Origin of the sequence: uncultured Marinobacter sp., assembly GCF_913055835.1 — a bacterium.
In the GTDB taxonomy this organism is placed as follows: Bacteria; Pseudomonadota; Gammaproteobacteria; order Pseudomonadales; family Oleiphilaceae; genus Marinobacter.
In genome coordinates, this window is sequence record NZ_CAJXKQ010000001.1 from 1 (window position 1) to 223004 (window position 223004).

Below are 223004 nucleotides of genomic sequence, written 5' to 3' on the forward strand. Positions count from 1 at the left end.
CCGCCCTGGCCTGGGAGCGGGCCCGCGCGATCGACGACCTCCACGCCGACAGCCCCGACCCCTTCGCCGGAGTTCCCGAGGCCGCCGCCGGAATGCTGGAGGCCTGGTCGGCCCGCGATCCCGAGGCCGCCCTCGCCTTCCTCGCCGACGACGCGCGGGACCGGGTCGCACCCGGCCACTGGTCGGCGGTGCTGGAATCCCTCGCGGCCTTCGATCCGGTCCGCAGCCTCGAGCTCGCCACCGCCGCCGATTCCGAAGGCGGCACCCTGCGACTCAGCGTCCTCGGGCACATCCGCCGGGCGGGCGACGTGTCCCCGGCCTGGCCGCTGTTTGCCGACCTGCCATCGCCGCTGACGGGGGAAGCCCGCCACGCCGAACTCACCCGGGTGGTTTCCCTCCTCGGCGGCGACGCCGACGAGGAGGCCCGCTGGATCGTCTGGCTGGAGTCGGACGACCCCTTCGCTGCGCCGCCGATCGCCCTGCCGGACCCCTGCCTCGCCCGTTGAGCGGGACGGGAGCGACGCCACGCCCGCGCTTGCCCCCGCCGGCATCTCCGCCCACGCTGCGGCCGCGTCCAAACTCTCCATGAAGCCCCAGTTCGCCATCGCTTCCGTCGTCGTTGCCGTGCTCGCCACCGTGGTGGTCGAGGAGACCCGCATCGCCAAGCTGCGCGACGAGCTCAACCGGCTCAAGGCGATCCCCGCCGACACCCCGCCGATCGTCCCCGTGGCGGACGATCCCGGAGAGCCAGGAGTGCCCGACCAACCGGCCGACGGCACCCTCGAGCCCCCGGACTCCGGGGAAACGACCGTCACTCCCGCGGCCTCACCCGTCGGCTTCCGCGCGGTTCCCGAGGACTACCCCGAGCCCGCGCCCGAGCGGGTCAAGGCCCTCGCCCTCAGCCCCTACGCGCTGCTCCACCTCGAACTCGGCCTCAACCCGCGGGAGTGCGCCTACCTCGACGACCTGCTCGAGCAGCGCGCCCGGAGCCTGCAACAGCTCGCCGGCCGCTGGCTCGCCTTGCCCGGCGCAGGATTCTGGTGCTGACCCATGTGAAAGAGCTGGTTGAGCAGAATCACGCCAAGTACGAGAGTTACGGGTTAGCGGGCGGCATATTCTCCGCCGGGCTGAAGCGCAAGGAAAACCATCATCAGGTAACCTTTGCCAGCGTCCAGTCGGTCTCGGCCAATCTGGATCAGTTCCGGGATGAGTACTCGCTGGTGATCATTGATGAGTGCCATCGGGTAAGCGGGGATGACACCAGTCAGTATCAACGAATCATCGAGCTGTTGCGCGAGCAGAATGATTCCCTGAAAGTACTCGGGCTGACGGCCACGCCATATCGTCTGGCCATGGGCTGGATCTATCGCTATCACTACCGGGGCTTTGTTCGGGGTGAGGATGATAAGCCCTTTCAGCACTGCATTTATGAGCTGCCGTTGAGTTATATGATCAGTCGCGGCTATCTCACCAAGCCCGAACTCGTGAACGCCGCGGTCGCGCAATACGATTTCTCGGCGCTACCCCAGGACCGTTTTGGCGAATACGCGGAAAACGACGTAAACCAGCTCCTGAGCAAACACAAACGTGTGACCCGGTCGATCATTGAGCAGGTTGTGGAGTTGGCTGCTGAGCGTCAGGGGGTGATGATCTTTGCGGCCACCGTGGACCATGCACGGGAAGTCACGGACTATTTGCCAGAACATGAAACCGCCCTGATAACCGGCGCGACCGATCAAAAGGATCGGGACTTGCTGATTCAGCGCTTCAAGCAGCGGCAGCTGAAGTATCTGGTGAACGTCTCCGTGCTTACCACGGGCTTTGATGCGCCCCATGTGGACTTCATCGCCATTCTTCGGCCCACGCAGTCAGTCAGCCTGTATCAGCAGATCGTAGGCCGCGGTTTGCGGCTGGATGAGGGAAAGCAGGAGTGCCTGGTTATCGATTACGCCGGCAATCATGTGAACCTGCACCACCCGGAAGTTGGAGAGCCGAAACCGAATCCAGATAGCGAACCGGTTCAGGTGTTCTGCCCCGGCTGTGGGTTTGCCAATATCTTCTGGGGCAAAACCGACGGTGACGCCCGTGTGATCGAGCACTACGGACGCCGATGCCAGGGACTGCTGGAGCCTTCAGAAGGGAAAGAGCCTTCGGAGTACAAAGAGCGCCCGCAGCAGTGTGACTACCGTTTCCGCTTCAAGGAGTGCCCGCACTGCGGGGCAGAGAATGATATCGCGGCCCGCAACTGTCATGAGTGCCACAAAGCCATCATCGACCCGGATGATCAGCTCCGGGATGCGCTGAAGCTCAAGGATGCCATGGTAATCCGCTGCGCCGGGATATCGCTGGTTGCGGAGGGCAGCAAGTTGAGAGTCACCTATCACGGTGAAGATGGGGAAGAACTTAACGAGCTGTTCGACCTGGGCAGGCCGGGCCAGCGCAGTGTTTTCAACAGAATATTTGGCCGCCGCTTTGCGAATGGCCAGGCTCCGAAAGCATTTAACTCAGCGGATGAGGTGCTTGAATTGCAGGCCCTGTTGCCGGCACCGGATTTTGTGATTGCACGTAAGGAGAAGCATTATTGGCGGGTGCAGGACCGGGTTTTTGATTACCAGGGCAGTTTTCGGAAGGCGTTTTGAAGACCCAGATTGGGTAAGAAATTACCCAATCCGGGTAGCATTTGGGGGGATGACCTATCATCCGAACGCTGGCTGTTCTGGTTTGCTGCTGGCAACCCGCTTCATCCACGCCATGTCCAGCGGAACCAGCACATTCAGCGCGAAGAGCACCCAGCCCAAAGGTTGCAGGCTCGCGGCAAACCATATCATCAGGCCAAGGGCCATCAGGCTCCAGGTGACATCGACCACAATCATCAGCTTGAGGAACTTCTCCTGCCACTGTTCCTTGCTCGCGATAGCGGCCATATCCACACACCACAGCAGCATCACGATGCCCACTACCATGTAGAAGGTGGCGCCGGGTCCTCCCGCCCACTGGGCAATCGGTTCAGCGGCCAGAATCAAAGCCAGCGCCAGGGGTGTGGAAAGGAAAACATCGCTCAAGAGTATTTGCTTGACACTGAATCGACGAATCAGGTTTTTCATAGGATCACCTCAATCGGGTTTCGCAATGGGTTGGACTACACTGCAAAGCTTCTACCCGGCCGGTGATAGTCTCAATTACCTGTGAGGTAATGGTTCCGCCTACCCTCGGCTAAGATAATGCCTGAACACTCGGAATTTACGGGAAACCCAATGAGCGCCTTCGGTACGCTATTCAGAGAAATGCGGCAGGGCAAACGCCTGAGCCAGATGGATTTTGCCCTTGGGTGTGAGGTGTCGCCCAAACACATCAGCTTTCTGGAAACCGGCCGCAGCAAGCCCAGCAAAGGCATGGTTCTGCATTTAGCACAGATGCTGCAGGCGGATCTGGCCGGAACCAATCGGCTCTTGTCGGCGGCGGGATACAGCCAGGTTTATTCCGACCAGGATCTGAACGCGCCTGGTATGGCCGTGATCAGGGAGGCGCTTGGGCACCTGTTGCAGGGACACCTGCCTTACCCGGCTGTGGTGTTCGACCATGAGTATTATCTGGTAATGGCCAACCAGGCCATGCAGGCGATGATGGCGAAGATGATGGAGCTGGGAGCCCAATTTCCGGCACGGCCGAACTTCTTGCTGTCGCTGCTGAATGAGCACAGTATGAAACCCTTCGTGGGTGACTGGGAGAATATTGCCTGCCACATGCTGCAACGTGTCTACCATGAGCACCTTGCCGGCCCCTTCCGGGATCAGCCCAACCGATTGCTTGAGCACGCTTTGACCGTACCCGGCGTTCCTCAGAACTGGAAAAGCCACGTGGTGGAGCACCTGGACTACCCGGCGATTCCTTTCACACTGAATCTTGGGGATCAGCAGCTCAGGATCTTTTCCACCATCGCAACCATCGGCACGCCGTTGGACGTGACCGCCCAGAATCTGCGCATTGAGCATTTCTTTCCGATGGATGACGCCAGCAAGGCGTATTGGCAGGGATAAAACCAATTTCCGCTCTGAAGTCACATCCGCTGCCGGTTACAATGGCGTATCTTTAAACGTAAAAGAGAGCCTTATGCCAATCGAAAAGAATCAGGTGGTTTTGTTCCACTACAGCGTGCGTGACGAACAAGACAACGTTGTTGAAGACTCCCATGGCGGCGAGCCTAATGCCTACCTGCATGGCTATGGCGGCATTATCAAGGGCCTGGAAGAAGCCCTGGAAGGTCGCGATGCTGGCGATACGTTCAGCGTTACCGTTACTCCGGATAAAGCCTACGGGCCCCGCAAGCCCGATGCCATCCAGCGGGTGCCGATCAAGCATTTGATGGGAGCCAAACGCTGGAAGGCGGGTATGGTTGCCCAGGTTCAGACGGAGCATGGTCCGCGCCATGTGGTGGTTGCCAAGGTGGGCCACAAGTTTGCCGATGTTGATACCAACCATCCGATGGCAGGCAGAACCCTGACCTTTGATATTGAAGTGATTGACGTGCGCGCCGCTACTTCGGAAGAGCTGGCCCATGGTCACGCACATGGCCCCGGTGGGCACCATCACTAAGCATTCCAGATGTTCTGGAAGTGGATATTACCGGGCCACGCTTATTGCCTGCTCCATGAGACAAAACCCTCGTCGGGGTTGAATTCATCCGCTGCCCCACGCATGTTTGTGGTACGAAGCATTCACAGTGCCGCATTTTCCCAGAATGTTTTTCAAGGCAACGGGAGGAAGCATGGAAAAGCGAACGTTCGGAAACACAGACATTCAGGTCACACCCGTTGGGCTCGGTACCTGGGCCATCGGTGGCTGGATGTGGGGAGGAACGGACGAAGCCCAGTCCATTGATACTATCCATCGGGCTATTGATAAAGGTATTGGCCTGGTCGACACGGCTCCGGTATACGGCTTTGGGCGCTCCGAGGAAATCGTGGGCAAGGCCCTCGCCGATGGCCGGCGAGACGAGGTGGCGCTGGCTACCAAGGTGGCTCTGAACTGGAACGATGATCACGATAAGGTCTGGCGGGATGCCACTGCCGCACGCATTGAGCGGGAAGTTGAAGACTCCCTGAAACGCCTTCAGACGGACCGGATCGATATTTACCAGGTTCACTGGCCGGACCCAGAAACGCCGATGGAGGAAACCGCCCGGGCCCTGGAAAAGCTCTACCAGGCTGGGAAGATCCGTGCCGTGGGGGTCAGTAACTTCACCCCCGAGCAGATGGACGAACTGCAGAAGAGCGTGCCTCTGCACAGCTTGCAGCCTCCGTATAATCTGTTTGAACGGGAGATAGAAAAAGACATCCTGCCGTACTGCCGGGAACATGGCATTGCCACCATCACCTACGGCGGTCTTTGCCGTGGCCTGTTGACTGGAAAAATGCGGGAAGATACCCAGTTCACCGGCGATGATCTTCGCAAGAACGATCCCAAGTTCCAGGGTGATCGCTATCGCCAGTACCTGAACGCGGTAGCCGAACTGGACAGGTTTGCCCGAGAGCGGTACCAGAAAAATGTTCTGGCTCTGGCTCTTCGCTGGTTGGTGGATCAACCTGGCGTCACAACAGCCCTGTGGGGTGCGAGAAGACCGGAACAGCTCGACCCGGTTGACGAAATCGACGGCTGGTCTCTCGACAAGGAGGCAATGGCCGAAATCGATGACATTCTGGATCGGTGCATAACGGACCCCGTTGGGCCCGAGTTCATGGCGCCGCCGACCCGTTAAATCTCCCCAAAAAACCGGGTTCTTTGCAGTGACCAATGGACAGAGTGCAGGGAGCCCGGTAAGCCTGTCACACGAAGCGACCATGCGTGTTGGCATACCCTGCTTTTCGCTGTACCTTTTTCGCTACCACAACTATCTCTCATCTCTCGGTCGGGTAAGGCGCAGTGTTCAAAAGGTTAAGGAAAGCCGTGCATCCAGTGGTGGTTTTAACGCTGTTTCTGATGGCTGCATGCCCGGTTTCCGCGAAGATCTATAAATGGGTGGATGAAAACGGTCAGGTACATTTTGGCGACCGGCAGGATCACCGGGTCGCGCAGGAAGTGGTCAATATTAAGCCGGGCGACTCGGATTGGTCGCGTTTTGAGATCGATATCGAAACGGTTGATGTTTTACTGACTTTCGAGGAACGCCGGCAGATCGTTGAAGGCGTGAACAACGTCTATGAGTTTTTTGATCGGGTGATGTCCTTTGATATGCACAGGACAGTGCCAGTCAACATTCTGATCCTCAAGGACAGCGCCGCATACGCGAACTACCTTATCCGCAGGAACCGGGGTATGTCGGTCGCATCCTATGGTCTTTATATACCGTCCGAAAATCAGATCGTCGTCTATGTGCGGAAAAACAGAAGTCTCACCTTCCAGACTATCAAACACGAAGTGAGTCATGCGGTGATTGATACCATCATTCCTTATGCGCCGGCATGGCTGAACGAAGGTCTGGCCGAGCAGATGGAGACAATCGAGCGTGATGAGTCGGGTTTGTACTTCGAGCGCCACCATGAGAACCGGTGGGTTGTCGATCAGGCTCGTGAGCAAGGCCGTCTGGCGGGTATTGACCAACTATTGAAGTTGCCAAGCAATAAGTGGCGTCACTCAGACCTGTCGGGGCGCGGAAGCTTGAGGGCCCAGTCCGGTCAGTTCGTGTATTTCCTGCTATCCAATCCAACCCGCCGAAACTTTGTGGTGCGGCTGATGCACAATTTTAACCGGGGGGATCGAACCCTCTCGTATTATCTGGTGGATGATAATTACATTGGCGGTATCACCATGCTGGCTCTGGACTGGCGGCGGTGGCTGCATGATCAGGGGGCGGGCGTCATCCGGCTTTAGCGGTCTTTTGCCGTTCGGGCACCAATTTCGGGCTTGCCTGTCCTAGTCTGGTGTAATCGCCGATGCGTAAGTGTCTCTGGGGTCTGAGCAAACGTGCGTCGTTACCCCGACAAAATTGCGAAAGGAGGATCGGATATGCCTCAGCTTCGTTTTACCTATCTCGTTTGTTTTGCTGTTCTTGCTGCTTTTCTCGCCGCCTCTGCTGCACAGGCCCACCACGGCTGGGCGTGGGCCACAGACGAGGAATTTGAAATTACTGGAGTCATTCAGTCAGTACGCCTTGGCAATCCCCATGGCGAGGTAACTTTAAGGGTGAATGGCGAGGATTGGGTTGTGGAGGTCGGCCAGCCCTGGCGCAACGACCGCGTTGGGCTCACCAAGGAAATGTTGAGCCAGGGCCGGGAATTGACCGTGCATGGCCACCGCTCCGCCAAAGAGGGCGAACGATTGGTGAAGGCTGAACGGGTTGTGATCGACGGAAAAGATTACGATCTGTACCCCGGCCGGGCTTCCTGAACCCAGGGATGATTGAGCAAGCGCTGGTCTCCGTCGAAAATCTGGCCTTGGTCTCAGCCCTGCGCAATTCCACGTTCATGTACCCGCTGGTAAACGCCGGGCACATTCTCGGGATTTCCTTACTGGTGGGAAGCATCGTGCCGCTGGATTTGCGCCTGCTGGGGTTTTGGCGGGCCTATCCGGTGATGGTGTTTGTCGACGTGCTCCGCGTTACAGCCGCGATTGGCCTGGCGCTGGCGGTTGTTTGTGGGGCGCTATTGTTCGCCACCGCGGCCGCAGACTACGCCAGATCTCCGCTGTTCCAGGCGAAAATGGGGCTTGTCGTGTTGGGCGTGTTGAACGCGTTCACTCTGGGGCGGATGATGAAACGCCAGAATATACGAAGCCTCCCGATGGAGTCTTCCATGCCTCTGGCCCTCAGGGCAGGGGGGTTGCTTTCCTTGGGTGTCTGGATCAGCGTACTGATTCTCGGCAGGTTACTGGGGTATTTCTGACCTTGCGTTGATACTCGTCGCCAGCAACTCCTGCAACATGCTGTAGCTCAGCCCCCAAATGCAGGCATCCTGATAGCGGCAACAGGGCATGTTCAGGGTGCCGAGAGGTGTGCGCCAGGGAAGCCGCCCCTGGTTTTCGCCGGCAGCGAGGTAGTCCATGGGTACCCAGACGACCCGCTCGACTTCATGGTTGGGCGAGACCAACTTTGATCCCCGCCACTCGAACACGTAGGGGGTAACCACCATCGGGCGCCAGCGATTGTGATGTCGGGTGATCAGATCTGATAGCCGGGTCTGAAAGCGGCCGTGGCGCCTCAGATCCATGCCGGTTTCTTCCAGCGTTTCCCGCTCTGCGGCAGCACGGGTAGAGTCATCTTCCGGTTGCAGGCGGCCGCCTGGAAAAGCCATGTCGCCAGACCAGGGGTCGCCCTCCCGACGGGCCCGCTGGATAAAGAGCAACTCCTTGCCGCCGCTATCTGCTGTTCGGAAGATAAGGGCGACGGAAGCTCGGGCGAATCGACGCCGAAACGGTATTTTATGAGGGCGCAAATGGCTTGCCCAGGACTTCGAGGTCACGAAAGTCTATCCTCTGGTAATGTCAGGTTGTAGTTAAACACATCCTGCACAGGCTAGACGCAATATTAAGACGGGAGAGTGTAATGCAGTTTGTGATCGGTGGAATCTTCGTTCTTATAGTCGCGTTTCTGGTCTGGCGAAGTAAAAACAATGTTGACCCTGTAGAACAGGCCTGTGCTTCGGAAATAGGCGCACTGTTCAAATCAAACCGGGATCCGGCGCCGCAGGCCATCGCAGATATTTTTGTGAAGCATAAGATTCCCCGTTCGCAATGCCCCAGCGTGGGCCGAATGGTGATTGCGCAATTGAACAAGAACGGGCTGGAACCAGACGATTCCAGGATTGCGATGATCAAGGTCAGGGAAGCTTATACGCGGGTTCCGTAGTAGTGAAAGGGCTGGCACAGTGGCGTGTAAAGCACCCAGCAGGAGGCCAGATGACGTTTGAGCATATCATTCAGATAAACGACCTGACTGAGCCAGAGCTACCGGTTCTGACCCGATTCCAGGTGTGGGAGGGACTGGTGCTCAGGGCCCGGCGCCCGGACAAGTTCCTCGTTGGTGTGGATGATTATGAGATTCTGGACCAGGGGCCGGCTTACCTGAAGCGTAGCCTTCAACTGCCGGGGCTGCAGGTGGTCGATGAGGTCACCTTCTGGCATGAAGCCAGGATAGAGTACCGGACTCAGCCAACGGCGACCCTTCCTTCTGCAACACTCGTTATGGATATTGAAGAGCCTGAGCCGGCATCACTGTTTGTCCGTTTCCGGTATGAAACAGCGAGCATCGAAAACCGCGGTGATTCGATGCCCTATGACCAGTATCTTGAACAGGCCTATGTAGCCACAGACATTGAGACGATTCAGATTATTCGGCAGTTGGCGGAGACAGGGGTGTTCTGACCTTGACGTTAGGGGTTTTTGCGAGTCTTTCCGAACAGAGCTCGCAATTCATCCTTGGCGGCCTCCAGCCGGTCTTTTTGCTCGGCTGAGAGTTGTTTTCCCGCACGATTGATGTAGAAGGTCAGCATGGACATGGCAGACCGGTAGGGATCCGATTTTCGTCGGTTACTGTCTTCAGCAGACTTCTTCAGTGACATAGCGATTTCTTTCGGGTCTTCGAGCGAGAATACGCCACTCTCGAGGTCCAAAGCGTCGCTGGATTCAGTTACCTTTTGCGACCAATTGTCAGATCTAGCCATGATTCGCCTCCATCAGAGCTCGACAAACCGCGGCACAACCATCAGCCCCACACCTACGGCAACCATCTCCCAGACGCTGCTGGCCAAATAGGGATAAAGGATCATGGCAATGCCGCAGTATCGGGTGACCATATTTTTCGTGCGCCTCCCGTACATGAAATACCCGAAACCGATGCAGCCGAACAGCAGTGCCAGGAAGATGTCGGCTGTTTCCATACAGTAAAGTCCTTCAGTAGATTTGGTTGCATGGAATGATACTAGCGCAGGCGGAATCAACGCGCTTGCCACAGGTGATCTTAAGGAACCGAACAAATTTTCGCCATTTCAGGTACGATAGAGGGCCGATGTCGGTAATCAAGCCGACTCTAATCTGGATATCATCATGAGCAAGAAGCCCGAAAAAGTGACATTAACGTCCGCAATGATTGAAGAGCAGACCGCTGCCTTTTTGAAGTCAGGTGGGTCTGTTGAGTTTGTGGGCAAGGGGAAAAGTGGGCAGGCTGCCTATCAGAGTTCGAAGCAGATCAACCTGAAAAGTGGCAAATGAGTTTGATCCCAAGCGGCCGTGGTAAATCGGTTTTTCGAGTTGATTCGGATAATAGCCATGGCGATGGGGAAACGGCTGCTTCTTTTGCAGGGTAAAGCAACATTTCCCCATGGCTAGGCCCGAACGAAACTTCTGTGATCCGCTCAAGAAAAGTACCGGCTAGTTCTCCAGATGAATGTCCATGGTGATGTCTGATTTCAAGGCTTTTGACACCGGGCAGTTCATCTTGGCGGTATTAGCTGCCTCAAGAAATTTCGATTGGTCAATTCCTGGAATCTTGGCCGTCACGTCAAAATGGATGGCCGAGATTTCGAAACCGCCGCTTTCCTCACTCAGGGTTACACTGGCCTTGGTGTCAATGCTGTCAGGCACATGATCGGATTCACCCAGCACCATCGACAGCGCCATGGAAAAACAGCCGGCATGGGCCGCCCCAAGAAGTTCTTCCGGGTTGGTTCCAGTGCCATCCTCGAAACGTGTCTTGAATGAATACTGCTGTTCCGAAAGCACTCCACTCTCTGTTGAAACCGTACCTTTACCGTCTTTCAGACTGCCTTCCCAATGCGCGCTTGCGTTGCGTTTCATAACGCCTCCTTTTGTTCAAGATACAATGAATTGGAGCCTTTACACCTTGCGCTATAGGAAGTGCTGAGGTTGAAGCTTGAGATTTCAAGGGCATTGAGCGGACCATTGGCGCTGACATTTGAGTAGATTGCCAATTACACCTTTACTTGTCTTATGGACAGTAAAGGTGTTGCGCAGATTTTTTATCAGATCAGCACCGTGACTCTGGTGGCCATTGTAGTTGGCGGTGCGGCTTCGCTGGCGGCGATCGGCTTTGTTGATGCCGTGCATTATTTGAATGAACGGCTTCTGATCTCCCCCTACGCCCGCGTGCTGGCGGAAGACCGGCCAACGCTGGTGGCGGCTGCAACGCTCCTTGTGCCTGCCGCCGGTGGGTTGGTTGTTGGCTTGCTGGTTCATTTTCTGGTGCGGGAGAAGCGTGGCCTGGCACCGCCGGATGCGATACTGGCGGCACAGACTAGCGGTGCTGCACCGGGATTCAGAAGTGGCCTGGTTTCTACTCTGGCGGCCCTGGTTTCTCTGGGCAGTGGGGCATCGGTCGGCCAGTACGGTCCTCTGGTGTACCTGGGTGCGATGTTCGGTAATCTGGCCGGGCAATTACGACTGAACCTCCGTCATCAGCGCTCCATTGCAATCGCCTGCGGGGTTGCGGCGGCAATTTCGACTGCTTTCAACGCCCCCATTGCGGGGCTGGTGTTCGCCCATGAGGTGATTCTCCGCCATTACTCACTCCGTGCCTTTGCACCGGTTACCGTCGCAGCGGCTACTGGGTACGTTGTTGCCAATGTGATCTTCGATCGCCCAGCCCTGTTCCTGGTGAATTTCGATCGCGTGGAGCACAGCTACGAGTTTGTTTTCTTTGCTCTGGAAGGCGTGTTTTGTGCCGGGCTGGCCTGGGTGTTCATGCGTCTGCTCCGGGCGAGCGCGAGCATCTCGCGGCACTACATAGGAGTGCCCTGGGCGCGCCCCGCTGTCGCCGGCCTTCTGTTGGGCATGGTTGCCCTGTGGATACCGGAGGTGCTGGGGATTGGCCAGGAAACCCTTCGGTTTGCCACCATCGAAGGCGCCTTTGGTATTGGCGAACTGGGACTGATCATCATGGCCAAGCTAGTGGTGACTGCTCTTTGCATCGGTTTTGGTTTTATCGGTGGCGTGTTCAGCCCCGCGTTGTTGATCGGCATTCTGTTCGGCGCGTTCTACGGGCTGGCACTGCCTTACCTGGTGCCGGTGCCACACTCCGGCCTCGTCGTTTATGCCATATGCGGCATGATGGCGTTAGCCAGCTCTGTGATAGGGGCGCCATTGACCACCATTCTGATCGTATTCGAGCTGACCCGAAGTTACGACCTGACCATCGCTGCCATGGTCTCGGTGGTCTTCGCCAATCTTATCTCCTACCGGGTGATCGGGCGCTCGCTGTTCGACCTGCAGCTTCGCGCCCGGGGATTTGATCTGTCACTGGGGCGGGATAAGGCCATTTTGCAAACCCACCGGATCAGGGATTACTTGTCTTCCGAATACACGACCGCGCTCGATCAGAACACCGTGGGGGAGGTTTGTCAGCGTCTGGTGAGAGAGGGCCGTGCCGAAGCCATGGTAGTCGACGGGCAGGGAAGGCTGCTTGGCGTCATCCGGCTGCAGGGGGTTGTGAACAGCGCGGCGAAAACACCAGCGACGGAGGCAATGATTCGCTCGTTTACCCGTTTTGATGAAGAAACCTCCGTGTGGAAGTCCATGGAGCTGCTGAGAGGCTTTCTGGGTGAGGCTGTTCCGTTGGTGAGTCGCAAGGGTGAACTGTTGGGCGTTGTTCCTGAGGAAGCCGTTATACGGGCCTACCTGGAAATCGTGCACGATCTGCGGGAGGAAGAAAATGAAGCGGCGTAGCCCGATGTCTCTGTTTCTCATCGTGGCTAGTATTCTGTCGGCCCCGGCTGTATTGCAGGCCCAAAGCGAGCAGGAGGGGCCAGAGGCGCTGACTGTGGCAACCTGGGGCGGTTCTTATGAGAGAAGCCAGCGCCGGGCCTACTTTGATCCGTATACTGAAGCCACCGGGATTCCGATCGAAACCGTGCATTACGACGGCGGCATAGAGGTCCTTCGGGAGCATCTTGCCAGTGGCGAGGTGGAATGGGATATCGTCGACATGATCCAGTCCGATGCCAGCGCAGCGTGCGAAGCGGGGCTGCTGGCACCCATCGATGCGAACATTCTTGAGCCGGCACCGGACGGCACTCCGCCGGAGGAGGACTTCATGGATGGCGCAATCCATCGCTGCTTTGTCACCCAGATCGTGTTCTCCACCGTTATCGCCTTCGATGACAGGGCCTTTCCCGGTGTGAAGCCAGACAGTGTGGAAGATTTTTTCGATCTGGAAACCTTTCCGGGCAAACGGGCGTTGCGTAAATCACCGGTTGGCTTACTTGAATGGGCACTGTTGTCACTATCGGTGCCTCGCGAGCAACTCTACGATTTGCTCAGTACACGACGGGGGCTTGAGCTGGCCGCCCGAAGGTTGGACGAGATACGGGATTCCATCATCTGGTGGACCCGCGGGCAGGAACCGGTGGACTTACTGACCAGTGGTCAGGCGACCATGGCGACTGGCTATAACGGCCGCTTCTTTCATGCCCGGGCCATGGAAAACGCGCCCATTTCAGTGATCTGGGATGGCCAACTGATCGGGTTCAACAGCTGGACCATTGTTCGTGAGACGCACCAGGCGGAACAGGCTGCGGACTTCATTGCGTTCGCCACCCGGGCGGAAAACATGGCGGCGCAGGCCAGCCTGATCAGTTACGGCCCGGCCAGGAAGTCTGCTCAGAAAAGGGTAGGCCTGCACACCGATGCGGGGGTGCCCATGCGACCTTATATGCCAACGGCTCCTTCCCATATGGACAACGCGGTTATCCGGGATCACCACTGGGTATTCCCAGACCGTGGATCTCCGGGAGGAGTGGTTTCGGGAGTGGCTGGCGGAATAGTTGTATCCGTTGCCTCCCGGTATCGCTGTTTCTATAATCCGGGGGCGGTCCGCTGCCTGATTGCCGTTTGGCGATCGGAACAACTCCAATAAGAAGGAATTCGTTATGTCGAAACGTCGTACATTTCTGGCTGCCGCTGTGACGGCTACTTTCCTGTTCAGTGGGGCTTCTCACGCCGAGTACAAGGATGAATACACCGTTTCAACAGTTCTCCCGTCTGCCTTTCCCTGGGGCCAGGCGGCTGACAAATGGGTGGAGTTGGTGAGAGAGCGCTCTGACGGGCGCATCAACATGAAGATTTACAGCAACTCCCAGCTGGTCGCCGGCGACCAGACCAAGGAGTTTTCCGCCATGCGTTCCGGGCTGATCGACATGGCGGTTGGTTCTACCATCAACTGGTCGCCCCAAGTGCCGGAACTGAACCTGTTCTCCCTGCCGTTCCTGATGCCCGATTACGCGGCCATTGATGCCATTACCCAGGGTGACGCGGGCGAGGCGATCTTCGCTGCCATCAAGAAGCGCGGTGTTACCCCGCTGGCCTGGGGGGAGAACGGCTTCCGCGAGTTATCCAATTCCAAGCTGACCATTGATGAGCCGGCGGACCTGGACGGCCTGAAGATCCGAGTTGTGGGCTCTCCGCTGTTCCAGGATACATTTACCGCTCTGGGCGCCAACCCCACCCAGATGAGCTGGGCCGACGCAAAGCCCGCCTTGACCACCGGTGCCGTGGATGGGCAGGAAAACCCGCTGTCGGTGTTTGATGTGGCACGTATCGATCAGGTTGGTCAGAAATACCTGACTCGCTGGCACTACATGGCGGATCCGCTGGTGTTTGCCGTCAGCAACCAGGTGTGGGACCAGTTCTCCGAGGAAGATCAGGCCCTGCTGAAGCAGGCGGCGATTGATGCCGGCCAGTGGGAGATCAAAAAATCCCGTGGCGAGGTGGACGCAACTTTGGCGGCCATCAAGGAGCGTGGTGTGGAAGTGACCGAGCTGACGCCGGAACAGCGGGAAGCCTTCAAAGAAGCTACACAGTCCGTTTATGGCAAATGGTCGTCGCGTATTGGCGAAGATCTCATCCAGCAGGCTCAGGACGCGGTAGCTAACCGTAGCCAGTAAGTCAGACCTGTCCCTGCGCCCGCCATTATCGGCGGGCGCCTGTTCCTTAACGGAGTTACCATGCCGTCCCGTTCTCCGAAGTTTCGCCCTGAGGCCTGGCTGGCCACCATTGCGCTGATTGCGATCTGTGGGATCAGCCTGGGAAATGTGATCGTCCGCTATGCGACGGATGCATCCTTTGCTTTTACCGAGGAATTCTCGGTGTTCCTCCTGGTGGTGCTGACTTTTGCCGGGGCGGCGGTGGCTGCACGCCACAACCAACACATCCGCATCGAGTTGGTTGAGCACTACCTTCCACCGTGGGGGCGCAAGTTGGTTTTTGTGGTGCAGTGGCTGGCCGGAGTGACCGTTGTGGGTATTATGACCTGGTTTGGCAGCACGTTCGCCTGGCAGGAATACCAGTGGGAATCCCTATCACCAGGGCTGGGGCTGCCCAACTGGATCTACGTGATCTGGCTGCCGCTATTGTCCGTGGCCATTATCATTCGCATGACCCAAAACCTGGTCGACCGGCTGCGAGGCAAGACAGATCCGGAGGCGATTCATGAGTCCTGATCTGTTGATGATTGCCAGCTTCCTGCTGGCTCTGGTGATTGGCGTACCTGTGGCCATTGCGCTGGGTGTCGGCGGTGTTGTCGGTATTGTGGCTGGACTGCCGCCGGCCATGCTGGGCACATTCGGGACCAACACGTATAACAGCGTTGCCAAATATCCGCTGATTGCTATTCCCCTGTTTATTCTGACGGGTCTGATTTTCGAGCGGGCGGGTGTGGCTGCCAGTCTGGTTCGTTTCGCCCAGGCGATTATTGGCCCCCGGCACGGTGGGCTGACAGTGGTTGCGGTGCTGGTGTGTCTGATCATGGGTGGCATGAGCGGCTCGGGCCCTGCCGATGCGGCAGCGGTGGCGATGGTGATGTTGCCGAGCATGAAGAAGGCGGGGTACCCGCAGCCGTTCTCGGCGTCCCTGATTGCCGCTTCTTCCTCAACGGCGATTCTGATCCCACCCTCCATAGCTCTGATTCTCTATTCCATAGTGGTGCCCGGGGTTGATCTTCGGGCGCTGTTTGCCGCCGGGCTGTTTCCCGGCATCCTGGCGGGCGTGTCCCTGCTGGCGCCAGCATTGTATTTTTCCAGGAAGTATCGTTGGGAAGACCCGGAAACGGTGGAACGCCCGCCGTTATGGTCGAGCTTCAAGGCCGCCCTGCCGGCACTGTTTGCGCCGGTGATCATTCTCGGCGGGCTTCGTTCGGGGCTGTTCACACCCACGGAAGCCGCCGTCGTTGCGGTGACCTACGGGGTGCTTGTCGGTTGCCTGCTGTACCGGAATCTGGGCCTCCGGGACCTGTGGAATCTGATGACCGAAGCGGCCGTTACCTCTGGCGTGGTAATGTTTATCATTGCGCTGGCCGGCATTTTCGCCTGGGCGGGCACCACCTTGGGTACCTTCCAGCATCTGGCTGATGGACTGCTTTCTCTATCCGAGAACGGCTGGGTGCTGCTGGGCCTGGTGATGATTCTGGTACTCATTGCCGGCATGTTGCTGGATGCGATTTCCATCTACCTGATCCTAATCCCCATCGTGCTGCCGTTGATGAATCATTTCGGCTGGAACCCGATCTGGTTTGGCATCCTGCTGGCGATGAACATCGCCATCGGACAGTTCACACCACCGGTTGCCGTTAACCTGATGGTCACCACTCGCATTGCGAATATCCGCCTGGAACACACCATAGGCTGGTCGCTGGTCTTTATTGCGGCCATGGCCTCAAGCCTATTGTTGGTGATGCTGATGCCGGGCATTGCGTTGTGGTTGCCGGAGAAGCTTGGTTATGTGGTTGGTGCCTGGTAAAACCCAAAGGCGACCATAGCGCCAATGACTCAACGGATCGTAGAACAACTGAAACGTATCCAGGGATTGGCAAGATCCCTGGTTATCTACCAAAGGCCAGGCCGGCAGAAACCTCTGCAGGCGCTTTACAGCCAGTTTGTTCACAATGGTGATCTGGTGTTCGACCTTGGCGCGCACCTTGGCGACCGCACAATGGCTTTTGTGGGTCTGGGGGCAACCGTGGTCGCCGTCGAGCCCAATCCGGGCATGATGCTCTGGCTTCGCAGGTTGGTCACTCGCAAGGAGCGCGTTGTATTCCTGACCGAAGCCGTCGGAAGCCAGCCCGGGGCAGCGGAAATGGCCTTGAGCTATCGCACTCCATCCGTGTCGTCGCTTGCCGCTGGTTGGCGGGAGACCCTGAAAACCCGTGCTCCGGGCTTTCGAAAGATCCAATGGGAGCGGGCCATTACGGTGGAGGTAATAACCCTGGATGAAATGATCGCCCGATACGGTGTTCCTGATTTCTGCAAGATTGACGTGGAAGGATTTGAGCCAGAGGTGCTGGCGGGACTGACCTGCCCAGTGCCGGCACTGTCTTTTGAATTTGTATCCGGTGCCCTGGATCAGGCAATCCTATGCCTCAAGGAGCTGGAGCGGTTGGGGGAGTACAAATTCAATGCCATCGAGGGGGAGCAGCGGAGCTTTCTCTGGCCCGCTTGGCAAAGTGCCGACCAGATTCGACGATGGCTGGCGAGCGGCGCCACCGATATTGCCTCCGGTGATCTATACGCGAGACTGGTCAGCAGCTAGCGGGTTTGTTGGGGCGCAGTGACCGTAGCCTGCGGCATTTTGCTTGAGGGCTCTTAAGTCATTCCTGACCCACCACGGATGGCAGATTATGCCGGCACGGGCCACACTTGTTATCGACAGAGAGAAAAGATTTCTTATTGCTCGCACTCAACCAGAGGATTCATAGGAAGAGCGTTCGGGTGAAATTGCGTGAGGAACAGGCAAATCATGGTTGAATCATTCGGTGCAGATTTGATTGAGCAGCTCCGTCGTAATCTTGGCGATGCCTTTCAGGCGGTGTCAGGCGAGAATCTCGACTGGGGAGCGTTGCTGGTAGAGATACTTGGTCAGTTGCTGGTTTCTTTAATCTACCTTGTCGTATTCCTGGGCGTTTATCTGGTTCTGATAACTGTCATCAGGCTGTGTCTGGGTGAGCGGCGAACCAAGACCCCTCTTTACGCCCAGATGCGCAGCGGCCTGCGCTATCTCGCCGGGTTGGGTGCGCTCCTGGTTATCCTTGCGCAATTCGGGGTTTCTCCCGAGGTTCTCAAGGCAATGGCGAGGGCGGGTTTCATGGTCCTCGGTTTCTACGTGGTCTGGGTAATTTTCCGGCGGCTGATCAAGGAAGGCACTTCACGCTATCGAATGGATCCTTCCATCCGGCAACTGGTCGAGAATCTGTTTGCGGTTATCGCCGCAACGCTTGCGGTGGTAACGGTGCTCGCCCAGTTCGGCTTTGATGTGGTGTCTATCATTGCCGGTCTGGGCATCGTCGGTATTGCGGTCGGCTTTGCAGCGCAATCTACGCTCTCCAATTTCATTGCCGGTATCACCTTGCTGATTGAGCGGCCTTTTCGGATCGGTGACTGGGTTACCATCAACGGACAGGAGGGCAAGGTGGTGAAGATTGCCTTGCGAACCACCTGGCTGCGAACCCGGGATAATATCTTCACAATGATCCCAAACGACAGTGTTGCCTCCACGGATATCATCAATTACAGCGCGGAGGGTGTGACACGCCTGAATATTCCGGTGGGAATTGCCTACAAGGAATCTGCGAAGGCGGCGAGGGAAGTCCTTATGCCGGTTTTGCTGTCGCATCCCGAAGTTTTGCAGGGCGCTGGTATGGAACCCCGTGTTCTGCTCAAGAGCCTCGGTGATTCTTCGGTAAACCTTGAAATCAAAGTGTGGATTACGCCTGATAACCTGGATGTGCGGCCCAGAATCATGGCCGATATTCTGGAGCAGATGAAAGAGGCGCTGGACGCAGCCGGTATTGAGATTCCATTCCCTCATCTACAGCTGTTTATTGACGACGCAAAAGGCCTGAAGCCGGTTCTCGAGCCCTTTTACAGACTGCGAGGATGAACGGACAAGCCTCTTATCTATGCCAGTCAAATCTGTTCCGGGACAGCGCGCCCATGAAACGCCGCACCTAGCTTGGCGGTGATCGGGACGACCCGGTCAGGATGCGGGATGTGCTCAAAGCGCAGGAAGATCTGGATTTCTATTTACCAAAAAAGCCCCTGCAGCGCAGGGGCAAAAGACCACAACAATGACGTTGCGTGGAGTGTTCTAGAACTTCACTCGTAAGCCGGTCGTTACCAGAATGATGTCTTTGTACTCTGGCGAATAACAGGTATTGCCAGAGGTGGTGCACCATTCGGCCCGCTCGTGGCTATGGATTTTTGCGCCCGCGTAGGCGTCAAACAGGTCGGTTGGGCTGAACACGTAACCGACGCCAATAACAGACCCTTTCTCGTCGTTTTTATTCCTGTCCCGGGTTTCGCCGTAATGGATGTCGAACGCGTGCGTCCGGTTGGGGCGATACCCCAGCTTTACATAGCGAAACTGTCCAAGCTCTGTATCCGTGGCGTCGAAGGTGTCAGTTGCCTCTTCCGGCGTCAGTTTCTCCGCGCGGTTCACGGCAGCCAGTGACAGGTTCAGGCCGGTGTCACTGTGGAAGTAAGAAACAGAGCCGCCATAGGTGTTCACATCGGGCCCGTCACTGCTCAGGTTGTCGATGTTCTGGGTTGAGCGAGAGTAACCGGCGCCAATCAGCATCCGGCCACCGGGAACCCGCAGGCCGGATTTGACACCCATCTGGAGGATGGAATCCTGGCCGTCGCTGCCGTCATGGCCTGCACTCACGGAAATGGTTACCGGGCCTATTCGCGGAGTGTCGTACCGGATTCGGTTGTGGCGGCCTTCGAAATTGTAATCCCGAATGCTTCCTGAAATGCTGACTTCGTTGCCAAACGGGTTGGCTTCGTCAAAAGGATTGGTTTCCGGGGGCGTTCTGTTCGGCCTTGAGCGGAACGATGCCGGGAAGGGTTCAAGGGCAAACCTGAGTTCACCCCCAATCAGGCTGGGGTTGCGGAAACTGATCACGCCCGTGCCGGAATAGTCACGGCGCCCGGCGTTGTAGGCGGCGCCTTCGCCAAGGCCTACGGTCAGCTTGCCATAGGGCGTATCGAGAAAGGCATCGGTGATCCGCTCATCGACTTCCGGGCCGGTATTCTTCTGGGCGGGATCGACATCATTGGATGCGTTGGCGAATACGCCCACTTCGATCAGTGCACCAGCGGTCCAACCATCGATAATGCGCTGGGTGCCGCCAATATTGAATCGGGTGGGGCTGTTGCGATTGTCCACATGATAGATCTCGGTGTCGGAACCCAGTCCCAGTTCGTTCGCGTTGTAACCGTCTTTCGCGTACATGATCGCCCGGTTGACCTGGCCACCTACTTCCACCTCAAGGGCCGATGCCGGGGATGCTGCAATGCTGAAAACCCCAGCCGCCAGCAGCGTTTTTGAAAACCTCATATTGCCTCCGGTTTTTGTTTTGTACTGATTGCTCAGTGGCGTTTCCTGTGTTGACACCCCTTTTATCGGCTACAGTTGATACCTATGTAAATTGAAAACATTAGATAGATATATGCGTTTTCTGCATCTGATCCGGAGATCAACATGAATATCAAAAAGTTGAGGTGCTTCCGTGCGGTGGTAATTCACGGCTCCTTGGTAGCGGCCGCGGATGTGATGAACCTGAGCCAGCCAGCCACCAGTCGTCTTATCTCGACGCTGGAGGACGAACTGAAGCTCAAGCTGTTCAAGCGGGAAAAGCGCCGTCTGGTACTTACCCCGGAGGGTAAGGAATTTTATCGGGAGGCCGAAAAAATTCTTGCCAATCTTGATGACCTGCCCCGCATCGTGCAGGAGATCAAGGATGGTGGTACTCGCACCCTTCGCATTGTGGCGTTGGCCCGCCTGGCCAACAGCCTCGTTTCGCCGGCGCTTGCCCGTTTCGTGGCGGAAAATCCCGAACAACGTTTCAGTGTAGACGTTCGTGGGCATCGTGATATCGAGCAGTGGGTCGCTGGCAGGCACTACGACATTGCAGTGGCTCTGACCAGGCCTTGTAACCACCCGTCGGTGATCCAGCGGCCCTTCTTTGATACCGATGCCATGGTGATGGTGCCGAAAGGGCATCCGCTGGAGCTGCTCGAATCGGTTACTGCCGAGCAGATGGCGGAACACGACATCATTGCTTTGGCACCGGGACTGCGCCCTCGCTTTCAGATGGAAGAAATCTTCCATTCCGCTGGTGTAGAGCTCTCCTGCAAAATCGAGACAACCTCCAGCGTGCTGGCTTGCCAGATGGTGGTCGAAGGGCTGGGGGTAACCATTATTGACCGGCTGGCAGCATTGGCGGTGGACGAGAGCCGATACAGCCTGTTGCCACTGAACCCCTCCTACAGACTGCAGTTTGTTCTGCTTTTTCCGCCGGGCTTTGAAGAGACACCAGCGACCAAGAGCCTGGTTCGTTGCCTGAGTGACCAGGTTAGTGAGTCTCTGGGTGAACATGCCGTGATGACAGGCGACGCTGACTAAGGATGCATTAATTGCATAGAAATATGACTTATATTCAATTTTAAAATCAATTCACCCTACCTAGACTGGCCTCATTCAATGATCGCCCGTCGATGAACCTTGCCAGGGTGGGCTGATCAGATTCTCCAAATAATGACAATCAGGAGGAGAGATGAGGACCCGGACCCCGGCGCCATTCAAGAATCGACTGATAAGCGCGGTCGTCGCTGGCCTGCTGCCGGTGTGCGCAAGCGCGGGCAAGGATGACAATACGCTGGTGGTTGCGTTTGAAAAGCCACTGACCACCGTGGACCGTTTGTACTCGATCCAGCGCGAAGGCCTGATTCTTTCCCGCCTGACCGACGACGGTCTGTTCTACGTGAACCCCGACTCCCTCGAGTTTGAGCCACTGGCCGCTGAATCCTATGAATGGGTCGACGAAACCACGCTGGATGTCACCGTTCGGGATGATGTGCATTTCCACGATGGCAGCAAACTGACTGCCGATGATGTGGTTTATACCTTTGAGTGGGTGCTAGATGAAGAGTCAGACACCAGCCGTGGGCCGGTGATTCAGTCGTGGCTTGAGAGTGTCGAGAAAACCGGGCCTCGAACGGTGCGCTTTAACCTTCATCTACCTTATCCAATGGCGCTGCGGGACATGGCGATCAGTATTCCGGTGCGCAAGGAAGGTACATACGAGGGCGCCGATGGCATGGATAACGCAGCCGAAGATCGGCCGCTCAACGGCATTGGCCCCTACAGGATCAAAGAGTTCAGCGCAGGCCGCGAAATCGTTATCGAGCGGTTCGAGGATTACTATCAGGCCAGCCCGAAAGCCAATCCGGCCATTGAAACCATGGTGTTCCGGGTGATTCCCGACCAGGGAACCCAGCAGGCAGAGCTGCTCAGCGGCGGTATCGACATGATGATGGGCGTGCCACCGGATGTGGCCGATAACATCAGCCACCTTCCGGGCGTGGAACGTAAGGAAGGCAACGATATCCGCATTGGCTACATTACCCTGGACGCTGCCGGCTTTTCAGACCCGGACAGCCCGTTTACCAACCTGAAGGTACGCCGGGCAATCAATCACGCCATCAACCGCGAGGAGATCACCCGTTACCTGGTGCGAGGAAGCGCGGAGGTGGTTCCCTACGCCTGTCACCCGCGGCAGTTTGGCTGCAATGCGGACGGGCCTGTCTATCCCTACAACCCTGAAAAGGCGAAACAGCTCCTTGAAGAGGCCGGCTACCCCAACGGCTTTTCCTTCAAGCTCTGGGCCTACCGCGAGAAGATCATTGCCGAGGCAGTGGTGAGCGACCTGAAGGCTATCGGTCTGGACGTTGATCTGCGGTTTGTGAAGCTTAATGTGTTCGCCAAAGTGCGGAACGACAAAGATATGGAAGCCTTCTTCGCCTCCTATGGCAGTGGCGGTACTGCCGATGCCTCTGCCTCCACCGGGGTCCATTTTGCCGCTGGTTCTGCCCGCAACTACACCGATGACAAAGAACTGGCGGAAACCGTATTGGCGGCAGAACGCACCATTGATCGCCGCCAACGCGAACGCCTGTACCGGGAGGCCCTGAATCGCATCGCCGAACAGGCCTACTGGGTTCCAATGTTTTCCTATAGCCAAAACTACCTGCTGTCGCCGGGGCTTGAGTTCCCGGTTCCCAAAGACGGCGTTCCACGTTTCTGGCAAGCCAGCTGGAGCGACCAATAATGCTTAACTATATCCTTCGACGCGGGCTGATGGCCCTGCTGGTAGCGCTTACCGTGTCTTTTGGCACCTTCGCACTGTTCCACTTCGCAACGGATCCGGCCCAGACCATTGCCGGTGAAGATGCGCCCCAGGAGATGGTTGACGACATCCGCGAGCAGTACGGCTTTGATCGGCCCGTATCTGTCCAGTACGGGGATTGGCTGGGCAGTGCCCTTCAGGGTGATTTTGGCCAGAGCTACTTCTGGAAGCAGCCAGTGGTCGAGCTGATCAAGGAGCACGCCAAAGTCACCATTGTGCTGGCGCTTTCGGCATTGGGTGTCACCATCCTGATTGCCCTCCCGCTGGGGATCAGTGCCGCCCTGAAGCCCAACAGTTGGGTTGACCGTTTTGCACTATCGACGGCGGTATCGGCCCAGGCCATTCCGAACTTCTGGCTGGGCCTGATGCTGATCATCCTGTTTTCGGTGACCTTTCCCATCTTCCCGGTGTCTGGCGATGCCACCTGGAAACACTACGTACTGCCTGCCCTGGTGCTTGGCGCCAGTTCGGTTCCCGCGGTGATGCGTCTGACCCGAACGGGGCTGCTGGACGTGCTCTCCTCGGATTACATTCGCACCGCTCGCGCCAAGGGCTTCGTGGGTTACCGGCTGATTCTTCAACAGGCCATGCGCAACGCGTTGTTGCCCATCGTCAGTGTGTTGGCGGTGCAGCTTGGCCACAAGCTGGGTGGTTCGGTGGTCACCGAATCAGTATTCAGCATGAATGGCCTCGGCCGCCTTGCCGTGGAGTCCATTTTCAACTCGGACATTCCAACGGTTCAGTCTCTGATCCTGATCTTTGTACTGACTTTTGTACTGCTCACGCTGGCGGCTGATCTGATCAACGCCTGGCTTGACCCACGGATTCGGATGGGGTGAACCATGACTGCTAGAAACACTATGAATCCGTCTGAACTGACCGCCGACGAATCTCGCATCGATTCGGAAGAGGCGGGCCTTGGCCTGAGTCCGACCATGGCCGCCCTGAAGCGTGCCCGCAGCCATTACGGCCTGAAAATTGGTTTCGGCATTCTGCTGGTGATGGCTGTGTTTGCCCTGTTTGCTCCCTGGCTGGCGCCCCACGATCCATACCTTCAGAACCTGCCGATGCGCATGTTGCCACCGGTCTGGGTTGAGGGTGGCAGTTGGGAATACCTTCTGGGTACTGATCATCTTGGCCGGGATTACCTCAGCCGAATCATCTACGGCGCGCGTATTTCCATGACCATCGGCATAGGTGCCGCCACCATCGGCATGATCATAGGTGTCACTCTTGGTCTCATCGCGGGATACTTCGGTGGCTGGCTGGACCAGGCAGTGAACTTCCTGGTGACCTGCCAGCTGGCGGTACCCAGCCTGCTGCTGATCATGGCGCTGGTGTTCGTAATCGGCCAGTCAATCACGGTGGTGATCTTTGTGATTGGTGCGACCCACTGGGTGTTCTATCTGGTGGTTACACGGTCGGCGACGCTCCGGCTGCGCGAGCTGGACTTTGTTGCAGCCGCACAAGCCATGGGGTGCAGCAAGTTCCAGATTGCGGTCAAGGAGGTGCTGCCGAACCTGGTGAACCAGATCATGGTGATTTTCACCCTCGAGGTGGCTGTGGCCATCCTGAACGAGGCCACCCTGTCATTTCTCGGCCTTGGTATTCCGTCGCCCATTCCGTCCTGGGGCCTGATGATCGCCGAAGGCAAGCAGGCGATGTTCTTCCAGCCATGGCTGGTCATCCTGCCAGGCATCTCACTGTTCATTCTCGTTATTGCCATCAACCTGCTGGGCGATGGTGTGCGGGACGTGACCGTTACCAATCGGAGGAATTGATATGAGCACGGCATCCATTCTGGATATCCAGGATCTGTCAGTCGATATTCCGACCGATTCCAGTACGCTGCACGCGGTTCGTGGTATCAGCCTGGAACTCAATCGCGGGGAAACCCTGGGTATTGTGGGTGAGTCCGGCTCCGGCAAATCCATGACCGCACTTGCGTTGATGAACCTTTTGCCACCCGCCGCAAGACGCCAGGCCTCCTGTATCGACTTCGATGGCAGTGACCTGACTCACGCCACCGAGCGGGAGTTGGCCAGCAAGATCCGGGGCCAGCGTATCGGCATGATTTTCCAGGAGCCGATGACCAGTCTGAACCCGGTGTACTCCATCGGACGGCAACTGAAGGAAACCATGACTCTGCACCGCAAGGTGTCAGATTCCGAGGCAGAGAAAAGGGCGATCTACCTGCTGGAGAGGGTTGGCCTGCCCGATCCGGCCAGCCGTCTCAAGCAGTACCCCCATGAACTCTCCGGAGGTCAGCGCCAGAGAGTGATGATCGCCATGGCCCTGATGAACGAGCCGGAACTGCTGATTGCCGACGAGCCCACGACGGCTCTGGATGTGACCATCCAGGCCCAGATCCTGCACCTGCTCCGGGATCTTCAGCGGGAGTTCGGCATGTCCATGATTCTGATTACCCATGACCTGGGTGTGGTGTCGCGGGCCGCTGACAACATAGCGGTTATGTACGCCGGCGATATCGTCGAAACCGGCAAGACGGCAGAGGTGCTGGAAAACCCGCGCCATCCCTACACCAAAGAGTTACTGGAGTGTGTGCCAGGGTACCGGGGGAAAAGCCAGCAACGGCTTGGGGCGATTCCGGGTATTGTTCCTGCCATGACCGGCGAGATCTCGGGCTGCGCCTTTGCTTCCCGCTGCCCGAGGGCAGCAGACGTTTGCACAACAACGAATCCGCCAACGAAGAAGCTCCATGAGGGCAGGTACTTTGTGTGCCATGAGCCTGAAACTGAGCAAGGCGAGGGGACGGCGGAGCGGCCAGTTGGCAGCGAAAGAATCGGAAAAAACCACAGTCGCGGGGCAGAAGCCATTCTGGCGGTGGAACATGTCAGCTGTACCTTTTCGGTACGCAGGGGGCTGTTCGGAAAACGCAAACCGCTGCAGGCACTGGATGATGTCAGCCTGACCCTGAACAAGGGGGAGGTCCTGGCTCTGGTGGGCGAGTCAGGCTGCGGCAAAACAACACTGACCCGAACCATCATGGGACTTCAGGCGCCGTCGACCGGCTCGGTATCACTCAACGGCCAGCGCATTGGAAATCTTCCGCCCATGGAACGGGCCCGCATGATCCAGCCCATTTTCCAGGATCCCTATTCGTCGCTGAACCCCCGGAAAACCATTGGCGAGATCATCGCAAAGCCACTGGTGGTGCACGGTATTGGATCCTCCCACGAGCAACACAAGAGGGTCCGGGACATGATGGAGCTGGTTGGCCTGCCGTCACGGGTGTTCAACAGCTATCCCGACCAGCTCTCCGGGGGCCAGCGGCAGCGTGCGGCCATTGGTCGTGCGCTGATCCTGAATCCGGAAGTGGTGATCTGCGATGAGCCTACCTCGGCTTTGGATGTTTCGGTACAGGCGCAGATCCTCAACCTGCTGTTGGACCTGCGGGACGAGCTGGACCTGACCTATCTGTTCGTTACCCACAACCTTTCCGTGGTTCAGCACATGGCGGATCGGGTGGCGGTGATGTACCTGGGCGAAATTGTCGAATGCGGCGAACGTGACCAGGTTATGTCCAGCCCGAAGCACCCTTATACCCACGCGCTGATGGATTCAGCGCTGAGCATCTCGCCGGGAGAAAGCGTACCGGATCCCGGATTGTCCGGAGATTTCCCGAATCCGATGAATCGTCCAGGCGGATGTCCGTTCCACCCACGTTGCCCCATTGCTGAACAGCAATGCCGCGAAGAGGCCCCGGGGCCCGAACTCATCGACAACACGCTGGTTCAGTGCTGGAAAGCGAAAACTGCCGGCAGCCAGCTTAAATCCTGATCCAGACAACAACACAGAGGACCTGCGCAATGAAACTCATCGCCATATTTCTAGTAGGACTCATGTCAGTCCTCTCCGGTTGTGCCTCGGTGCAACCCGGTAGTGCGGCATACAGCGAAGAATCTGAATCTGACCTCTTTCAGCCGGAAACCTTTGAGAGCTACGGTTCTTTCGTGGTTTCCGCTGGCACCGACGCCAAGCCGGTGGATATGCGGCTCTGGTATTCGCGACCTGATCAGATCAAACCCGACACACGGGTCATCATGGTGATGCACGGTGGTCGTCGGGACGCGGACAAATACCGTGATTACTGGGGTGCTTACGCAAAACAATACGGCGTTCTCATCGTTGCGCCGGAAATCTCAGACCAGGACTTTCCCACGGGCTGGGGGTATCAGACCGGCAACTGGGTAACGCCGGATTCTGACTCTACCGACGAAACCAAGGGTCAGCGGGTGCCCGTGGAGCAGACCTCGTTTGCCGCCTTCGAACGTGCCTTCGATGAGCTGAAAAAACACTTCAACCTGGATGCCGAAACCTACGATATCTGGGGCCATGGCAGTGGAGCCCAGTTCGTTACCCGCATGATCATGCTGTACCCGCAGGCCCGCATAGGCACGGGCATCGCCGCTAATTCAGGCACCTACACCTTCCCGGACTGGACCTTGCCCCTGCGTTACGGGCTGAAGAACACGGGCGTTGAACCAGAGGACCTCAAAGCCTCCTACAAGCACCATTTGGTGATCATGCTGGGCACCGACGATGACGATACCTCTCACCGTCTGCTGAGCCAGCTTGAAATTGCCAAGGCCCAGGGCGCGCACCGCCTGGAAAAGGGCAAGAACTTTTACCGGGTGAACAGGGAGCAGGCCGAAAAGCTGAACACGGAATACAACTGGGAGCTGGAAACCGTCTACGGCATTGGTCACAGCGGCAGAAAAATGTCGGAAGCGGGGGCCGAATACTTACTGGAAGGGAAGACCGAGGAGCCGCTGTTCACTGACGATCTGCAGGTGAACGAATCCTACCGCTCGGACGATGATTCCGGCGATGAAAACGAACTGCTGAAAGGGTCAGACGACGGTGAAGAATCTCCGTTTTGAAGACACCCCACTATGAGCGAAGGGACCACTATGGAACAGCAAATGCCCCGATCGATTGTACGCCTTGCGCATGGTCGGCTTAGCTACCTGGAAAACGGCAGCGGTACGCCGGTGCTCTTCCTTCACGGCCTCAATGGCAACGGATCGAGCTGGGTTGATCAGTTGTCGGCCCTGGCAACGTCAATGAAGATGTGGGCGTGGGATGCGCCCGGGTATGGCCAATCCGACGTGGCTGGTGACTCCGTAACGGATCTTGCTAAAGTCGCTATCGAGTTTCTTGAGACCTGCACCGACGGCCCGGTCAATCTGGTCGGGCATTCCATGGGAGGGTTGGTGGCGATGAAAATAGCCATCATGGAACCGGAGATCGTGAAGCGACTGGTTCTCTCCTGCACCCACCCGGGCCACGGTTTGACGGACGGTGCCAATGAACGTTATCAGCGCCGGTTGCGTGAACTGGAAGAGTTGCCCAGGGAGGAATACGGCAGGCGACGCGCCAAGGGTATGTTGCCGGATGAAACCAGCGAGGAACTGTTCGAGCGGGTTGCAGCCATTGCTGCCGAATCCAGGCCGGATGGTGTTGTGAATGCGGCCTGGGCCATCCAGACCGCCAACCTGATTCCTGAGCTGGCAAAAATAAAGGCAAAAACTCTGGTGATCACCTGCGACAAGGATTCGGTGGCGCCCCTGACAAAGGCTGAGCCCTTGCTGGCCCATATTCCGGATGTCCAACACGTGGAACTGAGCGGCTTGGGCCACGCGCCTTACCTGGAAGACGCAAGGCGCTTTAACGAGGTTGTTTCGGATTTCCTTTTGAATAGGTGACAGCCTGACCTTCAGGCGAAGTCGTAATCGCCGCCTTTCTCCAATGCCTTCTGATAAGCCGGTCTGGCGTGAACCCGTTTCACCCAGCCGGTGATATGGGGGCGGTTCCTGCCGACGATACCCCTGGCTACCGAGGCCTCGAGCGGAAAGCTCATCTGGATATCTGCCGCGCTCAGTTTGTCACCCAGGAACCAGGTATTCTTCGCCAGGTGGTCTTCCACAAAATCCAGATGGGTTTTGATCATCGGGCCAATGAAGATTTCATTGGTTTTGTCAGAAATGCCTTTGGCGACCGGTTTAATAAAGAACGGCATCGGGCTCGTTTTGACTTTCTCAAACACCAGACGCATGACCAGCGGCGGCATCAGGGAGCCTTCTGCATAGTGCAGCCAGTAGGTGTAGTCGAGCCAGGCCTGGCCGCCGCTTTCGGGCAACATGGTGTCTTTGCCGTAGGTGTGGGCCAGGTACTCGATAATGGCGCCGGATTCGGCCACCACCAGATCGCCGTCGGTAATCACCGGAGATTTGCCCAGAGGATGCACCTTTTTGAGGCTTTCCGGTGCCAGCATGGTTTTGGGATCACGCTGGTAGTGCTTGATCTCGTAGGGCACACCCAGCTCTTCCAGCATCCAGAGGACGCGTTGTGAGCGGGAATTGTTCAGGTGGTGAACTGTAATCATGCGCAAGCTCCGTTCGCTTTGAAAAATGATCGGGTGTGAAGAGTAGGCTTCAAAGAGCGTTTTGGTTCACCGCTGAGGGCGATTGAGAGCCCATTGAGAGGCTAATGCCGATTGCGCACCGCAAAGCCGTGGCGTTTCAGCTCTTTGAGAATCTCCGGCACCTTGAAGGGCATTAATGTCCGGGTTGTTTTCAGAAGGCTGATGGCAACGTGCATCCGCTTGTACCAGAGCACCTGACGGATCTTTTTCTTCATGGGGTGATAGCCTTCCAGGTACAGCTCATCAATACGGTCTGCGTTGTTGGTGAGACTGTAGCTGCTCAGGTCCAGTGCTACGGCTATATCGGCGTTTTTCAGCTGTTTGCGGGTGTTGAAGTCGATACCAATATTGATGGCATTGGTGATGACATCGAAGGTGTTGTCAGGCTTCGGGTAGCGGCTGACATGGCTCAGGTCGACGGCGACCGTGATACCGGCGCCCATTTTTGCCAGTGGCGAAATCGGTACGTTCTCAACCAGCCCGCCGTCCACCAGAGTCCGCCCGTCAATTTCGACCGGTACAAACAGGCCGGGTACCGCCATAGACGCGCAGACAACGTCCGCCAGATTGCCTTCCCGGAAAATCAGCTGCTCGCCGGTCTCGATATCCGTGGCGCAGATGGCCAGCGGAATGTCGGCGTCTTCGATCCGGACATCCCCCAGGTCACGGTGGATCATCTCGCGAACGGTATTGGTGCTGAAAAGCCCGCCACGCTCGAAGGTAAAATTGATGATTTTCGACAGGTTCAGCGTAGAGCAAATGCTGAGGATGGACTCAGCCGGGCGGCCGAAGGCGTGGTAGCTTGCGATGAGGGCGCCTGCGCTGGTGCCCGATATGCAATGTATCTTGATCTGCTCTTCCTCAAACGCCTTCAGCACACCAATGTGTGCAATGCCCTTGGCAGCGCCACCCCCCAGAGCCAGGCCGATACGGGTGTTAAAAGGATTAAGTTTCATGGGCGCGAACCTTCGAGCGTTGCCGGGGCATAGAGTCGGTCAAGTTTAACAGAGTTGGAGAGTCGCTCCTTCGAATAAGGACTCAAAAATGGCAAAGCTTCTTTCCATATCCTGCAATTTCCGCTTTTTGGCGGTGTGTTGGAAATTTCGATTCTTAGAGTTCAAACTATTGATGTGGCACTTAGAGAGGTAAATTTTCCAACCGACTGCCGGCGTCTGCAGTCAAAGGAGCCCTCACTATGGGTGACGTTGTGAAAGATGATTATCAGACCGACTACGTGGCCGGTCAGGATAATATCGAGAAATTCGGATTTGATATCCACAATATCGTGTTTCCCTTAACCGCAGTACTGATCGTTGCGTTTGTCGTTGGAACACTGATATTTCCTGCTGGTGCAAAGGAACTGCTTGATGGCGCCAAGAACGGTGCAATCGCTATCTTCGACTGGGGCTTTCTGCTCAGCGCAAACCTGTTTGTTATCTGCTGCCTGGCGCTGATTTTCATGCCTGTGGGCAAAATTCGGATTGGCGGTATCGATGCCAAACCTGAATTCTCGTTGCTGTCATGGTTTGCCATGCTGTTCGCTGCCGGCATGGGGATAGGTTTGATGTTCTGGTCGGTGGCCGAACCGGTAGCCTATTACACTGACTGGTATGGAACGCCTCTGGGGGTTGAACCAAACACCGAAGAAGGCGCTCGGCTAGCGATGGGCGCGACCATGTACCACTGGGGTCTGCACCCCTGGGCGATTTATGCCATTGTCGGGCTCTCATTGTCCTTCTTTGCTTTCAACAAAGGCCTACCATTAACCATTCGCTCTGCTTTCTTTCCAATTCTTGGCGACAAGGTGTGGGGCACGCCAGGAAACATCATCGATATAGTGGCCGTGCTGGCGACGATTTTTGGTCTTGCCACCTCTCTGGGCTTTGGTGCCCAGCAGGCCGCATCGGGGCTTGCCTACCTGTTTGATATCGAGGGAGGTCTTAACGTTCAGGTGGGCGTGATTGCGGGCGTCACCGCGGTTGCGACACTCTCTGTCATTCGTGGCATTCATGGCGGCGTTCGGATTCTGAGTAACGCCAACATGATAATGGCCGGGCTGCTGCTCCTGTTCGTGATGTTCGCAGGGCCCACGCTCGCCATCTTTCAGTGGCTTTGGGATACATCGGTCTCCTACGCCTCTAATATGTTTGCGCTCAGTAATCCATTCGGTCGCGAAGAGGATTCAACCTGGTTCCACGGCTGGACGGTTTTCTATTGGGCCTGGTGGATTTCCTGGTCACCGTTCGTCGGAATGTTTATCGCCAGGGTTTCCCATGGCCGGACGGTGCGCGAATTCGTGATGGCGGTGCTGATCATTCCAACCATAATCACTGTGTTCTGGATGAGCACGTTCGGAGGCAGCGCGCTTCATCAGGTGCAGAACGATATTGGTGTGCTGGCGTCTGACGGGATAACTGAGGTGTCGCTGGCCATGTTCCAGGCACTGGATAATATTCCCCTGACGGCAATTACCTCGTTTATCGGCATTGCCCTGGTGTTGACCTTCTTCGTAACATCCTCGGATTCCGGTTCGCTTGTCATCGATAGTATTACTTCCGGTGGCAAGACGGACGCACCGACAGCTCAGCGGATTTTCTGGGCAGTTACCGAGGGGGCAATTGCTGCCGTGCTTCTGTTTGTAGGTGGTGAACAGGCGCTGAATGCCCTGCAGGCCGGCGCTGTGAGTGTCGGGCTGCCATTCACGATAGTGCTACTGGTGATGACCTACAGCCTGTTCAAAGGCCTTCATCACGAACGCCGCTTGCTGATCGCGGAAGGCAAGATGTAGAGGCACGCTGATCGCAGCCATATTCCGTGCGACTTTAAAGGCCCCTCATCGAGGGGCCTTTGTATTTTCAGGAGTCTGCCCCCATGTAGGTGTGGTACAGGCCAAATAACAGGAGATCAGCAATGACGGCACCAACCCTTAAGGAACAACTGAACAGCGCGGTAAAAGAAGCAATGCGTAACAAGGACAAAACCCGTCTGGTTACCTTGCGTATGGCCCAGTCTGCGGTGAAGCAGATCGAGATTGATGAACGCCGCGAGCTCAACGACGAGGATGTTCTGAAGGTGCTGGACAAGATGCTTAAACAGCGCCGCGACGCCGCGAGTCAGTATGATGATGCCGGCCGAGAGGAACTGGGTGACAAAGAGCGCGCCGAAATGGTGATCATCGAGGAGTTCATGCCCGCGGCCCTGAACGAGGATGACCTGGATGGATTGATCCGGATGGCGATCAGTGCAACCGACGCCCAGGGAATGCAGGACATGGGGAAAGTGATGAACGAGCTAAAACCCCAGGTACTTGGCCGGGTTGAGATGGGCCATCTGAGCAAGAAGGTGAGAGCCGCTCTGGCGGGGTGAGCTTGCGCTTTTATATTTGCTCTCGGAAGCGAATGACTTTCTTACCAATCAAGCCTGAGGCTGGCCAGTAGTGCCTCACCCAGGCTCAGATTCACGGTGCCCGTGTTCAGGTCCTTGTATTGGACGCGGGTATCGATGCTGGCGCCGATGCCAATAGTCACTCCCGGCCACGCCCCGCCTCCGTCGTAGGCCCGGTATTCAAGTTCCGTTCTCCACTCCCGCAGATACAATGCACTCTCAACGTCTCTGTCCTTGTCCAACGTGGCCCAACGATCCCCGTTTCGTTCCAACCGAAATGCCCAGCGCTGGCCAGGGCTCTGCCATTGCAGTAAAACCGGCAGGTCGAGCAGCCAATGCCCGTTTTCATTGCGTTGATGCCAGCGGACTCGGGGAAGCCAGCGGAAGGATCCGAATCGATGGTCGCCGCCTATCCCGAAGCTCAAGGGGCTTGTTTCGTCCATCGCCCGGAACATTGCAATGCGGCCATTCAGCACGTCACTGTGAAAGTCTTGGTACTTGAACATGTTGGAAGTGCCGGCAACGCCGGCCTGCGCTTCCAGGCGGTAAAGCCCGAGCTGCCATTCACCACCGAAGGTTAACCGATGCAGGTGCCCGTTGTGGGCCGGGTCGCCGGCGCGGATGCGCAGTGGCTGATAATCGTAATCGATGCCGAAGGTGCTGACAGAGCCCTGTTTCTGCCAGCCAAGCCCTCGCTGCGAGCGGGTCACCTCGCTGGCAGAGGGCAGATTCCCAGGCCAGTCGTACGGCTGCCATTGGCGATAGAGCAGGTAAAAACTGTTTGAGGCCTGCGCCGCGCATGGCAGAGCGAGGGTGGCAATAAGAAGCGGGCCCAGAAGGAAAAACCGGAATCTGGCCAGGTTCCTGATTCGGTGCCAACGCCCTGTATTCACGATGCGTCGCCTCTTGCCAAGCCTGTGAATTGTGCGATCTATGCCCTACTATTTTAGCGTCAGATTTTTCTGTCGCAGGGATTTTCTGGAGCCTATGTCCGACAAAGAGCTACGCACCCGATCCGACAAAAAGGCGATTGATCAGTTTATCAACGAGGTCCGGACGCTCCCCAAGCAGGGCGGCGGGCAGGGGCGGCTGATTTTCGCGCTGGATGCCACCGCAAGCCGGGAGGCAACCTGGGATCAGGCCTGTCATCTGCAGAGCGAGCTATTCATGGCAACCCGCGATCTGGGCGGGTTGGCTATTCAGCTCTGTTACTATCGTGGGTACGGTGAGTTCAAGGCCACGAGGTTCGTGAACGAGACCGGGCAATTGCTGGACCTGATGAACGGCGTCTCCTGCCTCGGTGGGCGCACCCAGATCAGCCGGATATTGGCCCATGCGGTGAAAGAAACCCGCGCCAAGCCCGTCAAGGCGGTGGTGTTTATCGGTGACTGTTGCGAGGAACCGGTGGACGAGCTCTGTCACACCGCGGGGGAATTGGGAATGCTTCGCACACCGGTGTTCATGTTTCATGAGGGGCATGATGCCCATGCCCGGGCGGTGTTCCAGCAGGTGAGTAAACTCTCTGGAGGCGCATACGCGCCCTTTGATCGTAACAGTCCCCAAGTTTTGAAGGATCTTATGGCGGCGGTTGCGGTCTATGCTTCCGGGGGAGCCAAGGCTCTGCAGGACTTTTCAAGCCGCAGCTCTTCGGAAGTGAAGCGCCTGACGAAGCAGATCCGATAGTGCTTCGGGAAATCCATTCAAGGGCCGGTGCGCCCGGGGTATCTGAGTGCCGTTAACGCTTGTTGCCATCGTTGTCGCGGTTGTTGCCTGGGTGTGGTTGCGCAATCAGCCGGCCAGCCAACGTAATGCAGCCATTCTTAAACTCGCTTTGTTGGTCGGTATCGGGATCGTGGTCGTTCTGGCCGTAACCGGGCGCCTGCATTTTGTGTTCGCCGGGTTGGCGTTTCTGTATCCGCTATTGCGTCGCATGCTGCCGTCTTTGTTGCGTGGTGGGCTGGGTGGCATGGCTGGCGGAGCCCAAGCCAAAGCTGGAAATCAATCTCATGTGTCCAGTGACATCCTGGAAATGACTCTGGACCACGATTCCGGAACCATGAGCGGCAGGGTCATCAAGGGGCCCATGGAAGGCCGCGAGCTGGCGGATTTGGGCGAGAACGAGTTCCTTGAACTGCTGCGTTATTGCCGGGCGCAGGACGAAGACTCAGCCCGGCTCCTGGAAAGTTATCTGGATCGCCGGTTCGGTGATTCCTGGCGACAGGACGATGAGGCGGCCTCGGAAGATAGGCAGACTGGCAGCAATGGCAACGCGGGAGGCCCTCTGACCGAAAGCGAAGCACTGGATATCCTTGGGCTCGAGCCTGGAGCAAGTCGTGACGAGATCATCAAGGCCCATCGACGGATGATGCAGAAACTCCACCCGGATCATGGTGGCAGCAATTACCTGGCAGCGCGTATTAACGAAGCCAAGGAATGCCTGTTGAGCTGACCTGCTTAACAGAACGGTGGAGACTCTGACTGATAATTACTGGCCGCTACGTGGCGATTACTGCCCCTGGCAGAGTATTTCAGGGTGCAGTCAAGGCAAAGCTCAGCAGCCACCTGTTACCGCTTTCGATTCTGGAAACCCTGTGCTGGTAAAGATCCGGACGGAAAAGATACAGTCGGCCGAAAAGGTTAAAGATGTTTTTCTCGCAGATGAATTCCCCACCGGCTTTGGGCTTGGCTAAAACACAATTAAGTTTGTAAAGTCGGCCCTCTGAGACCATGTCCACGTGCGGCCCTACCTTGTGGCCCTGTGGATATCGGACCAGGTATATATTCAGGCGTCTGGAATGAAAGAGAATGCGGGTTTTGACTTTTGCAGGCATGGTCGTAGCATAGGCTCTTGCAGAATCACTGGAAGAAGTTTGCGCGCTCCCCGGGCGGTTGGTCAATTCGCAGCGGGAAATCGCTTCTTCCATGATGAGGGTTTGAGCTGATGGCCAGGGGATCAGGCGCTCGCAAACTTGTGCGATGGTTGTCGCTGCTATGCGTTGGCGCTATCGTGCTGATCCTGTTGGTTGTTCTGGTCTTTCGGTTCGTGAATCCGCCGACTTCGGCCTTCATGCTGGGTTATCAGCTCCAGAGTACCGGCAAATCCCTCGCCCACGAATGGGTGCCCATGCGTGAGATCTCTGCCTGGATGCCGTTGGCGGTGGTTGCCAGCGAGGATCAGCGATTCCCGCATCATGTGGGCGTGGATTTTGAGGCCATCCGTCAGGCTCTCTCCGAATACAGGGCGGGCGAGGGGCTCAGAGGGGCGAGCACCATCACCCAGCAAACGGCCAAGAACCTCTTTCTCTGGAACGGGCGTAGTTTTATCCGCAAGGCCATCGAGGCGGGTTTGGCTCTTGTTATAGACGGCCTCTGGCCAAAACAACGGGTGCTGGAAGTTTATCTGAACATTGCTGAGTTTGGTCCCGGCATCTATGGTGTCGAAGCTGCCAGCCAGGCCTATTTCGGCAAGCCAGCCCGTCATCTCACGCAGTACCAGTCGGCCGTACTTGCGGCCGTCCTTCCGAATCCCAAAGTGTTGCGTGTCAACTCACCATCCTCATACGTGCTGGAAAGAGTGGCTTGGATTCAAGGTCAGATGGCGCAACTTGGCCCCGGATACCTGCGCAATCTGTAGTCTGGCCGAGACCAGCGGCTTGAAAGCCGTTGAGCAAATCAATCGCTCTGTTTCAGGCCCATTTCCCAGAAATCGATTTCAAGCCGGGTGGCGTCGCTGAAGATCCGGGTCAGTTCCTTGAAGCGGGCAGGGGAGACATCGGCCAGGCGTTCGTTGAGCCAGTCAATCTCGGCCTGCATGGCTCCCTGGAACTCCGCGCTTTCATACATGGCGATCCAGGCATCATAGGGATTGCCGTCGCCCCGGACAGTCTCTGCGCGGCTGTTGAGCCAGTTGGCGATTTCACCGTAGCCCACCATGCACGGCGACAGGGCGACGTGCAGGTCCAGAAGGTCGCCCCGGTTGCCGGTATCCAGAACGTAGCGTGTGTAGGCCAATGTGGCCCGGGCTTCCGGCAGATCGGCCAGCTCTTGTTCGGAAATGCCCCATTCCTTGCAGTAGCTGACGTGCAGGTCCAGCTCGACATCCACGATGGCCTGCAACCCCTCCTTGGCTTGCCGAAGGTCCGACAGAGTTGGGCTTTTGTAAGCGGCCAGGGCAAAGGCACGGGCAAACTGGATCAGGAACAGGTAGTCCTGCTTGAGGTAATGCTGGAACGCCTCGGGCGCCAGCGACGCATTGCCCAGCTGCTGCACGAAGCTGTGTTGGATGTACGCCTGCCATTCACTGTGGCAGCTCTTTTTCAGGTCTTCGAACTGATAAGGCATGCTTGCTCCTGAAGTGCGGTGGCTCAGTAACAGGAATTGGGGGATGAGTCCGGGTTGATTTCGCCGGCGACTTCTTCCGGGTCAATGCCGTGACTGGTCAGCACTTCCCGTACGAAGTTCACCTGGGCGAGGATTCTGTCAGCATCATCCCCGTATTCAAACCGGTTGATCTCGACCGGCTGGGGCATGAAGGTAAAGGCGGTTTTCAGTGCGGTGAGTGTATCTTCATCGGCCATTGGCATACTCCTCATGCGGTTTGAGTGGCTCATGAGGAGTATACGCAAGTCTTCCTGTAAAGAACGATAGGTCTGGCCTTGAACCAGCCCTAATGCCGCCGGTATGGCCTGTTCAGGCTTTCCTGCGGCTTGATGCCACCAGTGAGCCCAGCACCACAAGCACTGCTGCCAGGGGCAGCCGCCAGTCCGGCGCTGCGATTCCGGCCAGCACCAGGAAAAGGGCGGCGAGCACGGGCACCGCATAGGCGAGGCTTCCCACCAGTGCCGTGGGCCCCTTCCGAAGGGCCAGATCCCAGGCCACCATGGCCAGTCCGTATGGCCCCAGACCGAGTGCGACACCAGCCACAAGCGCGGTGCCTGAAGGCAGTGCATGGGCAGAGCCGGATACGGTGTCCGCGGCTGCTGCTCCGGCGCCGGCCAGAAGGAACAGGCCTGGCATGACCGGAGCGATCGCAACCGGTGTTGCCTGGCAGATCCACGAATACAGGGCCCAGCAGCCCCCGGCCACAAGAGCTAGCCCGTAGCCAGTCAGATTGCCTGAAAAACCATTATTCAGAGCCTCTGGGCCGAGCAGCAAAGCCGCCCCGGCAAAGGCAATCAGTGCCCCCGCAATAACCGGTAGGGCGATCCGCCGATGGAAAGCCCACTGGCTGATCAGGATGAACATCACCGGCCAGGTATAGGTGATCAGTGACGCCTCTGCGGTGGGCGCCATGCCCAAACCGGCCAGATAGGCGCCGACCGCTCCCAGTACCAGCAATGGCACAAGCCCGAAAATAACCAGTTTCCATTGCCAGGAGACTCTCACGGATCTGCGCGCTTCGCGGCCGCGCAAACTCATGGGCAGCACAGCCAGGGCACCGCTGATCAGGGCGATGGTCGTAAGCTGAAACGGCGGAATGGAGCGCGCTGCATCCACCAGCAGAGGCGCGACGGCCCAAAGCACCACGGCAACCAGAGCCGCGATGATGCTCAGGATGTTGGGCAGGCGGATGGTCGCGTTGAGTATCCTCATGGGTAGTGCTCCTTTAGCCGGTGTGTTGCGATCTGACAGTGGCAGGATATACTCGGATTAAGCATCACAAAAACAACGGTTTTTGATAAAAAGCATCACAGGAGATAATGATTTGCGTCCACGGATTCTTGATCTGACCGTGCTGCAAACGCTGGTGGCCATTGCCGATACCGGAACGGTTACCGCGGCGGCCGAGCGGCTTGCGTATACCCAGTCAACCGTGAGCATGCAGTTGCATCGACTGGAGGCCTTGTTGGAAGTGTCCCTTCATGAGCGAGAGGGCCGACGTATACGGTTCACCGCGGAGGGTGAGCAGTTGATCGGCTACGCCCGCAAGATGCTGGCCCTGAACAACGAGGCATTGGATTCGTTGCAGCAGCGGCAGGTTTCGGGGCAACTGAGCCTCGGTATCCCGGAAGACTATGCGTTTTTGCTGACTTCCGTTCTTTCCCATTTCAGCCAGCTCTTTCCGGCGGTTCAGCTGCAGGTGATTTGCGGGTCGAGTGTCAGGCTGCTGGAGCAGGTGCAGGCTGGTGAGCTGGATCTGGCGGTTGTGACACGCCAGACCCGCTCTCCCGGGGGTGAGGTGATTCGTCGCGAACCGCTGGTGTGGGCGGTCGGCGCCGAGAAGCAGCCGTCCCTGGCAGATCCTATCCCGCTTGCGCTCTATTCGCCGGGCGCCGATGTGTTCAGGGAGGTGGCGGAGCAGGCGCTGTTTTCTGCGGGGAGGCAATGGCGACTGGCGTACTCAAGTCAGTCGATGACGGGGTTGATGCCAGTAGTAGTGGCCGGATTGGCCGTGGTGCCGGTAACCCGTGACATGCTCACGCCCCAACTGCGCGTGCTGGACGAGCGCAGCGGTATGCCGGCCCTGCAATCCATCGAGATGGCCCTGCATAGGCCACCGGGCCGCCCGACTGAACCTGCAAGGCAGATGGCGGAGCTGATCCGGGAGCATCTGGCGGGAGATGGCTGATCTGTCTACGTGTTAGGCTGTCGGTATCGTGTTGAAACGCAATGAACGGGATATGCCATGAAAACGATCAACATCGACATTGTTTCCGACATCGCCTGCCCCTGGTGTGCGATTGGTTATGCGCGCCTGGAGCACGCCATGAAACAGTTGGCGCCTGAATACGAGTTTGGCGTCCGGTGGCATGCCTTTGAACTGAACCCGGATCACACTGGTGAAGGTGAGCCAATCCTGCCGGCGTTGGCCCGCAAGTACGGCCGGAGTGAGGAAGAGATGCGTGCCACTCAGGACCAGATGATGACGATTGCGAAGGATCTGGGCCTTAACTTTGAAAAAATGCAGGAGCGTTTCACCTGCAATACCTTCGATGCTCATCGGCTGGTGAAATGGGCCGGCCAGCAGGGCAAGCAGACGGAGATGAAACAGGCGTTGTTCGAAGCCTATTTTGGAAAGGCAGAAGACGTTTCAGACCGCGACGTATTGTTGGGCTGTGTCGAGAGCCTTGGGCTGGATCGCGATAGGGCCGAGCAAATTCTGGATTCTGACGAATTCGCCAGTGTGGTCCGGGAGGACGAAGCTACCTACCAGCAGGCCGGCGTTTCTGCCGTGCCGGCGTTCATCGTGAACGGGAAATACCTGATCTCCGGCGCCCAGGAACCGGATACCCTGGTTCAGGCATTTGAAGAAATCAGCGCAAAGCCTGAGTGAGCGCCTGAACTGGAGCAGAAATGCCGAAACCTTCCGAAGCCCGGCAGCGGGCCATTCTTGAGCGGCTGGATAAGTTCAGCCGCTTCACCGATAGCAACATTGCTATTCCGTTTACCAATGTAAGGATAGGAGCGGAGGCATTGATTGGCCTGTTGCCCGTGGTGGGGGACGCCGTGGGCCTGGTGCTGGCCGGCTACGTATTGGTGGAAGCACAGAGAGCGGGCGCCAGCAAGGCCGTTAAGCTTCGCATGCTGCGCAACATGGGCATTGATTTCCTGGGTGGCCTGCTGCCGGTGATAGGTGATGGCTTTGACGCGGTATACAAAGCCAATACCCGCAACACCCGCCTGCTGCGGAACTACCTGGAAAAGGAGTTGGCGATTGAACCTCCGCCTCCGCCTTTCCCCTGGCGGACCGTGTTCTGGTTATCCGTGCTGTTCGCTTTTGTTACTGGCGGCCTGGCTCTGATTTTCTAGAGAGGCTGACGCTTTTAGTCGACTCAGTGTCGTATTGGTTCCTCCCGGAAACCTCAAGGACGGCCACATTAGGGCTATCGACAACCCGGCAAGGGGGAGATAGCCATGGCCGTTAAATTCGAGCAAGCACTTCTGGATTATCCACAACAACGGGCGGGCGCTGCACGCCAGCCCGACAGCGTCGACCAGTCGGATCGGCGCGTCCCTATCAACCTGCGCCAATCCGGGCCGACACCGGTGGAAATGCTGATCTCCACCCGTGTTCGCAAGTCACCCTATTGGCATCTGGCTTATGAAGCGGGCTGCTGGCGGGCGACGGTCTACAACCGTATGTACCACCCCCGCGGTTATGTCCGCCCGGAAGACGGCGGCGCCATGCTGGAGTACGAGTCGCTGATCCACGACGTCACCATGTGGAACGTGGCGGTTGAGCGCCAGATCCAGGTCAAAGGCCCGGATGCCGAGCGGTTTGTGAATTACGTAATCACCCGGGATGCGACCAAGATCAAGCCCATGCGTGGCAAGTACGTCATTCTGTGCAATGAAGAAGGCGGCATCATCAATGACCCTGTTCTGCTAAGGGTCGCCGAGGACGAGTTCTGGTTTTCGCTCTCCGACAGTGACCTCGAGCTGTGGATGCGGGGCGTCAACATCGGCATGGGATTCGATGTCACCATTGCGGAAATCGACGTGGCGCCCGTGCAGATTCAGGGGCCCAAGTCCGAAGCGCTTATGGCGGACCTGTTTGGTGACGCCGTTAGGGACATCCCCTACTACGGCCTGATGGAAGGCCAGGTGGCCGGCCACGACGTGATCGTTTCCCAGACCGGCTTTACCGGGGAGAAGGGGTACGAGATTTACCTCAAGGAAGCGACCAAATACGCCGAGGACCTCTGGTACACCGTGCTTGCCGCAGGCGAGCCTCACAATCTTCGGGTCATAGCGCCCGCCCACCATCGCCGGATTGCCGCCGGCATTCTGTCCTGGGGGCAGGATGTGGATCAGGAAACCCTGCCGTTCCAGTGCAACCTGGCGTACCAGGTGCCGCGCAACAAGGAGGCCGATTATATCGGCAAGCAGCGGCTTGAGGCGGTCCGTGAACAGATGGAAGCCGGTCATCCGCCTTTCAGCCACATCATGGTGGGCATCCGTTTTGGTGGCGGCAAGGTGACTGACTATTCCAACGATTTCTGGCTGGTCAGCGGCCCGGATGGCGGCGAACCGGAGGGCTACGTTACCTCCCCCTGGTATTCCCCGGAGCTTGAAACCAACATCGCACTGGCCTACGTGCCATTTGATCTCCGAACTGTCGGCACGCGGCTGACTGTGCATCTTCCCGTGGAATATGCCGCCGCGGATGGCTCAACCGCTGTGGAGGCGGAAGTGGTGGACGTGCCTTTCCGGCCTTCGGTGAATCCCAACGCCCGCGAAAGAGCCCGGGCCAAGGGGATCGATTTCGCCGATTAACAGCGCCGGAAAAACCGGCGATAGCGGCTGTCTGGTAAACACTGTTGGCAATGGGGTGCGCGGTTTATGACACTGGTTAGTGAACCACAAGCGTTCAATCGGCCCGATGAGGAGGCAGCAGCACGATTTCGTGATCTGGTGCGCTCGGCATCCATCGAGGCTACACCCCGCCAGATCCTGACGACAGAGCATTTGCCGGATCTGCTGCCGACGGGCACCTGCGTGTACGTACCCTTCCTGCCAAAGGGAGAATTCAGCGACACGCTGGAGGCTTCCCGTCGTCTGCTGGATCTGGGCATGCAGCCAGTACCGCATGTGCCCGCCCGAATGGCCCAGAGCCGGGGGCAGATGGAGGACTGGTTGGCCCAATTGAATGAAAACGGGGTGGACCGGCTGCTGCTGATCGCGGGCGACAGCGACGCGGTGGCCGGCCCGTTCCCCGACACGCTGGCGGTGCTTGAATCGGGATTGCTGGCCCAGTTCCGGTTCCACGGTATCGGGGTTGCGGCGCATCCGGACGGCCATCCCATGGCGGACAGGGCAACCCTGGCACAGGCGCTGAGCGTCAAGCGTGAATACGCCCGTACGACCGCGACCAGGCTCTGGGTGGTGACCCAGTTCACCTTCGACGCAGAAGTGGTGATCGACTGGCTGCAGGGGCTGGGCAACATTCTGGAGGAGGTGCCGGTCTATATCGGCATGGCGGGCCCGACGCGGGTTAAAACGCTTATCGCCTATGCAGCCATGTGTGGGGTGGGCGCATCCGCCCGGATGCTGCTGCGTCGGCCTGGTAGCGCCCGGATGCTGGGTGCCTGGAAACCGGACGATATGGTCCGGGCACTGGTGGAGTATTGTCTGGAAAATCCAGAGACCCTGCTGCGGGGCATTCATCTGTTTCCGTTCGGAGGCCTGCGCCAGTCAGCGCAATGGATTCGGGATCACAGCGGGTCCGTCGACGAGAAGAGGGAGGCGGTGTCATGAGTCTTCAGTACCATCAACTCACACCCGAAACGCCGGAGTCTGCCGAGTTTCCGCCGCCGGGCACGCCGGATATCGAGATTGCCCGCTCGGTTCAGCCCCAGTCCATTCTTCTGCTGGCGCAGCAGCGTTTCGGTTTGCCGGCGGAGAGTCTGGTGCCCTTCGGCCATTACAAGGCAAAGCTGGACATGGCTTATGTCGATACGTCCGACTCGGCACCCAGAGGCAAGCTGGTACTGGTGACGGCCATTACCCCAACGCCTGCAGGGGAAGGTAAGACCACAACCAGCGTGGGGCTGAACGATGGCTTCAACCGCCTGGGTGTGCGTTCCTCCGTGTGTCTGCGGGAGCCGTCCCTGGGGCCCTGCTTTGGAATGAAAGGCGGGGCCGCCGGCGGAGGCCGGGCCCAGGTGATTCCAATGGAAGACATCAATCTCCACTTCAATGGTGACTTCCATGCCATTTCAACCGCCCATAATCTCCTGGCCTCGCTGATCGACAATCACATTCATTGGGGCAACGAAGCCGGCCTGGACCCGCGCCATGTCAGTTGGCGCAGGGTTCTGGACCTCACCGATCGCTCTCTGCGTAATGTGGTATCCGGGCTGGGTGGTGCCGCCCATGGCGTGCCCCGGGAGACCGGATTTGATATCACCGTTTCGTCCGAGATCATGGCGATCCTGTGCCTGGCGGATGGCCGTGCCGACCTGAAAGAACGCCTGGGAAACATCATCGTTGGCAGGCGTTCAGACATGTCGCCGGTGACCGTTCGCGATCTGGGCGTGGAGGGCTCACTCACCGTACTGCTGAAAGAAGCGCTGCAGCCAAATCTGGTGCAGAGCCTGGAGCACAACCCGGTGTTCATCCATGGCGGCCCGTTTGCCAATATCGCCCATGGATGCAATTCCGTCACCGCCACCCGGGCTGCGCTCGCCCTGAACGACGTGGTGGTTACCGAGGCCGGCTTCGGCGCCGACCTGGGCGCGGAAAAGTTCATTGATATCAAGTGCCGGCACACCGGATTGCGCCCGGATGCTGCGGTGGTGGTGTGCACCATTCGGGCCCTTAAAATGCAGGGCGGTATTCCCCGAAGCCAACTGGCGATTCCCGACCTCGTGGCGCTGCGAAAAGGGGCCACCAATCTTGAGCGGCATATCCGTAATCTGCAGCAGTTTGGCCTGACCCCGGTGGTGTGCATCAACCGTTTCCCGGATGACACCGAGGAGGAAATGGCGCTGGTCCAGTCCATAAGCGAGGAGTTGGGCGTGCGGGCAGTGCCCGCCGATCACTGGGCAACCGGTGGTGAAGGTGCCACGGAACTCGCCCAGGCAGTGATCGACCAGATGGACCAGGGCAAACCGGAGGTGAAGTTTCTGTACGAGGACAGCCTGCCCCTGGCGGACAAGATTCGCACCATTGCTACCCGTATCTACCATGCCGGCAGCGTGGAGTTTACAACGGTCGCCAAACGACAGCTCGAGGAATACGAAAGCCTGGGCTTTGGCCACCTTCCCGTGTGCATTGCCAAAACGCAGTACAGCTTCTCGGTGGATTCGTCGGTGAAGGGCGCTCCGTCGGGGCATATGTTACCGGTGAGGGAAGTGCGCCTGGCGGCCGGAGCCGGTTTCGTGGTGGCCGTCTGTGGCGACATCATGACCATGCCCGGGCTGCCGAGGCGGCCGGCTGCGCTCGATATTGCCCTGGACGAAAATGGCCTTGTGGTGGGGTTAACCTGAAACCGTCTGTTTGGGGGAATTCTCAAAGGTGCCGTAGGTGGGCTCAGTCCGGGCCCGCTTCAGGGCTTGCAGGGATGAAGACGACAAACCGGCCATGGTGCCTGTCAGCAGGCCTTCGGCGCCGGCCGGAGTGAAAACTGCCATTCGTTCGTACTTGGGCGCGCGCCCCATGATTTTACGATAGCAACGGCTGAAATGGGTGGCGGAAACGAAGCCGCACATGGAGGCAATTTCCACGATGGAACATGAGGTCTGCTTCAGTAGCCTACGGGCCCGGTTCAGTCGTACCCTGAGGTAATAGCGAGACGGCGTGCATCCCATATGTTTCAGGAACAGTCGCTCGAGTTGCCGGCGTGATATGCCGGCCAGAGTCGCCAGTTCCTGCAGCTCGATCGGCTCTTCGATATTGGACTCCATCAGTTGGGCCGCCTCCGCCAGCTTGGGTTGCGCGCGGGCCAGGCCCGGATGCATCGGCATGGGCTGCTGTTCGGTCTCCTCCCGGACCCGGTCGCAGACAAACATGTGGGAGATGGCATTGCTGAGTTCCTGGCCGTGCCGTTGCGCCAGGAAACTGAGCATCATGTGCATGGGCACGGTGCCACCGGTGCAGGTCATGCGCTCACGCTCGACCGTAAACAGATGGTTGTTGGTCTGTACCCTTGGAAAGTCTTCCTGCATGGCTTCCAGGCATTCCCAGTGGGCACTGCAGGCATAGCCGTCGAGCAGCCCGGCGCTGGCCAGCACATAGGGACCAGTGCAGACCGCACCCAGCAGTACATGCCGCCGGGCCATCTGTTTCAGCCAGTGCACTTCCCGGCGTGAAAAGCTGTGGGTGACGTCAATCCCGGCCACCACGATGACCAGATCAAAGTTGTACTCGTCCTGAATTGAGGCATCCGGCACCATGGTGATGCCGTCACTGGCGCGAGCGTAGCCGCCGTCGGCTGTCAGCAGCTTCCATGAGTAGAGTTCCGCGCCCGCCATCTGGTTGGCCATTCGGAGCGGTTCCACCGCAGTGGCAAGGGCAATCAGGGTAAAGTTGTCGATCAGCAGAAAGCCGACCCGATAGGGCTGCTGAATTGGCCTGTCTGTTTGCGTGCCGGTTTCAGTGGTCATAAAAAACCCCCTTTGCCCAGCCTGGGCCAGTTGTGCCGGCCAGTAGCCGAAATGTCCTTGCTGACCACCACAATCTGAACACTAGCTGCTGCACCTTAATCGTGCAATAAGTGATCAATTCCATGTTGGTTTCATTCTAAGGTGGTGGCCAGAGTGCCAATGGTCCAAATGCGACATTCAGCATGCCAGTATGGACCCGACGCGGCTTGTTCTGCTGTCGGAAATTATCGTTTCCATGTCGCCATAAAGCATGCGCCTGGGACCGGTCGGCACTAAGATTAGAATAGGTTCCTGAACGGGAGGCGTTACATTGGCCGTCAGTCTTTTCGAACTGTTCAAGGTCGGTATTGGTCCCTCCAGTTCCCACACCGTGGGGCCCATGGAAGCGGCCAGACGATTTGCCGGGTCTCTTGCAAGCGAGGGTCTGCTTTCTTCAGTTGGTCGGCTTCAAGTATCCCTGTACGGGTCGCTCGGTGCCACCGGAAAGGGGCATGGCACCGGACCTGCGGTCATGATGGGGCTGGAAGGTGAGCGACCAGACCAGATTGACCCGGAGGCAATGCCGGCACGTCTCGAGCAGATCCGCGATTGCGGAAGCCTTTCCGTTGCCGGGCAGCGGGCTATCCGGTTCCGTGAGAATACCGATCTGGTGTATTACCGCCGCAAATCTCTTCCCGCACACCCCAACGGCATGACCTGCCAGGCGTTTGACCGGCACGGGCAGTGCCTGTTGGAGAAAACCTATTATTCGGTCGGTGGTGGGTTCGTGGTGGATGCAACCCGTGAGGGCACCCTGAAGTTGCGCGAGGACGATACCCCACAGCCATACCCCTTCAGCAGTGCCAGGGCGTTGCTGGAGCTGTGCCGGAAACATGACCTGGCCATCGCCGACATCATGTCTGCCAACGAACAGGCGTGGCGCACGCAAGATGAGGTTCGTAGCGGAATTCTGGCGCTATGGCAGGTGATGCGGGAGTGTGTACAGAACGGCATTCAGCACGAGGGGGAGTTGCCAGGTGGTCTCAAGGTTCGGCGCCGGGCTGCGTCGTTGTATCGGTCTCTGATGGACAAGCAGCGCGTGGACCTGATTTCACCTTCCCTGAGCGCGCTGGACTGGGTGAATCTCTATGCCTTGGCCGTGAACGAAGAAAACGCCGCCGGCGGGCGGATTGTGACGGCACCCACCAATGGCGCTGCCGGGATTATTCCGGCGGTGCTTCACTACTACTGGGAGTTTTGCCCTGGAGCCAATGAGGATGGCATTGTGCGTTTCATGCTCACGGCCGGAGCCATTGGCGCGCTGTTCAAGGAAAATGCGTCCATTTCCGGGGCCGAGGTGGGCTGCCAGGGCGAGGTGGGTTCGGCCTGTGCCATGGCCGCGGCCGGGCTCGCAGCGGCAACGGGCGGATCACCGGAACAGGTCGAGAATGCCGCAGAAATCGGTATGGAGCATCATCTGGGCATGACCTGCGACCCCATTGGTGGGCTGGTGCAGATTCCCTGCATCGAGCGCAATGCCATGGCCTCGGTGAAAGCGATTGATGCTGCCATCATGGCCCTGAGGGGTGACGGCAAACATTACGTTTCCCTGGACAAGGTGCTGCACACCATGCGGGAAACCGGTCGCGATATGCTGGATAAATACAAGGAAACTGCCAGGGGAGGGCTGGCGGTTAACATCATTGAATGCTGACCGCCGCGCCTCCGATCTGAACACGGTCAGGATTTGACCCGCTCGTTGTCCGGATCAAACAGTGCCCGGTAACCCACCGCTTCGATTCGGACAGGGTAGTGCTCCTGAAAGTATTCCAGGGTCAGTTCACGGCCTTCCTGGGCGTACTCGGCGGGGATGTAACCGAGCAGGATGATTTTCCCCACCGAGGGCCCCCACGCCACACTGGTGTTGTAGGAACGGCGGCCGTGACTATCCACCAGGACTTCACCAGTTTGCGGGTCCAGAATCGGCCATTGGCCTACCGGGTAGCGCAGAATGCCGTTGGCATCCCGGTGCTCGGTCATGGTCATGGTGCACAGGTAAGCGGCTTGCCGGGGCCACTCCCGCTGTTCCAGATACGCGGCCTTGCCGTGGAAATCCGCTTCCTTGACCTTGGGCCGTTGCAGGCCGGCTTCGTAAAGGTTGTATTCCGTCTCCAGATCCACGTTTTGCAGTCTCAGACTTTTCTCCAGACGACGGGTGTTGGCGTAGGTTTCGATGCCCACCGGCGTAACGCCCGCATCGTAGAGCAGGTCCCAGATTCTCAAACCATAGCTGAAGGGGAAGTAGAGCTCCCAGCCCTGCTCGCCAACGTAGGAAATCCGGAAGGCCCAGACCGGGACTCCTTTAATGTTCAGGTCCTGGGCGGTGGCAAACGGGAAATTGTCCGCGGACAACTGGTCCGGGTCGGTAACGAACTGGGCCAGTGTCTCCCGGGCCTTGGGACCCCAGAGGCCGAGGGTCGCCAGTTCGTCCGTGCGGTCATGCACCTGGATGTTGTCCAGCCCCTTCTCTCGGGCCATACGGGTGATCCAGCAGTAGTCGCGGTGGCCGGTGTCACCGCCGCAGACGACCCGATAGTCCTGGGCGCCCCGACGAATGATGGTCAGGTCGGAACGTACACCCCCGCGCTCGTCGAGAAAATGGGTGTAGACACCTTTGCCGTGGGGCGTGGTACCGCCGACTTTGGCAACGGACAGATATTCCAGCAGGGCTTCTGCGTCGGCGCCGGAGATGTCAAAGATGGCGAAATGGGAGAGGTTGATCATACCCACGGATTCGCTCATCTCAAGCTGCTCGGCGTTGGAGACCTCCCAGAAGTGCCGGGTATCCCATTCGTGTTCCCGCACCGGGATCCGGTCGCGATATTTCGCAAGCAGGGTGGACTCGTTGACCGCATAACCGTGAGCGCGCTCCCAGCCCGCGGCCTCCATGAAATAAGCACCCAGACCGACTTCCCGCAGGTAGAAAGGGCTGGTTCTCATCTTGCGACCGGTAAGGTAGGGCTCACGGGGGTGAACCGCCGGGGTGTAGATTTTTTTGGCTGTTTCGTAGCAGCGGTTATACACGTAGTCCGGTGTTTTCTGCAGCGGATAATGACGTGCGATATCAATACTGTGGGGGTCCATTTTAGGGGAGCCGTGGGTCATCCAGTCGGCCAGTACCTTGCCCGCCCCCGGGCCGTCCTTCACCCAGACCGCCTCGCAGAACCACAGATTGCGGACTTCCGGGGATTCGCCCATGAGTGAACCGCCATCTGGCGTCACTGACAGCAGGCCATTGAACGAGTGCTTTTCTTCCCACCCCAGTTCTCCGAGGATCGGCGTCATTTCGATGGCCTTTTCGTAGGCGTCCATGACCTGGTCCAGGGAAAGATCCCGCATTGAGGGGGACATCCGCGCATCACCCGGCTCGGCAATGGCGCCGGGGTAGACCAGCCGTGGGTTCTTCGCCTCGTAGTAGCCCCACTCGATACGGCCGCCTTCGGTGGTGGTCGGGTCGCCGGTGTCCCGCACATAGGCGGAGTTGCCCTGATCGCGAAACAGTGGATAGACGATCTGCTTGCCGGTGCCATTGAGCTCTTCGTAGGGGCCGAAAAACAGCAATGGATGCTCCAGTGGCATCAGTGGCAGGGGCGCGTTCGCGGTGTTGGCCATCAGTGGGCCCCAGATGCCCATGGAGAGAACCACGTATTCAGTCTCAATGTAGCCCTTGTGGGTCTCAACGCCACGCACCTGGCCGTCCTGGACATCGATGCGAATGGCTGGCGTGTAGGCAAAGGCCTGCAGTTTGCCGGTGGCCACGGCTTCTTCCACCAGGTCGCCGGCAACACTCTGGGAGCGGGGCACCACCAGCCCGGCATCCGGGTCCCACATGGCGCCCTGGATCTGGTTTTCGTCCAGTAGTGGAAACAGCTCCTTGGCCTGTTTGGGCGAGATCATGCTGACATTCGTGCCGAAGGCTTTTCCGGAGCCCACCTTGCGGCGCAGTTCGTCCATTCGCTCGTCGTCATCAATACGGGCCACTTCCATGCCCCCGCATTTCACGTAATTGCCACGCTTTTCATAAAACGCCTGGCTGTATTTGGTGGTGTATATATTCAGCTTGTCGTGGGAGGTGGTGAAGCAGAAATCCGATGCGTGGGAGGTCGAGCCGATATCGGAGGGAATGGCGGATTTTTCCAGACCCACGATGTCATCCCAGCCTTGCTCGATCAGGTGGTGCGCTACCGACGAGCCAACGATACCACCCTGGCCAATGATTACGACTTTTGCCCGTTTCGGTAGTTGTGCCATTTTGGATCCCCTCTACCTGCATTGAACACGGCCCCGCTGCCGGTCTCCGGGCAGGGTTTCTATTCAATGTGGCTCTAATTGCTTTGGGCGGGTAAATCCAATACGACACCGAGCCGTCTAAAAGCGGCAGGGTCCGGGGTGTTGGACTACCTCAAAAGGAATGCCCGAATAGACCAAGTACACCCAGCGCAATGAGGTAGCCGGCCACAATGTAATTGAGCAACTTGGGAAACACCAATATGCCAATACCGGCGCCCAGGCTGATAAGGGGAGCGAGTTCCAGATGCAATGTCATAAAGCGTTCTCCTTTGGTTTTGGTGTCAGAGGACTTCTTCAAATAGACGCCCAAGTCCTGATTGAGGTGCCACCTTGCCACATAAGCGCAGGGCTTCCCAGAAACTGACCTGATTGGCAGTCAGCACTGGTTGACCGATTGCCCGCTCCAGATCCGTCAGCCAGGCGGCGGAATGGAGGGCTGTGTCGGGAATGAGCAGCGCATCGGCGTCTTGGCGTGCATTTGCCAGTGCAAATTCGATAACCTCTTCCCGCTCCAGAGTACCTACCTCAGCCGCTGTCACGATGCCTCGGCTGGACAGGTGCACCACTTCGATCCCGAAGTGATCGAGGAATTCCCGAAATCGCTGTGCGACTTCTTCGGGGTAGGTTGCAGCGATGGCCACTCGCTGTGCTCCGATGGCCTTTACCGCTCTGGCAAACGCCATTGCGGTGGTGGAGGCGGGTACTCCAAGGAGTTTCTCGAGCGTGTCGATTTGCTGGCGGATGCCGTCCAGACCGAGCACAAAACTGGCGCTGGTGGAGGTCCACATCACCGATTCAATCCCCGAGTCAGCCAGTTTTTCTGCTCCTTCCGTAAGACGATGGATACTCCCCATTTCACTGAGGGATTCAACGGTGTGAGCGTCCTCCAGGAATTCGGTGTGAATAAGGGTTACCTGAGCCGGGGGCTCTATCATGGAGCCCATCAGGGGATAATCGTCTTCGGCCGCATGGCCCGGGTAGAGGAATCCGAGCCTGGCTGGAGGTGGTGCGTGGTTCATTGCTCGCTCCCGCGCTCGCAGTGATTGACGTGTCTCCACAATAGACGAAAACTGGGGCTACCGCAGTTTTTGGAGGTTAGCGATGGATTCCCACTGGTTCCTCATCTTTGCGGATGCGCTCCTGATCCTGCACACGATGCTGGTGGCCTTTGTGATCCTCGGGCTGGTGGCAACCTTCGCTGGTCATTTCCTTAAGTGGCGATGGGTCCGCAATTTCTGGTTCCGCCTCAGCCACCTGATCGTGATTGCGATTGTGGTTCTGCAATCCTGGCTGGGCGTGTTATGCCCGCTTACCAGCTGGGAAATGGCGCTTCGCACAAAGGCCGGGGAGGCGGGCTATGAGGGATCGTTCATCCAGCACTGGCTGCAGTCCATTCTTTATTACAGTGCGCCGGATTGGGTGTTTATCGTGGCTTACACGGTATTCGGAGCGCTCGTCCTGGCCAGCTGGTTTCTGGTCAGGCCCGAGCGGTGAAAAACAGGCAGGGTTATTTCTTGAAGAATGTCAGGAAAGCGCCGGCTGCAGCCGCGGCCGCCCCGCCGATCAGATACCACATGGTCTGGTCTGTAAAACGCCCCGTTACTGTTTCGGTCAACTGGTTCCCCAGCGACTGTGTTGATTGGTAGCCGAAATACAGCAGCCCGACGCCAACCACCAGCAAAACGATACCGACCAGCTTTGAACTTCCCATTGAATTCTCCTTTCGATTGAGGCTGCCATTCAGCAAGCCCTGGATTCAGGGAAGCTTGCCATCCGATTCTGGCTTTTCCAACAGTTCTTTCCTTTCACGCTGGTATTTATCAAAGGGTTTATTCGCGCGATCAAGGCATTCGAAGTAGGTCGATGGCGGCTCGTTGGCGCAGTCGTTCCGTTGATTTATTTGAACGTTCTCATAGACAGCTCTGTGGCTGCAGCCGGCGGCCAGTACCAATAGGATGAGTAAACACAGTGCTCTTTTCATTGCGCCTTATGACTCTTGTTACGATCGTCCGAATCTTACTTTGGCTTCTGGGCAATCAAGAAGTAAACGTCTCTCGAAGTCTCCGGAACCCAGCGATACTGAATCTGGAATCCGGCTCGCACCAGCTGGTGTTCAAGCTGCTGACGGGATAAGAACTTCACGTAAGGAGCCATGCGCAGCATCCTGGCCAGAAGGGCGACTGGCCTGAGGTACGGGCGTGTGTCCTGTAGGCAGGCGGTATTGCTGACGAACACACCTCCCGGTTTTAGCATGCTGAAAGCCTGGTATATGGCCTGCTCCGGGTCCCGGAGCAGGTGCAGAATGTTCAACCCCAGAATTGCGTCGAACGCCTGCTGCCGATGTTGCATGTCGTCAAGCGTGGCAACCACAAAGCGGAGGTTGTCAGCGGATTTTTCTGTCTTCCGCTTTCGGGCAATGTCTATCATCCGGGGAGAGGCATCGGTTGCCAGATAGCTGCGCACCCTGGGAGCATGAATAAGTGCCGTCGATCCGGTGCCGCAGCCGAACTCCAGAACATCCATTTCCGGATTGAGATATTTCTGGGTGAGGGCGATTTTTCGCAGATAGGCATTCTGGTCCGCGATTGGCCGTTGGGCGTAGCGTGCAGCGCTGCGGTTCCAGAAACTGATGGAAGAGTTCATGTTCTCGGCTCTCGGGGTTGTTGATTCAATACCTGGAACGGATTCTATATCTTCACTTTTGTTGGTAATATCGACATAAAATAATTTCAGGTATGCATTTCTGAATGGATTGGCGAGCCGTTAAATTCGACTGGAACCGAGCACGCGCATTCCTGGTGACTGCGGAGGAGGGATCTCTCTCTGCTGCCGCAAAGGCGTTGGGCGTTTCGCAACCAACCCTGGGAAGACAGGTTGCGGCGCTGGAAGAAGAGCTTTCTACAGCGCTTTTCGAGCGGGGTGGTCGAGGGCTGGAACTGACTCGGAATGGCCTGGATCTGCTTGCCTACGTTCGAGCGATGGGAGAGGCCGCCAGCAGTCTTTCGCTCGCGGCGACTGGTCGGGCAACGTCCATTGAAGGCGAGATTGCGATTTCAGCATCGGAAATCACAGCAGCCTATATTCTGCCGCCCATCCTTCAAAAACTCCGACAGCAGTATCCGGGCGTTCGCGTCAATCTTGTCGCATCCAACGAGGCCAGCGATCTGCGCCGCCGTGCGGCAGACATTGCAATACGGAACTTTCGGCCTACGGAGCCTGACCTGATCGCCCGGAAGGTGGGTGAATTTTCTGCGACTCTTTTCGCCACACCCGAAATTCTGGCTGATCTACCATCGCCAATGACCGACGATCTTTGTGAGGCCCCATTCATCGGCTTTCTCTCAAACAATGAGAGATACTTGGAAGCCTTGGCGCAACGTGGCCTCAAGCTGCAGGAGGAGCAATTTGTTGCCAGGACGGACAGTCATCTGGTTCATTGGCAAATGGCTCGGGCTGGTATCGGTATTGGCATGATGCCCGTTGAGTTGGGTGATGCAGAGCCTGAAGTTGAGAGGGTCTTCGAGGATCTGGTCTTTGGCGGCGATGTCTGGCTCGTTTCCCACCGGGAACTCAGGATGAACCTTCGGGTTCGGACGGTTTTTGATTTTCTGGCCGCTGAGCTTTCCGAGTATTTTGAACCACAAAAATAATCGACTGGGGCGGTTGGCCCTTCGTTGAGGGTTCCCTGATCTCTCGAACCGTCAACTCGGTTTCAGTGAACACGTTCAGCCAACCGGCGAGCGTTCGGAAGAACCAGGGAGCCGGATCGCCGAAATCGCCGGGTAGGCCAGCCCAAGTGCCGGGCTTCCAGCCAGTGATGTATTCGCCCTCCTGGAAAAAAGCGACCGGATGGAGCGTCTGGATAACACATACGCCATTTGGATTGAGGAGGCCAGGCAAAGCCTTGAGAAATGCGCTGGTTGAGGTGTCTCCCAGCAAGGCAAAGTTGCTCACGACAAGATCGAACCTGCCTAAACCTGCTGTTTGTAGTTGTTCATAGGCGACTAACCTGAACGTTTCATTTCCCTGTTGCAGGGCGTATTCGATCAGTTCTGGTACGGCATCTGTTCCGGTACCACGGTAACCGAGGCGGGTCAGCTCTCTGATCAGCCAGCCCTCGCCACATCCTGCGTCGAGAATTGAGCCGCCCGCAGGGCAGTAATCTTCAATGACACTCAGAATAGCGCTGCTAGAAAGCGTGCCGGGTGCACGTATGCCTGCCTCTTCCACTGCCTTGATCCAGGGCCGGGCATTTGAGTGCCAGGCGGCAAGAATCTGTTTTTCGTGCTTCGATGTCATGGCTTGGCGAGCCCCGAGCGTAGGGTGTTGACGCATTCTGTGATTTCACGCTCATTGGCACTGGCAAAGCCCATTACCAGGCCGGTTCTGGAGGATTCTCCCAGGAAGTGTGCGCTGAGCGGCGTGCTGCCAAACCCTCTGGTTTTCAACCATTGGCTGAGGGCCACATCATCAAAAGCCCCCTCCAGCACCAGATGCATTCCCGCGCTTTCCGCCACTGGTTGGGCAAGTCCATCGAGCTTTTCGATCACCTCATTCTGGAAGCGTTGCCATTTGTCCCGGTAGAGCTGGCGCATACGCCTGAGATGGCGTGTGAACTGACCACTCTCAATAAATTCGGCGATGGTGGCCTGGGTAAGGAGCGGCGTCTCGCCACCACTGATCTGCTTGGCCCAGAGCAAGGGCTCGACAACCGCTTCCGGGACCACCAGATAGCCGATGCGCAATGCGGGCAGCAGGGTCTTGCTGAAACTGCCCATGTAGAGCACGGGCGAATTCTCGTACAGGCCCTGAATGGCAGCGAAGGGCTTGTTGTAGAAGTGGAACTCGCTGTCGTAGTCGTCCTCGATGATCCAGCACCCGTTTTGCTGGGCCCACTGAACAAGTGCCATTCTCTGGGACAGGTCCAGGATGCCGCCCATTGGGTATTGGTGCGTGGGTGTGCAGAACAGGAGTCTGGCCCTGGCAGGCTCAAGGCCGGGCAACGCTTCCACGTCCAGAACCTGGTTTCGAAGGGGTATCGGGATCAGTGGGTTGCCAAAACGGCCAAGTGCGTTCCGGGCGCCACGGTATCCGGGGTTTTCACAAAGGATGCTGTCATCTGGTTGCAGAAAAACATCCGCTAACAGCGAGAGTGCCTGCTGGGCGCCGTTGGTAATGATCACCTGATGCTCGTCGCAACGAACACCGCGGGAGGTTCGCAGATAAGCGGCGATGGCGCGTCTCAAGGGTTGATAGCCCTGGATGCTGTCATATCCCCGCAGTGATCGGCGGCTTTCCTGGTGGTGCATGATCCGGTTCCAGGCCCGGATCGGAAACGCGTCAAGGTCCGGAAGGCCCGGCTGGAACGGCAAACTGGCGTCTTCCACGGGTTTTGATTTCCCGCGTGGGAGTGCAGGCAGTGGTGGCAGTTCCATGGAGACGACACCAGGTTTGCTAAGGCCCGGTCCTGAGGGATTCACGGCCGATTTGATATCTTCATGGACGAAGATACCCTTGCCGGCCCGAGTTTGCAGAAATCCCTCGGCCTTGAGCTGTTCGTAAACGGCGTTCACCGTGTTGCGGCTGATGCCCAGGTCTTTTGCCATTTGCCGGCTGGGTGGAAGTTGGCGCCCGGGCAGGTAACGTTGGTCCAGTATCCTTTCGGACAGTCGTTGATACAGTTGGTGTTGCAACGGCTGTTTGCCGTCCAGCCGGATATCTTCGATCACATCAACTGGTTCCATTAAAATTCATAATCTGGATCTTTTGATGGTATCAGAAGTGCCTTTTAATGGAAGTGTCTTTTGTGAAATGCAAGACCGGAAAGGAGCTTCTGATGACAACGACTGATTTGGCCGGGACCAACGCGTCCCCACTGACTTCCTGTCCACGCAGCAGGGTGCAAAGGGCGGTAAAGCGAGCGAGCTATGACAGGGAAACAGCCTACAGGCTGATTGATCGGCTAAAAACGGCGCATATAGGATTTGTGGAAGAAGGCGAGCCTCGCATCATCCCGATCACGGCCTGGCGACTGGGTGACGACCTCTACGTGCACACGCTCAATGGTGGGCGATTGTCCCGGCGTCTGGAATCGGGCGCATTGCTCTGCATTTCCTTCGCTGTGACAAATGAATGGGTGATGACCAAATCGGCTTTCAATCACAGTGCCAACTATGAGTCACTGGTGTTGTATGGCAGGGCGTTGCCGGTCACGGACCATGCCGACTTTGATGCCGCGTTTCGCGCCATTATCAATCAGATCGAGCCTGGCCGATGGGAGCAGGTCAGGTCACCGAATGATAAGGAGCGAAAAGCAACGGCTTTATTCCAGATACCTATTGAAGAAGGGGCGTTCAAAAGCCGCACCGGCGGTCCGAATGATGATCCGGAGGATCTGGGGTTGCCGGTCTGGCATGGAACCCTTCCTGCCGGTTTATGACGGCTCTCCGGGGGAGGTCTGGTCTCTGGGCGCCATTCGGAGGAATACACCCAACGATGCAAGCAGCAGAGCGGTGCTCGCGATAATAGCGACCGGATAGTAGAGATTTCCAGCCAGCTCCAATTGGCTGTACTTGATGATCATGATCAGGCCTTCCAAAGACATCGCAACGCAAACCGTGCCGATAAAACGTGGCAGTGTTCGCCGCATCATAGTGATGACATCGTGAGATTCTGAACGTCCGCTGTATTCGGAACGGATAACCATTGCCAGCTCGTATACGGCGAGAGCAATGATGCTCCCGTTGACGCCTTTGATCAGGGCCTGCATGAGTTGCTGGCCAGATTGAAGGTCACGGATCACATCCATGACTGTTGTGCTTACGAGAACAAAAGCCAACACAAAGAAAACCAGCGAAAACAGCCGGGCGAAAAGGGCCCGCACTGGAATCGCGGCCAGCATGTTGATCATAGTGTTTAATCCCCCGCGTTGATCGATTCAGGCGCAGGCTACTCCCGGTAGAGCCTGATTTCACTTAAGGTTTGCTCATTCCCTGTTAATGAGTTTCTTACGCTGTTTGGCCCGGCGCCTGTTTGGGGCGTGAGGTTCCGCCGTCGTCGAGTATTGGGCTACCATGGTTGTTGCTGAGCGAATACGTCAAAACCTGGAGTCCACCGCAGCTAATGTCTGAAGATCCCCTGAAAACCCTGTCCGACCTTGCCAGCGATGCCCATGCCCGCATCCAGGCAACCCATCAGCACATCAATCCGGTGGTGGAGGTTCGTCGTGGTATGCGCGATGCCGGTATACCGGCGGATGTGATGACGATTGACTGTCTGCGGACCCGCCGAAGGATTACGCTCATACTGCATGATGAACAGCCCGACACTCTTCTTTACCAGTTCGTGACCATCGAGGATGAGGTAGGCAATGACTTTCAACAGATGGCACTTGGCGACATGACAACCACCAGACTGTTCGAGTGGATTGAGGACTATTTTGGCTGACCGGCGCGGATTCAGGCCCACTCTGAAGTAAACTTGGGGAAACCAATAACAACAGACCGACAAGGTTTCCCAAAATGCCACTGTCCCGAAAGCTTCTTCTTGTTCTTCTGCTGGGTATTGCCCTCCTCATGACTGGGTGCGATTCCGGCCCCGATTCTTCCGAAGCCAACAGTACCGGACACACTGCGCCCACCGCCACTACCGGCAAGGCCAACAAAGAGGTGCTCGAACAGCGACCCTTTGAAAACCGTGTTGATTTCGAAAATGCCCGGCGGGGGCTGATTGGACAGGATCCGGAGCTGGTCATTGACCATCTTGAAGGCGGTGAGGTCTGGAACATGCCGGCCTACGACTTTATTGATGAGGATGGAGAAAATGCCCCGGCCTCGGTCAATCCAAGTCTGTGGCGTCAGGCTGCCCTCAACAACATTCACGGTTTGTTTGAGGTCACCGACGGGCTCTACCAGATCCGGGGGTACGATCTGGCGAACATGTCGATCATCGAGGGCGATACCGGGTGGATACTGGTAGACCCGCTGACCGCCCGGGAGACGGCCAGCAAGGCCTTTCTGTTTGCGAGGGAACACCTGGGCGAGAAGCCGGTGCGGGCCATTCTCTTTACCCACAGCCACATTGACCACTTCGGTGGCGTGCAGGGCATTCTTCAGCACCTGTCGGACGAGGAGAAAGCCAAGCTGCGCATAATCGCGCCCGCGGACTTTGAGGAAGAGGCAACCAGCGAGAACATCATCGCCGGCCCTGCCATGACACGCCGGGCCATGTTCATGTATGGCAAGCGCCTGGAGCGGGACGAACGCGGCCATGTTGGCACTGGTCTGGGCAAAGGGCCGGCGTTTGGCACCTTTGGCTTTGCCCCGGCGACGGATCTGATCAGCGAAACGGGCACGGAGCTGACGGTGGACGGTGTGCCGATGATTTTCCAGATTGTCTCCGGTTCCGAAGCGCCCGCGGAGTTTACCTTCTATCTACCGGAACAGAAGGCTTTTTGCGGTGCCGAGCTGGTCAGCCGCAACATGCACAACATCTACACCCTGAGGGGCGCGAAGGTTCGGGATGCCCGTCTATGGAGCAGCTTTATCGACGAGGCAAAGACGCTGTTTGCCGACGCCGATATCTACTTCGGCAGCCACCATTGGCCTCTGTGGGGGCAAGAGAATATCCAGGACTTTCTGGCGGTTCAGCGGGATACCTACAAGTTCATTCACGATCAGACAGTGCGTTTGATGAACCAGGGCGCCACGCCGAGAGAAATTGCCGACCAGCTTAAGCTGCCGCCGGAGCTGAATCAGGCATTTCACAATCAGGGCTATTACGGCACCGTGTCTCACAATGCCAAAGCGGTGTACCAGCACTACCTGGGCTGGTTTAACGCCAATCCGGCTCAGCTCAATCCATTGCCGGAAAGCGAATCTGCCAGACGTTATGTAGCGATGATGGGAGGTGCGGACAACGTCCTGGAAAAAGCCCATGAGGAATTCGAGGCGGCATCGGATATGAGCGCGACCGATGGGCGCGACACCTACCGCTGGCTGGCGGAGTTACTCAATCATGTTGTCTTTGCCGAGCCCGGCAATGATGACGCAAAGCAACTGCTGGCCAGCGTCTATGACCAGCTCGGCTATCAGGCGGAATCCGCCCCCTGGCGGGATTTCTACCTGACCGGCGCCTATGAATTGCGTCACGGCTCTCCGGAAGAAGGCATCAAGCCGGCGATGATGAGAGAGGTGCTGCTGAACACACCGGTGTCGCTCTTTCTTGACAGCATGGCGGTACGGCTGAATGCCGAGGACGCGGAAGGCGAGAGCGCCGTCATCAAGATTACCTTCACGGATCTGCAGGAAAGTTATCTGCTGACTCTGAAACATTCTGTGCTTCACAACCGTCTGGTGAGTGCGGACACTCCCGCTGATGCAACATTGCGCCTGACGCGGCCTTTGTTCGTGGATCTGTTGATCGGCCGTGCCGGGCTAAAGGAACTTCTGTTCAGCGACGAGATCAGTTTTGAGGGAAGCAGGCTCGACCTGATAGGCTTTTTCAGCATGCTGGACAAGCCCCAGGGCCGGTTCAATATCGTCACACCCTGATGAGTACTTTATGAAATCTGTTGCACTCCTTGACGGCGGCCTGGGCCAGGAAATCTACCGCAGGGCCATGAATGTTACGTCACTGCTTTGGTCGGTGGCGGTAATGCGGGAACAGCCGGATGTAGTGACCGATGTTCATGCGGATTTTATCCGCGCGGGCGCCCGGACCCTGACTCTCAATACCTATGCCGCGACGCCCACGCGACTGGCCAGAGAAGGCCTTGGCGACGAGATTGGTGCCATCCATCAACGGGCGTTCGAGGTATTGGAACGTGCCATCGCGTTAACTGGCGCCGACGTTGATATCGCCGGTTGCCTGCCACCGCTGGTTGGTAGCTACCGTGATCAACCTGACCGAACATTCGAGGATTTGAAGTCGGAGTTCGATGTACTCGTTACCCTGCAGGGCGGTGCAGATGTCTTCTTGATCGAGACGATGACCAACATCCTGGAGGCGAAAGCCGCCTGTGCTGCTGCAAGTGAATCGGGCAAGCCCTTTGGGGTGGCCTTCCGGCTGGAAACGGATGGCAAGCTCCGGTCCGGAGAAACCCTTGGCCAGGCGGTTGAAGCCGTCAAGACCTTCAGGCCAACGGCTGTCATGCTCAATTGCTGTGATCCAGAGGTGATTGGGCAGGCAATGCCTGAGCTGGCTGGACTGTTTCCTCTCACGGGTGGTTACGCCAACGCGTTCAAGACTGTTGAGCCAATGGCCAGTGGAGCGTTGGTGGATGAATTGGAAGCCAGACCAGATGTTTCTCCAGGATTGTATGCTCTGCAGGTCAAACAGTGGTTGGACGATGGCGCAAGCGTGGTTGGCGGTTGCTGCGAAATCACTCCGGAGCACATCCGTCATCTGGCCGATGTACTGAAGGGCGACTATAACTTCATTCGCTTCTCTGACTTGGCCGGTAATTAGCCGGCCAGGCCGGTCAGGGACTTTTTGTCCGGCAGGCTTCCATGGCGCGCCTGGAACGAGGTGCCTCAATGCATCGCATCGCGGTGGTAGCCTGCCGCCGACCGATTCCACGTCAAGGAAAACATTGATGACAGTTTATTTCGTCCAGGCCTTTATCTACCTGGTGGCAGCAGTGATCGCTGTGCCCCTGGCAAAACGCTTTGGTCTGGGTTCGGTCCTGGGCTATCTGGTGGCGGGTGTGGTGATCGGCCCGGTTACCGGGCTGGTAGGGCAGGAAGCCAACACCATCCAGCATTTCGCCGAGTTTGGCGTGGTAATGATGCTTTTCCTGGTTGGCATGGAACTGGACCCCAAAGCGCTCTGGGCCATGCGTGTCCGTCTGGTCGGACTTGGTGGGCTGCAGGTGGTGTTGACCGTCGCCGCCGGTATGGCTGTGGCTGTCTGGCTCGGGCTTCAGTGGCAGACGGCGCTTGCGGTCGGTCTGATCTTTGCGTTGTCGTCCACGGCGATAGTCCTTCAGACCCTCAACGAAAAGGGATTGGTTAAAACCGAAGGCGGTCGCAGCGCCTTCTCGGTGTTGCTGTTCCAGGATATTGCGGTCATTCCCATGCTCGCACTGATTCCGTTGCTGGCGTTGCCGGAACTGATGGCGGCCGGTGGCGCCACTGAAGACCATGGCAGTCACTTGAGCCTGGTAGACAGCCTGCCAGGCTGGGCCCATGGGCTGGTTGTGGTGGCAGCCATCGCCGCCGTGGTTGTGGGTGGCCATTACCTGAGCAGGCCCCTGTTTCGGTATGTGGTGCAGTCAGGTTTGCGTGAAGTGTTTACCGCCACCGCGTTGATGCTTGTGATCGGAATTGCTGCGCTGATGAGCCTGGTGAACCTGTCGCCCGCGCTCGGGGCTTTCCTGGCCGGCGTAGTATTGGCCAACAGTGAATTCCGGCACGAGCTGGAAGCGAACATTGAACCCTTCAAAGGCCTGCTGTTGGGCCTGTTCTTTATTACCGTGGGCGCGGGCATCAATTTTGACGTTCTGGCGGACCAATGGGGAACGGTGGTGTCCCTGGCTGTGTCCGTGATTGTGGTCAAGGCCGCTATTCTGCTGGGCCTGGCGTTGCTGTTCAGGGTTCGTGGCAGCAATGGCTGGCTGTTTACACTGGCTTTGGCCCAGGCCGGTGAATTCGGGTTTGTGCTTCTGACCTACAGCGTCCAGAACAACGTGATTCCTGTGGAAACCTCCCAGATTCTGTCGCTGGTAGTTGCGCTATCCATGTTCCTGACGCCGCTGCTGTTTATTGTCTATGACCGATTGGTGCTACCGCGCTACCGGCGTTCGCAGAATGATGACCGGGAGGCGGATACCATCGACGAGCAGGCGCCGGTTATCGTCGCCGGAGTTGGTCGTTTCGGCCAGATCGTCTGCCGGTTGTTGCGGGCCAATAAGGTTCCGATCGTGGCGCTGGACCATGAGATTGAGCAGATCGAGAACCTCCGGCAGATCAATATCAGGAGTTTCTTCGGGGATGCCAGTCGGCCGGATTTGCTGGAAACGGCAGGCATCGAACAGGCTCGGCTGCTGGTGGTGGCGATCGACGATCGGGACCGTTCGGTCCAGATGGTGGAGCACGTGAAGCAGTTCTTTCCTGGTGTCTGGGTCTTGGCACGCGCCTTCGACAGAGGCCACGGATACCAGTTGAGGGAGGCCGGTGCCGATGATGTGGTGAGTGAAACCTATCATTCGGCGCTTGAACTCGGTGGGCATGCATTGACTGCCATGGGCGTGCACCCGATGCGTGCCCGCCAGATGACCTGGGCATTTCTCGACAACGAAAAAGCCCACGAGGATGAGTTGTTCGATGCCTGGAAAGAAATCGAGGAAGGTATCCGGTTCAGCCCCCGTTATGGTGAACTGTTCATGAAGCTGGAAGAAGCGCTCAGCAGCGCCATGCATCGGGACTGGGAGGAGCCGAAGCAGGAGGACGTTCCTGTATGGCGGCCGCCGGACCGCTGACAGTGAAGTAACGCTGGGCTAGATTATTGTCTGTGCGGCAGCAGAGGTCAGTATGGTGTTCAGGAAAGCGCTTGTTGTTTCAGGTCTGGTTTTCGCCGGGTCCTGCGCCGCTGCGGAATCGGACAGAAACGAGTGCATCGCCAGCAGCATTCAGCCGGAAGCCATTGATCTGGACAAACCTAGGGATCAGCTCGCCCGGCAGAACGATCTGGTCATTCCGGAGGGTGCGCGCATTGGTAGCATCCAAATTCTTCGCCGTCCGATCTTTGACACCACTGATCCCGAGCAGAACAACGCGCTGTATCGAACCCTGAACGCCCTCAACACGCCTACCTGGGAATCTGCGCTGCGCGCTCAGTTGGTGTTCGAGGAAGGCGACGTCTACGAGCCCGAGCTTATTTCCGAATCCGAGCGGGTGCTGCGCCAGCGGGAATATCTGACCGCAGCCTGGGTGGGCGTTACCCGGGTTTGTGGAGACGAAATCGAGGTAAGTGTTCTGACGAGGGATACCTGGACGCTTTTCCCCAGCGTTGGTGTGTCGCGATCCGGAGGCGAGAACACCACCAACTTCGGATTGTCCGATCCCAACTTTGCCGGCTCAGGAAAGAGCCTTGGTATCGGCTATGCGAAGGACCCGGACCGCACCGAAACCAGTCTGTATTTTGATGATCCGAACGTCCTGGGTTCGCACTGGCAGGCAGGGTTCTCGTTCGATGAACGGAGCGATGGCCGGGGCCGAGGCGCTTACCTTGAGAGGCCTTTCTTCAGCGAAACGACCAACTGGCGATTTGGTCTGAGTGGTATCGACGATGTCCGGGAAGAATCCCGCTACGTCGGAGCAGAGGCCATTGCCGATTATCGGCGCAGCCACGAGTTTTTCAGCATTGATGGAGGCTGGCGCCTCGCTGAGAGGGACGACCGGCAACTGAGATTGCTTGCTGGCTACCGCTACGATGCACTCGCTTTCGACCAATTACCCAACGAACCCAATCTCGACATCCTGCCTGAAGACAGAACCCTGAGTTATCCCTGGATTGGCTTCGATTATCGCCAGAATCGCTTCCGGGAAATGACCAACCTGACCCGGCTTCAGAGGGTCGAGGATGTGCGTGATGGATTCGTGTGGCGAACCGAGCTGGGCTACTCTGGCAGCGGGCTGGGTGCCACCGAGGACCGTGTGGTTCTTAATATGGATTTCCAGGATGTACTGCACGTAACCGAGACCAACTACGCCAGCTATACCCTCAGCCAGAGCGGCACTTATCGTCTCGACGAGGACCAGGTAGAAAATCTGCTGGGGACTGTGAGCGTTCAGTATTTTCACGGCGGCTCAGAGCGGTGGAATAGCTGGTATACCAACCTCGCGTTCACGGCAGCGCACAATCTGACGGCCGATCAGCAGCTGCTTATTGGTGGTGAGAATGGTCTTCGCGGTTACCCGAGTGAATACCAGCAGGGCAATCGCCGGGTGCTATGGACCCTTGAACGGCGCTACTTCCCGGACTGGCATCCATTCAAGCTGTTCCGAGTGGGCGGCGTCATTTTTACAGACGTCGGCCGGGCCTGGTTCACCGACGACCGGAATAGTGGCCCTGACGAAGGCGTGCTGAAAGATGTCGGCTTCGGTATGAGGCTCGCGTCCAGCCGCATCGAGGTGCAACGGATGCTGCACCTCGACTTTGCCTTCCCGCTGGATGGCGACGACAGTATTGATGACTTTCAGATACTGCTGCGGGGTCGAAGCCAGTTCTAAAACCCAGGTTCTGCCTAAGGCTCAAGGGTTTTTTCTTTCTTCCTGTTGCTTATCCTGAGTCCGAGGATTACCAGGAAAGCACCCAGCCAGATGGTTAACGAGTAGTTCTCCCTGAACCAGATAACCCCGATCAGCAATCCGAACACGGCCGCTACTGCACCGAGCTGACTGTAAAACACTGGGTTGGAGCGCCGCTGCAGTTCAAAGGCGCAAAGGTAGGTCAGCGCGGTAAGTAGTCCCTGCAGAACAACAATGCCAATAAGATCCGATCCCATGCCCTTCGGAAAAATAGGGGTGTCCGTCAGGCTGGCGACCAGGGCAAGCGTGAAAGCTGACGCCAGCAGCGTACCTGATGCAAGAATCATGGGTTTTACATCATCAGGCCAAGCCACTGAGCGATAGACGTTACCGATGGATAGCATCGCCGGGATAATCAGGCCCATGGCGAACCAGAGTATGTTCGGGCTACTGATCTCGGAATGACGTTGCAGCACAATCCAGGCGCAGGCGACGACCGCAATGGATAACCCGGCCAGTTTGATCCAGCTTCGCTTTTCCAGGCCGATGCTGGTGGCGAGCAGGAACGTGAATATGGGTGGAAGGGCATACATGATCCCCATGAAACCGGCTCCGAGTTTGGTGACCAGATAAAATCCAATGACATTCGGAACCGCGATACCGGTCAAACCGCTGATAAGAAAATAGCGGGTCAGGCGACGTTCCAGCAGTGAGCGGCGTTTATGGGAGCTCAACAGTAGAAGGACTCCTGCAATGAGCGTTTGCCAGAAGGCATAAGTGACTGCGGGCATACCCTGGGATGTTGCCGCTTTCGCCAGCGCCAGCATCAGTGCGATCAGAAATCCGTTGGCCAGCAGTAGGCCCCAGATCAAGGCTTGGGGAGGGATAAACGAACGCTGCGCTGAGGCTATCATCACTGAATGCTCCGGGTTGTGAGGGTTATCACCGGTAGTCAGTGTGCCGCAATCCATTAAGTTGATAATTGGGCGTGATCGAATAATACTCCTTCCAAATCGGAAATAATCGGGAGTTTCCAGTGGCCACAGACAAGCTGGTAGCCATGAACATCTTCAGGCGTGTTGCGGAATTGGGCAGTTTCACCAGGGCTGCGGATGACCTGGATATCACAGCCGCGACGGTGAGTAAGCACATTGCCTTTCTGGAGCGGGATCTGGACACCAGGTTGATTAACCGGACCACTCGCCGCATGAACCTGACAGATGCGGGGCTCGTCTTTCTGCAACGGACTCAGGCGTTGTTGGATGATCTGGAAGAGGCAGAGCTTGAGGCAAGAGGGTTGCAGGCAGAGCCGCGAGGGACGATAAGGCTGAATGTGCCTATGTCGTTCGGGTTGACCCACATAACTGAGGCTATCGACAGTTTTCTGCGGGACTATCCCGAAATCGATATCGACCTTCAGCTCAGTGATCGAATGGTTGATCTGGTGGAGCAGGGCGTTGATATCGCCATTCGGGTTCGAAGCTCTTTGGCCGATTCAACCCTGATGGCCAGACCACTCAGAACATCCAGAAATATCGTATGCGCATCACCGGAGTATCTGAAGAACGCACCTGAGGTTCATGTCCCGAATGATTTGGCAGGGCACAACTGTCTGACGTTCAGTCTCCACGACCGGCCGAGAGTCTGGGAGCTTGGCGATCAGGAGGTGATCGTCAACGGCAACTACAGGACAGACAGCAGCCTTGCGATCCGACAGAGCTTGTTGAGAGGGACTGGTGTTGGCTTGGTGCCGCGTTTTCTGGTGCAGGACGATATTGAAAAGGGCTCCCTGGTTCCCCTGCTGCCCGAGTTCCCTCCGAAGCCATATACCGTCTTCGCCCTTTTCCCGCCCGGGCGTAACCAACCGACGAAGGTTCGTTTATTGCTCGATCATCTCGACCAGCATTTGGGTGAGAAGCCTTACTGGGAATAGCGCTGAAACCGGCACTTTACCTCTGGCTATTTCCATTTCGGAAAAAATGTAATTCTATTCTGTCGATTTTTTGGGGCTCTCAAGTTCCATAGAGTTGCTACTTCAACTTGAAGGAGACAACGTTATGGACATACACAAAGCCCTGGACTGGCGCTACGCCGTCCGTGAATTTTCGCCTGAAAAACTGAGTGGGCACATTGTGGAAACTCTGGTTGATGCGGCCCGCAAGAGCGCCTCGTCCTATGGATTGCAGCCATACAAAATCCTGGTGCTGGAGAGTAAGTCACTCCGGCAGGATTTGCTGCCCTATTCATATGGCCAGCAGAAGGTTGTGGACTGCTCGCATTTGATCGTTTTTGCCGCCCATACCAATATTGGCGATCACACAGTGGACAGGTATGTCACGCAGTTTGAGAAAACCCGGGGCGTACCTGCGGCGGAGATCTCGGGCTATGTGACTCACATGAAAGAGGCACTCGCATCCAAGTCGCAAGCAGAGAAACAGGCGTGGGCGCACCAGCAAGCCTATATCGCCCTGGGTACGCTGCTCACTGCGGCCGCCTCCATGCGGATCGACAGTTGCCCTATGACCGGTTTTGATCACAACGCCTACGATGACGTGCTTGGATTGGCAAACCTGGGTCTGGAGAGTTCGGCCATTGTTGCCCTGGGTTACCGAAGTGCCCGTGACCGAAGTTCAGGCTTGCCGAAAGTGCGTTTTGATTACGACGATCTGGTGATCAGGATGTAAGTAGTTGCTTGGCCGATTTGTCGCTCCGGCTGGTGTTCCTTGGCTATAGGGTATAGGTTCGGAAGAACGGCGATACATTTTCGAGCATACTGCCGCCTAAAAGGAGCACCAGCTCTATGAAGGTTTTTTCTAACCCGGTGGGTTCCGGAAATCTGTGGTTTGATAATCTGACCACTGCCGAGGGTACACCGGTCGCTTACGACCCACAGGCAAGGGCGTTCGTTCCCATGCCTCCCTTCTGTGTAAATCGGGACATTATTGGCTGCAACTGGATAGCGCCCGAGAAAGGCGCTTTCTGCCGGTCTTGCGCGATGACGGCGCTGGCACCCGACCCCAACATTCCCAATGCCATGCCGAACTGGGCCGAGACTGAGGCCGCAAAGCGCTGGGCGCTGGACAATCTCGGCCGTTGGCACTGGTTCCGCCCTGAGGATCCTGGTACGCGCCCGGTTTTCCATATGTTGGCCGAGGGGCTGACTCCGGTTGCCATGGGGCATGCGAACGGTGTGGTAACCATCAGTGTCGCAGAGGCGGATCCAGTGGTTCGTACCACCCGAAGGCAAGCCCTGGAAGAACCCTATCGAACCATGGTCGGCCACATGCGCCATGAAATCGCTCATATGCTCTGGTGGCGCCTGAGTTTGCGGGAAGATTTTCTGGATGCGTTCCGGGAGATGTTTGGTGACGAGCGCGCCGATTATCCGGCGGCCCTTGAGCATCACTATCATAACGGTCCGCCGGAAGACTGGAGGCTGTTCTATCTGACCAGTTACGCCTCGGCACACCCTCACGAGGACTGGGCAGAAACCGCTGCACATTTGCTGCACCTGACAGACATCACTGACAGCCTTGTTTCAGCCGGTCTGACATCGCCAGAGGTGCCGAGGCAGGGCTGGGATCCTTACGCCGAGCCCGACACGGCCATGCTGATTAACGTTGCGGCGTCGCTGGCCATTCGGGTTAACCATGTGAACCGCTCCATGGGCCTTTCTGATCTGTACCCGTTTGTCCTGTCCGAAACGGCGCAACGCAAGCTCGCGTTCGTGCACGACTGGTTGCGCCGCGGAGCTCAGGGACTCTAGTAAGGTTGTGCGCCGGTCAATCAGGCCGGCGCCACGCCAAAGAGCCACTGGTGGGCCCAGACGACCATAATCACGTACACCGCGAGGCCACCAACGACGGCAATGATGTCATTGGCTTTGGTGGCTGGCAGCGTTGGAATGGCCCGTTGCGTTCTGCGTTTCATGGAGATCCGGTCGGCCACGGCCCAGGCCAGGAACGAGCCGAACAGCAGAAGATCGTGGAGCATTCCGTTTGCGAGAAGGTGTGCCAGCGCCCAGAGTTTGACGGCAACGAGCATGGGGTGCCCCAGTTTTGCCTTGATTTTCCCGGGGAAGTAGGTGGCAAACAGCAGCGGGAATACAGGCACCAGAAGCAGGAAGGCCACATGCTTTAGCCAGGCGGGTGGCACGTAGATAACGGTTGGATCCATCCGGGCTGCACCGTAACCCCAAATGATCAGAACCAGACCAACAAGGGACACCACGGAATAGAGTCCTTTGAAGGCTCCCTCGCCCATAGATGCGTTCAGCCGGTTGCGCAGGGGTTCGTTTACGATGGAGAGCGAATGCACGCCGAGAAACAGAACGAGACCAACGATCAGTGTGGTCATTTGCAAAACTCCTTTTGGCTCAAGCGAAAGGGTTGTTCGATTGGCAGGGTGCTTGGTTTGGAAAGCCCGTGCACGTGAAATCCTGATTAGTATAGGAAACCGGGACAGCAGATGCCTGAGCGTTTATGATCGGCGATCTGATTCACCGGATTGAAAAGGCGCCCATGAAGTTTCCCAAGGTCACTGTTGTACTGGTTTCTGCCGCCCTGCTGTTTGTTCTCTGGGACCAGACCCGCGAACAACCCGAACCCGTTGATGCCAGCCGCCTGACCAATCTGCGGGCCAATCCCGTTGAACTCAGCGCCGCAGTTGACTGGATTTTCGCCCAGATTCCGGACTTCTGCTCAGACGCCACGGGCGAGGGCAGTGAAACCAAAGCCCATGCTGATTGCGTCAAAAAAGCCGAGGCACGAACCTCCACATGTCGGCGGACGCTTTACGATCGATTCCCGAGTGTTGTTGCCTCAGAGGCGGTATTCCGGGACGTTTCGCTCACGGCAATGACTTGTCTCGTGCCTCGATCGGGCTTGGTGAATTAGTAAGTGCAGTGGGATCGATAGCCTGATGGAGTGACTCCGAACCTTGATTTGAATGCCCGGCTGAATTGACTGGAATCATTGAATCCGCACGAGAGCGCAATGGCAGTGATTTTGTCTCTGCTGTTTCGAAGCCGGTCCCGGGCCAGGATTAATCGTTGCTCCTGTAAATATTGATACGGCGCACAACCGAATGTAGCCCTGAAGAGTCTGGCAAAATGATAGGGACTCAGGTTGACCCAGCCGGCCATGTCCCCAAGCGTCAAAGACTGGCCCAAATGAGCGTGGATACGCTCTTGCAGCATTCTGCGGTATCGAAATGACAGCTGTCCCGTAACCTCCGGCAGTGAATGCCGAACACCGGAATGGCGGCTGACAACGTGAAGAAGAAGCCATTGAGCGAGGTGATCCATGGCCATGGTCTGGCCTGGAGCCTGCCAGTCGCTGAGTGCCAGGAGCTTTCCAGCCTGGGCGAGAACCGGATCCTCGGCGTGGTACAGCTCGGAAAGCTGGCGCTTGTCTGGATCGGCATCCCAGGTCTGTTCGGCGCACCGGGCGACGTCCCGATCATTAAAATAAAAATGAAAAAATTCGAACTGGCCGCCGATTTGCCAAATTGAGCGGCTCCCCGCCGGAAACAGGCAGACGGCACCCGGAAAGCCCTGACTGACAACCTTGCCGTTCAACACCCTTCGGGCTTGCTCGCCTTTGTCTATGTAAATGCTCAAAGCATGGTGACGGGGCCGTTCATAGCGCACCTCGCCCTGACGATTCTGCCATTGCGCCAGAGCCCGCCCCTGATCCAGTTCCACCATTCGCTGCGGAGCGACGCCAGCGGTTCTCAGGGTATCGACAATGTCACGGTTTGCCGGGCGCGATTGCGTTGGGTGTTTAGGTATGGATTCGGAATCGGTCTGCATAGGGAGCCTCCGCAAGAATCATCCATGGTTCAGCAAGATCTGACAAGTTTGCGTGTGGTCTGAGTCCTATGCTTATCCCTGATCAATAATTGTTCCCGATAGTTACAGGACCCCACTGGCATGCCCATCTCTGCTCACTATGGTTTGACGGTACTGATCTGGGGGCTGACCTGGACGGCGATTCGCCTGCAGGTTGAAGCGGCCCCTGTCGATATCTCCGTTTTTTACCGATTCGTTATGGCCTCCATAGTGACACTGGTGGTTCTTGCCATCGTGCGCAGACTGGAGAAACTGACCCTGAAACAGCACGGGTGGCTGGTACTGCAGGGGGCGACCCTGTACAGCATCAACTTCCTTCTGATCTATCGTGCGGCTGAATCCATGACAAGCGGTCTGCTGGCGGTGGTATTTTCCCTGGCTGCGCTGTTTAACGCCCTGAATGGCTGGCTCTGGTTGCGATTGCGGCCCACCGCTCGGCTGTATCCGGCAATCTCTCTGGGGATCACCGGTGTGGCCCTGCTGTTCTGGCATGACCTGCAACTGGGTAACGCCACAGCTACCAGCATTCTTTTCGCCATTGCCGGCACCTTCTGGTTCTCCATGGGCAACCTGGTCAGCATCAAGGTGCGAATGTCTCAAGTGCCGCTGTTCCTGGCCAATGCATGGGCCATGGTTTACGGCGCGGTGATTCTTGGCATTTGGTGCCTGTTGCAGGGTGTGGAATGGGTGGTGCCCACTTCAGCGACATTCTGGGGAGCGACTGTATTCCTGGCGGTGCCTGGCTCTATCATTGCGTTTTATTGCTACATCACTGTCATCCAGACGCTCGGTGCCGACAAAGCAGGCTACGCCACGGTGCTTTTCCCCGTCGTGGCCCTGAGCGTTTCGACCTGGCTCGAGGGCTTTGAATGGACAGCAACGGCTGTGCTGGGAGCATCCCTGGCGCTGTTGGGGAACTATGTTTTATTCCGTTCCGCCAAGGCATAGCGCTGGTGTAGCTCTCGGATGGCGTCAGCAAGGACGGGGAATGGACCCTCAGTGGGAACACCTGGCACCACCTGATTGATTGGCAAGGTTGCCACGGGTGGTGGCGCCACATGCAGTTCGTCCAGCCAGGCTGAAAGCTGCTCTGAAGAGCTTGCATAAACGATTCGCCCAAGGCCAACCCAGCCATGGGCGGCTGCGCACATCGGGCAGTGTTCGCCGGAGGTATAGACCGTTGAGGCGGCTCGCTCATCCGGAGTCATGTTAGCAGCTGCCCAACGGGCTATTGCGAACTCGGGGTGCTGGGTTTCGTCTCCACCGGCAGTCTCGTTATGGCCCTCGTACCTGACGGCACCGGTTTCATCCACCAGCACGGAGCCAAAAGGCGGATTTCCGTTGTCCACTGCCATTGAGGCCAACTCCACACAGCGGGCCAGGTGTTTCATTTCAGTTTCGTAGATCACGTTGCCTCCTTCATTGACCTCGTGCGTCCAGGTAATGCATCCAAAGCATGCGAGCGGCTACGGCTCGCCACAGCTTCCCTCCGTTCAGGATCTGCCGTTACACATAGGAGCGAGCTTGCTCTGGCAGTGTATGCCGTCGATCTGTAGTTCCGCCATCATTCAATATCCGCAGACACGATGACAGTGTGTACGAAAAGGCCCTCATTGATTCTAAGGCCGAGCCTGGCGATACCGTCAAATTTGTCCTTGTCGATCCAGCCCACAACTCAGTGTCCGTAGAGGTGCCTGAGGGTGCTGAAGGCTGGCAGGGAGCCATGAATGAGGGCATCACGGTGACCCTGAACGAAGAGGGCGTATACGTTTATAAATGCACGCCTCACGCCGCGTTGAACATGGCCGGTGTCATTCAGGTAGGCGAAGCGGTCAATTACGACTCTGCGAAAGCCGCCGTGGATAAGCTCACTGCAGCCGCTGCAACGAACAAGGACCGTCTGACCGGTTACTTTGAGCAAGTCCAGCAGTAAGTTAATCGGGATAGAGGCCGCTCAGATTAATGCGCGGCCTTTTCTATTCTAATCGAAGACAATTCGATTACGGCCGTCCCGCTTCGCTTTATAGAGTCGCTGGTCGACCAGATCCAGGAAATCGGCGATGCGGTCGTCGCGTGAGGGAATCACAGTGCCTAGACCCATGCTCATCGTAACCTTTTTACTGTGCGGGCTGTCTCCTTGTGGAAGCTGTTTCTCGAGAAGCAACTGACGGCAGCGTTCAGCCACTCTGGTGGCAGCTGGTGTGTCCGTTTCGGGCAAGACGATCACGAATTCCTCACCACCGAACCTTGCCACGAAGTCGCGGGGACGTTGGGCCGCGTTCTCCAGTAGCGTAGCGATTCGTTTGAGACACTCATCGCCCTGCAAATGCCCGTAAAGATCGTTGTACGCTTTGAAATTGTCGATATCGAGCAGTATGACTGACAGAGAAGACTGGTGTCGGATGGCGTCGTTCCAGTTCTCGTTCATGACGGTATCAAACATTCGGCGGTTTGCGACGCCGGTAAGCCCATCCTTGTAAGAGTACTCTTCCAGTTTCTTCTGCAGTGCGACCAATTCGTCTTCGGTTTTCTTGCGCTCGCTGATGTCGAACATAAAGCCGATCAGAGCCTCGACATCGCCGTTATCGTCACGCACTACATGCACCACATCCCGCAACCAGACGTATTCTCCTCGTTCGGTGAGGGCCCGATAGTCCGCCTCATGATCGACTCCGGCCTCGGATTGCGATACGCAGAAATTGACGACCCGCTCCCGATCTTCGGGGTGCATACGGGTGGCCCAGTCGTCTACGGTTAGCCAGCTGTCCTGGGACCAGCCGAGCAAGGCTTCAATCTGGGGCCCTATGTACTCGAATCGCATGGTTCGCCAGTTGATTTTCCAGGGAATCGCTTTGGTTGACTCCAATAAGGTTCTGTAAACGGAGCTATCTTCAACCAGTCCAGCGGGGTTGTCACTCAATGCATTTTTCTCCGATTACCGAGCCAGAGCCGCTCTGTGTCTGCGTGATGAACGTAATAGGAACGTTGTCTCCTATGGTTAAGATAAACCAGTTCCCGCAACAAAAATACCGCTTTTGCCGCTTGCCGGTTTTGGGGATGATCCCGTTGTTTCAGGAGGTGTCACTTTGAGCACTCCTCCCCAAAAACTGTTCAGAAGATCCCTGTGCTGAAAGTGTTACAAACCGGATTCTTTCGCCAAAGCGACCGCCCGCGGCGCGCCCAGGGCGAGAAGCACGGCTCCCGATGAACAGGCCAGCATGGAAATGGCGATGGTCAGCAGAGTCTGGTCTCCCGAGACGGAAGATAGGGTGCTGACGGCCCCGGCAATGGTGAACTGTGATGCGCCCAACAGGGCCGCTGCAGTGCCGCTTAGATTGGGGAAAAACTCCATGGCATTGGCCATGTTGTTCGGCACGATGCCGCCCTGGCAGCCGATGGCAACAATGATGCAACCGGCCACCAGCCAGAGGGGCCCCTGCAACTGAACGCTGGTGACCAGAGCGACGAGAGCCAGGCATTGGGCAATAACCTGTGCGCGCACCAGCTGCACGGAGGAGAATCGCCTCAGCAGCGGGCGGTTGATCAGATTCAGCGCAGCCATGAACGCAATGTTGGCGGCGAACAACATGGCGAAGGTGCTGTTGGAGAGCCCATACCATTCCTGGTAAATGAATGAGGAGTTAGTGATAAACAACAGCATGGTGCTGAAGCACAGAACCTGAATGCCAATAAAGCGCATGGTGGTTTTGTGCCTGAGCACCAGCAGGTAATTGGTCACCAGTGAGCGAATGGGCGTGGTTGTTGGCGTGCGCGGTTTAAGTCTCGGGAAAAGCGCCACCTGCAGAGTCAGCACCAGAAATGCCGCATAGCCGGCCAGCATCAGGAATATCCAGTGCCACTCGCCCATTGCAAGCATCAGTGAACCCAGCGAGGGTGCCGCAGCGGGCGCTATGAACATGATCAGGCCAATGAGCCCGAACAGCCGGGCTGCGTCCTGTCCACTGACCTCGTCCCGGACAATGGCAGGAACCGATACTGCACAGAATGCTCCGCCAATTCCCTGAGCAATCCGCCAGAACACCATGTCGGACAGGGTATCAGCCAGCGATACCATGACTGCACCTGCCATAAAAATCAGCAATCCACCGAAAAGCACCGGTTTGCGACCGTATCGGTCAGACAGGGGGCCGCCCACCAGCTGGGCGAGGCCCAAGGTGGTTACATAGGCACTGAGCGTGAGCCCTACATGCCCGTGGTCCACGCCCAGACCGTCTGCAATGTCCGGAAAAGCGGGCAGGTAGGCATCAAGCGCCAACGGCCCCAGTGCCACGGTCATGCCCAGCAGTATCGCCAGCTGCAGATGGGACAAAACTGATCTCCTTGAAAGATAGAACCCTAACAATACGCTGGCATATTTCATCAGACCATGTGTATTTTCAGAAATCTCCGTGCATGACCGTTGTCGATGGCACGGTGCGAGGGGCTGGTCTAGTCTTTTACGGGGCTGAGTAGAATACAGGAATGTATTCGCCTGCCGACTTTTTTGATCGAATGCTCGGGAGGGCAGATGCTGGAATCGTTTGAAGCCGGTTTCAAGGCATGGTTGTGGCCGGGTTTTACGGCGATTCTCGCGGTTGCGATTACCTACATCGTTTACCGGCTGGCCCTGGCTGTGTTCCGGCATTTTTCAGAGTCCAGAACCGTCATCCGGCTGTTCCTGGATGCCGCTGCCCGTGCTCTTGGCGTGGTTTTTTGCCTGCTTGCCCTGGCAGGTTCTCTGGAGACTGCCCCACCTGATCTGCCCCTGATGGCTGCAATCCAGCAGGTTACAACCCTGTTGCTTGTGCTCGCCATTACCTGGGCGGCCGTCCGACTGACCTCGGCCATAGGTGAGGTCATCGTTGCCCTCAATCCGGTTTTGGAGGGGCAGTGGAAACGCGCTCGCAAGGTCGAAACCCAGACCCGATTCCTCGTGCGGGCACTGAATATCCTCATCGTTATTATTGGCCTGGGCGCCGCCCTGATGACCTTTGAATCGGTTCAGCACATGGGAGCCAGCCTGCTGGCCTCTGCCGGCGTTGGCGGCCTGATTCTCGGGTTTGCGGCCCGCCCCGTCCTGAGCAACCTTCTGGCGGGCATGCAGATTGCCCTGACCCAGCCCTTCCGTATAGACGATGTGCTGCATGTACAGGGCGAGTGGTGCTGGGTGGAAGAAGTTACAGCCACCTACGTGGTCTTGCGCGTATGGGATCTGCGCCGCCTGGTAGTTCCACTGCAATGGTTTATCGAAAACCCGTTCCAGAACTGGTCCAGAAATACCTCCGAGTTGCTGGGCACGGTCTTTATCTGGGTGGACTACACCATGCCGGTTGAGCCGCTCAGGCAGGAGTTCACCCGCTTGCTGAATGAGTCCGGCCTTTGGGATGGCGAATTTTCATCGGTACAGGTAACCGATTCCAGTGATCAGGCAATTCAGGTGCGATTTCTGATGAGCGCTGCGGATTCCAGCAAGAACTGGGACCTGAGATGTGCGGTCCGGGAGGGCATGGTAACCTTCATCCAGGAGCATTACCCGGCTCAGTTGCCAAGGCTCCGGGCCCGGGTGGTGGAAAACTGAGACTCCATGCTAGTCTCCCACGAATACCCAAATGCAAACGGCTGGAGCGGCGTACCGCGCATGAGCACTGAAAACCTTGATCAAGTAATCGAAATGGATGGTGAAGAGCGGTATGACTACTTCCTGAGCCATGTAGCCGAGGAACGGGAAATCTGGATTCTGGTGAATAGCGAAAGCCGGTTCCTCAAGATCGCCTCGGACGACGGCGACGTTGAATATCTGCCGGTATGGCCCACCTCGGCTTTTGCCTCCGACTACGCCGACGGCGGCGATGAGCTGACTCCCCGCAGCATTTCACTGCCGGACTTTTTTCGGAAGTGGGTACCCGGCCTGACGAAGGATGGCCTGGATGTGGGCGTGTTTCCCGGACTGGATAAAACGGTATGGATTACCGAGCCTGCAGAGCTCAAGCAGGACCTTCAGGATGTGATGTCAGAGTTCTGAATACCGACATTATCGTCTGGCCGGAGCGGAGGCGCTTCCGGCCAGTATGCCGCCGTCGATGTTCAGCTCGATGCCGGTGACGTAGTTTGATTCGTCTGAGGCGAGGTAAAGCGCAGCATAGGCAACATCCTCGGGTTTTCCCATCCTTCCGATTGGAACGCCAGCTTCTACCTCGGCTATCGCGGCCTCTCTTGCTTCTCCCTCTCCAAGCATCGCTTCCCACATCGGGCTCATGATGGCGCCGGGATGAATGGAGTTGCACCGGATCGGGTAGCCTTTTTCGGCACAGTAGAGCGCCACGGTCTTGGTGTGATTCCGGACGCCGGCCTTGCTGGAGGCGTAAGCAGCCGCCCCCGGAATACCAACAATCCCCGATCTTGAGGAAATGTTGACGATGCTGGCGGCCCGGGAAGTCTTCATCAGCTTGATCCCATACTTGCAGCCGAGGGCAACACCGTTCAGGTTTGTTGCATGAACGGTCTGCCAGGAATCAAGATCGAGGTTTTCCGGATCATGAGGCCCGCTACTCTCCAGAAATCCCGTAATGCCGGCGTTATTCACCAGGATGTCCAGGCCCCCGAACTGCTCCTCGATAAAGCTGACGCAATGGATCCACTGGGCTTCATCGCTCACGTCCAGATGGAGATAGTGCATGTCGAATTCTGAGCTATCAACGAGTGCCTGACCCTGCTGATCGTCAATATCTGACACGATGACCTTCGCTCCATGCTTCGCGAACTGAGCGGCGATAGCCTCACCAATGCCTCTGGCCGCTCCGGTAACCAGAGCCGTTTTGCCATCGAGTCTTCTCATCCTGAACCCCTGTATACCTGATGCTTTCCCACTCTTGCTGATCATTATGGCCGCAAACGGCCGGTCTGGCGATGCGAGCGTGAGCGCAGCGGCTTGATTTCCTGTCGTCTGCCCTGATCATTTTTACCAGTACACACTCTGAGGGTAATGAATCATGACCGACATCCGACACCTGGTTTGTCCCCACTGCCACAAGGTCAATCGCGTACCGGTGGAGAAACTGTCAGCCGGCGGAAATTGCGGCGCCTGCAAACAGCCGCTGTGGCCGGATCAGGTTCTGGAACTCACAGACCAGAGCTTTGCAGCCCATACCGGGCGTAGTGATTTACCGGTGCTGGTGGACTTCTGGGCGAGCTGGTGTGGCCCGTGCAAAATGATGGCACCGCAGTTTGAACAGGCCGCGAAAGATTGGCGGGGCAAAGTGCGCTTTGCCAAGCTCAATACCGAACAGGCCCAGGGCCCTGCCAGCCAGTTTGGCATTCGTAGCATCCCCACAATGATCCTGTTCCAGAATGGCCGGGAAGTGGCCCGCCAGAGCGGCGCCATGAATCAGGCGCAGATCAGTCAATGGCTGCAGTCCAAGGGAATTCGCTAGCCCGGAAAGGCTGTATTTTCTTTGGCCGGTCATAAAAACGCCATAATTGCTGAGGCCCTGCTAATGCAGGGCTGAATGCACCTATCCGAGCTGTTCCCACAAAGTTATCCACAGTTTTTGTGGGTAACGCTGAGTTCTCAACAATGTCGACTTTGTTATGGCTTGTGGCCGGAATTCGAGCCAAACTGTCTTGAACTGGCAAGGCAGAGTCGGGCAAGCGACGGCCTTACCCGATTGATCATTCCAACGAGGACAGAATGAGAGTAGTCCTGTTTTTCATCATGGCATTCTGGCTCCTACCAGTTCATTCCCAAACTCTTGAGGTTATGGGTTCGGATGAGGGCTTTCTTCCGTTCTATTACGGCAACGACCTCAACGAGGGCGTTCTGGTGAAGGTGATCAACGACTTCACCGCGGAGACTGGTATCTCTGCCGATTTCATTCCGATGACTCGCAAACGCCAGGCCTGGGCTCTGGAACGAGGCCTGGCCAACGCGGTGTTCGCCAACCCGCTTTGGATGCCTCTGCCGGACCGAATGCACGCCGTAGGGCCGGTAATGACCTGGCGTGACCGCGTGTTCGCGCAACCCGGCCAACAGCCCGACTCCTTCGATGACCTCAATGGAGGTATCTGTCTTCGCAGATGGTTTGTCTACAGTGATCGAATCGAGCAACGGATCGGGAGCCAACTGGTGCGCCATGACGCCTACAACGCCCGGCAGATGCTGCAAATGTTTCTGCACAAAAGGTGCGATTACATTGTCATGAACGAAGCGGAGTTCCGGTTCCTGGCAACGCTGGGGGACGTCGATCCAGAGCGTTACAGCACGGAACTGATAGACGCCGAATGGCCGGTCTATCTTGGGATACTCAAAAACGAGACGGCTTTAATTGAGGCGGCGGAGGCCTTTTTCTCTACCTACACGATTGATGTGGAGGCCATGCTACCCAAACTGCCGCGGCCAGAACTTTAATGGTGAAAGGTCTGGCCTTTCTCATAGCCTTAACCTTCATCTGCGTTGTCATGGCATTGGTCGTCTGGTCGAGGCTCAAACCAGATGCAAAGCCCGACAAACAGGAATCTGAGGTACGTGCCCAGCGGGCTGCCGCATTTTTTGCACAGGCCGGCCATTGGGCAAACTCAGTAGTCAATGTCGTTATTGGTGTTTTGCTTGGGGTGGCAATAAACGGTTTGGTTCAATTGATGTTTACCGGGGCTTGGGCGGCGGTGTTCAACATTGCAGTGTTGTCCGCTGTACTGTTTTTTATCGTGTTCTTGCATGACCGCTTGGGTAAAAAGCTCTTTCCGAGTGGTATACGACCAGCACGTGGATCGGAGGGAGAGCGTAAAACACCGCTGTTGCGTCGTCTTAGCTTGCCTGCAGGTGTTGTCTTCACCAGTCTCGGCCTGGATGATTACTTCTCTGACTGGCTCTTTTGAGTCCCTTGGTGTCCCGAACCCGCCGCATAGAATTATCCCAAATCTGGGCGTTCGTTTTGAAACCAGGCCGGGCTTTCCAAGCTCTTAAACAAAAGCGGACATTCGCACCGAGCCGTGCCATAGCCAATATTCCAGAAGACGCACTCACTATTCTCCGATGTCGGCATATTCAACGGACATCTCATATCAAGTCAGTTTCTATTCCGCAATGGAGTCGCGCACGCCCTCAGAACACGCCAGAAAACGGCAGTTGTTTGCCTTCGGATAGTTCGGTTATTCCCATACCTGCAAGAAATCCAAAAAGAAGGGAACAAACCAGCAGGGATAAGGTAAACCAACCAAGGACATTTTTCCTGGCAGCGCCGATCCCTATAGCAAAAGCTGCTGCGGCGTGTACCCCAATCAGAAAAGGACCCAGAAAGGCCAGTCCCGGAACTCCGAACTTTTCCAGAATGCGGTGTTTGCGGTCCGTTTCTAAGGGCTGTGGTTCGTCCGTGTCAGTGGTCCTGGGGCGCTTCAACCAGCGATGAATGAACGCTGAAACCTTCTCGCTGGCGTAAATGACCGGCAACAAAGAGACGAGGTTTCCGACAAAGCCTGCGATGGCGGCGGGAAACCACGGCAAACCGGCGATCACTCCCAGAGGTACCGCTATCCAGACTTCCAGCACTGGAATGGCGGCTCCTACAAACACGCTAACGTAGAGCATGAACTCGTTCATTCTGGATTCACCTGGGGGGTGGTGGACTTCCTGTGGAAGAACAGTACGTACAGGCTTGGGACAACGATAAAAGAGGCGATAGTTCCCGAAATAAGACCGCCCATAATGACAACATTAAACGATCTCCATAGGGGATCGTTTGCGATCAGTAAAGGAAGAAGACCCAGTATTGTGGTGATCTGAGTCAGCATAATCGGCCGGAAACGTTCCATTAAAGCGCACTTCAGGGCTTCGAGCTCGGATTTCCCGGCTTCTTTTTCAGTATCCGCCTGTTCAATGATCAGCATGGCATTTGAAACGATGATGCCTATCAGTGCGAAAATCGCCAGGTTCGCCATGAAATCGAAGGGCAGACGCAAGATTACCAGCGCGAGCAATAAGCCAATGGTGCAGAAAGGCACGCTTAGAACAATGATGGTTACTTTCCTGAACGAATTGTACTTGTAGATAAACAACACGATCATGCCCAGGACGCACAGCGGTAAAAAGGCGAATATAGCTTCCGATGTCACCGCGCTTTCCTCGATTTCACCACCAAACTCTACCTGAATATCGAATTGTTGCTTTACCTGATCAATGGCGCCTGAAACCGAGGAAGCCAACTCTTTCGATGTCATCGAAGGATTCAACGCAGTCACTGTTACCGTGGGCACCAAATCGCGCTTTTTGATGAGGGAAGGGTCAAGCCTGGTCTCGATAGTGGCAATATCTGACAGGTAGACCGAGCGATCCGACGACTCGGCGAATACCTGAATGTTCCGCAACTTCGACAATGACAGATCGCCGTCGAGGCTGGTTGATAGAACGATGGGTAGCTGATGCTCGCCTTCCCGAAATATAGCGGCGTTTTCTCCCATGCTGCTCTCTCTGAGGGCCCGTAAGATATCTTCACGGGTTACTCCCGCATGGCGGGCTGCCGCGGGATCAACGTTTACAATGAAGTTAGCGACGGATTTTTCCCAATCCTGTTTTACGTTAATGGTGTTTTCTATGTCACGCAGGGCGCTTTGAATAATGCCAGAGGCGCTCAGGATATCGGAGTGACTGCTATCGGTGAGTCGGATGGCAGCTTCTCCGGGTGGTGTGGAGCCCATGAAAAAGGGGTTTATCTCCAGCTTTGCAGAAGGATACTCCGGCGGAATCTCTGCTCTTAGCTTGTCGACGAGTTCGCTGACGTCAGTATTCTCTGTGACATTGACGACGAAATACGCGGAGTGTGGCGCTGGCTCGGGTGGATTCAGACCCAGGATGAATCGAGGCCCGCCGTCACTCACGTAGGCGACCGCACCCGTAATTTCTGAAAAACGATCGTTGTCGCTCAGCCACTGAGTCATTTCCGCCGCAATATCGGCCGTTCTTTCTGCCGGGGTGTTGGCTGGTAGCTCCATGGAAATCTGCAACTGGGAGCGTTCGGAGGGTGGAAAAAACGCCTCAGGGATGGTGCTGGAGAGAAATAACGAGGCGACAAGACTTACGGTGGCTGCACAGAGAAACGTCCAGGGTCTTGCCAGAACCTGATCCCAGAGGAAAGACATGGCACCCATCAGGCGGGAAGGTCTGCCAACGGTCATTTCCTGAGTGCGGGATGGCTTCCGGACGAACCACTGCGCCATGATCGGGATCAACATCGTGGCGACAAACCAAGAAACCAACAACATGACACCGATGACAATCGTCAGCGTCTGCATATAGATGGCGGTGATGTTGTCAGTGAACACGGGCGGGGCGAAGGCGAGTATCACGGTCAGGCTTGCGATGAGAATGGGCGTTCCCAAAGTCTTGCCAGCCATCAGGGCGGAAGACCTGCGACTTTCTCCCTGGGCCACTCTTTTGGAAATGTCCTCAACCATTACCATGGGATTATCGACGAGTATGCCAAGTGCGATTATGAAGGACGCAATGCTGACTTCATTCAGCTCTACGTCCATAACCCGCAGAAAAACCAGGGTGATAACGCCTGTAATAGGCACGGCCAGCGCCACCAGAGAACCCGTCCGGAAGCCCAGGGCGATAATCGTCACAATGGTCACCACGACAATGGTCTCCAGGAGGGTTGAGATCATTGTTGATATCACGTGATCAACAACTTTGCCCTGGTCGGTTATCGTCTTCATCTGATAGCCAACAGGTAGATCGTCCTCCCACTCAGCTAATCGGGTTCGAAGCTGCTCATTGAAGTCCACCATGTTAATCCCGGGGGCCATGTAGCCGGCAACAACGATCGCTTGGCGCCCATCGAGATAGGCGGTACTGGTGAGTGGTACCGCAGGGACTCGTGTAACGTCTGCGAGACGACTCAAGGGGAGCATCGATCCGTCTGGGAGCGATATGGGCGTTTCCGCAATATCGCTCAACCTTTCATAGCCACTTTCCACGAAAAGCCGACTTTCCTGAGTGTTGAAATTAACACGAGCTGCCGGAGCAAGTGAGTTGGCCTTGCTGAGCTGCAGATAAATATCGCTGGGGTTGAGTGCATACCGCGATGCAACAAAGGGCTTTAATTTTATGGATATTTGTTCGTCGACGACGCCGTGTAACGTAACCTTATCCATTCCAGATACGCTATAAAGATAGTTGCGAAGCTCGCTTGCCTTATCCCGCAGCGCCTGATACGAGTAATCAGTTGTACTCAGAGCCACCGTCATCACCGCTACAGCATCATAGCTGTCGTTGACGAAGGGACCCGAAACACCGTCCGGCAGGGTGTTTAGGACGTCCTGCATTTTCGCCCTGACCCGAAGCCAGGTATGCGAGTAGTTCGGTGTGCCATCTTTTATCTCAAACGTCAGATAGACTTCTCCGGCCCTTATCGAGGTAGTGATATTTTTCGCCTCTTCGAGTTCGCGCAAGCTTCGCTCGATAGGCCGGGCAAGCAGGGCCTCTGTCTCATAGATATCCAGACCCGGATGGTAAGCGGTGATAACGGTCTGGTTGATTGGTAACGTCGGTTCCTCCCTGGAGGGGTAATCTGGATATAACGCTAACCCAGTAACTAGTAAGGCGATGAAAATAAACAGAACAAGCCGACTGTTGTTGAGAGAAAATGCAGTAATAGACATTATTGGTCGGCTCCTGTCGGCCATACCCTCTGCCCATCACTAATAAACGCGGCGCCCGCTGCAACGTATAGATCACCGTTGCCGAGATCGTTTCTGACCCAGTAACCCTGCGTTTCGGAGTTAACAATAGTGACCGGGGTTCTGCTAACCGTCCCGGTCTCCTGATCGTATCGATAAATGAAGGGGGTGCCATCGACCGGTTCAACAACAACGGCCCCATGAGGCACCAGGGCGATGTTCCCTTCCTCGGGTATTCGGTAGGTAACCGAAACCACAAGTCCCGGAGAAGGGGGGGCTTCTCCGGTAGCGTCGATTCGGAGTTTGACCGGAAAATCTAACCCCTCGTTTGCCCGTCTGGATAGGTGCGCAACGGATGCTCTAAAGGAACGGCCTCGATGGTGGACGATAATTTCCGGTTCGTCCCCATTCTGCAGGCGCGTCGCCAGGATTTCTGGAACCGATGACTCAACGATGCGTGCTCCAGTGCCGTCGAACGTAAAAGCCACGTGATGCGCTGTCACTTCTTCGAACGGTTCGATTCTGCGGCCCGATACCATGCCGTCATAGGGCGCATGTATCTCTGTCCTTGATAGATCCCGTTCGGCTAGCCTGACTTGCGACTGAGTTTCCCTGAGCATGGCCCGGGCGTTTTCATAATTGGATTTCGAGGCATCCAGGTTCTGTTCGGAGGCCAGGTTCCTGGCGCGCAGGCTGACCAGTCTCTCGTAGTTCTTTTTGGCTTCTTCAAATGTAACCCGGGCTCTCTCTGATTCAGAGCGAGCGTTTTCAAGCGCCAGTCTGTAGGGTTCCTGATCGAGCGAGGCCATCATGTCGCCAGCGTGAACCTGAGTTCCTATATCAACCCGGACACTTGAGACCGTACCGTCTACACCGAACGAGAGTTGAGACTGACTCTTCGTATCGGTAATGCCGGGCAACTGGATGGCTTCAAAATAATCAACATTGTCTATTTCACGGACAGAGACCGTTTTTATATTCTCAGCGGTGATTGGCTGCGGGCTTTCGCTGCAGGCCTGCAGTAAGGCGGCTACAGAGATGGCGGCGAAAGTGAGCACAGTCTTGACAGTGGCCGAAAAATATAAAAATGAACGTTCAGTTATATAAATAAGTGATAGCACGCCAGATAATCCCATGAAATCTATCGATAGGCCATTAAGTTGTTGGTTTCAGGAGGGTTTGCATAAACAGCCTGAACAGTTCACTTGAATATTCAGTGTCGGTCGTGGCGATATGGCAGGAAAGCCCATCAATATATGAAAAAATGAAGTGCGTGATCTGTTCGGGTGTCAGGTGCCGGCCAATCGCCCCCGATTCCTGTGCCTTCTTGAAGATTGAGCATGAAACACTATAGAGATTCTTGCTGGATTCAAGCACAAGCCGTTTTATGTCAGGGTTTCTTGAGGACTCTGCCAGTATCTCCATATACATGATCGTGCCTGTCTTATCGTCGGTCAGGTAGGCTTCCTGCTCAAGCGCCGCCTGGAAGTCACTCGCGCTCTCCACCCGTCTTAAGGCATCCATGTCTCTGGAGAAGTAGCGCTTCGCGATCTCCAGTATCAGTTCGTTTTTCGAAGCGAAGTACTGATAGAGGTTGGCCTGACTAACCCCCGCCTTTCGTGAAATCTCGGCCATCCCGGCGCCGTGAAATCCCTTTTTCAAAAAGCACTGGATGGCACCATTGATGATTTTTTCTGTTTTAGCTTCTCGCGCCGCATGATTGACGGGGCGGCCTACATTCGACATCGAGCTGATCCTATAATTTGTGATCGATCACTTATATATCTAAGGGGCGCACTCTGTCAAGGGGAGCGGCCGCATGCGGCGGACTAGCGATATAGGGGCTTCGAACATAAGGAAACCACCCATTGCTGTTTTGCCGATAATGAAGCGGTAATTGGCTCGGGGTTTCCGTCGGCTGTATCGCTTATTGGTGAACGGTACACTCCTACACTGGAGAATCCATGTCCAGGTGAGAAACATGGGAGGCTGGGCGCACGCCTATCTGTTTGCATTGGAGCCCCTGTTGTGATGGGCTTTGCACTGTTCCTCGGAGGCTACATGTTCAATTGCGTTTGAACATGCAAAACTGTTTCTTTCCTCTTTGAATAATCCAATAACGATCGAACAGCGCAAAGCTATCTCCAAGGCTAGTCTCATGGCAGCGCTCGCCATTGACGCGGATTGCGCCCTGGCTGATCAGCTCACGGGCTTGTCGTTTGGATCTGGCGATATTCCCCGCCACCAGAGCAGCGTCCAGAGAATCGTCAGAGTGAGCACCAAAGGAGGGCAAACCATCCTGCTCCAGTTGCTGCAGTTCCTCCAGAGAAAGGGACGCTACTTTGCCGCTGAACAGTGACTCTGAGATACGTTGGGCGCCAGAAAGTCCATGCTCTCCATGCACAAATCGTGTGACTTCGTCAGCAAGAATTCGCTGGGCTTGCGGTCGGCCATTAACCTTTTGATCCTGTAACTCAATCTGCTCAATCGTTTCAATGTCAAGAAACGTGTAGTAACGGAGAAAGCGGTAAACGTCGGCATCGTCGGTGTTCAGCCAGAACTGATAGAAGCTGTACGGGGAAGTCAGTTCTGAATCCAGCCAGATCGTACCGGTTTCGGTCTTGCCGAACTTTGTACCATCCGCCTTAGTGATCAACGGCAAGGTTAGTCCAAACACTTGGTTGCCATTCAGGCGGCGGGTCAGGTCGATGCCACTTAAAATGTTACCCCACTGATCATTTCCGCCTATTTGCAGTCGGCAACCCAAGGTTTTGTTCAAATGGACGAAATCGTAGGATTGCAGTAGGGCGTAGCTAAACTCGGTAAACGACATGCCTTGGTCCGCACGGTCCAACCGCTGCTTCACGGATTCCCTATTGATCATCGCATTCACCGAAAAATACTTGCCAATATCGCGAAAGAATCCGATTACGCCAATTTGAGCAAGCCAGTCTGCGTTATTGACGATATCCAGGGGTGCCCCTTGGTGCTGGGACATCAACTCTTGAATTTGTTTGCTGAGCGCGCTGACCCAATGTTGCACTTGGTTCGCTGGATTCAGGGTGCGTTCGCTGGCCTTGAAGCTGGGGTCGCCGATCATCCCAGTGGCACCGCCAACCAGTGCCACGCCACGATGGCCTGCATCTTGAAATCGTTTGAGCATCAGCAGGGGCACCAGATGCCCAATATGTAGACTGCCCGCCGTCGGGTCAAAGCCGCAGTAAACAGTTTGCGGCTGGCTTAAAAGTGCTCGTAGCTCTTCAGATCTCGTGGACAGCGAAATCAGCCCACGATTTTCTAGATCATCAATCAAAGTTGTCGGATTCACTGGTTCGCTCCCGTCAGGTAAACGGAGTCAGATTAGATTCCAGTTGTCCGGCCCTCAATGTCCCCAAAGGGACAGTACGTCGAGTCAGTTGTTGTCGGGGGACGTTATGGCGTAATTAAGAAACAGGCGGAACAGCTCCCCAAGAGATGTTACGTGCAGTTGCGCGTATATGCTTTTGCGGTGATTTTTCACTGTGCCCTCGGTGATGCCCAGATTTTCAGAGAGCTCTCGGGTGTCCAACCCCTGCAAGATCAGCGAAAGAACCTGTTGTTCTCTGGGACTAAGGCGATCACCGCCGAAGGAAGCTACAGCCGACAGGATATTACTGCCGGATGAACCCGAGTCCGCATAGGGCTGACCCAGGTGAAACGGATGCGTATTCCAATGCTGTCGGCATAAAGCCGCGATGACGTCGAAGCGCTGAAGTAAAGCCTCGACCTGCTTGCGGGAAAACCGTTGCCCGCTTTCTAGGAACCCTAAGTAAATGACAATCCACCGGTCGGCCTCTAGTTGGATGGTCAGGCAGATTTCATCCTGCCAGCCTGTTTTCTTATAAAACGAGCGCTGGTATTCAGCTGAGGGAATCACGCCACTGGCGACATCCTTAAAAAGGAAAACCCCCTGCTGCTTTTTTTCGATCAGTTGAAGGTAAAAAGGATCTCCAAGGTAGGCATGGGTAAGATAATGATTGAAGAGAAGGTGCCGCTTCTCCTGAAGAGAGTCGTGTAAATAAATGGGATGTTTGCCAGAGCGATGACCGAGAATTACGGCGCTGTCGAAGGTGGTGGTTTGGTGGAGAAAAGCTGTCAGATTAGATGTGAACCGGGATGTCTGAATAGACTCTATTACATTAGCCAGGAGCTCATAATCTGAATTTTTTCCCGGCATGATTCACTTAACCTGTTCAACAAGCGTAGGCCTGCGAAGCCAATGAAATGATTACCTGCAGGATGACTCCAAAGATGCGGAACCATGTTAGTTTCTCACATATCCGTTGAAAACTGAAAATTGCCAATTGACGGCAGAAAGAATGGAGCCGCAATGCAGGCAAGCGGCAGATATTCGACCATCTTTATGATGGACTTTCCCCGATCCGAATATCCGCTTTGCGACCAGGGCACACTCCGGGCCCAGCTAAACAAAAGCGGACATTCAGTGGACCAGGGTAAGTCCACAGTCCGATTGACCTGCCCCCCAATCATTGAGCCGCTTACTGTCTGATGACCCTATTTTATAGATTGAGTGAACGGATCAGTGATTCAGCAATCGATCAAATGGCCTTCGTTCAAAGCTTTTGACCTTAACCCTACAAATGAATGGGAGGGTTAGGAACAATGACCTAAAGTTTGGAAGCCAGAGCTACTTCACGCAGGCGCGTATGCCCGATGCCCGCACTGCTCAAAGCCCCTCAACGATTACGATGTCGACAACTGATGCACCTTGGCGCGCCTCCCGTGCTTTGCCATATTCCTCCGAATGATAACAATCGAGAGCCGATTGATAGCTAGGAAACTCAATAACGACCGTGCGTTGGGGGGTAGACCGCCCCTCTAAAGCTTGGTTAGCTCCACCCCGGGCTAGAAAACGGGCGCCAAATTTTTCAAACGCTCGTGGCGCAAGTTTCTGATAATCCGCATAATCACTGTTTTTCGTTATTGTAACGTTAGCAATCCAAAAGCCCTTAGCCACCACGTATACCTCGTTCCGTCTTTATTTTTGTATTATGGTATACCAAAATATGGGTGCCTGCGATGGCGATCATTCGAATAGAGCGGTGACTATATGAACTTTGACTCAACCCAGAGCCTTATCGAAGACATTCGAAATGGCCGCATGGTCTTATTGCTGGACGACGAGAACAGGGAGAATGAGGGTGATCTTGTGTTAGCTGCACAGCACGTGACACCCGAAGCAATCAATTTTATGGCCAAGCACGCGCGCGGCCTGATCTGCCTTACTCTTACTGCCGAACGATGCAACCAACTCGAGCTGGCGCCGATGGCCGTAAATAACGGCTCCAGTTTCACCACAGCATTTACGGTGTCCATTGAGGCGAGGGAGGGGGTCACCACTGGTATTTCAGCAGCAGATCGGGCCACTACAATTCTCGCGGCCGTCGCGCCGAATGCCCACGCCCGGGATCTGGTCCAGCCGGGGCATGTGTTTCCGCTTCGAGCCCGTGCAGGTGGGGTGCTTAGCCGCGCAGGTCACACTGAGGCGGGGTGCGATCTTACTCGCCTGGCGGGGCTTGAGCCGGCGGCGGTAATTGTTGAGGTCATGAACGATGACGGCACCATGGCGCGACGTCCCGAGCTGGAGGAGTTTGCTCGTCAACATGGAATCAAGATCGGTACGATCGCAGACCTCATTCAATACCGTTTAGAGACGGAGAAGACGGTGGAGCATACCGGGCAACAGCCGCTGTCTACCGCGCATGGTGAATTCGTGCTGCACACCTATGAGGATCTGATATCTGGCGATGCTCACCTCGCCTTGACGATGGGGGATGTCAGGGGTAGCGAACCAACTTTAGTTCGGGTTCATTCGGTCGACCCATTGCGAGATCTTGTTGGGGCGGATTATCAAGGCCCCCGCGCCTGGTCTTTGTGGTCGGCGCTGGAAAAGGTTGCGGAGGCAGGGCGTGGCACCGTAATCATTCTGGCCAGCCACGAATCACCCCAGAGCCTGCTTTCACGGGCAACTCAACAAGACACACCGCCACCCGATGTGTCGTCCCGACGTTATTCCAGTGTCGGAACCGGGTCGCAAATTCTCGCCGATTTGGGTGTGAAAAAATTGCGGGTGATGGGCGCGCCCCTGAATTACAAAGGGCTGGCTGGTTTTAATCTTGAGGTTGTGGAAACGCTTCAGCCTTAACGGGCCGGAGGCAACAGGTGTTGCCTCCGATTTTCTAGAAGTTTACCGCATGAAGTGAATGTTCCCATATTCCATGCTGCCGGTGTAAATGCCATAGGAACCCATGGTCCGCTCTGCAATATACCGTTCAAGGATCTGGCGAATTGCTGGGTAGAAAATCAGCTCCCAGGGAATGTCTTCTGGTAGAAACCAATCCACCGCTTGTGTCTCGTGGCCGGACGTTCCGTTCCAAGCGAGCATTCGAGCCCGGTAGATAATATAAAGCTCATTGGTCGGGGGTACGCTGAATATCGAATACGGAGTGGTGACCTCGGTGTCCATTCCGGTCTCCTCCCAAACCTCCCGGCGAGCCGCTTCCTCGACACTTTCACCGTGTTCCATGAATCCCGCTGGGAGAGTCCAGGTACCCACGCGTGGTGGTATCCCCCGCTGACAAAGGAGCAGCCGCCCATCTTGTTCAATGATGGCGCCAGCAATTACCTTGGGGTTGTCGTAGACAACACAACCGCAGGCGCTGCAGTAGTCTCGTGCGTGGGTGTCGCCGTCCGGGATGCCCCTTGTGAGCGGTGAGTTACCGCAATTGGTGCAGTACTTTGGCATGATTTAACCTCACTGGAGGCTTCTCGCCACACTGACAGGCGGTGAGATAGGCTCAACCGATTCGCCTTGCTTTTCAGCCAGCGCTGCCAAGGCAACGTTGGCGGCGGCCTTGATGTGTTCGACACAGGCTTCATGCGCTGCTTCGGCGTTTCTTGCCTTGATCGCCTCGACGATCTTGGTCATTTCCTGAAAGCTGTCGAGATAGCGCTCTTTCTGAGAAACAGAGGTGGCTCGCAGGTAGTTTACTCGGGCCTGTAACAGGCTAAGGAACTGGCCCGCAACTCGATTGCCCGCACCTTCATAGAGAACGCCATAGAAGTCACTGACGGCATTAACAATGGCTACGGTATCTCCGCTTCGGAGCGTCGCTTTTAGAATCTCCCACGCATGATCGAAATCTGCCATTTGTTTGTCCGTGGCCTTCTGCGTGAATAGCTGAACCACCATGCTCTCTAGAACGCAGCGCAGTTCATATATATCCCGTGCGTCTTCGAGTGTAATGACAGCAACGCGTGGCCCGCGGCCGCCCTCGCTTTCTACGAGACCTTCCGCCTCCAAATGACGAAGGGCTTCACGCACCGATGTTCTGCTGACGCCGAGACGTTTGCAGAGGTCTCGTTCTACCAAGCGGTCACCGGGCAGAAGCTGGAAGCTCATAATGGCTTGACGCAGTTTATCGAGCACCATCTCCCGTAGCGTTGGTTGGTTACGTGAGACCTTAAGGCTGTCATCTAATGGGGTCCGTTGCATTTCTTCTCTTGGCTCCAGGCTGTGACTAGATTTCGCCCATCTCGACGAGAACCTCGCGGGCTTGACGGAAAGCATCAATGGCGGCCGGTATCCCGCAGTAGATAGCCGTCTGCATCAGCACTTCTCGGATTTCTTCTACGCGCATACCGTTGTTGATGGCACCCCGGACATGTAGGCGCAGTTCGTGCGAACGGTTCAGGGCTGTAAGCATGGCCAAGTTTATCACGCTGCGGTCCCGGTCGCTGAGACCGTCGCGTTGCCACACGTTGCCCCAGCAGTATTCAGTCACCAGTTCTTGTAGGGGTTGAGAGAAGTCGTCGGCATTCTTCATGGAACGTTCGACGTGCTCGTTGCCCAGAACTTTGCGGCGCTTGTTCAGACCGCGTTCAAATCGTTCGTCTGACATTTGGTTCTCCTCTTCAAATTGAGATTAGGAGGCGCGGGCGAGCGCGCGCAGATTTTCCGGCAATTGGTCCATCTTTCCGCGGCAATAGAGCAACGGATCGACCTGATCGCCGCCGCACCACAGTTTCTCCACCTCACCCACCAGGATCGCGTGGTCACCGCCCGGGTAGTCTTCCCAAACGCGGCACTCCAGGTAGGCGGCAGCGCCGCAAATCAGGGCGTTCTGCAGTTCAGAACGACGCCAGTCAATGCCTTCACCCTTGTTCCGACCCTTGCCGGCAAAACGGTAGGCGATAGCTTGTTGGTCATGCCCCAGAATATGAATTGCAAAGCGCCCGTTTCGCTTGATAACGGGATACGAATCCGAGTTAAGGCTAGGGCAGATTAGCACCAGCGGAGGATCCATGGACACCGCAGAAAACGCACTTGCGGTGAAACCAACCAGGCAGCCTTCCTCGTCGAGGGCAGTGACCACAGTGACGCCAGTTGGAAAGGCACCTAGAACCTGCTTGTAATCTTGTGTGTCGATCATCGCACTCTCCCGTATTAACGCATGATGAAAGGGTCAGGCATCGGATCTGAGGACAAATTGATCCACAGGGTTTTTAGGTCGGTGTAATCGCGTACCGCATCGATGCCACATTCGCGGCCGTAGCCACTGGCGCCAAATCCGCCGATCGGTGCCATTGCCGAAACCGCACGGTAAGTGTTGACCCAAAGGATGCCGGAACGTACATCGCGAGCCAGCCGATGGGCGCGTGCTACGTCGCGGGTCCAGATGCCGGCCGCCAGACCATATTCGGTGTCATTGGCAAGGCGCAGAGCCTCGGCCTCGTCATCGAATGGGATCACCGCCACCACCGGGCCAAAGACCTCTTCTTGAACGATGGGCATCTGGTGGGAATGACAGGCCAGGATCGTTGGCGGATAGTACCAGCCGTCTCGGTCTTCCAGACGCTGGCCGCCGCACAGTACCTCGGCCCCATCCCTTCGCGCCTGGGTCACCATTTGGTCGATTTGATTCAATTGGGCCTCGGTGGCAATGGGACCCATTTCCGTGTCTGCATCGGCGGGATTGCCAATGCGGATGGTCGCGGCGCGCTCGCGCAAGCGATCCAAAACTTCGTTGAGGATGGTGCGTTGTACCAACAGTCGGGAACCGGCCACGCAGCTTTGTCCGGAGGCGGCGAAAACGCCCGCCACGACACCATTGAGGGCGCTATCCAGGTCGGCGTCCTCAAATAAAATGTTGGGTGACTTGCCGCCCAACTCGAGGGACAGTTTCGCGAAATTTTCCGCACTGTTACGGACCACGTGGCGAGCAGCGCCGGAACCACCGGTAAAGGCAATTTTGCGCACTTTGGGGTGAGCCGTCAGGGCTGCCCCGGTGGACGGACCGAAGCCGGTAACCAGGTTCACCACACCTTGCGGGAAACCTGCCATCTCCACCAGTCGCATCAGCTCGATAAGGCTGGCGGAGGCGTGTTCGGAAGGCTTGATGACAATGGTGTTGCCTGCCGCCAATGCCGGGGCCAGTTTGATGGCGGTAAGATAGAGCGGGCTGTTCCAGGGAATGATTGCGGCAACCACGCCCAGCGGCACTCGCATTGTCGCCCCGAACAGGTCTGGTTTGTCCAGCGGCAGGGTTTCGCCCACCACCTTGTCGGCCAGGCCAGCGTTGTAATAGAAGAACTCGGGCAGGTAGCCCACCTGGCCCCGGGTCTCTCGGATCAATTTGCCGTTGTCACGGCTTTCCAGCTGCGCCAGTGTTTCGGCGTTCTCTGAGATCAATTGACCCAAGCGATACAGCAGCTTGCCCCGGGCGGTGGCGGTCAGGCCAGACCATTCCGGACTCTCGAACGCCCGGTGCGCCGCCTGGACCGCGTCCTCAACGTCGGTTTCGTCGGCGTTGGGAACCTGGCACCAAACGTCACCCGTTGCCGGGTTGTAGCTTTCGAATGTGGCTCCCGAGCGTGCGCCCCGCCACTCACCATCAATGAACATCGTCAGCGTATCCAGACTCATTCGAGACTCTCCTTTTGCAAGGAAGGCCGGTGCACCTTGGCAAGGAAGTCCAGCAGGAGGTCGTTGACCTGATCCGCTGCTTCAACCGGTGCCATGTGCCGTTGTCCTTCCAGAATGTGTACGCGGGCGTTCGGTAGTTGCCCGGCCAGTTTGTGTGCCATGTCGGGCGTGGATCCCGGATCCAGCTCGCCGGTAGCAACCAGTACCGGGACCAGGATCGACCCCAGCTCGTCGGCGCCGAAACGGTCCTGAGTTCCAAACAAGGCGTAACTGCGATAATAGCCGTCCGGATCGTTACTGGTGACCCGACGACGGACCGCGTCAATACGGTTTGGATGAGCCTGACGGAACGCCGGACTGAACCAGCGCTCTAGGGCCCCCTCGACATTCGCGGCCGGACCTTGCTCAAGAGTTTGGGCTAACCGTTGGCTCACGCCGGCCCGCTCCTGATCGTTTCGATTAAAGACGCTGGAGAGTACAACGAGCGCCTGAAGGCGATCGGGATAAAGAAGGGCAAATGCTCGTGCCACCAGTCCGCCCATCGAAAAGCCCATGACCGTTGCTGTGGACACGTCGAGCTCGTCGAGCAGTGTGACCAGCTGATCGGCGTAATCCTCGAGCGTGGCGTCCACCTTGGGAAGCGGGCTCTCGCCGTGGCCGAGCATGTCGTAGGCGATTACATCGTAATAAGGTGCCAGCGCCTCCATCTGTTCCTGCCACAGGGTGGCGTCCAGACCGACACCGTGAATCAGTACCACAGGTTGGCCACTGCCTGCGCGCCAGTAACGAGTGCCCGACGCGCTGGTTCGTGCTTGGGTTAGCAGCATTTGTCCTCCCCGGCCGGTCACTGTTGGGCGGCCTGCTCGGCTTCTTCGGCTAATTCTTTAAGGTCCTGGTAGCGGTTGCCAATGCGCGGGTGAAGTCGACCACCGTCCGCAGCACCCAGAACGACCACAATCTCATTGGCACGCGGCGCGTCCTCGATGCACATCTCCAATGTGATGTAGTGGGAACGTAAGCCCTCGTCGTGCTTGTGCATCATCGGGATCTGAATTGAGGTGCCCGGCGCGCCGCGTTTGTTGGTGAAACTCAGGTAGCTCTTAGCGCCCACCGCTTCCCGGAAATGGTTGCCGAATCGCAGGGTATGGATGATGGCAGAGGCGTGTTCGATCTCCCCCTCTGCACCGACTACCGCAGCTTTTCCATAGGCTTCGACATCGTCGCCGCTGATCTCATCCAGAATATGCTTGACGATTAGCTCGCCGAGCTCTGAGCAGCCGTTGCGAATCTCAGGTGACAGATCTTCCACGAATCCACGGCCGGCCCATGGGTTGCTGACTACGGCGGCCACACCAACCATGGTTACGGGTTTATCACTTGCCTTTCCGGCCTCTATGTACGTGGTTTCTCGGAAGGTGACGATCTTGCGAATTTCGAAACTCACTGGGTTTCCTCCTCGTTGCATTCCAGTTGCAGGTGGTTAAATGATGCCTGCGATGTTGGTATACCATAATACCAAAAACCTTATCGAGCAACGTTAAGATTGGGTTTGAGTGAAGAAAATTGGGTTCTGCCAAGCTTATAAAATTTTTATAATCATAAAAACAATAAGTTAGGTGTTTTGATGCTAAAAATTAGCTGCTCTCAGGATAAAGTCTTTGCATTTTGTATTATGGTATACCAAACTCTGAAGCGCAGTTGTCAGATGGCCGTGCCGAAAACGAGCTGCCGAGAACTCGCTAGGCCTCTGAACCAGAACAATTCCAATGAATGAGCTCGGGAGGAAAATTCAATGCAGAAAGAACAATCGAGTATTCCGTGGCGAGAGCTATTCGCCGGCGTGGACAAAACGATGGCTGTCGCCTCAACCACCATGGTGTTGGCATTTGTTTTATTCACGGTGTTGCAGCCGGACCTGGCGAACGTTATTTACACGGGAGCGAAGCAGTACATCGAGAACGAACTCGGGTGGTACTACATCCTGACGGTAAACGTCGTTTTGCTTGTTTCGCTTATGATCGCCTTCAGCCCCTACGGCAAGCTGCGCTTGGGTAGGGACGAAGAGCGGCCGGAGTTTTCCAACTTCACGTGGTTCGCAATGCTGTTCAGTGCAGCAGTGGGCACTGGGCTGCTTTTCTGGAGCATCGCTGAGCCTCTGAGCCATCTCCAGGGCAATCCGTTTATAGCCATGGATGGTGTTGCCCCCAATACACTGGAGTCAGCTCAGGCTGCGCTACGAATCACAATTTTCCATTGGGGTTTACACGGTTGGGCTGTGTACATTCTCGTGGGGGCGATACTTGCCTACTTTGCCTATCGTCGTGGACTGCCCATGACCATCCGTTCCGCGTTCTATCCTCTGTTGGGCGACCGCATCTATGGCCCCATCGGCCATGCCATTGACCTGCTTGCCATCTTCGCCACCCTTTTTGGCACGGCCACCACTCTGGGGCTTGGGGTTTCTCAGATGAATGCAGGGCTGAATAGCCTGTTCGGGTTAGAAATCTCCGCTACCAATCAGGTGCTTTTGGTTTTAGGGGTGACTGTGGCAGCGACGGTGTCTGCGGTTTCTGGCTTGAAGAAGGGCATCCGTATGCTTAGCGAGTGGAATATTCACCTAAGTATGGTTTTGTTCGCCTTCTTTATTCTCGCCGGGCCTACAGTCTTCCTGCTTACCATCTTTACAACCAGCGTTGGTGATTACCTAGGTAATTTGCTGCCAATGGGCTTTTGGACCAGCCCGGACCCGGAGAGTCAGTGGCAGGGTTGGTGGACCATTTTCTACTGGGGTTGGTGGTTGTCTTGGGGCCCTTATGTGGGGATGTTCATCGCTCGGATTTCACGGGGACGAACGATTCGTGAGGTGCTCTTTGGCGGCATGTTCGCGGCAACCTTGGGTGCAATGGTATGGATCGTCATCTTTGGCGGCACGGCCCTTCACCTCCAATTGTTCGGAGGCGTTGATTTGGCAACAGTGGCCAATGAAAACGTAACCAAAGTTCTGTTCCAAACCATCGAAGCGCTCAACGTGCCCTGGGCGACAAGCTTCATGATTGGAATGGCCACTCTGATGATTGTGACCTGGTTCGTGACATCCGCCGATTCTGGAACTTTGGTGATCTGCACTATTTTGTCTCAGGGCAACCCGAATCCTCCGAAGACGTACCGCGTGATTTGGGGCTTGGGCTTGGGTGCGACGTCTGCTGTTCTGCTCCTGGCCGGCGGGCTGCAGGCCCTCCAAACCGCCGCTATCGCAGCCGCATTACCGTTTTCTATTGCCTTGCTGGTCATGTGCTACTGCATGTTCAAAGCCCTGGCGAGCGAGCAAGTAGGCCAACCAGTGGCCGTTGAACAATCTGAAGCGTCGTAAAGGGCGCATCGAGGAGATTTAATATGCAGTTTTCGTTATTCCTTCACATGGAACGCTACCAGGGTGACAAAAGCCACCAGCAGCTGTTTGAGGAACTTTGCGAGCTCGTAAAAATTGCCGAAGCCTCCGGCTTTCGAACAGCCTGGATTGGTGAACACCATGGGATGCAATTTACGTCTTCCCCAAGCCCGGTGGCTCAGCTGTCCTATCTGGCCGCGAAAACAGACCGTATTCGTCTTGGCGCGGGAACGTTTGTCGCCCCATTCTGGGATCCAATCCGTTTGGCGGGTGAATCGGCATTGCTGGATGTGATCAGCGGTGGGCGGTTGGAGTTTGGAATCGCCAGAGGTGCCTATCAGTTTGAATTCGACCGCATGACCAATGGCATGCAAGCCTCAGAGGGTGGGGCGGCTTTGCGTGAAATGGTGCCCGCCATTCGGGGTCTTTGGAAGGGGGACTACAGTCACCAGGGTGAGGTGTATAACTTCCCGACAACGACGAGCGTTCCTAAGCCACTCCAGCAGCCCCTGCCCCCGATTTGGATCGCGGCAAGGGACCCAGCGTCTCACGATTTTGCGGTTGCGAATGGCTGCAATGTCATGGTCACCGCACTGATGAAGGGGGACGAGGAAGTTGCCGACCTCGCCCAGAAATTCAATACGGCGTGTGCCGACCATCCTGAGGTCGATCGCCCTGAGCTAATGTTCCTCCGTCATACTTACGTGCACGAAGAAAATGATTCCGAAGGTTGGCGGCGTGGCGCGGAGGCCCTGCAACGGTTCTACCGGTATTTCTTTGCATGGTTCAAAAATGACCAGCAGGCAGTCGATGGATTTTTCAAGCCTGCCTCCGAGGAGGATGTTGCCAGTAACCCCGAGTTTTCTCTCGAGAGCCTGCACCGGAACATGATGATTGGCGCTCCATCAGAACTGGTGGAGCGGCTCAAGAAATACGAGGCACTTGGAATCACGGAATACAGCTATTGGACCGACAACACGCTGCCTTTTGAGGAGAAGAAGCGCTCACTTGAGCTCTTTGCGTCTGAGGTGATGCCGCATTTTAAGTGAGTGTGATGATCAGAGCGAACCCGTTGATGACAGGCGGACTGGCCATTGGACGGGTCGCTCTCAATGGTAGTCTGAGAGGTAACTCTATGAATCTGTTAGACGTCGTATCGGGCGGGAAAGTAGCAGCGCTCATTGGAAATGAGTGGCGTTTGGGATATCAGCAGTACAGTGTGAGCAACCCTGCTAATGGCGAGGTTATTGCTCAAGTCGCAGATTTGGGTTCGGAAGACACTTTGGAGGCTGTGGCGGCTGCCGAAAAGTCCGGTAAAGAATGGCGCAAAGTACCTGTGAAGCAACGGGCCCGCCTTTTGCGGCGTTGGTATGATCTTGTAATCGAAGAAACTGATGCACTTGCGCAAATCATGACACTGGAGCAAGGCAAGCCACTCCACGAAGCGCGAGGTGAGGTCGTTTACGGCGCTTCTTTCATTGAGTACTTCAGTGAGGAGTGCAAGCGAATCCTGGGTGATGTTTCGCCTGGCCCTGACTCCAGCAAGCGTATTCTGGTTTTGCGTGAACCGGTTGGCGTTGTCGCTGCAATCACACCATGGAACTTCCCCCTCGCCATGATTACGCGAAAGTGTGCCCCGGCGCTTGCTGCTGGGTGCACGATCGTAATCAAACCCGCAGAGTCCACCCCGCTGACTGCACTGGCGTTGGCGCATTTGGCTCAGAAGGCAGGCATCCCAGAGGGGGTGATCAACGTCGTTACGTGTTCGCGTCCAGCCGAGGTTGGCGATGTGCTGTCCACGGATAGCAGAATTCGAAAGCTGTCGTTCACCGGGTCAACGCCGGTGGGTAAGCATTTGCTTTCCCGCTGTGCGAGTACCGTGAAGAAAACCGCCATGGAATTGGGCGGCAATGCGCCGTTCATCGTCTTTGACGATGCCGATTTGGACGCAGCAGTTGAGGGGGCGATTGCCTCGAAGTTCCGCAATGCCGGGCAAACCTGCGTCTGCACAAATCGGTTTTTGGTTCAGGCTGGTGTTTACGACGCTTTCTTGGAGAAACTTACCGATAAAGTGCGGCAGTTACGGGTCGGTAACGGATTGGAAGAAGGCGTCTTTATTGGTCCTCTCATCAATACAGCTGCGGTCGAAAAGGTACAGGCTCATGTTAATGACGGACTTATGAAGGGCGCTCGGCTGCTCTGTGGCGGGAAAACCCATGAGCTGGGTGGTCACTTCTTTGCTCCAACTGTCTTGGCGGACGTAACCGTGGACATGCTGGTCGCTTCGGAGGAAACCTTTGGACCCTTGGCCGCTGTCTTTAAATTTGAAAGCGAAGCTGAGGCAATTGAGATGGCCAACCAGACACCGTTCGGGCTGGCGGCATATTTCTACACCAACAACTATCGGCGTATCTTCCGGACCCTGGAGGCACTCGAATACGGCATGGTTGGTGTCAATGAAGGATTGATCTCGACCGAGCTGGCCCCTTTTGGGGGAATTAAGGAATCTGGTCTGGGACGGGAGGGTTCTCGTTACGGCCTGGAAGAGTTTACCGAGCTCAAATACGCCTGTCTTGGAGGGATCGATTAGGTTGGTTCGGGGAGAGCACGCCTTTCTCCCGGCAGCTCAGCAAAGGAGAACGCATTAGTGTTCTCCTTGCCTCCTATTTCACCAAATTTAAGGCTCCAACGATTACTTCTCAGCGCTTTACTCTCCCTAAACTGCTTTCAGTCCTGACTCTTGCATCGTTTATCCTTGCTCTTCAGGTCATGCCAGATAGTGCAAGGCCTATTCGGTGGAATGAAAGGAGAAATTCCTACCGTGATGTGGCAATCTCTCTTAAAAGGACCTAGGCCACCATCTGTTAACAATTGAACAGCAAGATGCCGACTGGTGTGATTTTATGAGTGATCACTTCTATTTTGATCAAATCGCTAGGGGGCTTCAGTTCTCGTCATTCCTGAAAATGTTCCTTGGCCAATAACCCAGTTGACCGGAACCGTCACAGACCTTTGATCTACCTGCTCCTTCGTACCCACGAATATGAATGTTTCGCTTTGCGACCATCCTGAATTCCACGCGGCACCTTAACATAAGCGGACTTTTAGATTGGATCAGCATGACCTTTTAGTGACAGAAAGCTGGGCGCCTGTCCCGGCAATTGTTAAAGTTAAATTGAACCTTAAATACTGACCGGCAGGCGAGCATGAAAATCAGTGAAATTGCCAAGCTCACGCAGTTGGCACCTTCCAAGATCCGCTTTTACGAACACATCGGATTGCTGAAAAACGTGCAGCGCAAGGCAAACGGCTATCGCAGCTATCCGCCCGAAGCGGTCACCGTGCTGAAGCTTATTACCACGGCGCAACAGGCTGGATTTAGTCTGGATGAGCTGAGATCTCTACTTCCGTCGGACATGGAAACGTGGGACCACAGTTTTCTTTTGCAATCACTCCACCAGAAGGTCCGGGATATCGAGGACATGGAGCAGAAGCTGGCTGCCAGTAAAGCCCAGTTGCTGGATGTTCTGGCGGATATTGAGGCCAAACCGGAGGATATGGATTGTGCCGACAACGCAAAACGGGTGCTTTCCCAGTATGGTCTGGGAAAGCCCGAGCACTGATCTCAGTCGTTCAGGGAGGCCAGTGGTTTTGGCGCGTAAAGTGCGCTCTGAAAGCTGGGAACGTAGTCGTATCGGACCATCTCACCAAGATCCAAGCTGCGAATAAAGTCCGAGAACTCACCGTCGCCCAACTCAAGATTGACGGCTTCGTCATCCATGGTCGAACCATGTTTGAGTTGGCGTGAATCGGCGTGGCCATAGACCAGGCGCCCATTCTGATCGATATTTATGAAGCTGTTAGTCACAATGGTTTCTTCTTCGGAAACGTCCTCCAATCGATCGGTCTCAAAGACAAAATCCAGCTTGCCGCTTTTCTGGTCCATCACTTCAAAGATGACCGAGCGCTCGCTCATCCGATAATGAATGCCTGTCAGCCATTTGGGCAGATTGTATCCGACCACGCCGCGTACCCGCGCCAGTTCTGTATCCACAGGCAGCTTGAGAACATAACCCCAGAAATCTGCATTTCGGGACTGCCGGAAGAGGCTGATAGGGCCCATGTTGGCGTCGCCCGGCTTGGTAGTGACTATCGCCAGCGAGATTTCGTTGTAAGAGTCATTGTCGCAGTAGTGATAGGCGTAGCCCGTCAGCGCTACTAAACCCCTGCCTGGCCAGATACTCAAGGGTTGGACCTGCTCTCGCACCTCTTCGGGCATGAGCGAGATGAGACGGCCCAGATCGGCGGTAAAAATCGCCGTCACCTTGGTGTTTTCGTAGTAAAAATTTGGTGAATAGGATTCAAATCCCATATCCACTTTCTGTTTTTCCAGCGTCCGGAACCAGCTCAGATCGGTTTCCGGCGATTCCTCTGCAATTACCGAGAGCGGCGGATTTGAACGAAACCGATCGTAGAGTCCGTCTTCGATCACGGGCACGTCTTAACCCGCAATGTCTATGACGGTGGTCTCCGCGTGGGACAGTGAAGACATAAGCGCCAGTGCCAGCCCTGCTGCTCTATGTGAGAATCTCATTCTTGGTACCTCCCAATGTGTGTTGGTTGCGGGAAGCACCTTAAGATTAAATCTAACTTTAAGGTCAACCCTTATTTTCTTGTTGACCTTAAAGTTGACTTTAAGGATAGAGTCGCCTCACATCCTAAGGAGGTGACCCATGAACTTATTTCAACCACTCTTGCTCCCGAATGGCACCCAGGTGCCTAACCGAATTGCCAAGGCTGCCATGGAGGAGAACATGGCGGATTCGAATTTCGCCCCCTCGGAGCGCCTCATTCAGCTATACCGGGCGTGGGCCGAAGGTGGTTCCGGCCTTTTGATAAGCGGAAATGTGATGATTGACCGCCGGGCGATGACCGGTCCGGGCGGCGTGGTTCTGGAGAACGACGATCAATTGCAACTCTTCAAACGATGGGCTGACACCGGACGAGCGCGGGGCGCGCAGTTCTGGATGCAGATCAATCATCCCGGTCGTCAAATGCCGGGCGATCTAGCTCAGGAAACATGGGCGCCGTCGCCGATATCCGTCGATCTGGGCAAGATGTCCAAGCATTTCAATCCGCCACGAGAGCTTACGGAAGAAAAGATCCAGGATGTGATCGCACGTTTCACTGAAACAGCCAGACTGGCTGAGCAGGCCGGGTTCACGGGCGTCGAGGTCCACGGCGCGCACGGGTACCTGATCAGTCAGTTCCTGTCACCGCTGACCAACAAGCGCCGGGATCGTTGGGGCGGCTCGCTTGAGAATCGCGCACGCCTGTTGATTGAGGTGGTTCGCGGTATCCGCGCTGCGGTGTCACCGGACTTCGCCGTTGCAGTAAAACTGAACTCCGCCGACTTTCAGCGAGGTGGCTTTAGCCAGGATGATGCGCGGCAGGTTGTGTCTATGCTGAATCCCCTGGGTGTGGACCTGGTCGAGCTGTCGGGTGGCAGTTACGAGGCGCCAGCTATGCACGGGAGTGCCCGGGATGGCCGCACCTTGGCAAGAGAAGCCTATTTCTTTGAATTCGCCAAAGACATCCAGGCCGTCGCCAGAATGCCCGTCATGGTGACGGGTGGCATACGCCGCTTGCCCATGGCAGAGCAGGTCGTGAGTAGCGGCGTGGACATGGTAGGCATCGCAACGGCGCTGGCCATCGATCCAAACTTGCCGAGAGACTGGGAAAACGGCCGAAACAGCGCACCGGAACTGTCCCCGATCACCTGGAAAAACAAACCTTTGGCTTCCCTGGCGTATATGTCGGTGGTGAAATACCAGCTGCTCAAACACAGCCTGGGAAAGCCTGCCAAACCGGAGGTGTCGCCGCTTTGGGCTCTGGCTTGCGGACAACTGAACAACACTGTTCTTAGCCGCAGGTACCGCAGGAAAATGGCCGCTTAATGAGAGGTCGAGGGAAGCCGGCAATTTTGGCTTTTTGAAGCGTTGGCAGGTCGAATTCGCCATGATCGCCTGCCGACATTGTCGCACGTTTGACCAGGCTGAACGCTTGCTTTCGAAATCTATCTGAATGTCCGCTTTGCGACCAGCCCGAGCAAACAAAAAGCGAACATTCAGCGGACCGGGGTAAGTCCACAGTGCGATTGACCTGCCCCCAATTATTGAACCGCTTACTGCCTGGTAAGTTTGGTTTGTTTTTTCCTGGCCCGTTTTCGCGGGCCTTTTTGTATGGTTCGCAAGTGCAACCGGATGATGCGTTTTCGTGGTAAACTGCAACACTCCCGCCAAGTGTTTTCTTGACTCCCCATATTATAAAATTTTGTGTTATTATAACCAAATCGTATTTCACGTTTAACGTGCAGCGTTATAAGGTGGGTGATCATGATCAAGAGCTTTAAGTGCAAGCACACAGAGGAGCTTGTAAAAACAGGTAAGACTCGGCGTTTCAATGCAATCCAGCGAACGGCCGAGCGTAAGTTACAGCAGCTGCTAAGCGCTGAAGCTCTTAAAGATTTAAAGTCTCCGCCCGGGAATAGACTTGAGCCGCTTTCTGGAGACAGAGAGGGGCAACACAGCATCCGGATCAATGACCAGTGGCGGTTGTGTTTCCGCTGGACAGATGAAGGGGCGGAAGACGTGGAGATTGTTGATTACCACTAAGGAGGTCGCGCAATGGTTACTGTAGGTATGCGCCCTATCCATCCAGGAGAGATTTTACTTGAGGATTACCTTGAGCCTCTTGGCATGAGTGTGAATGCGCTTTCAAAAGAACTTTATGTTCCTGCACAGCGCCTGAACGAGATTGTTCGCGAGCGTCGTGGTGTGTCCGCGGATACGGCCATGCGTTTGGCCCGTTACTTTGGGACTACCGAGCAGTTTTGGCTCAATTTGCAGACTGACTACGATCTGCGCCGTGCCCGTGAGGAGAAAGCCGACCAAATCAATAAACTGATTACGCCTCGTAAGCCTGACCATCACGCTGCCTGAACTCTACTCTTTGCCGCTCTTGGTCTCCAAGACGTAAGCGATCGCCGAGGTTCTCCCTTCAGCGCTGGCTGATCGGGGTTCGCTCTACTTAAGCCTGGCCAGCAGAAAACAGGCTTTTTAACCATACTTATGGTTCCTATCCCTCAAAAGAGGGCTACACCATGACATTTCCAATTGGCAAATCTCCCTGGAATAAGGGAAAGCTCGTGGGCCAAAAACTTCCTCTCAAACTGGAACAGATCTGGGCTATACGTATTCGATTAGAAATCGCAAAGAACATCCGCGAGTTGGCGATGTTCAACATGGCGATTGATTGCAAACTCCGATCCTGCGATATGGTTAAGCTTCTGGTTCGAGATATTTCCAGAAACGGAGAGGTACTGGATAGGGCCCAAGTCATTCAGCAGAAAACCAGTCAACCTGTCCAGTTTGAGATAACGAAAAAGACGCGCGAATCGGTTGAAGCGTGGATCAAATTGCGCGGTCTTACAGGTATGGATTATCTGTGGCCGAGTCGGATGAGACAGTTTGACCACATCACTACTCATCAATATGCCCGTCTCGTCAAAAAATGGATTACCAGCATTGGACTTGATCCTTCAGTCTACGCAACCCACTCAATGCGACGTAGCAAAGCGACATTGATCTACAAGAAGACCAAGAATCTTCGAGCGGTGCAGTTGCTATTGGGACACACAAATATGTCCAGTACCGTGCGATACCTTGGTGTCGAGGTGGAGGATGCTTTGGAGATCGCGGAGAGTATTGAGATTTGATGGGGTAAAGCTGCCCTCAAGCGTAGATTACTGGTGATCGAAGCTTCTCTCGGAGTCAGGCGATGAGCAATTTCGGGCTCTGCCAGGGCCCCTCCATTGCCTAAACAAAAGCGAATGTAAGAGTCAGGTCTTTCCTCCAGAGCCCCCAATCTAATCACACCAATTTCATCCAGCATGATTGAGATAGCAAATTGCAGACGCTGAATGATTACATGGCAGAGATAGTCATGATCAGCTAAGCTATTGTTTTACCAAATGATGTGTAGCGCGCTTGGTGGTTCAATGTCAGTAATCATGACGCAGTCAAATTTCTTCAATGATAAAGCGAGCTGCCTAATTGCTGTTAGATTGGAGAATGGAATGGAAACAGTGGAAGTTCGTGGCCCGTTTAGTTTTCGCGGAGAAAGTCCATTAATTGATCATCCGGAAGCTTCCGTAAATGGGTTTTATATTTGGTGTGTTCACGTCGAACAGTCGCTTTATCGAGCATATTACGTGGGTGAAGCTGCAAACATAGCGTCCCGACATAAGACCCACCTGCGAGATTGCCTAAAAGGTAACTATCAAGCTCATTGCTTGGATGGCCTTCGTCAGAATCAAAGTATTTTAATGCATCGCTCCGGGGATGGCATGATCCCTCGGTTCGCCCACATAGACCGCCAAAAATTCAACAATGATTTCGTTGATAACATTTGCCTATTTTTTGCAGAAATTCCGGTAACTGGTGATAAAAAATCCGACAAGTTGCTGAGATGTCGCTACGAGGCGGGGGTCGTTCGCCATATTGAAAATGCAGGGCTGAACGTTCTCAATGTTGGGCGCATTAGTAACTGGGCTGGTGAGCCAGACCAGGTTCGGCTGGAAACAAGTGGTTGTGAGATCGAGGCCATATCCGGGGAGATTGTCTCAATCTAACCAATTGTTCCAGTTCGTTCCGGGCCTGACGGCCCTCCACCGGATGCCCTTTTCGCTGCGCTACAAGGGCACCGCTGAACAACGGCGTTAGCGATTATGGAGAATAGTCAACCATGAACGAAAGGGAGATTCCCGTCGGAGGCGATTTTAATCGGATCTTCGATCATCAAGACTATCTGGCGATGATAAGCATTCCCGATGAGGCAACCTGCGTTCTTCGAGCGCACCTTATCCTTGAGGAAGCTTTAAACGTTTGGGCCTCCAAATTAACGGCCACTGAGGATCTCTACGCGGGTACTTTCGTCCCGTTCAAGACGAAGCTCGTTATAGCGAAGAATCTTGGGCTGGATGCTGACATCTTCAAGCTATTAGACAAGATCAACGAAGTCAGGAATCGCTTCTCTCATCGAAAGGGCTATGAGCTTGAAGGTTCGTTAATTGATTCGCTGAAAGACCAGGTTAATAGCGTTGTTCCGGGGGCTCAGGTTTCACCATGTGAAAGCCTACATGCATTCGTGTCTGGCAAGAATGCGGAGGGTGAGCGTGTGGAAAAGAAATACACTTGGGCCGACAGTGATCACCGGATCAAATTCGTGATTATTTTTGTTGCAGCAATCCTAAGAATAACTAGCTGGATACAAGATGAGTTCAATCGACGGAATATTCAGTTCACTTTGATTTCCACAATCGATCGCTAACAATTGGCTGCACAGCGACCGATTTTCCGCCGCTTCGCGGCTCCAAACCGGCGCGAGAGCCGGGCGTTATAGCCAAAAGAGGTGAGCATGAGTGAAGAAAATGAGGATATTCACGAGATAGAGAAGGCTATCATCCTAGATGAGGATAGTCCGATTAGAAGAATGGACCCAGATAAAAAGGAGTTATCTCTCGAAAGTAGGCTAGATCATTATATTTTTAATTGCTCTCAATCTTTATCTTCAATTTCAGCGTCAATTGAAAAAGCCGATATTTCGATACTTTTATTAGAATCTGCCTATGAAGACTGCCCTGAATCTGAAAACATTACTCCGGCAGAATTTGTTGAATATGCTATCGAAAACTACTTTATTAGAAGTGCTACTATCTATGATCGCTGTTTAATTTTCGTGAATAGATTGCTGGATCTAGGGATCGCAAATGATTCCATTGGCCACCAATTGCTCGTTACCAATGAGCATGTCAAGGCTTTCAAGTTAGAGTCTAAGCTGAGAGCAATACGAAGGGAATGCACAGAATACCGTGTAGAACGTAACAAAATCGTTCATCATGGGCGCTACTCAGATGATAATTTTACTAACATATCAGCCATGCATAAAGCTAATTTTCTGAGCGAAAAAGAGGGGCTAGACCCTGTGATTCCACCAGAGACAGTCGACTATTACATGAATAACGTGATCGAAACTCAAAAGCAGGAGTTCATCGATCACCTTGAAAAAATAAAAGAAAAAGTAAAAGAGTTTTATGACTCTGCATTGCCGATTTATGGGCACAAGAAAAAAGAGTTGAGTTCATAAAGCTATAACAATCGGCTGCACGGCGACCGATTTTCCGCCGCTTCGCGGCTCCAAACCGGCGCGTGAGCCTGGCGTTATATGTTTAGGAGGTACGCGTGAATAGGGAGATCCTGAATGTTGCAGTTGAAGAAGGAGTAGACAGAGAGGCTGTAGATCAACTGAGGTCAGGAATTTCCTTGTTCGGTGATGAAGCGGAAGTTCACGAGATCCCAAAGAGCGGTCCCCAGGCCTCGATACTCTTGTATGGGATTACGTCGATCGCACTTTTTTTTGGTGCAGCTTTTGTCAGAAAACTCGGTGATAAAGCGGCGGAAGACTGTTACCCATACATTAAACGTGCGCTGCTGGGCGTGTATGAAAAGTATTTTGGGGAAGATGCCAAATATCGCGTTCAGGTGATCTCGACATCCGAAAAGAAATCACCTGATACCAAGTACTCCCTAGTATTGGCCCTTTACTGTGTTGGGCAGAGTAATGAGAGGGTTAAGTTCTTGTATGAAACTAGCTGGGATAAAGGTCAGTTTGATGAGGCTACCGAAGTCTACATCGAAGCTATGGTTGAGTTCGTGAATGACGATGTCGGTTCTAGTCCCGTTTCCAAGCTAGTTTCTTCTAAAAGCAGTCGAATGCAGCCGTATTTAGTCGCGTGGGACTCAGAAGAAAAAACCTTGGTTTCCGTAAACCCGATTCCTAGCGATGCCAACATATAACAAGAAGGTGCACTGTCAAACTGGGAGGCGTAAAAATCTGCTGCACAGTTACCTGGCCGTCAGCCTCCACTGGTCGCCCTTGTCGCCCAGGTCGGGCGCCGCTCATGTCGGTGCTATGCTCAAAAACATATGCCTTAAGGTTTGGGGCACCATTCAGACTTCTGAAGTCGTAGGGACAGTACCAATGGGAAAGAGTCTGTAATGTCTGAGAACGAAAAGAGCGAAAAGCGCGGTATAGTCGACACTCTAGCAGCGCTCACATGGCCGCAATTTTTTGGCCTCGCTACACTCCTGTGCGCTGCGATCATCGCTGCATTTTATTTTATTTTCGGCGTTATTATCGAAAATCAACGGCGCTCTGTTATATCTGACGCAGACATTTGCAAAGGTGCAATCGCAGCATTGATGGGCAAGCCGTACCAGTCGAGTGTGACTAGCCGCGGCACTGATGGCTTTGGTGTCACCGAACTTTTTTATATCCGACAATCAGATAATTCGCGCTGGGACTTTCGATGCAAAATTTCGGGAGACTCGGTTGTGTGGGCTACAAAGGATGGCCCTTGGCGGAACCGAGAGGAGGATGCAGATGTTTTTTGGTCTTACAGCCCAAAGCAGGGCGAATTGATAATTCGTCAAGTATTTTCAGATGGGACCTCTAGTGCAAAGCGCTTTGGTGGTGTTTATACCCGATAACTCCAAGTATTCTGTAAATTAGGTAAATCTTTTGCCTCATCCTTGGATCCCAGTAATACATAACCAGCGGCTGCACAGCGACCGATTTTCCGCTGCTTCTCAGCTCCAAACCGGCGCGTGAGCTGGGCGTTATTGCCAAGCCTGAATGTTCGCTTTGCGACCGTACCGGCCAATTTATTGAGCCCACTCCTGGTCCCGTGATGGCAACATGATCATCTGATATTGAAACTCGGCCCCGCGTAACACACAATCAGGCTCGTCGAAGTAAACAAACGCTCACTTTAATTCCGGTAGAGAGGTAGCACAGGTGACTGAGCTGGTAAGTTATGACTTGAAAGACGGTGTTGCGACAATTGCCATCAGCAATGGCAAAGCCAATGCCCTGAGCCATGAAGTGTTCGAGGGGCTCAATGCCGCGCTGGATCGGGCGGAGCAGGATAAGGCCGTTGTAATCCTGACCGGGCAGCCAGGCGTGTTCTCTGCCGGCTATGATCTGAAAGAAATGCAGAAGGGCCCTAAAGAGGCTGCTGCACTGGTAAAAACCGGCTCCACCTTTACCCGCCGTCTGGCCGCATTCCCATTGCCGATCATCGGTGCCTGTAGCGGCCATGCCATCGCCAAGGGGGCGTTTATTCTGCTGTCAGTGGATCACCGCATTGGCATTGAGGGGCCCTTCAAGCTGGGCCTGAACGAAGTGGCCATCGGCATGACCATGCATCACGCCGGGATCGAAATTGCCCGCCATCGATTGGCGCCTGCTCACTTCTACCGTTCAGTTGTAAACGCGGAAATCTACAACCCGCAAGGAGCGGTCGAGGCGGGCTTCCTGGATGAAGTGGTTGCCCAGGACAAACTGGTCGAGCGGGCCACCGAGCTGGCGCTCCATTTCAAAACCCTGAACATGCGTGCCCACCGTGAAACCAAGGTGAAGGCCAAGGCGGACTACCTGGCGCTGCTGGATCGTTGCATCGAGCAGGATGCAGAGCATCTGGGCCTCAACGGCTAGTTCAGGTTTCTGAACTGAACTGGGGTGCTTCGCGAAACCGGAACAGCTTGGCCAGGATCAAGTCCGGGAACGACTGGATCCGCGTGTTGTAGATCATGGCGCTCTCGGTGTAGCTGTTTCGCAGTAGCGAAAGGTAGTTTTCCGTCTCTGCCATGATCGACATGAATTTCTGAATCACCTGATTGTTCTTCAGGTCCGGATAGCCTTCGATCCGGGCCTGAAGTGCACTGGTTACTTTCTTTTCAAACTGGAGCAGCTTGTCTGTCTGCCCCTTGGCGCTCATCTCGGCAGGGTCCGCGCTACGTAGCTGGGCTATGGCTTTCAGCAGTTGTTTTTCATGGGCCAGAGACGCCTTTACCACTTTCTCCAGGTTGGGCCAAAGGTCGTGGCGTTGCTGGAGAATGGTGTCGATATTGGCGGCGGCCCGGTCCACGCGGTTTTTCAGGAAGACAATGTCGTTGTAGTGCAGTATTCCGGTGTAGGCGAGCAGGACGATGGGCACCGTAAGGGCCGACAGAATCAGATTGTCCGGGCTGAATCCGCCATCTGCGGCAAACAGTGCGGTGGTGGAGAACAGGAACAGGCCGAGTGTCAGGGCGATGCCCGCAAATCCCCTCGCCCCCCGATCCAGCACGATGTCCTCCTCTTCGTTACCGCTGATCAGGAAGGGTGAGGCGTCATCCTTCTGGATCGTCAATCGGTCCGGCTGCTCGCGGTCCAGGCCGGCGAAACCCAGGCAGTAGACGTTCACGAAGGTGTCGAGGAAGCGCACGGTGTAACGCCTGTCGCCCTGGCGTTCTGAATGGTACTGGGGGTATTCGATCTTGGCACCGTCTGGCTGGACGAGCACTTTCCCCTCGCTGTCTTCCAGCCAGAAAGGCACTCTTTCCTGCAGGTGCTCGATAACCCGCCACTTCTCGTTTTTACCGGAGCCACGCTTTTCCTCCACCTTGTAGTCGAAGGCTACGCATTTCTCGTTCTTTAAAGGATCCCGAAGAGGAGGATGCTCATCATCGACATCCACCATCGCCTTGAGCTCCGAGAGACCAAAACTGAGTCCCCGGGTGCTGCTGGTAGGAACGGCTTCGATCAGGCGCTTGAATTTCACGGTCCGGATGGACAACCACAAGAGCAGCAGGGCGGCGATAATGCTGGCCACTGCAAGCCCCCGGCTGGTCCAGGCATGCTGGTATCGGCCGACAGGCTGGCTGGCCACGATGGATCGGGCCATGCTGGCGGTCTGCTCGTCAAGCTCAGGGACTGGCAGGCGATTCTGGACCACGCTCCGGAACATCCAGCGATCCAGCCAGCCACTGGTGCTCTGGCGGATCAGTTGCTGCAAAGCGGCCACGTCGGCAAGCACCAGTGAACGGTTGCCGGCGTCATCAAGCTGTTGATAGCGGGTCTCATACAAATCGGCGATGGCAGACCACTCCTGCCGAAGCTGGTTGATGCCAAGCACCGAGAGAGTTCCTGACACTGCAATTGTCATCACCAATACGTAGACCCAGAACCGGTGAATCTTTACGAGGGGCAGCACCAGCGCAACGCCCAGAGCCAGCAGGCCGGTTGCAACGGAAATACGTATGGCGGCTTCGAAGAAGCGATCGCCACTGTCTGCGGCCAGGGTATTCCTTGATACCATGGCGGGCAGGCTGAAGCCCTCAAGCCCTGCGAAGCTGATTGAGGCGGATTTGCTATTGTATTGGCCTATTACCCTGGCTGTATGGCCAGGAACCAGAGCCCACTCGGAATAGATTCGCCGGCCGGATTGTTGGCGATAGGTGCGCTCCAGGACCCACTCCATCGCCGCAAGATTGCCGCCTGCGGCCACGGTGACGGAGCCGGTCTGGTCCCGGAGCAGAAAATCCCGGCCGCGGGAGCCGGAATCCAGGGTGCGGATACGCAGATCACCGTCGGAGTCGCGGTATTCCTCCTCGAGTTTGTAGCGATAGTAGACCGCCTGCGTTTTCGAGTAGGGCGTTTCCAGGGTTCCCAACTGATCGGTGACTTCGCCCGCGATGACATAAGGGCCTGTGGTCAGTGCCCCAACGGGGGTCTCGGGAAGTCGTTCCAGTTGCCGCGCCTCGGTGAGCTGACTGAGGCCCGTCGTCATCGCGTAATAGCTACCGGCAAGGCAAGCAACGGCAAGGATGGCGGTGATGATCCGGCCAGGAATGCTGGCGATGTTGAAGCGCCTCATGGCGGGAGAGTCCTTGTTCTGCAGGTTTTCAAAGGCCCGAGTATAAAGTATCGGGGTCTTTCATTCCCCTGGCTTTACCCGGATTGAGATGGAACGCAAGTTGGCAAGGATGGATGGTTCCTATAACGTTGAGGGCTTTCCTCTCAGAATTCAGGAGCGCGTTGTGTCCCAGTCCGAACAGTTTGCCAGCGACAACTACAGCGGTGTTTGCCCACAGGCCTGGAAAGCCATGGAAGCGGCCAACCGGATGGATGAGCCGGCATACGGCGAGGACAGCTGGACGCAAAAGGCGGCGGATGGCCTCAGGACGCTCTTCGATACCGACTGTGACGTTTACTTCGTGTTTAATGGCACCGCAGCCAACTCCCTGGCCTTGGCCTCAATCGGTCAGTCGTTCCACAGCGTGATCTGCCATGAGCTTGCGCACATCGAAACCGACGAATGCGGTGGCCCGGAGTACGCCTCCAATGGGGCCAAGCTGCTGCTGGGGCAGGGCGAAAATGGCAAGCTTACGCCCCAAAGCATTGAGCACCTGGTAACCAAGCGGACCGATATTCACTACCCGAAACCCAAGGCGCTCAGTCTCACCCAGGCCACAGAGGTAGGGACGGTCTATACGCCCGAGGAGCTCAGGGTTATTCGGGCTGTAGCCGACCGTCATAAGCTCAGTATTCATATGGATGGCGCCCGGTTTGCCAATGCCGTGGCGGCGCTGGATGTGCACCCGTCCGAGATTACCTGGAAGGCCGGAGTGGATGTTTTGTGTTTTTCCGGCACCAAGAACGGTCTGGCCCTGGGCGAGGCGGTGGTTTTTTTCAATCGATCACTGGCAGAAGATTTTGAATGGCGCTGCAAGCAGGCGGGGCAACTGGCCTCGAAAATGCGTTATATCTCGGCACCCTGGTGCGGACTGCTTGAGAATGATGTCTGGTTGCAGAATGCCCGACATGCGAACGCCTGCGCCCAACGCCTGGCGGAGGGTCTGGAAGGCCTGCCAGGAGTCAGTTTGCGGTATCCGCGACAGGTCAATGGCGTGTTTGTAGAAATGCCTGAAGCTGTGCAGGTCCAGCTACGCGCCAGAGGCTGGCGGTTCTACAACTTCATTGGTGGTAGCGCCCGGCTCATGTGTTCCTGGGCAACCACGGAAGCCCAGGTAGACCGGTTTCTCGCCGATGTTCGTTCTCTGGTGGGTTAAGCCTGAACCTGATCGATAAAGGCACGGTGTTGCCGGAGCGCCTGCTCCGCGCCAGTTGGCCTGAGCCGAACACTCTGCCCTGGAAGGCACTGGGCCAGCCTGCTGGCGGCAAGCGGGGTAAGGTTCCCCAGCCGGGGGTAGCCGCCAATGGTTTGCCGGTCGTTGAGCAGCGCGATGGGTTGGCCATCTGGCGGAACCTGCACCGCGCCCAGGGAGATGCCTTCGGAAACCATAGACCCGATCCGGCAGTGCAGAGCCGGGCCGGTCAGGCGAACGCCCATCCGGTCAGCGCGATCATCAACCCGCCATTCGCAGTTGAAGGCGTCATACAGGCTGCGTCCTGTGAAATCGGCAATCTGGGCGCCCGGCAACAGATCGAGAACGGCGGGCCGGGAGTAATCCGGTTGCTCGCTTTCCGGCGCTTCAACGGCCTCCGTATACGCGCAATCAGGCATTGAGACTGTCAGACGGTCGCCTTCCGCCAGGCGCTGACCCTGGCCGTCAAAACCGCCCAGCTTTTCCCGGACGACACAGGCAACGCTGCCCAGTACCGGCTCCGCTGAAAATCCGCCGGCCACTGCAAGATAGGCGCGCAGGCCCCTGGCCGGTGCGCCAAAAACGATCCGTTCCCCCTTGCCAATCCGGATCCTGAGCCACATGGGCAGCGGCTGGGTGTCGTGTTTGGCCGAGAGATCCGCGCCGGTCACGGCAATGGTCAGATCACATTCAGCCTGTAATTCCAGGCCACCAAAGGTAACCTCCAGAACCGGGCTGCCCCAACGATTACCAGCCAGCTGGTTGGCCCAGGCCCAGGCGTGAAGATCTGCGGGTCCACTCTGGGTAACGCCCAGATGCCGTACACCGAAACGCCCGGCATCCTGCAGCAATGCCAGTGGGCCGGCCCGGTTTACCCGAAATCCATAGGTCGTAGCAGGGTTCATGAGCCCGTCTCCTCTTTTGCCGGTTCCGCCGGGGCAGGATCACCGCCTTCGCTTTCAAAAGTCTGCCGGTCAACAGAGACAAAGCGCACCCTGTCACCCACCTTCAACAGGCTGAATCCCTCCCGGTTTCGATCGAACAGGCGGGCGGCTGTGCGACCGATCAGGTTCCAGCCACCGGGAGTCACCGCAGGGTAGGCGGCGGTCTGCTGGCCCGCGATGGCGACACTGCCGGCCGGTACTTTCTGCCTGGGTGTGTTCATCCGGGGGCAGGTGAGGCTTTCATCCAGAAGCCCCATGAAGGCAAAACCGGGGGAGAATCCCAGGGCAAACACCCGATATTCCTGGAAGCTGTGGGTTTTGATCACGCTTTCGACAGACATGTCCGAGAGCCTGGCCACGCGCTCAAGGTCCGGCCCCACCGAGGTGTCGTACCAGGTGGCAATTTCGTGCAGCTCACCTTCACCGCCGGCGTCGTCCGGAACCAGGTTGTGCAGTACATCCGCCAGTCTCTTCCGGGCCTCCCAGGAACTGATCCGCAGCGGATCAAAGGTCACCAGCAGGGTGGTGTAGGAGGGCACCAGATCCACCAGCGCCTCGCCAAAAGCCACCTCGCAGTCGTGGGTCAGCGCAGACAGCCACAACAGGTTGTTTTCCTCGATTGTCTCGAACAGGCGCACCATCCAGCTGTCAATGCCGGCCGATTCAAGTCTCGGCAGGGCCGTATGGGTCACGAGGCCTTCTCCAGGGTGGTCAGCATCTCGCGGATGCGCCTGACGGCGGCGATGGAGTCTTCATTGTCGCCGTGAACGCACAGGGTGTCGGCCTCCAGAACCAGCTGGCTGCCATCGCTGGCGGTCAGGGGTTGCCCGGTGGCAATCCGCCGCGCCTGTTCAATGATGGTTTCCGGGTCATGATGAACAGCACCCCGTTGGGAGCGGGGTACCAGGCGGCCCTCAGGGTCATAGGCCCGGTCGGCGAACGCTTCAAACCACAGGGTAATGCCATGCTCCTCGGCCTGGGCGCGGAGGTTGGCGGTGTCCCGCATGGCGAGTGTCATCAGGGGCAAAGCCGCATTGAAAGATCGAATTGCTCGGGCAACGGCCGCAAAGCGGTCGGCGTCGCGGGCCATATCGTTGTAGAGGGCACCGTGAGGTTTGACATAGACAAGGTGGGTTCCCTCCGCCCGGCAGATACTCTCGAGCGCGCCCAGCTGATACAGAACCAGGTTCTCGATCTCATCGGCCGAACAGGCCATCGAGCGCCGGCCAAAGCCGACCAGGTCCGGGTAGGCCGGATGGGCTCCAATGCCGACGCCGTGTGTTTTCGCGAGGCGAACGGTTTTACGCATCACGTCCGGATCGGAAGCGTGAAACCCGCAGGCGATGTTGGCCAGGTCGACATGGGGCATGACTTCATGATCCAGCCCCATAACCCAGGGGCCGAAGCTCTCGCCCATGTCGGCGTTCAGCTTCAAGGTTGCCATAATTACCTCGTTGCCTCTTGGTGAGGCGTTTGTGTTGGCTCAGAAAATGTTTGACCGTTCGTACTGCCTGGGCCATTCAACGTTTTCCGCTTTCAGGGCAGCGGCTGCCTTCAATGGCCAGGTGGGATCTGCCAGCAGCGCCCGGCCCAGTATCACCAGGTCTGCCTGGCCATTGGCAATCACCGACTCGGCAAGATCCGGGCTGTGAATCAGCCCGACAGCGCCGGTCGCAATCTCGGCCCGGCTGCGAACAGCCTGTGCCAGCGGTATCTGGTAGCCAGGGTGAATCGGAATCTGCTGTCGCGGATCGTTGCCGCCTGAGGAGCAGTCTATCAGGTCCACATCACCCTGGAAGCGGAGCAGGGTGGCCAGACGAACGGTGTCGTCCAGTGTCCAGCCGCCCTCGACCCAGTCGGTGCAGGACAGGCGCAGGAACAGGGGCAGATCGTCCGGCCATTCCTGGCGCACCACCTGTATGGATTCCTGCAGAAAACGAATCCGGTTTTCGAATGAGCCACCGTACTCGTCGGTCCGCTGATTGCTCAGTGGTGACAGGAACTGGTGAATGAGATAGCCGTGGGCGCCATGCAGTTCCAGGGCCCGAAACCCGGCTTCCCGCGCCCGCCGGGTCGCGGTTCGCAGTGCTTCGAGTGAGTCACCGATCTGGTCCTTTGACATGGCCTGGGGAACTTGCCACTGGCTGGCGTAGGGCAGGGCCGATGCTGAAACCAGGTCTTCCCCCCCGCCGGTGTCTGCCCGCAGCGGGTGTGAGCCTTCCCAGGGGCGCCCCACCGATGCCTTTCTGCCCGCATGGCCAAGCTGGATGCCGGGCACGGCCCCCTGCTCTGACACAAAACGGGCAATGCGGGCCAAACGGTCCCGCTGTTCATCGTTCCACAGCCCCAGGCAGTGGGGCGTAATCCGGCCCCTGGGTTCGATATGCACGGCCTCGGTGAACACCCAGCCGGCGCCGCCCGAGGCCCGAGCCCCAAGATGGACGAAATGCCAGTCATTGGAGAGACCGTCCTGGCCGGAATACTGACACATGGGCGAGAGCATGATCCGGTTCCGGGCAGTCACCGAGCGGAACTGGATCGGCCGGAACATGTGGGGGTTCGGGTCGCGTTTCAGGATCCGGCGGGCATTCTCGCCGCCAGAGCGGGAATCGGTAATCGGCGATTGTGAATCACGGGTGGTGTCAGTCATGGCTCGATAGTCCGGTTATTGTTGGAAGAAGCGCCCAGCAGGTGGCCATAGGCGCGACGGAAGCGCCACTGGCTGATCATGAACAGAATCGCGCTGACCCCGATTGAGGCCAGCAGGGAAAGAAAAAAGGTGACCATGGGGTGGACGTGGCCCACCAGAACGGCAGTGACCACCGCAAAGGCCACCAGGCTCAGCATGCCTTGCTGTGCCGCGGCCACGGTTGCCCTGGCCACATTGGCGCCATAGCGGTCATACAGTGCCCAGCCGATGGTGAACAGGCCCACGGGAAAACCCACCAGCATGCCGGATAGCAGCGGGCCGGACCTGGCCGCCACCGTTGTGGCCACCGCAACCAGCACGCCGGCCAGCAACCCGCGCAGAATCAGGTCGAACCAGCCCGTGGCAGCCGCAGCCCTGCTCTGGTCCAGGGCCAGTGCACGCTTGATGACTTCTGCGCCCAGCAGGACCAGGCCATACACCAGAACGGCGACGGCAATGCCTCCGGGCATGAATGCAAACAGCCAGGCCGTGGGAATCCAGCACAGGGTTGCCAGGGCAAGGCTGCCAACCGCGCCCAGCCGCCCGGCAGCCAGCACAAACGTGATGCTGAACAGCAGGGTTGCGATCAATGCGTGCAGGGTGGCGAGGGCGGCTTCTTCAACAAACCCGGCGGGCCAGTCCTGCAGCATGAAGTAGTACCCGGGGCCCAGAATAATGGGAGTCCCTGCCATGATGCCGCCAAGCCTCGGCCCCAGTTTGCCAACCGCCACGGAAACGCCGATCACGACGACGGCGGTGGCAATGAGCTTGGTGAGGAGGACGGTCAGCATGGCGGTTACAAAGCGCGTTCAATGGCCTGTGCCAGGCGCAACAGGGTATCGTCCGTGCCGTTTCGGCCGACCAGCATCAGTCCGCTCGGCAGCTCTTCGGCTCTGTGGTTAGGCAGGCTGATGGCGCACAGATCCAGCATATTTGCCACGGTCGGGTTGCGAAGCACCAAAAGGTTCTGCCGGGCGTAGTCTTCGTCGGCCGTCAGTTCCTCGAACCTTGGTGGTACCACAGGCACTGTCGGGGCCAGCAGGCCATCGTAATCCTGCAGCCACTGGTCGGCCTGCTGTTTTCTGGCCTGCCGCCGGCGGCAGAGTTCCAGGTAATCGGCGGCGCTGATTGCAGCGCCGCGCTGGATCCGGCTGCCGACGCGTGGATCGTAAAGCTCCCCGTGTTTTTCCAGAGAGTGTCGGTGCACAAAGTAGCTCTCGGCGGCAGTGAAGCCGCCACCTTCCATCAGCTCCGGGATCGCTGCGAGCACCGGCGCAGGAGCCTCGATAAGGGTTGCACCGGCATTTCGCAGGGTCTCCAGGCTGCAGCTGAAGGCGGTTGCAACGGTGTTGTCCAGGTCGTCCAGCATATAGTCTGTTGGCACAACGAAGCGGAGCCCTTTCAGCGAAACGGGCCTGATTGGCCGGTAGGAGCGTCCGGACAATACCGCATCCAGGCGGGCACAGCAGTCAACCGTGGGAGCAATGGGGCCGATGGAGTCCAGGCTGTCCGATAGCGGGAAGGTGCCGTCCCGGGGCACCCTCGACTGGCTGGGTTTGAAACCGGTGAGTCCACAGAACGCTGCAGGTATTCGCACCGAGCCGCCGGTGTCGGTACCGATGGCGCCTGCGGCCATGCCCAGTGCCACGGCAACGGCGGCACCGGAGGAGGAACCACCCGGAATACGTCCCGGCGCCAGGGGATTGTCTGGCGTACCGTAGTGGGGGTTCAGACCGAGCCCTGAGTAGGCGAATTCGGTCATATTGGTGTGCCCGGTGATCACCGCGCCCTCGCGCCGCAATCGCGAAACAATCAGGGCATCCCCGGTTGCCGGATCCTGCCAGCCCCGGGAGCCGGCGTGGGTGACTTCGCCCGCAACATCGAACAGAACCTTCAGGGCAATGGGCAACCCGGCAAGCTGTCCTCCCGACAGTCCGGCCGCATGCAGACGATCGGCGGCCTCGGCCTCGGCCCGCGCCGACTGGTCGAAGCGTCGGGTGTAAACCTGGGCGGTGGCACTGTCTCTGAGATCAATCTGGGTGAAGCAGCTTTCCAGCAATTCGGTGGCCCGTTGTTTGCCGCTGCCCAGATCGTCCAGCAAGGTCGCAAGTGGGGTTACCGGGTTCATGCGATCACCGGCAGGGTCTGGATGGCATACCGGTGCTGGAGTTCGTGGCCGGTCACCGGGTCTTTCAGCACCACGCGGAAGGCGTCGGCTGGTCGCAACTCGCCAATAACCGGAAGCGTGCCACAGAGCATGGCCTGGCCGGGTGCCAGCTCTGGCTTATCAAGGCCGAAACGCCTCAGTAATTCGGTGGGGTGCAGTAGTCCGGTTACCGGGCCTTGCTGGTACAGCACTTCCTCGCCGTCGATGGTGGCATAGGAGGCCATCTGGAGTTCATCCCAATGGTCGATGACCTGGTCCAGGCGCCAGGCCTGCGCGCCGACGGGCTTGGCGCAGACCTGCTTGGAGTGGGCCACCGACCAGGCTTCCGCCTCACGATCGGTGTGATCGGAACCAATGCTGACCAGGGTTCCCTGGTCGCTGCCAATCAGAACAACTTCAACTTCACCACTGGTCTGCCCGCCCAACACCTGGATCTCCGGCGCCGTGGTTAGCTGGTTGGCTGCCACGCGGTAGAACAGCGGGGTTTCAGAGGGCGGTGTTACGCCAATTTCCTTCAGTTCTTCAATGTGTTCATCAATGGCTGCCTGCACCCGGCCCGCCCAGCCAGCGATCACCAGCTGGCGGATTTCTATGGTGATATTCTCTCGGGTGTCTGCAAGGTGAAACGTTGTCATCAGGTTACTCCGATTGAGGTTTTGTGACCGGTTAATTCATCAGCTCAGGCAGGAAGGTCGCCAGCTCCGGGAACAGCACCAGGACAACCGCCATCAGGAACATGATGCCGACATAGGGCATGGCGCCCTTCATGACATCGCTGAACGGACCGCCTTCGCGAACGCCCTGCACCACGTAGAGATTGAGTCCCACGGGCGGGGTGATCAGCGCCATCTCAATGAGCAGGATGATCAGGATGCCGAGCCAGACCGGATCGAAGCCCATGCCAATAATGATGGGGGCAACAATGGGAATGGTGATCACCATCAGCGACAGGGTTTCAATAAAGAAGCCCAGGATGATGTAAAGCAGGATCGCGAGCATCAGGGTCGAGTAGGGCCCCAGGCCCGCACCTTCCAGGAAGCTGGTCAGCTCACGGGTGATGCCTGCAGATGCGAGAACGAAGTTCAGGAAATAGGACGCAATGATGATCAGGATGATCATGCCGGTCGTCTTCATGGTGCCGTCCAGGGCTTCAACAATGACTTTGACCGACAGCTTCCTCATGAAGGCGGCAATGGCTATTGCGCCGAGCACGCCCAGCGACGCGGCCTCGGTGGGTGTTGCCAGCCCGGTATAGATGGAGCCCACCACAATGCCGAACAAGGCAAGCACCGGCACCAGATGCCTCAGGCCTGAAATCCGCTCGCCCCAGCTGTGGGAAACGCTGGGCCCGCCGAGGCTCGGTTTCCAGATGCAGATCAGCGCAGTGCCAACTATGAACATCAGCGCCAGCAACAGGCCGGGTATCAGGCCGGCGGCAAACAGCTGCGGGATGGACGTCTCGGTCAGGAAGCCATAGACAATCAGGTTGATCGAAGGCGGGATCATGATGCCCAGTGTGCCGCCGGCGGCGATGGAGCCGGTGAACAGTTTCGGGTCATAGCCCATATCCCTGCCCTGGGGCAGCGCGACGGTGCCGATGGTGGCGGCGGTCGCCACGCTGGAGCCGGAGGTGGCGGAAAACAGGGTGGCGGTGCCCACATTGGCGTGAAGTAGCCCGCCCGGCAGCCAGGACAGCCAGCTTTCCAGGGCGCGGTAGGTGCCGCGGGCAATGCCGGTACGCACCAGGATCTCGCCCAGCAGAATGAACAGGGGAATAGCGATCAGCAGGTACTTGTCGGAGGCTGACCAGAGCACGTCCCCCAGGGCATTGATCAGGGGGAACGGAGAAAAGAGTTCCGCAAGCAGCAGCGCAAGTGCCATGAGTGTGGCGGCAACGGGCACGCTCAGCAGGAGTAAAGCCATCAGAATCAGCAGCGCGGTAATAATCATGAGCGTGCTTCCTTGTTTTCTTCTTTAATCTGTTCATCCATGGTCGGGCTACCGGCCAGTGCCTGAACACGGTCGGAATGGCCGCTGATCAGGGCGAACAGAACTTTGAGGGACATCACGCATACCGCGAAACCGAACCAGACAAGGCCGACCATCCACAGGGCCTGGGGCATCCAGAGCGGTGTGCCCAGCGGGGTATTGGCGGTGGAGCCGCCGCTGTAGGAGGCGCTGATTACTTCGTAAACGGCATCGACTACCAGGATGGCGAACATGGCCATGGCCAGCAGTGCCACCAGATCCAGGACACCCCGGACTTTCATGGGGAAGTTCAGGTACAGGGCATCGATACGGATATGAGCCTTGCACACCAGGGTGTAGGCGAATGACCAGCTGGCACTGATCGCCATGATGTAGCCGGTCAGTTCTGTGGCATGGACCGGCGAACGCCCCATGAATTGCCGGGACATCACTTCGATGGTTACCAGCACCACCGTGAGCAGGATCAGGACACCGCCGGCGCGGGCCAGCCAGAGCGAGCCGGTCTGGACGCCGACCAGCACCCGGTCGAGTAAGGAATTCACCTGGTCTAGCATGTTGGTCTCCAGAGCACCCGGGCTGCGGATGCAGCCCGGGTGTCAGGTCGGTTTGAGGTAGAGTTACTTGTTGGCTTTGAGTCCGGTGACGGCACCGATGGTCTCATTCCAGCGGTCCACCCACTTCTGGTCTACCCGTTGTGCCCAGTTCGGCAGCAGGGTCTCTTCCAGGTGACGGGAGGCCTGGGTGAAGTCGTTGTCGGTGGCTTCCACCAGAACCATGTCGCCAGGTTCGCCGCGGGAACATTCGCCATTGCCGGTCAGGCAGGCAATGCCTTCGCGGGTTTCATCAACGGCTGAGGCCCAGACCGGGTCTTCGTAGTTTTCCTTGATTTCCGCGGTCAGCCACTGCTGGGTTGTCTCGGACAGCGAGTTCCACTTCTTGCCGTTCATGGCGGTTACCACGTGATCCCAGCCGCCTACTGGCAACGGGTACAGGTGGGTTGATACTTCGTGCCAGCCGGAACTGTAGCCGGAGAGTGAACCGGTAACGGCGCAGTCAATGACGCCGCGCTGCAGGGCGCCGGGAACTTCGCTGAAGTTCAGGGTGATGCCTTCGGCTCCCAGGGCCTGCAGGAATTCGGCTGTGGTGCGACCGCTGGCCCGTACTTTCTTGCCTTTCAGGTCCGGCAGGCCGCTGATCTCAGCATTACAGAAGACCATCTGCGACGGGTAGGGCACAACGGCGAGTAGCTGAGCCCCTTTGTAACGTTGCTTGAATGCCTCGGCCAGAACCGGGCGATAGGCTTCAGCAACTTTTCGGGCGGTTTCCACATCGGGCGCGATCATTGGCATATCCAGGCCTTCCAGCTCCGGCGCATCTTCAACGGCATAATCGGCCACCGTAGAGGCTACCTCGACTACGTCGCGCTCCATCAGTCGGAAGACTTCACCGCCGCCAAGGCCCATCTGGTCAAAGGTGGTCACCTCGGTGCTGATCTGGCCGTCCGAGGCTTCGGGAACATGCTGTTCCCAGAAAGGACGCTCGAAGTTCTGGTACAGGGACAGGCTGCTCCAGCTTCCCACATAGTTGATGCTGGTGTTGTCCAGCTCCTGGGCGAGTACCGGGGAACCGGCCAGGGCCAGGCTCATCAGGGAGGCGGCACCGAGGGTTTTTCTTGTAGTCATAGCAGTTTCCTCATGGTCTTCTTCGGGGTTGGTTCGGGTTAGAACAGGGACAGGCTGTTGTCCGGAATATCCGTGACCAGCATGTGCCCCGGGCTGTGGGTGATTGCGAATGCCACACCAGAATCAATGAGTACCTGTTGGGGGGTTACCCCGCAGGCCCAGAACACTGGAATTTCATTCTCGCCCACGGAAACGGAATCGCCGTAATCCGGTGAGTCCAGGTCGGAAATACCTATCAGGGCGGGATCGCCGAGGTGAACCGGGGAACCGTGAACCTGGGGGTAGCGGGTGGTGATCTGGACGGCACGGATGACGTCGGCGGCCAGGAACGGCCGCATGGAAACCACCAGGTTGCCCTTGAAACCACCGGCGGGCGTCAGCGGTACGGAGGTCTGGTACATGGGCACGTTCCGGCCCTGTTCGATATGCCGGATGTTCAGGCCGGACTGCATCAGGGCATGCTCGAAAGTAAAGGAGCAGCCAAGGGCAAAGGTCACCAGGTCGTCCCGCCATTCGTCGGCGACATCGTTGACGGTTTCGCTGGCGACGCCGTTACGGTAGATGCGATAGGCGGGCACATCCCGGGCAATGTCCAGGTCCGCGCCCATGGCATCACAGGTTCGGGCGCCGGGCTCGCTGACCGCGAGCAGAGGGCAGGGTTTCGGGTTGGCCTGGCAGAACCTCAGAAAGCCTGCTGCTTCGGCTTCCGGCAGGATTACCAGGTTGACCTGCACGTAGCCACTGGCCAGTCCGGCCGTGGGGCCGGACAGCAGGCCGCTCCGGGCCGCCTGGCGCACGGCTTGGGGCGTTGAGTGTACGTTCAGGGAATGAATCGCTGCCATGGTGCCGCCTCAAAAAAGGATGATTTATACATTTAAGGCACAGGTTGCGATTAATACAATTCGAAAGTTGGGATCAGCTGTGATCGAAAAAGCTGATCAGTCTGTCTTGCCGGCCTCTCCGGGCGCGTTTTCAATCATTGCCGACCGGTTCTCCGCTGTGGCCAGCGCCAGTTCGGCAATGGCCTGGACCACTTTGCCACCTGGGCCGGCTCGATAGGCGGCGCAAAAGGCAAGGTCGGGTACCTCGGCATCGATCTCGAACTGACGCAGGGTGCCTGCGCGAAGTTCCTGTTCGAGAATCTCCCGGGGCAGGGCGCTCACGCCCAGGCCATCGACAGTCATGCGGATGATGGTGGAAAGTGACGAGCTGGAGTGGATCCGCGTGGAGTGGTTCATCGGGTCCACCAGCGAACGAATGGCAAGGTAGGGCTCGCTTTTCCTGGGGTAGGTGATGATCGGCCAGGTAGAAAGCTCCTCCAGCGATATGCGCCCGCCGGGAATGTCCAGTCTGGGGCTGGCGACCCAGATCAGCGAATAACGGCACAGATCCCGGTTGATGATGCCAGGCTGGTTGACACCGCCCATGAGGAAGGCGATATCAATTTCATGATTGGCCAGTTTCTCGGCAAGATTGACGGAGATGTCGACATCAAGCTCAAGGTTGATGGCAGGATAGGCTTCACTGACCCGTTCGATCAGTTGGGGCAGCCAGGTGTGGGCAATGGTTTCGGAAACGGCCAGGCGTATGGTGCCCCGGATCGACGAGGGTTTCGCCACGGCCTGCATCATTTCGCCGTGAAGGGCGAGCATTTTTTCGGCGTAGATCAGGAACTCCCGACCTTTGGCAGTGAGGGTTATCTTGCGGGCCGACCGGTCGAACAGCTCTACGCCCAACTGGTCCTCAAGGCCGGCAATGCGGGCAGAAACCGAGGGTTGCGAGGCATAGACCCGGTTGGCGGCGGCCCGGAAGCTGCCTAGCCTGGCAATCCAGATAAAGGTTTCCAGAGTTCGAATATTCATTTGGCCACCGAATTGCCGACAGGATAGGCCGATCATAAGTCAGGGGGGCTGGTACTGCCAAAACAGCGTATCGCAACTCGACCGCGTTCATGGTATATCAGCGGTCAGAAAGTTTTGTTCCTAACTAATCATCCGGATTGAAAGACAATGCCAAGAGCTAGTGAAATCAAAAAGAACTCTGCGGTTGAATACGATGGCCGCGTCTATTTCGTGAAAGACATCGAGCGTTCGGTGCCCCAGGGGCGCGCCGGGGGAAGCCTGTACCGCATGCGTATGTACGACGTGGTAACCGGCCAGAAGCTGGACGAGACCTTCAAGGATTCGGACATGCTCAACCTCGCGGACCTGACACGCCGGGAAGTGACCTTCTCCTACGCCGACGGCGACGAATATGTGTTCATGGACACCGAGGATTTCACCCAGTACAGCCTGAATCGTGAAGCCATCGCCGACGAACTGCTGTTCATCTCCGAAGACACCCAGGGCGTGATGGTTATCCTGTTGAAGGATGCACCGGTTGCACTGGCACTTCCGCCCACGGTTGAGCTGGTAATCGAAGAAACCGACCCGTCGGTGAAGGGCGGCTCTGCTACCGCCAGAACCAAACCGGCCCGTTTTGCGACGGGATTGGTTGTCCAGGTTCCCGAGCACATCTCCACCGGAGATCGAATCCGCATCAACGTGGAGGAGCGAAAGTTCCTGGGTCGCGCCTGATCTGACATTGCTTTCAAGTAAGGACAGTCTGTGAAACCTCTAGCAACCATAAAAGTGCTGGTCGCCAGTGTCATTTCCGTGGTGGTGATGGTGGGCATTGCCCGCTTCTCCTATACGCCGATGATCCCGGAAATGGTGGCGGCGCTTGGGCTGAGCAAATCCGTGGTGGGCCTGCTGGCAACCGTAAACTACGCCGGCTACCTGACCGGAGCGGTGCTCATCACACGGATCAGCGATCTTGATCTCAAGGTTCGGCTGTACCAGCTCGGCCTGGTGGTTGCTGTGGTTTCAACCCTGCTGATGGGTTACACCACCAATGTCTGGCTCTGGTATCTGCTGCGGTTCATTTCCGGTCTGAGTACCTCGGCCGGCATGTTGCTGGGCGCCGGGCTTCTGATGAGTTGGCTGATCAAGCACAACCAGAAATCCGAGCTCGGAGTATTTTTTTCCGGTATCGGCCTCGGGATCGTCCTGACCGCTGTAACGGCGGAGTTGATCAAGGACCCGTTCAGCTGGGATCAGCAGTGGGTGATCTATGGGCTGGTGGCGCTGGCGCTGCTGGTGCCTGCCTGGCGCTGGATGCCGGACTATCGGGCCTGTGCTTTGCCAAGAACCGGTGTGGGCAAGGGCGGCGAAGAGCGCAGCCGATTCATACGTATCCTTCAATTGGCGTACTTCTGCGCCGGTGTGGGCTATGTCGTGACGGCCACCTTCCTGGTGGCGATTGCGGAATCCATGCCCGAGCTTCAGGGTCAGGGCTGGTTGGTCTGGCTGATTGCAGGCCTTGCCGCTACCCCGGCTTGCTGGCTGTGGGATGTGTTCTCCCGCCGATGGGGGCAGTGGCTGGCGCTTTACCTGGCGTACATCCTGAACTCTGTCAGTATTCTGATGCTGATCGTGAACACCAGCCTGGCCAGTGTGATGCTCAGTTCGATCATTTACGGTGCCAGCTTTATTGGTATTGTCAGCATGATGCTGGCAATGGTGGGGCGGGTGTTCCCCGAAAACCCTTCCCGCCCCATGAGCCGGCTCACCTTCAGCTATGGCATTGCGCAGATGGTGGCGCCCGCTGTGGTCGGCTATCTCGCTGATGTGGAAGGCAACTACACCAACGGCCTCTGGCTGACCCTCATGGTGATGGCGTTGGGTGTTGTTATGCTTCATCTGGCAAGGAGGGCTCAGCAGCGTCAGGGCGAAGCTGCGGTCGCTGGATGAATGGGGTCCCCCATCGAGATTTCGTTTAAAAGGAGAGGGGCATCATGCCTGGAAAACCTTCAAAGCCCGTATCGGCATCGGCCATCGAGAAGCACGTCTACAAGGTGTTTCCGAACGACATGAATTCCCATAACACGGTATTCGGGGGCATGATCATGGCAAAGTGCGACCGGCTGGCGCTGGTTGTGGCCGAGCGGCATTCTGCCCATGTCTGCGTGACCGCTGCGGTGGATTCAATTCACTTCAGGGCGCCGGCGAAGGGTAACGATACGCTTTTGTTCAGCCTGTCGCTGAACCGGAGCTGGGGTTCCTCCATGGAGATTGGTGCGAGGGTAGAGGCGGAGAACAGTTACACCGGCGATACCCGGCACATTCTCTCGGCCTTTTTTACATTTGTCGCGCTGGACGAACATGACCGGCCTGTGGACGTGCCCGAGGTGATTCCGGAGACTGACGAGCAGCGCCGCCGATTCAAAAATGCCCAGATCCGTCGCGAAGGGCGCCTGGAGACCAGAAAGCAGCTTTCATCCGCTGATGACTCATCATCTGGCTGATCAGCGTTTATAGCACTTCCGGTTCTGTTTGCGCCTCACCCTGGGACGCAGTATCTCTCAAACCACCAAAGCGCTTGTAGAACTTCTCGCCGGGGCCAGGGAGGGGGCCGGACGCATTCTCCAGATTCTCGTCGAGCCACTGCTCGGCGCGTACGTAGATCTGCCGGTACAGGTTGCGACACAGCTGCTTGGCACTGCGACCTTCCCAGTCTCCGGGTAACAGTTCATCCGGCAACAGCGGATCCCTCAGAAGGATCTTGCGGTATTCGTGGATCAGAAGTATGCGGAGAATCAGGCACTCTTCAGGGCTGAGGGTGTCTTCCGACTGAAGCTCCCGCCACAGTGGGCGGAACTGGCTCAGAAACCGTCGGTACCGGCCGCCGAGTTCCTCAAGGTTCCAGCTCTCCCGGACCTGCAGTCTCAGGGCCCTTGGGCTCTTCTGCTCCATGGGCATGGTCTGCATGACAATGGTGTCTTCCAGGGCGCCCCATTCCTGCAGCATCGGAATCAGCTCGCTGCGGGTAAACCGCGGGTGTTCCATCAGCCCTGGGGCCATGCTGCCAAAACTCAGCCATTTCAGCTCTTCCCGAACCTTCTGTCTGAGCTCTGGTGACAACTGGTTCAGATACACCAGGCACCAGCTCCCGCTCCACTCCTCGGTGTCCAGGTTATAGACGTGCTGGAAAGCCTGCTCGAACCGGCGCAGGCCAGGTCCCGTGAGGCTGTAGTAACTGCAGCGCCCCACCTTTTCTGTCTGCAACCAGGATTCCTGAACCAGGCGATACACCGACGTGCGTACCAGTCGTTGACTGATTCCCATGGGTTCAACCAGCTTCATCAGGCTTCCCAGCCAGACATTGCCACCCCGGGGAACGATGGCATCGCCATAGATGGTAATGATGAGGGAGCCTGCGCGCAGCGGCCGCTTTTTCTGGAAATTCTTGACGAGCAATTCTAGCTGGCTTTTTGCAGTCATGGCCTGAGTTCGCAAATAAGAATCAATGAAACACGTTGCACGTATTATGCGGTTCTTACGTGTCAGGTAAAGGCTTGTCTTTCTATTTACCGCGCTGGCACGTTGCGCCAGTGTCGGCTTTACTGAAAGAGCTGTGGCCGAGTGCCGTGAAATCGGTTGACACGAGAGTTATGATACAATAACTTCGTTTGATATTCGTCAATGGTATCGAATTTACCGGTAGCGAACATCAGGAGTGCTGTAATCAGGGACGACCGGAAAACCATAAATTCAAGCCCCTGCACAATTCGGGAGAACAAAAACAATGTTTAAAACAGTGATTCGTCGCGCAGGAAAATGCGCAGCCGTAGCAGCAGCCAGTCTCATGATGATGAGCGCCCAGGCTGCGGATCCCATCAAGATCGGGTCGTTCCTGTCGGTGACAGGCCCGGCATCCTTTCTCGGTGATCCCGAGCTGAAAACGCTCGAGATGTACGTTGAAAAAATCAATGAAGAAGGCGGTGTTCTTGGTCGTCAGCTGGAGCTGATTCACTATGACGACGTTGGCAACGCTTCCTCTGCCCGTAACTTTGCCAGTCGCCTGATCCGTTCAGACCAGGTCGATATCATCGTCGGCGGCAGTACTACCGGCGCCACCATGGCGGCGGTTCCTCTGGTTGAGCAGGCTCAGGTTCCGTTCATCTCTCTGGCCGGTGCGGTGGTTATCACCAATCCTGTCAAAAAATGGGTCTTCAAGACGCCCCAGACCGACCGGATGGCCGCTGAGCGGATTCTCGCGGACATGAAAGACCGCGGTATCACCAAGTTTGGTCTGATCTCCGGTACTGGCGGATTCGGCAGCTCCGGTCGCACCCAGACTCTGGAAGTCGCCGAGCAGATGGGCATGGAAGTAGTGGCCGATGAGACCTACAGCGGATCTGATACAGACATGACCGCCCAGCTGACCAATATCCGTAACACAAGTGGTGTGCAAGCGGTCCTGAACTTCGGTTTCGGTCAGGGTCCGGCCATCGTGACTCGCAACTACGCGCAGCTGGGCATGGAACTTCCGTTCTACCAGTCTCACGGTGTTGCATCTGACAGCTTCCTGGAGCTGGCTGGCTCTTCTGCCGAAGGTCTGCGTCTGCCTGCCTCTCCGCTGCTGGTTCCGGATTCCCTGCCGGATGATGATCCCCAGAAAGAAGTGGTTCAGAACTACAAGGCTGAATACGAGGCCCGTTGGGATTCCAAGGTATCCACCTTCGGTGCCTACGCCTACGACGGCCTGATGCTGGCAGTTCGTGCGATGGAAGAAGCCGGTTCTACCGATCCGGAAGCCGTTCGCAACGCGCTGGAAAACATCAATGGCTATGTTGGCGTAACCGGTGTGTTCAACATGTCACCGGAAGACCACAACGGCCTTGATCCGGAATCCTTCCGCATTCTGGAAGTCCAGAACGGCGAATGGAAGCTGATTAACTGATACTCCTTTAACCTGTCTCGCGGCTGGCGATGCTCCTCCCCCTGGAGCAATCGCCAGCCGATGTTCGACCGGAACCACCGCTATGCTCGCAGAATTCTTACAGTACCTGTTCACCGGGATTACTATCGGTGCGACCTACGCCCTGATAGCCCTCGGCTTTACCCTGATCTATAACGCCAGTCACGTCATCAACTTCGCCCAGGGCGAGTTCCTGATGATTGGAGGCATGGCCACGGTTTCCCTGACGGCCATGGGTGTGCCCATGATTCTCGCAGTCGTGTTGGCTGTGATTCTGGCCGGCATCCTCGGTATTGCCCTGCAACGTTTCGCGATTGCGCCGGCCAAGCAGGCCGATGTTGTAACTCTGATTATTATCACCATCGGTGCGTCGATCTTCATTCGTGGTATTGCCCAGATTGTCTGGGGCAAGGAATACCATGTGATGCAGAATTTCAGCACCGACCAGCCCATCGAGGTGTTTGGCGCGGTGTTGAACAGCCAGAGCCTTTGGGTGCTGGGAATAGGTGCGATCCTGGTGGTGGGCCTGGTGCTGTTCTTTACCAAGACATTGATTGGTAAAGCTATTCTGGCTACTTCCATGAACAAGGAGGCTGCACGACTCGTTGGTATCCGGACCCAGATGGTTCTCATGCTGGCGTTTATGGTGTCAGCACTGTTGGGTTCGGTGGCCGGAATCGTCGTGGCACCGATTACGTTCACTTCCTACGACATCGGTATCATTCTCGGGCTGAAAGGATTTGTCGCCGCTGCGATTGGCGGTCTGGGCAGCGGTGTCGGTGCGGTTGTCGGCGGTCTGTCTCTCGGTATCGTTGAAGCCATGGCGGCCGGCTACATCTCATCCGATTACAAGGATGCCGTGGCATTCTCCATGATCCTGCTGGTGCTCTTCTTCATGCCCCGTGGATTGTTCGGTGCCAAGGTAGTGGAGCGCGTCTGATGTTGAATACGTTTATGCAGTCGCGTCTCCGGGGGCTGATTATTCTTGCCCTGATTCTTGTCATTCTTCCCGCATTTCTGGGCAACCCGTTCCATTACGAGCTGGTTACCCAGATGGCGATCATTGCCGCTACGGTGGTTGGTCTTAATCTGCTGGTGGGTTTTGCTGGCCAGATCAGTCTTGGCCACGCCGGTTTCTTCGGGCTGGGCGCTTACTTTACCGGTATCGCGACCGGCACCTATGGCTGGTCTTCGGTGCCCGCACTGGTGGTGGGTGCCATTGCTGTGGGCGCTATCGCCTGGATTGTGGGTCGTCCAATTCTGCGCTTGAAGGGCCACTATCTTTCCATGGCCACCCTCGCGGTGGGCTTCATTATTGCCATCATCCTCAACAACGAGCGGGCACTGACGGGCGGGCCGGACGGCATGCCTGTGCCGGCGTTTGAGGTGTTCGGCTGGCAACTGAGCACTTTCGGCAGCTATTCGCTGTTTGGAATGGAGATTGAAGGCTTCCAGGCCTGGTATATCTTTGCCAGCGTTGTGCTCCTGGTGGCGGTGTGGTTTGCCCTGAACCTCATCGAGTCACCCATTGGCCGGGCGTTGCGTTCGGTTCATGGCTCGGAAGTAGCTGCCAGTGTTGTCGGTGTGAACACAGCGAAGTACAAAAGCCTGGTGTTCGTGATTTCTGCGATTTACGCCAGTCTCATGGGTAGCCTGTATGCCCATTTCCAGGGCTTCATAACGCCCGCAGTAGCAAGTTTCGAATTCTCAATCCTTTTCATCACCATGGTTGTACTGGGTGGCATGGGATCGACCTTCGGAGTGATTCTCGGTGCCGTGGTGCTGAAACTGCTGCCCCAGGTTCTGGCGGATTTCCAGGAGCTGGAACACGTGATGTTTGGCCTGATCCTGATGCTTACGATGATTTTTATGCCCAAGGGGCTGCTCCCGACTCTGAGCGCTTTTGTTTCCAAGAAAATGCGGAAAAAAGCCGGAGGTGAGGCATGACAGCACTTGTTGAGGTCAAAGGGCTGGATAAAGCCTTTGGTGGTGTGCATGCGGTCGAGGGGGTCAGCTTCTCTGTGGAAGCCGGGCAGGTCTATTCCGTCATCGGTCCCAACGGTGCCGGCAAGACAACACTGTTCAACCTGATCACCGGCCTTTATACGCCGACCAAGGGTGAGATCCTGCTGAACGGTGAAAGCACCGCAAAACTGGAGCCGAATGAGCTGGCTGAGCGGGGCATGTGCCGCACCTTCCAGCAGATGCAGATCTGCATGAACATGACAGCGATCGAAAACGTGATGCTGGGTCGGCACCTGCAGCTCAAGAGCAATCTGTTTACCACGCTGTTCCGCCTGCCTTCCCTGCGCCGCAACGAAGCGGCGGCTCGCAAGCGTGCGGCGGAACTCATGGAATATGTAGGATGCGGCGACTACCTGGATGCCGAAGCCTCGGCGATGTCCTATGGCGCGCTGAAGCGATTGGAGATTGCCCGGGCACTGGCGGCAGAACCCAAGGTTATTCTATTGGACGAGCCAGCGGCCGGTTTGAACGCGGTTGAAACCGCGGCGCTGGAAGAACTGATCCGGAAGATTGCCGATCAGGGAACCACGGTCATGCTGGTTGAGCACGACATGAAACTGGTGATGGGTATATCCGACCGGTTGCTGGTGCTTAACTACGGCCGTGTTCTGGCTGAGGGGACCCCCGAGGAAATCCGCCAGAACCCGGATGTTATCGCCGCCTACCTGGGTGGCTGAGCAAGGAGACATTTCACATGAGCGAGCAAAATACTGAAATGGCGCCTGCCCAGTCACGCAGCGAGCAGGCCGTACGGATTATTGTTCATGAACACCAGGCGCTGTGGCGGATTCTCGATCTGCTGGACCAGTTGCTGAGTGATATGAACCTCAACGATCAGCGCCCGGATGAGCGGCTGCTGACCACCATTTTCGATTACATTCAGCACTTCTCCCAGAGGGTCCACAGCACGCCCACGGACATCGAGCTTTACAAGCGGCTCAGTGAGAAGTCCCCCGAGACAGCGCCCCTGCTGGAGAAGCTGGCGAAGGGCTATGTCATTGGTCATGAAAAGCTGGTGGAACTCCGCCGTTTGCTGACTGACTGCGAGCAAAACTGGCCGGAAGGCCGAGAGGAGTTCAGTCATGCTCTGGCGCGCTTTACCGAAGCCCTGCGCAAGCATATCCGCAAGGAAGAGGGCGTGGTCATTCCGCGGGCCCGTAAACTGCTGACCGAAGAAGACTGGCAGCAGATCATTGAAGCGCGCGACGTGGAAAATGATCCGCTGTTCGGTGAGCGCGTTCGGGAAGAGTTCCGGGAATTGCGGCACCAGATTGTCAGCTACACCCCGGAGAAGTTCGGTGGACTGGGGCTCAAGCACGCGGACCGGGTAACAGCACCGCACGCCAAAGAGGAAATGCTGTCCATCAAGGGGCTGGTGACGTCCTACGGTCAGATCGAAGTTCTGCATGATGTGGATATTCACATCAACAGCGGTGAGATCGTATCACTTGTTGGTGCCAACGGTGCCGGCAAATCCACCCTGCTGATGACCATTTCCGGTCTGCAGCCCACTGACCGCGGTGCTATCACCTTCGAAGGCAAGGATCTGTCCAGGATCAGTGCCGATCAGCGAGTGGCTGAAGGCATTGTTCAGGTGCCCGAGGGCCGGCAGGTTTTCAAGGACCTGAGTGTGCACGACAACCTGCTGTTGGGTGCCTACACCCGGGGCAAAACCCCCGAGGTGATGGACGATCTGGAACGGATGTATACCAAGTTCCCGATACTGCGCCAGAAACGCCATAACCTGGCGGGTGAACTCTCCGGTGGTCAGCAGCAGATGCTGGCTATGGGGCGCGCCCTGATGGCCAAGCCGAGGCTGCTGCTTCTGGATGAGCCCAGTATGGGGCTGGCGCCACTGATCATCGAGGAGATCTTTAACATCGTTAAAGAGCTCAAGGAAGAGGGTATCACCATCTTCCTGGTGGAGCAGAATGCGTCCCAGGCGCTGGCACTGGCCGATCGCGGCTATGTGCTGGAGACCGGCAAAGTGGTTATTGAAGGCTCGGGCCGTGAGCTGCTCAGCAACGAGAAGGTCCGGGAGGCCTACCTGGGCATGTAACCGCTGGGTATTTTCTTCTGACCAATAAAAGGGGGACAGGTCTTGCGACCTGTCCCCCTTTTATTTGCCTGACGCTTTCTCCCTGGGGTCCAGGACAGGGAGAAAGCAGGGAAGCCCGGAGTTACTCGGGCTTCTTGGCAACCAGTGTCAGGATGTCGTAGCTCGCAACCAGTTCGTCGTTCTGGTTGGTCACCTGGACATCCCATACAACCACACCCTGGGGGTGGCCGTCGGGGGATGTCCGACCCTGATCGATCTTGCGCTTGCACGTCAGCCGTGCGCGGATGGTATCTCCCGGCGCAACCGGCTCAATGAACCGCAATGTATCCAGGCCGTAGTTCGCCAGCACCGGACCTTCGCCCGGGGAAACGAACAGCCCGGCCGCGGCCGACAGTACAAAGTAACCGTGGGCGATGCGCTTGCCGAACTGGGATTCCCGGGCGGCAAGTTCATCAAAGTGCATGTAGAAGTGGTCACCGGACAGGCAGCCGAAGTTCACGATGTCTGCTTCGGTCACCGTGCGGCGGTGCGTCAGCAGCGACTCGTTGATCTGCAGGTCTTCGAAATGGCGACGGAACGGGTGAACTTCAGTCTCAATCACGTTGGCACCGCGCACGTACTCGCGGGTTACTGCGGCCAGCATGCTCGGGGAGCCCTGGATTGCGGTGCGCTGCAGGTAATGGTGAACCGCACGGATACCACCCAGTTCCTCACCACCACCGGCGCGCCCGGGGCCGCCATGCTTGAGCATGGGCAGTGGCGAGCCGTGGCCGGTGGACTCTTTCGCGGCTTCGGCATCCAGCAGGTGCAGACGGCCGTGGAAGGCAGCCAGCAGTGGTGCGACCCTGCCAGCAATGGCGGGATCCCGAGTAGTCAGGGTGGTGACCAGGGAGCCGCGGCCTCTGGAGCACAATTCAACGGCGTCCTCGATGGTGTCGTAGGGAATCACCGTAGCCACGGGGCCGAACGCCTCAATGTCATGGGCGCCACAGCCGTTTTCCGGGTTACGGCACAGCAGCAGGTGCGGTTCGATGAACGCGCCCTTCTCGGTGCCATCGCCAGTCGCCTTGAAGCTGCCGTCACCACCAACTACCAGCTCGCTGGTCTTGAGCAGTTCCTGGATATTGGCTTTGACATCTTCCAGCTGGTCGATGGAGGCCAGTGCACCCATGCGAACGCCTTCGACAGAGGGATCGCCGACGGTGACCTTCGACAGACGCTCTTTGAGCTTGTCGCAAACTGCATCTACCTGGTCTTTCGGCACCAGGACACGCCGGATGGCGGTACACTTCTGACCGGCCTTGGCGGTCATTTCACGTCCAACTTCCTTCACGAAGACATCGAATTCCTCGTGCTCGGGAGTCACGTCTGGGGCGAGGATCGCACTGTTAAGGGAATCCGCTTCGGCATTAAAGGGAATCGAACGGTTGATGATGTTCGGGTGGTTACGAAGCTTGCGCGCGGTGGCGGCGGAGCCGGTAAAGGTAACCACGTCCTGCTCTTCCAGATGGTCGAACAGGTCACCGGTGCTGCCGATGATCAACTGCAGACTGCCTTCCGGAAGCGCGCCTGATTCCTGCATCAGGCGAACGGCCAGTTCCGTCACATAACAGGTAGAGGTGGCCGGCTTCACGATGGACGGCATACCTGCCAGGAACGTGGGTGCAAATTTTTCCAGCATGCCCCACACCGGGAAGTTGTAGGCGTCAATGTGAACGGCAACGCCACCGCGTGGTACCAGGATATGGGTGCCTGCAAAGTGGTTGTTCTTGCCCAGTGGAGTCACCGGGCCTTCGTGCACCACGTTGCCAGAGGGCAGCTCGCGCCGGCCCATGCTGGCATAAGAGAACAGGGTGCCGAAGCCGCCATCGATATCGATGCCGTTGTCGCCCTTGGTGGAACCGGTGTGCATCGACAGGGCATAGAGCTCTTTCTTGTGTTCCTGGAGGTACAGGGCCATGGCTTTCAGGGCCAGGGCACGCTCCTGGAAATCCATCGCCATCAGGTTTTTACCGCCAACCTTGCGGCCATACTCAACGGCGTTCTTGAAATCGAGGGTGTCGTCGTGGGTATGGGCGACGATTTCGCCGTTAACGGCGCTTGGCAGAGCCTTGGCAGGCTTTTCACCGACCCACTGGCCGGCAATAAAACTTTTCAGGACTGACATGGGAAACTCCATTCGTTTCTGAAACGCGAAGGCAAGTCCCGCTGCTGCGGGACTTGCCTTGCACTGGTCTTGTTCTGGGGGTGGAAACTACATCTCGTCGTAGTCCAGAACCACCTTGTCGCTGATCGGGTAGCACTGGCAGGAAAGCACGTAACCGGCTTCCACCTCGTAGTCTTCCAGAGCGAAGTTCTGGTCCATCTCCACTTCGCCTTCCACCACCTTGGCGCGGCATGTGGAGCAAACACCGGCCTTGCACGAATAGGGCAGGTCAGCACCTTCTTCGTTGCCGGCATCCAGAATGCTCTTGGTGTCGCGCACCAGCGGGAAAGTCAGGGAACGGCCATCGGCAATCACAGTGACTTCGCTGATCGACTGGGGATCCACATGGGCGGGATCCCGGTCTTTCCGGGGCTGCGGTTTGCCACCGGCCGGGGTAAACAGCTCGAAGTGGATCTTGCTCTTTTCCATGCCGTGGTTCAGCAGAGAGTCCCGCACGGTTTCCGTCATCATCTGCGGGCCGCAGATAAACGCAGCGGTCAGCTCCTTGGCGTTGATCCAGTGATCGAACAGCTTGTCGCACTTTTCGTGGTCGATACGGCCGTTGTACAGGTCTATGTCCTGCTCTTCACGGGTGAAGATGTACACCAGGTTCAGGCGGGACATGTACTCGTTCTTCAGGTCCTGCAGCTCGTCACGGAACATGGTGCTGCTGGTGGCCTTGTTGCCGTAGAACAGGGTAACCTCGCTCTTGGGCTCGGTTTCCAGGGTGGTCTTCACGATCGACAGGATCGGAGTAATACCACTGCCGGCGGCAACCGCCAGGTAGTTGCCCTCACGTTCCGGGTCCAGATCAATGGAGAAATGGCCCTGGGGCGGCATGACTTCGAGAGTCTGGCCGGGCTTGAGCTGCTCGTTGGCAAAGGTGGAGAAGCGACCGCCGGGAACCTGTTTCACGGCAATGCGCAGTTCCTTGTCATTGACGCTACGGCAGATCGAGTAGGAACGGCGCACTTCCTCGCCATCCAACTTGGTGCGCACGATCAGGTGCTGGCCCTGCTGGTAATGAAACTTGTCTGCCAGATCTTCCGGCACGTCAAAAGCAAGTGATACGGCGTTTCTTGTTTCAGGTCTGACCTCTCTGAGGGTCAGTGGGTAAAATTTGTTCATGATCGTATCGGCTCTAGATGCATTTGAAATAGTCGAAGGGCTCGAGGCATTCCTTGCAACGATAAAGGGCTTTGCAGGCGGTGGATCCAAATTCGCTGACCCGTTCGGTATCCTGGCTGCCGCAGTGAGGGCATGTAAGGACTTCCGATTCCCCGAGCAGGCTCATTTTGCTGGAGCTGCCAACGGGCGGGGCGATGCCAAAAGCCCGGAGCTTTTCTTTGCCTTCGTCTGTGATCCAGTCGGTGGTCCAGGCAGGGGTCAGCACCTGATTGATTTTCGGGTCCCGAAAGCCCGCAGCACGCAGGGCTTCGGCAATCAGCTCTTCAATCAGTTCAGTGGCCGGGCACCCGGAGTAGGTCGGGGTCACGTCAATGGACAGCTCTTTGCCGTCCCAGTGAACCGCCCGAACAATACCGAGCTCCACGACACTGATGGCCGGCACTTCGGGGTCTTTGACCTCCTCAAGAAGTGCCCAGATGTCGTCCTCTGTCAGCAGATCGGGGCGGGCATTTGCCGGCACCCGATCACTGGCAATCAGAATGTCGACAGCTGACCGGCTGTCTGAATCACCATGTTGTGGCATCGGGATAGGCCCTCTGCAGGAACTGCATTTCTGCCAGGATGAAACCAAGGTGCTCGGTGTGCTCGCCGTGCTTGCCACCCATGTACATCCAGGCGTCTTCTGCGCCCGGCGTCAGGGTTGCCTGGGTAAGCACTTCATTGACCATGCCGCGCCAGTCTTTGGCCAGCTGGTCAGGATCCGGGCCAATGCCAGCCTCGGCCATCACACGATCAGTGTCGTCCGGAGTGATCAGCTCACCGGTAAAGCGCCAGAGGATATCCACAGCATCCTGCATGCGGCGGTGGCTTTCTTCGGTGCCATCGCCCAGACGCTTCACCCACTCCGAGGAACGACGCAGGTGATAAGTCACCTCTTTCAGCGACTTGGCGGCGATGCCGGCAATGCGCTCATCACTGGATTCGGTCAGGCTCTTGAGCGTGAAGTAGTGGTACACGTCGAAGAAGAACTGACGGCCCATGGTGACCGCGTAATCCTCGTTGGGCTGCTCGGTGAGCAGCAGGTTACGGTAGTCGTGGGCGTCGCGACGGAAGCACAGCTTGTCGGCATCGCGGCCATCATCAATCAGCTCGGCTGCGTACTCGTACCAGTTGCGGGCCTGGCCGACGAGATCGAGGGCAACGTTCATCAGAGCCATCTCTTCCTCAAGTGCCGGGGCCTTGCCGCACAATTCGCACAGGCGCTGGCCGAGGATCATGTCGGAATCCGCCAGGCGCAGCAGGTATTCCTTTAATGCTTCTGCTTGTGTCATGGGTAACGCTCCTTACATGTGTCCGACTTCATCGGGCAGCTTGTAGAAGGAAGCGTGCCGGTAAACCTTGTCTTCCGACGGATCGAAAAGCACTTCCTTCTCGTCGGACGCGGACGCCGTGATGGTGTCGGAGGGCACAACCCAGATGCTCACGCCTTCGTTGCGGCGTGTATAAAGGTCACGGGCGTTCTCCATGGCCATCTCGGCGTCAGCAGCGTGAACGCTGCCAACGTGCTTGTGGTTCAGACCGTGCTTGGATCTTACGAAAACTTCGTAAAGGCGCCATTCAGCCATGTTCTATTCCTCCGGTATCAAGCGGCTTGCGCGCGCTGTTTTTGTTTTTCGGCGTAGGCGACGGCCGCTTCGCGGACCCATGCGCCTTCATCAATTGCGTTCTTGCGAGTCTTGATGCGCTCGCGGTTGCAGGGGCCATTGCCCTTGAGAACGTCGTAGAACTCCTGCCAGTTGATTTCACCGAAATCGTAGTGGCCGGTTTCTTCGTTCCACTTCAGGTCGGGATCCGGCGCAGTGCAACCGAGGAACTCGAGCTGCGGCACGGTCTGGTCAATAAACATCTGACGCAGTTCGTCGTTGCTCTTGCGCTTGATCTTCCAGGCCATGGACTGCTGGGAGTTCGGGGACTCGTCATCGTGCGGGCCGAACATCATCAGGGCCGGCCACCACAGACGGTTAATGGCGTCCTGCACCATGGCTTTCTGCTCCTCGGTGCCTTCGCGCATCATGTCCAGCAGGATCTGGTAACCCTGACGCTGGTGGAAGCTTTCTTCCTTACAGATGCGGATCATGGCGCGGGAGTAGGGGCCATAAGAGGTCCGCTGCAGCACCACCTGGTTCACGATGGCGGCGCCATCCACCAGCCAGCCAACAGCACCCATATCGGCCCAGTTCAGGGTCGGGTAGTTGAAGATGCTGGAGTACTTGGCTTTGCCCTGATGCAGCTTCTCGATCTCTTCGTCACGGTCAGCACCCAGGGTTTCCATGGCGCTGTACAGGTACAGGCCGTGGCCCGCTTCGTCCTGGATCTTGGCCATCAACTGGAGCTTGCGCTTGAGAGTAGGCGCACGGGTTACCCAGTTGCCTTCCGGCAGCATGCCAACCACTTCGGAGTGGGCGTGCTGGGAAATCTGGCGAATCAGGGTCTTCCGGTAGCCTTCCGGCATCCAGTTTTTGGGTTCGATTTTGGTTTCGGCGTCGACCTTTTCCTGAAACTCGCGCTCTTCAGGCGACATCTCTTCTTTGGTCTTCAGGCGCTTGGCGCCGGTTTCAACGAGCTGGGCGTACATAAACAAATACCTCCGGATCGGGCTTGTTGTTCTGTTGTCCGTGAACACAGAGCCCTCAGTAACGACTGAAGGCCAATGACTCCATATTATATGATACTGAATAAATATCAAGAACTGTCTTTGTGTGTCATGTTATATCTAAAAGATTCCTTGGATGATCTTATAGTGCTGATTTGCATAATAAAAAATATGATACGTGCAGAAATGCTATTGAGATCAGCAAAAGGAAAGTCAAATTAAATCGGCAATTCTGTGGTGAGGATCGGGTAAGGGCGTGAGAGTCAGACCCAGTGTCTGCGGTCTGACTCTCTGCCGGGCATGCAGGCTTACTTGTTGCGGTTGTCGAACACTCGCTTGGCCTTGCCTTCGGAGCGGGCCAGACGATTGGTTTCCACTACTTCGACACGGGTACTGATGCCGATGTAGGACTTGATGTGGTGTGTCAGTTCCTTGGCTGCTGCGGCGCGACTTTCGGGGGTATCCGTGGCGCCCGGTTTCAGCTCGGCCCGGATATCCACACAGTCCAGGTTGCCTTCCTTGTAAACCTCGATCTCGTAGTGGGGCGCCAGCGCGTCGCACTTCAGTACCTGCTCCTCGATCTGGCTCGGGAACACGTTCACGCCACGAATAATCAGCATGTCGTCGCTGCGACCGGTGATCTTGTCGATCCGGCGCATCGGGCGGGCGGTGCCCGGCAACAGGCGTGTGAGATCCCGGGTGCGGTACCGCAGAATCGGCAGTGCCACCTTGGTCAGTGAAGTAAAGACCAGCTCGCCGTATTCACCGTCTGGCAGTACTTCGCCGGTATCCGGGTTGATGATTTCCGGGTAGAAGTGGTCTTCCCAGATGGTGGGGCCATCTTTCGTTTCAATGCACTCCATGCCCACACCGGGACCCATGACTTCCGAGAGGCCATAGATATCCAGTGCCTCGATGCCAAGGCGCTCTTCGATCTCGGTGCGCATGGCGTTGGTCCAGGGCTCTGCGCCGAAAATACCAAGGCGCAGAGGCAGCTTGTGGGGGTCGATACCCTGGCGTTCCATCTCATCGGCAATGTTCAGCATGTAGGACGGCGTGACCATGATGATGTCTGGCTCGAAGTCCTTGATCAGCTGTACCTGCTTCTCGGTCTGGCCACCGGACATAGGGATGACGGTGCAGCCCAGGCGCTCGGCGCCGTAATGGGCGCCCAGGCCACCGGTGAACAGGCCATAGCCATAGGAAACATGTACCTTGTCACCCCGGTAGCCGCCGCCGGCCCGGATGGAGCGGGCGACAATGTCGGCCCAGGTGTTGATGTCGCTCTGGGTGTAGCCAACCACGGTTGGCTTGCCAGTGGTGCCACTGGACGCGTGCACGCGAACCACGTCGGACATGGGTGTGGCAAACATGCCAAACGGGTAGTTGTCGCGCAGATCCGCCTTGGTGGTAAATGGCACCTTGGCCAGATCGTCCAGGGAGCTGATGTCCATGGGCTTCAGGCCGATGTCATCAAACGCTTTGCGATAGAACGGCACGTTGGTGTAGGCATGGACCACACTCCAGCGCAGGCGTTGCAGCTGTTCGTGGCGCAGCTCATCGATGCTGGCGGTTTCCATGCGGTCAAGTTTGCCAAGTTTTTGCAGTGGTAAGGTCATGAGTCTGTCCTGCGTTGTTCTTGTCGAGTAATGGTCTTTGTTCAGTTCCGCACGGTGGCCTCAGGCCACCGCATCCGTCCGCTCAATGATCAGGGCGATGCCCTGGCCAACACCGATGCACATGGTGCACAGGGCATACCGGGCTTTCTGGCCCGCGGCGTGGCGGCGTTCCAGTTCGTTCAGGGCGGTAGTGACCAGCCGGGCACCGCTCATGCCCAGAGGATGGCCCAGGGCAATGGCGCCACCGTTCGGGTTAACGTGCTCGGCGTCATCCGGCAGGCCGAGATCCCGGGTTACCGCCAGGGCCTGGGCTGCAAACGCCTCGTTCAGTTCAATCACGTCCATGTCGGCCAGTTCCAGGCCGGCCGTGGCCAGGACCTTGCGGGTGGCCGGTGCCGGGCCAAAGCCCATGATCCGTGGCTCCACACCGGCCGTTGACATGGCAACGATCCGGGCGCGGGGCTTGAGGTTGTACTTTTTGAGAGCGTCGGCTCCGGCCAGCAGCAGGGCACAGGCGCCATCGTTGACACCGGAGGCATTGCCAGCGGTGACCGTACCGCCTTCACGGAACGGCGTCGGCAGCGAGGCCAGTTTTTCCAGGCTGGTTTCCCGGGGATGCTCATCGGTATCCACCACGAGCGGGTCCTGCTTGCGACGGGGAATGGTCACCGGCGTGATTTCAGCGGCCAGCCGGCCTTCCTTCTGGGCAGCAGCGGTACGCTGTTGACTGCGCAGGGCGAAGGCATCCTGGTCTTCCCGGGAAATGCCGAAATCGGCGGCAACGTTTTCCGCTGTCTCGGGCATGGAATCAATGCCGTACTGCTTTTTCAGGACCGGGTTTACAAAGCGCCAGCCGATGGTGGTGTCGAAGATTTCCGCCTTGCGGCTGAAGGCTGACTCGGCCTTACCCATAACGAAGGGAGCCCGTGACATGGATTCGACGCCGCCGGCAATCATCAGCTGGGTCTCGCCGGTGCGAATGGCGCGGGCCGCACTGCCCACTGCATCCATACCGGAACCGCACAGACGGTTGATGGTGCTGCCAGGTACATCGACGGGCAGGCCTGCCAGCAGCAGAGACATGCGGGCAACGTCGCGGTTGTCTTCACCGGCCTGGTTGGCGCAGCCGTAGAGAACGTCGTCAACTTTCGACCAGTCCAGGTCCGGATGGCGTTCGGTCAGCGCCTTGATGGGAACAGCGCCCAGATCATCTGCGCGCACGGCGGAAAGGGCGCCCCCGTAACGGCCGATTGGGGTGCGGATGGCATCGACGATGTAGGCGTCTTTCAGGGTGTTGTCGGTGCTCATGCAGTTTCCTCCGAATTGCGTACGGTGCCACGAACCTCATAGGAACGGCCCCGGAACAGGGCAACCTTGCGGCCGTCCTGGTTGGTGAGTGTAATGTCGTAAACGCCGGTTCGGCCGCCACGGGCCTGTTCTTCGGCGGTGGCGGTCAGGCGGTCGCCTTCTTTGGCGCCGTACATGTAATCAATGCTGCAACCGGAGGCAACGGTGGCCCGGTCGTAGCTGTTGCAGGCAAAGGCAAACGCGGAGTCGGCCAGGGTAAACAGGTAACCGCCATGGCAGGAGCCGTGGCCCTGGATCATGTCGCCGGTCACGGTCATGGTGAGGACCGCTTTACCGGGGGCTACGGATTCAATGTTCATGCCCAGCTTCTGGCTGGCGCGGTCCCGGGCAAACATGGCTTTCGCGCATTCTTCGGCGAGTGTTTGCGGATCCATCTCGCTCATGAATAAAACCCCTTCTGTGCAAATGCGTTCTTCCGGAGCAGCAGGGCAGGCCGATAGCGGTCTTCTGCGTAGCTGTTCTGGATGTTGGTGAGCACCTTGAACACGTGCCCGGCGCCAAGACGGTCGCTCCAGCTCAGGGGGCCATCGGGATAGTTCAGGCCCGCTTTCATGGCCAGGTCGATATCGGCGACCGTTGCCACGCCGTGCAGGGCCGCATCGGCGGCTTCATTGGCCAGCATGGCGACGGTGCGCATGATGACGAGTCCGGGGCGGTCTGCGATCAGGCTGACTTCGATACCCGCTTTCTGCAGTAAAGCACAGGCAGAGGAAACCGCTGCCTCGGAAGCCTGATCGGCAGGCGCCAGGGCAAGCCGGCTTGCTTTGCTGTAGTCAAAGGCCAGGTCAAACAGCACCAGGTTGGCTATGCCCTCATTGGCGGCACGCTCGGTAGCCATCCGGCCGTCGGTGAGTGCGAGTACCGCATCGCCAAAGCGGATCTGGCCTGGGCCGTCGCGTTCGATAACGGTCAGCCCGGCAGCCTTCAATCGATCCAGCAGCGGCGCGGCCGCACCGGCGTTGCCTTCGGCAATGACCACGGTCTCATCCGATTGATGCGCTGGCTCGGTCTGAGGCTCGGGCTTTTCTGCGCCCTCGCCATAGGGGTAAAACCCCTGGCCACTCTTGCGGCCGAGGCGACCTGCTTCCACCAGTTCTTTCTGGATCAGCGATGGCAGAAAGCGTGGGTCCTGGTAATAGGAATTGAAGACAGAGCTGGTAACGGCGTAGTTGACGTCGTGGCCGATCAGGTCGGTCAGTTCAAACGCGCCCATCCGGAACTGGCCGGCTTCACGGATAATGGCATCCAGCGTGGCGGCGTCGGTGGCCTGTTCCTGCAGCAGGCGCAGGCTTTCCGCATAAAACGGACGGGCCACGCGGTTGACAATAAAGCCCGGGGTAGACGTTGCATACACCGGTTTCTTGCCCCAGGCAGTTGCTGTGGCGTGGACGGTGTCGGCAACGGCTTTGCTGGTGGCCAGCCCCATCACGACTTCAACCAATGCCATAAGTGGCGCCGGGTTAAAGAAGTGCATACCCACAAGGCGCTCGGGCTTGTTCATTTCCGCGCCGAGGGCGGTGACAGAAATGGAGGAGGTGTTGGTGGCGAGGATCGCGTCTGCGGAGCACAGATCTTCCAGGTTCGCCAGAAGCTGGCGCTTGATCTGGAGATCTTCGATGATAGCCTCGATCACCAGCCCGGCATCGGCCAGGTCATCCAGTTTGGCCACCGGTTGAATACGGCCGATCACATCATCCAGCTCCTGCTGCTGCATCTTGCCTTTGTCGACACGACGCTGGAGCTGCTTCGCAATACCGTCACGGCCGGCCTCGGCGGCTCCCTCTCTCTGGTCGTGCAGGTAAACCTGATGGCCTGCCTGGGCGGCAACCTGGGCAATGCCCGAGCCCATGGCGCCGGCGCCGACGACGGCAACTTTGGTTTGGGTATCCAGTGCCGGCATGGCTTATTTCCCCTTGAAGTTCGGCGTGCGTTTTTCCATGAAGGCAGCAACGCCTTCACGGTAGTCTTCGGTCTGCCCTGCTTCGCGCTGCAGATCGCGCTCCAGATTGATCTGCTCTTCAAAGGTGTTGCTGGCGCTGGCGTGCAGAGCCCGCTTGATAAGCGCAAGACCCTTGGTCGGTTGGGTCGCGAAATGACGGGCAAGTTTCATGGTCTCTTCCATGAGCTGCTCGTTATCCACGCACCGCCAGATCATGCCCCAGCTCTCGGCCTGTTCGGCGCTGATCTTGTCGCCCAGAAGCGCCATGCCCTTGGCACGGGCCATGCCCGCTACGCGAGGCAGTGTCCAGGTGCCGCCAGAATCGGGAACCAGGCCCAGTTTGCAGAAAGCCTGAACGAAATTGGCCGAGCGGGCCGCGAGGGTAATGTCGCAGGCCAGGGCAATATTGGCGCCGGCACCGGCTGCCACGCCGTTAACGGCACAGAGCACGGGCATGGGCAGATCACGCAGGCTACGCATCAGCGGGTTGTAGTAGTTCTCCAGGGACGCGCCCAGATCCGGCATCTCCTGATCCGGGGATACGCTTCGGTCGGCGAGATCCTGTCCCGCGCAGAAGCCCCGGCCAGAGCCGGTGATGACCAGCACGCGGACAGACTCATCCTTGCGCACGGTGCTGATGGCCTCGCGCATGCGCTCATGCATTTCAACGTTGAAACTGTTCAGGTTGTCCGGACGGTTCAGGGTAAGCAGAGCCACGCCCTGATCGATTTCAAGAAGAATGCTCGGCTGAGTCATGGCGGTATGTCCTGTTGTTTGTTGTAGGGGGATAGCGTGAAAGGTGTGTTGAATCGGCACACTGCTATCGAATGTGGCAAATGAGTATATCTTAGAATTGATACTCGTCAAGGACTGTGCTTGCCTGGTTCTGTATCACTTTGGTCGGATTCAATGGTGCGCCCGGTGTATCTTTATGAAAAGTGGGCAAAAATTTGAATGGTCTTCCTCGCTGGCATAACGGGAACGGCGAATTTCGCATCGGAATCGGCTGCCAGAGTATGAAAAAACTCCCGGAAAAGGATAATGTGATACAGAAAATGAATCACAAAGACTTTTCGGGTCCCATGTTACAGCAGGCTTTGCCGCTGACTGCAGCTGGACCCTGCCAACCAGGAGATCGCTATGCCCAGTTACAGTATAGAAGGGGTTGTTCCCGTCGTTCACCCGTCTGCCTACGTGCATCCCACAGCCGTGCTGATTGGCGATGTCTGGATTGGCCCGGATTGTTACGTGGGGCCGGCAGCCTCGTTACGAGCGGATTTCGGGCGGATCGTTCTCAAGCAGGGTTCCAATGTCCAGGATACCTGCGTGATGCACGCTTTCCCGGGAATGGACACGGTTGTCGAGAAGAATGGCCATGTCGGGCACGGGGCGATTCTCCACGGCTGCATTGTTGGTGAAGATGCCATGGTAGGAATGAACGCGGTGGTCATGGATGAAGCCCACATTGCGCCACGTTCGATTGTTGGCGCCTGCGCCTTCGTAAAAGCGAAGTTTACCTGTGAGCCGGGCTCGCTGATCGTTGGCTCACCGGCCAAGGTCATGCGGATGCTCAGCGAAAAGGAAATCGCCTGGAAGAAGAAGGGTACGGAAGAATACCAGCGTCTGACGCTTCGGTCCCTCGCCAGCCTGCAGGAAGTTCAGCCGCTTGCGGAAGCCGAGCCGGATCGCGCCCGTGTGGATGCCAGCGGCTACAAGCCGAAGTACGAGCAATCCGAGTGACAACCGACGCCGGGTGGTACGCAGGGCTCCTACAATCCGGCGTCCTTTACATTCTCCATCACCACAAAGGTACTGGTCTGTAGCACATGGGGCAGGGCCGAAATCTCCTCCCCCAGAACCTGCCGGTATTCCTGCATGTTGCGGGTTCTGACTTTCAGCAGGTAATCGAAGTTGCCGGCGATCATGTGGCACTGCTCTACCGCCGACACGCTCTGAACGGCTTTGTTAAAGGCGGTGAGGGCGCTGCTGCTGGTGTCGTTCAACGTGACCTGGGCAAAGGCAATGTGGCTGAGGCCCAGTTTGGTCTGGTTTACCAGGGCGGTGTAACCGGTGATGTATCCGTGTTCTTCAAGCCTGCGCATCCGCACCTGACACGGCGTTTTGGAAAGGCCCACCCGGGACGCAAGCTCGGTTACCGTGATCCGGGAGTTCTTCTGTAACTCGCGGATGATGGATTGGTCTATGCGGTCCAAATCGGCCATGTTGTCTGTTCCAGGTTGAATTAACGGCTAAATGGTGTGGCAAATATAATCGAAACTCCTTTAATCTGAAACTATATGGTCCAAGTGACTTTCAGGGCTTGCGTATACTGGTAGCTGTATCAGCCCAGTGTGAACGTTGACCAAGTCCGGAGAGTTTCGATGACCGATTCCCGCGCATTACAAAAACAAACCCTGCTGGAACAGCTTGCCGATGTCCTCCAGAACCAGGCGCCCGACAACGACGACTCCCTCGAACTCCGGGAGATCGTGGCGCGGATGGTTGAAGAATCCCGATCCTGGGATGACGACCTCCACGGCGAACTGGTCCGCAGTTTCGGTGACTCGATAGGCGGGCGTTATGCCCAGGTGTTCAGCGGCGGTTTCCCCTCCGCCTACCGGGCAAGGTTCCCGGTTTCTGAAGCCCTCGCCGATATCGAACAGATCCAGTCCATTGCCGTGAGTACCGATGTCCCCATGCGCTTTTACCAGCCACGGGATCCGGCCGAGACGGGATTCCACTTCAAGCTTTACAGTGAAGGTCATCCGGTCGTTCTCTCAGACGTTATCCCGATTCTGGAAAACCTGGGAATGCGTGTTCTGGGCGAGCATCCCTACCGGGTGCGGCGCCGGGACGGTGAAACCTTCGGGGTAAGCGATTTTAACGTGGAGCTCCACGACCGGTGTCGGGCAGCCGATCTGGACACCGCCAGACCGTTGATCCAGTCGGCGTTCCGGGAAATCTGGAACGGCTTTGCCGAAAACGATGACTTCAACCAACTGATCATGCTGTGTGGCCTAGGCTGGCGCGAAGTGGCGTTGATCAGGGCTTATGCCCGCTATATAAAGCAGATTCGGTTCGGTTTCAGTCAGCCCTTCATTGCAGAAACTCTCGCTCGGCACCCGGATATTACCTCGCGGCTCGTTGCCTTCTTCTTCAGTCGTTTTGAACCGGACATCAAAGGCCGCAAAGGGAAGGTGGAGAGGCTTGAGGGCGAGCTCCGGGAAGCCCTTGAGGCCGTGGCAAGTCTGGACGACGATCGTATCCTCCGGCGTTTCTTTACGCTCATCCGGGCCACGCTCAGGACCAACTATTTCCAGGTCCGTGAGGACGGAGGGTCTCCGTCCTACCTGTCGCTCAAGCTGGATCCTTCCTCCATTCCGGATATTCCGCGCCCGACGCCAAAATTCGAGATTTTCGTCTATTCACCCCGGATTGAAGGCGTGCACCTGCGCTCCGGGCCGGTGGCGAGGGGCGGGCTTCGTTGGTCCGACCGGATTGAGGATTACCGCACGGAAATCCTTGGTCTGGTAAAAGCCCAGCAGGTGAAGAACTCGGTGATTGTGCCTGCCGGCGCCAAGGGTGGCTTCGTGGTGAAGCAGCCGCCACGTGACGGCTCGCGGGAGGCTCTGCGGGAAGAGGGTGTCGCCTGCTATCAGACTTTCATACGAGGATTGCTGGATATCACCGACAACCTGGAAGATGGTCGGGTGGTTCCCCCGCACAATGTAATTCGTTACGACGACGATGATACCTATCTGGTGGTCGCCGCAGACAAAGGTACGGCCACGTTTTCCGATATAGCCAACACTCTGGCAGCCGAATACCGTTTCTGGCTGGGCGATGCTTTTGCCTCCGGCGGCAGTGAAGGCTACGACCACAAGAAAATGGGCATTACTGCCCGGGGTGCCTGGGAGTCGGTAAAACGGCATTTCCTGGAAAAAGGCACGGATACGCAGGCGGATGAATTCACCGTCGTCGGTATCGGAGACATGGGTGGCGATGTGTTTGGCAATGGCATGCTGCTCTCGGACCGGATTCGCCTGGTTGGTGCGTTCAACCACCAGCACATATTTATCGATCCGAATCCGGATGCTGCGGCATCGTTCCGGGAACGCCAGCGACTGTTCAGCCTGCCCGGTTCCTCCTGGGCCGATTATGACACCGGGTTGATCAGCGAGGGCGGTGGGGTTTTCTCGCGATCCATGAAATCCATCCCTGTGTCGGCGCAAATGCGGAAGGTATTGGGCATAAAGGCCCGGACTCTGTCGCCGGCGGATCTGATCAGCGCTCTGCTGAAAGCCCCGGTAGACATGCTCTGGAACGGTGGCATTGGCACCTATGTAAAAGCTCCCTCGGAGTCCCACGAGGATGTTGGCGACAAAACCAATGATGCTTTGCGCATCGACAGTACCGAGCTGCGCTGCAAAGCCCTGGGTGAGGGCGGAAACCTGGGTGTTACCCAGAAGGCCCGGATCGACTTCGCACGTCGTGGCGGTTCCGTGAACAGCGATTTTATTGACAATGCCGGTGGTGTCGATTGCTCGGACCACGAGGTAAACATCAAGATTCTGCTCAACGACCTGGTGCATCGGCAGGTTATGACGCTTACTGAGCGGAACCGGATGCTCAGGGCCATGACCCCGGAAGTGGCTGAGCTGGTTCTGCGCAACAATTACCGTCAGGCCATGGCGCTCAGTCTGGCCCAGAATCCGGCGGTTGCCACTGCCGACCAGTACGATCGACTCATGCGCAGACTGGAAGCCGAGGGCAAGCTGGATCGTGGTCTGGAGTTTCTGCCCTCCGACGAGGAGCTTCAGACTCGCCGTGACCAGGGCGGAGGCCTGACGCGGCCGGAGCTGGCAGTGCTGGTTTCCTACGCGAAGATTGAGCTCAAACAGGCCCTGGTCGCATCGCCGATCGTGCACGACACGCGTTTTAACTCGGCATTGCACTCGGCTTTCCCGGCCTCCCTGCTGGCCGCCTTCCCGCAGGCGATCGAGGCTCATCCCCTGCGTGCCGAAATCTCGGCCACGCAGATTGCCAACGATATGGTGAACCGGATGGGCATTACCTGGTTCGACCGTATTCGCAGTGCCACGGGGGCAGATGCCGGCCGGATTGCTGCAGCCTACCTGATCTCCCTGCGAATCCATGACGTAGACGCCCACTGGGAGGCCATCGAATCTCTGGATGGAAATGTAAGCGCAGACGTTCAGGCAGACCTGTTTGCCGATGCCATCCGGCTGGTCACCCGCAGTACCAGTTGGCTGCTGCAAAACCGTCGGCAGGCCCTGGATCCGGTCTCCTGTATTGATCATTACCGGGGTCCAATGGCGGATGTTTTGGCTTCCAGAGACCGACTTGAATCGGTGATTCCTGCAAGTCGGTGGTATGAACGCTATGCTGAATACTGTGAGCGGATGGTTCCCGAAGATTTGGCAGCCTGGTGCGCCTCGGCGGAAAGCCGCTACTGGCTGATGGATATGATCGAGATATCCCGCCAGTTGGAGGTAAGCCTTGAGTCCGTGGCCTGGGTCTATTTCAGCCTGGGGGAAAGCCTGAATCTGACCTGGCTGGACAGGCAGATGCGGGGCTTCAGGGCAAATGGCCACTGGCAGGTTTTGGCAACCATTCATTTTCGGGACGAGCTGGATCATCAGCTACGGAACCTCACATTCAGCGTGTTGTCGGAGCCCGTTGATGGCGAAGGAACGCCGGAGAAACGTCTTGAAGCCTGGCGCGAGGACAAGCGCATGTTGTTGGGCCGATGGGAGCGAATGCTGCACGATATGCAGGCAGCCAATGATGTGGATTGCGCCGTTTTCTCGGTGGCGCATGGTGTCCTCAGAGAGCTGGCAATGAAGGCCGCGTAGAGGATATAGAGAGGCAAATCGCCCTATATTTAAGGTTTTTGAAGAAAAATATTAAATTTTTATCATCTAAAAAAGCCGTAATAGGGTGCGTGTCTTAAATTTATAGAGAAATTGTCTTTGTCGATCTCGGTAGAATGCGGGAGAGACAAACAACTACGAGGGTACAACTATGAGACCGCAGCAATCACAGACGCCCGAGCTTGTCGATAGCCGGCAGGCGATTCGTGATTATTATCTCGCTGACGAGCACAAGGTGATCCACGAGATGATTGCTGGTGCCCAGTTGTCCCAGGCCGAGCGCGACGCGATCTCTGCGCGCGCCGCCGAGCTGGTGCGCAGCGTTCGCAAGAATGCCAAGTCCACGATCATGGAAAAGTTCCTGGCAGAGTACGGCCTCACCACCAAGGAAGGCGTTGCCCTGATGTGTCTGGCCGAGGCACTTTTGCGTGTGCCTGACAACACCACCATCCACGAGCTGATCGAAGACAAGATCACCTCCGGTGCCTGGGGTACCCACGTAGGCAAGGCGTCCTCTGGACTGATCAACACCGCCACCGTTGCCCTGCTGATGACCAGCAACCTGCTGAAGGACTCCGAGCGCAACACCGTCGGTGAAACCCTGCGCAAGTTGCTCAAGCGCTTCGGTGAGCCGGTCATCCGGACTGTGGCCAACCAGGCGATGAAAGAAATGGGCCGCCAGTTTGTTCTGGGCCGCGATATCGATGAAGCCCAGGATGAAGCCAAGGAATACATGGAGAAGGGCTACACCTACTCCTATGACATGCTGGGTGAAGCTGCCCGCACCGATGATGATGCCAAGCGCTATTACGACGCCTATTCCACCGCCATTGACAGCATCGCCAAGGCAAGTAAGGGCGATGTCCGCAAGAATCCCGGTATCTCGGTCAAGCTCTCTGCACTGCTGGCCCGCTATGAGTACGGCAATAAAGAGCGGGTCATGAACGAGTTGCTGCCCCGGGCCCGTGAACTGGTCAAGAAGGCGGCGGCCGCGAACATGGGCTTCAACATCGATGCCGAGGAGCAGGATCGGCTGGATCTGTCCCTGGATGTCATTGAAGAACTGGTCGCCGATCCGGAGCTTGCCGGCTGGGACGGCTTTGGCGTGGTTGTCCAGGCCTACGGCAAGCGCTCCTCGTTCGTGCTTGACTGGCTGTATGGGCTGGCGGAAAAGTACGACCGCAAGTTTATGGTGCGCCTGGTGAAAGGTGCCTACTGGGACGCGGAGATCAAGCGTGCCCAGGTGATGGGTCTGAACGGGTTCCCAGTGTTTACCCGCAAGGCCTGCAGTGACGTTTCGTTCCTGTCCTGCGCCACCAAACTTTTGAACATGACGAACCGCATTTACCCGCAGTTCGCTACCCATAACGCGCACTCGGTATCTGCCATTCTTGAAATGGCCAAGACCAAGGGGGTGGACAACTACGAGTTCCAGCGCCTCCACGGCATGGGTGAGTCCCTGCACAACGAGGTACTGAAGGTGAGTGGTGTGCCCTGCCGGATTTATGCGCCGGTTGGCCCCCACAAGGATCTGCTCGCGTACCTGGTGCGCCGTCTGCTGGAGAACGGTGCCAACAGTTCCTTCGTGAACCAGATTGTCGACAAGCGCATCACGCCGGAAGAGATTGCCAAGGATCCGATCGTCAGCGTTGAGGAAATGGGCAACAACATTTCCAGCAAGGCGATCGTGCATCCGTTCAAGTTGTTTGGTGATCAGCGTCGCAACTCGAAAGGCTGGGACATCACCGATCCGGTCACGGTCAACGAGATCGAGAAGGGTCGTGGTGCCTACAAGGACTATCGCTGGAAAGGCGGCCCGGTGATTGCCGGTGAAGTAGCCGGCACCGAGGTGCAGGTGGTCCGTAACCCGGCCGATCCGGACGATCTGGTCGGCCACGTCACCCAGGCCTCAGACGCCGATGTAGACACCGCGATTACCTCAGCGGCGTCTGCGTTCGAGAGCTGGTCCTCAAAATCTGCTGAAGAGCGTGCGGCCTGCGTTCGCAAGGTGGGCGACCTGTATGAGGAGAACTACGCCGAGTTGTTTGCCCTCACCACCCGTGAAGCGGGTAAATCCCTGCTGGATGCGGTGGCCGAGATCCGTGAAGCGGTGGATTTCTCCCAGTACTACGCCAACGAGGCCATTCGCTACAAAGACAGCGGCGATGCCCGCGGTGTGATGGTGTGTATTTCACCCTGGAACTTCCCGCTGGCGATCTTCACCGGTCAGATCCTGGCCAACCTCGCGGCGGGTAACACTGTGGTGGCGAAGCCGGCTGAGCAGACATCCCTGCTGGCCATTCGCGCTGTGGAACTGATGCACCAGGCGGGTATCCCGAAGGATGCCATCCAGTTGGTGCCGGGTACCGGCGCCACCGTGGGTGCGGCCCTGACCTCCGATTCACGGGTGAGCGGCGTGTGCTTCACCGGCTCTACCGCGACTGCCCAACGCATCAACAAGGTGATGACCGAGAACATGGCGCCGGACGCGCCGCTGGTGGCAGAGACCGGTGGTCTGAACGCGATGATCGTCGATTCCACGGCATTGCCGGAGCAGGTAGTCCGTGATGTGCTGGCCTCTTCGTTCCAGAGTGCCGGTCAGCGGTGTTCGGCCCTGCGTATGCTCTACGTGCAGAAAGACATTGCCGATGGATTGCTGGAAATGCTTTACGGCGCCATGGATGAACTGGGTATCGGTGATCCCTGGTTGCTCTCCACGGACGTCGGCCCGGTGATTGACGAAAACGCCCGCAAGAAAATCGTGGACCATTGCGAGAAATTCGAGCGCAACGGCAAGCTGCTGAAGAAGATGAAGGTACCCGAGAAAGGACTGTTCGTTTCTCCGGCGGTGCTGAGCGTCAGTGGTATCGAAGAGATGGAAGAGGAGATTTTCGGTCCGGTTCTGCACGTTGCCACATTTGATGCGAAGAACATCGACAAGGTGGTGGACGACGTTAACGCCAAGGGTTACGGCCTGACGTTTGGCATCCACAGCCGTGTCGATCGCCGTGTCGAGCGTATTACCAGCCGGATCAAGGTCGGTAACACCTACGTGAACCGGAACCAGATCGGTGCCATCGTGGGCTCCCAGCCTTTCGGGGGTGAGGGCTTGTCTGGTACCGGTCCGAAGGCTGGTGGTCCGCAGTATGTGCGTCGTTTCCTGAAAGGTGAAACGGTCGAGCGCGAGGCGGATTCGAACGCCAAAAAGGTGGATGCCAAGCAGCTGCAGAAGCTGATCGGGCAGCTGGACAAACTGAAGGCATCCCGGCCCGAGGCTCGTATGGACGCAGTCCGGCCCATCTTCGGAAACGTTCCGGAGCCGCTGGACGCTCACGTTGAAGCGCTGCCCGGCCCAACGGGTGAAACCAACCGCCTGTCCAACCACGCCCGTGGTGTGGTGCTGTGTCTGGGGCCGGATAAGGAAACCGCTCTGGAGCAGGCCGGCACCGCGTTGTCACAAGGCAACAAGGTAGTGGTGATTGCACCGGGTGTTCAGGATACGGTGGACCAGGCTGCCAAGGCCGGACTGCCAATCACTGGCGCGGAAGGTCTGCTGGAGCCGGATGCACTGGCAACGGTCGACGGCTTTGAGGCGGTGGTCAGTTGCGGCGTTCAGTCCCTGCTGAAGGCCTATCGCGAGGCACTGGCCAAGCGTGACGGTGCATTGCTGCCGCTGATTACAGAGCACACCCTGGATCAGCGTTATGTGATCGAGCGTCACCTGTGTGTGGACACCACCGCAGCGGGCGGTAACGCCAGCCTGATTGCCGCTTCCGAATAATCGGCGGCAATCGGTACTAAAAGCGCCCGGTATCAGCAGGTCCTGATACCGGGCGCTTCTGTTTCAGACGCCGGAAAATTCTGGCTACCCTTATTGCATCAGAGTGCAGCGTAGCGCTCGTGAAGGATGCCAACCCGTTCAACATAGGCCTTGGTTTCAGCGTAGGGCGGTACGCCCTGATATCGGCTCACAGCACCGGGCCCCGCATTGTAGGCGGCGGTAGCCAGCCGGATGTCGCCATTGAACCGGGCAAGCATCTTGGCCAGGTAATGGACGCCGCCACGAATATTTTCGTCCGCCGCCAACGCATTGCGCACACCAAGCTCTTCAGCCGTGCCCGGCATCAGTTGCATCAGCCCCTGTGCGCCCACCGGCGATAGGGCTTTCTCGTTGAATGCGGATTCGGCGTGAATCACAGCGCGGACAAGTGCTGGATCAACGCCGAATTCCTGCGCTGCGGTCTGGATCTCGGAGTGGTATGGTTTGGTGAAAAGCGGCGTTTTACGCCAGTCCACGCTGGACTCAGGGTCGCAGGCGTAGCAGTGGAAACGGATCACCTCAAACTCGGCAGCGGCCGGCTGTACGCTGCTGTAGGCAACCACGCCGTTGTCATCAGTGTAGCGGTAGACGGTGTCGTTGCCGCTGGAGGCCCTTGGTTGGCTGGCACTTTTCACGTTGGTGAATTCGACAGTGCCATCGGGATGCACAATGCGCTTGATGCTGTCTGCCATGGCGGGAGCCGACAGTACAAGCAGAAGTGCTGCAATGGATGAACTCAGAAGTGATCTGCCGATGGTCATTACTCACTCGCGAAAGATGCCGTTAATGGCCGGCTTCGGGTATTCTCTAAAAACCGCCGTTGCCTGAATTATACGGGCTTGCGGGGCGGAATAAAGCGCGCGCTGTGTCGTAAAAATGTTACGTTCTGCGTTTAATGCCGGCCAGTTCTCATTCTCCGTAGAGGTCCCTCCAGAGCATCATGGTTAACCCGACCGACACAGACAACCTCGTTCTCATCGGTATGCCCGGCAGCGGCAAGAGCACGGTGGGTGTGCTGCTGGCCAAACACCTGGGCCTCGGGTTTGTCGATACCGATTTGCTCATCCAGGAAGAAACCGGTCGTACTCTCCAGGCAATCGTAGACCACGACGGTTACGAAGCCCTGCGGCGAATTGAAGAACAGGTGCTGCTCAAGCTGGATGTCCGGCACAAAGTTATCAGTACGGGAGGCAGCGCCGTCTACAGCGCCCGCGCCATGGAACATCTCAAGACCAACGGTACTGTGGTGTTTCTCGATATCCCGCTTGAGCTCGTCATTGAGCGAATTGGCGATCACAGCATGCGGGGCATATCACGGAGGCCGGATCAGTCTTTGGATGATCTGTTCGAGGAGCGCCACCGTCTCTATCAACGCTACGCCGACCTTACCGTGGAAGGGCAGGGAAAGAATCAGGACGAGGTCTGCCAGGCGGTGGTCCGGAAGCTACCGGCCAATTCCGGGTTGTTCCCGGCGCCCTAGGCGGAGTAGTCCTTCCCTTACGGAACAGCCTGGCCCGCCCTTAGGCGATTACCAGCATTGACCTGATTGTTCGCTTCACCCACCGGGAGCACGATGGCCCTATCAGAATTGGAGCCAGTCGTGACCACTAATCCTCGCTTTCCTGTATCAAAGTTGATGGCTGTCAGCGCAGCACCTGCGCTGCTGAGCGCCACAGCGTTTCTGTTTGCACTGTCGGGGCCGGGGCGGTTTGCCCTGGCGTTGGCCCTGGTGATTGTTGGTATTGGTGCTGCCCTGCTGGCACGAACACTCTGCCACCGTGGTTCCGCGGCGTTCTCCGCGGCCATGGAGAGCCAGGCCACAGCGCTGGCGACGTCAGACCTGCCCCAGCGGCAGGCCTGCGAAAAGCTTGGCTCTGAGTTGTTGCCCATCTGGTCCCAGCAGATCGAAACCGCCCGTTCCCAGACCGAAAGCGCCATCACCGATCTGACCACCTGCTTCAGTCACCTCGCCGGGGAACTGCGCGACGCCACCGCCATGTCCTCGGAGGTGGCCGATTCCCTGGAAGGCGGCCTGGGCGGCGTTTTCGGCAAGTCTGAAAACGAGCTTCAGTCGGTGGTGAATACCCTGCAGCGAGCGCTTGAAGACCGGGATGGCCTGCTTCAGCAGATCAACGGTCTGGATACCTTTGTGGATGAGCTCGACACCATGGCGCAGGACGTGGCCACCATCGCCGGCCAGACCAATCTGCTGGCACTGAACGCGGCCATAGAAGCAGCACGGGCCGGTGAGCACGGGCGCGGCTTTGCCGTGGTGGCGGACGAAGTGCGCAAACTCTCCCGGCTTTCTGCCGAGACCGGGGAGCGAATCAGCACCAAGGTCGGCTACATCGGTGATTCCATCCGCTCCGCGGTCAGCGCAGCCCAGGACTCACGGGGCCGTGACGGCGAAGCGGTGTCGTCGTCGGAACGCACCATCGAGCAGGTGCTAGCCAGTTTCCGGAGTTTCGGGACCCGGTTGGTGGAATCCGCCGAATCCCTGCGTCGGTCCAACGTCGGCATCCAGTCGGAAGTGGAGCAGGCGTTGGTACAGCTCCAGTTCCAAGATCGCACCAGTCAGATGCTGAGCCATGTGCGCGCCAACATCGGCTCAGTGAGTGACAGCCTGAGCGCCGGCGACCTGCCTGACGTGGATTCGGTGATGCGTCAGATGGAGGCCTCCTACGCCATGGCTGAGGAGCGCAACAACCATCGCAGCAAACATGGCGGCAATGACGAGAGCAAGGGGGCGGCCCGGTCGGCAACCGGCGGTGATATTACGTTTTTCTGAACAGAGTGGGTCCGGCGGTGGCCGGCAAAGACAGACAGCTAACGGGTCAAAACTATGGCTAAAAGTATTCTGATTGTGGATGACTCGGCGTCCATCCGGCAGGTGGTATCGCTCACCCTCAAGGGCGCCGGCTTTGATGTGATCGAGGCCTGCGACGGCCGCGATGCCCTGGGCAAACTCAATGGGCAGCGCGTTCACCTGATGATCTCGGACGTGAACATGCCGAACATGGACGGGCTCACTTTCCTGCGGGAAGTCAAAGCCCGGCCCGAGTACAAGTTCACTCCGGTGATCATGCTGACCACCGAGTCCGCCGAGGACAAGAAAATGCAGGGCCAGGCCGGAGGCGCCAAAGCCTGGATGGTCAAACCTTTCCAGCCCCAGCAGATGCTGGCTGCGGTCAACAAGCTGGTGGGACCATGAGCGCCGTTGCCGATTTCGATGCCGGCACCGGCTGCCTGTCGTTCCGGGGCGAGCTCACCATCTATGAGGCCAACTCCGCCTCCGAACATCTCTGCAGTGCTTTCGGAACCGGCGAGCTTCGCAATGTTGACCTGGGCGGTGTAACCGAGCTGGATACCGCGGGGCTACAGATCCTGCTGCTGGCCCGGCGCCTGGAAGTGCCGGGCAGTGAGACGGTTGCCCTCGTCAACCACAGTGAGGCCGTTCGGGAAGTCTTCGAGCTGGCCGGCCTGGAGTCGCAGTCATGAACATGGAACAGGCGCTTCAAACCTTCCTGGATGAGAGCCGCGAGCTGCTGTTCGACATGGAGAACATCCTGCTTGAACTGGAAACCCGGCCCGGGGAGGCAGAGCTCCAGAATGCGCTTTTCCGTTGCGTGCACACCGTCAAGGGATCGGCTGGCATGTTCGGCCTCGACCACGTGGTGGAGTTCACTCATGTGGTCGAGAATGTTCTGGACCGCCTGAGGGCCCACGAGATTGCCCTGAGCCGGGAGCTGGCCAACCTGCTTTTACGTTGTCGGGACCACATTAGTCTTCTGGTGGAGGTGCCCGAGCCTGCCGACGCCGTTGAGCTCCAGCCTTCGGGCCGGGCCCTGCTGGCAGAGCTCGAACCCTTCCAGTCGTTGACTGTTTCCGGGTCGGCCGCTGCGGCGCCTGAAACGCCATTGTCGCCTGCTGGCGACAGCCTCTGGCAGATCCGGATCCGGGTCCACGCTGATGCCCTGCGTCATGGTATGGATCCCCTGGGCTTTATTCGCTTCCTGGGAACCCTGGGGCAGCTTGAGCAGGTTACGGCTCTGGAGCAGGGCCTGCCCGCACTGCCCGAGTTTGACCCCGAGGCCTGTTACCTGAGCTTTGACCTGGCTCTGCGCACTGACGCCGCTCAAAGCGACATCGAGGATGTGTTCGAGTTTGCCGGTGAACTGTGTGAGCTGGAGATCTTCCGGCCGGAGGCAGCCGACGAGTCTGAATCAGTGAGTGGCGTCGCACCTGCGGATCCGGAGCAGGGCAACGAGCCTGTGGGCGATATCCGTATGGGAGAGGCCGTCGACCTGCAGCAGGGCCGCCGGAAGAAGTCGGTGCAGCACCTCAGGATCCAGGCAGACAAACTGGACAACCTGATCAACCTGGTGGGTGAGCTGGTGATTGCCTCGGCAACGGTCACGCTGGATGCGGAACGCTCGGGCGATGCCGTTTCCCGGGAGACTGCGGCCAATCTCAACCTGCTGGTGGAAGAGATCCGTGACAGCTCCCTGGATCTGCGCATGGTGCCCATTGGTGAAACCTTCCAGCGTTTTCAGCGGGTGGTTCGGGACGTGTCTTCGGAACTTGGAAAGGACATCGAGCTGGTGATTACCGGTGCCGATACCGAGCTGGACAAGACGGTGGTCGAGAAAATCGCCGACCCGCTGACTCACCTGGTGCGCAATGCCTGCGACCACGGCATTGAGTTGCCCGAGGTTCGCCTGGGCAAGGGCAAGCCGGGCCAGGGCCGGGTGCACCTCAATGCCTATCACGAATCCGGTGCCGTGGTGATTGAAGTGAGTGACGACGGCAACGGCCTCAACCGTGACCGGCTGCTGGCCAAGGCGGTAGAGCGGGATCTGGTGAAGCCGGATGCGGTGCTCTCCGACACCGAGATCTTCAACCTGATCTTCGAGCCGGGTTTTTCCACGGTGGAACAGGTCACCAACCTGTCCGGCCGGGGCGTTGGCATGGATGTGGTGCGCCGCAACATTGAGGCGCTGCGCGGCATGGTGGAGCTGGAATCGCCGGGTGTTGCCGGTGGCACCACCTTCCGTATCCGGTTGCCGCTGACCCTGGCCATCATTGACGGCTTTCTTGCCAGCGTTGGCGAGGCCACCTACGTGGTTCCCCTGGAAATGGTGGTCGAATGCACGGAGCTGAGTGCCGAGCAGCAGGCCCTCAGTGCCGGCCAGGACTACCTGAATCTGCGCCAGGAGGTCCTGCCGCTGGTAAGGCTGCGGGATCAGTTCTGCGTGCCGGGCAAGCCGGGCCGGCGGCAGAACATCATTGTGGTGCGCCACGCCGGCCGCAAGGCGGGCCTGATCGTGGACGATCTGTTGGGCGAACACCAGACCGTGATCAAACCGCTGAACGGCATCTTTTCTCATCTCAGAGGGTTATCTGGCTCCACCATTTTGGGGAGTGGCCAGGTGGCCCTGATTCTGGACGTGCAGGCCCTGATTTCCCAGATCAGCCATCGGGAGCAGGAATCGCTGAGCGCGCAGGGAATGCGTTTTCATCAATCAAGACATGGCCTTACACAGGGGATCAAATCCAATGAGCCTGTTAAATAATCTTCGAATCTTCACCAAACTGATGGGCGCCTTCGGGGTGGTCCTCGTGTTGTTCCTTGCCACCGGTGTGTTTGCCCTGATGCAGATGTCCACCATGAACGATTCTGCCAATGAACTGGCGGATAACTGGATGGTCGCAGTTGACGCCGCTCAGACCATGGATGCGCTGGTAGGCGACTATCGCCGGTTCGAACTGGAACACATCATTTCCCAGTCTGCTGAGGAGATGGCCGGGAACGAGCAGCGCATGGCCACCATCGACAGCCGACTAGAGGCTGTGACCGCAACGTTTGCCGCTTTATTGAGCATGCCCGAGGAAAAAGCTCTGTTCGAGCAATACCAGTCTGCCTGGAACAGTTACCAGACCGACCATAAGAAGCTCCTGTCGCTCTCTCTCGCGGGTAATACCGAGGCGGCGATGGACTATTACCGTGGTGAATCGAGAGCTGCGTTCAACAATATCAGCGATGCCATCGAACGCAACGTGACGTGGAATGTCGACATGGGTAAAGCTGCCAGCGCTGCTGCCAGCGAGGCCTACTCAGCCGCCCAGCTCGCGGTAATCGTACTGCTCTCGGTCAGCATCCTGCTCGGCCTTGGGCTCGCCTATGTGATCGCACGCAGCATTACCGGCGCTATCCGAGAAGCCATGGCCGCGGCTACCAGCATTGCCGACGGCGATCTGACCGTGAAAGTCGAGGCCCGCAGCCGCGACGAGATTGGCCAGATGATGGACACCATGCAGCGGATGGTGGTGAAACTGTCCCAGGTGATTTCTGAAGTCCGGTCCGGTGCGGACAACCTGGCCTCGGCTTCGGAGGAAGTCAGCGCTACCAGCCAGTCGTTGTCTCAAGCGTCAAGCGAGCAGGCCTCCAGTGTCGAAGAAACCAGTGCCTCCATGGAGCAGATGACCGCGTCCATCAGCCAGAACACCGAGAACGCCTCTATCACCGACGGCATGGCCAGCAAGGCTTCCCGGGAAGCGGTGGAAGGCGGGGAGGCTGTTGGCCAGACCGTTACCGCCATGAAGAGCATTGCCGAGAAGATCTCGATCATCGACGACATTGCCTACCAGACCAACCTGCTGGCCCTGAACGCGGCCATTGAAGCGGCCCGGGCCGGCGAGCACGGCAAAGGCTTCGCGGTGGTGGCCGCCGAGGTACGCAAGCTGGCCGAACGGAGCCAGGTTGCCGCACAGGAGATCGGAGAAGTGGCCGGGTCCTCCGTGGAGCTGGCCGAGCGGGCCGGGCGCTTGCTGACCGAGATGGTACCTTCGATCCAGAAAACCTCCGATCTGGTGCAGGAAATTGCTGCCGCCTCCGGCGAACAGTCGGCCGGCGTCGAGCAGATCAACAGCGCCATGGAGCAACTGAATCAGATTACCCAGCAGAACGCCTCTGCCTCCGAGGAGCTGGCGGCCACTTCGGAAGAAATGTCGTCCCAGGCCGAGCAGCTGCAGCAGGCCATGGCCTTCTTCCGCACCCACGACAGCCACGGTGCTCAGGCACCCATGCGTCAGGCCAAGCCTGCGGTGCCTGCGAAAAAGGCCCGGGAGGTTTCCCGGCCGGTGCAGGACAACGACGAGTTTGATGCTTCTGCCTACGTGCGCTTCTGACCGGAGGTGACCATGAGCCAGGTACAAAGACAGCAGGAGGTGGTCCGCATTGCGGACACCTCCGGAGACCAGAACCAGTATCTGACCTTTCAGGTGGGTCGCGAGATGTTTGCGGTGGGCATTCTGCACATTCGTGAAATCATCGAGTACGGCAGCCTGACTACCGTACCGATGATGCCCGAGTTTGTGCGCGGGGTGATCAACCTGCGGGGCAGTGTGGTGCCGGTGATCGACCTGTCCGCCCGCTTTGGTCGGGGCGAGAGCACCATCAACCGCCGCAGCTGCGTCGTCATCCTCGAGGTGGAAGGCGCGGACGAGAGCCTGCAGGAAATCGGGGTAATCGTGGACGCGGTCTCTGAGGTGCTGGAAATTCCGCCTGCGGAGATAGAGCCCGCACCCAGTTTTGGCGCTCGCATCCGGGCGGACTTCATTGCCGGCATGGGTAAGGTTCAGGGCCAGTTTGTGATTCTGCTGGACGTTCAGCAAACGCTGAACACCCGTGAAATGGCCGAGCTGGCCGCGATCTCGGATGGCCACCAAGATGTCCTCGACCACTGAGCTTCGTGCCGAGAGCGTAAAGAGTGCGGTGAATGCCGCCCCGGTTCTCGGTGAAGCCGAATTCCGGGAATTCCAGGGGATGATCTTTGCGGTTGCCGGCATCCACATGCCGGCGAGCAAGCGCACCATGGTGGCCGGGCGACTTTCCAGGCGGTTGAAGACGCTGGCATTGGGCAGCTATGCCGAGTACTGGCGCTATCTGAAGACGAGTGCCTCGGAGAAGCAGGTCGCGGTCGACCTGCTGACCACCAACGAGACCTACTTCTTCCGGGAGCCCCGGCACTTCGAGTTCCTGCGGGACCGGATTCTGGCCGAGCGACGTCGGCAGGGCCGCTTTCGCCTCTGGAGTGCCGCCTGTTCCAGCGGCGAGGAACCCTACACCGCCGCCATGGTGCTGTCGGATACGATGGGCGCCAGCGGCTGGGAGATTCTGGCTTCGGATATCAGTACCCAGGTTCTGGAAAAAGCCAGAGCCGGCCGTTATCCCCTGGCCCGGACCGACCGGATTCCGCCGGAATGTCTCAAACGCCATTGTCTGAAAGGCATTGGCGAAGCAGCCGGCACCCTGATGGTGGATCCGGCCCTGCGGTCGCGGGTGGAGTTTCGTCAGATCAACCTCAACACCCGCTTGCCGGACGTTGGCGAGTTCGACGTGATCTTCCTGCGCAACGTGATGATCTATTTCAATGCCGACACCAAGCAGCAGATTGTTGCCCGGTTACAGGCCTGTCTGCGCCCCGGCGGCTATCTGCTGATTGGTCATTCTGAGACCCTGAACGGGTTCCAGAACGGACTCGAGGCGATAGCGCCCTCCATTTACCGGAAACAAAAATGACCGCACAACTGGGTTCGGGCATCGACATCTTTCTTCATCCCGGGGACTGGTATTTCGGGGATCGCGACACCCGGATTCATACCACCCTGGGTTCCTGCATCGCGGTGACGCTGTGGCACCCGGAGCTTAAGCTTGGCGGCATGTGTCACTACATGCTGCCGGGCCGTAGCCTTGAAAGTACGCTAAATGCCCGTTACGGGGCAGATGCCCTGGAGTTGCTGGTTGCCGAAATCCGTCAGCAGGGCACAGTGGTCACCGACTACGAGGCCAAGCTGTTCGGCGGCGCCAGCATGTTTGATGTAGGTCCCCATGGCAGCTCGGTCGCCAGGCGCAATGTCGATGCGGCCGAGGCCCTGATGGCGCACTACGGGCTGTCGGTAACATCGAGAAGCCTCGGCGGCACAGGGTACCGGCGGTTGTTCTTCAGCATTGCCGATGGCGATGTCTGGGTTCGCCGGGGCGAAAGCCGGGCGGAGCCGGCCAGCCCGGTTTCATCAGGAGGAGTCGCATGACTGCGCCAGTTTCCGTGTTCATTGTTGATGACTCGGCCGTCGTCCGCCAGGTGTTGGGCCAGTTGCTGATGTCGGACCCCGGAATACGGGTTGCCGGAGCCGCGCCGGACCCGATCTTCGCCCTGCAGAAAATGCAGAGGGACTGGCCGGACGTGATCATTCTGGACGTCGAGATGCCCCGCATGGACGGCATCACCTTCCTCCGCAAGCTGATGAAAGAGCGTCCCACGCCGGTGGTGATCTGCTCCACGCTGACTGAAAAGGGCGCGGATACCACGCTCCAGGCCCTGTCCGCCGGTGCGGTGGATATCATCACCAAGCCCAAGCTCGGTTTGCGGGATTTTCTGCAGGCCGGTGGCCAGCACATGGTGCAGGTGCTCAAGGCCGCGGCGCGGGCAAAGCTCGCGGCAGTGCCGCGGGCGCGTCCTGCGGCAGCGCCTGAACCCAGGGCGCCAGCGCCGGTGGCCATGGCCCGCACCACCGATCAGGTGGTGGCGCTGGGCACTTCCACCGGTGGCACCCAGGCACTGGAAGCGGTGCTGACCCGAGTGCCGGCAGACTGCCCGGGGATTGTGGTGGTGCAACACATGCCGGAGAAGTTCACGGCGGCCTTTGCCCAGCGGCTGAACCAGCTCTGCCGCTGCGAGGTGCGGGAGGCGGTGGACGGTGATCGGGTGATTCCCGGTCTGGTGCTTATTGCCCCGGGCGGGCGCCATATGCAGCTTCGCCGCAGCGGGGCCCAGTACCGTGTGGGCGTGGCGGATGGTCCGCCAGTGAACCGGCACAAACCGTCGGTGGACGTGTTGTTCCGATCGGTCGCCAATACCGCGGGGCGCAATGCCCTGGGCATCATCATGACCGGCATGGGCGACGACGGTGCCCAGGGTCTGCTGGCCATGCGCCAGGCCGGTGCCCACACCATCGCCCAGGACCAGGAAAGCTCGGTGGTCTTCGGCATGCCCCGGGAAGCCATTGAAATCGGCGCGGCCGCTGAAATTTTGCCTCTGAGCCAGATGGCCGAGGCCATCGTCGGCCGCCCACACAGGCGCCCAATGGCCTCCTAGGGACAATCCCGGGTCTGGAAGGCTCCCGGCTTCCTGCTACAGTTAAGAGGTAGTTTCAATGAACGTTCAGGAGGACGATGTGGGATCCTACAGTCAGGTCCCCATCGGTGCGCTTCCCGGAGCGGTTCTTCGGATTGCGCCCGACGGCCGGATTCTGGATCTTAACAAAAGCGCTGCCCGACTTGATGCCTGCCTTGAAGTGGGCATTCCGCTGATCGAATGTCTGGGCGAAGCCGACCAGCCGGAACTTGGGTGGCGGCTCGGAGGCTCTGGTACGCTTCCGGAGACGGATCACGAACTGGAAGTCCGGATCAGTGACCGGCTCTATCGTCTCACCTTTGCCCGGACGACCTGTCCGGACGGTTCCCGTTTTGTGCAGTTGGCGGATATCACCGACTACCGGCAACTGTCGGAGCGGGTTGCCGTCAATGAGCAGCGGTTTCGCTCCCTGTTCTCGCAGAATCCGTACGCAGTCTGCAGTATGGATCTGGAAGGCCGGCTGGTGGAAATGAACCACTGCACCGAAGAGTTGACCGGGTACCCCGAGAGCCAGCTTTGCGAGTATCACTGGGAAAACCTGGTGGATCAGCGGGACCGCGAGGCCGCCAGGGAATGTCTGGAGGCTGCGCTGAGTGGGATTCCATGCAGTTACCGCTGCCGCGTGCAGCGTCACAGCGGGCGCACAGCCCTGGTCCAGGTGACCTACATTCCGATTCTGGTAAACGGGGAAGTCACCGGTGTGTTCGGTGTCGCCCGCGACAAGACCGAACGCTACCGTCTGGAGGAAAGCCGACGCTTGCTCCAGGCCTGCATGTCGCAGATTCACGACGTGATTATCATTACCGAAACCGACCCCCTGGATCCGCCGGGTCCGCGAATCGTGTATGTGAACGAAGGCGTGGAACGAATGACCGGTTATCGCCCGGACGAAGTGCTGGGTCAGACCCCCAGGATCTTTCAGGGTCCGGATACCGACCGGGCGGCCCTGAAAAGAATACGGGCCGCACTGGAACGTCGCGAACCCATCAAGGAAGTGCTGGTTAATTACTGCAAGGACGGCGTGCCGTTCTGGAACGAGATCGAAATCGTGCCCATTCCCGCCTCCGGGGAGAATGGTCGCGCCTATTTTGCCGCGGTGCAGCGCGATATCACCGAGACCAAACGTCGGGAAGCCGAGCTGAGGCACTCGCAAGAGGAACTGCGCCAGCTCAGCCGGGCCCAGGAAGGGGTGCTGGAGCAGGAACGTCGCCGTCTTGCCCGGGATCTGCACGACGAACTGGGGCAGACCCTGACGGCACTCAAGCTGAACCTGGGACTGGCTGTTGACCAGGTAGAAGAACTGTCACGCGAGCACCGGAAGCACCTGGTGAACACCATTGAGTCGGTGGACGACGCGGTGGAGAAGGTCAGGGAAATATCCGCCAACCTGCGACCACCCATGCTTGATGATCTCGGATTCGAGGCGGCAGCCGAGTGGCTGTTGTCAAAATGGGCCGAGCGCGAAGGCCTGGACGTCAGCTGGCACACCGAATCGGCTGAAAACGGCAGCTTGCAGAGCGAGGTGGCCACGGCGTTGTATCGCATCCTGCAGGAGTGCATGACCAACATCAGCCGCCACTCGCGGGCGACGAGTGTGCGCGTCCGGTATCGCGAAACCGAAACGACGGCGAACCTTGAAATCAGGGATAACGGCGTTGGCTTTGATCCGGCGGCCTCGGGACACCAGGGCTCTGGTCTTCTGGGTATTCGTGAACGCGTCGCCATGCTGGGGGGTGAACTGACTGTCGAGTCAGCCAGCGGACGCGGGGTAAGAATTCTGATTAACCTGCCGAGGGGTAGTCGAACCGATGATTAGTGTGTATCTCGCTGATGACCACAGTATTGTCCGGGAAGGCATTCGCGCCCTGGTGGCGTCGGCCCCGGATATGGAGGTGGTTGGCGAAGCCTCGGATGGCGACGAAGCGCTCCGGGAGCTGCCAAAGTGCCAGCCGGGTGTGTTCCTGATGGATATGTCCATGCCCGGTTGCTCCGGCCTGGACCTGATTGAGCGGGTTCGCAGGCGGGCCCCGGAAACCCACATCCTGGTGCTGAGCATGCATCGGGAGGACCTTTACGCCACCCGCACCATTCGTGCCGGGGCCCGGGGCTTCATAACCAAGACCCGCCCGCCCGCGGAGTTGCTGGAAGCCCTTCGCAAGGTGGCCCGGGGCCAGATGTATATCACCCGGGAACTGGCGGACAAACTGGCCATGGACGCCCTGACCGGCAAGCAGGACGAGGAGCCCCACGCGCGGATGACCCGACGGGAATACGAAGTGTTCCTGGACCTGGCCCGCGGCATGAACGTGGGAGACATCGCCGAAAAGCTGCACGTCAGCTCGAAGACCGTCAGCACCCACAAGGCCCGGCTGATGGAAAAGCTGCACGCCAACAGTATTTCCGATCTGGTGCGGTAAGCACTGTCCCAGGATCTTCTCTGAGCCCGGGTAGGGCGTTTCCTACTTTAATTCAGACGTTACTGATCGTTTTCTGTATTGAAATCATGCACCTTGGGCTTCGGCCACAACATAGGTGGATAAAATGAAACAAGCCCATTCCCTGATTCCCGACTCCGGCGATGACAGGATTCACAGGATAACGGGTGTCTATAGCAAACCTGTCAAGGATCATCCCATAACAATGAAGGGTTCATGTTGTAGTCTGACCGGGCCATTGACCAATCTGCCGGTTCGCCAGAACCTGTCGGTCGCCGTACAGCTGGCGGCGCAAAAGGGCCGCGGCGCTGCGGTGATGGTTGTAAAGATTGGTGCGCTTACCGAAATAAACCACTGGCAAGGATACGAAGTTGGTGACCGTGTCATCCGAACAGTCATGGGACGGATCGAAGCGTCCCTGCAAGAGAATGATTTCGTGGGCCGACTCGGCGGTGGCCATTTCCTTGTATTCCTGAACCATGGCCGGCAGCCAGATAGGCTGGATGAGCGTGTGCAGATGCTGCTGACAGCCGTTTCGGAACCGATGCACTTTGGTGGTGGCCCGCTGCTGATCAACGCCAGTGCTGGCGTAAGCCTCATGCCCGAGGATGCGGGTAATGCAGACGAACTCCTGCGTAACGCGGAGCTGGCACTCAGAACAGCCAGGGCAGGTTGCGCCCGGTTTTTCTCCCGTGACCTTCAGGCCCACCTCGCCGGTTATGCCGAGGTACGGTCTGCCATGGTGGGAGCCCTGGAACGGGAGGAGTTCTTCTTGGTCTACCAGCCGCAAGTGTGTGCTGCCTCTGGGCGGATGTTCGGCGTTGAGGCGCTGCTTCGTTGGCAATCGCCCACGTTAGGCCTGGTACCTCCGGACCGATTTATTCCGGTGGCCGAGAACGTCGGCCTGATGCCGCAGCTCGGTGCATGGGTGCTGGCCAGTGCCTGTCGTCAAGCCAGCCTGTGGCGTGCACGGGGTACACCTCTGCGCGTGGCGGTGAATATCAGCGCCTCCCAGCTCGAGGATCCGCAATTTGCCAATCAGGTGCGGGCTATTCTGGGGGAACAGGCGTTGCCACCGGCGTTGCTCGAACTGGAAGTAACCGAGAGCATGCTTGTGGGGGATGTGGCCGAGTGCCAGCGTGCGTTAGAAGCAATCCGACAGGCCGGTGTGAAGCTCGCCCTGGATGATTTTGGAACCGGGTATTCCAACCTGGCCTACCTCCGGCACTTCACTTTCGATACCCTGAAGATCGACCGTCTCTTCACCAATGCCATTACCGGCGACAGCTCTGGAGACACACTGGTTCGCGCCATTGTGGCCATGGGGTCGGAGCTGGGCCAGGATATCGTCGCCGAGGGCGTTGAGACGCCGGAGCAAGCAGAGGCGCTCCGTAAACTGGGGTGCTCCCGCCTGCAGGGCTACTATTTCAGCCGCCCGGTTCCCGCCGCTGAAATCTCAATGATCCCTGATGTTCAATTCACTTCCGCGCGATCAGGAAGTTTCCTCGGGTGATGGTTCGGGCGGCAGCCTCTTTCCCGCGAGATTCTCCATCAGACGGCAGGTTACCAGGTCGCCCGTCACGTTGATGGCGGTTCGGCACATATCCAGGATCCGGTCCACGCCCATGATCAGGGCAATGCCGGCGGGAGGAATGCCAACGGTCTGCAACACCATGGCAAGGATCACGATGCCGACCCCGGGGGTGGCCGGTGAACCGATCGAGGCACCGACGGCCATGGCGACCACGAGCGCCATGCTTCCCATGCTGAGATCAATGCCGTAAACCTGGGCCAGAAAGATGGTGGCAACGGCCTGGTAGAGTGCCGTGCCGTTCATGTTGATGGTGGCACCCAGCGGAATCACGAACTGCGACACCGAAGGCCGGACCCCCAGCTTGTCTTCGGCAGTCCGTATCGACAGGGGCATGACGGCCGCCGAGCTGGATGTGGAAAAGGCAAGTAGCAGCACATCCCGGGTGTCTTTCAGAAAACGTTTGGGAGACTGGCCCGCCAGAAGTTTAAGAATGAGCATGTAGACTCCCAGCAATACCAGGAGTCCGGCAATGACGGTCGCCACATAAGAGGCCATGCCGAGCATTGCCCGGAACCCCAATGTTGTTGTCAGTTGAGCCATCAGGCCGAATACCGCAATCGGGGCAAGGCGCATGGCCCAGCGTACGACGGTCATGCAGATTTGCTGGAGGGAATCGAGCAGGTCCAGCATGGGCCTGGATTTTTCCGGGGCCATGCTCACCAGGGCAATGCCGACAATGATGGAAAAGATCACCACCTGGAGCATCTGGCCTTCAACCATGGCGTCGAGCGGGTTCCCCGGCAACAGCCCGAGCAGGGTCTTCGGTAGCTCATCCACACCCGGCATGGAGGCAACAGGCACACTGTTATCCCCAGCTGCAACTGGAGTGCCGAGCCCTGCCATCATGCTGCCGGGATTGATCAGGTCGCCGATCCAGAGACCTATCGACGCCGCCATCGCAGTGGTGACCACGAAAAAGCCGGTTACCCTCAGGCCGAGCTTTCGCAACTGTTCGAGGTCTTCACTGGCGGCAAGCCCGCGAACCACCGAGGCAATCACCAGCGGGATCACGATCATCTGGATCGTGGCCAGGAACAATTGGCCCGGGAAAGCCAGCCAGTTACCGATCAACGTGCCGGTGTCCGGTTCCACGAGTCCCACGGAGGGGCCCAGGAGCGTGCCCGTAATCAAACCCAGGAACATGCCAATGAGCACCTTCAGCCAGAGCTTGCCCTGCACCAGCCCTGAGAGGTAGCTGCTAAGGTGACGAAGTGGCCGTGGGTAGAAGTCGCTCGCCTGATTCGGCATGGTGGTGAATCGTCCCTGGTTCCAGTCAAAGCACCCTACAAGCATAGCCGATGTGCGCCGCAGGTTTGTGAGACAGATCAATCCGGTATCAGGTTGATTTCGTCGGCAGTGAGCGGTCGGTAGTCGCCGGGCGCCAGCGTTTCGTCCAACCGGATATTCCCCATCCGCTCCCGGTGCAGGGCCGTCACACGATTACCGACAGCGTGGAACATGCGCTTGACCTGATGGTAACGGCCTTCATAGATGGTCATCCTGGCGTTGCAGGGGCTCAAACGTTCCAGATGAGCGGGTGAGGTTGTCAGTTGCTCAAACTCAAACCAGATGCCCGCTGCGAATCGCTCCGGCGTGTCCGGAGCGATCGGGTAGGCTGTACTTACCCGGTAGACCTTCGGGATCTTGATGCGGGGCTCGGTGAGTTGGCGGGACCAGCGACCATCACTGGTGAGGATGAGAAGCCCGGTACTGCTGCGATCGAGCCGGCCAGCAATGTGCAGATCCGGGCGCAGGTCCGGGGCAATCAGTTCCATCACCGTTGGGTGGACGTCGTCGCTGGTTGCACTCAGGAACCCCGGTGGCTTATTGAGCATGAGATAGAGTCGGTTTTCGCCGGTCTGAATCGTTTCGTCATCCACGCGGACGCTGGAAAAGCGGTCGACTTCGGTAGCCGGTTCTCTGCAGATGGCCCCGTTCACGGCCACGCGCCCCGACGCGATCAGGAAATTGGCCTGACGGCGACTGACGCCATTCCGGTTGCTGAGAATTCGGGAAAGCTTCATGGTGTGAATCGGCTATGCTGGATGTAAACCCCCGATAATAATACGAGGAAATGCCATGCCATTCTCTGTTGATCACCTTGCCGAACTCAATCTGCTGGGCCAGTTTCCCTCGACGTCTACCCAGGAAGGGCTCAAGGTGCATGCACATTCGGCGGCCCCGGAAACGGTGAAAGCCGCGGAAAATCTGTACGCCAAGGGGCTGACGAGCCAGAAAGATGGCGGCTACCTCACCCCGTTGGGTGCAGAGGCCGTTGAGCTGACCCAGAAACTCCAGTCGATTCTCAGCAGCCCCTAAACCGGGATGATCTGCTCGGCCTTTGAGACCCGGTGTCCTCCCGCGTTAGGCTAAGGCCATGAGCAACTGGAAAAAATCGCCCATCCTCTGGATGGGGGGCAGCATTGCCGGCGTCGGCCTCATTGTTGGTCTGCTCTATGCGTTTGGAGTGCATCAACAGGTGGTTGAGTTACTGCGCTGGTTTGATACCCAGGGTGCCTGGGCGGCTTTATTGTTTATTGGCATCATGGTGCTTGCCATGGTGCTACTGCTTCCGGGGGTTCTTCTGACCACCGGCGCTGGCTTTGTGTTTGGCGTACTGGAGGGCACGGCTTACGTGGTGGTGGGTACCACCCTTGGCTCGGCCATTGCCTTTCTGATTGCCCGGCATTTTCTGGGTGAACATGCCCACGTGTATATCCGCAATCGGGCTCGACTGTCTGTGGTCAGCAACGAAATGGCACCCCACGGGTGGAAAATCGTGCTGCTGACCCGCCTGATCCCGTTCTTTCCCGGCAAGCTGTCCAATTTTCTGTTCGGTCTCACCAACTTTTCATTTGGCGGTTTTGTCGCCGGCACCTTTTTCGGTGTGATTCCCTTTTCCCTGCACAACGTGTATCTCGGCTCGCTTGCTGCCGACCTCTCTACTCTGGGCGTGCGGGAAACCGGCCGCACACCACTGGAGTGGGCCATTTACGGTGCGGGTTTCGTAGGCACGGTACTGGCCGTGGTGTTTCTCAACCGACTCGCCCGGCGGGCCCTGGCTCGTTACAAGGTCGAGACTGAACCAACAGAACAGGCGGCAAACGAATGAGCTGGATGAAGTGGCTGCCCTGGCGTTATCTGGTAAAGCGCGTGGCCCATCGCCATGGTTTTCTGGACCCGATCGCGCTACTCGGAAAACTGCACAGCTTTGCCCAGCCTTCGGAAGTCGGCGAGCCTATCGAGTTGCTCAGGGCCGGCGTGGTTTTCCACGCGCGGGGGCTGATCAACAGTCGGGTCATCCAGCATAACCTCGACTGGGTCTGGCCCTACTGGGTGGAGCGTCAGTTCGACCCCGAGGATGTTGCCTTCATTCCCCGGGCATTCTCCATCACTCACATCAATTTGAGTAACCGAAACTGGACGGCCATTGGCCAGCCGAATGTGGATGAACTGCCGGTTGTGGATCCCCGCGGGTTGCTGACCCCGTTCCATGACAGCTGGTCACTGGATGCGTGGTTGTTGGCAGACGATGGCCGCTGTCTTCTGCCTTCACGTTGCAGGACGGCCCGGCAGCGCCAGGAACTCGAAAATGGCCCTTGTGTGGTCACGGAGTCGGAGCTGGATGGGCTGGCCCTGACAAGCCGCTCCCGGGTGGTGGTGGAGGAGGGCCGCCCCGTTTGCGAGATGGTGGTGAAGGCGAGGGCTGAGACTTCCGGCTCCCTGGTCATATCACTGCGTCCGGCCAATCCTGAAGGGATCAGTTTTATCAACAAGGTGCGTCTCTCCGAACAGCGAGACGCCTGGACCGTGGACGGCAAGCAGGCGGTATTCTTCAATCGGCCCGCTGAGCGGCATCATGTGTCGAACTACCGCCAGGGTGACGTTCGAATTCACCTGCACGACAAGGAAGACCAGAGCGAAGGAACATGCGACGTTGGCATGGTTACGGCGGCGGCCCTGTTCCGGGTTGAGGCCGGGGAGGAATCGGAACTCAGGCTCAGGGTGCCGCTGCAGGATGAATCGGCCCCGATCATTCGTTCGGATGGCTGGGCCAGTGCCCTTAAAGGGCACGCCCGGTTGGAGTGCCCGGACGAAACCTGGCAGTTTCTCTATGACGCTGCTCTGAGTTCCCTGGTTCTGCACTCTCCGGAAGACGTGTATCCCGGTCCCTACACCTACAAGCGGTTCTGGTTCAGGGATGCCGCTTTCATTATCCATGCCTTGCTTTGTGCAGGTCTGACTGACCGGGCCGAGCGGGCGCTCTACCAGTTCCCGGCGAGGCAGATGAAAAATGGCTATTTCCGCTCCCAGGAAGGGGAGTGGGATGCCAATGGAGAAGTGCTCTGGATTCTCAGGCGATACCATGAACTCACGGGCAGGCCGTTGCACAGTGAATGGCAGGAACCCGTGCGCAAGGGGGCTCGCTGGATCGAGAGAAAACGTCTCAGCGATACGATTGACGAGCCCCATGCGGGTCTGCTGCCCGCCGGTTTCAGTGCCGAGCACCTCGGGCCCAATGACTATTACTATTGGGACGATTTCTGGGGCATCGCTGGCCTCAAGGCCGCCGAAGCATTGTTTGCCCCGATTGACCGGCCAACCAGCGAGCATTTTGGCGCCGGTGCCCGAGAGTTCAGCCAGACCGTTGATCGCAGTCTGGCAACCTGTGAGCAACGGCTGAAGCGGCCGGGCATGCCGGCATCACCCTACCGTCGCCTGGATGCCGGCGCCATTGGCTCTCTGGCGATCGGTTACCCCACCCAGCTGTGTGAGCCGGATGATCCCAGATTGCTCGATTGCGTCGAGTTTCTGCTCGACAAATGCTTTGTGAAAGGTGCGTTTTATCAGGACATGATTCATTCGGGCCTGAACGCCTACCTGACCCTGCATGTGGCGCAGGTGCTCCTGCGCGCGGGTGATCCACGGTTCCTGGATCTGGTGGATGCGGTTGCCCGGCTGGCCTCACCAACGGGGCAGTGGCCCGAAGCGATCCATCCGGCGACCGACGGCGGCTGCATGGGCGATGGTCATCATGTGTGGGCGTCTGCCGAATGGCTGCTGATGGTGCGTAACTGCTTTGTCCGGGAGGAAGGCGATCGCCTGATTCTTTGTGCCGGCATTCCCCCGCGTTGGCTTGAACAGGACAAACCCATCCGCTTTGGTCCGGCGCCGACCAGTTTCGGAACCCTGTCCATTACCATCGTGCCACGCCCGGGCGAATCTCCTGAAGTGACCTGGGAGGGCCATTGGCATGACTCCGAACCCGATATCGAGGTAAGGCTGCCGGAGATTCGCGGTTGATCAACTGTACTGGTCATGAAACCGGATTTCTGTATCTGTTTTGTTTGCCTGCTAACTTATAAAGTAAGCTGACTGACAAATATATCGAATCCGGTTGAGGTCCATGCGCTCACTGTTTTACTCGTTTTTCGTGCCCGCGCTGTTTGTCTGGCTGTGGAGTACCGGTTTTATCGGTGCCAAGTACGGTCTGCCGTTTGCGGAGCCGTTCACCCTGCTGCTGATCCGCATGCTGTCGACACTGGTGTTGCTGGCGGGGCTGGCCTGGATCATGAAAACCCGCTGGCCGGGCTGGCGCGGTGCCGGGCATCTTGCGGTCACCGGGATGCTGGTACATGGCTGCTACCTCGGCGGGGTCTACTATGCGATCCAGGACGGCATGGCGTCCGGGATTGTGTCCCTGATTGTTGGCTTGCAGCCGCTGGTAACCGCAGGTGCGGCAGTTATCTTCCTCAAGGAGTCCGTCAGTGGTCGCCAGTGGGTGGGGCTGGTCCTGGGCCTGGTTGGAGTTGCTCTGGTGCTGCTGGAAAAATTTGGCGTCAATGGCTCGGATTCAATGTACTCACCCTGGAGCCTGCTCTGGGCCGTTTTTGCCCTTGCCGGAATATCCATGGGCACTGTCTATCAGAAGCGCTACGGCACCAATGCGGATCTGGTGGCAGGCTCACTGATTCAGTTTTCGGCCGCTGCCGCCCTGTTTGCCATTGGCGCCTTTGCCCTGGAGACCCGGGAGGTTGAGTGGACTCTGCAACTGCAATTGTCCATGGCATGGCTTGTGGTCGGCTTATCCATTGGCGCCGTGCTGCTCCTGATGTGGCTGATCCGCCAGGGTGCGGCGTCCCAGGTCGCTAGCCTGTTCTATCTGGTGCCACCGGTTACTGCGCTGGAGGCATATTTTCTGTTCGACGAGCGTCTGGGCGCACTGGCGATGACTGGTGGCCTCATTGCCATTGTTGGTGTGGCGCTGGTGGTCACCCAGAAAAAGCCTGCTTGAAAAGACAATTCCCAGGGGTGGTTATCACATGACGGAAGTGACCAAGGGCGTCTGGTATGGTTTGGGCGCCTATACCATCTGGGGCTGTTTTCCTCTCTTTTTTGCCCTGTTCGAGGGCGTGCCGGCGTTTGAAATCCTGATCCACCGGATTATCTGGTCCTGTGTATTTCTGGCCCTGGTGATCAGTGGCTTACGGCGCTGGCCGGCTGTAAGAGCGGCGTTGGCGAACCCGTCCCAGCTCTGGCGAGTACTTGCCTGTGCGTTGCTCATTGCCGCTAACTGGGGCATCTACATTTATGCGGTAGAAACCCGCCATGTTCTCCAGGCCAGTCTTGGCTACTTCCTGACGCCGCTGGTGAATGTTGCTCTCGGGATGCTCGTGCTGCGTGAGCGTATGGGGTCATGGCAGATGGCCGCTGTGGTGCTGGCGGGTATCGGAATCCTGATTCAGCTGGCGCTTCTTGGTGAGCTGCCCTGGATTTCATTGGCCCTTGCCATGAGTTTTGGTACCTACGGTCTTGTTCGCAAGCAGGTGATGCTGGATGGGCTTTCCGGGTTGTTTGTTGAAACCATGCTGTTGCTGCCAGTCGGCCTGCTGACTTTTGGCTGGCTTGCCCGCGAGGGCATGTCCCACTTCGGAGAGGATGTCTATATCGGCGGACTGCTGATGGCGAGCGGCATTGTTACAGCCATTCCGTTGCTCCTGTTTGCCGGTGCGGCCCGGCGCCTGCGGCTGGCGACCGTCGGCTTCCTGATGTACATCAACCCAACTTTGCAGTTCTTCATTGCCTTGCTGGTCTTCGGCGAGCCATTAAGTGATATCCAGCTGGCCAGCTTTGTGGTGATCTGGATTGCACTGGGCCTCTACAGCTGGTCTTCCTGGCACTACCGGCCACGGGTGCCGGTGGGCCAGGATTGAGTCCGCCGCCCTTGGAGCTGGATCACTCAGGAGAGAGTGGCGAGTAGATCGTTGATGGCCCGGGCGAAAGGCACGGGTGAATCTTCCTGAAGAAAATGACCACCCTTGAGGGTTACGTGGGGCTGGTCCTTCGCACCCGGAATCCGTTTCTGCATGTATGCATCGCCACCCCGGGTAATTGGATCGCCGTTGCTGAAGGTGGTCAGGAAGGGTTTTTCCCAACGTTCGAGCACTTTCCAGGCATTACGATTGGCCTCACTGGCAGGATCGTCCGGGTGCATCGGCACCAGTCGGGGAAAGGCCCGCGCACCGGCTTTGTACTTCTTGCCGGGGAAGGGCGCGTCGTAGGCCCTCATTTCGTCGGGACCCAGCTTGCGGAAGGACCCGGTGTTGATGATCCGCGCGATGGGAAACCAGGGGCTGTGCAGGGCGAAATTCTTCCAGATCTTGAACGCTGGCGGCGCTTTCTGATCGCCGGTAGGCAGCATGCCATTACCGACCACAATGGCCCGGAACCGGTCTGGATTTTCTGCCGCCAACCGCAGCCCTAACAGCGAGCCCCAGTCCTGGCACACCAGGGTAATGTTGGTGAGCTTCAGTTGATCCAGGAAGGACTGCATCCAGTCCATATGCTGCTGGTAGGAATAATCGTCGATAGCCGTGGGTTTGTCGGACTTGCCAAAACCGATCAGGTCCGGAGCGATAACCCTGTGGCCGGCTGCGGCGCACACCGGGATCATATGACGGTAAAGATAGGACCAGGAAGGCTCACCATGCATCATCAGAACAGGGCTTGCGTCTGCAGGCCCCTCATCGACATAGTGCATTCGCAGACCGCCAACGTCGAGGTAGTGGGGCTCGAACGGATAGTCCAGCAGTCTTTCAAAGCGTTTATCCGGGGTTCTTACGAAATCCATCGCGCTTGCCTTGTTATTGATTATTGTGAGGGAATGGTGACGAGAATTGTGCTGGAGCGAGGGAGCAGAGACAAGCGCAATGGCCTATTGGTTGATTTGCAATTCCAGGGCGGGTGATGGTGAGCGTGGCAGGGACTTCTGGCTGGAGCACCTGGCCTCGGCAGGTATCCACGAACCCCGGTGCCATGACTTTGAAGACGCCGACTGGAGCGAGAATCTCGGCGCCGGGGACACGGTTATCGTCGCAGGCGGCGATGGATCGGTGAACCGTGCCGCTGCCATATGCCGGAACCAAGGCGCGACGCTTGCCATTCTGCCCTCTGGAACAGCCAACGACTTTTCCCGGAATCTCGGGCTTCCGCAACAGCCGGAAGCCCTGTGCGAACTGATTGCCAGGGGCGTTACGCAAACGGTTGATGTGGCAGAGTATGGCGACGGCATTTTTCTGAATGTCGCCCATGTGGGCATGGGAACCTTGCCTGCGCGGGAGTCCCATGGTGCCGAGAAAAAAATCTTTGGGCGATTCAGTTACGTCGTTGAATTATTGCGCCGGTTGAACGCAAAGCGAGGCTTCAGGGCAACCATTCGTTGTGATCGGGGCGTCGTAAAGGGGCGATGGCTTTCAATCGCGGTAGCCAGTGGTGCTTTTTTTGGTGGTGGCAATGAGATTCCCGAGGCCTCCGCCAGTGATGGCCAGCTGGATATGATCGCGGTCCGGCCACGACCGATCCTCCAGCTCCTGTTTACCTTTTTGATGGTTCGCCTTAACAGGCAGGCTCCCAGGCGTACCAGCACCCTGGTCCATATCAAGAGCCAACGCTGTCTCGTACACACCGGCAAACCAAAAACGGTGACGGCCGACGGTGATGTGGTCTCCCGAACGCCTCTCAACGTAGTCTGTAGGCATGGCAGCCTTCGCGTTATCGGACCGAAGGTCGTCAGTACCGCCGCCAACGGTAAAGGCAAAGAGGGGCTCCCCGACACTGCCTGAAACAAAGACGGGTTTTCAGATACGTTTTGTCACTGACTTTTCCCGCAGGAAGCGCAATCATGGGCTTTACTGGCATAATCAATCACAATGGATGACATTAAATGCCAGAGTGTCGCTTTTGCAACCATATTCCTGGTTTCTGGTCACCCATTGCGGCCACCTGACTCCCGTTCCAGCTGAAATGTCGAAAAGGATTAGAGAATGCCCACAGAAATTGCATCGGTCTCCTCGAAGGTAATCAAAGGCATTAAAACCGGTATTATCGCCCTGGCCTTGTCGGCCACTGGTCAACCGGCTTTTGCAGCCGAGCGTCTTTATATCTTCACGGAAAACTACCCGCCCTATAATGCTTCGGAAACCGGAAAAGGCTTTGCCCATAACGAAGACGACATTACCGGCATCTGCACGGACATGGTCAAAGCAATGCTTTCCCGGGTCGACTATGACTACGTAATGAAAATGCGGGATTGGAGTTACGCCTATAACTGGGTACAGGATCGGGAAAATCATGGGCTTTTCTGTACCGCACGCACCGAGCAGCGGGAAGACCAGTTTCAGTGGGTAGGCCCTCTGGCATCCATCAAATGGACGCTGTTTGCCGCACCGGATTCCGACATCACCCTTAGCTCCCTGGAAGAGGCCAAAGACCTGAGAATAGCCGGTTACAAGGGCGATGTGATGTCCGAGTACCTGGTCGATCAGGGCTTTAATGTCATCATGGGCATTTCCGGTGATGTAAATACCCGTCGCCTGACTCTGGGGCAGGCGGACTTATGGGTCACTGATGGCCTGGTAGGTCCTCTGGTGGCAAAAGAAGAGCACGGGATTACCGGGCTGCAGCCGGTGCTGGTCTTCCGTGAAACGCCTATGTATCTGGCCTTCAGCAACAATACCGATCCGGCGGTGATTGAAGATCTCCAGCAGGCGCTGGATAAAGCCCGTGAAGCCGGAGATATCGACAGGATCGCAGCCAGCTACGAGTAAAAGCTCATGCGGGAAAAGCAGATAAGTGGTATTCGCTATGCCTGAAAGCCGTGTGTGAGCAAAAAATGATCTACACTCCCGGGTAGAACGTTGCTAAATGGCGGGTCTGATTTCCGTCTGCCCGCTCATCGATCGAACGGGAGGATCGACTATGGAAGATCCGAAAACGGTTATTACCAAAGAGCCACGCAAGAGTCTGATCATTCTTTTCCTGTCAGCGATGTACAGCATCATCATCGGTATTGTGGTGCTGATCGGCCTGGGCAGTGGAGACACCCAGATGGCCGAAGGGGCAGGATGGGTACTGATCGTGTGTGGCGTTGCCAGTCTTGTCTATTATTTCCTGGCCCGCAAGCAGACACCCCCGCTCAAGTAGCAGAAATGTCTCAGAACCAGAGCCCGATCTGCGGATCGGGCTCTTTGCGTTCTATCAGCAGTCCTTTTTGTTCGAGCATGCCAATGAGCTTCTGAGTGTCCTCAATGTTAAGGAAGCCACCAATCGATACTTCGGTATCCCGATGGGTGAGCGACAGCTTCGCCGGCGTGAACGGGTGCGTTGGTGAGTGGATCTGAAGGCGCGAATAGCGGATCGGTAGCGTCCATTCCGCCTGCTTGCGCTTTCTGCCTTTCTCCAGATGAATGTCGTTATTGTCGATGGACAAAACCTCCTGCCGTTGGCATTCGCGAGAGGTAAGGTAGATGCCGCAGGCAAGCGCAATAAGCTCCAGGCCGGCAAATGGGATGATCACCCAGGCGCCCATGAGCGTGAACCCTGTGGCTATCAGGGCTGAAAGAATAAACAGGGCGGCCCAGATTCTGACATTGCCATGCCAGCTCAGTGAACGGTTGGGGGTAAGAACCAGCCTGAAGCCGTCCGGATGTGGCAAGCGTTCCACCATGGAATCTGCCTCAGTATTAACGCGCCGCTAGACTTGATGATAGTCAAATATACGGTGAATGCGACTGAATCAGATCTGACAGTTGGCCGGGGGAACCCTCTCGAAAACCGAGCGGGCGGCAGCCAGCTGATTTTGCAGGGAGGCAATACGGGTATCGTGGTTCGGGTGGGTTGAGAGAAATTCCAGTGGTTGTGAGCCAGAAGCCTGCGCCATGTTCTGCCAGAGGCGAACGCTCTGGCCCGGCTCAAAGCCGGCCCGGGCCATGATTTCCAGCCCCATCAGATCTGCCTCCTCTTCATGGGCGCGACTGAACGGCAGAGTAATGCCCAGTTGGGCACCGATGCCGAGGGCCTGCTGGATCTGGTCTTCTGCAATTTCACTTTCGGTGAACAGGCCGACGAGGAGCATGCCTGCCTGCAGGCCCAGTTGCTGGGTTAAACGTTCATTGCCATGGTCAGCAAGAACGTGAGCAATTTCATGCCCAATGACGGTGGCCAGCTGCGCCTGGTTTTCCGCGAGCTGCAGTAGCCCTGAATGCACGCCAATCTTGCCTCCGGGCAGGGCGAAAGCGTTAGGTGTGGGGTTCTCAAAGACGGCTACTTCCCAGGATTGGGGCATCGGTGCCCCGGGGTATTCTGTATGGGCCGCAGTGACCAGGGCCTCGGTAATGCATTTTACCAGGCGGTTGACGTCTGGCCTTGTGATTACCGCGTTCTGCTGCTTCATCTGCTCGAAGCTGTCCTGGCCCATGTCCGCCAGAACAGCGTCGGGAACCAGGGCCAGTCGGTTCCGGCCGGTGGGAGATTCCTGGCAGCCGGTCAGGAACACCAGGGCTGCAAGACTCAGAATCAGCGCCTTCAATCAGAACTCCATCGTCTCTCAGGAGGGTGGGTTTGGGGCACGGTATCGTCGCTCCGGGCGTCCGACACTACCATAGGTCACTTCGGCGGACAGCTCTTCTGTACCCACCAGGTATTCCAGATAACGCCGGGCGGTTGTTCGGGAGGCTCCGATGGCGCCACCCACATCCTCGGCACTCAGATGGCTGCCCTTTGCCATCACCGCCCGGATCTTGTCCAGGGTGAGGGCATCAATTCCCTTGGGCAAACGCTGTTCTGTGCCCTGGGTGCTTTCGCTGCTGGTTCTTGGAAGCAGAGCATCCACCTCCTTCTGCGCAACATGGTGCAGTGATGACAAGCGCTCCATGTGGTCGCGGTAGCGGTTGACCGCCTCCTGCAAACGCTCGAAAACCAGGGGTTTCAATATGTAGTCGAAAACACCGCCTCTCAGAGCGCTGCGCAAGGTTTCAACCTCCTTGGCGGCGGTTATCAGAATGACATCGCTACCGCTGTCTTCAGCCCGCAGTTCGCGAAGCAGTTCGAGTCCATTGCCATCGGGAAAGTAAACATCCAGCAGAATCAGATCCGGTGTCAGTATCTCGATCTGGTCCCGGGCATCCGCAAGACTATGGGCGATGCCGCAAAGTTCAACGTCTTCCAAACGTTCAACAAAACGTCGCTGTATTTCGGCGATTTTCCGGTCATCCTCGACGATCAGCAGGCGAATGGTGGTCAATGTTCGAACCTCCGCTCGGGCTTTTTCGGTAAGTATAGGGTAAAGCGACTGCCGCCCTCGGGGATGTTATCGACCGTTACCGAGCCGCCCCAGTACCCCAGAAACTGTTGGACCAGATGCAGGCCATAGCCACGGGCTTCGCCTTCCTTACTGCTTACCCCTTTCTCGAAAATCCGCTGCCGTTCAGACTCCGGAATGCCGGGCCCCTGATCCTGGACTTCGAAAATCAGCTCCTGGCCGAGATCCGTCATCGAGAGTTGCACTCGCCCACCGGCACCTGTTTCAAGGCGCGTGGCATCCAGGGCGTTGTCGATCAGATTGCCAAGAACACTGACTAGCTGATCCCGGGGCAGGGTGGCGGGCAGGTCTGCCATCTGACTGTCAGGATCAATGTCCAGCCGTAATCCCATCTCCCTGGCGCGATTGTATTTGCCGAGCAGGTACCCGGCGATAACCGGATCAGGCACGGCCTCCAGCAGCAGGTGAATAAGCGCCTGGTGGTCACTCACTTCACTGCCAATCAGATTCATTGCTTCTTCGGTAGCGCCGATCTGGATGAGCCCGGCAATGGTATGGAGTTTGTTCGAATATTCGTGGGTCTGGCTGCGCAGGGTATCCGCATATTGCTGAATCCGCGTGAGCTGATGGCTGACCTGGTCCAGTTCATTGCGCAACCGGAAGCTGGCAACCACACCAATGATCTCGTCGCCCTGTCGAACAGGTAACCGATTCACCACCATCTGGCGACCACGCAGCCAGATCTCCCGGTCGAAATCCGGGTGGCCGGATTCCAGCACAGACATCAGGCTGCTTTCCGGAAGAACCTCCAGAATCGGGCGGCCGGCAAGTGGGTTGTCGGTTGGCAAGTCCAGTGTTTCATAGGCGGCACGGTTTGCTGTGGTGATTATGCCGTCCCGATTGACCGCAATGATCCCTTCCCGCACAGACTGGAGTGTTGCCTCCCGCTCCCGAAACAGCCGGGCGATTTCTTCAGGCTCCAGACCGAAGATGGCCTGTTTGAATCGGCCGGCGATGACAATGGCCGACAGGATGGTGACCAGCAGCATCAGCCCGACCACGCCATAGAGCACCAGGTTGTAGCGCTGAATGGTAGCTTCGACCTGCTCAAGGCTGTAGCCGACCGACACGATTCCAACGATCTCTCCGGTTTCAGGAACCGTTACGGGCGCCTTACCGCGCATGGATTCGCCAAGACTGCCTCTGGCCAGGGCCACATAAGCGTTGCCTTCCACAAGGGCCTTGCGGCCGAAGTCGCCATCATCGTCACCCATAGAGTGGCCAATGCGGCTTGCGTCAGGATGGGCCAGGCGAATGGCTTCATGATCGCCAATGACAATAAACAAGGCCTGGTTGGTATCGGTCAGGCGCGTGGCAAGGCGGTTCAGTCCGTTTACATCCCGGGAACGCACGCCATCAATCACGGCGGGGGTGGCGGCCACGGTCTTCGCGACCATCAGAGCCCGCTGGCCGATCTCATCGTACAGGGAATCGCTGAGGTAATAGCCGGCAAAGCCACCAATTAGCATGGTTTGCAGCGCGCCCAGCAGACCCAGTGTAAGGATCATTCGGGTTTTGAGTTTGGTTTTTCGAAACACGGTTGGTCATGGCTTGTTGTCGTTTGGTTGTCAGGGTACTGCATGATCGCCCGGGTTGCCCGTAATCAATATGAACAAAATGCCCGTTAAGCCCTTTAAAGGCGTTACTTGCACAAGCTTCCGGGTCTCGGGTTTCACCTATTAACCTGCCTGCAATCGCTCCTCTGGCCTGCCATAGCCAGGGACCCGGCCAACACGGTCCTGCCTCAGGAGTGATCACAAAAACAAGTTGATGAGGTGACAACCATGATGATCAAGCGAACCCTGTCTTTTGTGGCGGCTGCGGCCGTCTCCATGTCTGCCATGGCCTGGCAGCCCTCCGGAAAAGTGGAATGTCTCGCCCCGGCTGATCCCGGCGGCGGTTGGGATTTCACCTGCCGCAGTGTCGGCAATGTGTTGCAGGACCTCAGCCTGGTTGACGGCAGCGTGCAGACCGTAAACATGGCTGGCGCAGGCGGTGGCGTGGCCTATGCACACACTGTGAGCAAGCGTGCAGAAGACGACAAGCTGCTGGTGGCCGCTTCAACGGCGACCACAACCCGCCTGGCCCAGAAGCAGTTCCCGGGTATGAACGCGGATATGGTCACCTGGGTCGGGGCCCTGGGGGCCGATTACGGCATCATCGCTGTTGGCAAGGACTCCGAATACCAGAACCTCAGCGAGTTGATGGACGCTGTGAAAGCCAACCCGAAATCCGTGAAATTCGCCGGTGGCAGCGCCCGTGGCGGCTGGGACCATCTCAAGGTGCTGATTGCGGCCAAGGCGGCGGGCGCCGACAAGCTCCCCTCGATTCCCTACCTTTCCTACAACAACGGCGGTGAGGCCATGAGCCAGGTTGTTGGTGGGCAAGTGGATGCGTTCACCGGAGATATTTCCGAAGCCACCGGCTTTCTCGAGTCCGGTGACCTGAGGGTCGTCGCAGTGCTTTCCGAGGAACGTCTGCCTGGAAAGTTCAGCGACCTTCCAACGGCAAAAGAGCAGGGTATTGATGCAGTTGGCCCGAACTGGCGTGGCTTCTATATGCCCAAAGGCGCCAGCGAGGAGGCCAAGTCCTATTGGGTGGATGCTGTCGATACGCTGTACGCCAGTGAGCAGTGGAAAAAGGTTATGAAGAGCAATGGCCTGATTCCGTTCCACCCGCCGGCGAGCAAGTTCGACGAATTCGTCCGCAACCAGGTGCAGGACATTGAGAACCTCTCACGTGAAATAGGACTCCTCAAATGACCAGTCTCGGTGATCGTATTCTCGGTCTGGGTCTACTTGTTCTCGCCGTTGCCTATGGCTGGGCCGCCCAACAGTGGCCTGAGCCTTTCGGTGGCGCCGAGACGGTAGGGCCGGAAACCTTTCCCACCATGCTGGCGGTCGTTCTGGTGGCCGGCAGCCTCTACCTGATGATCAAGCCGGATCCGGACGCCCAGTGGCCAGTCGGCAAATCAGCCTTTGAGCTTGTGATCTCGCTGGTGGTTCTTGTGGTCTACACGTTGCTGCTGGAGCCCCTCGGCTTCGTCATTGCCACTACCCTGGCTGTGGGTACCCTCAGTTGGCGCATGGGCGCAGCGCCAAGGCCGGCATTTCTCACCGGCCTGCTGAGCGCTGTTGTGGTATTCGTGCTGTTCAACTATGGCCTGTCCCTGAGTCTGCCTGCCGGCCTGCTGGAGGTGCACTGATGGAAACCCTGGGCTTCTTGATGGAGGGTTTTGCGGTAGCCCTGACTCCGTATAACCTGATGTTTGCTCTGTTCGGTGCGTTCGTGGGCACGTTGATCGGGTGCCTGCCCGGTCTGGGGCCTGCTAATGGTGTCGCCATTCTTATCCCCCTGGCTTTCACCCTCGGCCTGCCGCCGGAAACCGCGATGATCCTGCTGACAGCAGTGTACGCCGGTGCCATGTATGGTGGCCGGATTTCCTCAATTCTGCTGAACATTCCGGGTGATGAACCGGCGATGATGACCTGCCTGGATGGGTATCCCATGGCCCGGAAAGGGCGGGCAGCCGACGCCCTGGCAGTTTCCGCAATTGCATCCTTCGCTGGCGGTCTGATTGGCACCATTGGCTTGATCATGCTGGCGCCGGTATTGGCCAGGTTTGCCCTTACCTTTGGGCCGGCCGAGTACTTTGCCCTGTTCCTGCTGGCCTTTGCCACGCTGGGCGGAATCACCGGCAAGAACCCGGTGAAAACCGTGGTCGCCGCCACCCTGGGGATCATGATCTCCACAGTGGGCATCGACATCTCGACCGGGACCCAGCGCTACACCTTTGGCGTGCTGGAGTTGTATGAGGGTATCGATTTCATTCTGGCCATTGTCGGGCTGTTTGCCATCTCCGAGCTTCTGTTCTTTGTGGAATCCCGCATGGGACGGGGGCGAGACAAGATGAACGTGGGCAAACTGACACTGACCATGAAAGAGTTGGTGATGACGATCCCCACCCAGCTGCGTGGTGGTGTGCTTGGCTTTATTTCCGGCGTTTTGCCCGGCGCAGGTGCCTCATTGGGCAGCTTTATCAGCTATACCCTCGAAAAGCAGGTGGTCGGTAAGAAAGGCAAGTTTGGAGAAGGTGACATTCGGGGTGTGGTCGCTCCCGAAGCCGGAAACAACGGTGCATCCTCTGGCGCCCTGGTGCCCATGCTGACCCTCGGGGTGCCGGGAAGCGGCACCACCGCGGTTCTGCTGGCGATGCTGATCTCCCTGAATATCACGCCGGGACCGCTGATGTTCACCCAGAATGCGGACATTGTCTGGGGTGTTATTGCCGCTCTGTTGATTGGCAACGTCCTGCTGCTGGTGTTGAACATTCCGCTGGTCGGCTTCTTCGTGAAGCTGCTCTCGGTGCCTCCGATGTATCTGCTGCCCATCGTTACCATGGTGGCGTTCGTTGGCATCTACTCCATCAGTCACAGCACCTTTGATCTGTACTTCATGGTGGCCTTCGGCGTCGCCGGCTACTTCCTGCGCAAGCTGGAAATACCGCTGGTGCCGATCATCCTTGGCCTGCTCTTGGGGCCCGAGATGGAAAAGAACCTTGGTCATGCCCTGGTGCTATCGGATGGCGAATGGAGCGTACTCTGGGCAAGTCCGCTGGCAATGGGGCTCTGGATCGTCGCAGGCCTGGGACTGATTCTGCCTTACCTGGTTGGTCCGCTGCTGCGTCGGCGAATGAATGCCGCCATGAAAGAGAGTCCGGTCAGCGATTAAGCTTGCAGTATTTACGTCCACCTGACGATCTGTTGTCAGTCTTTGCACCGGGCCATGCCCGGTGCTTTTTTAGGTGGGGTCAGTCCGGCACATCGGTGACACTGTCGACCACCGCCGCGTAAAGGTCCCGCGTGGACGCCAGGGCGCCATCGTGCACCTCCTGGGCAGACAGTACCTTGCCGTTGGCCGCCTGCAACGGACGGGAGGCCGTCGCGCTGGCAACGACCGTGGGCGCGTACCCGAGATTGAAGCCGCCGTGAGCGGTCGAGTTGACGCACATGTGGGTCATGAAGTCCGCAAGGATGATGTTCTTCACGCCTTTGGCTTTGAGTTGTTCATCGAGGTCCGTTTGCACAAACGAGTTCGGGAAGTTTTTGGTGATTACCGGCTCGCCCTCGATGGGCGCCACGATATCGGCTATGGCCCCGATGTGCTCGTTAATGTCATAGGGAGAGCCGGGGCCGGCATCGTGCCGGATGTGAAAGATCGGGATGCCCAGCGCCCGGGCTCTTTCCAGCAACTTTTTCCCTTCTTCCAGAGCGTTCTCGACCCCTTCAAGTTTCATTATGCCTTCCCGATAGGTGTTCTGGCAGTCGATCATGATCAGGGCGGATTCGGAAAGGCCTGAAGGCGTGTGGCCGAGGCCTTTAAGGTCTCTGAGGGTAGTGGAGGCTGTTGTCATGGTTGTTCTCCTGTTGTTGGTCGCTACGGAATCTGTGCAACATGGGTTGGTCAGGTGTTACATACGACGATAAACCCGTTTCGATGGGTCTTTGGTAGGATGGTCGCAGAAAACGTTGGGGATGGGTTGATATGAAGGTGATGTTGCTGGGTGCTACCGGTTTGACCGGTGGCAAGGTGATGCAGGGTTTGCTGGGCAGGGACGAGGTGTCACAGGTGGTGGCGCTGGTGCGGCACAAGCTGCCTACGCTGCATGACAAACTGGCGCAGCATGAAGTCGATTTTGATCGCTTGGAGGATCACTCCGAACTCTTCGATGTTGATGTGATTATCTGCTGCCTGGGCACCACCATCAAAAAAGCCGGCTCACAGGATCAGTTCCGCAAGGTGGATCTGGGGTACCCTCTGAAAGCGGGTGAGCTGGGCCGTTCCCATGGAGTGCGGGCGTTTATCCTGATGTCTGCCATCGGCGCCTCATCCTCCTCGACCATTTTCTATAACCGGGTGAAGGGCGAGCTTGAAGATGCCCTGAGAGATCTCGACTACCCCTACCTGTCCATTTATCACCCCAGCCTGTTGCTGGGCGATCGGAAGGAACAGCGCACCGCCGAGGCCCTGGGCATAAAAGCGATGCCGCTGGTCAACCGCCTGTTGATTGGTCCCCTGGATAAGTACAGGGGGATTGAGGCGCAAACGGTGGCCAATGCCATGGTCAATGAGGCCTGCAGCCTGGCCTCAGAACCCGCCGCCGAGCAAGTGGTCCAGACTCGCGAGTACGATGAGATTGTCCAGCTGGCGGGTTGAGCCGGTTATTTGCCGTTCAGAATGCCGACAACCAGGCGGCCGGCCAGGCCGATGAGAATGGCGCCGAAGATGCGCTCGAACCACACGGCTTTCTGCCGGAGCAGGGTCAGCCATTTCGGGTTGGAGAACAGCCAGGCGACGATCAGGTACCAGCTGGTATCAATGACAAGAGCGGTTGCGGCATAGCCGAACTTGGCCACCAGGCTGGTGTCGGTGCCTACCACCTGGCTGAACAGAGCCAGGAAGAAGACGGCGATTTTCGGGTTGAAGAAGGCAATCAGGAAACCGTCACGGGCCGCACTTTTGGTGGTGGGCGGCTCGGGCAGTTCGTCATCCGGCTGGCGTTTTGCCATCAGTCCTTTCATACCCAGCCAGGCCAGGTACAGGGCACCGCCCCACTGCAGGATTGAAAACGCCGTTGGCGAGGCTGTGATGATGGCGGCCAGCCCGAGAATGCTCAGGAAGGCATAGATGCCGACGCCGACGCCATGGCAAAGGGCGGTAATGACGCCGTTGCGTCGACCGCCGGTGAGCGTCTGTTTGAGTACCAGGGCCAATGACGGGCCCGGTGACATGGCGCCAAGAACGCAAATGGTGACAACGGCCAGCCAGGTGGCAAGCGTCATGGTGGATCATTCCTTTGCAGATGAAACAGGCTGCCAATTCTAGCAGCCTGATCCTCTTCAAAAACCTGGAAACTGCAACCAGTTCAATGCTCAATCACCGGCGAGAATCCAGCGGGCGGCCTTTTCCGCAATCATCAGGGTGGGGGAGTTGGTGTTGCCGCTGGTGATGGTGGGCATGACCCCGGCGTCCACCACACGCAGTCCGGCCACGCCGCGTACTCTCAGATGCGGGTCCACCACTGCCTGGTCATCATCGGCGCGGCCCATGCGTGTAGTGCCCACCGGGTGAAAGATCGTGGTGCCGATGTCGCCCGCCAGTTTCGCCAGCTCGTCGTCGGTCTGGTACTCTAGGCCGGGTTTGAATTCTTCCGGCTGGTACTGCATGAACGCGGGCTGTTCTGCGATCCGCCGCGTTACCCTCAAAGAGTCAGCGGCCACTTTCCGGTCTTCCGGAGTGCTCAGGTAGTTGGGCGAAATCGCCGGCGCCTGTTTCGGGTCGCTGCTTCGAATACGCACCGTGCCCCGGCTGGTGGGGTTCAGGTTGCAGACGCTGGCGGTGATGGCCGGGAAGTTGTGCAGGGGTTGGCCGAAGGCGTCCAGGCTCAGTGGCTGAACGTGGTACTCGATGTTGGCGTGTTTGTACTCCTCGGAACTGCGGGTGAATAGGCAAAGCTGTGACGGCGCCATGCTCATGGGGCCGGAACGGGTGAGGAGGTACTCCAGGCCAATGCGGGCCTTACCGATCAGTGAATTGGCCATGGTGTTCAGGGTGGTAGCGCCCTTTACCTTGTACACCGAGCGAATCTGTAGGTGGTCCTGGAGGTTCTCCCCAACCCCCGGCAGGTCGGCAACCACATCAATGCCATGCTCTTTCAGGAGATCGGCCGGACCGATTCCGGAGAGTTGCAGCAGTTGCGGTGAACCAATGGCGCCTGCGGACAGGATTACTTCCCGTTTTGCCCGGGCGATGACGTCATCGCCACCGGAGCGCTCGACCCGGACACCGACACAGCGGGGCCCTGAGCCGGAGTTCTCTGTTTCCAGGCCCAGCACCTGGGTTGAGTGCCACAGGGTCAGGTTGGGGCGCTTTTCGGCGTCCCTGAGGAATGCTTTTGATGTGTTCCAGCGCCAGCCGGAGCGCTGGTTTACTTCAAAGTAGTCCACGCCCTCGTTGTCGCCGCGGTTGAAATCCCGCGTACGGGGTATGCCAGCCTCTACGCAGGCGGTAGCGAAGTCTTCCAGCACTTTCCACTTCAGGCGCTGGTGCTCCACACGCCACTCGCCGCCGTGGCCGTGGTACTTGTGGTGCTCCGGGTCGGCATCGCCGCCATCATCAAGACGATAATGATCCTCGTGGCGCATGAAGTCGGCAAGGCAGTTGTCCCAGTTCCAGGCATCCTCTCCGGTAATGTCCGCCCACTGCTCGTAATCGCGAGCCTGGCCACGGATGTAGAGCATGCCGTTGATACTGGAGCAGCCCCCCAGGGTCTTGCCGCGGGGATAAATCAGCGATCGGCCGTTGAGGCCTGGGTCGGGTTCGGTGCGAAAGCGCCAGTCTGTTCGGGGATTGTCGATGCAGTACAGATAGCCCACCGGGATGTGAATCCAGTGGTAGTTGTCCCGACCACCGGCTTCGATCAGCAGGACCCGGTTGTCCGGATTCGCGCTCAGGCGGTTGGCCAGCAGGCAGCCGGCAGAGCCGGCGCCGACTATGATGTAGTCAAACTCCTGATGTCCCGTCGCGTTGTTGTTGTCGGACATGGCGTTTTCTCCGCAGCTGGTTCTCTTGTTACTTGGCGGTTGGCATTACAAATTCCGCACCGGCATCGATGGAATCGGACCAGCGCTGCATGATGGATTTCTGGCGCGTGTAGAACTTCACGCCCTCTTCGCCGTAGGCGTGGGTATCGCCGAACATGGAGCGTTTCCAGCCGCCGAAGCCGTGCCATGCCATGGGTACAGGAATGGGTACGTTAATCCCGACCATGCCGACCTGGATTCGGCGGCCAAATTCCCGGGCCACGCTGCCGCTCTCGGTGAAGCAGCTTACGCCGTTGCCGAATTCGTGGTCGTTGATCAGGCGAATGGCGGTGGCAATATCCGGCACCCGGACACAGGCCAGAACCGGGCCAAAGATTTCTTCCTTGTAAATCGTCATGTCAGGCGTGACGTGATCAAACAGTGAACCGCCCATCCAGAAGCCATCGGCACAGCCCTCGCCAGTGTTCGACGCATCGAACTCACGGCCATCGACGACCAGCTCGGCACCTTCGGCCACACCCTTGTCAATGTAGCCGGTAATGCGCTGGTGTGCGGCGGCAGTCACAATCGGGCCCATCTCGGCATCGAGCTGTTCGCCGTTTTTCACTTTCAGGGCGCGGGCTCTTTCGGCAAGCCGGGGCATAATCTTGTCCGCAACATCGCCAACCAGCACGGCCACGCTGATGGCCATGCAGCGCTCGCCGGCACTGCCGTACGCGGCACCGATCAGGGCATCGACCGCTTTGTCCAGATCGGCATCCGGCATGACGACCATATGGTTCTTGGCGCCGCCAAGGGCCTGAATGCGCTTGCCGTGTTTTGCGCCTTTCTCGTAGAGCAGGTTGGCAATGGGGGTAGAGCCGACAAAACTCAGCGCCTGAACATCGGGATGTTCAATAAGGGCGTTCACCGCCTCTTTGTCACCCTGGACCACATTGAACACCCCATCGGGCAGGCCAGCCTGTTTCAGCAGGTCGGCAATCATCAGGGACGCGCTTGGGTCCAGCGGACTGGGCTTTAAAACGAAGGTATTGCCCGCGGCGATGGCCACCGGAAACATCCACATGGGCACCATCGCCGGGAAGTTGAAGGGGGTGACGCCGGCGACCACGCCCAGAGGCTGGCGGGTGGTCCAGTTGTCGATGCCGGTGCTGACCTGTTCTGTGTAATCGCCTTTCAGAAGCTGGGGAATACCACAGGCAAACTCGACAATGTCGATGCCCCGGGCCACTTCGCCCTGGGCGTCTGTGAAAACCTTGCCGTGTTCGGCGGTGATGGCGCGGGCAAGATCATCCTTGTGCGTGTTCAGCAGTTCCAGAAACTTGAACATGACCCGTGCCCGGCGGATGGGCGGTGTGTCGGCCCAGGCCGGGAATGCCGCATCGGCGGCAGCAACAGCGGCATTCACATCGTCACCGTTGGCCAGGGCCACCCGTCCGGTTACCTGGCCGGTAGCCGGGTTGAATACCTCCTGGGAGTGGCTGGATGTGCCGGGAGATATTTGGCCATTAATATAATGCTGGATGGTTGCTTCGGTCATGGATGCCTCTGTCTGTTCGTGCTCAGCCTCTAAAAGGGGACAGAATGTATGATTCTGCGGGCTAAAAATGAGCGTTGATTAATATCTGACCATGTAGGTTAGGGGTGGCTATTGGGTAAAGCAATTGAGATTTTTAAAAGCATGATATAAGTTAATTTTATATCATGTCCCGGAAGCGAGGTCCTCTATGCATCCCCTTCAGAGCCTTCGGGCATTCGTTACCGTGGCGCGGGAGGGTAGTGTTTCCCGTGCTGCAATTCGCCTTCACCTGACCCAGCCCGCCGTTAGCCTGAAGCTGAAGCAACTGCAGGATGAGTTGGGACTGAAACTGTTCTTGCGCAAACCCCAGGGGCTGGTCCTGACACCGGATGGCCAGGCTCTGCTACAGCCGGCAGAGAAGGCGCTGGCAGCGGTGGCCGCCTTTGAGCAGAGTGCCCGAGCAATGCACAGCACGCTGCGAGGGCGATTGCGCATCGGTACCATTGTGGATCCGGAATTCATCCGTCTCGGCGCGTTTCTGCACCGGTTGGTCGAACGGGCGCCTCAGTTGGAAACCGAACTAAGGCAGGGCATGAGCGGCAGCGTATTACAGCAGGTCCGGGATGGCCGGCTCGACGTCGGCTTTTTCCTGGCGCCGCCGGGTGTTGGGCCGGGGTCACTGGCACCCGATGTGACTCATCGTGAGCTGACCCGGTTCAACTATTATGTGGTTGCCCCCGCGGGCTGGGGGCCGAGAATTCGGTCTGTGCAATGGTCTGATCTGGCCACCATGCCCTGGATTGTGACGCCCGAGGACTCCGTTCATCACCGGCTGCTCAAAGGCACTCTGGAACCCCTTGGGTTAATGCCCCGTGGCGTGGCAGAGGTTGATCAGGAGGCCTGCATGCTGGATCTGGTTCGGGCCGGTGTGGGCTTGAGTCTCGCGCGGGATGCACTTGCCATGGCTGAGCGCCAGGAAACCGGCCTGGAAATTGTCGACGGAGTGCAACTGCCCTGTGCTCTCAGCTTTATCTGGCACCGCGGCCGCCAGGAAGAGCCTCTGATCGCAGAAGCTCTGGAGGCCTTGGCGGGCGTCTGGGCTATTAGCCCAGCGTAGCATCCAGGAACATCATCACGGCGAACCCTCCCATCAGGCAGAAGGTGGACATGATCTTCCATTGCCGGTGGTGAGTTTCCGGGATGATTTCGTTACTGATGATGAACAGCATGGCGCCTGCTGCAAAGCCCAGAGTCCAGGGCATCAGGGGTTCGGCCAGCCATACCAGGGTGGCACCGAAGAGGCCGCCCAAGGGTTCGGCGAGGCCGGTCATGAGGGCGATGGCAAATGCCTTGGTGCGGGAATAATCGATGGCAAGCAGGGAAAATGCCACGGCCAGTCCTTCCGGGATGTTCTGAAGCCCGATGCCGGTGGCCAGCACGTAGCCATTGTTCACATCACCGCCGGCAAAACCGACGCCAACGGCCATGCCTTCCGGGAAATTGTGGAGTGTGATGGCAACGATGAAGAGCCAGATACCACGGATATAAGAGGCGTCCGATCCCTCACGGCCCAGTTCGAAGTGCTGGTGGGGAAGTTTCTGGTGCACAAAGTATAGTGCCGCGGCACCTGAAAGCAGACCGAAGATGACGATCAGCGCGGCAGTCCAGGTTTTGCCGGTCATCTGTTCGCCGTACTCGAGGCCAGGCAACAAGAGAGAGAAAAATGAAGCCGCCAGCATCACACCAGCAGCCGAAGCCAGCATTCCGTCCTGCAACTTGTGGGTGAGGGTACGAACAAGGAACACACCCAGGGCGCCCACACCACTGGCAAGGCCCGCTAGCAGGCTGGCAATGGTTCCCAGCCAGACAATACTGATGTCAGAGGTCATTCAGTCTCCCGTTGCTTTGTGATGTCAGCATAGCAGCTTGAAAGGGGTACGCAGGAGGAACCATCCTGGGTTCCTCCGGCTGCTTTTCCAGGGAGGGGAAGGGGGTCAGGCGGCGTTCTGCTTGCGCCAGGCCAGCTCGTTGGAGATCGTTGCCTTCGGCTGCAGCATCGCAAAATCAATGTCTGCGATCTCTTTGCCGTCCTTGAGGCGCTGCACAAAGTCGGGGTTTGCGAGCGCCTTTTTGCCGACTGCATGCAGGGTGTGCGGGAACTGGTTGGCTACGTCCTGGCAGTTGGTTTCGTCAATGCTGCCATTGAGGATCAGGTTGATGCCTTCGACGCTGGCCGCCACGCTTGCCAGGCTTTGGTCTCCCTCCACAAAGTGCTTCCGGTTCACGTCACCGTCGGTGGTGTGAACGAAGTCGGCACCGGCATCGCGTACCGCCTCCACGATTTGGCGGAACCCTGCTGCGCCCTCGGGCAACTGGTAGTCGGGGTCGGTTACGGTGCCCTGAGACAGTCGAATGCCGACGGTAAAGTTCGGGCCAACAGCGTCCCGTACCGCGCGGACGACCTCCACCACCAGGCGCAGTCGGTTTTCCAGAGGTCCACCGTATTCGTCTTCCCGACGGTTAAAATAGGTGCTCAGAAACTGGTTCAGCAGGTAGCCGTTGGCACCGTGAATCTCAATGCCGTCGAAACCGGCGGCCTTGGCGTTGGCGGCGGATTTTGCGAAACCATCAACAGCCGCCTGAATGTCGGCCTTGGTCATGGCCGCAGGGGTTTGCCACTCGGTCTGGTCACCGTAAAACCCAAGCGGGGCGCCTTTGGGTGTGACTTCACTGGGGCCCTGGGGCTGTTCGGTGAAACGGTTGGCCTGGAACTGCGCGCCTGCATGCATCAACTGCACGACGATTTTGCTGCCGGCAGCGTGCACCCGATCGACAATGGCTTTCCAGCCATCAATCTGTTCCTGGTTTATGATGCCGGGTTGGTTGGCATAGCCCTGACTTGCCTTATCGTCGGTGTAGGTGCCTTCAGTGATCACCAGTCCGAAGCCGCCTTTTGCATAGCCTTCGTAGTGGTCGGTCATCAGGGCATTCGGAGTGCCGTCTGGCTCGGCGCTGGTCCGTGTCATCGGTGCCAGGGCGAATCGATTAGGTACCTCAATGGTGTTGAACTTTATGGATTGCATCACGTCGCTCATAGATACCCTCACATATCAGTGAATTGATGGGCACCTACTATCGGGCCGTGTCGCGGACTCTTAAAGCGAAGAATATCGACACAGCCTGTCAATATTTTTGAATGATTATTCTGAGGGAGAGGATTTTTTGTCCGAATGCCCAAGCGAGCGGTCCGGCGCGATTTGATCCCGAACCAGCTGTTTGAGTGTGGTAATTTCCGGGAAGCCACCGTCCTCCTTGCGAGACCAGATGCGCTTATCATTGACCCATATCTCGAAAACCCCGCCAGTGCCAGGATGCAGGCTGAGCTCACTGATTTCGCTTTCGAAGGTTGTCAGCAGCTCCTGTGCCATCCAGGCCGAGCGCAAAAGCCAGCGGCAACCGGTGCAGTAATGGATATCGATTTTGTTGGTCATGATGGTGCGTGTAACTCCTTTCTCTTCTCGCTGCACAGTTGCAGCTTGAGACGTTGAAAAAGCTGATCCTGAAATTCCCGGGATAGGGGGTAGAGATGCCCGAGCCCGGGCATTGTGGTCAGCTCCGCAGCAGGTAGGTTTTTGGTGAGATGGAGAGCATAGTCCATGGGTACGAACGGATCCTCTTCGCCCTGGTAGATGAGTACCGGAGTCCGGACATCACGAAGGCTGAATCCCCAGTTTTCAAGCTCTGTCAGCAAATCGGTGGCAATGGCTCGTCCACCACTGTTAAGACACATGAGCTGATCCCTCCGGAATTCGCCCTCGTTCATTAACGCCTGCAAGAGCTGGCGGTCGTGCCTGCTGGCCATTTCCTCGGCGCCCTTGAGATACAGCCCCGGGTGGCGTCTGGACAGCCAGACCATCAAGGTGACAGCCAGTCGGGTCAGCCGGGGGCTGAGTCGGACCAGCTGCGGGCCTGGCCATCGTGTGGCCTGAAGCAGCCCGCCGGAGCCCGGATATTCAGCAAAATGTGTGAGACCGGAAAGGCAGACACCGAGATCAACCCTACCCGCCAGTCTGTAACAGCAAGCCAGGGTTCGCGAACCGCCGCTGGACCAGCCGATATGGCAGAAGTGGGCAAGCTCCAGTGAATCGGCAAGCTGTTCGATATCGTCCGGGTAATCGAGCAGTCTACGCCCGGGTTGGAAATCGGAGTTGCCAATACCGGGCCGGTCCGGGCTCAGGATGCGAAACCCGTGCTCCCGGGCTTTTTCGTGAAAGAAGCGGCCTTCGAGACGGCTGCCCGGCATACCGTGAGCAAAGACAATCGGGTAGCCCAGAGGGTCGCCAACGTCTGTGTACGCCAACGTCCTGCCATCTTCAAGGGTCAGAACCCGATCCCACTGGCCAGTGGCGTCAGTCCGTGTCATGGGTTGGATAGATCGAGCGCGACAGGGTGGGCTCGCAGCCGACGACGCCACGGGCCTGTTTATGGGCATGGAGATACCAACGTTGGCCTGGTTCTGCAAATGTGGTTTTGCTCACGGCGAAGTCCGAATTTTCCATGGTTGCCGGAATGGGCGAGCCGTCGGCGTGGCGATATACACAGCTCACGCCGATGGTGAGCGCTGTGGCTGCCGGGAGCTCAACAAAGCCGTCCTCTCTTACATCCGGCTCCTCGCCGTTGATAGCGATGACCTTGAGACAGGGACCGTAATGCACCTTCTCGAGATCATCCAGGTATTCGTTGAGACAATGACTGGCGCTGACGAAGACAATGTCGGCTTCAATCCCTTCCTGGTCGGAGGGCAGCGACTGGCATCCCTGAAGTAACAGTATCCCGAAAAACACGAGCAGGGTCTGTTTCATGATATCTCCTCAACTGGTGGGCGTGTCCTGTTTCAGAGTGTCGCCCGTTCCGGATTCGAGCCGGAGACCGGAGTATTGTAGCGAGTATCCCCTTCGGCGGTTCTCCGGAGCTGATCGATCAGGCGCGCATCGCGATTGTACAAATCATTGCGGAACTGCAGTCGCTCCTCGTTATCCACCCATGAAGTCCAGTACTGGATATGCACAGGCACGGGTTTCGGGAGCACGACTGTCTCAGGTTCTGCCCCGGAAACCACCCGGTCAATCTTCTCCCGGGACCAGCCGGGCGCCGATGCCAGAAGCCGCTCCGCGAGATCAAAGGGTTGCTCCACCCGGATACAGCCAGAGCTGAATGACCTCTCGGCCCGGGCAAACAGCCCGCGACCCGGCGTATCGTGCAGGTAAACATCATACTGGTTCGGAAACATGAACTTGACCTGTCCCAGGGCATTCTGGGGGCCTGGTTCCTGCACCAGCTGGTACGGGAAGTTGTTCCGGTTCAGTGATGACCAGTCAACGTCCAACGGATCCACTTTTTCCCGGTCAGCGCCCCAGCCCCGGTAAACGCTGATATTGAGTCGGGAAAGATAGTCCGGATCCCGGACAATCTGTGGCAACTGATCCTGAATCATCACTGTGCGTGGTACGGTCCAGGTGGGATTGAATACCAGATACCGGATGCGGTCGCTGAACACCGGGGTTTGACGGAAGGGCTGGCCCACGATCACCCGTTTGCGCAGCACTTCTTCCCCGTTTTCGACCATCTTCATGTCAAATCCGGCGATATTGACCAATACATAGGTGTCGCCCAGGGTTTCCGGCAGCCACCGCCAACGCTCGAGCGTGGCGTCAATCTGGCGCAGTCGTTCCACCGGCATCAGGTTAAGGGCCGTTACGGTGTCGCGCCCGATAAGACCATCGGATTCAAGACCATGTCGGGCCTGGAATCGTATCACCGCGGCTTCAAGTTCCTCATCGTAGCCAAGCGGATCGGCACCTGTATCAGTTTCCTGCGCAAGCTCTCCCAACAGAGAGAGTCTGCGGCGAATTTCACTCAGCCGCTCATCCCTGTCTCCGGGGCGAATGGTTGGGCGAGAGGCCAGAGGCAACCAGGGCTGGCCCAGCAATCTGGTCAGGTCCTGCCTTGCTGCCATCAACTTCCGGTAGGCGGGATCGGATGGCCGCAACGAATCCAGCGTACCGGTGATATCCGAGCGCTCCAACGCATCCCTCAGAACGGATTCCATCTGGCGTTGGCGCCGATTGGCAGTCCATTCGGCGTGAACCGTCTGTGGATTGACCTTGCCGACCAGCATGTGTGAGCTGAGCATCAGAAAGGCGTCAGAGAAAAGCAGGTCCAGATCGGCCCTCAGATCCTCAGAGAAATCGCTCATGGGTCTGAGTGTCAGACCGGAAAGGATATCCGCGTGATAGTCAGCCGGGTTCAGGCCGTCATCGCTGGCTTGTTCAACCGAATCGATCAACTGCCTGCGAAGCTCGGCTGATTGCCATACCGGCTGGTATCCGTTGGCGCCATAAAAGGCCGACAGTGCCCCACGGGCCATTAACCTGTTTCCGAGCACCTGCACCGGGAACCCGGCCTCCATGGCCTCAATCCTGGAGACAATGGCTTCGTCTGCTGCCAGGCAGGTGGGTTGCCAGAGGGCGGCAAACAGGGCAAGCAAACTCGTGGCGAGGTAACAACGTCTGATTCCATGCATGGGTGTTCTCCACCTCATCCCTGAGAGGCATCAATGATGGTTGTAGGGTTACCGCTATTATGATGCTACCACAGCGGCATTTGTTCCCCGCCAGGCCTCCGGAAAAGATCGGTTCGCAATGGTTCCTCCTCATGGAGATTCAGCCCCAGTCGACGAGCCTTTTTGGTGAAACGCTGGCGAATCAGATCCGAATAGGGGCCCGTGCCCGTCATTCTGCGGCCGAAGGTGGCGTCGTAACTCTTGCCGCCCCGCAGGTCGCGCATCCGGTTCATCACATGCTCTGCCCTTTGCGGAAAATGCCGGTGCAACCAGTCCTGGAACAGCTCGTCCAGTTCGTGGGGTAATCGGAGCATAATCCAGTTTGCACGGGTAGCGCCCGCGCCTGCAGCGGCTTCGAGAATGGACTCGATTTCGTGATCGTTGATGAAGGGGATCACCGGCCCAAGGATAATCCCGGTTGGAATGCCGGCCGCCGAGAGTTGCCTGATCATCTTCAGGCGAGTGGCAGGAGCGGCTGTCCTTGGCTCCATGCGCCGTTTCAGATCGTTGCTGAGACTGGTGAGGCTGATACGCACAGAGCAGAGCCCCTCGGAGGCCATATCGGCGAGAAGATCAAGGTCCCGGAGAATGAGAGCACCCTTGGTAATGATCGACACCGGGTGGTGGTACTCGGCAAGTACTTCCAGTACCTGGCGGGTGATTTTCTGATCCCGCTCAAGAGGCTGGTAGGCATCGGTATTTACGCCGAGGGCAATGGGCGAAACCCGGTAGCCGGGCTTGTCCAATTCTTCTCGCAGTTGCGCTGCAGCGTTCGGCTTTGCGATCAGCCGGGTCTCGAAATCCAGCCCTGGTGACATGTCCCAGTACGCATGGGTAGGGCGGGCAAAACAGTAGATACACGCGTGCTCGCAGCCGCGATAGGGGTTTATGGACTGATCAAAAGGTACATCCGGAGAGGTATTGCGGCTGATGATGGATCTTGCGGTTTCCTGAATGACTTCAGTGGCCAGGGTATCGGGATTCAGGTCGTCCTCGGGATCGTTATACCAGTCGGGGTCGACCTCACGGTCAGTAACAATCGGCTGGAAACGGTTGTGGGGGTTCAGGGCGGTGGCGCGAGTTTTCATGGGCATACCCGATACTGTTTAAATGTACAGTATCGGGTATGCTAACCGCTGTAATCCGCCTGCGCAACCGCTGTTTCAGCGAGTCAGAGCCGAAAGCCCTGGGAGGCCTGGGTCAACGCTGTTACCTGGGACGAAAGTCGCTCGATATGGGCGTTGAGCTTTTGGCGGATATCCGCGGTTTCACGGGTGTGGCCGTGAATCTGCTCAACTTTCTGGGCGATTTCCTCGGTGGTGGTTGATATCCCCTCAACCGACGACACCACCTGGTTCATGTCCCCCGCCAGTTGTTGGATGGAGCTGGTGATCTGCTCGATCGAGTGAGCCGCCTCTTTTGAACTTTCCTCACCCTCGCCGGCGGACGTGAGGCCTTCTTTCATCAGTCCGGAAATCGCCTGGGTTTCACGGTTCAGTGACTCCACGATGTCGGCGATGCCGTTAGTGGCAGACACGGTTTTCTCTGCCAGAGACCGAACTTCGTCTGCCACGACAGAAAAGCCCCGCCCGGCCTCGCCGGCTCTTGCCGCCTCGATGGCGGCATTGAGAGCCAGCAGGTTGGTCTGCTCAGCGAGACCGTTAATGACGCCGACGATGGAGTTGACCTTCTCTCCGGTTTTGCTCAGCTGGCTAACCTGATCGTGGGTTTTCTGGATACGCTCGGCAAGTTCGGTCATGGTTCTGGCGCTGCGCCTGACCACCTCGGCACCGGAATGGGCGGCCCCGTTGGCGCTCTGAACCGCGTCATTGACCGATTGGGTGTACTGGGCAATATCCACTGCGGTGTGGGAGATCTCCTGAACCGCCGTCGCCGTTTGCTCGGTTTCATCCTCGACCTGTTCGCCGTTTGTGCCCATCTGATCGATCAGTGCGTCCAGTTCGGTCTGAAGCACTGACAGGGTTCGATTACCCTCGACCACCTGGCCGATAACGTCCGAGACATCATCGAGCATTTTGTTGGCCGCCAGGCCCAGGCGATTGAATTCATCGTTCGGATTGCGGCCCGGCTCGAGGCGTTGGCTGAGGTCTCCGCCAGCAACCCGGGTCAGCAGGTTTACTGTTTCATTGAGTCGCCTGACCAGGGTGCTGGAGGCCGTTGTAAGTGTTAGTACAAGGATGACGACGACCGCGGCCGCGGTTGCAACGATGAGCCACGTTGAGGCTGTCCTGGCTGAGTCAGCCTGTTCGCTCATTGCCACAATAATCTCCCGGCGGAGCAGGGTGTTCTGTTCAGAGATCAGGTCCCTGATTCGAGCTCCGGCGCCTGCGAGCTGGTTCTCAATGGCGGATAGATCCGCGATCAGCGTCTCGGCATCGGAAAAGGCATCGTCGAACGCCTGTACCGCCTGGCCAATGTCGATTTCCTGCCAATCCATCTCCTTGACGGTGGTCTGCATCCGCTCCAATGCTTCCCGTGTGGCCTCGGCATAGGTAGCGTCGAAGGTTGCCAGATAATCGCGGTAGGTGGACGCGATGGTGTTGATGTCGTCGTTGAAGATCGAGATGCTGATTTGCCGAAGCCTCTCATCAATGGCACTGGACATCGTTGCTCTCAGACCATCCGACGGCGTGAGCCCGAGTTGCTCGTTCAGGGCCAGCCATTGCGTGCGAAGTCGGGTATACTCCGCAACCTGTTTGTGGATTTGTTGTGCCGTGGTCTTTACGGCGTCGCCCGGGAGGGTTTGCGCTGATTCATTGAGTGCCGATGACTGGGTGGCCAGTGACGCCAGCCTCTCCTGATAGGTTTCAACCTGGTTTGGCTCCAGGCTTTCGCTCATTCTCTCGAGGCCCAGCCAGTCGTTCAGCAGGGTGAGGGATGCTGATTCGTAGGCTCTCGCTTCGCTTTGGGCCTCGTACGCGTCCGATACCCTGCCAAGCCCGCTCAGTGATGCCAGTGTGGCAATGGCCAGGCCAATCAGTGTGGCAACAATCAACAACAGGAACTTCTGTTTCCATGACAGGGCCATTCTCATCCTCCGGAAAATGTTATTTTTCTTCGCAAATAGCTGAGTTTAGACCAGTTCCGGACAAACGACGGCCCTTTTGACGACAACCGGGAATCCATGTCTGATCTCGCAATTTACCAATACCTGCTGATTGCACTGATTTTCGTCTGGAGTGGTTTTGTCCGTTCCGGGCTGGGATTTGGCGGCGCCGTTCTGTCCCTGCCATTCCTGCTGCTGGTTCTGGATCAACCGTTGGTCTTTTTGCCGATTATTGCTGTGCATCTTCTGGTGTTTTCTTCGCTGACCATCTGGATGAACAACCGCAGAGGGTCGGGTGAGCAACGTCAGGCGGGAACGGGAACCGTCGACTGGCAATACCTCTGGCGAATTCTCGGCATCATGATCGTGCCCAAACTGATTGGCGTTTTCGGCCTGATCACCATGCCCTCTGACATCCTCAGTGCCATCATCTTTGTAATCGTGGCGCTCTATTCGGTCTCGTACATCATCAATCGCCCGTTTCGAAGTGGCAGTAAAACGGTGGATGCGATATTCCTGATGGTGGGGGGATACATCAGCGGCACGTCCCTGATCGGCGCGCCTCTGATCATAGCCGTGGCAGCCCAGCATTTGCCCAAAGAGAAACTCAGGGATACTTTGTTTGCGCTATGGTTCATTCTGGTGCTGATCAAGATGGCCGCTTTCGTCTGGGCTGGCGTTGATCTTCAACTTATCCACCACCTCTGGCTGCTGCCCTGTGCCGCGGTGGGCCATGTCATCGGGCTTTACGCTCACGATCGGATTCTCCAGGCAGAGACTCCGGTCTTCTTCCGATTGCTGGGTACGGTGCTGCTGCTGGTGAGCAGCATCGGGATTGTCAGCGTCTTGTGGTAAGCGGGGCGGCGGGCTTCAGCCCGCGCGTCCGAATACCCTCTCGAAGAATCCAACCTCCCGCACGTCCGGTATCGGGAGGTTGTCGACTTCTTCCATGGCCCGGCGCCAGAACTTCTCGGGTTCATCAAGGTGGGCCACTTTGGCCCGCTCGTCCGGGCTGTAGTGGTTGTGCTCCCCGGCAATGCCCTCGGCCATAAGTTCCTGGGTCCAGAGATAGATGGCGGCGCGGACGGTTCTCAGCAGTCGGCAGTAAACCTCACGGCTCAGGTTGATGGCCAGCTCGGCCGTGAGGTTGATCTGTTTCTGCAGCACGGCCATCTCGTCTTTTTCCAGCAATAACCGGTTGCCGTTGCCTTTCTTGCAATTCACACAGACTTTCTCCAGGGCTTTTACTCCCTCGAGAAGATCCAGGTATCCGAACTCTTCCTTTTGCTGATCGTCCACTGGTGCGGGAATCCAGCCATACTGGGGGGATTTGGCAACGATGTGCCCGTGCAACCCGCGGCGGTAGGGCGGCGCGGCCGCAACATCCTGGTAACCGTCAAATTCGGTACGCAGCCAAGCGGCCATTTTTCGATGGCGAAGCATCATGGCGAGAGTGATGGCCGAGGGCATGATCTCCTCGAGCAGGTCCGCAGAATCCCGTGTGCGCTCGTCGAGGTGGTTAACGGATGTTGACATTTTTCCTCCTCGGCAACGGGCTTCCCGATGATTCATCCCGTTGTCCGTTTGTTGTTTTTGGTGTTCGGCGGTTGTATCTGGCATTGCCGGTGACTAAAAAGTAGTCAGATAATGCTGGAGGCGCCGTTGTAAAAAAGTTACTGCTTTGTAACGGCCGGTAAGCAGCCGAACCATGGGATGGGAGAAAAGCAATGAATTGGGACAATGGCTTTGAATCACAGAGAGCTTCCATGGTGGATTATCAGCTTCGTGCCCGTGGCATCGAGTCGCCACTGGTGCTTGAGGCCATGGGCCGGGTGGCACGGGAACAGTTCGTGCCCGGGCGCATGCGCGATTGCGCCTACGATGATGGCCCGCTCCCTATCGGGGCAGGGCAGACTATCTCACAGCCATACATCGTGGCGCTGATGACGGAAGCTCTGGATCTGAAGGGCGGGGAAAAGGTTCTCGATATCGGTACCGGTTCTGGCTATGCGGCCGCTGTTTTGGGGTGTATTGCCGCCAAAGTGTTCAGCATTGAACGAATTCAGGAACTGGCAGATCGCGCTGCCCGTACACTTGCCGCCGAGGGTTTTGACAATGTTGAGGTTCGCTGTGGCGACGGCACGATGGGTTGGCCGGAGCACCAGCCCTATGATGGTATCGTCGTGGCTGCTGGCGCACCGGCGGTACCGGATTCATTGAAACATCAACTGGCGGTTGGCGGGCATCTGGTCATTCCCGTGGGCTCGGAGCACGCGGTGCAGTCGTTGATGCGCGTTACCCGTTTGGCGGAGGATGAATTCAGCACTGAGGACCTTGGCGGTGTGCGGTTTGTTCCCCTGCTCGGCGAGCAGGGGTGGTCATAACTGCCGGGCCTGAGGGGATGAATCAGCTGCCGGAGTTTGTGCTTTCAAAGATCTTGTCGGCTGAGGCCGCCACGAAACCCGAGTAAAGCTGGCCATCCGGCTTCGGGTACCTCAGGGCAAATTCATAGAAACAGCTGGGTATGGTCACGGTCTGGTCGGAAAAGGTAACCGGTACCCGATCGGCCATGGTTGATGATTGCTCCAGCAGGTCTGCCGGCGAGCCCTTCACCTCTCCACCTGATGCATTGACCGTATAGCCGTGATCTTTCAGCAGTTGGTTGATTTCCGGCACCGAGCGGAACTGGTCCAGGTGGTTGATGCTGACCGTGAAATGGTTCGCGCGATACCCCCAGGCGGCCATCCAGGCAGCGTATTCGCTCTCCTGCATCAGCTCGCGATAGGTTTCGTAATCAATATCCCAATGGCGCCCGGAATACAGAAAATCATCGGCAGCAACCGCTTCCGGCCTTACCTGCCCAACAAGGCGTTTCACCACAGACTGTAGCTCCGGTGAACATTGCTCCACCAGCAGCTCGGAGATGAAAACCTTGGGAAGCTCCCGGGAGGGATGCTCATAGTGCCTGGCATAAAGCTTTTTGGCCTCGAAATGGTATTCACCACCCTGAAGGTAACCGAGGCTCAGAAAGTGCTCGGCCAGGGCGTCCAGGCGAACCGGGTCCAGATTGAAGGTGCGAAGCGCAATATGGTCGTTGACGATGGCCTGTCCCTCTTCGGCGCCCAGGATCTTGTGGATGCGCTCGGCAGAGGGGGTCACCTGCCGGTAAGATTCCCAGAGCTGCGCAAACAGGGTGTCCGGATCAGTATGCATAGCGAATCTCCTCAGTGGCTGGTTTCTGGCGGCGCTCCTGGTGCCCCCGTGATTGTTGGCTGCTCTGGCCTAACGGCAGATAGCAGGCCGGGCTGCCGTCCCCCAGGCCCAGTGTCTTCGCCAGTTGCTCCTCCATTACAAGGTTTTTGGTGGTGGGGGCCCCGCTGATCTGATCGGTCACTGTGGCCCTGAATTCTGAGCACCCGGCATTGGCAACTATAGCGGATTTAGAGGTTTCGCCCGAATGCACCGCCGGATGCTCTTGCCTTTTTAGCAGTGTGACCCTGGCCAGGGAGGTTTCGCGGACGCTGGCAATGTCCGACCTGGGGCACTCCAGAGTTGGCCCCCCGTCCAGAAGATCCAAGAATCCCCGATGTCGGAAACCTTCTCGTTCCAGCATATGCCGCGCCGCGCGGGTGTCTTCATGCACTTGCCCCATAGCCGCCCTGGCGTCCTCGCTCATAAGCCGGGTATAAAATGGCCTGGCGGGGATGAACCGTTCAATGAAGCCACTCTGGCCGCAGCAGGCCAGTTGTGTTGCCGACATGAAATCCAGATCCGCCACATGATGCTTGAGCCAGTCCCAGAACGGAGATTGACCGGAATGATCTGAAACTCCTCGCATTTCCGCGATCACTGTATCTGCGAACCGCTCAGGGTGAAGGGCCATGAAAACAAAGCGCACCCGGGAGAGCAGCTTGCCCGCATTGGCCCGGCGAAATTCAGGCCGAAGGTACAGCGAACAGACTTCTGTGCAACCGGTGTAGTGCTGGCAGCGGGTCAGGGTTTCCTCGAAATGACGTTTCTGTCGATCCTCCGCGTGGCAGATAACCGCATTGCGGCGGAAATGGACGAGCGGCCGGGAAACGCCCGCGGCGGCCTCAATGCCGGTGGTGCCCATGATGTCACCGGTCGCGGTGTCCTCCAGCACAAAAAGATAATGTTCATCCCCGGGCTTGGTCACGTTTCGGGCGAAGCTTTCAACCGAGTGATCGATCTTTCGACGCAGCGCATCGCGATCCGGCATCAGTGAGGTGAAGCCGGGTCCGGATTCACGGGCAATCTGCATCAGGGCATCAAGATCCCGTGGGGTAATCGGTCGAATTATCATGATGAGCTTCCATGGCCTTGTTTCGGCACAGTATGGAAGCCCGGCCTACCAGATTGCAGCTGCAGAATGATCGAAATGGGCTACAATGCAATCAAATTGAAAAGTGATTTGTGCAAAATGATTAATTCCCAGGATCAGAAACTGTTAATGCTTCTTCGCCAGAATGCCCGGGCCAGTATCACTGAGCTGGCGAAGGCCATGCACGTGTCCCGTTCAACGGTACAGAACCGCATTGCGCGTCTGGAGGGAAGCGGGGTGATCCGGGGCTACACGGTGCAACTCGGCGGAGAATTCTCGGCCAGCCAGGTTGAGGCTCACGTATCGATAAAGGTTTTCCAGAAACTGACCAGTCGGACAAACGCTGCACTGGAGGGAATCAGCCAGGTGTCGCAGCTGTTTTCCGTAAGCGGGGAATACGACCTGATTGCCATCGTACAGGCCCAGTCGCTGGAAGAACTGAGTGCCGTGCTCGACAACATAGGCAACCTTGAAGGGGTTGAGCGGACCAACTCTGCCGTGGTCCTCGAAACCCGGTTCCGGCGCTAGAGGGGCTTGGCCAGCTCAGGAGCCCAACATGCCTGCATAGGCGCTGTAGAAAAAGGCACCCGAGCCCAGAAGAATGATGCCCCAGGCGGGAAAGATCAAAAACGAACGCTTTGTTTTGCTCATGGTCATACCCAGTCTGCGCGGAAAGTAGGTTCACACTCTTCACAGTAGCTCAAACTTGATAAATGTTACGAAAAATTTTGAGTAACAGTTCTCGGGCGAGGATTAATTTGCCAATTCGGCGGGCACTAAATGCTATTGAGCGGGTCTGAAATGACGCTAGTATGAACAGGAATTGTAAACCCAAACATAAAGTACAATAACAAAAAGGAGCCGTTCATGGCGGTAGACCCCCGGAAGCAGACCTCACTTCATTGCCTGTATTACTGGGCAGAGGAAACCCCTGACAACGTTTATCTTACCCAGCCATACCCGGATGGCCGTGTCGAAGACATTACCTGGAAGCAGGCTGCCGACCAGGTATCGAGGATGGCCGCTTACCTGAACAGTCTGGAACTGTCCGAACCCAGCAATATCAGCATTCTGGGCAAAAACAGCGCCCACTGGATCCTGGCCGATCTGGCGATCTGGGCGTCGGGCCATGTTTCGGTGCCGCTCTATCCCACGCTCAACGGTGACACTGCCGCTTATGTGCTTGAGCACAGCGAGGCAAAGTTGCTGTTCCTCGGTAAACTCGATGGCACTGCGGACGGCTGGAACGACATCAAGAACCATATCCCGGATGATTTGCCGATCATTTCCCTGCCCATGTCGCCACGTGACGACACTCCCAAGTGGCTGGAGATCATCGCCGACCAGCAACCGGCAGAGCCCAAGTTGCCGGATCCGGACAACCTGGCCACAATTGTCTATACCTCGGGTAGCACCGGCCGTCCCAAAGGCGTCATGCACAGCTTCCGCACGATGATCTCAGTGGCCGACGGCCTGCAGCAACTGTTCCCGGTGTCCTCTGAAGAGCGCATGCTTTCCTATTTGCCCCTGGCTCACGTGGCGGAGCGGGCAGCGGTTGAAACCCAATCCCTGTATTACGGTTTCCATCTCTATTTTGCGAATTCCCTGGATACCTTCCAGGAGGACCTTCAGCGGGCAAGGCCGACGCTGTTTTTCTCGGTCCCGCGCCTGTGGATGAAGTTCTATCTGGGAGTAAACGCCAAGCTGCCGCCCAAAAAGCAGAAGTTGCTGTTCAATATCCCGATTATCAACGGTCTGGTGAAAAAGAAGGTCCTGAAACAGCTGGGACTGGATTATTGTCGTGCGGCCCTTACCGGCGCTGCGCCGCTTTCAGCGGACATTGTCAACTGGTATCGCAACCTCGGCCTGGAATTGCTGGAAGTTTACGGTATGTCGGAAAACTTCGGATATTCGCACGCCAATCGCCCGGGACAGGCAAGAGCCGGTTCCGTGGGTATGGCCAACCCGGGTGTCGAACATCGCATCGGTGAGGGTGGTGAAGTGCAGGTGAAAAGCCCCGGCCAGATGTTGGGCTATTACAAGAACGAGGAGAAAACCAAAGAGGACCTCACCGACGATGGCTTCCTGAAAACCGGCGATATGGGGGAAATCGATCGGGACGGCACCCTCCGGATCACCGGCCGGGTAAAGGATCTTTTCAAGACCTCCAAGGGCAAATACGTGGTTCCGGTGCCTATCGAGAACCGCTTCAATCATCCCAAGGCCGAGGTGGTTTGTGTCGCCGGCGCCAACCAGCCGCAGCCTTGCCTGATGGTCCTGCTGTCCGAAGAAGCCCGGGATGAGCTGCAAACCGGAGCCGATCGCAGTGAGCTGGAACAGGAACTGGCGGCCGAGCTGGATGCCGTGAACGCGGAATGCGAGGCCCATGAGAAAGTGGCATTCGTTGTAGTGGTTCGGGAGCCCTGGACCATGGAAAACGGTATGCTGACACCGACCATGAAGATCAAGCGGAATGTGATCGAGGACTTCTATAACCGCAAGATGGACGACTGGTTCAGTCAGAGGAAGAAAGTCGTCTGGGAATTCTGACCGTCCTGCTGGTTTCCTGTCTCCCAACGTAAAACGCCGGTGGCTCTCAGAGCCACCGGCGTTTCCAAATCCTTATGTGCAGTTTCCAGTCTGCGCGATCCTCGCGCTGATGCCAGATTCCGGCGCCGTTTTAGTGGCCGCCCTGCATCTGGGTCATGTCCGGAGCAACAGTAGCTGCTTTCCGGTTAAAGGTCCGCATTTTGCGACTGAAAAACTGTACCGCCTGCTTTGCCGCAGCACGGGTATACTGGCGCCTGACCTCAGCACTGTTGTGGAGGATACTGGACGGCAGCGGGTTTACGGTTGCGATATGGTTCTGAGTCATAGCGCCTTCCTCCTTTTGTCGGGTGAATTGATTCGGGTTGGTAGATTAATTAGCGATCTACCTTTAATTTACAAACGATTCTAAGGGTTCTTATTTGCAGCTTGAATACGTTAAAATGCCTACTCACGTTGCAAATATGCAGTAACTATGGATTGGGATTATCTTCGATATATAAGGGCGTTGGCAATAGGCGGAACGCTTGCCAAGGCCGGAGAATTACTGGGTGTGCACCAGACCACAGTTTTACGTCGGCTCGACCAGATGGAAGAGTCGCTGGGTGTACAGTTTTTCGAACGCAGCCGGGATGGACTGCAGCTGACGCCGGTGGGTGAGACCGCGTTCCGTGAGGCCGAACGGCTGGCCGTCGAGATGGAAAATCTCGAGCGCAAACTCGTTGGCCAGGATTCGGCCCCGGTGGGTAAAGTGCGACTTGCGGCGGAAGACGCCATGATGAACGGACTGCTCAGCCCGATCCTGGCCGAGCTGGTTCGGGAGTTTCCGGACATTGAGCTGGAGACCCTGACCGACAACGACGTGGCCAACCTGAGCCATCGGGAGGCCGACCTCACGCTGCGACCCGAGAACAAGCCCCAGGCGACCCTGGAAGGCGAGCGGATCGGGGCGATTGAATCCGCTGTGTACGGGGCTGCCCGCTATTGCCGGCGGCACCGCAATATGGACATCGAGAATCATCCGGAAGGCTGCCTCTGGATCATACCCGATGAAACCTTCAGCCACCTGGCCACCGGCCGCTGGTATCGAAAGCACCTGAAGAGTGCCACTTCCTTTATTCGGTGCAACAGTCTGCAATCCATGCACGCTCTTGCGAAAGCCGGTGCCGGCCTGGCGGTTCTGCCCTGCTACATGGGGGAGAGTACCCGCGAACTCCGCCGTCTGTCGGACCCGTTGGAGGGTGAAAGTGTTGATCTCTGGCTGCATGTGAACCAGGACACCCAGCAAATGGCTCGTGTGCGTATCGTTATGGAATACCTGGTAGAGCGTCTCCAGGCACTGGACTCCCAATTGGAGATCTCTGCCACTTTCTGAGCAGCGTCAGCCGCAAAACGGCCAGAACTGGTACCAGCGCCAGCACTGGAATTCCTGCTCGCAGGTCTTCAGCTGATTGTCGTAGCGGAAGGCCCGGTTCTGCACCCGGGCTGCCAGGTCCATGACGGCCGGCTTTTGTTCGAAGCTCTTCCGGGCGTAGCCGCCCCGGCCCTCATGATAGGCAAGGTACAGTTTTCTGGGGGCAGAGTAGGGAATGCCCAGCTGTTGGTGGCTTAACCGGTTGTACCAGCCCACGAAATCCAGGGCGTACTCCATATCGGTTCGCACGGTAAACCAGCCCTCGCCGTTGGCCTGAAGGTATTCCCCCCAGGCCGGGTCCAGCGCCTGGGCATAGCCATAGGCCGTTGTCGGCCTGGTCCAGGGGATAAACCCCCAGAGCAGGGTGCGTGGCGGCCGGGCATGGCTGCGGAACGAGGATTCGTAATAGACGAACGCCATCTGCGTGGCGATAGGCGTACCCCATCGTTGCTCGGATTCGCTGGCGTAGTCGTACCAGACCGGGTGCTCCCGGAAGATTTCGCAGACGTTCTCGGGGTTGGCCGGAGGATCCGGGGCCAGCAGGCTGAAGCGAAGCGTTGCCCAGGTGCCCATTAACAATCCCAGTATCGGCAGCCCGTACCACCTGGCCCGGCTCCTCCAGATCTCCAGAGTTGTCCGTCGGCCTCTGTTTTTCCTCCGAGGCTTTCTTCGTATTCCTACCAAACCGTCATCTCCGGGGCTCGGGGATTGCTTGCTGCGTGCCTCACACCCATGGCATAAGGGAATCAACGACACGTTTGGGATGATAGGTAAATGATGCGATTTCCCCTAATTAAACCTCTTTTAGTCACCGCCCTGCTGGTGACCGGTACCGCCCAGGCGGCACCGGATGCCCGCGAGGTGCTGGCAGTATCACCTGTTGATGACATTGTGGCCCGCTACCCGGCAATGATGAGCCAGGGTATCCGTGAGGGGCTCAAACAGAATGGGCAGCTTCCTCCCATGGTTGCCAATACCATCGGAAACATCGTAAGCAGCGGTTTCAACTCCGTGGATATCGAGCAGCAGATCATTACCGATCTGCAAGCCAGCCTCACGGACTCGCAGCTTCAGGCGGTTCATGACTGGTACGAGACCCCGGTGGCCAAAAAGATATCGTCTGCCGAAATCGCGGCTTCGGAGCCCTCTGCCTGGCCGAAGATCCAGGCCAGCGCTGCAGAACTGAACAGCCAGTACAAAGGCACTCGCAGAGCAGAAATGTTCGATCGGTTTGATCGGGCGGCCCGGGCAACAGAGAGCGCGGTAGATACCACTATCGCAGTCCAGCTTGGCCTGGCAACGGCCATGGCGGCGTTCAGCAGTGATTCGGCCAATTACGATCAGCTGCGCCAACGCATTGAAAGCCAGCGCAGCATGCTCAGGGGCGTTGTTGGTCAGCAGGTTTATGACAGCTATCTGTACACCTACCAGAACATCGGTGCCCAGGAGATGGGTCTGTACCTGGAGTTTCTGGAGAGCCCGGCCGGTTCAGCCTTCTCGAAGGTTGTGACCAACAGCATCCAGCAGGCGATCACCGAGCCCGTGGAGAGCATCGGCAAGCAGATGTCCCGGTTTCTCAGTCCGGAATCACCAGGCGGTCAGTGAATCCTGCCAACTCCCGGTAGACTTCGTCCCGTTTGCGCTCATAGCGATGGGAAAAGTGGAACGCAATCAGTTGCCGGACTCTCGCCGCGTTGGCGATTTCCGCGCAGGCCCGGGTGGTGAGATGGTGCGTTCGGCGGGCCTGATCCTCGTCCACCGCCATGAACGAGGCCTCGCAGAAAAGCGTGTGGGCGTCCTGTGCCAGTTTGGTGATTTTCCGAATGTTCTCGGGCGTGTGGGCGAAGTCCGTGCCGTAGGCGATCTTTTCTCCCGGCGCCTGAATCAGAACTTTGTGGGCCAGGTTTTCGGCGCGGTAAGTGCGTCTGGCGTCTGGTGAGATCAGCTCATCCGGCCGCTGGCGCAGCACGGCCATTTTCAGGTCGTGTAGCCATGGGCCGGGTTTCAGCCCCTCTGCCTGTAGCCGGTCATTGCGCACCTGCAGCTTGCCGAAAGGTTCCAGGGCGAAAGCCAGAACAGGCGTGCCGTGGTCCAGCATGGCAGCACGAACCTGGAATTCCGGTTCCCGCAGCAACACACCGTCAGGGGTGGTCTGGTCTTCAAGGGGGGTGGGTGCCGAATCGCCGGCAGTGATTCGCCAGCGCTTCAGGTGGTCGCCGTGCCATTCATGAACCACGAATCTGGGGCCCCGATCCTCCACGCGATCCCAAAGGATTCCACTGATCATTCCGGCAATGTGCCGCATCAGGCCGGGCGGCCCGAACAGCCGGCAGGGCGGGAAGTGACCGATCCGGCTGCGCAGGAACCACATGAACCCGCCAATGTGATCGGCGTGGCAATGACTGATGAAAACATCGGTCACCTGATGTGCGGATCGCAGTGGCATGCGTCCTGTGTCGCCCAGATCAAACAAAAGGCTGCGGGCCTGGTGCAGAAGCCTCAGTTGCAATAGCGGGTCACCGCACACACCGTTCACCAGGGAGGCAACCACGGGGCCCACCCGAACGGCCACTTGCGGGTCGTTGGCAACGCTGGTCAGCGCCCCCAGCTCGACGCTCACCTGTACGGCACCTTCGCTGTGTCGCTTGTGGTCCATAGTTTCTCCGGACGGCTGAAATTTCCGGTAAGTGCGATTTGTGCAAAGCCGGATTAGGGTCCAATCTCCCTAGTATATGCGAGTGAGGAGTGTCGTTATGGATTTCAATGCCTACCAGAAAGCCTTGTCCTCACAACTGAGGGGGCTGGAATGTCCGTTTCCGGAGCAGGAATTCGCCGAGCGTCTGGCGCGCGTCCGGGATCGGATGGCCCGGGAGGATTTCGGGGCGCTGCTGCTCACCGATCCTTCGGACATTTTCTACCTTACCGGCTACAGCACCTTCGAGGTGTCTGTTCACGTGGCCCTGGTAGTCACCCAGGAAGATATGCTCCTGCAGGTTCCGTCCATCGAAATGGGGCCGGCCATGGTGACCACCCGGGTTGCGAGGGTCAGCGGTTACCGTTGGGAGGGCATCGGCGAAGTGCTGGAACCTCTGGTTGAGGTTCTAAACGATGGCGTTGAAACGGTTGGCATTGATGCCTGGCACGGCTCCCTTCGCCAGGGCGTTCTGGAAGGTCTCAAGGCACGCATGGCGGGCGTGCGGTTTCTGAACAACGGTGGTTTGTTGAAGCAGATCCGGATCGTCAAGTCTGACGCAGAAATCGGTTTTCTGCGGGAGAGCGCGCGGATAACCGCCGAAGGCATGAAGGCTGCTGTGGCGGCGGTCCGCCCGGGTATAACCGACAATGACATTGCCGCAGAGGGTGCCCGGGCACTGCTGGCGGCCGGCAGTGAATTCATGAGCATGCAGCCGATTGTCGTAACCGGCCGTCGCAGCAGTGTGATCCACTGCAATCATAAACGCACGGTGATTGAGGAAGGCGATCCGGTGTTTCTGGAATTCGGATCGGCCTGGCACCGCTACACCGCGCCAATGATGCAGACCGTGGTTGCCGGGGGTAATCCTTCCTCTGAAATGCGAAAGGTTCATGACGGCTGCCGGCGGATTGTCGACACCCTGCTGGAGTCCGTGCGGCCGGGGGTTACCTTCGACCAGGCCGCCCGGGACGCCGAGCGGGCGCTCCAGCCTCTGGCAGGCAATGTGTTCTTCTCTGGCGTCTTCGGCTACACGGTCGGGGCACAGTTCCCGCCCTCCTGGGTGGAGGGCTCGGGTTTTATCGCCAGGGGCGGTAACGTGGAGTTCCGGCCCGGCATGGTCTTCCACCTTCCCATTTGTTTGCGTGTCCCCGGGCAGTGGGGCATTGGCTGTAGTGAAACCATTCTGGTCACCGAAGGTGGAGCCGAGCCGATTACCCAAAATCCCTGGACGCTCGCTTAATCCAGTCGCAGGTCTGACAGATAGACGGTGCGCGGCTCGGGCAGACGAACGGCAAAGAGCCCCATTCGCCTGATCCGCGACATGTCCATGGTCCGGTCGGACGGTGCGTTTTCAACATCAGCCAGATTTCGGGTGAACGTATTGAAGCCGGGCTCAAGAATCAGGCGGGTGTTGTAGCGGTCATTGTAGGCATGGTCGCTGCGGTCGTGGGCAACGTCATTAATTCGAAGCGTCAGTGCCAGCGGTTCCGTTGAGGGGTTGAATAGCGTTATGACCAGCCTCTCGAAATCTCGCCAGTCGGATGGCAGGTTATTGAGCGAGATACCGGAGTAGGTTTCCGTGCTCAGAGCGATCTTCAGGCTACGCGGATGATTGACTGCATGATTGGCAGAGACTGCAGGATTGCCAGACCAGAAGGGTTCCGGGTTCTGGTGGCTGAAGTCATAGAGCAGGGGGAGCTGATGATGAACCTGCCATTGTCGGGCAGCAACAAGGCCGGTGTTGCCCAGCTCGAAACACAATAGCAGCGTGGCAGTGGCCGCGAGCAGATACTGGCGGGCGGAAGCCCGTGTTCCCGGCAGAACCACCGGACGCCAGGCGATAATCAACCAACCGCCAATCAGGTTACGCAGCAGATCCCGCCCATCCACGTCGCGGTTGTGCTCGCCCTGGATCAGCTCGATTCCAATTCCGACAGCAAGCAATACTGCGGTTACGCCCAGCCACAGCCGCCAGCCGGCCAGCCAGCGCCAGGGCCTTATTGCGACTGTCAGCAGTGCAAAAAGAAGGATGTGGCCGAGGTTCCAGGCCGACTTGAGGAGCGGCCCCGAGGCCCAGTCCGGCCCGCCAACAAACAGGAAAGGCGTGATGAGCAGAGAAGCGAAACCGGCCAGCAACGGGAGTTGCCGGCCGGCGGTTGGAATTCCCGGTATGAAACCAGGAATCATCAGCTACGGCTGGTTACTTCCAGCAGGTGATAGCCAAACTGGGTCTTGACCGGGCCGATCACGGTATTCAATTCGCTGTTGAACACGGCCTTGTCGAACTCCGGAACCATCTGGCCCGGGCCAAAGGAACCCAGGTCGCCGCCGTTGCGGCCGGAGGGGCAGGAGGAATGCTGCTTTGCCACTTCGGCAAAGTCCTGCCCGCCTTCAATCGCTTTTTTCAGTTCTTCGCATTTCGCTTCGCTGTCTACCAGAATGTGGCGCGCGGTTGCCTGTGCCATGATCAATGTCCTTGTGTCGGATGAATGAGTACATCAGAACGGGAATGCTGCCCGCACAGCTCGCCTTAGGCAAGCCTTTTTATCCGTGTTTCTGCGGCCTCACAGTCCACGCGGCAAACCTGTACAATGCCGGCTTTCTTTTCGCCGGCGTTCGCGCGGCCCCACATCGACAGGTTTGTTTCTTGATCTCCACCGCCAATATCACCATGCAATTCGGGGCTAAACCCCTGTTTGAAAACGTCTCCGCCAAATTCGGTAACGGCAACCGCTATGGCCTTATCGGGGCCAACGGCTGTGGCAAGTCCACACTGATGAAAATCCTGGGTGGCGATCTGGAGCCGTCTGCCGGCCAGGTCATGCTCGAGCCCAACACCCGGCTGGGTAAACTGCGGCAGGACCAGTTTGCCTATGAGGATTGCACGGTTATCGATACCGTGATCATGGGTCACGAAGAACTCTGGAACGTCAAGAAAGAGCGGGACCGGATCTATTCCCTGCCCGAGATGAGCGAAGAAGACGGGATGGCCGTGGCAGACCTGGAAGTGCAGTTTGCCGAGATGGACGGCTACACGGCTGAATCCCGCGCTGGCGAGCTACTATTGGGCCTGGACATACCGCTGGAGCAGCACGACGGCCCCATGAGTGCCCTGGCACCTGGCTGGAAACTGCGGGTGTTGCTGGCCCAGGCGCTGTTTTCCGATCCGGACGTGCTGCTGCTGGACGAGCCCACCAACCATCTGGACATCAACACCATCCGCTGGCTGGAAAACATCCTCGTGGCCCGCAACAGCACCATGATCATCATTTCCCACGACCGCCACTTCCTGAACAGCGTGTGCACCCACATGGCGGACCTGGACTATGGCGAGCTGCGCCTGTTTCCGGGCAACTACGACGAATACATGACCGCCGCCACCCAGGCCCGCGAGCGCATGCTGGCGGACAACGCCAAGAAGAAGGCCCAGATTGCCGAGCTGCAGCAGTTCGTCAGCCGCTTCTCCGCCAACGCCTCCAAGGCTAAGCAGGCTACCTCCCGTGCCCGCCAGATCGACAAGATCCAGCTGGAAGAGGTTAAGCCGTCCAGCCGGGTAAGCCCGTTTATCCGTTTTGAGCAGGCCAAGAAACTGCACCGACAGGCGGTGACCGTGAAAGATCTCTACAAGGGCTTCGATGAGGAATGTGTGCTGTCCAAGCTGAACTTCCAGATCGAAGCCGGTGAGCGTGTCGCCATCATCGGCCCCAACGGCATCGGCAAAACCACGCTCCTCCAATGCCTTGCTGGGGCCTACACGCCCGACAGCGGCGAGGTGAAGTGGACCGACAGCGCGGAAGTGGGCTACTTCGCCCAGGACCATACGGCGGACTTTGCTGCCGATGACACCCTGACCGACTGGATGGCCCAGTGGACCAAGGGCGGCGAACAGCTGGTGCGCGGCACTCTGGGGCGGATGCTGTTCTCCGGGGACGATATCGGCAAATCGGTGCGGGTGATTTCCGGTGGCGAGCAGGGGCGTATGCTGTTTGGCAAGCTGATTCTGCAGAAGCCTAATGTGATGCTGATGGATGAGCCCACGAACCACCTGGATATGGAGTCCATCGAGGCGCTGAACCTGGCGCTGGAGAACTATCCGGGTACACTGATTTTCGTTAGCCACGATCGGGAGTTTGTTTCTTCGCTGGCTACGCGAATTATTGAGCTTAAGGCCGATGGGGTGACTGACTTCAGTGGCTCTTATGATGATTATCTTCGGAGCCAGGGGTACCTCTGAGACTGGGGCTTGGGTGCAGGCGGTCATGTGGGACTGGCTTTCCAAAACACGCTCCTTGCGGCACGTCCCTGTGACGCTTGGGCTCCGCCATCCATGGCTCCGCACAGTTTTGGAAAGCCAGTCCCACACGCCCGCTCCAACCTGCGAGTGAGGCTCAAATAAAACAACGGATACGGAAAACATGGGCGAGACCGAAGTAATTAGTGCTACCCGCAAATGGGTCGAAGACGTGGTCGTTGGCTACAACCTTTGCCCGTTCGCCAAACGTGAACTGGTTCGGAACCGGGTCCGTTTTGTTGTGTCGGAAGCAAAAACCGAGGATGAGCTGCTGCAGGCCCTGCACTCGGAACTTCAGCGTCTGGAAGATGAGCCGGAGATCGAAACCACGCTTTTGATCCATCCGGATGTATTGCAGGACTTCGGGCCCTACAATGAGTTTCTTGATGCGGCTGATGGTTTGCTGGCGTATCTGGAGATGGAAGGCGTTTACCAGATCGCCAGTTTCCACCCGGATTACCAGTTTGCGGGCACCGATCCGGATGCGGCGGAGAACTACACTAATCGGTCGCCATTTCCCATGCTGCACCTTTTGAGAGAAGCCAGTCTGGAAGCGGCGATTGATAGTTACCCTGATGTGGATGCTATACCCCAAAGAAACATCGAGTTGATGGAGACACTGGGAGCGGAGAGGATGCGGAAAATCCTCGCTAGCTGCGTGGAGAACTCGCCGTAAACAGGGGAGTAGGATCAGGAGCCGGTGGGCAGGGCTTTCCAAAACTGTGCGGAGCCATGGATGGCGGAGCCCAAGCGTCACATGGATGTGCCGCAAGGAGCGTGTTTTGGAAAGCCCTGCCCACCGGCGAATGCACGGATCTGAAGGCCCGTGCGGTTAACTCAGAAATAACGGCATAGTTGCAAACCAGACTAACCAGAAGAGTCAGAGCAAATGGGACTGCTTTTCGAGCAAATTGACAGCCAGCCTTCGGTGATCGGTGAGATCACGCTTCGCCGGCGCCGGATTCCGGCTATTGGTGACCGGGATATCTACGAGGTGAAGCTGGGCGAGGAATTTCTGATGTCCAGCATGTTCGTGGATGCCGAAGTGGCTCTTTCGGATATCGGGCTGGGCGAAACCGAGGGTGACAACCTGAGTGTCGTGGTCGGTGGTCTGGGATTGGGTTACACCGCGGTGGCGGCACTCAAACACGAGCGCGTTGCCGAACTGCTGGTGGTTGAGTACCTGGAACCGGTTATCGGGTGGCACCAGCAGGAGTTGGTGCCGCTGGGCAAAGACCTGAATGCCGATCCGCGGAACCGCTATGTTCATGGCAGCTTCTTCGACCTGGCAATTGCCGATCCTGCAGAGGGCGGTTTCGATCCGGAGAGCCCCGGTAAACAATTCGATGCCATTCTCCTTGATATCGACCATTCGCCCCGGGCGCTGTTGCACGATTCCAGTGCCAGCTTCTACACCGCCAACAACCTGCGCCTGATGGCCCGGCAACTGAAGCCCCGTGGGGTATTTGCCATGTGGTCGAACGAGGGCGAGGATGACGAGTTCATGGCCGTTCTCAATGAGGTATTCACCGATGTGGCCTGCCACGTCGTATCCTTTTTCAATCCATTTCAGAACAGGGAATCGTTCAACACCGTGTATGTGGCCCGTAAGCCGGGCTGAAAACCGGAGTCTGTATGTCTTTGACCACGCACCGTAGCCGACCTTTCAGTTCCAGCCAGCGTCTGCCCGAGCCAGAGCAGCCGCCGGTGTTGCATGAGCCGGAGGAGGCCGGGGCGTTGCTGGCGGAGTTTATCCATCGCTATCCCCGCTTGCTGATTCTGACCGGCGCGGGAGTCAGCACGGATTCCGGTATTCCTGATTACCGGGACGGCGATGGTGCCTGGAAGCGCAAGCAGCCGGTTCAGCACAAGGCGTTCATGGAAGACTTCTACACCCGCCAGCGCTACTGGGGCCGCAGCCTCATTGGCTGGCCGGTGATGCGCAATGCCAGGCCCAATCCCTCACATCACTACATATCTGACCTGGAACTACTTAATCACAGCAGCCTGGTGGTTACCCAGAATGTCGACCGACTGCACCAGAAGGCAGGCACGCGGGCGGTAACAGATTTGCACGGGCGGGCCGATGAGGTGGTGTGTATGAGCTGCGGCTACCGTTGCCCGCGGGATGAGGTGCATGATCGTTGCGCGGATCTGAACCCGGGGTTCCAGAAATACACCGCCGACACGGCACCGGATGGCGATGCCGATCTGGATGTGAATTTTGCAGATTTTAGGCTGGCGGACTGTCCGAAGTGCGAGGGGATTCTGAAACCGGATGTGGTGTTCTTCGGTGACTTTGTCCCCAAAGACCGGGTTTATTCAGCCCTGGATACTCTGAAAGCCAGTGATGGCCTTCTGGTGATCGGTTCGTCGTTGATGGTGTATTCCGGCTTCCGTTTCTGCCGGTACGCCAATGAGTGGAACAAGCCAATTGCCACCCTGAATCTGGGGCGGACACGGGCTGAGGATCTGGTGGATCTGAAACTGAATGCCCGTATCGGGGAGACGCTGGCGTCGGCCCTCACGCAACTCTGACGAAGAAGGGGTCAGATGAAAGCGTTCATCTGACCCCAAGTCCAAGCTGTTTACATCAGGTTGTAGATAAACACCACGGCCACGGCCACCGGAGTCACAAAGCGCACGGTGATCAGCCAGAGATTGAACATGCCTGGTGACAGGGCCAGTTCCTTCTCCATAGCCTGGCGCGACATCACCCAGCCTGCGAACAGGGCAACCAGCAAACCACCCAGCGGCAGCATGATGTTGGCGGTGAAGAAGTCCAGCAGATCGAAGATGGTTTTGCCTTCCAGCATGGGTACAAAGCCGAGCGGAGCGAAGTCAGCCCAGAGGTTCAGGGACAGAATCGAAGCAATGCCCAGTGCCCAGCAAACGATACCCGCGCCCAGTGTGCTAACGGTGCGGTTCATGCCTTTGCGCTCCTCCAGCCACTCCACAATCGGCTCCAGCAGTGAAATCCCGGATGTCCAGGCCGCGAAGATCAGGAGCACGAAAAACAGGGTGCCGAACAGTGAGCCCATGGGCATCTGGCCGAAAGCCAGCGGCAGGGTCTGGAAGATCAGGCCCGGGCCTGCGCCCGGCTCAAGGCCGTTGGCGAACACAATCGGGAAAATGGCCAGACCCGCGAGCAGCGCCACACCGGTGTCGATGACCGACACGGTGATGGAGGTCTTGGCGATGGAAATATTCTTGGGTAGGTAGGAGCCGTAGGCCATCATCACGGCCATACCCAGGCTCAGGGTGAAGAATGCATGGCCCAGGGCCACCAGGATTCCGGACGTTGTGAGCTTGGAGAAGTCAGGCTGGAACAGGAAAGCCGCGGCCTGGCCGAAGTGCCCGGTGGTCATTGCATAGCCCACCACAATCAGCAGGAGTACGAACAGGGCCGGCATCAGAATGCTGACCGCCCGCTCAAGACCCGAGCGAACACCCCGCACAACCACGACCATCACCAGTGCCATGAACAGGGTATGCCAGGCGAGCAGGGTGGTGGGATCACTGAGAAGGCCGGAGAAGATAGCGCCGACGGCGTCGGCAGTCTGGCCGGTAAGCTGGCCGCTGGCGGTTGTGCCTACATAGGAAATGGCCCAGCCGCCAATAACCGAATAGAACGAGAGGATCAGGAAGCCTGCCAGAATGCCGATGGCACCCACCAGCTTCCAGGCCGGGTTCAGGCGGTCCCGCTCGGCAATCAGGCTAAGGCTTTTTACCGGGCTTCGGCCACCGCGACGGCCGATCATGACTTCCGCCATCATGATGGGAATACCGACAACCGCGATGCACAGCAGATACACCAGCACGAAGGCGCCGCCCCCGTTTTCGCCGGTCACATAGGGGAACTTCCAGATATTGCCCAAACCAACGGCGGAGCCGGTAGCGGCAAGAATAAAGGCCAGACGTGATGACCAGAGCCCGCGTTGGGCGTTTGAACCTTCAAGCGCCCCGGAATAAGAGGCGGAATCTGAAGAAGTGACGGACATAACTATCTCCCGGAGTATTTGTTTTTGTATCAGGGTTTAAAGGGGAAGCTGCAGCTGCCTGCAGCCTCCTGAGGGGTGCGCCGGTGTCAGCTCAGCCGGTGCGAGCCAACCGCTCGGGTGCCAGGCTGGCTCCGGCGGTGTGTTTTTTGAACCGTTCTTCCGCCAGTTCGTTGGCGATCTCCCCGGTGGGGCGCCCCGAGCGGTCGGAACGGTTGAAGATTTCGGTCAGGGTGTCGCCGATAGTCTCGACGTGGGCCCGAACGGTTTCCGGTGTGGCGCCGGTGCGCTCATAGAACACATCAATGATGCCACCGGCGTTGATGGCAAAGTCCGGTGCATAGAGAATGCCCCGGTCCCGCAGCATGGCATCATGCTCCGGGTGTTCCAGCAGGTTATTGGCCGCGCCGGCCACAATGCGAGCCTGCAGTTGGGGAATGCTGGCATCGTTCAGTACCGCGCCCATGGCGCAGGGCGCAACCACGTCTACCGGCAGGGACAGAATGTCCTCGGCGGCGGCCGGCCTGGCTCCCAGCTGATCCACTGCCCGCTGCATGTTGTCCTCGTGGATGTCATACACCCAGAGATCGGCGCCGGCGTCCTTGAGGTGTCTGGCCAGCCGGAAACCGACATTTCCGATGCCCTGAATGGCCACCTTCAAGCCGTTGAGGCTATCCCGCCCGAATTTGTGTTTCACCGCGGCTTTCAGGCCAATAAAAGTGCCATAGGCGGTTGCCGGTGAGGGGTCGCCGTTGCTGGGATTGCCGTCGAATCCGGTCCGCGAGGCGATGCCGGCAACGTGGCCAGTGTGTCGGCCCATGATCTTGAGGTCCGGTACGCTGGTGCCGGAATCCTCTGCCGCAATGTACTGACCGCCCAGGCTTTCCAGATGACGGCCCATGGCCTCCATCAACGCTTCGGTTTTCTGTTTGCGCGGGTCGCCAATAATCACCGACTTGCCGCCACCCAGGTCCAGGTTGGCCAGGGCGGATTTGTAGGTCATGCCCCGCGAAAGCCGCAAGACATCGCGTACCGCCTCTTCATCGGAGGCGTAGGGAAACATCCGGCAGCCGCCCAGGGCAGGGCCTCGGGAGGTGTTATGGATGGCAACGATGGCCTTCAGGCCGGTTTCGGGATCGCAGAAAAAGGACAGATGTTCGTGGTTATCGAACTCGGGATGGCTGAATAGCATGGTGAAATCCTCTCCCACCGGGCCGGATCTCGGCTTGAGCGGGTATCTTGTTCTTGTCGACCGGCTTGTGGCCGGCGTTCCGATTTCAGGTGTCCGATATTTCCATTGGGTTTACCGATGGAGGATGCCCTTTTGGGGCTGGACGAAAAATAAACTAGCCGCATTTAACGTTAACGTCAACATGCAAAAGCGAACGATTAGAAACAGGCGTCATATGCTTTCCCGGCTTATCGTAAAACGATTCCAGCAATCATGGGGTTACAGCATTCCGGTCATTTATACTGGGAGTAACGAATCGAAACTCAGAGTTCTGAGTGGAGGTGAACCATGAAACGGCTCTTCTATCTTGTGGATTCCATCGATAGCCTTGATGAAATCTCTGAAGACCTGCACGAGCGTGGGATCACAGACTGGCGTTTTCATATTGTCAGCAAGGATGAAGCTGGCCTGTATGCCCATCGCCTGCATTCAGCCAGTGTGCTGGACAGGACCGATCTGCCAAGGTTTGTCGAGCGCGGCATGATCATTGGCGCATTGTTTACGCTGTTTTTTGTCGTTCCCCTGGCAACCTGGGGCGGGCTTGGCTGGCCGCTGGCCGCCTATGTGGCCATGGGTGCGTTTGCCATCATTGCCGGCGGCTGGCTCGGTGGCTTTGGCGGTATTGGTACCGAGAATTACCGAATCCGAAAATACCATGGTGACATTGAGGCCGGCCGGCATCTGGTCATGGTTGACGTGCCCCGGCCCGATCTGGAGGAGATGAAGCGGCTGATGGCCCGCAATCATCCCGAAGCAGAGCTGCAGGGTGAGGGCAGCAGTTTCAACAACCCGTTTGCAGCAGGAGACGGGCGCGTACACGTCGTCCATTAGTCGCAGGTGCGGTGGGTTCTTCGGAAACTACCTATACGCGTTTCGGGGAAACTGACCTAGTTTCCCCTGATGTCTGTCGCTTCCTACTCTTATCAGCTTCAGCCGGCCCGGGTACGGGTGGAGTTTTTTCGGCTACTTCCCATCTCATTGTTCGTGGTGGCGTTTGGTGCTGCCTTTGGATTGGCAGCGACCCAGAAAGGCCTTGAACCGCTCCAGGCCGTGCTGATGAGTGCCACGGTCTTTGCCGGGGCCTCCCAGTTTGCCGCCGTCGATATGTGGGGCGCTGAAGTCTCTGTGCTCCCGATGATTGCCGTGGTCTTTGCCATCAACTCCCGCCATCTTCTTATGGGCGCGTCGTTGTACCCGATGCTGAGAGATGTCTCGCCGGGCAAGCGTTACGGTCTCTTGCTGCTGCTGACAGACGCCAACTGGGCGGTCTCTGCCCAGGAGTACCAGAGTGGTCGTCGCAATCTGGAGGTGATCCTCGGTGGTGGTCTCGCCCTGTGGCTGGCCTGGATCATCGGCACCGGCCTGGGCGTCTATTTTGGTGGGCTGCTGCAGAACCCCAAGGCTCTCGGGCTGGATATGGTCCTGGGCTGCTTCCTGTTGGCCATGGCTTTGGGCGGCAAGAAATCACCCAGGGTGCTCGTGGCCTGGACAGTGGCCGCAGTGGCATCACTGGCGGCCTGGAAATGGCTGCCGCCCAATACCCATGTGGTGGTCGGCGCCCTGGCCGGCGGTGCTATCGGGTTCTTCTGGCTGGAGCAAAAGCCTGCCACCGATGAGGGAGATGCGGCAGATGGGGAGGGTGGCGCCCATGACCGTTGAAACCACCACCGCCGGTATCTTCCTGCTGATCGCGATCATGACGGTGGTCACCCTGACGACCCGTTTCGGCGGCGCGTTCCTCATGTCGTTTGTAAAGATCAATCCCCGGATCGAAAGCTTTATCAACACCATGGCCAGTTCGGTTCTGATTGCGATTATTGTGCCCATGGCCTTCAGCGGCGATGTTGGGGCAGTGGCTGCACTGGTTGTCACAGCGGTGATCATGCTGGCTCTGCGCAAGCCCCTGCCAGCGATAGGTGCGGGCATCGCCGCCGCCGGTATTGTTCGTTATCTGGCGTAACCTCCAGAATTGAAAGTGATTAAAATCTGCTCAAGTTTAACGGCGCCGGGCCGATACACCTGTGTAGTGATTACAGGTACCCGCAGCCATGATTTCCTCCAGCCAGATTTCGCTTTTCCAGGACAGTTCCCGCCAGGTATCGGCTTTCGACAGCACCCAACTGCGCATTAACCGGCAAGCGCCAGCGCCCCAGGCCAATGGGAATGCCGTGGGCTCTGAACTGACACTCATGCGCCAGGCGGCCTACCGTTACAGCAGCCAGGAGCAGCTCG

Annotated in this window: 226 protein-coding genes and 3 pseudogenes (1 of these 229 running past the window's edge); 128 read left to right on the plus strand and 101 right to left on the minus strand. The window is 57.5% G+C overall.

The features are described from left to right. The 3 genes from QZ534_RS00005 to QZ534_RS00015 form a co-directional block, all read left to right on the plus strand. A partial coding sequence (locus QZ534_RS00005; protein ID WP_296929741.1) for a hypothetical protein occupies positions 1–506 on the plus strand: 506 nt, incomplete at its 5' end. A 79-nt stretch (positions 507–585) separates the two neighbouring features. Then, on the plus strand, positions 586–1047 hold the full coding sequence (locus QZ534_RS00010) for a hypothetical protein (RefSeq protein WP_296929744.1): 462 nt from the start codon (positions 586–588) through the stop codon (positions 1045–1047). Further along, positions 1041–2639, plus strand: coding sequence for a DEAD/DEAH box helicase (locus tag QZ534_RS00015; RefSeq protein ID WP_296929747.1), 1599 nt, complete (start codon positions 1041–1043; stop codon positions 2637–2639). Before QZ534_RS00010 ends, QZ534_RS00015 begins: the two co-directional genes overlap by 7 nt. Before the next feature lie 57 nt (positions 2640–2696). Here QZ534_RS00015 and QZ534_RS00020 read toward each other — a convergent pair whose 3' ends face one another. Further along, complete coding sequence (locus QZ534_RS00020; protein ID WP_296929749.1) at positions 2697–3104, minus strand: hypothetical protein; 408 nt, start codon at positions 3102–3104, stop codon at positions 2697–2699. Between the two features lie 150 nt (positions 3105–3254). Here QZ534_RS00020 and QZ534_RS00025 point away from each other — a divergent pair, with 150 nt between their 5' ends. The 6 genes from QZ534_RS00025 to QZ534_RS00050 all read left to right on the plus strand — a co-directional run bounded on the left by QZ534_RS00025 (position 3255) and on the right by QZ534_RS00050 (position 7877). Continuing rightward, positions 3255–4037: a helix-turn-helix domain-containing protein gene (locus QZ534_RS00025; RefSeq protein ID WP_296929752.1), complete on the plus strand. Its 783-nt coding sequence runs from the start codon at positions 3255–3257 to the stop codon at positions 4035–4037. Between the two features lie 73 nt (positions 4038–4110). Continuing rightward, positions 4111–4593 (plus strand): peptidylprolyl isomerase, encoded by a 483-nt coding sequence (locus QZ534_RS00030; protein ID WP_296929755.1) that lies wholly within the window; start codon positions 4111–4113, stop codon positions 4591–4593. Between the two features lie 172 nt (positions 4594–4765). Then, the gene (locus tag QZ534_RS00035; protein ID WP_296929758.1) at positions 4766–5755 is read left to right on the plus strand and encodes an aldo/keto reductase; all 990 of its coding nucleotides are present in this window, start codon (positions 4766–4768) and stop codon (positions 5753–5755) included. 197 nt (positions 5756–5952) lie between these two features. After that, a complete protein-coding gene (locus tag QZ534_RS00040; protein WP_296929760.1) occupies positions 5953–6867 on the plus strand; it encodes a DUF4124 domain-containing protein in 915 nt (304 codons plus the stop codon). Between the two features lie 135 nt (positions 6868–7002). Next, positions 7003–7383, plus strand: coding sequence for a DUF6152 family protein (locus QZ534_RS00045; RefSeq protein ID WP_296929764.1), 381 nt, complete (start codon positions 7003–7005; stop codon positions 7381–7383). 8 nt (positions 7384–7391) lie between these two features. After that, entirely contained in the window at positions 7392–7877 is a 486-nt protein-coding gene (locus QZ534_RS00050; protein ID WP_296929767.1) for a DUF6644 family protein, read from the plus strand. On the opposite strand, the gene QZ534_RS00055 is transcribed toward QZ534_RS00050, so the two are convergent. Continuing rightward, positions 7860–8453 carry a CoA pyrophosphatase gene (locus QZ534_RS00055; RefSeq protein ID WP_296929770.1) on the minus strand — a complete coding sequence of 198 codons (594 nt, stop codon included), beginning with the start codon at positions 8451–8453 and terminating at the stop codon, positions 7860–7862. The two genes, QZ534_RS00050 and QZ534_RS00055, sit on opposite strands and share 18 nt — an antisense overlap. A gap of 83 nt (positions 8454–8536) precedes the next feature. On the opposite strand from QZ534_RS00055, the gene QZ534_RS00060 reads away from it, so the two are divergent. Next, positions 8537–8839: a hypothetical protein gene (locus tag QZ534_RS00060; RefSeq protein ID WP_296929773.1), complete on the plus strand. Its 303-nt coding sequence runs from the start codon at positions 8537–8539 to the stop codon at positions 8837–8839. Between the two features lie 50 nt (positions 8840–8889). Then, the gene (locus QZ534_RS00065) at positions 8890–9354 is read left to right on the plus strand and encodes an AtaL-like protein (RefSeq protein WP_296929775.1); all 465 of its coding nucleotides are present in this window, start codon (positions 8890–8892) and stop codon (positions 9352–9354) included. Positions 9355–9362: 8 nt separating this feature from the next. Here QZ534_RS00065 and QZ534_RS00070 read toward each other — a convergent pair whose 3' ends face one another. Together QZ534_RS00070 and QZ534_RS00075 are read right to left on the minus strand one after the other, a co-directional pair. Then, entirely contained in the window at positions 9363–9653 is a 291-nt protein-coding gene (locus QZ534_RS00070; RefSeq protein WP_296929778.1) for a DUF3175 domain-containing protein, read from the minus strand. A 12-nt stretch (positions 9654–9665) separates the two neighbouring features. Beyond that, entirely contained in the window at positions 9666–9869 is a 204-nt protein-coding gene (locus QZ534_RS00075) for a hypothetical protein (RefSeq protein ID WP_296929781.1), read from the minus strand. 166 nt (positions 9870–10035) lie between these two features. Between QZ534_RS00075 and QZ534_RS00080 the strand changes: the two genes are divergently transcribed. Continuing rightward, entirely contained in the window at positions 10036–10200 is a 165-nt protein-coding gene (locus tag QZ534_RS00080) for a hypothetical protein (protein ID WP_296929783.1), read from the plus strand. Between the two features lie 159 nt (positions 10201–10359). Here QZ534_RS00080 and QZ534_RS00085 read toward each other — a convergent pair whose 3' ends face one another. Next, complete coding sequence (locus tag QZ534_RS00085; RefSeq protein WP_296929785.1) at positions 10360–10785, minus strand: OsmC family protein; 426 nt, start codon at positions 10783–10785, stop codon at positions 10360–10362. 207 nt (positions 10786–10992) lie between these two features. Here QZ534_RS00085 and QZ534_RS00090 point away from each other — a divergent pair, with 207 nt between their 5' ends. The 7 genes from QZ534_RS00090 (at position 10993) to QZ534_RS00120 (ending at position 18870) form a co-directional block, all read left to right on the plus strand. Next, entirely contained in the window at positions 10993–12669 is a 1677-nt protein-coding gene (locus tag QZ534_RS00090) for a chloride channel protein (RefSeq protein WP_296929787.1), read from the plus strand. After that, positions 12656–13858: an extracellular solute-binding protein gene (locus QZ534_RS00095; protein ID WP_296929789.1), complete on the plus strand. Its 1203-nt coding sequence runs from the start codon at positions 12656–12658 to the stop codon at positions 13856–13858. The genes QZ534_RS00090 and QZ534_RS00095 overlap by 14 nt, the downstream gene beginning before the upstream one ends. 13 nt (positions 13859–13871) lie before the next feature. Then, positions 13872–14885 carry a DctP family TRAP transporter solute-binding subunit gene (locus QZ534_RS00100; RefSeq protein ID WP_296929792.1) on the plus strand — a complete coding sequence of 338 codons (1014 nt, stop codon included), beginning with the start codon at positions 13872–13874 and terminating at the stop codon, positions 14883–14885. 60 nt (positions 14886–14945) lie between these two features. Next, on the plus strand, positions 14946–15440 hold the full coding sequence (locus tag QZ534_RS00105; protein WP_296929795.1) for a TRAP transporter small permease: 495 nt from the start codon (positions 14946–14948) through the stop codon (positions 15438–15440). Continuing rightward, positions 15430–16734 carry a TRAP transporter large permease gene (locus QZ534_RS00110; RefSeq protein WP_296929798.1) on the plus strand — a complete coding sequence of 435 codons (1305 nt, stop codon included), beginning with the start codon at positions 15430–15432 and terminating at the stop codon, positions 16732–16734. The genes QZ534_RS00105 and QZ534_RS00110 overlap by 11 nt, the downstream gene beginning before the upstream one ends. Positions 16735–16758: 24 nt before the next feature. Further along, the gene (locus QZ534_RS00115; RefSeq protein WP_296929800.1) at positions 16759–17523 is read left to right on the plus strand and encodes an FkbM family methyltransferase; all 765 of its coding nucleotides are present in this window, start codon (positions 16759–16761) and stop codon (positions 17521–17523) included. 207 nt (positions 17524–17730) lie between these two features. Then, the gene (locus QZ534_RS00120) at positions 17731–18870 is read left to right on the plus strand and encodes a mechanosensitive ion channel family protein (RefSeq protein WP_296929803.1); all 1140 of its coding nucleotides are present in this window, start codon (positions 17731–17733) and stop codon (positions 18868–18870) included. Between the two features lie 207 nt (positions 18871–19077). On the opposite strand, the gene QZ534_RS00125 is transcribed toward QZ534_RS00120, so the two are convergent. Further along, on the minus strand, positions 19078–20328 hold the full coding sequence (locus QZ534_RS00125) for a porin (RefSeq protein WP_296929817.1): 1251 nt from the start codon (positions 20326–20328) through the stop codon (positions 19078–19080). 144 nt (positions 20329–20472) lie between these two features. Between QZ534_RS00125 and QZ534_RS00130 the strand changes: the two genes are divergently transcribed. From QZ534_RS00130 to QZ534_RS00160, 8 genes and pseudogenes are all read left to right on the plus strand, one after another. Next, positions 20473–21396 carry a LysR family transcriptional regulator gene (locus QZ534_RS00130; RefSeq protein WP_296929830.1) on the plus strand — a complete coding sequence of 308 codons (924 nt, stop codon included), beginning with the start codon at positions 20473–20475 and terminating at the stop codon, positions 21394–21396. Between the two features lie 151 nt (positions 21397–21547). After that, on the plus strand, positions 21548–23101 hold the full coding sequence (locus tag QZ534_RS00135) for an ABC transporter substrate-binding protein (protein ID WP_296929844.1): 1554 nt from the start codon (positions 21548–21550) through the stop codon (positions 23099–23101). Beyond that, a complete protein-coding gene (locus QZ534_RS00140; RefSeq protein ID WP_296929872.1) occupies positions 23101–24018 on the plus strand; it encodes an ABC transporter permease in 918 nt (305 codons plus the stop codon). The genes QZ534_RS00135 and QZ534_RS00140 overlap by 1 nt, the downstream gene beginning before the upstream one ends. 21 nt (positions 24019–24039) lie before the next feature. Next, on the plus strand, positions 24040–24960 hold the full coding sequence (locus tag QZ534_RS00145; protein WP_296929874.1) for an ABC transporter permease: 921 nt from the start codon (positions 24040–24042) through the stop codon (positions 24958–24960). 1 nt (position 24961) lies between these two features. Next, positions 24962–25927, plus strand: a pseudogene (locus QZ534_RS18865) (ABC transporter ATP-binding protein); the annotation flags it as partial. Between the two features lie 84 nt (positions 25928–26011). After that, positions 26012–26980: pseudogene (locus QZ534_RS18870) on the plus strand (oligopeptide/dipeptide ABC transporter ATP-binding protein); the annotation flags it as partial. Positions 26981–27009: 29 nt separating this feature from the next. Next, positions 27010–28083, plus strand: a complete 1074-nt coding sequence (locus QZ534_RS00155) for a hypothetical protein (protein ID WP_296929882.1) — start codon at positions 27010–27012, stop codon at positions 28081–28083. Positions 28084–28125: 42 nt separating this feature from the next. After that, entirely contained in the window at positions 28126–28908 is a 783-nt protein-coding gene (locus QZ534_RS00160; protein ID WP_296929885.1) for an alpha/beta hydrolase, read from the plus strand. A gap of 11 nt (positions 28909–28919) precedes the next feature. Here the strand turns inward: QZ534_RS00160 and QZ534_RS00165 are convergent, their stop codons facing one another. Both QZ534_RS00165 and QZ534_RS00170 read right to left on the minus strand, forming a co-directional pair. Then, a complete protein-coding gene (locus QZ534_RS00165; protein ID WP_296929888.1) occupies positions 28920–29588 on the minus strand; it encodes a glutathione S-transferase in 669 nt (222 codons plus the stop codon). 101 nt (positions 29589–29689) lie between these two features. Then, positions 29690–30583 (minus strand): patatin-like phospholipase family protein, encoded by an 894-nt coding sequence (locus tag QZ534_RS00170; protein WP_296929891.1) that lies wholly within the window; start codon positions 30581–30583, stop codon positions 29690–29692. Between the two features lie 239 nt (positions 30584–30822). Between QZ534_RS00170 and QZ534_RS00175 the strand changes: the two genes are divergently transcribed. Together QZ534_RS00175 and QZ534_RS00180 are read left to right on the plus strand one after the other, a co-directional pair. Continuing rightward, positions 30823–32415: a BCCT family transporter gene (locus tag QZ534_RS00175; RefSeq protein ID WP_296929893.1), complete on the plus strand. Its 1593-nt coding sequence runs from the start codon at positions 30823–30825 to the stop codon at positions 32413–32415. A gap of 122 nt (positions 32416–32537) precedes the next feature. Continuing rightward, positions 32538–32993 (plus strand): GatB/YqeY domain-containing protein, encoded by a 456-nt coding sequence (locus QZ534_RS00180; protein ID WP_296929895.1) that lies wholly within the window; start codon positions 32538–32540, stop codon positions 32991–32993. Positions 32994–33034: 41 nt separating this feature from the next. Here the strand turns inward: QZ534_RS00180 and QZ534_RS00185 are convergent, their stop codons facing one another. Further along, positions 33035–33904 carry a hypothetical protein gene (locus QZ534_RS00185; RefSeq protein ID WP_296929898.1) on the minus strand — a complete coding sequence of 290 codons (870 nt, stop codon included), beginning with the start codon at positions 33902–33904 and terminating at the stop codon, positions 33035–33037. Between the two features lie 94 nt (positions 33905–33998). On the opposite strand from QZ534_RS00185, the gene QZ534_RS00190 reads away from it, so the two are divergent. Both QZ534_RS00190 and QZ534_RS00195 read left to right on the plus strand, forming a co-directional pair. Continuing rightward, positions 33999–34694 (plus strand): VWA domain-containing protein, encoded by a 696-nt coding sequence (locus tag QZ534_RS00190; RefSeq protein ID WP_296929901.1) that lies wholly within the window; start codon positions 33999–34001, stop codon positions 34692–34694. A gap of 46 nt (positions 34695–34740) precedes the next feature. Continuing rightward, complete coding sequence (locus QZ534_RS00195) at positions 34741–35460, plus strand: DnaJ domain-containing protein (RefSeq protein ID WP_296929904.1); 720 nt, start codon at positions 34741–34743, stop codon at positions 35458–35460. Between the two features lie 79 nt (positions 35461–35539). On the opposite strand, the gene QZ534_RS00200 is transcribed toward QZ534_RS00195, so the two are convergent. Next, complete coding sequence (locus QZ534_RS00200; protein WP_296930651.1) at positions 35540–35842, minus strand: 2OG-Fe(II) oxygenase; 303 nt, start codon at positions 35840–35842, stop codon at positions 35540–35542. Between the two features lie 110 nt (positions 35843–35952). Between QZ534_RS00200 and mtgA the strand changes: the two genes are divergently transcribed. Then, positions 35953–36645: a monofunctional biosynthetic peptidoglycan transglycosylase gene (mtgA, locus tag QZ534_RS00205; RefSeq protein ID WP_296929907.1), complete on the plus strand. Its 693-nt coding sequence runs from the start codon at positions 35953–35955 to the stop codon at positions 36643–36645. Between the two features lie 38 nt (positions 36646–36683). On the opposite strand, the gene tenA is transcribed toward mtgA, so the two are convergent. From tenA to QZ534_RS00220, 3 genes are all read right to left on the minus strand, one after another. After that, positions 36684–37352, minus strand: coding sequence for a thiaminase II (gene tenA, locus QZ534_RS00210; RefSeq protein ID WP_296929910.1), 669 nt, complete (start codon positions 37350–37352; stop codon positions 36684–36686). Positions 37353–37375: 23 nt separating this feature from the next. Continuing rightward, complete coding sequence (locus tag QZ534_RS00215) at positions 37376–37588, minus strand: penicillin-binding protein (RefSeq protein ID WP_069184321.1); 213 nt, start codon at positions 37586–37588, stop codon at positions 37376–37378. 112 nt (positions 37589–37700) lie between these two features. Continuing rightward, on the minus strand, positions 37701–38603 hold the full coding sequence (locus QZ534_RS00220; protein ID WP_296929917.1) for a DMT family transporter: 903 nt from the start codon (positions 38601–38603) through the stop codon (positions 37701–37703). Positions 38604–38715: 112 nt separating this feature from the next. On the opposite strand from QZ534_RS00220, the gene QZ534_RS00225 reads away from it, so the two are divergent. The 6 genes from QZ534_RS00225 to QZ534_RS00250 all read left to right on the plus strand — a co-directional run bounded on the left by QZ534_RS00225 (position 38716) and on the right by QZ534_RS00250 (position 44941). Beyond that, complete coding sequence (locus QZ534_RS00225; RefSeq protein WP_296929920.1) at positions 38716–39579, plus strand: LysR substrate-binding domain-containing protein; 864 nt, start codon at positions 38716–38718, stop codon at positions 39577–39579. A 57-nt stretch (positions 39580–39636) separates the two neighbouring features. Continuing rightward, on the plus strand, positions 39637–40284 hold the full coding sequence (locus tag QZ534_RS00230; RefSeq protein WP_296929923.1) for a DsbA family oxidoreductase: 648 nt from the start codon (positions 39637–39639) through the stop codon (positions 40282–40284). A gap of 20 nt (positions 40285–40304) precedes the next feature. Next, a complete protein-coding gene (locus QZ534_RS00235; RefSeq protein ID WP_296929925.1) occupies positions 40305–40760 on the plus strand; it encodes a DUF4112 domain-containing protein in 456 nt (151 codons plus the stop codon). A 105-nt stretch (positions 40761–40865) separates the two neighbouring features. Further along, on the plus strand, positions 40866–42227 hold the full coding sequence (locus QZ534_RS00240; RefSeq protein WP_296929927.1) for a glycine cleavage T C-terminal barrel domain-containing protein: 1362 nt from the start codon (positions 40866–40868) through the stop codon (positions 42225–42227). Between the two features lie 66 nt (positions 42228–42293). Further along, complete coding sequence (locus QZ534_RS00245; RefSeq protein ID WP_296929930.1) at positions 42294–43208, plus strand: methylenetetrahydrofolate reductase; 915 nt, start codon at positions 42294–42296, stop codon at positions 43206–43208. Beyond that, entirely contained in the window at positions 43205–44941 is a 1737-nt protein-coding gene (locus QZ534_RS00250) for a formate--tetrahydrofolate ligase (protein ID WP_296929932.1), read from the plus strand. The genes QZ534_RS00245 and QZ534_RS00250 overlap by 4 nt, the downstream gene beginning before the upstream one ends. Here QZ534_RS00250 and QZ534_RS00255 read toward each other — a convergent pair. Beyond that, positions 44933–46057: a GlxA family transcriptional regulator gene (locus QZ534_RS00255; RefSeq protein WP_296929935.1), complete on the minus strand. Its 1125-nt coding sequence runs from the start codon at positions 46055–46057 to the stop codon at positions 44933–44935. The two genes, QZ534_RS00250 and QZ534_RS00255, sit on opposite strands and share 9 nt — an antisense overlap. A 310-nt stretch (positions 46058–46367) precedes the next feature. Between QZ534_RS00255 and QZ534_RS00260 the strand changes: the two genes are divergently transcribed. Further along, positions 46368–47750 carry an L-serine ammonia-lyase gene (locus QZ534_RS00260; protein WP_296929939.1) on the plus strand — a complete coding sequence of 461 codons (1383 nt, stop codon included), beginning with the start codon at positions 46368–46370 and terminating at the stop codon, positions 47748–47750. A 26-nt stretch (positions 47751–47776) separates the two neighbouring features. Here the strand turns inward: QZ534_RS00260 and QZ534_RS00265 are convergent, their stop codons facing one another. The 3 genes from QZ534_RS00265 to QZ534_RS00275 all read right to left on the minus strand — a co-directional run bounded on the left by QZ534_RS00265 (position 47777) and on the right by QZ534_RS00275 (position 51405). Further along, the gene (locus QZ534_RS00265; RefSeq protein ID WP_296929941.1) at positions 47777–50347 is read right to left on the minus strand and encodes an FAD-dependent oxidoreductase; all 2571 of its coding nucleotides are present in this window, start codon (positions 50345–50347) and stop codon (positions 47777–47779) included. Between the two features lie 151 nt (positions 50348–50498). Beyond that, on the minus strand, positions 50499–50642 hold the full coding sequence (locus QZ534_RS00270) for a DUF3096 domain-containing protein (RefSeq protein WP_088827271.1): 144 nt from the start codon (positions 50640–50642) through the stop codon (positions 50499–50501). Positions 50643–50667: 25 nt separating this feature from the next. Further along, positions 50668–51405, minus strand: a complete 738-nt coding sequence (locus QZ534_RS00275; RefSeq protein WP_296929946.1) for a maleate cis-trans isomerase — start codon at positions 51403–51405, stop codon at positions 50668–50670. Positions 51406–51487: 82 nt separating this feature from the next. Between QZ534_RS00275 and QZ534_RS00280 the strand changes: the two genes are divergently transcribed. Further along, complete coding sequence (locus tag QZ534_RS00280) at positions 51488–51880, plus strand: DUF2784 domain-containing protein (RefSeq protein WP_296929949.1); 393 nt, start codon at positions 51488–51490, stop codon at positions 51878–51880. A gap of 13 nt (positions 51881–51893) precedes the next feature. On the opposite strand, the gene QZ534_RS00285 is transcribed toward QZ534_RS00280, so the two are convergent. Genes QZ534_RS00285 through QZ534_RS00295 form a run of 3 tightly spaced genes read right to left on the minus strand, consistent with a single transcriptional unit; the run spans position 51894 to position 53029 of the window. Further along, entirely contained in the window at positions 51894–52097 is a 204-nt protein-coding gene (locus QZ534_RS00285; RefSeq protein WP_296929952.1) for a DUF3185 family protein, read from the minus strand. Between the two features lie 45 nt (positions 52098–52142). Continuing rightward, a complete protein-coding gene (locus tag QZ534_RS00290) occupies positions 52143–52367 on the minus strand; it encodes a hypothetical protein (RefSeq protein ID WP_296929955.1) in 225 nt (74 codons plus the stop codon). A 35-nt stretch (positions 52368–52402) separates the two neighbouring features. Continuing rightward, on the minus strand, positions 52403–53029 hold the full coding sequence (locus tag QZ534_RS00295; protein WP_296929957.1) for a bifunctional 2-polyprenyl-6-hydroxyphenol methylase/3-demethylubiquinol 3-O-methyltransferase UbiG: 627 nt from the start codon (positions 53027–53029) through the stop codon (positions 52403–52405). Between the two features lie 104 nt (positions 53030–53133). Here QZ534_RS00295 and QZ534_RS00300 point away from each other — a divergent pair, with 104 nt between their 5' ends. Further along, a complete protein-coding gene (locus tag QZ534_RS00300; protein ID WP_296929961.1) occupies positions 53134–54036 on the plus strand; it encodes a LysR family transcriptional regulator in 903 nt (300 codons plus the stop codon). Here QZ534_RS00300 and QZ534_RS00305 read toward each other — a convergent pair. After that, positions 53957–54685: a methyltransferase domain-containing protein gene (locus QZ534_RS00305; protein WP_296929964.1), complete on the minus strand. Its 729-nt coding sequence runs from the start codon at positions 54683–54685 to the stop codon at positions 53957–53959. The two genes, QZ534_RS00300 and QZ534_RS00305, sit on opposite strands and share 80 nt — an antisense overlap. Then, positions 54682–56130 (minus strand): PLP-dependent aminotransferase family protein, encoded by a 1449-nt coding sequence (locus QZ534_RS00310; RefSeq protein ID WP_296929966.1) that lies wholly within the window; start codon positions 56128–56130, stop codon positions 54682–54684. Before QZ534_RS00310 ends, QZ534_RS00305 begins: the two co-directional genes overlap by 4 nt. Positions 56131–56222: 92 nt before the next feature. Here QZ534_RS00310 and QZ534_RS00315 point away from each other — a divergent pair, with 92 nt between their 5' ends. Beyond that, on the plus strand, positions 56223–56825 hold the full coding sequence (locus QZ534_RS00315) for a pyridoxamine 5'-phosphate oxidase family protein (RefSeq protein WP_296929968.1): 603 nt from the start codon (positions 56223–56225) through the stop codon (positions 56823–56825). Here the strand turns inward: QZ534_RS00315 and QZ534_RS00320 are convergent. Further along, the gene (locus tag QZ534_RS00320) at positions 56820–57296 is read right to left on the minus strand and encodes a hypothetical protein (RefSeq protein ID WP_296929971.1); all 477 of its coding nucleotides are present in this window, start codon (positions 57294–57296) and stop codon (positions 56820–56822) included. The genes QZ534_RS00315 and QZ534_RS00320 overlap by 6 nt on opposite strands. Positions 57297–57508: 212 nt before the next feature. Here QZ534_RS00320 and QZ534_RS00325 point away from each other — a divergent pair, with 212 nt between their 5' ends. The 5 genes from QZ534_RS00325 to QZ534_RS00345 all read left to right on the plus strand — a co-directional run bounded on the left by QZ534_RS00325 (position 57509) and on the right by QZ534_RS00345 (position 64617). After that, a complete protein-coding gene (locus QZ534_RS00325) occupies positions 57509–57832 on the plus strand; it encodes a hypothetical protein (RefSeq protein ID WP_296929974.1) in 324 nt (107 codons plus the stop codon). A gap of 74 nt (positions 57833–57906) precedes the next feature. Continuing rightward, entirely contained in the window at positions 57907–59937 is a 2031-nt protein-coding gene (locus QZ534_RS00330; RefSeq protein WP_296929976.1) for an alkyl sulfatase dimerization domain-containing protein, read from the plus strand. 10 nt (positions 59938–59947) lie between these two features. Then, a complete protein-coding gene (locus tag QZ534_RS00335) occupies positions 59948–60853 on the plus strand; it encodes a homocysteine S-methyltransferase family protein (protein WP_296929979.1) in 906 nt (301 codons plus the stop codon). A 127-nt stretch (positions 60854–60980) separates the two neighbouring features. After that, on the plus strand, positions 60981–62864 hold the full coding sequence (locus tag QZ534_RS00340) for a monovalent cation:proton antiporter-2 (CPA2) family protein (RefSeq protein ID WP_296929981.1): 1884 nt from the start codon (positions 60981–60983) through the stop codon (positions 62862–62864). Between the two features lie 52 nt (positions 62865–62916). After that, entirely contained in the window at positions 62917–64617 is a 1701-nt protein-coding gene (locus QZ534_RS00345; RefSeq protein WP_296929983.1) for a BamA/TamA family outer membrane protein, read from the plus strand. A gap of 14 nt (positions 64618–64631) precedes the next feature. On the opposite strand, the gene QZ534_RS00350 is transcribed toward QZ534_RS00345, so the two are convergent. Continuing rightward, positions 64632–65549, minus strand: a complete 918-nt coding sequence (locus tag QZ534_RS00350) for a DMT family transporter (RefSeq protein ID WP_296929985.1) — start codon at positions 65547–65549, stop codon at positions 64632–64634. A 122-nt stretch (positions 65550–65671) separates the two neighbouring features. Between QZ534_RS00350 and QZ534_RS00355 the strand changes: the two genes are divergently transcribed. The 3 genes from QZ534_RS00355 to QZ534_RS00365 all read left to right on the plus strand — a co-directional run bounded on the left by QZ534_RS00355 (position 65672) and on the right by QZ534_RS00365 (position 68401). Further along, complete coding sequence (locus tag QZ534_RS00355; RefSeq protein ID WP_296929986.1) at positions 65672–66568, plus strand: LysR family transcriptional regulator; 897 nt, start codon at positions 65672–65674, stop codon at positions 66566–66568. A gap of 124 nt (positions 66569–66692) precedes the next feature. Beyond that, positions 66693–67319 carry an NAD(P)H-dependent oxidoreductase gene (locus tag QZ534_RS00360; protein ID WP_296929988.1) on the plus strand — a complete coding sequence of 209 codons (627 nt, stop codon included), beginning with the start codon at positions 66693–66695 and terminating at the stop codon, positions 67317–67319. Positions 67320–67435: 116 nt separating this feature from the next. Beyond that, the gene (locus QZ534_RS00365) at positions 67436–68401 is read left to right on the plus strand and encodes a putative zinc-binding metallopeptidase (RefSeq protein ID WP_296929991.1); all 966 of its coding nucleotides are present in this window, start codon (positions 67436–67438) and stop codon (positions 68399–68401) included. Between the two features lie 20 nt (positions 68402–68421). Here the strand turns inward: QZ534_RS00365 and QZ534_RS00370 are convergent, their stop codons facing one another. After that, positions 68422–68991, minus strand: a complete 570-nt coding sequence (locus tag QZ534_RS00370) for an NnrU family protein (protein ID WP_296929993.1) — start codon at positions 68989–68991, stop codon at positions 68422–68424. A 125-nt stretch (positions 68992–69116) separates the two neighbouring features. Here QZ534_RS00370 and QZ534_RS00375 point away from each other — a divergent pair, with 125 nt between their 5' ends. Then, positions 69117–69530, plus strand: coding sequence for a hypothetical protein (locus QZ534_RS00375; RefSeq protein ID WP_296929996.1), 414 nt, complete (start codon positions 69117–69119; stop codon positions 69528–69530). On the opposite strand, the gene QZ534_RS00380 is transcribed toward QZ534_RS00375, so the two are convergent. Beyond that, the gene (locus tag QZ534_RS00380; RefSeq protein WP_366935806.1) at positions 69527–69946 is read right to left on the minus strand and encodes an AraC family transcriptional regulator; all 420 of its coding nucleotides are present in this window, start codon (positions 69944–69946) and stop codon (positions 69527–69529) included. The genes QZ534_RS00375 and QZ534_RS00380 overlap by 4 nt on opposite strands. Here QZ534_RS00380 and QZ534_RS00385 point away from each other — a divergent pair. Next, on the plus strand, positions 69893–70147 hold the full coding sequence (locus tag QZ534_RS00385) for a hypothetical protein (protein ID WP_296930674.1): 255 nt from the start codon (positions 69893–69895) through the stop codon (positions 70145–70147). The genes QZ534_RS00380 and QZ534_RS00385 overlap by 54 nt on opposite strands. A gap of 420 nt (positions 70148–70567) precedes the next feature. After that, complete coding sequence (locus QZ534_RS00390; protein ID WP_296929998.1) at positions 70568–71434, plus strand: EamA family transporter; 867 nt, start codon at positions 70568–70570, stop codon at positions 71432–71434. Here the strand turns inward: QZ534_RS00390 and QZ534_RS00395 are convergent. Continuing rightward, complete coding sequence (locus tag QZ534_RS00395; protein WP_296930000.1) at positions 71404–71895, minus strand: nucleoside deaminase; 492 nt, start codon at positions 71893–71895, stop codon at positions 71404–71406. The two genes, QZ534_RS00390 and QZ534_RS00395, sit on opposite strands and share 31 nt — an antisense overlap. Before the next feature lie 185 nt (positions 71896–72080). Here QZ534_RS00395 and QZ534_RS00400 point away from each other — a divergent pair, with 185 nt between their 5' ends. Beyond that, complete coding sequence (locus QZ534_RS00400; RefSeq protein WP_296930003.1) at positions 72081–72419, plus strand: plastocyanin/azurin family copper-binding protein; 339 nt, start codon at positions 72081–72083, stop codon at positions 72417–72419. A 48-nt stretch (positions 72420–72467) separates the two neighbouring features. Here the strand turns inward: QZ534_RS00400 and QZ534_RS00405 are convergent, their stop codons facing one another. Next, the gene (locus QZ534_RS00405; RefSeq protein WP_296930006.1) at positions 72468–73406 is read right to left on the minus strand and encodes a sensor domain-containing diguanylate cyclase; all 939 of its coding nucleotides are present in this window, start codon (positions 73404–73406) and stop codon (positions 72468–72470) included. A gap of 216 nt (positions 73407–73622) precedes the next feature. Further along, positions 73623–74816 (minus strand): multidrug effflux MFS transporter, encoded by a 1194-nt coding sequence (locus tag QZ534_RS00410; RefSeq protein WP_296930008.1) that lies wholly within the window; start codon positions 74814–74816, stop codon positions 73623–73625. Positions 74817–75014: 198 nt separating this feature from the next. On the opposite strand from QZ534_RS00410, the gene QZ534_RS00415 reads away from it, so the two are divergent. Next, positions 75015–76064 (plus strand): mechanosensitive ion channel domain-containing protein, encoded by a 1050-nt coding sequence (locus QZ534_RS00415; protein WP_296930010.1) that lies wholly within the window; start codon positions 75015–75017, stop codon positions 76062–76064. Between the two features lie 60 nt (positions 76065–76124). Beyond that, positions 76125–76508 (plus strand): DUF2750 domain-containing protein, encoded by a 384-nt coding sequence (locus QZ534_RS00420; protein ID WP_296930013.1) that lies wholly within the window; start codon positions 76125–76127, stop codon positions 76506–76508. Between the two features lie 9 nt (positions 76509–76517). Here QZ534_RS00420 and QZ534_RS00425 read toward each other — a convergent pair whose 3' ends face one another. Then, positions 76518–77321 carry a glucose 1-dehydrogenase gene (locus QZ534_RS00425; RefSeq protein ID WP_296930017.1) on the minus strand — a complete coding sequence of 268 codons (804 nt, stop codon included), beginning with the start codon at positions 77319–77321 and terminating at the stop codon, positions 76518–76520. A 154-nt stretch (positions 77322–77475) separates the two neighbouring features. Between QZ534_RS00425 and trxC the strand changes: the two genes are divergently transcribed. From trxC to QZ534_RS00440, 3 genes are all read left to right on the plus strand, one after another. After that, positions 77476–77916: a thioredoxin TrxC gene (trxC, locus tag QZ534_RS00430; protein ID WP_296930020.1), complete on the plus strand. Its 441-nt coding sequence runs from the start codon at positions 77476–77478 to the stop codon at positions 77914–77916. A gap of 257 nt (positions 77917–78173) precedes the next feature. Continuing rightward, complete coding sequence (locus QZ534_RS00435; RefSeq protein ID WP_296930024.1) at positions 78174–78890, plus strand: polar amino acid ABC transporter substrate-binding protein; 717 nt, start codon at positions 78174–78176, stop codon at positions 78888–78890. Continuing rightward, on the plus strand, positions 78890–79357 hold the full coding sequence (locus tag QZ534_RS00440; protein ID WP_296930026.1) for a hypothetical protein: 468 nt from the start codon (positions 78890–78892) through the stop codon (positions 79355–79357). The genes QZ534_RS00435 and QZ534_RS00440 overlap by 1 nt, the downstream gene beginning before the upstream one ends. Before the next feature lie 226 nt (positions 79358–79583). Here the strand turns inward: QZ534_RS00440 and QZ534_RS00445 are convergent, their stop codons facing one another. The 7 genes from QZ534_RS00445 to QZ534_RS00475 form a co-directional block, all read right to left on the minus strand. Further along, entirely contained in the window at positions 79584–80078 is a 495-nt protein-coding gene (locus QZ534_RS00445; RefSeq protein WP_296930028.1) for a small multi-drug export protein, read from the minus strand. After that, entirely contained in the window at positions 80075–83137 is a 3063-nt protein-coding gene (locus QZ534_RS00450) for an efflux RND transporter permease subunit (protein ID WP_296930031.1), read from the minus strand. Before QZ534_RS00450 ends, QZ534_RS00445 begins: the two co-directional genes overlap by 4 nt. Next, the gene (locus QZ534_RS00455) at positions 83137–84276 is read right to left on the minus strand and encodes an efflux RND transporter periplasmic adaptor subunit (RefSeq protein ID WP_296930034.1); all 1140 of its coding nucleotides are present in this window, start codon (positions 84274–84276) and stop codon (positions 83137–83139) included. Before QZ534_RS00455 ends, QZ534_RS00450 begins: the two co-directional genes overlap by 1 nt. Before the next feature lie 34 nt (positions 84277–84310). Next, entirely contained in the window at positions 84311–84901 is a 591-nt protein-coding gene (locus tag QZ534_RS00460; protein ID WP_296930036.1) for a TetR/AcrR family transcriptional regulator, read from the minus strand. Positions 84902–85220: 319 nt separating this feature from the next. Beyond that, a complete protein-coding gene (gene tyrS, locus QZ534_RS00465) occupies positions 85221–86483 on the minus strand; it encodes a tyrosine--tRNA ligase (RefSeq protein WP_296930039.1) in 1263 nt (420 codons plus the stop codon). 84 nt (positions 86484–86567) lie between these two features. Beyond that, the gene (locus QZ534_RS00470) at positions 86568–87371 is read right to left on the minus strand and encodes a helix-turn-helix transcriptional regulator (RefSeq protein ID WP_296930041.1); all 804 of its coding nucleotides are present in this window, start codon (positions 87369–87371) and stop codon (positions 86568–86570) included. Positions 87372–87881: 510 nt separating this feature from the next. Then, positions 87882–88175, minus strand: coding sequence for a DUF1330 domain-containing protein (locus QZ534_RS00475; protein ID WP_296930043.1), 294 nt, complete (start codon positions 88173–88175; stop codon positions 87882–87884). Between the two features lie 90 nt (positions 88176–88265). On the opposite strand from QZ534_RS00475, the gene ribBA reads away from it, so the two are divergent. Then, positions 88266–89360, plus strand: a complete 1095-nt coding sequence (gene ribBA / locus QZ534_RS00480; protein WP_296930046.1) for a bifunctional 3,4-dihydroxy-2-butanone-4-phosphate synthase/GTP cyclohydrolase II — start codon at positions 88266–88268, stop codon at positions 89358–89360. Between the two features lie 42 nt (positions 89361–89402). Here the strand turns inward: ribBA and QZ534_RS00485 are convergent, their stop codons facing one another. Genes QZ534_RS00485 through QZ534_RS00515 form a run of 7 tightly spaced genes read right to left on the minus strand, consistent with a single transcriptional unit; the run spans position 89403 to position 94584 of the window. Next, the gene (locus tag QZ534_RS00485) at positions 89403–89960 is read right to left on the minus strand and encodes an NUDIX hydrolase (RefSeq protein ID WP_296930048.1); all 558 of its coding nucleotides are present in this window, start codon (positions 89958–89960) and stop codon (positions 89403–89405) included. A gap of 9 nt (positions 89961–89969) precedes the next feature. Continuing rightward, a complete protein-coding gene (locus QZ534_RS00490) occupies positions 89970–90710 on the minus strand; it encodes a GntR family transcriptional regulator (RefSeq protein WP_008169820.1) in 741 nt (246 codons plus the stop codon). Between the two features lie 25 nt (positions 90711–90735). Next, positions 90736–91116 carry a 4-carboxymuconolactone decarboxylase gene (gene pcaC, locus QZ534_RS00495; protein ID WP_296930051.1) on the minus strand — a complete coding sequence of 127 codons (381 nt, stop codon included), beginning with the start codon at positions 91114–91116 and terminating at the stop codon, positions 90736–90738. Between the two features lie 24 nt (positions 91117–91140). Then, positions 91141–91647 carry a flavin reductase family protein gene (locus tag QZ534_RS00500; RefSeq protein ID WP_296930053.1) on the minus strand — a complete coding sequence of 169 codons (507 nt, stop codon included), beginning with the start codon at positions 91645–91647 and terminating at the stop codon, positions 91141–91143. 14 nt (positions 91648–91661) lie between these two features. After that, positions 91662–93140 (minus strand): aldehyde dehydrogenase, encoded by a 1479-nt coding sequence (locus tag QZ534_RS00505; protein ID WP_296930055.1) that lies wholly within the window; start codon positions 93138–93140, stop codon positions 91662–91664. After that, the gene (locus QZ534_RS00510; RefSeq protein ID WP_296930058.1) at positions 93137–93967 is read right to left on the minus strand and encodes an alpha/beta fold hydrolase; all 831 of its coding nucleotides are present in this window, start codon (positions 93965–93967) and stop codon (positions 93137–93139) included. Before QZ534_RS00510 ends, QZ534_RS00505 begins: the two co-directional genes overlap by 4 nt. Before the next feature lie 17 nt (positions 93968–93984). Then, positions 93985–94584 (minus strand): amino acid synthesis family protein, encoded by a 600-nt coding sequence (locus QZ534_RS00515; protein WP_008169810.1) that lies wholly within the window; start codon positions 94582–94584, stop codon positions 93985–93987. A gap of 348 nt (positions 94585–94932) precedes the next feature. Between QZ534_RS00515 and QZ534_RS00520 the strand changes: the two genes are divergently transcribed. The 4 genes from QZ534_RS00520 to QZ534_RS00535 all read left to right on the plus strand — a co-directional run bounded on the left by QZ534_RS00520 (position 94933) and on the right by QZ534_RS00535 (position 100151). Further along, positions 94933–96510: a BCCT family transporter gene (locus QZ534_RS00520; RefSeq protein WP_296930064.1), complete on the plus strand. Its 1578-nt coding sequence runs from the start codon at positions 94933–94935 to the stop codon at positions 96508–96510. 23 nt (positions 96511–96533) lie between these two features. Continuing rightward, the gene (locus QZ534_RS00525; protein WP_296930067.1) at positions 96534–97577 is read left to right on the plus strand and encodes an LLM class flavin-dependent oxidoreductase; all 1044 of its coding nucleotides are present in this window, start codon (positions 96534–96536) and stop codon (positions 97575–97577) included. An 86-nt stretch (positions 97578–97663) separates the two neighbouring features. After that, on the plus strand, positions 97664–99118 hold the full coding sequence (locus QZ534_RS00530; protein ID WP_296930070.1) for an NAD-dependent succinate-semialdehyde dehydrogenase: 1455 nt from the start codon (positions 97664–97666) through the stop codon (positions 99116–99118). A 616-nt stretch (positions 99119–99734) separates the two neighbouring features. After that, entirely contained in the window at positions 99735–100151 is a 417-nt protein-coding gene (locus QZ534_RS00535) for a MerR family transcriptional regulator (RefSeq protein ID WP_296930074.1), read from the plus strand. A gap of 2 nt (positions 100152–100153) precedes the next feature. On the opposite strand, the gene QZ534_RS00540 is transcribed toward QZ534_RS00535, so the two are convergent. Continuing rightward, complete coding sequence (locus QZ534_RS00540; RefSeq protein WP_296930077.1) at positions 100154–101026, minus strand: acetoacetate decarboxylase (ADC); 873 nt, start codon at positions 101024–101026, stop codon at positions 100154–100156. Positions 101027–101261: 235 nt separating this feature from the next. Between QZ534_RS00540 and QZ534_RS00545 the strand changes: the two genes are divergently transcribed. The 10 genes from QZ534_RS00545 to QZ534_RS00590 all read left to right on the plus strand — a co-directional run bounded on the left by QZ534_RS00545 (position 101262) and on the right by QZ534_RS00590 (position 109143). Next, positions 101262–102485 (plus strand): NADH:flavin oxidoreductase/NADH oxidase family protein, encoded by a 1224-nt coding sequence (locus tag QZ534_RS00545; protein ID WP_296930080.1) that lies wholly within the window; start codon positions 101262–101264, stop codon positions 102483–102485. 438 nt (positions 102486–102923) lie between these two features. Next, positions 102924–103202, plus strand: coding sequence for a type II toxin-antitoxin system RelE/ParE family toxin (locus QZ534_RS00550; RefSeq protein WP_011786639.1), 279 nt, complete (start codon positions 102924–102926; stop codon positions 103200–103202). Between the two features lie 12 nt (positions 103203–103214). Further along, on the plus strand, positions 103215–103529 hold the full coding sequence (locus tag QZ534_RS00555) for a HigA family addiction module antitoxin (protein WP_296930086.1): 315 nt from the start codon (positions 103215–103217) through the stop codon (positions 103527–103529). 161 nt (positions 103530–103690) lie between these two features. Continuing rightward, a complete protein-coding gene (locus QZ534_RS00560) occupies positions 103691–104305 on the plus strand; it encodes a tyrosine-type recombinase/integrase (RefSeq protein ID WP_014579271.1) in 615 nt (204 codons plus the stop codon). Positions 104306–104665: 360 nt separating this feature from the next. Next, the gene (locus tag QZ534_RS00565) at positions 104666–105220 is read left to right on the plus strand and encodes a hypothetical protein (RefSeq protein WP_296930092.1); all 555 of its coding nucleotides are present in this window, start codon (positions 104666–104668) and stop codon (positions 105218–105220) included. A 113-nt stretch (positions 105221–105333) separates the two neighbouring features. Next, positions 105334–105918: a hypothetical protein gene (locus QZ534_RS00570; protein WP_296930095.1), complete on the plus strand. Its 585-nt coding sequence runs from the start codon at positions 105334–105336 to the stop codon at positions 105916–105918. Between the two features lie 87 nt (positions 105919–106005). Beyond that, positions 106006–106734 (plus strand): Cthe_2314 family HEPN domain-containing protein, encoded by a 729-nt coding sequence (locus QZ534_RS00575; RefSeq protein WP_296930097.1) that lies wholly within the window; start codon positions 106006–106008, stop codon positions 106732–106734. Positions 106735–106829: 95 nt separating this feature from the next. Continuing rightward, positions 106830–107444: a hypothetical protein gene (locus tag QZ534_RS00580; RefSeq protein ID WP_296930099.1), complete on the plus strand. Its 615-nt coding sequence runs from the start codon at positions 106830–106832 to the stop codon at positions 107442–107444. Positions 107445–107645: 201 nt separating this feature from the next. After that, positions 107646–108137, plus strand: a complete 492-nt coding sequence (locus QZ534_RS00585) for a hypothetical protein (protein WP_296930102.1) — start codon at positions 107646–107648, stop codon at positions 108135–108137. Positions 108138–108444: 307 nt separating this feature from the next. After that, positions 108445–109143 carry a crotonase/enoyl-CoA hydratase family protein gene (locus tag QZ534_RS00590; RefSeq protein ID WP_296930105.1) on the plus strand — a complete coding sequence of 233 codons (699 nt, stop codon included), beginning with the start codon at positions 108445–108447 and terminating at the stop codon, positions 109141–109143. 1 nt (position 109144) lies between these two features. Here QZ534_RS00590 and QZ534_RS00595 read toward each other — a convergent pair whose 3' ends face one another. Further along, positions 109145–111346 (minus strand): LemA family protein, encoded by a 2202-nt coding sequence (locus tag QZ534_RS00595; RefSeq protein ID WP_296930107.1) that lies wholly within the window; start codon positions 111344–111346, stop codon positions 109145–109147. Between the two features lie 109 nt (positions 111347–111455). On the opposite strand from QZ534_RS00595, the gene QZ534_RS00600 reads away from it, so the two are divergent. After that, positions 111456–112541: a low specificity L-threonine aldolase gene (locus QZ534_RS00600; RefSeq protein WP_296930655.1), complete on the plus strand. Its 1086-nt coding sequence runs from the start codon at positions 111456–111458 to the stop codon at positions 112539–112541. Here the strand turns inward: QZ534_RS00600 and QZ534_RS00605 are convergent. From QZ534_RS00605 to QZ534_RS00660, 12 genes are all read right to left on the minus strand, one after another. Further along, on the minus strand, positions 112538–113482 hold the full coding sequence (locus tag QZ534_RS00605; RefSeq protein ID WP_296930109.1) for a biotin-dependent carboxyltransferase family protein: 945 nt from the start codon (positions 113480–113482) through the stop codon (positions 112538–112540). The genes QZ534_RS00600 and QZ534_RS00605 overlap by 4 nt on opposite strands. Further along, positions 113479–114213 carry a 5-oxoprolinase subunit PxpB gene (pxpB, locus tag QZ534_RS00610; RefSeq protein WP_296930112.1) on the minus strand — a complete coding sequence of 245 codons (735 nt, stop codon included), beginning with the start codon at positions 114211–114213 and terminating at the stop codon, positions 113479–113481. Before pxpB ends, QZ534_RS00605 begins: the two co-directional genes overlap by 4 nt. Next, complete coding sequence (locus QZ534_RS00615) at positions 114210–114965, minus strand: 5-oxoprolinase subunit PxpA (protein WP_296930115.1); 756 nt, start codon at positions 114963–114965, stop codon at positions 114210–114212. The genes pxpB and QZ534_RS00615 overlap by 4 nt, the downstream gene beginning before the upstream one ends. Positions 114966–115004: 39 nt before the next feature. After that, positions 115005–116072 (minus strand): NADH:flavin oxidoreductase/NADH oxidase, encoded by a 1068-nt coding sequence (locus tag QZ534_RS00620; RefSeq protein ID WP_296930658.1) that lies wholly within the window; start codon positions 116070–116072, stop codon positions 115005–115007. 95 nt (positions 116073–116167) lie between these two features. Further along, on the minus strand, positions 116168–117001 hold the full coding sequence (locus QZ534_RS00625; RefSeq protein ID WP_296930118.1) for a hypothetical protein: 834 nt from the start codon (positions 116999–117001) through the stop codon (positions 116168–116170). A 5-nt stretch (positions 117002–117006) separates the two neighbouring features. Next, positions 117007–118338, minus strand: a complete 1332-nt coding sequence (locus QZ534_RS00630) for an amidase (RefSeq protein WP_296930121.1) — start codon at positions 118336–118338, stop codon at positions 117007–117009. Continuing rightward, positions 118335–119012, minus strand: a complete 678-nt coding sequence (locus QZ534_RS00635) for a DUF2848 domain-containing protein (RefSeq protein WP_296930123.1) — start codon at positions 119010–119012, stop codon at positions 118335–118337. The genes QZ534_RS00630 and QZ534_RS00635 overlap by 4 nt, the downstream gene beginning before the upstream one ends. Before the next feature lie 31 nt (positions 119013–119043). Beyond that, positions 119044–120327 (minus strand): TRAP transporter large permease, encoded by a 1284-nt coding sequence (locus tag QZ534_RS00640; protein ID WP_296930126.1) that lies wholly within the window; start codon positions 120325–120327, stop codon positions 119044–119046. Further along, positions 120324–120920 (minus strand): TRAP transporter small permease subunit, encoded by a 597-nt coding sequence (locus QZ534_RS00645; RefSeq protein ID WP_296930128.1) that lies wholly within the window; start codon positions 120918–120920, stop codon positions 120324–120326. Before QZ534_RS00645 ends, QZ534_RS00640 begins: the two co-directional genes overlap by 4 nt. Positions 120921–120983: 63 nt before the next feature. Further along, complete coding sequence (locus QZ534_RS00650; protein WP_296930129.1) at positions 120984–122048, minus strand: TRAP transporter substrate-binding protein; 1065 nt, start codon at positions 122046–122048, stop codon at positions 120984–120986. A gap of 38 nt (positions 122049–122086) precedes the next feature. Continuing rightward, positions 122087–122890, minus strand: coding sequence for a putative hydro-lyase (locus QZ534_RS00655; RefSeq protein ID WP_296930132.1), 804 nt, complete (start codon positions 122888–122890; stop codon positions 122087–122089). 96 nt (positions 122891–122986) lie between these two features. Beyond that, on the minus strand, positions 122987–123910 hold the full coding sequence (locus QZ534_RS00660; protein ID WP_296930134.1) for a LysR family transcriptional regulator: 924 nt from the start codon (positions 123908–123910) through the stop codon (positions 122987–122989). A gap of 147 nt (positions 123911–124057) precedes the next feature. Here QZ534_RS00660 and yeiP point away from each other — a divergent pair, with 147 nt between their 5' ends. Genes yeiP through QZ534_RS00675 form a run of 3 tightly spaced genes read left to right on the plus strand, consistent with a single transcriptional unit; the run spans position 124058 to position 126393 of the window. Beyond that, positions 124058–124624, plus strand: a complete 567-nt coding sequence (yeiP, locus tag QZ534_RS00665) for an elongation factor P-like protein YeiP (RefSeq protein WP_296930136.1) — start codon at positions 124058–124060, stop codon at positions 124622–124624. Positions 124625–124654: 30 nt separating this feature from the next. After that, positions 124655–125839: a YbfB/YjiJ family MFS transporter gene (locus QZ534_RS00670; protein ID WP_296930139.1), complete on the plus strand. Its 1185-nt coding sequence runs from the start codon at positions 124655–124657 to the stop codon at positions 125837–125839. Positions 125840–125883: 44 nt separating this feature from the next. After that, positions 125884–126393, plus strand: a complete 510-nt coding sequence (locus tag QZ534_RS00675; protein ID WP_296930142.1) for an acyl-CoA thioesterase — start codon at positions 125884–125886, stop codon at positions 126391–126393. Positions 126394–126400: 7 nt separating this feature from the next. On the opposite strand, the gene paaX is transcribed toward QZ534_RS00675, so the two are convergent. Further along, on the minus strand, positions 126401–127369 hold the full coding sequence (gene paaX, locus QZ534_RS00680) for a phenylacetic acid degradation operon negative regulatory protein PaaX (protein ID WP_296930145.1): 969 nt from the start codon (positions 127367–127369) through the stop codon (positions 126401–126403). Between the two features lie 304 nt (positions 127370–127673). Here paaX and QZ534_RS00685 point away from each other — a divergent pair, with 304 nt between their 5' ends. From QZ534_RS00685 to QZ534_RS00710, 6 genes and pseudogenes are all read left to right on the plus strand, one after another. After that, positions 127674–128831, plus strand: a complete 1158-nt coding sequence (locus QZ534_RS00685) for an ABC transporter substrate-binding protein (RefSeq protein ID WP_296930147.1) — start codon at positions 127674–127676, stop codon at positions 128829–128831. A gap of 82 nt (positions 128832–128913) precedes the next feature. Then, complete coding sequence (locus tag QZ534_RS00690) at positions 128914–129789, plus strand: branched-chain amino acid ABC transporter permease (protein ID WP_291906228.1); 876 nt, start codon at positions 128914–128916, stop codon at positions 129787–129789. Next, a complete protein-coding gene (locus QZ534_RS00695) occupies positions 129789–130796 on the plus strand; it encodes a branched-chain amino acid ABC transporter permease (protein WP_296930150.1) in 1008 nt (335 codons plus the stop codon). Before QZ534_RS00690 ends, QZ534_RS00695 begins: the two co-directional genes overlap by 1 nt. Further along, positions 130793–131551, plus strand: a complete 759-nt coding sequence (locus QZ534_RS00700) for an ABC transporter ATP-binding protein (protein WP_291906224.1) — start codon at positions 130793–130795, stop codon at positions 131549–131551. The genes QZ534_RS00695 and QZ534_RS00700 overlap by 4 nt, the downstream gene beginning before the upstream one ends. Before the next feature lie 38 nt (positions 131552–131589). After that, positions 131590–132018: pseudogene (locus tag QZ534_RS00705) on the plus strand (hemerythrin domain-containing protein); the annotation flags it as partial. A 210-nt stretch (positions 132019–132228) separates the two neighbouring features. Then, complete coding sequence (locus QZ534_RS00710) at positions 132229–132933, plus strand: ABC transporter ATP-binding protein (protein WP_286810315.1); 705 nt, start codon at positions 132229–132231, stop codon at positions 132931–132933. A 121-nt stretch (positions 132934–133054) separates the two neighbouring features. Here QZ534_RS00710 and paaZ read toward each other — a convergent pair whose 3' ends face one another. From paaZ to paaG, 11 genes are all read right to left on the minus strand, one after another. Next, the gene (gene paaZ, locus QZ534_RS00715; RefSeq protein ID WP_296930155.1) at positions 133055–135100 is read right to left on the minus strand and encodes a phenylacetic acid degradation bifunctional protein PaaZ; all 2046 of its coding nucleotides are present in this window, start codon (positions 135098–135100) and stop codon (positions 133055–133057) included. Between the two features lie 87 nt (positions 135101–135187). Next, positions 135188–136267, minus strand: a complete 1080-nt coding sequence (gene paaE, locus QZ534_RS00720; protein WP_296930157.1) for a 1,2-phenylacetyl-CoA epoxidase subunit PaaE — start codon at positions 136265–136267, stop codon at positions 135188–135190. A 13-nt stretch (positions 136268–136280) separates the two neighbouring features. Further along, positions 136281–136850, minus strand: a complete 570-nt coding sequence (paaD, locus tag QZ534_RS00725; protein WP_296930160.1) for a 1,2-phenylacetyl-CoA epoxidase subunit PaaD — start codon at positions 136848–136850, stop codon at positions 136281–136283. After that, positions 136834–137598 carry a 1,2-phenylacetyl-CoA epoxidase subunit PaaC gene (paaC, locus tag QZ534_RS00730; RefSeq protein WP_296930163.1) on the minus strand — a complete coding sequence of 255 codons (765 nt, stop codon included), beginning with the start codon at positions 137596–137598 and terminating at the stop codon, positions 136834–136836. Before paaC ends, paaD begins: the two co-directional genes overlap by 17 nt. Before the next feature lie 12 nt (positions 137599–137610). Continuing rightward, positions 137611–137892 carry a 1,2-phenylacetyl-CoA epoxidase subunit PaaB gene (paaB, locus tag QZ534_RS00735; RefSeq protein WP_069182872.1) on the minus strand — a complete coding sequence of 94 codons (282 nt, stop codon included), beginning with the start codon at positions 137890–137892 and terminating at the stop codon, positions 137611–137613. Positions 137893–137909: 17 nt separating this feature from the next. After that, a complete protein-coding gene (paaA, locus tag QZ534_RS00740) occupies positions 137910–138902 on the minus strand; it encodes a 1,2-phenylacetyl-CoA epoxidase subunit PaaA (RefSeq protein ID WP_202347783.1) in 993 nt (330 codons plus the stop codon). A 326-nt stretch (positions 138903–139228) separates the two neighbouring features. Then, on the minus strand, positions 139229–140539 hold the full coding sequence (gene paaK / locus QZ534_RS00745) for a phenylacetate--CoA ligase PaaK (RefSeq protein WP_296930173.1): 1311 nt from the start codon (positions 140537–140539) through the stop codon (positions 139229–139231). A gap of 60 nt (positions 140540–140599) precedes the next feature. Then, on the minus strand, positions 140600–141847 hold the full coding sequence (gene pcaF, locus QZ534_RS00750) for a 3-oxoadipyl-CoA thiolase (protein ID WP_296930176.1): 1248 nt from the start codon (positions 141845–141847) through the stop codon (positions 140600–140602). Next, the gene (gene paaI, locus QZ534_RS00755; protein ID WP_048495923.1) at positions 141844–142290 is read right to left on the minus strand and encodes a hydroxyphenylacetyl-CoA thioesterase PaaI; all 447 of its coding nucleotides are present in this window, start codon (positions 142288–142290) and stop codon (positions 141844–141846) included. The genes pcaF and paaI overlap by 4 nt, the downstream gene beginning before the upstream one ends. Further along, the gene (paaH, locus tag QZ534_RS00760) at positions 142287–143807 is read right to left on the minus strand and encodes a 3-hydroxyacyl-CoA dehydrogenase PaaH (RefSeq protein WP_296930184.1); all 1521 of its coding nucleotides are present in this window, start codon (positions 143805–143807) and stop codon (positions 142287–142289) included. Before paaH ends, paaI begins: the two co-directional genes overlap by 4 nt. A gap of 3 nt (positions 143808–143810) precedes the next feature. Next, positions 143811–144602, minus strand: a complete 792-nt coding sequence (gene paaG / locus QZ534_RS00765) for a 2-(1,2-epoxy-1,2-dihydrophenyl)acetyl-CoA isomerase PaaG (protein ID WP_296930187.1) — start codon at positions 144600–144602, stop codon at positions 143811–143813. A gap of 384 nt (positions 144603–144986) precedes the next feature. Between paaG and paaY the strand changes: the two genes are divergently transcribed. Then, a complete protein-coding gene (gene paaY, locus QZ534_RS00770) occupies positions 144987–145586 on the plus strand; it encodes a phenylacetic acid degradation protein PaaY (RefSeq protein ID WP_296930190.1) in 600 nt (199 codons plus the stop codon). Positions 145587–145615: 29 nt separating this feature from the next. Here paaY and QZ534_RS00775 read toward each other — a convergent pair whose 3' ends face one another. Then, on the minus strand, positions 145616–146068 hold the full coding sequence (locus tag QZ534_RS00775) for an Lrp/AsnC ligand binding domain-containing protein (RefSeq protein WP_296930193.1): 453 nt from the start codon (positions 146066–146068) through the stop codon (positions 145616–145618). 159 nt (positions 146069–146227) lie between these two features. Here QZ534_RS00775 and QZ534_RS00780 point away from each other — a divergent pair, with 159 nt between their 5' ends. Together QZ534_RS00780 and putA are read left to right on the plus strand one after the other, a co-directional pair. Further along, positions 146228–149722, plus strand: coding sequence for an NAD-glutamate dehydrogenase domain-containing protein (locus QZ534_RS00780; protein ID WP_296930195.1), 3495 nt, complete (start codon positions 146228–146230; stop codon positions 149720–149722). Positions 149723–149891: 169 nt separating this feature from the next. Then, positions 149892–153521, plus strand: coding sequence for a bifunctional proline dehydrogenase/L-glutamate gamma-semialdehyde dehydrogenase PutA (gene putA, locus QZ534_RS00785; RefSeq protein WP_296930198.1), 3630 nt, complete (start codon positions 149892–149894; stop codon positions 153519–153521). Positions 153522–153619: 98 nt separating this feature from the next. Here the strand turns inward: putA and QZ534_RS00790 are convergent, their stop codons facing one another. After that, complete coding sequence (locus QZ534_RS00790; RefSeq protein WP_296930200.1) at positions 153620–154321, minus strand: lytic transglycosylase domain-containing protein; 702 nt, start codon at positions 154319–154321, stop codon at positions 153620–153622. A gap of 179 nt (positions 154322–154500) precedes the next feature. On the opposite strand from QZ534_RS00790, the gene QZ534_RS00795 reads away from it, so the two are divergent. The 13 genes from QZ534_RS00795 to QZ534_RS00855 all read left to right on the plus strand — a co-directional run bounded on the left by QZ534_RS00795 (position 154501) and on the right by QZ534_RS00855 (position 167704). After that, positions 154501–155040, plus strand: coding sequence for a shikimate kinase (locus QZ534_RS00795; protein WP_296930203.1), 540 nt, complete (start codon positions 154501–154503; stop codon positions 155038–155040). A 120-nt stretch (positions 155041–155160) separates the two neighbouring features. Then, on the plus strand, positions 155161–156348 hold the full coding sequence (locus QZ534_RS00800; RefSeq protein WP_296930206.1) for a methyl-accepting chemotaxis protein: 1188 nt from the start codon (positions 155161–155163) through the stop codon (positions 156346–156348). A 54-nt stretch (positions 156349–156402) separates the two neighbouring features. Beyond that, positions 156403–156771: a response regulator gene (locus QZ534_RS00805; protein WP_296930209.1), complete on the plus strand. Its 369-nt coding sequence runs from the start codon at positions 156403–156405 to the stop codon at positions 156769–156771. Further along, complete coding sequence (locus QZ534_RS00810) at positions 156768–157058, plus strand: STAS domain-containing protein (protein ID WP_296930212.1); 291 nt, start codon at positions 156768–156770, stop codon at positions 157056–157058. The genes QZ534_RS00805 and QZ534_RS00810 overlap by 4 nt, the downstream gene beginning before the upstream one ends. Beyond that, on the plus strand, positions 157055–159133 hold the full coding sequence (locus tag QZ534_RS00815) for a chemotaxis protein CheA (protein ID WP_296930214.1): 2079 nt from the start codon (positions 157055–157057) through the stop codon (positions 159131–159133). The genes QZ534_RS00810 and QZ534_RS00815 overlap by 4 nt, the downstream gene beginning before the upstream one ends. Further along, positions 159117–160748: a methyl-accepting chemotaxis protein gene (locus tag QZ534_RS00820; RefSeq protein ID WP_296930217.1), complete on the plus strand. Its 1632-nt coding sequence runs from the start codon at positions 159117–159119 to the stop codon at positions 160746–160748. The genes QZ534_RS00815 and QZ534_RS00820 overlap by 17 nt, the downstream gene beginning before the upstream one ends. A gap of 12 nt (positions 160749–160760) precedes the next feature. Further along, positions 160761–161306 carry a chemotaxis protein CheW gene (locus QZ534_RS00825; protein WP_296930219.1) on the plus strand — a complete coding sequence of 182 codons (546 nt, stop codon included), beginning with the start codon at positions 160761–160763 and terminating at the stop codon, positions 161304–161306. After that, a complete protein-coding gene (locus tag QZ534_RS00830; protein ID WP_296930222.1) occupies positions 161290–162141 on the plus strand; it encodes a protein-glutamate O-methyltransferase CheR in 852 nt (283 codons plus the stop codon). Before QZ534_RS00825 ends, QZ534_RS00830 begins: the two co-directional genes overlap by 17 nt. Continuing rightward, complete coding sequence (locus QZ534_RS00835) at positions 162138–162653, plus strand: chemotaxis protein CheD (RefSeq protein WP_296930225.1); 516 nt, start codon at positions 162138–162140, stop codon at positions 162651–162653. The genes QZ534_RS00830 and QZ534_RS00835 overlap by 4 nt, the downstream gene beginning before the upstream one ends. After that, complete coding sequence (locus QZ534_RS00840) at positions 162650–163717, plus strand: chemotaxis response regulator protein-glutamate methylesterase (RefSeq protein WP_296930227.1); 1068 nt, start codon at positions 162650–162652, stop codon at positions 163715–163717. The genes QZ534_RS00835 and QZ534_RS00840 overlap by 4 nt, the downstream gene beginning before the upstream one ends. A gap of 58 nt (positions 163718–163775) precedes the next feature. Next, on the plus strand, positions 163776–165572 hold the full coding sequence (locus QZ534_RS00845; RefSeq protein ID WP_296930230.1) for a PAS domain S-box protein: 1797 nt from the start codon (positions 163776–163778) through the stop codon (positions 165570–165572). Then, on the plus strand, positions 165565–166173 hold the full coding sequence (locus tag QZ534_RS00850) for a response regulator transcription factor (protein WP_296930234.1): 609 nt from the start codon (positions 165565–165567) through the stop codon (positions 166171–166173). The genes QZ534_RS00845 and QZ534_RS00850 overlap by 8 nt, the downstream gene beginning before the upstream one ends. 223 nt (positions 166174–166396) lie before the next feature. Next, positions 166397–167704 (plus strand): bifunctional diguanylate cyclase/phosphodiesterase, encoded by a 1308-nt coding sequence (locus QZ534_RS00855; protein ID WP_296930236.1) that lies wholly within the window; start codon positions 166397–166399, stop codon positions 167702–167704. On the opposite strand, the gene QZ534_RS00860 is transcribed toward QZ534_RS00855, so the two are convergent. Then, a complete protein-coding gene (locus QZ534_RS00860) occupies positions 167684–169033 on the minus strand; it encodes a dicarboxylate/amino acid:cation symporter (protein ID WP_296930240.1) in 1350 nt (449 codons plus the stop codon). The genes QZ534_RS00855 and QZ534_RS00860 overlap by 21 nt on opposite strands. A gap of 77 nt (positions 169034–169110) precedes the next feature. Then, positions 169111–169809, minus strand: a complete 699-nt coding sequence (locus QZ534_RS00865; RefSeq protein WP_296930243.1) for a pseudouridine synthase — start codon at positions 169807–169809, stop codon at positions 169111–169113. 55 nt (positions 169810–169864) lie between these two features. Between QZ534_RS00865 and QZ534_RS00870 the strand changes: the two genes are divergently transcribed. The 5 genes from QZ534_RS00870 to rarD all read left to right on the plus strand — a co-directional run bounded on the left by QZ534_RS00870 (position 169865) and on the right by rarD (position 174999). Beyond that, positions 169865–170104, plus strand: coding sequence for a TIGR02647 family protein (locus tag QZ534_RS00870; RefSeq protein WP_296930246.1), 240 nt, complete (start codon positions 169865–169867; stop codon positions 170102–170104). A gap of 58 nt (positions 170105–170162) precedes the next feature. Continuing rightward, positions 170163–170897, plus strand: coding sequence for a TVP38/TMEM64 family protein (locus tag QZ534_RS00875; protein ID WP_296930247.1), 735 nt, complete (start codon positions 170163–170165; stop codon positions 170895–170897). Then, positions 170894–173089, plus strand: a complete 2196-nt coding sequence (locus QZ534_RS00880) for a hypothetical protein (RefSeq protein ID WP_296930249.1) — start codon at positions 170894–170896, stop codon at positions 173087–173089. The genes QZ534_RS00875 and QZ534_RS00880 overlap by 4 nt, the downstream gene beginning before the upstream one ends. 103 nt (positions 173090–173192) lie before the next feature. Beyond that, complete coding sequence (locus QZ534_RS00885) at positions 173193–174080, plus strand: DMT family transporter (protein ID WP_296930252.1); 888 nt, start codon at positions 173193–173195, stop codon at positions 174078–174080. 28 nt (positions 174081–174108) lie between these two features. Next, positions 174109–174999, plus strand: coding sequence for an EamA family transporter RarD (gene rarD / locus QZ534_RS00890; RefSeq protein WP_296930255.1), 891 nt, complete (start codon positions 174109–174111; stop codon positions 174997–174999). Positions 175000–175025: 26 nt separating this feature from the next. Here the strand turns inward: rarD and QZ534_RS00895 are convergent, their stop codons facing one another. Next, the gene (locus QZ534_RS00895) at positions 175026–175916 is read right to left on the minus strand and encodes a haloalkane dehalogenase (RefSeq protein ID WP_296930257.1); all 891 of its coding nucleotides are present in this window, start codon (positions 175914–175916) and stop codon (positions 175026–175028) included. 79 nt (positions 175917–175995) lie between these two features. Between QZ534_RS00895 and QZ534_RS00900 the strand changes: the two genes are divergently transcribed. The 3 genes from QZ534_RS00900 to QZ534_RS00910 all read left to right on the plus strand — a co-directional run bounded on the left by QZ534_RS00900 (position 175996) and on the right by QZ534_RS00910 (position 178267). Beyond that, a complete protein-coding gene (locus tag QZ534_RS00900; protein ID WP_296930260.1) occupies positions 175996–176907 on the plus strand; it encodes a diacylglycerol kinase family protein in 912 nt (303 codons plus the stop codon). A gap of 201 nt (positions 176908–177108) precedes the next feature. Next, the gene (locus QZ534_RS00905) at positions 177109–177891 is read left to right on the plus strand and encodes an ABC transporter substrate-binding protein (protein WP_296930264.1); all 783 of its coding nucleotides are present in this window, start codon (positions 177109–177111) and stop codon (positions 177889–177891) included. A gap of 151 nt (positions 177892–178042) precedes the next feature. Continuing rightward, positions 178043–178267: a hypothetical protein gene (locus QZ534_RS00910; protein ID WP_296930267.1), complete on the plus strand. Its 225-nt coding sequence runs from the start codon at positions 178043–178045 to the stop codon at positions 178265–178267. Positions 178268–178277: 10 nt separating this feature from the next. On the opposite strand, the gene QZ534_RS00915 is transcribed toward QZ534_RS00910, so the two are convergent. From QZ534_RS00915 to QZ534_RS00930, 4 genes are all read right to left on the minus strand, one after another. Beyond that, on the minus strand, positions 178278–178790 hold the full coding sequence (locus QZ534_RS00915) for a DUF2244 domain-containing protein (protein ID WP_296930270.1): 513 nt from the start codon (positions 178788–178790) through the stop codon (positions 178278–178280). A gap of 69 nt (positions 178791–178859) precedes the next feature. Then, positions 178860–179651: a M48 family metallopeptidase gene (locus tag QZ534_RS00920; RefSeq protein ID WP_296930273.1), complete on the minus strand. Its 792-nt coding sequence runs from the start codon at positions 179649–179651 to the stop codon at positions 178860–178862. Positions 179652–179669: 18 nt separating this feature from the next. Further along, entirely contained in the window at positions 179670–180365 is a 696-nt protein-coding gene (locus QZ534_RS00925; RefSeq protein ID WP_296930275.1) for a response regulator, read from the minus strand. Next, on the minus strand, positions 180362–181981 hold the full coding sequence (locus tag QZ534_RS00930; RefSeq protein ID WP_296930278.1) for a sensor histidine kinase: 1620 nt from the start codon (positions 181979–181981) through the stop codon (positions 180362–180364). Before QZ534_RS00930 ends, QZ534_RS00925 begins: the two co-directional genes overlap by 4 nt. A gap of 246 nt (positions 181982–182227) precedes the next feature. Between QZ534_RS00930 and QZ534_RS00935 the strand changes: the two genes are divergently transcribed. Genes QZ534_RS00935 through QZ534_RS00945 form a run of 3 tightly spaced genes read left to right on the plus strand, consistent with a single transcriptional unit; the run spans position 182228 to position 185174 of the window. Then, complete coding sequence (locus QZ534_RS00935; protein ID WP_296930281.1) at positions 182228–183205, plus strand: tripartite tricarboxylate transporter substrate-binding protein; 978 nt, start codon at positions 182228–182230, stop codon at positions 183203–183205. After that, entirely contained in the window at positions 183202–183648 is a 447-nt protein-coding gene (locus QZ534_RS00940) for a tripartite tricarboxylate transporter TctB family protein (RefSeq protein ID WP_069182906.1), read from the plus strand. The genes QZ534_RS00935 and QZ534_RS00940 overlap by 4 nt, the downstream gene beginning before the upstream one ends. Continuing rightward, on the plus strand, positions 183648–185174 hold the full coding sequence (locus QZ534_RS00945) for a tripartite tricarboxylate transporter permease (protein WP_296930286.1): 1527 nt from the start codon (positions 183648–183650) through the stop codon (positions 185172–185174). The genes QZ534_RS00940 and QZ534_RS00945 overlap by 1 nt, the downstream gene beginning before the upstream one ends. Before the next feature lie 79 nt (positions 185175–185253). Here the strand turns inward: QZ534_RS00945 and QZ534_RS00950 are convergent, their stop codons facing one another. Next, positions 185254–185856 (minus strand): cysteine hydrolase family protein, encoded by a 603-nt coding sequence (locus tag QZ534_RS00950; RefSeq protein ID WP_296930289.1) that lies wholly within the window; start codon positions 185854–185856, stop codon positions 185254–185256. 131 nt (positions 185857–185987) lie between these two features. On the opposite strand from QZ534_RS00950, the gene QZ534_RS00955 reads away from it, so the two are divergent. Continuing rightward, the gene (locus QZ534_RS00955; protein WP_296930292.1) at positions 185988–186659 is read left to right on the plus strand and encodes an NAD(P)H-binding protein; all 672 of its coding nucleotides are present in this window, start codon (positions 185988–185990) and stop codon (positions 186657–186659) included. A 5-nt stretch (positions 186660–186664) separates the two neighbouring features. Here the strand turns inward: QZ534_RS00955 and QZ534_RS00960 are convergent, their stop codons facing one another. The 3 genes from QZ534_RS00960 to QZ534_RS00970 all read right to left on the minus strand — a co-directional run bounded on the left by QZ534_RS00960 (position 186665) and on the right by QZ534_RS00970 (position 190586). Further along, positions 186665–187285, minus strand: a complete 621-nt coding sequence (locus tag QZ534_RS00960) for a LysE family translocator (RefSeq protein WP_296930295.1) — start codon at positions 187283–187285, stop codon at positions 186665–186667. Positions 187286–187375: 90 nt separating this feature from the next. Next, a complete protein-coding gene (locus QZ534_RS00965) occupies positions 187376–189046 on the minus strand; it encodes a GMC family oxidoreductase N-terminal domain-containing protein (protein ID WP_296930298.1) in 1671 nt (556 codons plus the stop codon). Between the two features lie 28 nt (positions 189047–189074). Beyond that, complete coding sequence (locus QZ534_RS00970; protein WP_296930300.1) at positions 189075–190586, minus strand: CoA-acylating methylmalonate-semialdehyde dehydrogenase; 1512 nt, start codon at positions 190584–190586, stop codon at positions 189075–189077. Between the two features lie 187 nt (positions 190587–190773). On the opposite strand from QZ534_RS00970, the gene QZ534_RS00975 reads away from it, so the two are divergent. Beyond that, positions 190774–191682, plus strand: coding sequence for a LysR family transcriptional regulator (locus tag QZ534_RS00975; RefSeq protein ID WP_296930302.1), 909 nt, complete (start codon positions 190774–190776; stop codon positions 191680–191682). On the opposite strand, the gene QZ534_RS00980 is transcribed toward QZ534_RS00975, so the two are convergent. The 8 genes from QZ534_RS00980 to QZ534_RS01015 form a co-directional block, all read right to left on the minus strand. After that, a complete protein-coding gene (locus QZ534_RS00980; RefSeq protein ID WP_296930305.1) occupies positions 191669–192454 on the minus strand; it encodes a ZIP family metal transporter in 786 nt (261 codons plus the stop codon). The two genes, QZ534_RS00975 and QZ534_RS00980, sit on opposite strands and share 14 nt — an antisense overlap. A gap of 105 nt (positions 192455–192559) precedes the next feature. Next, a complete protein-coding gene (locus tag QZ534_RS00985; protein ID WP_296930307.1) occupies positions 192560–193660 on the minus strand; it encodes an NADH:flavin oxidoreductase in 1101 nt (366 codons plus the stop codon). Positions 193661–193765: 105 nt separating this feature from the next. After that, positions 193766–194056 carry a SelT/SelW/SelH family protein gene (locus QZ534_RS00990; RefSeq protein WP_296930310.1) on the minus strand — a complete coding sequence of 97 codons (291 nt, stop codon included), beginning with the start codon at positions 194054–194056 and terminating at the stop codon, positions 193766–193768. Then, positions 194053–194988 carry an alpha/beta hydrolase gene (locus QZ534_RS00995; RefSeq protein WP_296930313.1) on the minus strand — a complete coding sequence of 312 codons (936 nt, stop codon included), beginning with the start codon at positions 194986–194988 and terminating at the stop codon, positions 194053–194055. The genes QZ534_RS00990 and QZ534_RS00995 overlap by 4 nt, the downstream gene beginning before the upstream one ends. Next, positions 194975–195427, minus strand: coding sequence for a hypothetical protein (locus QZ534_RS01000; RefSeq protein ID WP_296930315.1), 453 nt, complete (start codon positions 195425–195427; stop codon positions 194975–194977). Before QZ534_RS01000 ends, QZ534_RS00995 begins: the two co-directional genes overlap by 14 nt. 32 nt (positions 195428–195459) lie before the next feature. Next, on the minus strand, positions 195460–197148 hold the full coding sequence (locus QZ534_RS01005; RefSeq protein WP_296930318.1) for a L,D-transpeptidase family protein: 1689 nt from the start codon (positions 197146–197148) through the stop codon (positions 195460–195462). A 65-nt stretch (positions 197149–197213) separates the two neighbouring features. Next, on the minus strand, positions 197214–198275 hold the full coding sequence (locus QZ534_RS01010) for a PA0069 family radical SAM protein (RefSeq protein ID WP_296930321.1): 1062 nt from the start codon (positions 198273–198275) through the stop codon (positions 197214–197216). Between the two features lie 83 nt (positions 198276–198358). Next, on the minus strand, positions 198359–200236 hold the full coding sequence (locus QZ534_RS01015) for a methyl-accepting chemotaxis protein (protein WP_296930324.1): 1878 nt from the start codon (positions 200234–200236) through the stop codon (positions 198359–198361). Positions 200237–200332: 96 nt separating this feature from the next. Here QZ534_RS01015 and QZ534_RS01020 point away from each other — a divergent pair, with 96 nt between their 5' ends. Continuing rightward, positions 200333–201109 (plus strand): TSUP family transporter, encoded by a 777-nt coding sequence (locus QZ534_RS01020; protein WP_296930328.1) that lies wholly within the window; start codon positions 200333–200335, stop codon positions 201107–201109. Between the two features lie 15 nt (positions 201110–201124). Here the strand turns inward: QZ534_RS01020 and QZ534_RS01025 are convergent, their stop codons facing one another. After that, on the minus strand, positions 201125–201790 hold the full coding sequence (locus QZ534_RS01025) for a hypothetical protein (protein ID WP_296930331.1): 666 nt from the start codon (positions 201788–201790) through the stop codon (positions 201125–201127). A 191-nt stretch (positions 201791–201981) separates the two neighbouring features. On the opposite strand from QZ534_RS01025, the gene QZ534_RS01030 reads away from it, so the two are divergent. Beyond that, complete coding sequence (locus QZ534_RS01030) at positions 201982–202638, plus strand: protein-L-isoaspartate(D-aspartate) O-methyltransferase (RefSeq protein ID WP_296930334.1); 657 nt, start codon at positions 201982–201984, stop codon at positions 202636–202638. 22 nt (positions 202639–202660) lie between these two features. On the opposite strand, the gene QZ534_RS01035 is transcribed toward QZ534_RS01030, so the two are convergent. Further along, complete coding sequence (locus QZ534_RS01035; protein ID WP_296930337.1) at positions 202661–203467, minus strand: DUF1338 domain-containing protein; 807 nt, start codon at positions 203465–203467, stop codon at positions 202661–202663. Next, a complete protein-coding gene (locus QZ534_RS01040; protein ID WP_296930340.1) occupies positions 203457–204578 on the minus strand; it encodes an arginine N-succinyltransferase in 1122 nt (373 codons plus the stop codon). The genes QZ534_RS01035 and QZ534_RS01040 overlap by 11 nt, the downstream gene beginning before the upstream one ends. 117 nt (positions 204579–204695) lie before the next feature. Here QZ534_RS01040 and QZ534_RS01045 point away from each other — a divergent pair, with 117 nt between their 5' ends. Then, on the plus strand, positions 204696–205124 hold the full coding sequence (locus QZ534_RS01045; protein ID WP_296930343.1) for an Lrp/AsnC family transcriptional regulator: 429 nt from the start codon (positions 204696–204698) through the stop codon (positions 205122–205124). A gap of 339 nt (positions 205125–205463) precedes the next feature. After that, positions 205464–207146, plus strand: coding sequence for an AMP-binding protein (locus QZ534_RS01050; RefSeq protein ID WP_296930346.1), 1683 nt, complete (start codon positions 205464–205466; stop codon positions 207144–207146). Positions 207147–207276: 130 nt separating this feature from the next. Here QZ534_RS01050 and QZ534_RS01055 read toward each other — a convergent pair whose 3' ends face one another. Further along, positions 207277–207471, minus strand: coding sequence for a hypothetical protein (locus tag QZ534_RS01055; RefSeq protein WP_296930349.1), 195 nt, complete (start codon positions 207469–207471; stop codon positions 207277–207279). A 147-nt stretch (positions 207472–207618) separates the two neighbouring features. Here QZ534_RS01055 and QZ534_RS01060 point away from each other — a divergent pair, with 147 nt between their 5' ends. Beyond that, the gene (locus QZ534_RS01060; protein ID WP_296930351.1) at positions 207619–208518 is read left to right on the plus strand and encodes a LysR family transcriptional regulator; all 900 of its coding nucleotides are present in this window, start codon (positions 207619–207621) and stop codon (positions 208516–208518) included. Between the two features lie 6 nt (positions 208519–208524). Here the strand turns inward: QZ534_RS01060 and QZ534_RS01065 are convergent, their stop codons facing one another. Further along, positions 208525–209232 (minus strand): lysozyme-like domain containing protein, encoded by a 708-nt coding sequence (locus tag QZ534_RS01065; protein WP_296930663.1) that lies wholly within the window; start codon positions 209230–209232, stop codon positions 208525–208527. A gap of 99 nt (positions 209233–209331) precedes the next feature. Here QZ534_RS01065 and QZ534_RS01070 point away from each other — a divergent pair, with 99 nt between their 5' ends. Continuing rightward, positions 209332–210162, plus strand: coding sequence for a DUF2059 domain-containing protein (locus tag QZ534_RS01070; RefSeq protein ID WP_296930354.1), 831 nt, complete (start codon positions 209332–209334; stop codon positions 210160–210162). Here the strand turns inward: QZ534_RS01070 and QZ534_RS01075 are convergent. Then, positions 210134–211213, minus strand: a complete 1080-nt coding sequence (locus tag QZ534_RS01075) for an MBL fold metallo-hydrolase (RefSeq protein WP_296930356.1) — start codon at positions 211211–211213, stop codon at positions 210134–210136. The genes QZ534_RS01070 and QZ534_RS01075 overlap by 29 nt on opposite strands. Before the next feature lie 97 nt (positions 211214–211310). On the opposite strand from QZ534_RS01075, the gene QZ534_RS01080 reads away from it, so the two are divergent. Next, positions 211311–212492, plus strand: coding sequence for a Xaa-Pro peptidase family protein (locus QZ534_RS01080; RefSeq protein WP_296930358.1), 1182 nt, complete (start codon positions 211311–211313; stop codon positions 212490–212492). On the opposite strand, the gene QZ534_RS01085 is transcribed toward QZ534_RS01080, so the two are convergent. Continuing rightward, on the minus strand, positions 212489–213439 hold the full coding sequence (locus QZ534_RS01085) for a succinyl-CoA synthetase subunit beta (protein ID WP_296930361.1): 951 nt from the start codon (positions 213437–213439) through the stop codon (positions 212489–212491). The two genes, QZ534_RS01080 and QZ534_RS01085, sit on opposite strands and share 4 nt — an antisense overlap. Beyond that, positions 213439–213717: a peptidylprolyl isomerase gene (locus QZ534_RS01090; protein WP_048495872.1), complete on the minus strand. Its 279-nt coding sequence runs from the start codon at positions 213715–213717 to the stop codon at positions 213439–213441. Before QZ534_RS01090 ends, QZ534_RS01085 begins: the two co-directional genes overlap by 1 nt. A gap of 182 nt (positions 213718–213899) precedes the next feature. Here QZ534_RS01090 and QZ534_RS01095 point away from each other — a divergent pair, with 182 nt between their 5' ends. The 4 genes from QZ534_RS01095 (at position 213900) to QZ534_RS01110 (ending at position 218081) form a co-directional block, all read left to right on the plus strand. Next, positions 213900–215486, plus strand: a complete 1587-nt coding sequence (locus tag QZ534_RS01095) for an ABC-F family ATPase (RefSeq protein ID WP_296930365.1) — start codon at positions 213900–213902, stop codon at positions 215484–215486. A 181-nt stretch (positions 215487–215667) separates the two neighbouring features. Further along, on the plus strand, positions 215668–216219 hold the full coding sequence (locus QZ534_RS01100) for a DUF1415 domain-containing protein (protein ID WP_296930368.1): 552 nt from the start codon (positions 215668–215670) through the stop codon (positions 216217–216219). A gap of 213 nt (positions 216220–216432) precedes the next feature. Further along, a complete protein-coding gene (locus QZ534_RS01105; RefSeq protein WP_296930372.1) occupies positions 216433–217164 on the plus strand; it encodes a spermidine synthase in 732 nt (243 codons plus the stop codon). 14 nt (positions 217165–217178) lie between these two features. After that, positions 217179–218081 carry an NAD-dependent protein deacetylase gene (locus QZ534_RS01110; RefSeq protein ID WP_296930374.1) on the plus strand — a complete coding sequence of 301 codons (903 nt, stop codon included), beginning with the start codon at positions 217179–217181 and terminating at the stop codon, positions 218079–218081. A 50-nt stretch (positions 218082–218131) separates the two neighbouring features. Here the strand turns inward: QZ534_RS01110 and QZ534_RS01115 are convergent, their stop codons facing one another. Together QZ534_RS01115 and QZ534_RS01120 are read right to left on the minus strand one after the other, a co-directional pair. Continuing rightward, on the minus strand, positions 218132–219544 hold the full coding sequence (locus QZ534_RS01115; RefSeq protein ID WP_296930377.1) for a sodium-dependent transporter: 1413 nt from the start codon (positions 219542–219544) through the stop codon (positions 218132–218134). 91 nt (positions 219545–219635) lie between these two features. Next, positions 219636–220733 carry a Glu/Leu/Phe/Val dehydrogenase gene (locus tag QZ534_RS01120; RefSeq protein WP_296930380.1) on the minus strand — a complete coding sequence of 366 codons (1098 nt, stop codon included), beginning with the start codon at positions 220731–220733 and terminating at the stop codon, positions 219636–219638. A 327-nt stretch (positions 220734–221060) separates the two neighbouring features. Between QZ534_RS01120 and QZ534_RS01125 the strand changes: the two genes are divergently transcribed. The 4 genes from QZ534_RS01125 to QZ534_RS01140 form a co-directional block, all read left to right on the plus strand. After that, positions 221061–221603: a hypothetical protein gene (locus tag QZ534_RS01125; RefSeq protein ID WP_296930383.1), complete on the plus strand. Its 543-nt coding sequence runs from the start codon at positions 221061–221063 to the stop codon at positions 221601–221603. A gap of 69 nt (positions 221604–221672) precedes the next feature. Next, entirely contained in the window at positions 221673–222431 is a 759-nt protein-coding gene (locus QZ534_RS01130; RefSeq protein WP_296930385.1) for an AzlC family ABC transporter permease, read from the plus strand. Continuing rightward, positions 222421–222732, plus strand: coding sequence for an AzlD domain-containing protein (locus QZ534_RS01135; RefSeq protein WP_296930387.1), 312 nt, complete (start codon positions 222421–222423; stop codon positions 222730–222732). The genes QZ534_RS01130 and QZ534_RS01135 overlap by 11 nt, the downstream gene beginning before the upstream one ends. Positions 222733–222820: 88 nt before the next feature. Continuing rightward, positions 222821–223004, plus strand: partial view of a hypothetical protein gene (locus QZ534_RS01140; RefSeq protein ID WP_296930389.1) — the start only. It continues 1133 nt past the right edge of the window; the window shows 184 of its 1317 coding nt (coding positions 1–184); the start codon lies at positions 222821–222823; its stop codon lies off the right edge, out of view.

Excerpts from the sequence above, each read along its gene's own strand:
- QZ534_RS00095 (WP_296929789.1), top strand. The coding sequence starts at position 12,656 with ATGAAGCGGCGTAGCCCGATGTCTCTGTTTCTCATCGTGGCTAGTATT.
- QZ534_RS00105 (WP_296929795.1), top strand. The coding sequence starts at position 14,946 with ATGCCGTCCCGTTCTCCGAAGTTTCGCCCTGAGGCCTGGCTGGCCACC.
- paaY (WP_296930190.1), top strand. The coding sequence starts at position 144,987 with ATGCCCAGTTACAGTATAGAAGGGGTTGTTCCCGTCGTTCACCCGTCT.
- QZ534_RS00275 (WP_296929946.1), bottom strand. The coding sequence starts at position 51,405 with ATGAACCACGCACCACCTCCAGCCAGGCTCGGATTCCTCTACCCGGGC.
- paaK (WP_296930173.1), bottom strand. The coding sequence starts at position 140,539 with ATGACCTTACCACTGCAAAAACTTGGCAAACTTGACCGCATGGAAACC.
- tenA (WP_296929910.1), bottom strand. The coding sequence starts at position 37,352 with ATGCCTTATCAGTTCGAAGACCTGAAAAAGAGCTGCCACAGTGAATGG.
- QZ534_RS00700 (WP_291906224.1), top strand. The coding sequence starts at position 130,793 with ATGACAGCACTTGTTGAGGTCAAAGGGCTGGATAAAGCCTTTGGTGGT.
- QZ534_RS00445 (WP_296930028.1), bottom strand. The coding sequence starts at position 80,078 with ATGAACGAGTTCATGCTCTACGTTAGCGTGTTTGTAGGAGCCGCCATT.
- QZ534_RS00560 (WP_014579271.1), top strand. The coding sequence starts at position 103,691 with ATGACATTTCCAATTGGCAAATCTCCCTGGAATAAGGGAAAGCTCGTG.
- QZ534_RS00340 (WP_296929981.1), top strand. The coding sequence starts at position 60,981 with ATGACAGTTTATTTCGTCCAGGCCTTTATCTACCTGGTGGCAGCAGTG.
- QZ534_RS00295 (WP_296929957.1), bottom strand. The coding sequence starts at position 53,029 with ATGAACTCTTCCATCAGTTTCTGGAACCGCAGCGCTGCACGCTACGCC.
- paaX (WP_296930145.1), bottom strand. The coding sequence starts at position 127,369 with ATGACTGCAAAAAGCCAGCTAGAATTGCTCGTCAAGAATTTCCAGAAA.
- QZ534_RS00995 (WP_296930313.1), bottom strand. The coding sequence starts at position 194,988 with ATGACACGGACTGACGCCACTGGCCAGTGGGATCGGGTTCTGACCCTT.
- QZ534_RS01025 (WP_296930331.1), bottom strand. The coding sequence starts at position 201,790 with ATGTCAACATCCGTTAACCACCTCGACGAGCGCACACGGGATTCTGCG.
- QZ534_RS00690 (WP_291906228.1), top strand. The coding sequence starts at position 128,914 with ATGCTCGCAGAATTCTTACAGTACCTGTTCACCGGGATTACTATCGGT.
- QZ534_RS00935 (WP_296930281.1), top strand. The coding sequence starts at position 182,228 with ATGATGATCAAGCGAACCCTGTCTTTTGTGGCGGCTGCGGCCGTCTCC.
- QZ534_RS00420 (WP_296930013.1), top strand. The coding sequence starts at position 76,125 with ATGAGCACTGAAAACCTTGATCAAGTAATCGAAATGGATGGTGAAGAG.
- QZ534_RS00360 (WP_296929988.1), top strand. The coding sequence starts at position 66,693 with ATGGACATACACAAAGCCCTGGACTGGCGCTACGCCGTCCGTGAATTT.
- QZ534_RS00065 (WP_296929775.1), top strand. The coding sequence starts at position 8,890 with ATGACGTTTGAGCATATCATTCAGATAAACGACCTGACTGAGCCAGAG.
- QZ534_RS01000 (WP_296930315.1), bottom strand. The coding sequence starts at position 195,427 with ATGAAACAGACCCTGCTCGTGTTTTTCGGGATACTGTTACTTCAGGGA.
- QZ534_RS00320 (WP_296929971.1), bottom strand. The coding sequence starts at position 57,296 with ATGATCAACATGCTGGCCGCGATTCCAGTGCGGGCCCTTTTCGCCCGG.
- QZ534_RS00220 (WP_296929917.1), bottom strand. The coding sequence starts at position 38,603 with ATGAGGATACTCAACGCGACCATCCGCCTGCCCAACATCCTGAGCATC.
- QZ534_RS01010 (WP_296930321.1), bottom strand. The coding sequence starts at position 198,275 with ATGAAAACTCGCGCCACCGCCCTGAACCCCCACAACCGTTTCCAGCCG.
- QZ534_RS01045 (WP_296930343.1), top strand. The coding sequence starts at position 204,696 with ATGATTAATTCCCAGGATCAGAAACTGTTAATGCTTCTTCGCCAGAAT.
- QZ534_RS00450 (WP_296930031.1), bottom strand. The coding sequence starts at position 83,137 with ATGTCTATTACTGCATTTTCTCTCAACAACAGTCGGCTTGTTCTGTTT.
- QZ534_RS00970 (WP_296930300.1), bottom strand. The coding sequence starts at position 190,586 with ATGACCGAAGCAACCATCCAGCATTATATTAATGGCCAAATATCTCCC.
- QZ534_RS00535 (WP_296930074.1), top strand. The coding sequence starts at position 99,735 with ATGAAAATCAGTGAAATTGCCAAGCTCACGCAGTTGGCACCTTCCAAG.
- paaG (WP_296930187.1), bottom strand. The coding sequence starts at position 144,602 with ATGACTCAGCCGAGCATTCTTCTTGAAATCGATCAGGGCGTGGCTCTG.
- QZ534_RS00010 (WP_296929744.1), top strand. The coding sequence starts at position 586 with ATGAAGCCCCAGTTCGCCATCGCTTCCGTCGTCGTTGCCGTGCTCGCC.
- QZ534_RS00270 (WP_088827271.1), bottom strand. The coding sequence starts at position 50,642 with ATGACATTGCATCTGGAACTCGCTCCCCTTATCAGCCTGGGCGCCGGT.
- QZ534_RS00530 (WP_296930070.1), top strand. The coding sequence starts at position 97,664 with ATGAATCTGTTAGACGTCGTATCGGGCGGGAAAGTAGCAGCGCTCATT.
- QZ534_RS00900 (WP_296930260.1), top strand. The coding sequence starts at position 175,996 with ATGGCCTATTGGTTGATTTGCAATTCCAGGGCGGGTGATGGTGAGCGT.
- QZ534_RS00915 (WP_296930270.1), bottom strand. The coding sequence starts at position 178,790 with ATGGTGGAACGCTTGCCACATCCGGACGGCTTCAGGCTGGTTCTTACC.
- QZ534_RS01115 (WP_296930377.1), bottom strand. The coding sequence starts at position 219,544 with ATGTCCGTCACTTCTTCAGATTCCGCCTCTTATTCCGGGGCGCTTGAA.
- QZ534_RS01050 (WP_296930346.1), top strand. The coding sequence starts at position 205,464 with ATGGCGGTAGACCCCCGGAAGCAGACCTCACTTCATTGCCTGTATTAC.
- QZ534_RS00130 (WP_296929830.1), top strand. The coding sequence starts at position 20,473 with ATGAATATCAAAAAGTTGAGGTGCTTCCGTGCGGTGGTAATTCACGGC.
- QZ534_RS00345 (WP_296929983.1), top strand. The coding sequence starts at position 62,917 with ATGGTGTTCAGGAAAGCGCTTGTTGTTTCAGGTCTGGTTTTCGCCGGG.
- QZ534_RS00945 (WP_296930286.1), top strand. The coding sequence starts at position 183,648 with ATGGAAACCCTGGGCTTCTTGATGGAGGGTTTTGCGGTAGCCCTGACT.
- QZ534_RS00380 (WP_366935806.1), bottom strand. The coding sequence starts at position 69,946 with ATGGCCATGGATCACCTCGCTCAATGGCTTCTTCTTCACGTTGTCAGC.
- QZ534_RS00885 (WP_296930252.1), top strand. The coding sequence starts at position 173,193 with ATGCGCTCACTGTTTTACTCGTTTTTCGTGCCCGCGCTGTTTGTCTGG.
- QZ534_RS00660 (WP_296930134.1), bottom strand. The coding sequence starts at position 123,910 with ATGAATATTCGAACTCTGGAAACCTTTATCTGGATTGCCAGGCTAGGC.
- QZ534_RS00485 (WP_296930048.1), bottom strand. The coding sequence starts at position 89,960 with ATGCCAAAGTACTGCACCAATTGCGGTAACTCACCGCTCACAAGGGGC.
- QZ534_RS01060 (WP_296930351.1), top strand. The coding sequence starts at position 207,619 with ATGGATTGGGATTATCTTCGATATATAAGGGCGTTGGCAATAGGCGGA.
- QZ534_RS00375 (WP_296929996.1), top strand. The coding sequence starts at position 69,117 with ATGATCGGCGATCTGATTCACCGGATTGAAAAGGCGCCCATGAAGTTT.
- QZ534_RS01090 (WP_048495872.1), bottom strand. The coding sequence starts at position 213,717 with ATGGCACAGGCAACCGCGCGCCACATTCTGGTAGACAGCGAAGCGAAA.
- QZ534_RS00795 (WP_296930203.1), top strand. The coding sequence starts at position 154,501 with ATGGTTAACCCGACCGACACAGACAACCTCGTTCTCATCGGTATGCCC.
- QZ534_RS00085 (WP_296929785.1), bottom strand. The coding sequence starts at position 10,785 with ATGAAACGCAACGCAAGCGCGCATTGGGAAGGCAGTCTGAAAGACGGT.
- QZ534_RS00385 (WP_296930674.1), top strand. The coding sequence starts at position 69,893 with ATGGCGGCTGACAACGTGAAGAAGAAGCCATTGAGCGAGGTGATCCAT.
- QZ534_RS00975 (WP_296930302.1), top strand. The coding sequence starts at position 190,774 with ATGCATCCCCTTCAGAGCCTTCGGGCATTCGTTACCGTGGCGCGGGAG.
- QZ534_RS00650 (WP_296930129.1), bottom strand. The coding sequence starts at position 122,048 with ATGACTACAAGAAAAACCCTCGGTGCCGCCTCCCTGATGAGCCTGGCC.
- QZ534_RS00640 (WP_296930126.1), bottom strand. The coding sequence starts at position 120,327 with ATGATTATTACCGCGCTGCTGATTCTGATGGCTTTACTCCTGCTGAGC.
- QZ534_RS00175 (WP_296929893.1), top strand. The coding sequence starts at position 30,823 with ATGGGTGACGTTGTGAAAGATGATTATCAGACCGACTACGTGGCCGGT.
- QZ534_RS00110 (WP_296929798.1), top strand. The coding sequence starts at position 15,430 with ATGAGTCCTGATCTGTTGATGATTGCCAGCTTCCTGCTGGCTCTGGTG.
- QZ534_RS00240 (WP_296929927.1), top strand. The coding sequence starts at position 40,866 with ATGGCCGTTAAATTCGAGCAAGCACTTCTGGATTATCCACAACAACGG.
- QZ534_RS00620 (WP_296930658.1), bottom strand. The coding sequence starts at position 116,072 with ATGTTCCGGCCGATCCAGTTCCGCTCGGTGACTGCCCGGAACCGGATC.
- QZ534_RS00850 (WP_296930234.1), top strand. The coding sequence starts at position 165,565 with ATGATTAGTGTGTATCTCGCTGATGACCACAGTATTGTCCGGGAAGGC.
- putA (WP_296930198.1), top strand. The coding sequence starts at position 149,892 with ATGAGACCGCAGCAATCACAGACGCCCGAGCTTGTCGATAGCCGGCAG.
- QZ534_RS00335 (WP_296929979.1), top strand. The coding sequence starts at position 59,948 with ATGAAATCTGTTGCACTCCTTGACGGCGGCCTGGGCCAGGAAATCTAC.
- QZ534_RS00165 (WP_296929888.1), bottom strand. The coding sequence starts at position 29,588 with ATGATTACAGTTCACCACCTGAACAATTCCCGCTCACAACGCGTCCTC.
- QZ534_RS00790 (WP_296930200.1), bottom strand. The coding sequence starts at position 154,321 with ATGACCATCGGCAGATCACTTCTGAGTTCATCCATTGCAGCACTTCTG.
- QZ534_RS01125 (WP_296930383.1), top strand. The coding sequence starts at position 221,061 with ATGAAACGGCTCTTCTATCTTGTGGATTCCATCGATAGCCTTGATGAA.
- paaC (WP_296930163.1), bottom strand. The coding sequence starts at position 137,598 with ATGACACAAGCAGAAGCATTAAAGGAATACCTGCTGCGCCTGGCGGAT.
- mtgA (WP_296929907.1), top strand. The coding sequence starts at position 35,953 with ATGGCCAGGGGATCAGGCGCTCGCAAACTTGTGCGATGGTTGTCGCTG.
- QZ534_RS01015 (WP_296930324.1), bottom strand. The coding sequence starts at position 200,236 with ATGGCCCTGTCATGGAAACAGAAGTTCCTGTTGTTGATTGTTGCCACA.
- QZ534_RS00955 (WP_296930292.1), top strand. The coding sequence starts at position 185,988 with ATGAAGGTGATGTTGCTGGGTGCTACCGGTTTGACCGGTGGCAAGGTG.
- QZ534_RS00960 (WP_296930295.1), bottom strand. The coding sequence starts at position 187,285 with ATGACGCTTGCCACCTGGCTGGCCGTTGTCACCATTTGCGTTCTTGGC.
- paaB (WP_069182872.1), bottom strand. The coding sequence starts at position 137,892 with ATGGCTGAATGGCGCCTTTACGAAGTTTTCGTAAGATCCAAGCACGGT.
- QZ534_RS00825 (WP_296930219.1), top strand. The coding sequence starts at position 160,761 with ATGAGCCAGGTACAAAGACAGCAGGAGGTGGTCCGCATTGCGGACACC.
- QZ534_RS00325 (WP_296929974.1), top strand. The coding sequence starts at position 57,509 with ATGTCTGAAGATCCCCTGAAAACCCTGTCCGACCTTGCCAGCGATGCC.
- QZ534_RS00300 (WP_296929961.1), top strand. The coding sequence starts at position 53,134 with ATGGATTGGCGAGCCGTTAAATTCGACTGGAACCGAGCACGCGCATTC.
- QZ534_RS00020 (WP_296929749.1), bottom strand. The coding sequence starts at position 3,104 with ATGAAAAACCTGATTCGTCGATTCAGTGTCAAGCAAATACTCTTGAGC.
- QZ534_RS01100 (WP_296930368.1), top strand. The coding sequence starts at position 215,668 with ATGGGCGAGACCGAAGTAATTAGTGCTACCCGCAAATGGGTCGAAGAC.
- paaH (WP_296930184.1), bottom strand. The coding sequence starts at position 143,807 with ATGCCGGCACTGGATACCCAAACCAAAGTTGCCGTCGTCGGCGCCGGC.
- QZ534_RS00585 (WP_296930102.1), top strand. The coding sequence starts at position 107,646 with ATGTCTGAGAACGAAAAGAGCGAAAAGCGCGGTATAGTCGACACTCTA.
- QZ534_RS00595 (WP_296930107.1), bottom strand. The coding sequence starts at position 111,346 with ATGAGGCGCTTCAACATCGCCAGCATTCCTGGCCGGATCATCACCGCC.
- QZ534_RS00985 (WP_296930307.1), bottom strand. The coding sequence starts at position 193,660 with ATGAGCGACGTGATGCAATCCATAAAGTTCAACACCATTGAGGTACCT.
- QZ534_RS00990 (WP_296930310.1), bottom strand. The coding sequence starts at position 194,056 with ATGACCAACAAAATCGATATCCATTACTGCACCGGTTGCCGCTGGCTT.
- QZ534_RS00980 (WP_296930305.1), bottom strand. The coding sequence starts at position 192,454 with ATGACCTCTGACATCAGTATTGTCTGGCTGGGAACCATTGCCAGCCTG.
- QZ534_RS01085 (WP_296930361.1), bottom strand. The coding sequence starts at position 213,439 with ATGATTCCTGGTTTCATACCGGGAATTCCAACCGCCGGCCGGCAACTC.
- pcaC (WP_296930051.1), bottom strand. The coding sequence starts at position 91,116 with ATGTCAGACGAACGATTTGAACGCGGTCTGAACAAGCGCCGCAAAGTT.
- yeiP (WP_296930136.1), top strand. The coding sequence starts at position 124,058 with ATGCCAAGAGCTAGTGAAATCAAAAAGAACTCTGCGGTTGAATACGAT.
- QZ534_RS00230 (WP_296929923.1), top strand. The coding sequence starts at position 39,637 with ATGAAAACGATCAACATCGACATTGTTTCCGACATCGCCTGCCCCTGG.
- QZ534_RS00215 (WP_069184321.1), bottom strand. The coding sequence starts at position 37,588 with ATGGCCGATGAAGATACACTCACCGCACTGAAAACCGCCTTTACCTTC.
- QZ534_RS00615 (WP_296930115.1), bottom strand. The coding sequence starts at position 114,965 with ATGGCAACCTTGAAGCTGAACGCCGACATGGGCGAGAGCTTCGGCCCC.
- QZ534_RS00855 (WP_296930236.1), top strand. The coding sequence starts at position 166,397 with ATGAAGGGTTCATGTTGTAGTCTGACCGGGCCATTGACCAATCTGCCG.
- ribBA (WP_296930046.1), top strand. The coding sequence starts at position 88,266 with ATGAACTTTGACTCAACCCAGAGCCTTATCGAAGACATTCGAAATGGC.
- QZ534_RS01020 (WP_296930328.1), top strand. The coding sequence starts at position 200,333 with ATGTCTGATCTCGCAATTTACCAATACCTGCTGATTGCACTGATTTTC.
- QZ534_RS00245 (WP_296929930.1), top strand. The coding sequence starts at position 42,294 with ATGACACTGGTTAGTGAACCACAAGCGTTCAATCGGCCCGATGAGGAG.
- QZ534_RS00820 (WP_296930217.1), top strand. The coding sequence starts at position 159,117 with ATGAGCCTGTTAAATAATCTTCGAATCTTCACCAAACTGATGGGCGCC.
- QZ534_RS00265 (WP_296929941.1), bottom strand. The coding sequence starts at position 50,347 with ATGGCACAACTACCGAAACGGGCAAAAGTCGTAATCATTGGCCAGGGT.
- QZ534_RS00115 (WP_296929800.1), top strand. The coding sequence starts at position 16,759 with ATGACTCAACGGATCGTAGAACAACTGAAACGTATCCAGGGATTGGCA.
- QZ534_RS00805 (WP_296930209.1), top strand. The coding sequence starts at position 156,403 with ATGGCTAAAAGTATTCTGATTGTGGATGACTCGGCGTCCATCCGGCAG.
- QZ534_RS00460 (WP_296930036.1), bottom strand. The coding sequence starts at position 84,901 with ATGTCGAATGTAGGCCGCCCCGTCAATCATGCGGCGCGAGAAGCTAAA.
- QZ534_RS00125 (WP_296929817.1), bottom strand. The coding sequence starts at position 20,328 with ATGAGGTTTTCAAAAACGCTGCTGGCGGCTGGGGTTTTCAGCATTGCA.
- QZ534_RS00390 (WP_296929998.1), top strand. The coding sequence starts at position 70,568 with ATGCCCATCTCTGCTCACTATGGTTTGACGGTACTGATCTGGGGGCTG.
- QZ534_RS00835 (WP_296930225.1), top strand. The coding sequence starts at position 162,138 with ATGACCGCACAACTGGGTTCGGGCATCGACATCTTTCTTCATCCCGGG.
- QZ534_RS00140 (WP_296929872.1), top strand. The coding sequence starts at position 23,101 with ATGCTTAACTATATCCTTCGACGCGGGCTGATGGCCCTGCTGGTAGCG.
- QZ534_RS00250 (WP_296929932.1), top strand. The coding sequence starts at position 43,205 with ATGAGTCTTCAGTACCATCAACTCACACCCGAAACGCCGGAGTCTGCC.
- QZ534_RS01035 (WP_296930337.1), bottom strand. The coding sequence starts at position 203,467 with ATGCATACTGATCCGGACACCCTGTTTGCGCAGCTCTGGGAATCTTAC.
- QZ534_RS01110 (WP_296930374.1), top strand. The coding sequence starts at position 217,179 with ATGTCTTTGACCACGCACCGTAGCCGACCTTTCAGTTCCAGCCAGCGT.
- QZ534_RS00080 (WP_296929783.1), top strand. The coding sequence starts at position 10,036 with ATGAGCAAGAAGCCCGAAAAAGTGACATTAACGTCCGCAATGATTGAA.
- QZ534_RS00525 (WP_296930067.1), top strand. The coding sequence starts at position 96,534 with ATGCAGTTTTCGTTATTCCTTCACATGGAACGCTACCAGGGTGACAAA.
- QZ534_RS00490 (WP_008169820.1), bottom strand. The coding sequence starts at position 90,710 with ATGCAACGGACCCCATTAGATGACAGCCTTAAGGTCTCACGTAACCAA.
- QZ534_RS00600 (WP_296930655.1), top strand. The coding sequence starts at position 111,456 with ATGGATGGTTCCTATAACGTTGAGGGCTTTCCTCTCAGAATTCAGGAG.
- QZ534_RS00155 (WP_296929882.1), top strand. The coding sequence starts at position 27,010 with ATGAAACTCATCGCCATATTTCTAGTAGGACTCATGTCAGTCCTCTCC.
- QZ534_RS00965 (WP_296930298.1), bottom strand. The coding sequence starts at position 189,046 with ATGTCCGACAACAACAACGCGACGGGACATCAGGAGTTTGACTACATC.
- QZ534_RS00575 (WP_296930097.1), top strand. The coding sequence starts at position 106,006 with ATGAGTGAAGAAAATGAGGATATTCACGAGATAGAGAAGGCTATCATC.
- QZ534_RS00350 (WP_296929985.1), bottom strand. The coding sequence starts at position 65,549 with ATGATAGCCTCAGCGCAGCGTTCGTTTATCCCTCCCCAAGCCTTGATC.
- QZ534_RS00310 (WP_296929966.1), bottom strand. The coding sequence starts at position 56,130 with ATGGAACCAGTTGATGTGATCGAAGATATCCGGCTGGACGGCAAACAG.
- QZ534_RS00145 (WP_296929874.1), top strand. The coding sequence starts at position 24,040 with ATGAATCCGTCTGAACTGACCGCCGACGAATCTCGCATCGATTCGGAA.
- QZ534_RS00895 (WP_296930257.1), bottom strand. The coding sequence starts at position 175,916 with ATGGATTTCGTAAGAACCCCGGATAAACGCTTTGAAAGACTGCTGGAC.
- QZ534_RS00070 (WP_296929778.1), bottom strand. The coding sequence starts at position 9,653 with ATGGCTAGATCTGACAATTGGTCGCAAAAGGTAACTGAATCCAGCGAC.
- QZ534_RS00775 (WP_296930193.1), bottom strand. The coding sequence starts at position 146,068 with ATGGCCGATTTGGACCGCATAGACCAATCCATCATCCGCGAGTTACAG.
- paaZ (WP_296930155.1), bottom strand. The coding sequence starts at position 135,100 with ATGTCAGTCCTGAAAAGTTTTATTGCCGGCCAGTGGGTCGGTGAAAAG.
- QZ534_RS00190 (WP_296929901.1), top strand. The coding sequence starts at position 33,999 with ATGTCCGACAAAGAGCTACGCACCCGATCCGACAAAAAGGCGATTGAT.
- QZ534_RS00505 (WP_296930055.1), bottom strand. The coding sequence starts at position 93,140 with ATGAGTCTGGATACGCTGACGATGTTCATTGATGGTGAGTGGCGGGGC.
- QZ534_RS00060 (WP_296929773.1), top strand. The coding sequence starts at position 8,537 with ATGCAGTTTGTGATCGGTGGAATCTTCGTTCTTATAGTCGCGTTTCTG.
- QZ534_RS00075 (WP_296929781.1), bottom strand. The coding sequence starts at position 9,869 with ATGGAAACAGCCGACATCTTCCTGGCACTGCTGTTCGGCTGCATCGGT.
- QZ534_RS00200 (WP_296930651.1), bottom strand. The coding sequence starts at position 35,842 with ATGCCTGCAAAAGTCAAAACCCGCATTCTCTTTCATTCCAGACGCCTG.
- QZ534_RS00415 (WP_296930010.1), top strand. The coding sequence starts at position 75,015 with ATGCTGGAATCGTTTGAAGCCGGTTTCAAGGCATGGTTGTGGCCGGGT.
- QZ534_RS00520 (WP_296930064.1), top strand. The coding sequence starts at position 94,933 with ATGCAGAAAGAACAATCGAGTATTCCGTGGCGAGAGCTATTCGCCGGC.
- QZ534_RS00675 (WP_296930142.1), top strand. The coding sequence starts at position 125,884 with ATGCCTGGAAAACCTTCAAAGCCCGTATCGGCATCGGCCATCGAGAAG.
- QZ534_RS00655 (WP_296930132.1), bottom strand. The coding sequence starts at position 122,890 with ATGGCAGCGATTCATTCCCTGAACGTACACTCAACGCCCCAAGCCGTG.
- QZ534_RS00030 (WP_296929755.1), top strand. The coding sequence starts at position 4,111 with ATGCCAATCGAAAAGAATCAGGTGGTTTTGTTCCACTACAGCGTGCGT.
- QZ534_RS00685 (WP_296930147.1), top strand. The coding sequence starts at position 127,674 with ATGTTTAAAACAGTGATTCGTCGCGCAGGAAAATGCGCAGCCGTAGCA.
- QZ534_RS00135 (WP_296929844.1), top strand. The coding sequence starts at position 21,548 with ATGAGGACCCGGACCCCGGCGCCATTCAAGAATCGACTGATAAGCGCG.
- QZ534_RS00290 (WP_296929955.1), bottom strand. The coding sequence starts at position 52,367 with ATGAAAAGAGCACTGTGTTTACTCATCCTATTGGTACTGGCCGCCGGC.
- QZ534_RS00470 (WP_296930041.1), bottom strand. The coding sequence starts at position 87,371 with ATGCCGGGAAAAAATTCAGATTATGAGCTCCTGGCTAATGTAATAGAG.
- QZ534_RS01105 (WP_296930372.1), top strand. The coding sequence starts at position 216,433 with ATGGGACTGCTTTTCGAGCAAATTGACAGCCAGCCTTCGGTGATCGGT.
- QZ534_RS00285 (WP_296929952.1), bottom strand. The coding sequence starts at position 52,097 with ATGGGAAGTTCAAAGCTGGTCGGTATCGTTTTGCTGGTGGTTGGCGTC.
- QZ534_RS00830 (WP_296930222.1), top strand. The coding sequence starts at position 161,290 with ATGTCCTCGACCACTGAGCTTCGTGCCGAGAGCGTAAAGAGTGCGGTG.
- QZ534_RS00710 (WP_286810315.1), top strand. The coding sequence starts at position 132,229 with ATGCTGTCCATCAAGGGGCTGGTGACGTCCTACGGTCAGATCGAAGTT.
- QZ534_RS00160 (WP_296929885.1), top strand. The coding sequence starts at position 28,126 with ATGCCCCGATCGATTGTACGCCTTGCGCATGGTCGGCTTAGCTACCTG.
- QZ534_RS01055 (WP_296930349.1), bottom strand. The coding sequence starts at position 207,471 with ATGACTCAGAACCATATCGCAACCGTAAACCCGCTGCCGTCCAGTATC.
- QZ534_RS00555 (WP_296930086.1), top strand. The coding sequence starts at position 103,215 with ATGGTTACTGTAGGTATGCGCCCTATCCATCCAGGAGAGATTTTACTT.
- QZ534_RS00860 (WP_296930240.1), bottom strand. The coding sequence starts at position 169,033 with ATGCCGAATCAGGCGAGCGACTTCTACCCACGGCCACTTCGTCACCTT.
- QZ534_RS01005 (WP_296930318.1), bottom strand. The coding sequence starts at position 197,148 with ATGCATGGAATCAGACGTTGTTACCTCGCCACGAGTTTGCTTGCCCTG.
- paaD (WP_296930160.1), bottom strand. The coding sequence starts at position 136,850 with ATGCCACAACATGGTGATTCAGACAGCCGGTCAGCTGTCGACATTCTG.
- QZ534_RS00810 (WP_296930212.1), top strand. The coding sequence starts at position 156,768 with ATGAGCGCCGTTGCCGATTTCGATGCCGGCACCGGCTGCCTGTCGTTC.
- QZ534_RS00370 (WP_296929993.1), bottom strand. The coding sequence starts at position 68,991 with ATGACCACACTGATCGTTGGTCTCGTTCTGTTTCTCGGCGTGCATTCG.
- QZ534_RS00170 (WP_296929891.1), bottom strand. The coding sequence starts at position 30,583 with ATGAAACTTAATCCTTTTAACACCCGTATCGGCCTGGCTCTGGGGGGT.
- QZ534_RS00280 (WP_296929949.1), top strand. The coding sequence starts at position 51,488 with ATGGATTCCCACTGGTTCCTCATCTTTGCGGATGCGCTCCTGATCCTG.
- QZ534_RS00435 (WP_296930024.1), top strand. The coding sequence starts at position 78,174 with ATGAGAGTAGTCCTGTTTTTCATCATGGCATTCTGGCTCCTACCAGTT.
- QZ534_RS00875 (WP_296930247.1), top strand. The coding sequence starts at position 170,163 with ATGAGCAACTGGAAAAAATCGCCCATCCTCTGGATGGGGGGCAGCATT.
- paaE (WP_296930157.1), bottom strand. The coding sequence starts at position 136,267 with ATGAACAAATTTTACCCACTGACCCTCAGAGAGGTCAGACCTGAAACA.
- QZ534_RS00550 (WP_011786639.1), top strand. The coding sequence starts at position 102,924 with ATGATCAAGAGCTTTAAGTGCAAGCACACAGAGGAGCTTGTAAAAACA.
- QZ534_RS01030 (WP_296930334.1), top strand. The coding sequence starts at position 201,982 with ATGAATTGGGACAATGGCTTTGAATCACAGAGAGCTTCCATGGTGGAT.
- QZ534_RS00840 (WP_296930227.1), top strand. The coding sequence starts at position 162,650 with ATGACTGCGCCAGTTTCCGTGTTCATTGTTGATGACTCGGCCGTCGTC.
- QZ534_RS00315 (WP_296929968.1), top strand. The coding sequence starts at position 56,223 with ATGACAACGACTGATTTGGCCGGGACCAACGCGTCCCCACTGACTTCC.
- QZ534_RS00625 (WP_296930118.1), bottom strand. The coding sequence starts at position 117,001 with ATGCTGACCGTCCTCCTCACCAAGCTCATTGCCACCGCCGTCGTCGTG.
- QZ534_RS00255 (WP_296929935.1), bottom strand. The coding sequence starts at position 46,057 with ATGACCACTGAAACCGGCACGCAAACAGACAGGCCAATTCAGCAGCCC.
- QZ534_RS01040 (WP_296930340.1), bottom strand. The coding sequence starts at position 204,578 with ATGATAATTCGACCGATTACCCCACGGGATCTTGATGCCCTGATGCAG.
- QZ534_RS00645 (WP_296930128.1), bottom strand. The coding sequence starts at position 120,920 with ATGCTAGACCAGGTGAATTCCTTACTCGACCGGGTGCTGGTCGGCGTC.
- QZ534_RS00035 (WP_296929758.1), top strand. The coding sequence starts at position 4,766 with ATGGAAAAGCGAACGTTCGGAAACACAGACATTCAGGTCACACCCGTT.
- paaA (WP_202347783.1), bottom strand. The coding sequence starts at position 138,902 with ATGTACGCCCAGCTCGTTGAAACCGGCGCCAAGCGCCTGAAGACCAAA.
- QZ534_RS00365 (WP_296929991.1), top strand. The coding sequence starts at position 67,436 with ATGAAGGTTTTTTCTAACCCGGTGGGTTCCGGAAATCTGTGGTTTGAT.
- QZ534_RS00940 (WP_069182906.1), top strand. The coding sequence starts at position 183,202 with ATGACCAGTCTCGGTGATCGTATTCTCGGTCTGGGTCTACTTGTTCTC.
- QZ534_RS00630 (WP_296930121.1), bottom strand. The coding sequence starts at position 118,338 with ATGAACCCGGTAACCCCACTTGCGACCTTGCTGGACGATCTGGGCAGC.
- QZ534_RS01070 (WP_296930354.1), top strand. The coding sequence starts at position 209,332 with ATGATGCGATTTCCCCTAATTAAACCTCTTTTAGTCACCGCCCTGCTG.
- QZ534_RS00635 (WP_296930123.1), bottom strand. The coding sequence starts at position 119,012 with ATGACAACGTTTCACCTTGCAGACACCCGAGAGAATATCACCATAGAA.
- QZ534_RS00025 (WP_296929752.1), top strand. The coding sequence starts at position 3,255 with ATGAGCGCCTTCGGTACGCTATTCAGAGAAATGCGGCAGGGCAAACGC.
- trxC (WP_296930020.1), top strand. The coding sequence starts at position 77,476 with ATGACCGACATCCGACACCTGGTTTGTCCCCACTGCCACAAGGTCAAT.
- QZ534_RS00815 (WP_296930214.1), top strand. The coding sequence starts at position 157,055 with ATGAACATGGAACAGGCGCTTCAAACCTTCCTGGATGAGAGCCGCGAG.
- QZ534_RS00780 (WP_296930195.1), top strand. The coding sequence starts at position 146,228 with ATGACCGATTCCCGCGCATTACAAAAACAAACCCTGCTGGAACAGCTT.
- QZ534_RS00045 (WP_296929764.1), top strand. The coding sequence starts at position 7,003 with ATGCCTCAGCTTCGTTTTACCTATCTCGTTTGTTTTGCTGTTCTTGCT.
- QZ534_RS00305 (WP_296929964.1), bottom strand. The coding sequence starts at position 54,685 with ATGACATCGAAGCACGAAAAACAGATTCTTGCCGCCTGGCACTCAAAT.
- QZ534_RS00870 (WP_296930246.1), top strand. The coding sequence starts at position 169,865 with ATGCCATTCTCTGTTGATCACCTTGCCGAACTCAATCTGCTGGGCCAG.
- QZ534_RS01135 (WP_296930387.1), top strand. The coding sequence starts at position 222,421 with ATGACCGTTGAAACCACCACCGCCGGTATCTTCCTGCTGATCGCGATC.
- QZ534_RS01075 (WP_296930356.1), bottom strand. The coding sequence starts at position 211,213 with ATGGACCACAAGCGACACAGCGAAGGTGCCGTACAGGTGAGCGTCGAG.
- QZ534_RS01130 (WP_296930385.1), top strand. The coding sequence starts at position 221,673 with ATGTCTGTCGCTTCCTACTCTTATCAGCTTCAGCCGGCCCGGGTACGG.
- QZ534_RS00500 (WP_296930053.1), bottom strand. The coding sequence starts at position 91,647 with ATGATCGACACACAAGATTACAAGCAGGTTCTAGGTGCCTTTCCAACT.
- QZ534_RS00100 (WP_296929792.1), top strand. The coding sequence starts at position 13,872 with ATGTCGAAACGTCGTACATTTCTGGCTGCCGCTGTGACGGCTACTTTC.
- QZ534_RS00880 (WP_296930249.1), top strand. The coding sequence starts at position 170,894 with ATGAGCTGGATGAAGTGGCTGCCCTGGCGTTATCTGGTAAAGCGCGTG.
- QZ534_RS00910 (WP_296930267.1), top strand. The coding sequence starts at position 178,043 with ATGGAAGATCCGAAAACGGTTATTACCAAAGAGCCACGCAAGAGTCTG.
- QZ534_RS00050 (WP_296929767.1), top strand. The coding sequence starts at position 7,392 with ATGATTGAGCAAGCGCTGGTCTCCGTCGAAAATCTGGCCTTGGTCTCA.
- QZ534_RS00695 (WP_296930150.1), top strand. The coding sequence starts at position 129,789 with ATGTTGAATACGTTTATGCAGTCGCGTCTCCGGGGGCTGATTATTCTT.
- QZ534_RS01120 (WP_296930380.1), bottom strand. The coding sequence starts at position 220,733 with ATGCTATTCAGCCATCCCGAGTTCGATAACCACGAACATCTGTCCTTT.
- QZ534_RS00235 (WP_296929925.1), top strand. The coding sequence starts at position 40,305 with ATGCCGAAACCTTCCGAAGCCCGGCAGCGGGCCATTCTTGAGCGGCTG.
- rarD (WP_296930255.1), top strand. The coding sequence starts at position 174,109 with ATGACGGAAGTGACCAAGGGCGTCTGGTATGGTTTGGGCGCCTATACC.
- QZ534_RS00950 (WP_296930289.1), bottom strand. The coding sequence starts at position 185,856 with ATGACAACAGCCTCCACTACCCTCAGAGACCTTAAAGGCCTCGGCCAC.
- QZ534_RS00565 (WP_296930092.1), top strand. The coding sequence starts at position 104,666 with ATGGAAACAGTGGAAGTTCGTGGCCCGTTTAGTTTTCGCGGAGAAAGT.
- QZ534_RS00905 (WP_296930264.1), top strand. The coding sequence starts at position 177,109 with ATGCCCACAGAAATTGCATCGGTCTCCTCGAAGGTAATCAAAGGCATT.
- QZ534_RS00570 (WP_296930095.1), top strand. The coding sequence starts at position 105,334 with ATGAACGAAAGGGAGATTCCCGTCGGAGGCGATTTTAATCGGATCTTC.
- pcaF (WP_296930176.1), bottom strand. The coding sequence starts at position 141,847 with ATGAGCACCGACAACACCCTGAAAGACGCCTACATCGTCGATGCCATC.
- QZ534_RS00425 (WP_296930017.1), bottom strand. The coding sequence starts at position 77,321 with ATGAGAAGACTCGATGGCAAAACGGCTCTGGTTACCGGAGCGGCCAGA.
- QZ534_RS00510 (WP_296930058.1), bottom strand. The coding sequence starts at position 93,967 with ATGCTGCTAACCCAAGCACGAACCAGCGCGTCGGGCACTCGTTACTGG.
- QZ534_RS00545 (WP_296930080.1), top strand. The coding sequence starts at position 101,262 with ATGAACTTATTTCAACCACTCTTGCTCCCGAATGGCACCCAGGTGCCT.
- QZ534_RS01080 (WP_296930358.1), top strand. The coding sequence starts at position 211,311 with ATGGATTTCAATGCCTACCAGAAAGCCTTGTCCTCACAACTGAGGGGG.
- QZ534_RS00845 (WP_296930230.1), top strand. The coding sequence starts at position 163,776 with ATGAACGTTCAGGAGGACGATGTGGGATCCTACAGTCAGGTCCCCATC.
- QZ534_RS00865 (WP_296930243.1), bottom strand. The coding sequence starts at position 169,809 with ATGAAGCTTTCCCGAATTCTCAGCAACCGGAATGGCGTCAGTCGCCGT.
- QZ534_RS00330 (WP_296929976.1), top strand. The coding sequence starts at position 57,907 with ATGCCACTGTCCCGAAAGCTTCTTCTTGTTCTTCTGCTGGGTATTGCC.
- paaI (WP_048495923.1), bottom strand. The coding sequence starts at position 142,290 with ATGAGCGAGATGGATCCGCAAACACTCGCCGAAGAATGCGCGAAAGCC.
- QZ534_RS00605 (WP_296930109.1), bottom strand. The coding sequence starts at position 113,482 with ATGAACCCTGCTACGACCTATGGATTTCGGGTAAACCGGGCCGGCCCA.
- QZ534_RS00180 (WP_296929895.1), top strand. The coding sequence starts at position 32,538 with ATGACGGCACCAACCCTTAAGGAACAACTGAACAGCGCGGTAAAAGAA.
- QZ534_RS00440 (WP_296930026.1), top strand. The coding sequence starts at position 78,890 with ATGGTGAAAGGTCTGGCCTTTCTCATAGCCTTAACCTTCATCTGCGTT.
- QZ534_RS00120 (WP_296929803.1), top strand. The coding sequence starts at position 17,731 with ATGGTTGAATCATTCGGTGCAGATTTGATTGAGCAGCTCCGTCGTAAT.